The organism is Rhodoferax sp. SPJ21 (assembly GCF_058216335.1).
Genome location: NZ_JBYZMO010000001.1, coordinates 1296158 through 1475897, shown reverse-complemented (window position 1 = coordinate 1475897; position 179740 = coordinate 1296158). Strand labels below are relative to the sequence as shown.

Here is a 179740-nt window from a genome sequence, read left to right as displayed (position 1 = left end):
GTGCGGGTTCCCGTGTGAAAGTAGGTCATCGTCAGGCTATTACAGCAAGAAACGCCCAGTCAGCTGACTGGGCGTTTTCTTTAGTGCTCACAAGCAAGCACTAAAGAAAACGGAAACGTTTTTCGAATGTGCTTTAAAAAGCATGCTAGAATACAAGGCTTCGCTGATCACAGCGAGTCAAGCAAAGCGAAGTAAAAGGCGCTGAGCTGATCCTTAAAAATATACAGCCGATAAGCGTGGGCGTTTGAATGCGATTGCCAAGTTCTTCGGAACTAGTGCGTAGCACTACAAACGCTCATGAAGTAAAAGAAGATGTGAACATCAGAAATGAAGTTTGCGTTAATTCCAATTTATGAGTGGCCTCTGGTGGTAAAAGTCAGAGGCAAAAAATTCAAGATCGAACTATAGAGTTTGATCCTGGCTCAGATTGAACGCTGGCGGCATGCCTTACACATGCAAGTCGAACGGTAACAGGTTAAGCTGACGAGTGGCGAACGGGTGAGTAATATATCGGAACGTGCCCAGTCGTGGGGGATAACGCAGCGAAAGCTGTGCTAATACCGCATACGATCTCTGGATGAAAGCGGGGGACCTTCGGGCCTCGCGCGATTGGAGCGGCCGATATCAGATTAGCTAGTTGGTGGGGTAAAGGCCCACCAAGGCGACGATCTGTAGCTGGTCTGAGAGGACGACCAGCCACACTGGAACTGAGACACGGTCCAGACTCCTACGGGAGGCAGCAGTGGGGAATTTTGGACAATGGGCGCAAGCCTGATCCAGCAATGCCGCGTGCAGGATGAAGGCCTTCGGGTTGTAAACTGCTTTTGTACGGAACGAAACGGTCTGCCCTAATACGGTGGGCTAATGACGGTACCGTAAGAATAAGCACCGGCTAACTACGTGCCAGCAGCCGCGGTAATACGTAGGGTGCGAGCGTTAATCGGAATTACTGGGCGTAAAGCGTGCGCAGGCGGTTATGTAAGACAGATGTGAAATCCCCGGGCTCAACCTGGGACCTGCATTTGTGACTGCATAGCTAGAGTACGGTAGAGGGGGATGGAATTCCGCGTGTAGCAGTGAAATGCGTAGATATGCGGAGGAACACCGATGGCGAAGGCAATCCCCTGGACCTGTACTGACGCTCATGCACGAAAGCGTGGGGAGCAAACAGGATTAGATACCCTGGTAGTCCACGCCCTAAACGATGTCAACTGGTTGTTGGGTCTTCACTGACTCAGTAACGAAGCTAACGCGTGAAGTTGACCGCCTGGGGAGTACGGCCGCAAGGTTGAAACTCAAAGGAATTGACGGGGACCCGCACAAGCGGTGGATGATGTGGTTTAATTCGATGCAACGCGAAAAACCTTACCCACCTTTGACATGTACGGAAGTCGCTAGAGATAGCTTCGTGCTCGAAAGAGAGCCGTAACACAGGTGCTGCATGGCTGTCGTCAGCTCGTGTCGTGAGATGTTGGGTTAAGTCCCGCAACGAGCGCAACCCTTGTCATTAGTTGCTACATTTAGTTGGGCACTCTAGTGAGACTGCCGGTGACAAACCGGAGGAAGGTGGGGATGACGTCAAGTCCTCATGGCCCTTATAGGTGGGGCTACACACGTCATACAATGGCTGGTACAAAGGGTTGCCAACCCGCGAGGGGGAGCTAATCCCATAAAACCAGTCGTAGTCCGGATCGCAGTCTGCAACTCGACTGCGTGAAGTCGGAATCGCTAGTAATCGTGGATCAGAATGTCACGGTGAATACGTTCCCGGGTCTTGTACACACCGCCCGTCACACCATGGGAGCGGGTTCTGCCAGAAGTAGTTAGCCTAACCGTAAGGAGGGCGATTACCACGGCAGGGTTCGTGACTGGGGTGAAGTCGTAACAAGGTAGCCGTATCGGAAGGTGCGGCTGGATCACCTCCTTTCTGGAAACTGCAATCAAATTTGAATGCCCACACTTATCGGTTGTTGGAAGGTTGTCGCTAGGACAATTTTTAAACTGAGTCTAGTATTTAGTTTGAAATGAATCTCAGAGCGACCGGCTTGGGTCTGTAGCTCAGTTGGTTAGAGCACCGTCTTGATAAGGCGGGGGTCGTTGGTTCGAAACCAACCAGACCCACCATCCATTCAACAACACTGCCGTTTTTGTGGGGGTGTAGCTCAGCTGGGAGAGCGGCTGCTTTGCAAGCAGTAGGTAGCGGGTTCGAGTCCTGTCACCTCCACCAATAATTTGGTGCTTATCTATTCAACACCAAAGTAGCTTTTAACGAGGCTACTTTGTTGTTGATCAATATCTATTGATCGATATAAATTGACCGTAAGGTTAATCGGCTGTTCATTAAAAATTCATAGAGTTTAATCAGCGTTGCTAGCGGAAACTGCACATTCGTAAAGGTTTAGTGCAGACCGTGCCGCTAGCGACAATTTTTTGATTGCGTCAAAACGAATATTCAGACTTTGGTTTGAAATTCAAAATTAACGATGAAAGCTCGAAAGAGCTGTAGTTGTTTACGGCATAACGCGATTGGTGAAAGACCAGTCAAACATTCCTTGAAGACAACGGCGGTGTTTCTGAAAAGAGACGTCAAAGTTATAGGGTCAAGTGAATAAGAGCATGTGGTGGATGCCTTGGCAATGATAGGCGACGAAAGACGTGATAGCCTGCGATAAGCTTCGGGGAGCTGGCAAATTAGCTTTGATCCGGAGATTTCTGAATGGGGAAACCCACCCTTAGGGGTATCGCATGATGAATACATAGTCATGCGAGGCGAACCGGGTGAACTGAAACATCTCAGTAGCTCGAGGAAAAGACATCAACCGAGATTCCGAAAGTAGTGGCGAGCGAAATCGGAAAAGCCTGTTAGTGATAGCGCGACTGTTAACGGAATAGCTTGGAAAGGCTAGCCATAGCGGGTGATAGCCCCGTACGTGAAAACAGACGCGTGGTACTAAGTTAACGACAAGTAGGGCGGGACACGAGAAATCCTGTCTGAATATGGGGGGACCATCCTCCAAGGCTAAATACTCATCATTGACCGATAGTGAACTAGTACCGTGAGGGAAAGGCGAAAAGAACCCCGGGAGGGGAGTGAAATAGATCCTGAAACCGCATGCTTACAAAAAGTAGGAGCCTCGTAAGGGGTGACTGCGTACCTTTTGTATAATGGGTCAGCGACTTACATTCAGTGGCAAGCTTAACCGAATAGGGAAGGCGTAGGGAAACCGAGTCCGAATAGGGCGATTCAGTCGCTGGGTGTAGACCCGAAACCAAGTGATCTATCCATGGCCAGGATGAAGGTGCGGTAACACGCACTGGAGGTCCGAACCGACTAGTGTTGCAAAACTAGCGGATGAGCTGTGGATAGGGGTGAAAGGCTAAACAAACTTGGAAATAGCTGGTTCTCTCCGAAAACTATTTAGGTAGTGCCTCAAGTATTACCGTCGGGGGTAGAGCACTGTTTTGGCTAGGGGGTCATGGCGACTTACCAAACCAATGCAAACTCCGAATACCGACGAGTACAGCTTGGGAGACAGAGCACCGGGTGCTAACGTCCGGACTCAAGAGGGAAACAACCCAGACCGCCAGCTAAGGTCCCTAAAATTGGCTAAGTGGGAAACGAAGTGGGAAGGCTAAAACAGTCAGGATGTTGGCTTAGAAGCAGCCATCATTTAAAGAAAGCGTAATAGCTCACTGATCGAGTCGTCCTGCGCGGAAGATGTAACGGGGCTAAGCCAGTTACCGAAGCTGCGGATTTGCAATTTATTGCAAGTGGTAGGAGAGCGTTCTGTAGGCCTGTGAAGGTGGCGGTGTAAACCCTGCTGGAGGTATCAGAAGTGCGAATGCTGACATGAGTAGCGTTAAAGGGGGTGAAAAGCCCCCTCGCCGTAAGCGCAAGGTTTTCTACGCAACGTTCATCGGCGTAGAGTGAGTCGGCCCCTAAGGCGAGGCAGAGATGCGTAGTTGATGGGAAACAGGTCAATATTCCTGTACCGATGTGTAGTGCGATGTGGGGACGGAGAAGGTTAGCTCAGCCAACTGTTGGATATGTTGGTTCAAGCCTGTAGTCGTGCCTGGTAGGTAAATCCGCCGGGCTTAGATGAGGGGTGATAACGAGGCTGCTTGCAGTCGAAGTGAGTGATACCCTGCTTCCAGGAAAAGCCACTAAGCTTCAGCTACACACGACCGTACCGCAAACCGACACTGGTGCGCGAGATGAGTATTCTAAGGCGCTTGAGAGAACTCAGGAGAAGGAACTCGGCAAATTGACACCGTAACTTCGGAAGAAGGTGTGCCTTTAGTAGGTGAAGTCCCTCGCGGATGGAGCCCAATGGGGTTGCAAAAAATCGGTGGCTGCGACTGTTTATTAAAAACACAGCACTCTGCAAACACGAAAGTGGACGTATAGGGTGTGACGCCTGCCCGGTGCTGGAAGATTAAATGATGGGGTGCAAGCTCTTGATTGAAGTCCCAGTAAACGGCGGCCGTAACTATAACGGTCCTAAGGTAGCGAAATTCCTTGTCGGGTAAGTTCCGACCTGCACGAATGGCGTAACGATGGCCACACTGTCTCCTCCTGAGACTCAGCGAAGTTGAAATGTTTGTGATGATGCAATCTCCCCGCGGAAAGACGGAAAGACCCCATGAACCTTTACTGTAGCTTTGTATTGGACTTTGAACAGATCTGTGTAGGATAGGTGGGAGGCTTTGAAGTGCGGTCGCTAGATCGCATGGAGCCAACGTTGAAATACCACCCTGGTGTGTTTGAGGTTCTAACCTAGGTCCATTATCTGGATCGGGGACAGTGCATGGTAGGCAGTTTGACTGGGGCGGTCTCCTCCCAAAGCGTAACGGAGGAGTTCGAAGGTACGCTAGTTACGGTCGGACATCGTGATGATAGTGCAATGGCATAAGCGTGCTTAACTGCGAGACTGACAAGTCGAGCAGATGCGAAAGCAGGACATAGTGATCCGGTGGTTCTGTATGGAAGGGCCATCGCTCAACGGATAAAAGGTACTCTGGGGATAACAGGCTGATACCGCCCAAGAGTTCATATCGACGGCGGTGTTTGGCACCTCGATGTCGGCTCATCTCATCCTGGGGCTGTAGCCGGTCCCAAGGGTATGGCTGTTCGCCATTTAAAGAGGTACGTGAGCTGGGTTTAAAACGTCGTGAGACAGTTTGGTCCCTATCTTCCGTGGGCGCTGCAGATTTGAGGAAGCCTGCTCCTAGTACGAGAGGACCGGAGTGGACACACCTCTGGTGTATCGGTTGTCACGCCAGTGGCATTGCCGAGTAGCTAAGTGTGGAAGAGATAACCGCTGAAAGCATCTAAGCGGGAAACTCGTTTCAAGATGAGATCTGCCGGGGCCTTGAGCCCCCTAAAGAGTCGTTCAAGACCAGGACGTTGATAGGTCAGGTGTGGAAGCGCAGTAATGCGTTAAGCTAACTGATACTAATTGCTCGTGCGGCTTGACCCTATAACTTTGATCCATGCAAGTGGTATCAGGGAATAGTTATGCCAAGTGACGCTTTCAAAAACATATCCGGTGCGATGCCGGAGCTGATTAAATCTCTATGAATTCGTTGCCCTGACTGATGTCAGGGTGGCAACAAGTTATGCCTGATGACCATAGCGAGGTGGTACCACTCCTTCCCATCCCGAACAGGACAGTGAAACGCCTCTGCGCCGATGATAGTGCGGGTTCCCGTGTGAAAGTAGGTCATCGTCAGGCTATTACAGCAAGAAACGCCCAGTCAGCTGACTGGGCGTTTTCTTTAGTGCTCACAAGCAAGCACTAAAGAAAACGGAAACGTTTGCGGCAAACATACCTTGGTGAAGTGTTGCGGTAGGTCGCTAGGAGTATGGGCAGCAGAAGATTCTAAGCAAACGCCAATCGCCCTCCCTTCGGCGGGTAGCGAGGTAGTTTGTGGTTGGCTCGTGCCTCACAGCGGGTCTTTACGGCACGTTTGAAGTTACTAAACCACGCGTAGAAGTCTGTGTGGGCACTTTCCAGTCCATTTCCGACCTCACCCGGCCTGCAAGGCCCCTATCCTAGGCAGATTCAGCGCCATGCACACGAGCTTGAACTAGGCTTTTGCTTTCTCCAAAGTAAGCGCGCGGCAAACTCTTCTTGACCATATATTGCGGTCACAGGCTAAGTCTGCGGCTGCCAGCGATGCGGCAGCAGCTCATGTATCAAGCTGGCCCGCTGGGTTGGCAGGCGCATCAGCACATCTTTAAGATATGCGTACGAGTCATGCCCATTGACCCGAGCACTTTGAATCAGGCTTATCAGAGCGGCACCGCGTTGGCCGGCCCGAAGCGAGCCGTAAGCACGCGGTGAACCCATCTTGATTTGACCCTACCCCTCTCGCACAACGTGTGCACGTAACCATCGCGCACACGATGCTCAAAGACTCAGACACTGCGAGAGACACGGCCGGGCGCACCCATCGAACCTAGACACCAGCCTTCAAGGCGGAGCTGATCGCTGCCTGCCTGCAACCCGGGACGTCCATCGCTGCATTGGCCGGCCGCCATGGCATGAACGCCAACGTGCTGCATCGCTGGCTCAAGGAGCACGCGCGCACTGGCTGCCACCAATCTCTCGAGATACACGCGGACTGTGCGGTTGAGCCTGCGCCTGCGGCTCCAGCATTCATCCCGTTGCGACGGCCCGCTGCAATGCCCGAACCTGTGCCGCCTGAGATCAAGGTGGAACTCCGCAAGAGCACGCTGTCCATGGCTGTCACCTGGCCCATCCACGCAGCGGCCGAGTTTGCGCGCTGGGTCAGCGTAAGCGCATCGAGTTGGTCGCGTTGAAGACATTGCTGCACCGTGCCGCCTGGTGAGAGCCAATGGAAGCGGCCTTGGTGCCGCCGGTGTACGGCCAGCCAGATGCCCATACCGTCGTGCACCAACACCTTCAAACGTGTGCCGGGCTTGTTGCCAAACAGGTAGGCTGTATGCGGGTGTGCCGCACCTGATGCCACCACCACGCCCGCCAGAGTCGTCTCGTTGCCCGCGCGCATGTCCATGGGCGTGATGGCCAGCCACACAGCATTGATGCGAATCAGTTGAGCACCGCCACAGCCCACTGTGCAAAGCGGGCGAAATCGGCCGCTGCATGTATCGGCCAGGTGACGGTCGCGGACAGCGCCCCCTTGCGCAGATCGACCTTAAACTCGGTCGCAATGGCCTCGGGTGTGATGCCGGGTAGGCGCAGGGCAATGAACTCTGGCACAGAGGGTGACGTGTCAGTCGTGTCAATCGTGCTGAGCAGCTGCGGCGCGACGGGCTGGCGGCAGCCTGTGCGTGCATGGTCCTTGAGCCTGCGGTGCAGCACATTGGCGTTCATGCCATAGCTGCTGGCCAAGGCCGCGATGGAGAGCCCAGGTTCCAGGCCGGCGGCAACCAGTTCTGCCTTGAAGGCCAGTGTGTTGGTTCGGTGGGTGCGCCAGGCTAGATGCCCTGTTGCTGTGCCGCCGCCTTCTGCACTTCTTCCCATTGGTGTTTGGGAATATGGCCTGTCAGGCGTTCGAGCACCATATCCATGACTTCGTCGCTCACTGCATGTGCCAGGAAGGGGATGACGTCTGCCGTAAGGTCGCCGCCCAGTCCCACCAGGCGCTCTGCGGCGGCTACGCAGTGGCCATAGTGGATGACGGGGTCCGCCTTGCCGTGGATGAAATGCAGCGTGGTTTTCTCGGGCGCGCTGAGGGGTAGCTGCGCATAGCGGCCGGATAGCACGATGATGCGGGCAGCCAACGCGGGTTCGACCTGTGCGGCCTCCAGCGCCATGGTGGCACCTTGTGCAAAGCCAAAGATGGCGGTGGCGGCGGGCTCTACGCCACTCTGGGCTTGCCAGTAGCGCAAGTTGTGCACAAAGGCGGGCACGGCCTGTGCCACGCGTGCGGTGCGCTGGTCGTCATCGATGTCCTGCGTCGGGTACCACTGGCCGCCCGCTTCTGCGTCCGCAGGCTGGGGCTCAGCCCCGTCGTAGCGGTACGGCGCCTGCACGCTGACGATGAAGGCATGGGGGAAATGCGTGGCCAGGCGCCGCCCCAGGGGTTCCATGTGCCGCGCACTGCTGCCCTCGCCGTGGTGTAACACCATGAGTTGCTGGGCCTGCAGGGCAGGTTGCTGGATGACGATGGAGTCTGACAAGAAGAGTCCTTTTGGAAGAAGCTGTGCATTTTCTGCGGCAATGGCCCTGAAGAAGGCGATGAAGTCCCTTTTCAGCCCTATTTCAGAGCCATGGCCGTATGCGCAAGCTCAGCCCAAGTGCTTACCAAAGAAGTGCAGTGCCCGGTCCCAGGCCTGCTGGGCCCACACGGGGTCGTACTGCGTGGCCGCAATGCGGCCGGGGCCGATGGCTTCTTCGTTGGCGAAGGCGTGGTGGGCCAGGTAGCGGTGGAACTCGAAGCTGACGTCTGCGGCCTTGAGCTTGTCTTCCAGCGCGGCCACGGTGTCGATCTTGAAGAACTCGTCTTGCGTGGCCCAGTGGCCTTGCAGGGGGATCTTGATTTTGCTGGCGTCGATGTATTCCAGCGGTGGGCAGCCGTACCAGACGACGGCGGCGTCCAGCTCAGGCGCCTGGGCGGCCAGCAAGGTGAGGGCGCCGCCCATGCAGAAGCCGGTCAGGCCCAGCTTGGGGGCGCGGGCCTTCATGAACTGCAGCGCACCGCGGATGTCCTGGCTGGCGGCGTCGCCGAAGTCCAGGCCGGTCATCAGGTGGTGGGCTTCCTCCTGCTCCACGGTGGCTTTGCCACGGTACAGGTCGGGCACCAGGGCCTGGAAGCCGGCCGAGGCCAGGCGGTCGGCCACGCCCTTGATCTGGTCGTTCAGTCCCCACCATTCCTGGATAACGACGATAGCCGGGGCATTGCTGGCGGCCGGCTCGGCCAGATAGCCCTGCACGGTTTTGCCGTCGGGGCGTGCGTAGTTGACGAGGGTTCCCATCTTTGCTCCTTGTTGTTGAGAGGGTAAGAACGCGTTCTAAGCGCGGTATTGTGGTCAGAACGTGTGGCCGAGGCTGGCGTGGGGGGATTCGCCGGTATGCCGCTAACATCATTCGCTTGTATTTCTGCATGACAAAAAAGGATCCCACCATGGTGTTTGCCAATACAAAAAACACGTTGCGCCAGCTGGCCACCAGGCTGCTATCCGCGCTGGCAGCGGGCGCGGCGGCATTTGCGTGCGGCAGCGCTGGGGCGATGGCGCTGGCAAGCCATGGAAACACCATCATCTTGTCGGGCCCGGTCACGGGCGGGGAGCTGGCCATGGTGAAGGACGCTTTTGCGGCCAACCCCAAGATTGACCTGGTGGTGCTGCGCAACTCGCATGGCGGCGACGCGTGGACGGGCTACCGGGTGGGTGATTTGTTGCGCGATGCAGGTGTGACCACGGCCGTGTCGGGCTACTGCATTTCCTCGTGTTCGCGCATGTTCTTGGGCGGTAAGCAGCGCGTGTTTACCAACGACTACCCGGCCGACCGCACCTATGTGGGCTTCCACGGGCACTACAACGCCCAGGGCAACCTGGACCCGCAGTCGGTCAGCCAAGGCGGCCTATACAACTGGATATTGAGTCACTCGGACGGCAAGGCCGACCCTGACCTGGTGCGGCGCTGGATTGCCATTCCCAAGAACAAGGGTGCGGCCAACTTCTTCCACCCCGACGTAGCCGCCGCACTGGGCCACAGCGTCTTTTTTTGCGATGGGCTGCAGGCGCAAAAGGTCACCAGCTGCGAGGCACTGGGCACCAATGCGCTGGAGCGCGGCGTGATCACCGACGAGCGCCGCATCGCCAGCCCCGATCAAGACACCCTGCCTGATAAGCAGCGCGCGCGTCAGTTCCCCGCCAGCGGCTATGCCGCACTGGACGACACGCAAAAGCTGCCCCTGGATGCGCCAGCGGGCCTGGAGCAATACCAGCGCTACCTGCAGTCGTCGCTGCCGCGCGCGTTTGCGGTGGCGCCCACCCGCAAGCACTGGGCCTGGGTAGGGGGCGGCGCGGACGATGTGAATGCGCAAGCCCTGAAGCGCTGCGAGGAGCGGGCCCAGCAGGCTTGCGTGCTGTACAGCGTGGACGACAGCGTGGTCTACAAATAAGGGTGCCGCAGGCTGGCACTGGTAGTGAAATTCTGTTGAAAGGAATGAGCGATGTTTAGCCATGTGATGGTGGGTGTGCGGGACCTGGAGGCTTCCAAGACCTTTTACGACGCGGTGCTGGGGGCGCTGGGCATTGGTCCGGCCTATCTGCACAAAGGCCGCTACTTTTACCGCAGCCCCACCGGCCTGTTCGGCATTACCTTGCCCATCAACGGCGAGCCCGCCACGCATGGCAATGGCAGCACCATCGGCTTCAGCATGGCCTCGCCCGAACAGGCCGATGCCTTTCATGCCGCCGGCGTGGCACATGGCGGCAGCAGCTGCGAAGACCCACCCGGCTGGCGCCAGGGCGCGGCGGGCCCGCTGTACCTGGCCTACCTGCGCGACCCGGACGGCAACAAGATCTGCGCGATGCACCGACCGGCTGTGTGATTTGCTAGTGTTTTGGTAGCTGCTGGCGCAGGTTTTACCTGCGCTGAAGGCTGATTTTCTATAAATCTGGCCTGGTGGCGAATGTGCTGTAGCGCTGTGGGCGGCTACATCCAGTCCACGCCGTAGTGGTTGTACACCGTGCGCCCATATGCGTCCGAATAGTCCGGGATTTCGCCGGAGGCGTAACGCGGGGCACCTTCGAGCTGCGATTTGTCCACTGGCACAACATAGCCCTCGCGCTGGGTGTCGTACTTGAGCATGCTCCAAGGCAGCGGGAACCGGTCTGTGCCCATGCCCAGAAAGCCGCCGAACTCCAGCACTGCGTAACGCACCGTCCCGGATTGCCGGTCGATCATCAGGTTGTCGATGGAGCCGAGCTTGTCGCCATTGCCGTTGTAGACCGCACTGCCTTCAACCTTGTCCGAAGAAATAACGTGGCTACCAATCATCTTGAATCTCCTTCAGGTACAGCCAGCCAACAAAGTGTGGGCGGGTCTGAAGAATGGTTATCCGCCGTTCGGCTTGCGGCGGCCAGCGGTGCGCAGGCTGAACCCGCGTAGGACCATGCGCTTTGCGCCTGGCGGCACTACTTTGGGGGCGGCGCGGGGCGCGTACATGTATTAACAGTGCTTGTCCTACCCGGATGGGGCCATTGCGCCCGCAAGGCTGGCGGCCAGGGCGGCGCACCATGCAATAGCGAGAGGGGCTGGGTCGATTGCCGACCGGCCTCCCAGCGCCTTCGTAGTTCGTGACGCGACAGATTCCCCTGAACCCAGCCTTGCCTAAGCATTCCTTTCGCATATTGGGAGGGCATCAAGCCGTGGCGAGCTCTTTCACCCCCATCGATAGTGGAGCCCACACCATGGCAACCCAATTGAAAGTACCGCCCCGCGCCGCAACCAAGCAGCGCGCAACCCTGCCCAAGGCTGACACGGGGGCGATCCGCAAAGGCCCAGGGGGTGAGCTGCACCAGGCCGTGGCCGACAGCCACCCGGTGCTGACCACCAACCAGGGCACGCCGATTTCCGATAACCAGAACTCGCTGCGCGCCCACCCCACCGGCCCCACCTTGCTGGAGGACTTCATCCTCCGCGAGAAGATCACCCACTTCGACCATGAGCGCATCCCCGAGCGGGTGGTGCACGCGCGCGGCACGGCGGCGCATGGCTACTTTGAGCTGACGCAGTCGCTGGCCGACTACACCACGGCCAAGATCCTGACCGAGGTGGGCGAGCGCACGCCGCTGTTCACCCGCATATCCACGGTGGCGGGCGGCGCCGGCTCGGCGGATACGCCGCGCGATGCGCGTGGCTTTGCGGTCAAGTTCTATACCAAAGAGGGCAACTGGGACCTGGTGGGTAACAACATCCCGGTGTTCTTCATCCAGGACGCCATCAAGTTCCCGGACCTGGTCCATGCCATAAAGATGGAGCCCGACCGGGGCTTTCCGCAATCGGCCACGGCCCATGACACCTTCTGGGACTACATCTCTCTGACGCCCGAGTCCATGCACATGGTGATGTGGATCATGTCGGACCGCACCTTGCCGCGCTCCCTGCGCATGATTGAAGGGTTTGGCATCCACAGCTTTCGCCTGGTCAATGCAGCCGGCGCATCGACCTTCGTGAAGTTCCACTGGCGGCCCAAGCTGGGCCTGCAATCGACGATCTGGGACGAGACCGTGAAGCTGGCGGGCGCAGACCCGGACTTTCACCGCCGCGATCTGTTCGAGGCCATCCAGGCCGGCGCATTCCCGGAGTGGGAGTTCGCGGTGCAACTCTTCACCGAGGAAGAGGCGGCCGCCTTTCCGTTCGACCATCTGGACGCCACCAAGCTGATCCCCGAGGAGCTGGTGCCTTTGAGGGTGATTGGCCGCATGGTGCTCGACCGCTGGCCCGACAACTTCTTTGCGGAGACGGAGCAGGTGGCGTTTTGCCCGTCCCATCTGGTGCCCGGCATCGACTTTTCGAACGACCCGCTGCTGCAGGGGAGGCTGTTTTCCTACCTCGATACCCAGCTTTCGCGCCTGGGGTCGCCGAACTTCCACCAGCTGCCGATCAATGCGCCCCAATGCCCGTTTGCCAACCAGCAACGCGACGGCCATATGCGCATGCAACAGCCGGCGGGCCGTGTAGCCTATGAACCCAGCTCGCTGGCGGCAGATGCGCCGCGCGAGACCCCGCGCGGCTTCCGCTCGTTTGCGGCCACCGAGGCCGGCCAGCGTGGGCGGGTGCGCGCCGACAGCTTTGCCGACCACTACAGCCAGGCGCGCATGTTCTTTCGCAGCCAGACGCAGCCCGAGCAAGCCCATATCGCGTCGGCCCTGGTGTTTGAGCTGTCCAAGGTGCAGGCGCCGCCTGTGCGCGAGGCCATGGTGGGCCATCTGCTGCACATCGATGGAGACCTGGCCCAGCGCGTGGCCACCGGCCTGGGCATGCAGGCCTTGCCAGCGGCACCCGAGGCGGCGGCTGCGGTGTTGGACATGGCGGCTTCGCCAGCGCTGCAAATCATTGGCAAGATGAAAAGCACCCTGGAGGGCCGCTGTGTGGCGGTGCTGGTCCACGACGGGTCGGATGCCAAGGCCCTGGCCGCGATCTCGGCCGCCGTTCTGGGGGCGGGAGCTTCCGTCAAGATCGTTGCGCCGCGCATGGGCACAGTGGCGCTATCGGACGGCAGCCGTGTGCCGGTGGACGGGCAACTGGCCGGTACGCCGTCGGTACTGTTTGACGCGGTGGCGGTGCTGCTCTCGGCGGAGAGCGGCGCAGCGCTGGCCCGCGAGGCGGCGGCCGTCGACTTTGTGCGCGATGCCTTCGGCCATTTGAAGGCCATCAGCTTCGATGCGGGCGGGCAGTTTCTGCTCCAGAGGGCCGGGGTCGAGCCTGACGCGGCGGTGGTTGCTGCGTCGGATACAACGGGGTTCATCCGCCATGCCAAAACCCGGCAATGGGAGCGCGAGCCCGGGGTGCGAACGCTGGCCTAGCGCCGCTGTGTGCCGATGACAGCCGATGGCCCTGGCCGGTACTGGGTGCTGCACCTGCAATGGCAGAGCGGCACGGGCCGCACAATACAGGCCCTTTGCTCGCCGTTCCATCGATTTCCATGCCCCTCGCCACGCCCCATGCGCCCCACGCCGTCTCCCGCCTGCGCAGCTCCCGCTTAGCGCGCAGCGCCAAGCCTTTTCTGGCGCGGGGCGGCTCCAAGGTGGAGCGCTGCACCGGCTGCCGTCTGGCGCCCAGCCACTGCATGTGCGCGCTGCGCCCGGTGGTGCCCAAGCATCCGAACCAGGCCGGGGTGTGCCTGCTGATGGCCGACATCGAGCCACTCAAGCCCAGCAACACCGGCTGGCTGATCGCCGATGTGGTGGCCGATACCTGGGCCTTTGGCTGGGCCCGCACCGAAGTCGATCCGGCATTGCTGACGCTGCTGGCCGACCCGCAGTGGCAGCCCTACCTGGTGTTCCCCGGTGAGTTTGTGGCGCCCGAGCGGGTGGTGACGGACCTGCTGCCGGTGGACGATACAGCCCCGGCCAAGCGCCCTCTGTTCGTGCTGCTGGACGCCACCTGGCCCGAGGCGCGCAAGATGTTCCGCAAAAGCCCCTACCTGGACAAGCTGCCGGTGCTGAGCCTGCAGGCCGACCGCATCTCGCGCTACAAGCTGCGCCGCTCGCGCCGCGACGACCACTTCTGCACCTCCGAGGTGGCTGGCCTGTGCCTGGAGCTGGCCGGCGAGCTGCACGCCGCGCAGACGCTGGAGGCGTATCTGGACGTCTTCACCCACCGCTATCTGCAAGCCAAACAGCAGCAGCCCTTTGACGCGGACAACGCGGCGCACCAGCAGCTGCAGGGGCTGCGGCTGGAGTGAGATTGCTATGTTTTGCGTAGCTGCTGGCGCAGTATTTACCTGCGCTGTGGGCTCTTTGGGCATGGATTTTGGACGTTCTTTCAGTTCCGTCTGCGCGCTGAATAGCCCTGTACCTCGCAGGTTCACAAGGCGTCTATAAACTTCGCGGCTTCCCCTTTTTGGAGCCGCCCCATGTTGTTGATGACACGCCGCACTGCGGCCTTTGCCCTGTGTATGGCCGCCAACCTGGCTTTTGCGCAAGCCGCTCCAGCCCCGACCGTGCGTGTGCGCGGCACGGTGCAAAGCGTGGCGCCTGGCCTGTTGACGGTGAAAGACCGCAGCGGCGAGGTGGTGGACCTGGTGATGCCCGAGAAGACGCCGGTGTCCGAGGTGTTCCCCATGGCCATGTCGGACATCAAGCCCGGCAGCTTCATCGGCACGGCAGCCATGCCGCAGGCCGACGGCAGCGAGCGCGCCATCGCGGTGATGGTGTTCCCCGAATCGGCGCGCGGCCTGGGCGAGGGCCACCGGCCTTTCGACATGCTGCCGCAAAGCACCATGACGAATGCCACCGTGGCCGACGTGGTGGCCGCACCCAAGGGCCGCACCATGCAGCTGAAATACAAGGACGGCGCACGCGACATCGTGGTGCCGGAAGACGCGCCAGTGGTCAGCTTCAAGCCCGGCGACAGCAGCCTGCTGGTGCCCGGCGCCAGCGTGTCCCTGTCGGCCCAGCTGCTGAACGACAAGCCCACCGTCACGCGCATCAGCGCCGGGCGCAACGGCTTCCAGCTGCCGTATTGATTTGCTATTAAATGGATAGCTTCTGGCGTAGTTTCTACCTGCGCTAGGAGTGTTTTTGGCTTATTTTTTAGGATGTGTCCATGACCGATCTTTCCGCCTTTCCCATCACCCGCAAATGGCCCGCCCAGCACCCCGAGCGGCTGCAGCTGTATTCGCTGCCCACGCCCAACGGCGTGAAGGCGTCTATCGCGCTAGAGGAAATCGGTCTGCCTTACGAGGTGCACCTGGTGAGCTTTGAGAAAAACGACCAGATGTCGCCCGAATTCCTCTCGCTGAACCCGAACAACAAGATCCCCGCCATCCTGGACCCCAACGGCCCGGGCGGCCAGCCGCTGGCCCTGTTCGAGTCGGGCGCCATCTTGCTCTACCTGGCCGACAAGACCGGCCAGCTGATCCCGCAGGACGCCGCGCGGCGCTACGAATGCATCCAGTGGCTGATGTTCCAGATGGGCGGCATCGGCCCCATGTTTGGCCAGGTCGGCTTCTTCCACAAGTTTGCCGGCAAGGACTATGAAGACAAGCGCCCGCGTGACCGCTACTTGGCCGAGAGCAAGCGCCTGCTAGCCGTGCTGGACCAGCGCCTGCAGGGCCGTGACTGGATCATGGGCGATCTGTTCACCATTGCCGACATTGCCATCTTCCCCTGGGTCCGCGGTCTGGTGGGGTTTTATGGTGCGGGCGATTTGGTGGGCTTCTCTGACTTTGCCAATGTGCAGCGCGTATTGGCCGCGTTTGTGGACCGCCCCGCCGTCGCCAAGGGCCTGAACATACCGCCGCGCGGTTAACGTCAACTTTTCTTTTGCTCCTGTTTGTATAGCTGCTGACGCAGGTATTGCCTGCGCCAGAGGCCGATGGGGCTTGGGGGCTGTAGGACATGTCCCACACGGCAGCGGGCGTCTGGCTGCTGTGGGCCGAGGGGGGCGCAGGCGCACACTTGTCGCTGGCGAGTTCGAGCGGGTCGAGGTCGTGCACACGTTCTTTATGACCAGGCCGCCCCATGCATATCCAGATCGGGTTCGACATCGAACTCACCATCACCTCGCCCATGGCGTTCATTTACCTGTTGCATGTGCACCCCTCGCGCAGCGGCGACCTGTGGGCTCCGCAGCAGATCCAGGTAGGGCCGGGCCTGGTGCCTGAAGAGTATTACGACGCCTTTGGCAACCGCTGTGGCCGCGTGAATGCACCCGTGGGCGTGGGCCAGGTGCGCTTTACCAGCCAGGCCGTGGTACGCGACCATGGCCTGCCCGACGAGATCAACCTGGGTGCCTGGCAGCACGACCCCACCGAACTGCCCACCGCCACCCTGCAATTCCTGCTGCCCAGCCGCTACTGTGAGGTGGACAGTGAGCTGCTGCAGTTCGCCTGGAACCAGTTTGGCCATACGCTGCTGGGCTGGGCCCGGGTGCAGGCCATTTGCGACTTTGTGCACAACCACATCCGCTTCGACTACATGGCGGCCCGCGCCACCCGCACGGCGGTGGAGGGCTTTCGCGAAGGCACCGGCGTGTGCCGCGACTACACCCACCTGGCCATCACCCTGTGCCGCTGCATGAACATACCCGCGCGCTATTGCACCGGTTACCTGGGTGATATCGGCATACCGCCGGTGCGCTACCCGATGGATTTCAGCGCCTGGTTCGAGGTCTACCTGGGTGACCGCTGGTACACCTTTGACGCGCGCCACAACACGCCGCGCATCGGCCGGGTGGTCATGGCCCGTGGCCGCGACGCGGGCGACGTGCCCATCACCATGGCCTTCGGCGAGAACACCCTGAGCCGTTTCGACGTGACCACCTACGAGGTGGACGAGTGGGGCAACCCGGTAGAGCTCTTGGGCCTTTAAGCCAGCAGATATTCGCGCGCCATGGCACGGGCGCGGTGCAGGCGGCTTTTGACGGCGGCCGTGGTCAGCTGCAGCTGGGCGGCGATCTCGGCGATCGACATTTCCTCGAAGTCGCGCAGCAGGATCACTTCGCGGTAAGTCGCGGGCAGCGACTGCAACGCGGACGCCAGGTCCAGCTGCAGGTCGGCGCTGGAGTGGCGGGCCATCCATTGCTCGACCGCCGCTTCGTCATACGGGTCGTAGCGGAACGCCAGCCGGCCCAGTCGCCGGCATTCGCGCTTGACGATCTGCAGCAGCCAGCCCGAAAAAGCCGCCAGCGTGCGCACGGCCTGGAGCTTGCGCGCCAGCACCCACAGCGCCTCTTGCACCGCATCGTCCACGTCGCTGATCAGGCAGTGGCGCTGTGCGTAGCGGCGGATGTCGGGGTGGCAGGCGCGCAGCAAGGCCGCCAGTGCGTCCCGGTCGCCCGCGTGCGCGGCCTGCAGCAGTGGGCTTTCGTGCGGTATGGCGGCCATGGGGGTCAGTCCCTCGGGCCCAGCCGCCGACCGAACATCGCGCACATCGGGCAAAAGCCCACCAGGCCCGACATCGCGATACCCACGGCAGCTGCCGCTACAAGCCAGCCCAAAGGGCCGGGCAGGCTGAACACCGCATACCCCGCCGCACCCACGCCCGCCAGCACGCGCGCTGCGCGCTCCCAGCCGGGCACATTCTTCACATAAAAAGCCGCCATGGTTTCCACCTTCTCCAGATTCCGGGAACATTCCCACTTACCAAGAGGTGCGTGCCGGGCATTTGGATTCGCGGCTGTGCAAATATTGTGGGTCAGGCGCTGGCACCGGGCGTACGTTGGGTCTGCACGCGCTTCTGTATTGATAGCGTATTGCGCATATCGTATCTGCGCCAGAGCTTGTTTTTATGTGTAAAAGTGGCGCCGGTAGCCGCCCAGGGCGGAACTCTGGCCGGCTGCATGAACCCGACACAGGCTAGGAGATTTATGCAACGTAGAAACGTGTTGGTGGCCGGCGCCCGTTGGGCGCTACTGGGGGCGGGCGTGTTGGCCGTGGACGCAGCGCGGGCGCAGCCCAGCTATACCGTGTCGGCCCAGGTGCTGCAGCAGACGCTGGCCCAGCGCTTTCCAATGCGCTACCCGGTGCAGGGCCTGCTGAACCTGGATGTGCAAACCCCGCTGCTGCGCTTATTGCCCGCGCAGAACCGGCTAGGCGCTGCCATGCAGCTTCAGGCCACCGGCCCGGTGCTGGGGCGCAGCTACAGCGGCAGCTTTGATGTGGACTTTGCGCTGCGCTACGAGGCCAGCGACCAGACCATACGTGCCTACCAGCTGCATTTCCAGAACCTGCAGTTTCCCGAATTGCCGCCGGAGCTGCAGGTGATGCTGAGCAGCATGGGCCCGGCGCTGTCCAAGCAGTCGCTGCAGGAGGTGGTGCTGCACACCCTGCGCCCGCAAGACCTGGCCCTGGCCGACACCATGGGCCTGCAGCCGGGCAGCATTACCGTGACTGACAAGGGCTTGGTGATCGGCTTTGTGAACAAGCCGACCTGATCTTTAAACCGGCGTAGGTGCAGCCAGGCGCTGCGCTAATGCGGAAGGGCGCTGGCTTAAAAACCGGCGCAGCAACTCCGGGTAGTCACAGCCCACGGCCCCTGCCACCGACGGCCGGGCGGCCAGGGCTTGCCGCCAGGCGCGCAGCTTGGGCGCGCTGGCAAAAAAGCCGAAGTCGCCCAGGCCGTCAAACACATCGAAGTAGCGGAACACCGGGCCAAAGACCGCATCCACCATCGAAAAGCGCGGGCCCGCAAAGTAGGGGCCGTCCTGCAAGGCGGCTTCCAGCTGCGCCAACTGGGCGTGCAGCTCGGCGGCCTTGCGCTGCAGCGCAGCGTCGTCAGGCGCGTTGTAGAAGCCGGCAATGGTGTTCAGCATGGCCGAGCCGAATTCCACCCAGGCGCGGTGGCGGGCGCGCTGCAGCGCGTCCTCGGGGTGCAGGCGTGGTGCGGTGGTGTCGTCCAGGTATTCGCAGATCACAGCCGACTCGAAGATGGCCTGGCCGTCCACCTGCAGCACCGGCGTCTTGCCCAGCGGCGAGATTTGCAAAAACCAGTCGGGCTTGTGGGCCAGGTCGATGTGGATGCGTTCAAAGGGCAGGTTCTTCTCTGCCAGCACGATGGCGGCACGTTGCACATAGGGGCAGAGTGGGTGGCTGATGAGGGTGGGCATGGCGTGGGCCTGTTGCGTGGAGATGCCCAGACTGTAGGATTGCATCAGCACAATGAAAATAGGCAGGCCTACAAACCATGCATGCAAAAACGCAATACAAACTGAGCGCGGCCGATGTGGAAACCGTGCTGGCCCTGGTGCGTGCCGGCACGCTGGCGGGCGCCGGTGAGCGGCTGGCGGTGGATGCGTCCACCGTGTTCCGCAGCATCCAGCGCCTGGAGAAGGGCCTGGGCCAGCGCCTGTTCGAGCGCTCGCGCATCGGCTACCAGCCGCTGGAACTGGCGCAGGAGCTGGCCAGCCGTGGCGAGCAGATGGAGGCCCAGTTGGAGGCCGCACGCTCGGCAGCACAGGCCTTGCCCGAGCAGGTCGCGGGCACGGTGCGCATCACCAGCACCGACACCATCTTGCATGCGCTGGTGGCGCCGGCTTTGCAGGCTTTGCACGCCCAGCACCCGCTGCTGGCCTATGAGCTGCATGCGGGCAATGAACTGGCCAGCTTGACGCGGCGCGACGCCGACATCGCGGTGCGCGCAACCCAGCGGCCGCCGCCGCATCTGGTGGGCAAGCACATAGGCCCAATCCGCGTGGCACTGTTCGCTGGTTTGCACAGTGGTATTGAACGGTTCGATGCAGATTCGGCGGCCCTACCCCGGTGGGTGGCGCCCGATGAAGGACTTCCCGAGCACCCGTCTGTGGTCTGGCGCAAAAAGCATTTTCCCAAGGTGGCGCCTGCGTACCGGGTCAACAGCATCCTGACCGTGGCCGAGCTGGTCGCCCAAGGCTTGGGCATAGGCGTGCTGCCCCTGTTTCTAGCGCAGCGCCGCAATGACCTGCGCCAGCTCAGCGATGCGCTGGACGAAGCCCAGACCGAGCTCTGGCTGCTGACGCACACCGAGTCCCGCCACCTGCGGCGGGTGCATGCGGTGTACAGCCATTTGGCGCAGCACCTGGCACTGGTGTAGCGCTGCGCCGTTAGAAGCTGGGGTTTACTTCTTCATGGCGTCGGTCGCCATGCCGTCCTTCATCATGGTGTCGTCTTTCTTCATCATGTCGTCCTTTTTCATGGTGTCTTTTTTCGCCATGGCGTGCTTCTTGGCCATGGGCTTTTTCATCTCATCTTTCTTCATCATGCTGTCCTGGGCCATGCCGTCCTTCTTCATCATGTCGTCTTTCTTCATGGTGTCTTCGGCCATGGCACCGGCGGTGGCCATCAGCAGGCAGGCGGAGATCAGGGTGGCGGAGAATTTGTTCATGGTGGTTCCTGTGGGGTAAGTGCAGGCGCTGCAGCGGGGTGCGGCAGCTGTCTGTAAGCTTTAGTCTGGTGAGCGGCGCAAACCTTACACAGCGCTTCAATTTATTTGCTCGCCAGAGCCGGGTGTAAGGATCTGGCACCCGGGCCGACCAAGGGGCAATGAACCCTGTGAACCCTGTGAACCCTGTGAACCTTGTGAACCTTGCGCTCCGCAGCGACTCAGACCTCTATATGAAGGACATGCCATGACACGCACCAGCACACCATCCACGCCCCCTTCCCGTTTCGCCGTCAGCAAGGCCAATCTGTTGCTCATGGCCGGTGCCGTCGTGATGGCAGCGATGTACTGGAGCCCGAACGCCGTGGCCGAAAAGGCGGTCAGCATTCCGCCGCCCTCGGCGCAGGCGCAGGCGCTGGCGGGCGTGGCGCCGGCCAGCCAGGCGAGTGAAACCGTGGTGTTTGCCGGGGGCTGCTTCTGGGGCATACAGGCGGTGTTCCAGCACACCAACGGTGTGCTGGAGGCAGTGTCTGGCTATGCCGGCGGTAAGCCGTCCGATGCACGCTACGAGACCGTCAGCGGTGGCGGCACCGGCCATGCGGAGGCGGTGCAGGTGCGCTTCGACCCCAAGCAGGTGAGCTACGCGCAGCTGCTGCAAATCTATTTCTCGGTGGCGCACGACCCCACGCAAATGAACCGCCAGTACCCCGACGTGGGCACGCAGTACCGGTCCGCGCTGTTCTACACCAGCCCCGGCCAGAAGGCCGTGGCCGAGCGCTACATCGCCGAGCTGGATGCGGCCAAGGTTTTCCCCAGCAAGATCGTCACCCAGCTCAGCCCGCTGCAGGGCTTTTACCCGGCCGAGAAGTACCACCAGAACTACGCGACGCTGCACCCCACGGCGTCTTACATCGCGCAGTTTGACCTGCCGAAGATTGTCAACCTGAAGAGCCTGCTGCCGGCGGTATACCGTGAGCAGCCGGTGCTGGTGGCGAACTAGGCGGCAATCTGCAACGTGGTTGACTTTGCTACCCGCGCCCCAACATAAGTCTTTTTGCAAAGAAAGCCCCGCCATGTCAGCCAGCCACCCCGTTCTGCAAGTCAAACCGCTCGGTTTCCCCTGGGAAACCATGGACCCGTTCCTCTTCTGCGCCTACCACGACGATGCCTATCCTGAGGCGAATGGCGAGCTGGGCCCGGCGGCGTCGTTGGCGGGACGGTCCATAGGCCAGGACTTCAGCCGCAAGGACGGCTGGAGCATGTACCACGGCGACAGCGTGCCCGGCTTTCCGCCGCACCCGCACCGGGGTTTCGAGACCGTGACCGTGGTGCGCAAGGGCTTGGTGGACCACGCGGATTCGCTGGGTGCCAGCGCCCGCTACGGCGCTGGTGACGTGCAGTGGCTGACCACCGGCGCCGGCATCGTGCATGCCGAGATGTTCCCGCTGCTGGACCCGGCCCAAGCCAACCCGCTGGAGTTGTTCCAGATCTGGCTGAACCTGCCCGCGCGCAACAAGATGGTGGCGCCGCACTTCACCATGTTCTGGCAGCAGGATGTGCCGGTGTACACGCACACCGATGCCGAAGGCCGCCGCACCCAGGTGCAGATTACCGCTGGCCAATTGGGCGATGTGCAGCCGCTGGCACCGCCGCCCGATTCCTTCGCTGCCCAGGCCGATGCCGATGTGGCCATCTGGACCATCACGCTGGAGCCCGGCGCGCGCTGGACCCTGCCCGCTGCCAAGGGCGCGCAGACGCGGCGCCAGCTGTATTTCTTCAAAGGCGCGTCGGTGCAGGTCGCCGGCCAGGCATTGAACAGCCATGCCGTCATCAGCCTGGAGGCGGGTGTAGACGTAGAGCTGGTCGGTGGGCCGGACATGTGTGAGTTCCTGCTGCTGCAGGGCCGTCCGCTGGGCGAGCCGGTGGCGCAGTACGGCCCGTTCGTGATGAACACCCGTGCCGAGATCGAGCAGGCCATGGCCGACTACCGCCGCACCCAGTTCGGCGGCTGGCCCTGGGGCAATGCGGAACCGGTGCACGGTAAGGACCCGGCGCGCTTCACCCAGATGTTGGGCGGTGAGAAGCAGCTGGCGCCTACGTCCTGAAGCCGCGACGGGGGCGTTGGCGCCTTGGGAGATGTGGCATGGAAATCGCTCTGCGTTCAGACCACTACCCCAAGGAGTTCTATGCAGGCGGACGTCCCCCAAAAGACCATCTACAAAGTCATTGCTGCCGCGTCGATCGGCAATTTCGTAGAGTGGTTTGATTTCGCGGTGTATGGCTTTTTGGCCACCGCCATTTCCCAGCAGTTCTTCCCTGGCGACGACCCGCAGGCCGGGCTGCTCAAGACCTTTGTAGTGTTTGCCGTGGCGTTTGCCTTCCGGCCCCTGGGCGGCGTGGTGTTTGGCATGCTGGGCGACCGTATCGGCCGCAAGCGCACGCTGGCCTTGACGATTCTGCTCATGGCTGCCGCCACCACGGCGATTGGCTTCCTGCCCAACTATGCGGCCATTGGCGTGGCTGCACCCCTGGCCCTGACGCTGGCGCGCTGCGTGCAGGGCTTCTCGGCCGGCGGCGAATACGCGGGTGCCTGTGCCTATGTGATGGAGCATGCGCCACGCGGCCAGCGTGCGCGCTACGCCAGCTTCTTGCCGGTGTCCACCTTTTCGGCCTTTGCCAGCGCGGCGGTGGTGGCCTATGCCCTGGGTGTGTGGCTGGGGCCGCAGGCCATGGCCGACTGGGGCTGGCGGCTGCCGTTCATCTTGTCTGCGCCGCTGGGCTTGATCGGCTTGTACCTGCGCACCAAGCTGGCGGAAACGCCCGCCTTCCAGGCGGTGGCGGAGGAGGACCGCGGCGCGCAGCACGCTTCACTGCGCGAGACCTTTGGCAGCCACGGCCTGCGCATTCTGTGGCTCAGCCTGTTCATCGCGGTGACGGCGCTGTCGTTCTACACCTTCACCACCTATTTCTCGACCTATGTGCAGGTGGTGGGCCAGCTGAGCCGCAACCAGGCGCTGCTGGTGGGTGTGTGCGGCTTGCTGGTGGCGATTGCACTGTGCCCTGTAGCGGGGCGTTACAGCGACTATGTGGGGCGCAAGCGCACCATGTACACCGTGTGTGCGCTGGCGGTTGTGTGTGCCTACCCCTCGTTCCAGCTGGCCAAGTCGGGCAGTGTGCCGCTGGCCCTGCTGGGCGCTGCTTTGCAGGCCTTGGCCGCCGTGTTGTCGGGCGTGGTGACGGCGGTGCTGCTGTCCGAGCTGTTTCCCACGCGCATCCGCTACACCGCCTCGGCCATCAGCTACAACCTGGCCTACACCGTGTTTGGCGGCACTGCGCCGCTGATGGCCACCTACCTGATAGAGCGCACCGGCGACCACCTGGCCCCGGCCTACTACCTGATGGCCATTGCAGTGCTGGCGCTGCTGGGCGCCTCGCAGTTGCCCGAGACAGCCCAGGTGGACCTGGCCGACGTGCGCTCCTGAATCGATAGCTGCTAGCGCAGGTAGTGATTGCGCTGGAAGCTGTTTTTGCTTGTGTAGAAAGAGCTGGCAGCGGCCTGCGCGAAAATAGGCAGCACCTGTCCTATTTCCGCCCCAGGCGGCTTCCAGCATGAAAATCGAAAAAAACACCGCCGTCACCCTGCGCTACAAGGTGGCCGACGCCAAAGGCAAGCTCATCGAAGCACCCAAGGACCCCATGGTCTACCTGCACGGTGGCTACAACAACACCCTGCCCAAGATCGAAGAAGCCCTGGAAGGCCGCGTGGCCGGCTACCAGGTTACCTTGAATCTGCAGCCTGAAGACGCCTTCGGTGTGCGCGACGAAACGCTGGTGCGCAGCATCCCCAAGAGCGAATTCCCACCCGGCGTGAAGGTCGGCGGCCAGCTCAAGGGCCGTACCGACGACGGCCGCGAGCACATCTACAACGTGGTCAAGATCAAGGGCCCCGAGGTGCTGCTGGACGGCAACCACGCCCTGGCCGGGCAGGCCCTGCAGTTCACCGTGACGGTGGTGAGCGTGCGCGCCGCGTCGGACGAAGAGGTGGCGCACCAGCACGTGCACGGCGAGCACGGCCATCACCATTGATGGCTTAGGGCGACGCTGAATAAGTCCCCGCGAGGCTGCGCGCCCTGGATCGGGATGGGATGCAAGGCGCAAACCGCAGACATAGCGTGGGCTATGGCGAGGATTTGCAACGCCGCAGACCGCCCGAGGCCAGGGATGCGCAGACCGCGAGGGACTTGTTCGGCGTTGCCTTAGCTGCGCGGGGATAGGTGGATCCCTGCAATCATGCAGCGCACCGATCCCCCGGCCATCTCTATCGTCGGCACGGCCAGCGGCAGCAGGCGGGCCGACTTTTCGATAGCCGCTTTTTGTGCGGCTGTCAGGCTGTTGCAGGCCCGCTGCGACAGCGCTAACACCCGGCCGTTGCGGCCCGAGAGCTCGATGGCATTGCCTGCAAATTCGGCAATCTGCTGCGAGCTTAAAGCAATGACTTCGCGCCCCGACTCCTCCAGCCGCGCCCGCACCTGGGCCGCCCGCTGCGCGTCCGGGACCATGTCCATGCCCACCAGCGCGAATTCCGTGGCGACGCACATCAGCACATTGGTGTGGTAGATCGGCTTGCCTGCCGCATCGGCGGTGTCGAACAGCATGGGCTCGAAGTTGAAGTGCGTGCTGAAGCGCTCCAGCAGCACTGGGTCGGCCCGGTGCGAACGTGCGGTGTAGGCCACGCGGGCCAGGTGGTCGAACACCATGGCGCCCGTGCCTTCCAAAAATAGGTTGTCCTGCTCCAGGCCGGAGTAGTCGATCACATCCTGCACCCGGTACTGCGTTTTCAGCATCTCGATCACGTCGCTGCGCCGTTCGCGGCGGCGGCTGGGCGAGTACATGGCATAGATGGCGATATGCCCGCCCGGGTGGGTGGAGAACCAGTTGTTGGGGAACACCGCGTCTGGTGTGTCACGTTCGCCCGTGTCTTCGAACAGGTGCACACGCACGCCTGCGGCCTCTAGCTGGGCCACCGCGTCGGTGACTTCGCGGTAAGCCGCCGCGGCAATGCTGTGCGCGGCCTCCTGGGCAGCCGGGCTCTGGAAGGCGTTGTCGGCGGCTGTTTCGGGGTTGGGGGTGAAACGGTGCGGCCGCACCATGACGACGGCGCTGGGCGCCTGGATGGAGGCCGTGCGGGAGGGGCTGGTATGTGTGTGCATGGCGGTATTTTTCCGCCCGGAGGCGCCAAAATGAAGCATGCAACTTGGCAAGTCTGACGGTAAACCTTACATTTGGCCCATCAATATGGGCAATATGGCTAGTTTTAAATGGACGATACCGACCGCCAACTGATCGCGCTGCTGCGCGACGACGCCCGCATGCCGGTGGTGGCCATCGCCAAAAAGCTGCGCCTGGCGCGTGCCACGGTGCAAAACCGCATCGCCAAGCTGGAGGCCGATGGCACCATCGTCGGCTATTCGGTGCGGCTGCGCCCCGAGGTGGAGGCGCACCGCATCCGCGCCAGTATGGGCATCGCGGTGGATGGCCCGCATGGCGAAGAGGTGCGCCGCACCCTGCGCGGCCACCCCAACGTGGTGACCCTGCACACCACCAACGGCCGCTGGGACCTGATCGCCGAGCTGCGCGCCGACACGCTGGAGGCGTTTGACAAGGTGCTCAACACCATACGCACCATCCCCGGTATTTCCAATACCGAGACCAGCATCCTGCTGTCTACCCACAAGGCGTAAGCCCATGCGCACGCTCCAAAAGTCACCCGCACTGAAATGCCACGGCGGGCTTATATGATTCAGCCTTAGCCTTTATTTGGGAACCCCGCTCCATGTCTACCCCTATTGCACCCCGCGACAAAGCCGAAATCCTGGCCCAGGCCCTGCCGTACATCCGTAAGTACCACGGCAAGACCATGGTCATCAAATACGGCGGCAACGCCATGACCGAACCGGCGCTGCAAAAAGCCTTTGCCGAAGACGTGGTGCTGCTCAAGCTGGTCGGCATCAACCCGGTGGTGGTGCACGGCGGCGGCCCGCAGATCGAGTCGGCGCTGGGCCGCCTGGGCAAGAAGGGCCAGTTCATCCAGGGCATGCGCGTGACCGATGCCGAAACCATGGAAGTGGTGGAGTGGGTGCTGGGCGGCCAGGTGCAGCAGGACATCGTGGGCCTGATCAACCAGGCCGGCGGCAAGGCCGTGGGCCTGACCGGGCGCGACGGCGCCATGATCCGCGCCAAGAAGCTGCGCATGGCCGACAACGCCGACCCCAGCATCGAGCATGACATCGGCCAGGTCGGAGATATCGAGAGCATCGACGCCAGCGTCGTCAAGTCGCTGCAGGACGACGCCTTCATTCCCGTTGTCAGCCCCATCGGTTTTGGTGCTGACAACGAAAGCTACAACATCAACGCCGACGTGGTGGCCGGCAAGCTCGCTATCCAACTGCAGGCTGAAAAGCTGCTGATGTTGAGCAACATCCCCGGCGTGCTGGACAAGGCCGGCGCACTGCTGACCGATTTGACAGCCTCCGACATCGACGGCCTGTTTGCCGACGGCACCCTGTCGGGCGGCATGCTGCCCAAGATTGCTGGCGCGCTGGACGCCGCCAAGAGCGGCGTGAAGGCCGTGCACATCATCGACGGCCGCGTGCCGCATGCGCTGCTGCTGGAGATTCTGGGCGACCAGGCTTTCGGCACCATGATCCGCTCGCACTAAAGTGCCCGCATGGCCGAAGACTCTGAGCTAGTTGAGACCACCGCACCGCGCAAGCGCCCCAAGCCGGGCGAGCGCCGGGTGCAGATTCTGCAGACCTTGGCTAGCATGCTGCAGCAGCCGGGTGCCGAGCGCATCACCACCGCCGCTCTGGCTGCGCGCCTGGATGTGAGCGAGGCAGCTCTTTACCGGCACTTCGCCAGCAAGGCGCAGATGTTCGAGGGACTGATCGAGTTCATCGAACAATCGGTCTTCTCGCTGGTGAATCAGATCATGGCCAATGACGACGGCAACGGCCTGCGCCAAGCCAGCCGCATCGTCTCTGTGCTGCTGCAGTTCGGCGAGAAGAACCCCGGCATGACGCGCGTGATGGTGGGCGATGCCCTGGTGTTCGAGAACGAACGCCTACAGCAGCGCATGAACCTGTTCTTCGACAAGATCGAGGCCACGTTGCGCCAGTGCCTGCGCGCGGCCAGCGCTGGCAGCGACACCCCCACGGTAGATGCCCAGGTGCGGGCCTCGGTGATGACTTCTTTCGTTTCGGGACGCTTGCAGCGCTTTGCGCGTTCGGGCTTTACACGCTTGCCGACCGAGCATTTGGAGGGGAGTTTGCGGAGTTTGCTGGCAGCTGCGGGCTAGCCCGCGATGGATGCTTAGGGCAACGCTGACCAAGTCCCTCGCGGTCTGCGCATCCCTGGCCTCGGGCGGTCTGCTGCGTTGCAAATCCTCGCCATAGCCCAAGCTATGTCTGCGGTTTGCGCCTTGCATCCCATCCCGATCCAGGGCACGCAGTCTCGCGGAGACTTATTCGGCGTCGCCTTAGTTCAAGTATTTGGCGTAGATGGCGTCGAAGGACTGGTCCTTCTTCATGGACGCCAGCGCCTTGTCAAATTCGGCGCTGATTTTTGCGTAGTCGCGTTTCTTGTTGAAAGCCAGATAACTGGGAATGGATTCAACGGCGGGGCTCAGTTCCTTTATTTTGCCAATGGAACCATTTTGTTTGGCTGCATCCAGAAATACCGCACGGTAGCTGGGTGCAAAATCAATTCTCTTGGCGGCAAGCATGGCGGCGAGGCTGTCAACGCTGCTGGTGTAAGTGATGTTCTGCCAGGTTCCATTCTTGACCAGCTTATCGATATCCAGGCCGTAGCTGGTGCCCCGGATAATGCCGGCTCTGAGATGCGATAAATCGGCTAAATTGCCAGTAAATCGAATATCCGAATCTGCGTGGATAAAAAATACCTCGACTTGCGTGATAACCGGGTTGCTGGTGTAGGCAAGAAACGATTCTCGCTCGGGTAGTTTGAAAACCGAGAATATGCCGTCCACATTGCCATCACGCACTTCTGCCAGGCAACGTGCCCATGGCATTAACTGGATTTTTACGGAATGGCCAGAACGTCGAAAGGCTTCGGTTACCACGTCTACAAGAATGCCGGTTGGTTTGCCATCCACAATATAGGCAGTGGGGCGGCTGTCGGCGGCAACCAACACCAGGTCTTCCGCATGCACCATATGTGACGCCATGGTGATGGCGAGTAAGGCCGATAGGCAACGCCTCAATGTATGAAAAAATGGAACTCTTTTGTTGATTGCCATCTTGAGTTCCTAGGTGGTATGCGTCCTGGAGTATGCCAAGTCGGTAAATACTCAATGCTGGTATTTATAACCCGACTTTCTAGCGACAAAAGGGTTTAAATTTCGGCGGCTACTTTTACCGGTGGCTATGTCTGCTGCACGTACACTGTAGCTTGGGGTTAATGGCATGTGCGAACAAATGCATGTGTTTGGCAAGACGCACTCGGACCTGGTTTGAAGGTCTCCCGGGCGCTTAAGTCGTGGGCATGGTCTTCGGCGCGTGAAGCCGAAGCGAACGACAGGCGCATCTTTGATCCAACGCTCGACAGCTGGAGAGCTGATGACACTTGCCGACGTTCTGAAATTGAATTTCCTCAACAAGGCGCTGATACGCAACAACGGCATTGCGCGCAGGATCATGCTGGCCGTGATCTTATTCAGTTCCGCCGTCACAGCAGTCATCACCGCAGTGGAGCTCTACCTGGACTATAGGGGGGATATACGCGGAATCAATGAGCGGGTTGAATCGATCCGCAAGGTGTATTTGCCCACCCTGGTGGAAAGCGTATGGGTACTGGAGCCGACCCAGATCCAGAACCACCTTAACGGTTTGCTGAACCTGGGCGACGTTGAGTACCTGAGCATCGTGTCTGACGGTAAGACCCAGTGGTCGGCTGGTACGCAGACCTCCAGGCGCCAGATCGAAACCGTCTTCCCCTTGAACCACCTCAGTGGTGGCGAGAGCGTGGCGATTGGCGAGTTGCATGTGGTCGCCAGCGTGGACAACGTGGTGTCGCGGCTGTGGTCCAAATTCATCGTCATGCTGGTGAGCAACGCCATCAAGACCTTTTTGGTCACCGCCTTCGTTCTGCTGATCTTTCAGGCTTTGGTAGGGCAGCATCTGGAACATATTGCCGGCTATCTGCTTCAATTCTCAAGAAATGTATCCAGTGAGCAGCCATTGCAGCTCAACCGTCGGGATGGTGGCCGCTGGCGCCCCGATGCGCTCGACCACGTGGCAAACGCCGTCAATCGGATGCGCGAAGAGATCATCCGCTCGGGCGCTGAGCTCAAAGCCAGCAATGAGCGGCTGGAGTCGATGGTGAAGAACTCACCCCTGGCCATCTACACCAGTGACCTTAATAATGTTGTGAGAAGCTGGAACCCTGCCGCACAGAGGATGTTTGGTTGGACTGCCGAAGAGGCCATCGGCCATCGGGTACGGTTCATCCCAATAGACAGGACGCAGGAGTACGAGGACATCTGCTCTAGGCTGCAAAATGGCGAGTCGCTCAACCAGGTTGAGTTGGTACGACAACGTCGTGATGGCTCCGTCGTACACATCAGCTTGTCCACTGCGCCCTTGTTCACTGCAGACGGTCAAACCGACGCCAATATATTCCTCGTAGCCGACATCACCCAGCGCAAGCTGGCAGAGCAGCAGATTCAGTTTCAGGCTTTCCATGACGCGCTGACCGGCCTGCCTAACCGCCTGCTGCTGCAGGACCGTTTCGAGCAGGCCAAGGCCCAGGCGAGCCGAACAAACTGGCGCGTGATGCTGCTGTTTCTGGATCTGGATAACTTCAAGAGCATCAACGACACGCTGGGCCACGATAGCGGCGATGCCTTCCTCAAACAGATCGCCATCCGCCTGAGTGCCTGTATGCGCGAGACCGACACCATCAGCCGGCTGGGGGGGGATGAGTTCCTGATTCTTTTGCCGGACCTGAGCCAGGCGGAAGATGCGGCGCCGATTCTGGCCAAGCTCATGGAGCAGATGCAGTTGCCCTTTTATGCCGACGGCCATGAAATTTCGACTTCGGTATCCATGGGCGTAACCATTTTTCCTGAGGACGGTACGAGCTTTGAGAGCCTGCTCAAAAAGGCCGACATGGCCATGTACAAAGCCAAAGGGGATGGGCGCAATACCTACCGTTACTTTGACGACGCGATGGACGTGGAGGCGATCGAGCACCAGTTCATCCGCAATGGCCTGCGGCGCGCGCTGGAGCGCAATGAATTCGTTTTGCACTACCAGCCCCAGATCGATCTGACCAGCGGTGCCATCGTTGGGGTCGAGGCGCTGATCCGGTGGAATCACCCCCAGCTCGGCATGGTGTCGCCTGCGCGCTTCATACCGGTGTCCGAAGAGAGCGGTCTGATCGTCCCGATTGGCGACTGGGTCTTGCGTGAGGCATGCCGCCAGGCCATGGCCTGGCAGCGCGACGGACTGCCTGAACTGTGCATGGCGGTGAACCTCTCTGCCGTGCAGTTCAAACGCGGTAGCGTGGAGCGGTCGGTGATCCATGCGCTGGAAGAAAGCCGGCTGAACCCCGCGCTGCTGGAACTGGAGCTGACCGAGTCGATCCTGATCCAGAACGTGGAGGGCGTGCTGGACTGTGTCAAGCGCTTGAAGCTGCTGGGTGTGAAGCTGTCTATCGACGATTTCGGCACCGGTTATTCCAGTCTGTCGTATTTGAAGCGTTTTGACATAGACAAGCTCAAGATCGACCAGTCCTTTGTGCGCGATTTGGGTACTGACCCCGATGACGCGGCGATCGTGCGGGCCATTGTCCAAATGGCCCGCAGCTTGAACCTGCGCACCATCGCCGAAGGCGTTGAAACCGCCGACATGCTGCACCAGCTGCGCGTCTTCGGTTGCGATGAGGCACAGGGTTACTACTTTGAGCGCCCGATGTCGGCGGATGCCGTTGCCAGCTACATCCGGCAGGCCAAGACCGTTGAGCTGGGGCCGGCCATCTAGTGCCACACCAGGCTGCGATACTTTTCTTATACGTTCCTAGTTGTCAAAATTTGCCAATTCGCCCGCCTAGGAGAAGCCGCTATGGCCACCTTTAAAACGTCCAGAATCTTCACGACCCTACCGGACGCTGTATTCGCAGCATTTGCCGCGCCCGAGCGTTTGGCCCGGTGGTGGGGGCCGGATGGTTTTCACAACAGCTTCGAAGTCTTCGAGTTCAAGCCAGGCGGCCAGTGGCGCTTCATCATGCACGGGCCGGATGGCGCTAGCTATCTCAACGAATCCACCTTCGGGCAGATCGAGCCGGCGCGCAAGATCGTGGTGCAGCATCTGTCGCAGCCACACTTTGTGCTCACCATCGGCCTGGAGCCCACGGCGGCGGGCACGCGGGTGACGTGGGAGCAGGCTTTCGAGAGTGCGGAAGTCGCGGCCGCCGTGCGGCACATCGTGGAGCCGGCCAACGAGCAGAACCTGGACCGCTGGCAGGCCGAGCTGGCAGCGGGCGACTGATTTATATTTGCTATAAAAAAAGTAGCTGCTTGCGCAGGTTTTATCTGCGCCAGAGTCTGTTTTTATGTATAAATTTCGGCAACTTGAGGTGAGGTCTACATCACCGCGCCGACCTGCCAGGGCACGAACTCGTTCTGCCCGTAGCCGTGGCGCTCGCTCTTGCTTTGCTCGCCCGAGGCGGTGGCCAGCACCAGCTCGAAGATGCGCTGGCCCATCTCCTGCACCGAGCTGCTGCCGTCGATGATCTCGCCGCAGTTGATGTCCATGTCTTCTTCCTGCCGCTGCCACAGCGCGGAGTTGGTCGCCAGCTTCAGCGAGGGCGAGGGGGCGCAGCCGTAGGCGCTGCCACGGCCGGTGGTGAAGCAGATCACGTTGGCCCCGCCAGCGACCTGGCCGGTGGCGCTGACCGGGTCGTAGCCGGGTGTGTCCATGAAGACGAAGCCGTGCGCCGTCACCGGTTCGGCGTATTCATACACGCCCTCCAGGTTGGTCGTGCCGCCCTTGGCGACGGCACCCAGCGACTTCTCCAGGATGGTGGTCAGCCCGCCGGCCTTGTTGCCGGGCGAGGGGTTGTTGTTCATCTCGCCGCTGTTGATCTCGGTGTAGTGCTCCCACCATTTGATGCGGCCGACCAGCTTCTCGGCGATCTCAGGTTTGACCGCACGGCGCGTCAGCAAATGCTCGGCGCCATAGACTTCCGGGGTTTCGCTGAGGATGGCGGTGCCGCCGTGGGCCACCAGCAGATCCACCGCTGCGCCCAGCGCCGGGTTGGCGCTTACACCCGAGTAACCGTCCGATCCACCGCATTGCAGGCCGATGGTGATGTGGGAGACGCTGCAGGGCTCGCGCTGCACATTGTTAGCGCTGGCGAGCATATTGCTCACCAAGGCAATGCCTTTTTCGACGGCATGGCGGGTGCCACCTGCGTCCTGGATGTTGTAGGTCTGCAGGGTGTCGCCCTCGCGCAGGCTGCTGTGGGCCAGCCAGGCGCTGGTCTGGTTGACCTCGCAGCCCAGGCCGATGACCACCACGGCGCCGAAGTTGGGGTGGGTGGCGTAACCAGCCAGTGTGCGTTCCAGCAGTTGCAGGCCCAGGCCCTCGCCATCCATGCCGCAGCCGGTGCCGTGGGTCAGGGCGACCACGCCGTCGATGTGCGGGTATTCGGCCAGGGCGGCGGGGTTGGTCTGGCGTGAGAAGTGCTCGGCAATGGCGCGGGCCACGGTGGCCGAGCAGTTCACGCTGCTGAGGATGCCGATGTAGTTGCGCGTGGCCACCCGGCCATCGGCGCGCCGGATGCCCATGAACGTGGCTTCACGGCGTGGCGCGGCGGGTTTTACATCGGCGCCAAACGCGTAGTCGCGGGCAAAGTCACCCTTGTCCGGCCCCATGTTCAGGTTGTGGGTGTGTACATGTTCGCCCGGACCAATGGCGCGCGAGGCGAAGCCGATGATCTGGTTGTAGCGCCGCACCGGCTCGCCAGCGGCAATGGCGTGGGTGGCGATCTTGTGGCCGGGCGGCACCATGCCTTTGACGGCGATGCCCTCGACGCTGGCGCCGCTGAGCAGCTGGGTGCGGGCGATGAGCACGTCATCGGCAGGATGGAGGCGAATGAACGGGGCAGAAGTGGTGGTCATGGTGGCGGAGCAGTTCAGGCGGGGTTGGCTTTTTGCCAGCTGGCGTTCAGCCGGTGGTGTGATTTGTCCATGTGGGCGTGCATGGCGGCGCGGGCGGCGGTGGCGTCCTGTGCCTGGATGGCGGCCAGGATGGCCTGGTGCTCTTTCAGCGCCATGCGCCAGGAGCGTGGGCTTTCAAAGTAGCCGCCCAGCCGGGTGAACAGGTGGCCGCGCCGAGCGTCCCAGAAGCTGTGGATGGTTTCCACCAGCACGGCGTTGCCACTGGCTTGCACGATGGCGGAGTGGAAGTCTCGGTCGCCGTCCAGCGGCGCCTTGCCTTGCGCGGCTTCGTCCTGCATGGTTTGCAGGGCCTGCTGCATGGCGGCGATGTGTTCGGGTTGCGCCAGGGTGGCGGCCAGGGCCGCGGTTTCACCCTCGATGACGCGGCGGGCGCGGATCAGCTCCAGCGGGCCCCATTCGGCGGTGGGCACGGTGGCGTTTGGGCTTCGCGGGCCGCGTTCCAGTACATACACACCAGAGCCGGTGCGCACCTCCACCCAGCCTTCGACCTCCAGCGCAATCAGCGCCTCGCGCACGGAGGGGCGGCTTACGCCGAGCTGGATGGCCAGCTCGCGCTCCGCCGGTAGCCGCGTACCCACCGGGAACTCACCAGACAGCATGCCCTTGCGCATCTGCTCGGCGATCTGGCGGTACAGGCGTTGGGGTTCCAGGGGGTGCAGTGGCATGGATCAGAAAGGTTCAAGCAGAGGTAGAGAACAGGGTTAAGGGTAAGCCTTAATTGGCCAAGTGGTAAGGCCAATTAATAATCCCACACATTATGCTGGGAGGCATCCGGCAAAACCCAGGGGGCTGCGCCACGACGGACCTCTGTGGGCGCTAGGTATGTTGGGTTTTGAATCGCTTTTTTACACACAAAGGAAATCCATGAAACTGGTTCGTTATGGCAACCCCGGAAAGGAAAAGCCCGGCCTGGTCGATGCCGAAGGCAAGCTGCGTGACCTCAGCGCCGAGCTCAAGGACATCGGCCCGGCGCAGCTGGGCGACGCGGCCCTGGCGAAGATCGCCAAGCTGAACCCGGCCAAGCTGCCGCTGGTCAAGGGTAAGCCGCGTATGGGCAGCCCGGTGGCGAACGTGGGCAAGTTCATCGCCATTGGCCTGAACTACGCCGACCATGCCGCCGAGTCGGGCTTGCCGATACCGGCCGAGCCGGTGGTGTTCATGAAGGCCACTTCGTGCATCCAGGGTCCGAACGACCCCGTGATGCTGCCCAAGGGCTCGAAGAAGACCGACTGGGAAGTTGAGCTGGGCGTGGTCATCGGCACGCAGGCCCGCTACGTGTCGCAAAAAGACGCGCTGAACTTTGTGGCCGGCTACTGCACCATCAACGACATCAGCGAACGTGAATACCAGCTGGAGCGTGGCGGCACATGGGACAAGGGCAAAGGCTGTGACACCTTCGGCCCGCTAGGCCCCTGGCTGGTGACGCGCGACGAAGTGCCCAACCCCCAAAAGCTCAGCATGTGGCTGGACGTGAACGGCAAGCGCGTGCAAACCGGCAGCACCAAGACCATGATCTTCAGTGTGGCCAAGATCGTCAGCTACCTCAGCCAGTTCATGACTCTGATGCCCGGTGACGTGATCACCACCGGCACGCCACCCGGTGTCGGCCTGGGTATGAAGCCCCCCGTGTTCCTGAAGAAAGGCGACACCATGTCGCTGGGTATCGAAGGCCTGGGCGAACAGCACCAGGTTGTGGTGCCGTTCAAGCTGTAACTCGTTCGCGCGGCGCTGGCTGCGCTTGTCGCTCCCCCCCCAGAGCAAGGGGCGCGCACTTGGTAGGCAGGGCCGCGTCTGGCCCTGCTTGCTACCCCCACCCAAAACCCCGATTTTTACCCCAAACCTAGGGTTTGCCCCTGGGTTTATCGACACGCGCTCCCCAAAAATGCATTGCTAAAAGTATTGGCTTCGAATATCCTTAAATAGCACGATCGTTCGTTTTATTTTTGCATAAGGAATGCCATGTCTGCCAAAGGAGATCCTGTGGATGCCACCCGCACCCCTGCGGGAGAGGGCGTGCGCGATGGCCGCGCGCTGGTCAAGGGCCGGCAAACCAAGGCGTCCATCGTTGACGCAGCCTTGCGCCTGGCCAGCCATGTTGGCCTGGAGGGCTTGAGCATCGGTGCTTTGGCCGAAGTCACGCACATGAGCAAGTCCGGTGTGTTCGCGCATTTCGGCTCCCGCGAGGAGCTGCAGATTTCGGTGGTCCGTGAATACCACCGCCTGTTTGAAGCCGAGGTTTTCTACCCCGCCATGCAGGCGCCGCGCGGCTTGCCCAGGGTCAAGGCGCTGTTTGCCAACTGGATGCAGCGTGTGTCCATCGAGTTGCAGTCTGGCTGCATCTTCATCAGCGGAGCCGTCGAGTTTGACGACCGGCCTGGCCCCGTGCGTGATGCCCTGGCCGACTCGGTCCAGGCGTGGCTGTCGGCCTTCTGCCGTGCGCTGGAGCAGGCCAAGGAGGTGGGCGAGTTGCGCCCCGATGCGGACGAACGCCAGGCCGCTTTCGAGATTCACGGCCTGATCCTGTCATTGCACTATGAAGCCCGATTTCTGAAAACCCCCGGAGCTTTGGCCCGTGCCAATACCGGCTTTGACAACATCCTGGCGCGTTACGGCACGCCTTAGATCACACCTCCAACCTCTTCTTTCGTACCTCTTCAAGCACCTCCAAGGATTAACCATGCCAACTTACACGCCCCCCCTGCGCGACATGCAATTTGTGATGCACGAAGTGCTCAAGGTCACAGACGATCTGAAGCTGTGCCCACAGCATGTGGACACCGATGCAGACACCATCAACGCCGTGCTGGAAGAGGGTGGCAAGTTCGCCTCCGAGGTTGCCTTTCCGCTGAACATCAGCGGCGACGCCGAAGGCTGCACGCTGGACAAAACCACCCACGAAGTCACCGCACCCAAGGGCTTCAAGCAAGCCTACGCCCAGTACGTCGAAGGCGGCTGGGCCGCACTCAGCTGCGACCCGGCCTACGGCGGCCAGGGCCTGCCTTTCGTGGTGAACCAGTGCTTCTATGAAATGCTGAACTCGGCCAACCAGGCCTGGACCATGTACCCCGGCCTGTCGCACGGCGCATACGAAGCCCTGTTGGCGCACGGCACCGATGCGCAAAAAGCGCTGTACCTGCCCAAGCTGGTCAGCGGCCAGTGGACCGGCTCCATGTGCCTGACCGAGCCGCATTGCGGTACCGACCTGGGCCTGCTGCGCACCAAGGCCGAGCCCCTGGCGGACGGCAGCTATGCCATCACCGGCAACAAGATTTTCATCAGCGCGGGTGAGCATGATCTGGCCGAGAACATCGTCCACCTGGTGCTGGCGCGCCTGCCGGACGCACCGCAGGGCAGCAAGGGCATCAGCCTGTTTGCCGTACCCAAGTTCAACGTCGCTGCCGACGGCACGCTGGGTACGCGCAACGGCATCTATTGCGGTGGCTTGGAGCACAAGATGGGCATCCACGGCAACAGCACCTGCCAGATGGTGCTGGACGGCGCCATCGGCACCATCGTGGGCCAACCCAACAAGGGCTTGGCGGCGATGTTTGTGATGATGAACGCGGCCCGCCTGGGCGTGGGCAACCAGTCGCTGGGCCTGACCGAGGTGGCCTACCAGAACGCCCTGGCCTACGCCAAGGACCGCATCCAGATGCGCTCGCTGACCGGCACCAAGGCCAAGGACAAACCGGCCGACCCCATCATCGTGCACCCCGATGTGCGCAAGATGCTGCTCACCGCCAAGGCCTACGCCGAAGGTGGCCGTGCGCTGGGCATTTTCTGCGGCGTGCTGCTGGACAAGGAGCACAGCCACCCCGACGAAAAGGTGCGCGCAGAATCCGGCGAGATGCTGGCCCTGCTGACCCCCATCGTCAAAGCCTTCCTGACCGACAACGGCCATATCTCCACCAATGCCTGCATGCAGGTGTTTGGCGGCCACGGCTTCATCAAGGAATGGGGCATGGAGCAGTATGTGCGCGACAACCGCATCAACATGATCTACGAAGGCACCAACACCATCCAGAGCCTGGACCTGCTGGGCCGCAAGATCCTGGGCAACAACGGCGCCACGCTGAAGAAGTTCGGCCGCCTGGTCGCCGCGCTGGTCGAGGAAGAAGGCGTGAATGAAAAGATGGGTGAGTTCATCACCCCCATCGCCATCCTGGGCGACCAGGTCACCAAGCTGACCACCGAGCTGGGCTTCAAGGGCTTCCAGAACGCCGACGAAGTGGGCGCTGCGGCCGTGGACTATTTGCGCGTCGCCGGCCACCTGGTGTTTGGCTACTTCTGGGCCCGCATGGCGCAAGTGGCGCTGCGTGAAATCGCTGCTGGCAGCACCGACCCGTTCTACCAAGCCAAGCTGCAAACCGCGCGCTTCTACTTCGCCAAGCTGTTCCCCGAAACCGCTACGCTGATGCGCACCATCCGTACCGGCAGCAAGGCGCTGATGGATACCGACGCCGCTCTTGCTTAAAACCCGCACCGGAGACACGCCATGAAAAAATTGATAGCACTCTGCGCAGGATTTATATGCGCTAGCGGCGTATTTGCCCAAATGACCCCTGAGGGACTTTGGCGCTCGGTAGACGACAAAACCGGCCAGCCCAAGGCAGAGATCCGCATCACCGCCGTGAACGGCGTGCTCTCCGGCGTGGTGGAAAAAGCCCTGACCACCAGCGGTGAACCCAACTGCACCGAGTGCACCGACGACCGCAAGGACAAGCCCAAGCTGGGCATGGAAATCATCCGCGGCGCCAAGAAAACCGAGGGCAAGGACTTGTGGGAAGACGGCAAGATCCTCGACCCCGACAACGGCAAGAACTACACCCTGCGCATGGTGCCGCTGGAAGACGGCAAGAAGCTCCAGGTGCGTGGCTATATCGGCCCCTTCTACCGTACCCAGATCTGGCTGCGCGTGCAATAAATTCGAAAGAAACCAATGTCTAGATTCCCGATCAAAAAAGTCGCCGTGCTCGGCGCAGGCGTGATGGGTGCGCAAATTGCTGCGCACCTGGTCAACGTCAAAGTGCAGGTCGTGCTGTTCGACCTGAAAGCCAAAGAAGGCCCGGCCAACGGAATCACCGCCAAGGCTATCGCCAATTTGAAGAAGCTCAAGCCCGCGCCGCTTGGCGTGGCCGAAGATGCGGACCTGATCCAGCAGGCCAATTACGACGACCACCTGGAGCAGTTGAAAGACTGCGACCTGGTCATCGAAGCCATCGCCGAACGCATGGACTGGAAGCTCGATCTGTACAAGAAGATCGCGCCCTTCGTCGCGCCGCACGCGCTGGTGGCGTCCAACACCTCTGGCCTGTCGATCACCAAGCTCAGCGAAGCTTTGCCCGAGGAAATCAAGCCGCGTTTCTGCGGCATCCACTTCTTCAACCCACCGCGCTACATGTACCTGGTGGAGCTGATCAACACGCCCACCACCCGGCCCGAAGCGCTGGACCAACTCGAAGCCTTCGTCACCACCAGCCTGGGCAAGGGCGTGGTGCGCGCCAAGGACACGCCCAACTTCATCGCCAACCGCGTCGGCATCGCCGGCATGCTGGGCATCATCGGCGAGACCGCCAAGTTCGGCCTGACCTATGACGTGGTGGACGACCTGACTGGCAAGCGCCTGGGCCGCGCCAGCTCGGGCACCTTCCGCACTGCCGACGTGGTGGGCCTGGACACCATGGCCCATGTGGTCAAGACCTTGCAGGACAATTTGAGCCTGGAGACCGATCCGTTCTACGCCAGCTACGGCACGCCGCCCGTGCTGGCCAAGCTGCTGGAACTGGGCAACCTGGGCCAGAAGGCGAAGGCCGGTTTCTTCAAGAAAGTAGGCCGCGACATCCTGCGCTTCGACATGGCCTCCGGTACCTACGTGGCCGGTGGCGAAAAGGCCGACGAGGTCTATGGCCGCATGCTGAAAAAGCCCGCCGCCGAGCGCCTGGCGCTGCTGCGCAACAGCGAAGGCCCGCAAGGCCAGTTCCTGTGGGCAGTGCTGCGCAACAGCTTCCACTACGCCGCCGTGCACCTGCAGACGATTGCCGAAACCGCGCGCGACGTGGACCTGGCGATGCGCTGGGGCTTCGGCATGCAGCAAGGCCCGTTCGAACTCTGGCAAGAAGCCGGCTGGCTGACGGTAGCCAACTGGATCAAGGAAGACATCGCTGCCGGTAAGGCGCTGAGCAACGCGCCGCTGCCCGACTGGGTGTTCAACGGCCCGGTGGCGGAGGCGGGCGGCGTCCACACGGCCGAAGGCTCATGGAACCCGTCTACTTCCAAATTTATAGCGCGCCACGCACTACCGGTCTACTCCAGACAGCTATTTCCTGAAAAAATCTCCGGCCACACCCAAGGCCTGGGCCTGGGCGGCGGCTTCGAAACTGCAGGCAAAACGCTGCATGAAGACAAAGCCATCCGCTTGTGGACGCTAGACGACCAAATCATCATCGCCAGCATCAAGACCAAGATGCACGCCATCAGCCCCGAAGTCTCCGAAGGTCTGGCCCGCGCGGTCGATCTGGCCGAGAAGGACTACGCCGGCGTGGTGATCTGGTCGGGCGACGAGCCCTTCAGCGCCGGTGCCGACCTGCAGGCCATGCTGCCCGGCTTCATGATGGGCGGCGCGGGTGCCATCAACAAGATGGAAAAAGCACTGCAGCAAGTGATGCTGAAGATCCGCTACGCGAACGTGCCCGTCGTGTCCGCCGTGCGCGGCCTGGCGCTGGGCGGTGGCTGCGAGCTGGCCGTGCACTCGGCCCGCCGCGTGGTGGCGATGGAAAGCTATATCGGCCTGGTCGAAGTCGGCGTGGGCCTGGTGCCCGGTGCCGGCGGCCTGACCTATATCGCCCGCCGTGCTGCCGAAAACGCGGCCCTGTCCACGCACAAGGACTTGCTGCCCTTCCTGACCGAGGGCTTCACCGCTGCGGCCATGGCCAAGGTGGGCACCAGCGCATTGGAAAGCCGCAAGCTCGGCTACTTGCTGGACAGCGATGTGATCGTGCCGAACAAGGACGAGCTGCTGTTCGTCGCACTGAACGAAGCCAAGGCCATGGCCGCCAGCGGTTACCGCGCGCCGCACAAGCGCCAGTTCCTGGTCGCAGGCCGCAACGGCAAGGCCACCATCCAGGGCCAGTTGGTGAACATGCGCGACGGCGGCTTCATCAGCCAGCACGACTTCCATATCGCCAGCCTGATCGCCGGTGTGGTGACTGGCGGCGACGTGGACAACGGCACCCTGGTGACCGAGGAGTACCTGATGAGCCTGGAACGCAAAGCCTTCTGCAGCCTGCTGGAGAACGCCAAGACGCAGGAACGCATCATGGGCATGCTGAGTACGGGCAAGCCTGTGCGGAACTAACGGCAATGGACCCCGACTTCCTCCTTCCCCCGCCGGGGGAAGGCCGGGATGGGGGCTTGCACCATGCACAACTACGCCACACCCGCCGCCAACGCCCACGCCCGCCTTTTACGGGCGGGAATGACCGACTCCGAGCGGCGGCTGTGGTCGCGTTTGCGCAGGGAGCAGTTGGGTGTGAAGTTTCGCCGCCAGCATCCGCTGGGCAACTTTATTGCCGACTTTGCGTGTTTGGCCCCCAAACTGGTGGTCGAACTCGATGGGTCCCAGCATGCCGACCAAGCTGCGTATGACGCGCGCCGCGAGGCGTTTTTTCGCAGCCTGGGCTTTACCGTGCTGCGCTTTGCGACCGACGCGCCTTTTTCTAATCTTGATGGGGTGTTGGTGGTGATTTTGGATGCGCTCACTGCCGCCAAATCCCTGCCCCCATCCCAACCTTCCCCCGAAGGGGGAAGGAGTAAAACCACAAGGAGCCCTCCATGAAACAAATCCAAGACGCCTACATCGTCGCCGCCACTCGCACGCCCATCGGCCGTTCGCACAAAGGCTATCTGCGCAACACCCGGCCCGACGAGCTGCTGGCCACAACCTTGCGCGCGGCGCTGGCCCAGGTGCCCGGCCTGGACCCGGCCACCATCGAAGACGTGATCTGCGGCTGCGCCATCCCGGAAGCCCAGCAGGGCCTGAACGTGGCGCGCATTGGCGCGGTGCTGGCGGGGCTGCCGAATTCGGTGGGCGGCATCACCGTGAACCGCTTCTGCGCCTCCGGCATCAGTGCGGTGCAGATGGCCGCTGACCGCATCCGCGTCGGCGAAGCCGATGTGATGTTCGCTGCCGGTGTCGAAAGCATGAGCATGGTGCCGATGATGGGCAACGGGCCCAGCCTGTCGCCGAACATCTTCATGAACACGGACGACGTGGACAACTACGGCATCGCCTACGGCATGGGCCTGACGGCCGAGAAGGTGGCGCAGCAGTGGAAGATCAGCCGCAGCGCACAAGACGAGTTTGCCTACGCATCCCACATGAAGGCACTGGCGGCGATGAAGGCCGGCGCCTTCACCGACGAGATCACGCCGATCACGGTGGACGACCGCAGTGTCGATCTGGACACCGCCAAGGTCAGCATCACCCAGCGCACCGTCAGCCTGGACGAAGGCGTGCGTCCCGAGACCACGGTGGAGGGACTGGGCAAGCTGAAGACGGTGTTCTCGGCGCGCGGTTCGGTCACCGCCGGCAACAGCTCGCAAACCTCCGACGGCGCCGGTGCGCTGATCCTGGCTAGCGAATCGGCCATCAAGCGCTTCGGCCTGACGCCGCTGGCCCGCTTTGTCAGCTTCGCCAGCAAGGGCGTGCCGCCGCACATCATGGGCATTGGCCCGATCGAGGCGATTCCCGCCGCGCTGCGCTACGCCGGCCTGCAGCACCAGGACATTGACTGGTTCGAGCTGAACGAAGCCTTTGCCGCCCAGTCGCTGGCCGTCATCAACACCCTGGGCCTGGACCCTGCCAAGGTGAACCCGATGGGCGGCGCGATTGCCCTTGGCCACCCGCTGGGCGCCACCGGTGCTATCCGTGCCGCGACGGTGATCCACGCGCTGCGCCGCAACAACCTGAAGTACGGCATGGTGACCATGTGCGTCGGCATGGGCCAGGGTGCAGCCGGTATCTTCGAACGCATATAGAAGAGCACACCCCCAGGCTACGCGCTGCGCGTCTTCGCCAACCCCCTTGCAGGGGGCGAACCCGGTGGCCTGGCGGAGCCAGTTCCACGGGTTCTCTGGAAGGGGTGTTGATTGCGCGGGTTTGAGGTTTTTAGGCTGCTAGCGCTTATTTCATCTGCGCTGGCAGCTATTTAAATGATAGTAATGCCGCGGTTGTTAACATCCGCATTTTTCTACCGAGTGATCCCATGACCGACATCTTGACCCATACCGAAGACGGCATCTTGACCATTACGCTGAACCGCGTGGCCAAGAAGAATTCGTTGACCTCGGCGATGTACTCCGCTATTGCGGATGCGCTGGACGGCGCTGCAGCCGACGCGAGTGTGCGCGTGGCCGTCATCCAGGGCCATGAAACCATCTTCTCGGCCGGTAACGACATTGGCGACTTTTTGAATGCGCCAGCGCCCACGGCAGAGTCGCCAGTGATCCGCTTCCTGCGCGTCATCAGCACATTCCCCAAGCCGCTAGTCGCCGCAGTGTGCGGTGCAGCGGTGGGCGTGGGCACCACCATGCTGTTGCACTGCGACTTGGTCTATGCGGGCGACAACGCTGCGTTCTCGCTGCCCTTCGTCAACCTGGGCCTGTGCCCCGAAGCCGGCTCCAGCTACCTGCTACCGCGTCTCATGGGCCACCAGCGCGCCGCCGAGGCATTGCTGCTGGGCGACCCGTTTACTGCAGAGACAGCGCTGGAGGTGGGCTTGATCAACCGCATCGTGCCGCCCGCCGAGGTGCATGCGCTGGCACATCGGCAGGCCTTGCGCCTGGCGGCTAAGCCGCTGGCGTCTTTGGTCACCAGCAAGCGCTTGATGAAGCAGGAATTGGCCGCACCGGTAGCCGAGCGCATGGCTGAGGAAACCGGCCTCTTCGGCAAGATGCTGCGTGAGCCGGCGGCCAAGGAGGCGTTGACGGCTTTCATGGAAAACCGCAAGCCTGACTTCAGCAACTGCTGAGTTCAGCGCCCGGCCCGCACTTGCACATCCGCTAGCGAGTCCAGCAAGCCGTCACAGTCCACCGCCTCCACCGGCTCGCCGTGGTTGTAGCCGTAGCGCACCAGTAGCACCGGGCAGCCAGCGGCCCGCGCGGCCTGGGCATCGTTCTGCGAGTCGCCCAGCATCAGCGTGTGTTGTGGCAGCGTGCCCAGGGCCTCGCAGGTCTTTTGCAGCGGCAGCGGGTCGGGTTTTTTGCGCTCAAACGCATCGCCGCCGAACACATGGCTGAAGAACCCGTCCAGGCCTTTGGCCTGCAGCAAGGGCAGGGCGAAGGCGGTGGGCTTGTTGGTCAGGCAGGCCAGCTTCCAGCCCCGGTCTTGCAGGGCCCGCAAGCCCTCCAGCACGCCGGGGTACACCTGCGAGAACTGCCCGTTGATGGCCAGGTAATGGTGTTGGTAGCGGGCCCAGGCCTGCGCGTAGAGTGCTTCTATATTGATAGCTGCTGGTGCAGGTGATGTCTGCGCTAGAGCATGATTGAATACGGAGTGCAGCAGGTGTTCCGTGCCCTTGCCCACCATGGTCTCTATGGTGTGCGGCGTGATGGCGGGCAGGTCCAGATCGGCCAGCATGCCATTCAGCGCCGCCGCGAAGTCCGCCAAGGTGTCCACCATGGTGCCGTCCAGGTCCACGATGGCGGCCTGTATCGAAGTTTGGTTTGACTGGATGGCGTTTAGAAGCATGTCATGGCGTCCCAAAATACCGTGATTTTCGACCATTCAATCGCCCAAACTCACCCGGCTAGGGCTGGACGGTATACGGCAGCAGCCGGGCCTGTGATGCAGACAGCAGGGCGGTCATGGCGGCGGCGGCGGCGTCTGGCTCGTGCGCCAGGATGTGGCGGTGCACATCGGCGTGCAAGGCCAGGTCTTCGCTGGGCCGGGTGGCATGGCGCAGCAGCATTTCGGATGACACCCGCAGCGCGGTTTTGATGCCGTTGCCTATGGTGATGAACATGCCGTTGTGCGACACCTCGATGATGGTCATGTGGAAGGCCAGGTCGGCTTCGGCGGCGGCGCGCACCTCGTTGCTGGTGTAGGCCTCGGCCAGCTCGTGGTAGCGGCGGTCCAGTAGCTGCATGTCGGCGGCATTGCCTGCGCGGGCGGCAAGAAAGCAGGCGCGCGGCTCGAAGCACAGCCGCATCTCGTAGATGTCTTCGATGATCTTGCTGTCAAACTGGGCGTGCAGCCGCCAGGCCAGCACGTCGCGGTCCAGCAGGTTCCAGTCGGCAAAGGGCAGTACGCGTGTGCCGATCTTGGGCGACACGTCGATCAGCCGCTTGCTGGACAGCTGCTTGATGGCTTCGCGCACGGTGGTGCGGCTGACGCCGTAGGCGCTGCACAGCTCGCTTTCCACCGGCAGGGCGTCGCCCGGCAGGAACTCTCCGCCGACGACGCGCATGCCTATGATTTTTGCGACCTGTGCGGTCATCGTGCCCACCAGTGGTTCACGTTCGAACATGCGTTTTCCTTGTGCGGCAAGGGGCACGGTGGCCCCTGCCTCTTTAAATACGACCGGTGGCGGTGGTGACGATCACGTTCCACGAGCCGGGTTGCAGTTCCGCCAGAATGGTTTCACCGTCGACCTGTACGTTCGGATTATTCTCCGGCACCACGGTGTTGGGGGCATCCTTGGTGTTGGTGGCCTTCATATTGCTGTGGTGCAGGGCCAGCGCGTGGTCCAGCTGGCGCGTGCGGCCCAGGCCGCGCAGCTCCACGCGCAGCTGCATGGTTTCGGTCAGGTGGCGGTTCAGCGCGAACACGGTGGTGGTGCCGGTGCTTTCGTCGTCCACCACGCAGGCGCACAGGTAGGGGATTTCCGGGTGGCTCTTGGCTTCGTAGCTGGGCGACTCGATCACCGGGCGCAACACCTTGCCATGCGCAAAGCGGGTGGCTTGGGCGAAGGGGTAGAAGATGGTCTGGCGCCAGGCCGGGCCACCGGGCTCGGTCATGATGGGGCCGATCACGTTCACCAACTGGGCCAGGCAGGCGGCCTTGACGCGGTCGGCGTTGTTCATCATCACGATAAGGGCGCCGCCGACTACCAGCGCGTCTTCGGTGTTGTAGATTTCTTCCAGCAGGCGTGGGGCCTCCGGCCAGCCGGGCTTGCGCAGGTCGTTGATGGAGCGGGCCTTGTACCAGACGTTCCATTCGTCAAACGACAGCATGATGCGCTTGGCCGAGTGCTTGCGCGCCGCAACGCCATCGGCCACGGCGACGATCTCCTTGATCGACAAATCCATCTGCTCGATGCAGCCAAAGAATTCGGGCGTGGAGTCGCCGCGGTTCTCGAAATAGGTGTGCAGCGAGATGAAGTCCACGTCGTCAAAGCAGTGCTCCAGCACCGTGTCTTCCCACTTGCCGTAGGTGGGCATATTGTGTTGCGACGAGCCGCAGGCGGCGAGCTGGATGGTCGGGTCCACCAGGCGCATCAGCTTGGCGGTTTCGTGGGCGATGCGGCCATATTCGTCGGCGGTCTTGGAGCAGATCTGCCAGGGGCCGTCCATCTCGTTGCCCAGGCACCAGAACTTGATGTCGTGCGGGGCCTCTACGCCGTGCGACTTGCGCAGGTCCGACAAGGCCGTGCCACCGGGGTGGTTGCAGTATTCGAGGAACTCGCGGGCTTCGTCCGGGCCGCGCGTGCCCAGGTTGACGGCCCACATCGGCTCGATGTCGGTGGCCTTGCACCACTCCATGAACTCATTGGTGCCGAACTGGTTGGTTTCGGTCGAGGCCCAGGCCAGGTCCAGCCGCACCGGGCGGTCTGCGGCCGGGCCTACGCCGTCTTCCCAGTTGTAGCCCGAGACAAAGTTGCCGCCGGGGTAGCGCACGATGGTGGGGCCGAGCTCGCGCGTCAGCTCCATCACGTCGCCGCGGAAGCCGCGCTCGTCGGCCGTGGGGTGGCCGGGTTCGTAGATGCCGGTGTAGACCGCGCGGCCGAGGTGTTCGACGAAGGAGCCGAAGATGCGTCGGTCGAGGTCAGAGACAACGAAATCGCGGTCAACGACCAGGCGGGTGGAGATCATGGTGTGCTTCCTGTAAAAAAAGGGGAGTGGGGGCCGCCCTCACGGCCCCGGGAGATCACAAAGGTGTTTAGGGCAACGCTGAACAAGTCCCTCGCGGTCTGCGCATCTCTGGTCTCGGGCGGTCTGCGGCGTTGCAAATCCTCGCCATAGCCGAAGCTATGTCTGCGGTTTGCGCCTTGCATCCCATCCCTAGCCAGAGCGCGCAGCCTCGCGGGGACTTATTCAGCGTCGCCTTAGCGGACGCTGGCCAGCAGCTTGTTGACCCGCTCTTCGCCGGCTTTTTGCACAGCGTCGATCGGCTTTTGGGTCAGCAGCATGTTGATCATTTCTTCGCCCACGATGGCTTCGATGGCGCGCTGGCGTGGCACGTTGCTGGGCAGGGACACGCCGATGGAGCTGATCTCCAGGATGTTGCTGCGGAATGGCAGCTTCTTGAAGTCGTCACGGGCGGTGGCGCTTCTGTTGGCGGGCAGGTGGCCGGTACGGGCCCATTCGTAGTCGCGGTCCCACAGGAACTTCATGAAGGTCAGCGCGGCCTTGCGGGTTTTCTCGTCTTTGGCGCCGCCCTTGAGCATGACCCAGCTATGGCCGTCGGCAAAAGCGGCTTTCTTGGCGTAAATCTTGGCGAAGGGCACCACCGAGTAGCCGCCTTTCAGGGGCGAGTCGGCCTTGTCGGCTGCATCCACAAAGTCGCCAATCGTCCAGGTGCCCACGATGTGCACGCCAACATCGCCGTTGATGAAGGCCTGGTTGGCTGCGCCGTAGTCCATATTGGGTTTGACCAGGCCTTCGGTGTACAGCGTGTTCATCAGCTCCAGCGCGTTGCGGGCGGGCTTGGAGTGCAGGTCAATCTGCTTGCCGTTAGCCGAGAACAGTGTGCCGTTTTGCTGCGCAACCAGGGTCACCAGGGTGCGGTAGTTGGCGGCAGCATCGGAGGCGGGCCAGCCCAGGTAGGCTTTGCCGGTGGCCGCCTTGAACTTGCGGGCCTGGGCCAGCAGCTCCTCAGGGGTTTGCGGCAGTACGGGTGTGCCATCGGCGTTGGTCAGCCCGGCTTTCTTCATCAGGTTGCCGTTGATGTGCCAGAGCCAGGACCAGGTATCGAAGGGCAGGGCGTAGGTTTTGCCGCCGATCTGTGTGCCCTTTTTGGCCTGTTCGCTGAACTGGTCGGTGCTGATACCGACCGACTTGAAGCCTTCGTCCAGCGGCTCCACCAGCTTGCGCGCCACGTAGTCGCCGAGTACAGATTCGTGCATCACGGTGATGGTGGGCACGTCTTTGGCGACGATGCGGGCACTGAGCTGGTCGTAGTAAGGGGCCCATTCAGCGATTTGTGGTTTGACCACAATGCCCTGCTTGTTGGTGGCGTTGAACTCGTTGATCAGCGTGGTGATGATGCCGCACTCGCCATGTGCCTTGCTGGCATCGACGGCTTTGCCGTAGTCGGCATCGCAGGCTCCGAAGAAGCGGGCCACGGTGATTTCGGTCTTGTCCTGCGCGGCGCACAGGGCGCTGCCGGTGGCCAGTGTGATGGCAACCAAGCTGGTTGCGAGCATTTTCAGTTTCATGCTTTGTCTCCTCGTTTGTAGGCCGTGGCCATTTTTTAATGTGCAGCGGATCGGCGCTGCCCCGGTAAAACGCTTTAGCGTGTGGCCGTGCCGGCCACAGCGGTGACGATGTATTTCTGGAAAAACAGGTACAGCACAAACAGCGGCAGCCCGGCAAACACCGCCTGTGACATCAGGTAGCCAATGCCCTCGCTTTGTGCAAAGTTCGACTGGCTGGAGGCCAGGCCCAGGGTGATGGTGTACATCTCGGACTTCGAGGCCGACACCAGTGGCCACAGGTAGTCGTTCCAGGCGTTCAAGAAAGTGAAGATGCCCAGGGTGGCCTGCGCCGGCACCGACAGCGGCAGGATGATTTGCCAGAAGATCTTCAGCTTTGACGCGTTGTCCAGCATGGCGGCTTCTTCCAGCTCGACCGGAATGCCCCGGAAATACTGCGCCATCAGGTACACGCCAAACGGGGCGGCCAGCTTGGGCAGGATCAGCGCGCTGTAGGTGTTGTGCAGCTCCAGATCGGCAAACAGGCGGTGCAGCGGCACGATGATGGCCTGCTCGGGCACGGCCAGTCCGGCCAGCACGCAGGCAAACAAGATGCGCCGTCCGGGGAAGGTGGTGCGCGCAAAGCCGTATCCCGCCAGCGAGGCAATCACCAGCGTCAGAAAGGTCTGCCCCAGCGACACGATGGCGCTGTTCAGCAGCCAGCGGAAGACCTGCGATGTGCCCAGGATGTCGGTGTAGTTCTTCAGCGTGAACGGGGGCGAGAACAGCACGTCGGTGCGCGCCATCAGTGCCGCGTTGGGCTTGAATGACAGCATGAAGATCCATACCAGCGGAGCCACCCACAGGCAGGCCAGGGCAATGGTGGCGGCCAGAATCAGCCGGTCGCCCCAGCGGCTTTTCAACATACGGCTCATGCGTGTTTCTCCTGTGCGGCACGTTGGCGGCCCAGCCAGGCCTGTACGCTCACCCCGATCAGCATCAGGCCAAACAGCACCTGTGCAGCGGCGGCCGAATAGCCCAGCGCCCATTGGGTAAAGCCGGTCTCGTAAATGAATTGCACGATGGGGCGCGAGGTGTTGTTGGGCCCGCCTTGCGTCATCAGGTACGACTGGCCAAACAGCTGGAACTGCAAAATCACCTCGATCACCGCCACCAGCGCCACCGTGCCTTTGATGGACGGCAGGGTGATGGCGACAAAGGTGCGCCAGCGGCCCGCGTTGTCCAGCGCGGCGGCCTCGTACATTTCTTGCGGAATCTGCTGCAGCGCGGCCAGGAACAGCATCATCGGCAGGCCCACAATCCACCACACGGTGACCAGCGCCACCGCAGGCAGGGCCATGGCATCGCTGACCAGTGGGGCGATGGGGGCCAGGCCCATGCCGGTCATAAGGTTCGACAGCAGGCCTTTGTCGGGCATCAGCACCAGCCGCCAGACCAGCGTGACGATGGTCACCGACAGCACCGACGAGCCAAAAAAGATAGCGCGCAGCACCGCACCGGTGCGCCCGGGCCGGTTAAGGGCCAAGGCGAGCGCCAACCCGAGGGCGACGAACACCGGGGTTGTCATGCCGACAAAGTAGAACGTGTTGCGCACCGCACCCAGAAAGATGTCGTCGTGCAGCAGGTCGGCGTAGTTTTTCAGGCCGATGAAGTCGCTGGTGTCGGCCAGCATGTCCACATCGCGCAGGCTCAACCACCAGCCCATCACCAGGGGCAGCACCAGCAGCAACAGATAGACCACCAGGTAGGGCAGAACGAAAAGGCCGTTCAGCCAATGTTTGGGTTGTTTGCGTGCCATGGCGGCCTCACTGCGGCGCGTGGTGGGCCAGGCCCGCCGCGTCAAACACATGCAGGCGCGCGCTGTCGATACGCAGCGCCACGGCTTCACCGGGGGCGACGCCGCTGTCGCGGTGTGCCTCGGCCACCACGGTGCTCCCATCGGCTAGGCCGACGTGCGCCAGGGTGCGGTCGCCCAGGCGCTCTACCACGTCCACCCGGCCGGGTAGTTCGCCCTGCGTGTCCAGTGTGATGAATTCGGCGCGAATGCCCAGGGTGAGTGTACCGGCGGGTACATCTGCATCGCGCAGGGCGGTTTGGAACACGCTGCCGTGTGCGAGGCGCAGGCATAGACGCCCGTCTTGCGGGGCCGCGCGCTCGGTGTCTAAAAAGTTCATGGCCGGCTGGCCAATGAAGCCGGCCACAAAGCGGGTCGCCGGGCGGCGATAGATGTCCATGGGCGCGCCGATCTGTTCGATCTTCCCCTTGTTCATCACCACGATACGGGTCGCCAGCGTCATGGCCTCGACCTGGTCGTGGGTGACGAACACCATGGTCGACTGCAGGCGCTGGTGCAGGCGTGCCAGCTCGACCCGGGTGCGGGTGCGCAGGGCGGCGTCCAGATTCGACAGGGGTTCGTCAAACAAAAACGCGCTGGGGTTTTTCACGATGGAGCGGCCAATCGCCACGCGCTGGCGTTGCCCGCCAGATAACTGGCCGGGCTTGCGCTGCAGCAGGGGCTCCAGCTCCAGCATGCGGGCGGCGTCGGTGATGCGGGTGCCGATCTCGGCCTCGGCCAAGCCAATGTTGCGCATGCCGAAAGCCATGTTGTCGTACACGCTCATGTGAGGGTACAGCGCATAGTGCTGGAACACCATGGCCACGCCGCGCTGGCCGGGCGGCAGGTCGGTCACGTCCTTGCCCGCAATGGTGATGCTGCCACTGGTCACGGGCTCCAGGCCGGCCATCATGCGCAGCAGGGTCGATTTGCCGCAGCCCGAGGGGCCGAGGAACACCAGGAACTCGCCTTGCGCGATGTCCAGGCTCAGGTCGTTCATCACCGCCACGTTGCCGTAGTGCTTGCTGACCCGGTTCAGTTGAATGCCTGCCACGTCTTGTCTCCAATATGTCTTTGGTATTATGAAAGACAATCATAGAGGCGGCAAAGTTGGGCTGTCAACCGCAATCGATGCTGCATCGCAGCATGGCTAGCGGCTTCGCGTAATTGAGTTTGCTATAAATTAAATAGCTGCTGTCGCAGGTGCTATCTGCGCTGTAGCCGCATTTTGTCTATGCCGCCAGTTGCGGCGGTTCAGCCCGCCTTGCGCAGGGTCAGGTTGATGCGCTGCGCGCCCAGCAGCGGGTGTTCGGCTTGCGCCACGGGCAGCACGCCGTGGTAGCGCAGGCGGTCGGCACCGCCCCAGACCACCACGTCGCCGTGCACCAGCGGTACGCGCAGGGTCTTGCAGACGCGGTCAAAGCCGCCCAGCACAAAGGTGGCCGGTATTCCCAGCGACACCGAGACGATGGGCGCGCTGTAGTCGCGTTCGTCCTTGTCCTGGTGCAGCGACAGGCGGGCGCCCGGCCGGTAGCGGTTGACCAGGCAGGCGTCCGGCACAAAGTTGGCAAAGCCCGTGCGCGTTGCGGCCTCTTGCGCCAGCTGCAGCAGTACCTCGGGCAGGGGCGGCCAGGGTTGGCGGGTATCGGGGTCGAGCGCGCTGTAGCGGTAGCCGTGGCGGTCGCTGGTCCAGCCCAGGGCGCCACAGTTGGTCAGCGCCACCGACATGGGCTGGCCGCCCGGCGTGACCATGTGGCGAAAGGGCGCGGTGTGTTGTATCTGCTCCAGCGCGGCCAGCAGGCGGGGCACATAGGGCAGGGCCAGCCCCTTCAGCAGCTTGGCCTGCGGGGCCAGTACCAGCTCGGCCGGCGTGCCGCCAAAAAGATCGGCTTGCATGGGGAGCCTAGTTACGGCAGGCCAGCGCGCTGGCCGTGGGGCTGTCGCCCATGCTGGCTAGCAAGGTGGGCGCCAGCGACTTCAGCAACTGGGCCGAGAGTGCGCTGGTGAACCGGTAGTTGGCCGCATAGGGTTCGTGGACATAGGCCGTCATGGTGCCAAAGAAGCGGTCGCCCAGCAGAAACACAAAGGTGGCCGAGCGGTTCACCGCGCGCGAGGACACCAGCCGCCCGCCGGGCCCATAGGTTTCAAAGCGGTGGTCGCCGGTGCCGGTTTTGCCGCCGATGTCGATGTTGCTGCCATTGGCCAGCTTGAAGCCGTCGCGCAGCCGGCTGGCGGTGCCGCCGTTCACCACGTCCAGCAGCGAGCGGCGCACCACCTCGGTCAGCTCTTCGGGCAGCAGCCGCTCGGCGACGGGCGGGGCGCTTTCAAAGCGGGTGGCATAGGGTGTGCCGCTGGCGAAGTCCAGGCTGTGCAGCTTGCGCAGCGGCAGGCGCATGCCCTTGTTGACGATGATGCCCATCAGCTCGGCCAGGGCTGCCGGGCGGTCGCCCGACGCGCCCAGGGAGGTGGCCAGCGACGGCGTCAGCGACTCAAAGGGGTAGCCCAACCGGCGCCAGTCCTGGGCGATTTCCTGGAAGGCCTCTAGCTCCAGCATCTGGCGTATGCGTTTGTCCTGCGCCACCTTGCGGTTGCTTTTGAACAACCAGCTGTAGACCTCCTGGCGCACGCTGCCACTGGCCTGCAGGGTCTGCGCCAGCGTGGCGGTGGGCTGCTGGTGCATATAGCTGACCACCCACAGCTCCAGCGGGTGGATGCCAGCGATGTAGCCCCGGTCGGCCAGCGAAAACTTGTCTACCGCATACTTGGTGTACAGCTCCTGCAACTGGGTGTCGGACAAAGCCATTCCGGGCAGGCGTTGGCGCATGAAGGCCGCGAACTGCGCCAGATCCGCGTTCGGCTGCAGGCTGCGGAATACCGTGGCCAGACGTGCCGGCACCGGGCGCATGGTTTGCTGCAGCAGGTCTTGGGCGGCATCGGGCGCCAGCCCCTGGTATTTGCGGTAGAAGCGGGCCATGAACTGGCGGCCTTCCTTGTCGGCAAAGCGGGCCAGGATTTCCTGCCGCGCGGGCGAGTCTGCTGCCGGTAGCGCGGCGCTGCTGGCGCCCGAGCGTTCGAACTGGTAGTACTGCACCACGTCACGCATCAGCCGCACAAACACCAGGTTCACCGAGTGCTGGAAGCTCTCGCGCACCGTCATCACTTTGTAGTTCTCTTCTGGCTCGAAGTTCTCAAAGCTTTGCACGCCGCCGCCGGTGACAAAGCTCTCGCCCGGGTTGCCGGAGTAGCGGCGTTCCATGGCGGCCTCCAGCATGGGGCGCAGGCTTTTGTCTTGCGCCTGGGCGATGTAGGCGCGGGCCCAGCGGCTCAGCGTGTCGGCGTCATCGCCCTTGGCGGCGGCCAGCTCCTGTGGGCCCATGTCTGCATAGCGCTGGTGCAGCGCGGTGATGATTTCCAGGTAGGTGATCAGCGTGCGCAGCTTGGCGGTGGAGCCCAGGTTCAGCCGTGCGCCTTCGTTGATGTCGAAGGGCTGGTCGAAGTTGTCGGTCTGCACGCGCAGCAGGTTGGCGCCGTCGCGCTGCTCAAACAAGGTGAAGCTGAACACCAGCTTGCTGGGGTCGTCGCCGGGGCTGAGCATATTGCGGCCATACAGGCCGGCGGCCTTGGCGCTGGCGGGATCGCTCAGCTGGCGCAGCACCGTGCCGACTTCGCGCTGTACCTCGCCGTTCAGGCTGGCGTTGGCCGACATATCGAAGCGGTCCAGGTCGTACAGGTGTTTGACCTGCAATAGGCTGGACAGATGGGCGCGCAGAGCCGTTACCGCCTTGCGTGTGACAAAGGACACCGGAGGGGCTGCACCTGTATCTTGTTGCAGTTTCAGCTGGATGGGCAGGGCTGCATCGCGCAGCGCGGGCGAGATGATGCCGGCGGTGGCCAGCACGCGCAAATGGCTGTCGGCCAGCTGCTGCAGCGCGGCCCGGCCTTCGCGCAAGTAGTACGAGGGCCGGCGCTGCGCAATCATCAGCGACAGGGCCTGTTTGAAGGCCTCCGCCCGGCTCTGCAACGCGGCGCCGGTTTCATCGGCATTGTCTTGCAGCAGCTGGTTCGCTTCAGCAAAGTCGCGCCCGTACCAGGCCCACAGGCCGTCGCCCATGCCGTTGACCTCGCCGTACCCGGGCTTGGCGGCCAGCGGTACGGTGTTCAGGTAGTCCACCACGGTTTGCTGGCGAAAGGCCAGGGTGTTTTCGCCGCCCATATAGGTCTTGATGGAGGCGCTGGCCATTTGCCGCAGCTTTTCGCGCGGCGAGGCGGTGCGGCCCTCGGGGGAGTGGCGGTATTTTTCGATCTGCGTGACCAGCGTGCTGGCGCCGGGGGCTTCGTGCGACTTGTCCACCGCGTGCACCACTTGGTCGGTCAGTGCCTTGCTGAAGCGCCCCCAGTTGATGGCGGGGTTGTGCTGGGGCTGGCTGTTGTCCAGCAGGTCGCGGTCTTCGATGAACAGCAAGGTATTGACTAGCAGCGACGGCACGGCGCGGAAGTCCGCATAGCCGCGCTCAGGGTAGCGTTCCGCATACAAGGTTTGGGCATTGCAGTCGCGCAGGTTCAGCCCGGCCTGGTTCTTTTCAGCGTAGGGCAGTGGTAGCCCGTTGTCGGCCAGTTCGGCCATGCGTGGCGAGATGCGGGCTTGCTCGGTGACGGTGTAACCGCGTGCGGTCAGGGACTGGGTGAAGGCGGGAATCTGGCTGTAGCCCAGCCGTTCGTCGTAGGGCCCGCTGTGCGGAAAGCGGATGGCGTCCTCGGGGCTGGGCCCAGGTTCTGGCGCAAAGCGCAGCTCTTGCCCCAGCCGTGACAGATAGCGCGCCTGCAGCCGGGAGGTGTTTAGCTCATCCGCGACCAGCCAAGCCAATAGCGCCATCAATCCCAGCAGGATGGCCAGTAAGAGCAGTTTCCACCTAGTTCGTAACAGCAATTTTTAGACGTTGGAAATGCAACTTTGCAGCCCTATGTTAGGGCCAAATTCAGCCGGATCTTGTGGCTTTTTTGTGTCTAAAAGACAGGGAATGTTCTTAGATAAATGTGTGATCTTCAGGTAACCCAAACCGGGAAAACTTGTACATTGATTTGCTGTCGGTGACTGGCTTCAGGCTGTTGCCTGCGTGCTGTTCGAGGGAACCCACGCGCGTACCTGGTTGCGGCCTGAGTTTTTGGCTTGGTAGAGGGCTGCATCTGCACTGCGGATGAGGTCTTCCGCAGACCTGGCATGCTCTGGGAATACGGCAACGCCCAGGGAGATAGTGGCTTGGATGCGGTGTTCCCCAAAGGTCACCACTGCCTTGCTGAAATGAACCCGCAACTCTTCTGCGCGCGCCATTGCCGCGTCTAGCGGCATCGTGGGTAGCAACAGCAGGAATTCTTCGCCGCCATAGCGGCAGGCCACATCGGAGCTGCGCGCGGCTTCCATCAGTAAGTGGCCCAGATGCACCAGCACCTGGTCGCCAGCCGGATGGCCGTAGCTGTCATTCACCTTTTTGAAGTGGTCAATATCCAGCAGGATGATGGACAAGGGCAGTCCATCACGTTGGCAACGTGCGAGCTCGCGGTCAAGGGTATTGCCCAGGTAGCGGCGGTTGTACAGGCCCGTCAGCGGGTCGCGGTTGGCCTGCTCACTCAGGCGTGTTTGCAGCGCATCAATTTCGAATAGTTTGCACTGCAGGTCTTTGTTGGCAGAAAGCAGCTGGGTTTCGCGCTCTTGCAGTTGTTGGCGCATTTTGCTCAGCTGGCGGTTGCGTTCAAAGCCCATGTTGTTCATGGCCAGCAAATACCAGCCCAGCCCCAGCATGCAGAAGGACGAGGTCAGCGTGTCGGTGCCAGGCGCCCAGCGCAACCCACCGATGGGTAACCAAAGTGCCATCCCCAGCACCAATGCCAGCAGCGCTTGAATGACACCGCTCCAGCCTCGGTTGGCTGCGTTGTTCGACAGGGTGCCCATGGCCCCAGAAAATGTAATCCACGCGGGGAACCCCATGCCTGCAGCGGTCATGCCTAGCAAGACTGAATCTACCAGCAGGTTGCGGGTTTCGGTGGCGACCGGGTCACTGGCTTTGCGCGCACGTAGAAATTGCACATGCGGGTAGACCAGAAACGCCATGCCCAGCAAAAGCCAGGGCATGGGCTGGCGCTGGCCCTGCTCCACCATGTGCAGGCCGTATGCGACGAACATCAAGGCAAATGATATGGTGCGCATGCGGTAATGCATGCGCACCAACCACGGTAAGCGGTGGGCCGACGGCAGCACGATCTGTGGGGCTTAGACGGGGAGAAACCCGTCCACCGACAAGTAGCGTTCACCGGTGTCGTAGTTGAAGCCCAGCACGCGCGCGCCTGCGCCCAGCTCGGGCAGCTTTTGCGCGATCGCCGCCAGCGTGGCGCCGCTGGAGATGCCCACCAGCATGCCTTCTTCGCGCGCGCTGCGGCGGGCCATTTCGCGGGCCGGCTCGGCGTCTACCTGGATGGTGCCGTCCAGCAGCGCCACGTCCAGGTTCTTCGGGATGAAGCCTGCGCCTATGCCCTGGATGGGGTGGGGCGCCGGGGCGCCGCCGGAGATCACGGGCGAGGCCGTGGGCTCTACCGCAAACACCTTCAGGTTCGGCCATTTCGCTTTCAGCACGCGGGCGCAGCCGCTGATGTGGCCGCCGGTGCCCACGCCGGTGATGAGGGCGTCCAGCCCCTCGGGGAAGTCGGCCAGGATTTCCTGGGCCGTGGTGCGCACATGCACGTCCACATTGGCCGGGTTTTCAAACTGCTGCGGCATCCAGCTGCCAGGTGTTGCGGCCACCAGTTCCTGGGCGCGGGCGATGGCGCCCTTCATGCCTTTTTCACGCGGCGTCAAGTCGAAGCTGGCGCCATAGGCCAGCATTAGGCGGCGGCGTTCGACCGACATGCTGTCGGGCATCACCAGCACCAGCTTGTAGCCCTTGACTGCGGCCACCATGGCCAGACCCACGCCGGTGTTGCCAGATGTGGGTTCGATGATGGTGCCGCCGGGTTGCAGCACGCCGGATTTCTCCGCGTCTTCCACCATGCTCAGCGCAATGCGGTCCTTGATGGAGCCGCCGGGGTTGCTGCGCTCGGACTTGATCCACACATTGGCGCCCGGGCCAAACAGGCGCTGGATGCGTACGTGCGGGGTGTTGCCAATGGTCTGCAGGATGGTGTCGGCTTTCATAGGTCTCCTTTTGGGTGGACGAAAATTTTCCCATTGTGGCGCACTGCCATAATCGGGGGGTGAAGCCCGCCAGACCGCCGCTGGTGCAATCTGGGAAACCAGGCACTGGAGGAACGTCCGGACTGCATAGGGCAGCGTAGCAGCTAACGGCTGTCCACCGTGAGGTGAGGATTAGAGCAACAGAGACGAGTTTTTGCAGGTAACACCCGTGGGTGGTCTGTGCGGTGTCAGCGCAAGCTGGCAAGCGGGTAGCGTAAGCCACACGCCCACGGCGCAAGCCGTGGACAGCACAGCACCTTTTGCGGGCAGAGCCCGCAAAAGGTGAAACGGGCAATCTCTACGCGCAGCAATACCAAGTAGGCCAACGTTGACGGGGCCCCCGGAGTTGGCGGGTAGGTAGCATTGAGCCGGTGGGGCGACCCCCGGCCCAGATTAATGGCGGTCACGCCGAGGGCAACCTCGGTGCACAGAATCCGGCTTATCGGTGGGCTTCACACTTTTATAGGCCAAATCGGCCTCTGGCGCAGATTCCACCTGCGCAGGCAGCTCCTTATTTAATAGCGTATGCCCCGTCAACACTGCGGGCTATCGGTGCGCCACCATAATTTCCAGCTCTTTTAACCAAGGACGCAGCATGAAGTTAATGGATTACGGCTTGAAGCCCATGGATTTTCAGAACCCCGTGCCCGCAACCCCGGTCGAGGGCCTGTCGCGCCGCGGCTTTGCCGTGACGGCTCTGGCCTCCGGCTTTGCTGTGGCCTCGAATCCGGTGCTGGCCCAGGCCATCACCACCGACTCGGTCGGCCTGACGGCAGGCGAGGTCAGCATCCCGGTGGCCGACGGCAAGATCCCGGCCTACCGCGCAGTACCCAACAAGCCGGGCAAGCACCCCGTGGTGCTGGTGGTGCAGGAAATTTTCGGCGTGCACGAACACATCAAGGACGTGTGCCGCCGCTATGCTAAGCAAGGCTACTACGCGATTGCCCCCGAGATGTACGCGCGCCAGGGCGATGTGTCGAAGATGAGCGACATCGGCCAGATCCTGTCCACCGTGGTGGCCAAGGTGCCGGACGCGCAAGTCGTTTCCGACCTGGATGCCGCCGTGGCCTTCGCCAAGGCCAGCGGCAGCGCCGACGCGGACCGCGTGGGCCTGGTCGGCTTCTGCTGGGGCGGCCGGGTGGCCTGGGTGTATGCGCTGAACAACCCCAAACTGAAGGCGGCGGTGGCTTACTACGGCCTGCTGGAGGGCATGCAGTCTGACATCCGTCCGCAGGACCCGGTGCAGTTCGCATCCAGCATCAAGGTGCCGGTGCTGGGCCTGTACGCCGGGCTGGACCAGAACATCAAGGCCGAGGCGGTCAACCGCATGACCGAGGGCCTGCGTGGCTCCGGCAGCGGCTCCGAAATCGTGGTGTTCCCCAGCGTCAACCATGGTTTCAACGCCGACTACCGGCCCAGCTACGACAAGGTGGCCGCGACCTACGCGCAGAAGCTGAGCTTCGACTGGCTGAAAGACCACGGCGTCTGAGTGGCGGAAAACTGCGCGGGAGTCTTTCCGCGCGCAATGGGGTGTGCTTGCGGGAGATAATTCCTCCATGCACATCCCATTCACCAAAATGCAGGGCGCGGGCAACGACTTTGTGGTGCTCGACGAGACCCAGGGCCGCCTGGGGCTGAGCGCCGCCCAGTACCGCTTTCTGGCCGACCGCCACTTTGGCGTCGGCGCCGACCAAATTCTGTCCGTGCGCAGCGCCAGCGCACCGGGCATTGACTTCGAATACGCCATCCACAACGCCGACGGCGGCGAGGTGGAGCACTGCGGCAACGGTGCGCGCTGCTTTATGCGCTTCGTCCACAGCCGGGGCCTCACCACCCAAAGCAGCGTGCGCGTGCAAACCATGGAGCGCGTGCTGCAGCTCAACATGCAGGACGATGGCCGCGTCACCGTGGACATGGGCCAGCCGGTGTTCGACCTGCCGCAGATCCCATTCGACCCGCAAGGCCTGCAGCCCGTGGCTGTGAATGATTGGCAAATATGGCCGCTGGCGCAGGTAGTATCTGCGCAGGGTGCTATGTTTAGCGTAGCAGTCGTGTCGATGGGCAACCCGCATGCGGTGCACCTGGTGGACGACGCCGAGGCCACGCCGGTCGCCACCCTGGGCCCGCTAGTGCAGGCCCAGCCTTGCTTCCCGAATGGCGTGAACGCCGGTTTTATGCAGGTTGTCAGCCGCAGCCAGGTGCGCCTGCGCGTCTACGAGCGCGGCGCCGGCGAAACCCTGGCCTGCGGCACCGGCGCCTGCGCGGCGGTGGTGGCGGGCATTCGCCTGGGCCTGCTGGACGCGCGGGTGGACGTGGACACCCACGGCGGCCGCCTGACCATCGAATGGGCCGGCATGGGCCAGCCGGTGCGGATGACCGGCCCGGCCACGACGGTTTTTGACGGCTCGATCACGATTCCAGACTCATTGATTGCACCCCTATGAACACCACCAACCCGATCACCGAAGACGACATCGCCAACTTCCTGGCCAACACGCCCGAGTTTTTCGAGCGCCATTCCCAGGTGCTGGCCTCGGTGCAGCTGACCAGCCCGCACGGCAACCGCGCCGTCAGCCTGCAGGAGCGCCAGGCCGAGATGCTGCGCGAGAAGATCAAGGGCCTGGAGCACCGCATCATGGACATGGTGCGCAACGGCAACGAGAACGTCATCATTGCCGATAAGCTGCAGCGCTGGGCGCGCAGCCTGCTGCTGACGCGCTCTGCCCGCGACCTGCCCGAGCGCATTGCGCATGAAATCGAGGTGCAGTTTTCCGTGCCGCAGGCCGCCATCAAGGTCTGGGGCGTGGCCGACGAATACGCCTCGGCCCCCTGGGCCATGGGTGTCAGTGAAGACGCGAAGATTTTTGCCTCTTCGCTGACCGCGCCGTTCTGCGGTGTGAATTCGGGCTTTGAAGCGGTGAGCTGGCTGGCTGACCCGAAGGCCGCCATGTCGCTGGCGCTGATGCCGCTGCGCACCGGCGTGCTCAACAGCCCCAGCCCGGCTTTCGGCATGCTGGTGCTGGCATCACCCGACGCCCAGCGTTTCGAGTCCGCCATGGGCACCGACTTCCTGGAGCGCATCGCCGAGCTGGCGGGTGCCGCCCTGTCGCGCTTGCGCGCTTAAAAATGCCGGATTCCAGCGTACCGCCGCCCCTGGTCGCGCAGTACCTGGACCATGTGCGCTTTGAAAAGCGCCTGGCCGAGCGCACCGTGGCGCTGTACACGCTGGACCTGCAGAGGCTGGCGCAAGAGGCCGACAAAGCTGGCGTGGCGCTGACCGCCGTGGCCCACCACCACATCCGCCGCTGGGTGGCGCAGATGCACAGCCAGGGCCGTACCGGGCGCGGCATCGCGCTCATCCTGTCGGGCTGGCGTGGTTTCTATACCTGGCTGGGTCGGCAAGGCTTGGTGGCCAGCAACCCGGTGCAGGACGTGCGCGCACCCAAGGCCGCCAAACCCCTGCCCAAAGCCCTGGGCCTGAACGAAGCCGTGGGCCTGGCCGACTTTGAAAACGAGGCCGACGACCCCTGGCTGGAGGCGCGTGACGCCGCCATGGTCGAGCTGCTGTACGGCGGCGGCCTGCGCGTGGGCGAGCTGACCGGGCTGGACGCCAAGCCCAGCCCGCAGGCGCGTGGCTGGATCGACCTGGACGCCGGCGAGGCCCATGTGCTGGGCAAAGGCAGCAAGCGCCGCAGCGTGCCGATTGGCCGTAAAGCCGTGGAAGCGCTGGAGCACTGGTTGGCGGTGCGCGCCGAAGGGCAGGGCGCGCAGTTTTCGGCGGCCATGTTCCTGGGGCGGTACGGTACGCGGCTCACCGCCCAGTCGGTCTGGCAGCGCCTGCGCCGGCGCAGCCAGCTGGCCGGCACCGCCACCCCGGTGCACCCGCACATGCTGCGCCACTCGTTTGCCAGCCATGTGCTGCAAAGCAGCGGCGACCTGCGTGCCGTGCAGGAGCTGCTGGGCCACGCCAATATCAGCACCACCCAGGTCTATACCCGGCTGGACTTTCAGCACCTGGCCAAGGTGTACGACGCGGCCCATCCCCGGGCGAAACTGCCGCCGAGCAAGTAGTCGGCGGGTCTGGGCAAATAGGCCCGACAATCCCGCCCATGAAAGTTATTCGTTTACGTGAAGGCAAGGAGCGCTCGCTGCAGCGCCGCCACCCCTGGATTTTTGATTCGGCCATCGCCAAAGGCGGCGGCGACGCGGGTGAAACCGTGCGCGTGGAGTCGCACGAGGGCAAGTTTCTGGGCTGGGCGGCGTTCAGCCCCACCTCCAAGATCCGCGCCCGGGTCTGGAGCTTTGACGAGACCCAGCGCATAGATGCTGCGTTTTTTGTAGCGGCTGTCGCAGCCGCTATAAGCGCCAGAGGCCGATTTGATGTGAATAGCGACGGCGTACGTCTGATCCATGGCGAATCCGACGGCCTGCCGGGCCTGATCGTGGACCGCTACGGTGATACCTTGGTGGCGCAGTTTCTGTTTGCGGGTGTGGAGCGCTGGAAGGCGGTCCTGATCGACGCCATCCTGGCCGCCACCGGCCTGACCAAGCTGTACGAGCGGTCGGACACCAATACCCGCACGCTGGAAGGCCTGGAGCCCACCACCGGATGGCTGCGCGGCGACGGCCCCACCGGCCTGACCATCCAGGAGCACCAGTGGCGCCTGGGCCTGGACATTGCCGAGGGCCACAAGACCGGCTTCTACCTAGACCAGCGCGACAGCCGCAAGAAAATGGCCGACTATGCCCAGCGCCTGCAGTTCCAGCGCGTGCTGAACTGCTATTGCTATACAGGGGGCTTTACCGTGGCAGCCCTGGCCGGCATGCGCGCCGGCGGCAGTCAAGGCCACGTCACTTCCATCGATTCGTCCGGTCCGGCGCTGGAACAGGCGGCAGCAAATGTGGCGTTGAACGGCTTTGCCGCGGACCGCGTGACTTTTATGGATGCCGACGTGAACGCCTCGCTGCGCCAGTTCGCGGCGCAAGGCCAGACTTTCGACTGCATCGTGCTGGACCCGCCCAAGTTCGCCCCCACGGCGGCCCATGCCGACCGCGCGGCCCGCGCCTATAAAGACATCAACCGGCTGGCCTTCAAAATACTGGAGCCGGGCGGCGTGCTGTTTACATATTCGTGTTCAGGTGGCATCAACGCTGACCTGTTCCACAAGATCGTCGCCTCGGCCGGTATCGACGCAGGGGTGGATGGCTACATCAGCGAGCGCCTGGGCGGCGCCCCCGACCACCCGATGACCATCAATTTTCCTGAAGGCGAATACCTCAAAGGCCTTGTAATTCTGAGGAAATAGCCCCATCTAAAGCCGGCCTGAATTGGCCGCTACACTCCCCACCTGTTAATTTCCACGAAATCGCGGGGGCAGCGCCGTTCCCAGTGACAAATTAGCAATGAAAGAACCCATGGCACTCATTCCCGTCACCATCCTGACCGGCTTCCTGGGCTCGGGCAAGACCACGCTGCTCAAGCGCGTGCTGACCGAGGCCCACGGCCAGAAGATCGCCGTCGTCGAGAACGAATTCGGCGAAGAAAACATCGACAACGAGATACTGGTCTCTGAGCCGGGCGAGCAAATCATCCAGCTGAACAACGGCTGCATCTGCTGCTCGATCCGCGAAGATCTGCGCTCGACCCTGAGCCTGCTGGCCGCCAAGAAGCGCAAAGGCCTGCTGGACTTTGAGCGCGTGGTCATAGAAACCACCGGCCTGGCCGATCCTGGCCCGGTGGCCCAGACCTTCTTTATGGACGACGAGATCGCCGAAAGCTATCTGCTGGACTCGATCCTTACGCTGGTGGACGCTAAACATGCGGCAACCCAGCTGAACGATCGCCAGGAGGCCCGCCGCCAAGTGGGTTTTGCCGACCAGATCTTCATCAGTAAGACCGACTTGGTGGATCCCGCCGAGGTGGACGCGCTGATGCACCGTCTCAAGCACATGAATCCGCGTGCACCGCAAAAGGCTGTGCATTTCGGTGAAGTGGCGCTGAGCGAGGTGTTTGACCTGCGCGGCTTCAACCTGAACGCAAAACTGGACATCGACCCCGACTTCCTCAAAGAAGACGACCACGACCACCATGACCATGCCGAGGGCGAGCACTGCGACCACCCTTCGCACCAGCATGACCATGGCCACGGCCATGAGGGGCACCACCATCACCATGACGACGACGTAAAAAGCTTTGTTTTCAAAGCCGATCGCCCGTTTGATCCGGCCAAGCTGGAAGATTTCCTCGGCGCTATTGTTAATATTTACGGCCCGCGCATGTTGCGCTACAAAGGCGTCTTGAATATGCAAGGCACCGAGCGTAAAGTCATTTTCCAGGGCGTGCACCAGTTGATGGGCAGCGACCTGGGCCCAGCTTGGGCCGAAGATGAGAAGCGCAGCAGCAAAATGGTGTTTATTGGTATCGATTTGCCGAAAGACATCTTTTTGCAAGGCATGGAACAGTGTTTGGTGTAAGGTCAATGTTGGTGAAAGGGCCCCGCAGCAGCGGGTGAATACATGATGGCTTCGTTCTTGCATGGAAATACGGCTGGGGGCTTCAAGCCTGCGGGTCGGTGCATGCCGGCGAAGTTGTCTGTTCGCTACACCACGTACCCACCCACAAAATCTAAGAAGTCAGCGGCGGTAGCAATTGCCCCGCGCCAACCGTGAGTACCCCCCCAAAGTGACAACCGCACCCAAGCCGGCGACCCCGGAAGCTACGACCGAAACGACCCAGACCGGGCCGCGGTATATGGCCATCCCCGCAAAAAGCACCCGTCCGTCCTCGCGGTTGGCCCAACTGACAGTGCCTTCCATGGCGCCCACCGTGGCCTCCACGGCGGCCAAGTCCAGCTACATGCAGAACGCGCCAGAGCCCATGATTGCGCCGCCCCCGCACGTCGCCGCCAAGAAGGACCCCAAGCTGGCGAACAATTGGAAGACTACGCCGGCCGACAAGTTGACCGATGCAGAAGTCATGGCCATGCCCGACAGCGAGTACATGAATGAAAAGCAAACGGCTTTCTTCCGTCTCAAACTGGTGGTATTGAAGCAGGACATGCTGAACAACGCCGGTGAAACCACTGAGCATCTGCGTGAAGACACGGTGGTCGTGCCGGATCCGGCAGACCGCGCCACGATCGAGGAAGAGCATGCCCTGGAGTTGCGCACCCGTGACCGTGAGCGCAAGCTACTGAAGAAGATTGAGCAGTCCATCAACCGCATCGATGCAGGTGACTACGGCTACTGCGACGAAACCGGTGAGCCCATCGGCGTCGGCCGCTTGCTGGCACGCCCCACGGCCACGTTGTCGCTGGAGGCCCAGCAGCGCCGTGAGCTCAAGCAGAAGATGTTTGGTGATTGAGCATATTGCTGATTCGCTTTGATTCTTCTGCCATACCAGGTTAGCCATGCCCCCTAACGAACCTTCTGGTTTGCTGTCCAAGGTCGTCAAGTTCGTTCGTAATCCAACGACGAACTGGTCTGACCTCGACCAGCCTGAGGCGGACAAGGAAAGCCAGTACAGCAAGCAGATGCTCAAGGAAATGATTGAGCGCAAGCGCCGCAATGACTTTGTGCGGCGCCGTGAGTTTGACCAGTTACGTAAGTTGCGCCAGAACGAAGCCCATCCGCAGGCGGCAGATGCGGTGGAGCGGCCTTCCTTCTTCCAGAGCAGCATGCAGTCCATCCAGTCGAAGCTGGACGACCGCGCGGGCACGATCAAGAAAATTGACGAAATTGAAGAGCAGATGTCGCGCCAATGGTGGAAGGCCAAGGATGCGACGGGTGGCAAGTCTGCCGTGCCCCTGTCTTCCCGTGCAGGGCTGCTGCCGGCCGAACCTGTAGCAGTGGCAGGCAGCGCCACTTCCTTTGCGCCTACCGTGCCATCTCCCTTGTTTCCTACGGTGGCCGCCACGGCGTTTGCGCCGACTGAGGTGGCTCCTCTGCGGGAAATTACACCGCCGACCGAGCCCATGGTAGACATGCTGGCGGCGCTGGATACCCAGATTAATTTTTCCTCTAATGCGCATGATGCCGGCGGATTGGACGACGTGGACTTTGTGCATATCCCCGAATTGGACGAGGCGGCGATCCGTTTCGCCAACGGAGATGTGGACGCGGTAGAGGCTTCTATCCAGGCTTTGCTGCGGGCCGAGCATGGCGCGGACGGAAACTCTGAACTTTGGGCGACCTTATTTGATTTTTACCGCGCGACCGATCGGGCGGAAAGGTTTGACGTAGCAGGCATTGATTACGCGACCCGATTCGGCCGCTCGGCTCCGAACTGGTTTTCCATTCCCGAGCAGGCGGGGCGCTGGGGGGCTGTCAGTGCACCCGTTGCACAGGCAGACAATGACTTCAACTGGACCAGCCCCAGTGTGCTGGGGGCTACGACGGTGGCGAACTTGCGGCTTGCACTGCAGCGCAGTGCCCCTTCCAGGCTGCAGATCGATTGGTCCCATTTGGTTTCTATCGACGCTACAGCGCTGGAAGGGTTGACTGCCTTGCTGGACAGCTGGACGCACCAGGCGGTGCGCCTGGGCTTTTTGCGTATCGATCGCCTGGAAGCCGTTTTGCAGGGCCAGGCGCGGACGGGGGATGCGGGCGCCAACCAGGCTTGGTGGCGCTTGCGGCTGGACATGCTGCGTATTTTGCGCAACCACGATGCCTTTGACATGGTTGCACTGGAGTACTGCATCACCTACGAGGTGTCCCCACCTTCGTGGCAGGATGTGCGTTGCTCTTGTGTGGTTTTGTCTTCGCCAGACGAAGAGGTTGTTCCCGGTGCGCCGCTATCACGCCAGCCGACGGACTCCTTGTTCAAACATACCGATATAGGTCCATCCGACTCTATCCAGGGCATGCAACACACGGGCTTAAGCGGTGTAGTGGCGGGTGATGCCGCAGATATATTGGCCAGGGTCGACGTTTGGGCCGACGGTGCAGCTACTGTTGTAGTGCCCTGTGACTACCTGGTTCGGATTGATTTTTCGGCGGCCGGTTCGGTACTGAACTGGGCTGCACTCCACCACGCTGCAGGCCGCAGCGTGCGTTTTACCGGTCTACACAGACTGGCTGCGATTTTCTTCAACATAGTCGGCATCAATGAACATGCCAAGGTGATTCCGCGCAGGAATTGAGCCTTGGCAGCCAGTGCAATCGGGCTGGCTGCATGGATGGCGCTTACCTCTTATTTGGATCCTATGGAGCAGTTTCACGGTACCACCATTCTCAGTGTGCGGCGCAAAACACCGACCGGCATGCAGGTCGCGATTGGCGGGGATGGCCAGGTCACACTGGGTAATATCGTGGTCAAGGGTACGGCGCGCAAGGTCCGCAAATTGCACCACGACCGGGTGCTGGCTGGTTTTGCCGGCGCTACGGCAGACGCATTTACGCTGTTTGAACGGTTTGAGGGCAAGCTGGAAAAACACCAAGGCCACTTGGTGCGAGCGGCCATCGAGCTCACCAAGGATTGGCGCACCGACCGCGTACTGCGTCGCCTGGAGGCCATGCTGGCGGTGGCCGATAGTACGGCGTCGCTGATCATCACGGGCAACGGCGACGTACTGGAGCCGGAAAACGGCATTGTGGCGATCGGGTCGGGTGGTGCCTTTGCACAATCTGCAGCCAAGGCCTTGCTGGACAACACCGATTTGTCAGCCCAGGAGATAGTCAAGAAGTCGCTGGAAATCGCCGGCGAACTGTGCATTTACACCAATATGCACCACACCATTGAAGTTCTTTGAGCTCGCGCGCCGGTCGCAGCTATTGCCCTGAATAGAGTAAGCACCATGTCCTCGATGACACCCCAAGAAATCGTTTCTGAACTCGACCGCCATATCGTTGGTCAGCACCAGGCCAAGCGTGCGGTAGCGATCGCACTGCGCAACCGTTGGCGCCGCCAGCAGGTGCCAGAGGCACTGCGCTTTGAGATCACGCCCAAGAACATTCTCATGATCGGCCCCACGGGTGTGGGTAAAACGGAAATCGCCCGCCGCCTGGCGCGCCTGGCGGATGCGCCCTTCATCAAGGTCGAAGCCACTAAGTTCACAGAGGTGGGCTATGTGGGCAAGGATGTGGATGCCATCATCCGCGACCTGGCCGACATTGCCGTAAAACAAACCCGCGAAACTGAGATGCGCAAGGTGCGCGCGCGTGCCGAGGATGCTGCGGAAGAGCGCATTCTGGACATCTTGATTCCACCTGCCCGCAGCGCCGCCAGCGGAGCGGATTTCGGCTTTACGCCAGCTACGCCTGCCGTGGCGGACAGCACTGCGCGCCAGGCGTTTCGCAAGAAGCTCCGCGAGCACCAGCTGGACGACAAAGAGGTCGAGCTGGAGGTGGCGGATGCCAAGGCCCAGCTGGAAATCATGGGCCCGCCCGGCATGGAGGAAATGACTGAGCAGCTGCGCGGCATGTTCAGCCAGATGGGGCAACCCAAGCGCAAGACCCGCAAGCTGCGTATCGACGAAGCCATGAAGCTCCTGGTCGAAGAAGAGGCTGCCAAGCTGGTGAATGAGGAAGACATCCGAACCCAGGCCATCCACAATGCAGAGCAAAACGGCATCGTCTTTATTGATGAAATCGACAAAGTGACGTCGCGCTCCGAGGGGTCTGGAGCCGAGGTTTCTCGCCAAGGTGTACAGCGAGATTTGCTGCCCTTGGTTGAAGGTACCGCGGTATCCACCAAGTACGGCACGGTGAAAACCGACCACATACTGTTCATTGCATCGGGGGCTTTCCATTTGAGCAAGCCCAGTGACCTGATCCCTGAGCTGCAAGGCCGCTTTCCGATACGGGTGGAGCTGCAGTCCTTGTCGGTGCAGGACTTCGAGGCCATTCTCACCCAAACCCATGCATCCCTGGTCAAGCAGTACCAGGCCTTGCTGGCGACAGAGAGTGTGACGTTGGAGTTCACGCCCGAGGGGATCACCCGTTTGGCGCACATTGCGTTTGACGTGAACGAGCGTACCGAGAACATTGGTGCGCGGCGCTTGTCCACGGTGCTGGAGCGCTTGCTCGATGAGGTTAGTTTTGCGGCTGCCGAGTTGATGGGGCAGACGGTTGTTGTAGACGCCGCGTACGTGGATGTGCGGCTGCAAGAGCTGAGCAAAAACGAGGATTTATCCCGCTATATCCTCTGACCGCAGCAGTCCGGCACCGTGCCGGACTTTTTTGTTACAGCCTGTCGCGGCACCCATCTGAGTTGGCACATTCAGAATGCGCGCTAAGTGCTTAATTTACAACGTATTTTGCACTGCCATACTTGCAGGTTGGCGCCTAAGTCCTTGATTTGATTACAAAAAATACCAGTTGCGGAACGGACGCAGCCTTTTTTTCCTGCTACAGTGCAAAAAAGTGCAATTAAGTGGTGAAAAGTGCCTTCGCGCGCTCCATCGGGTTGCAACTCTCAAGCAAGGTGGGCAGTAGTTGTGTTTCAAGGGGCTTCGTCTCTCAGTCTGGATGCCAAGGGGCGTTTATCGGTGCCAACCCGGCACCGGGACGTGCTGAGCGCGACTGCGGGCGGCCAGTTGACTATCACCAAGCACCCGCATGGCTGCTTGATGCTATTCCCCCGCCCCGAGTGGGAGAAGTTCCGCGAACGCATTGCCGAGCTGCCTATGTCGGCCCAGTGGTGGAAGCGCATCTTCCTGGGTAACGCGATGGATGTGGATATGGATGCCACCGGCCGGGTGCTGGTGTCGCCTGAGTTGCGTGAAGCGGCGGGTATTGCCAAAGAAACCATGCTGCTGGGTATGGGGCGGCATTTTGAACTCTGGGACAAGGCCACCTACGATGCCCAGGAGGCCAAGGCCATGCAGGGTGAAATGCCCGAGGTTTTTCAGGATTTTTCTTTCTAAGGCCCTACGGTGGATACGTTGTGGAAACATACCACCGTCTTGTTGGATGAAGCGATTGACGCGCTTCTCGACAAGCCGGACTCCCCTTCCCACAGCGCCGATGGCGCTGTGGCTACTTACGTCGATGCTACTTTCGGCCGGGGTGGCCATTCGCGTCTGCTGTTGTCCAAAATGGCGGATGGCGATCGCCTGATTGCCTTTGACCACGATCCCGAGGCGATTGCCGAGGCCTCGACCATTGCCGACCCGCGCTTTTCCATCCGCCACCAGGGCTTTCGCCATCTGTCTGAGCTGCCTGACGCCAGTGTCACCGGCGTGTTGATGGATCTCGGCATTAGCTCACCCCAAATTGACAACCCCGCCCGGGGGTTCAGTTTCCGCTCCGATGGCCCGCTGGACATGCGCATGGACCCCACGCGCGGAGAGAGCGTGGCCGAATGGCTGGCAACAGCCGAAGTTCAACAGATCGCAGAGGTGGTACGTGACTACGGTGAAGAACGGTTTGCTGGCCCCATTGCAAAGGCGATTGTCGCGCGCCGACAAGAGCGCGGTCCGATCACCACTACCTCCGAACTGGCCGACCTCGTGGCTGGCGCGGTCAAGACCCGCGAAGCGGGGCAAAACCCAGCAACGCGCACATTTCAGGCTTTTCGGATTTTCATCAATGCCGAGCTGGAAGAGCTGCAGCTTGCGCTGAACGCCAGCCTGCGCGTGCTGCAGCCCGGTGGGCGGCTGGTGGTGATCAGCTTCCATTCGCTGGAAGACCGTATCGTTAAGCAATTCATCGCCAAACATGCCCGTGAGGTGGTGGACCGCCGTGCCCCCGACTGGATGCTGGGCGGCTCTAGCCCTATGCCTTTGGAGTCGCTGGGGCGCGTCAAGCCCAGTGCGCAAGAAGTTGCAGGTAACAAGCGTTCGCGCAGCGCGGTGATGCGGGTGGCACGCAGGACGGCGGCGCCATGACCCGGCTGAACTTGGTGTTGCTGCTCGCCGTACTGGCCAGCGCCTTGTACTTGGTGCGCATCCAGTACGAGTCACGCAGCCTGTTCGTTGAGGTGGACCGAGCGGTCGCCTTATCGCAAAAACTGGAAATTGAAAATGAGCGTCTGCAGGTGGAGAAGCGCGCTCAGGCTACGCCTTTGCGTGTGGAGAAGCTGGCCAAAGAGCAGCTGCAGATGCGCACCAGCTCGCCGGCCATCACCCAGTATGTGACAGTGGCACCCCTGGCCTCCGCCGCTGGAGCGACGCCATGAGCCGCAGCGTCCGATATACCTCTAGCCCATTGCTGGCCAGCAAAACGCCGGTGTGGCGCAGCAAGCTGGTGGTGGCCGCGATTGCCGTCGGCTTTCTGGGCCTGACGGCGCGTGCGGCCTACATCCAGGTGATTGGCAACGCCTTCTACCAGCACCAGGGCGAGGTGCGTTTTGCGCGCACCCTGGAGCTGCCGGCCAACCGGGGTCGCATTCTGGACCGCAATGGCCTGATCTTGGCGTCTAGTGTGATTGCACCCAGCGTCTGGGCGATCCCCGAGGACGTGGACCACGATCCGGCCAAGCTCAAGCAATTGGCCAAGCTCTTGGAAATGCCCCTGGCCGACCTGAATAAAAAGCTGGACGAAGACAAGAGCTTTGTCTGGATCAAGCGCCAGGTGGACGAGCCGGTGACCCAGCAGATCACGGCCCTTGGCATCAAGGGTATTTATCTGCGCAAGGAATACAAGCGCCAGTACCCCGAGGGCGAGGCGATCGCCCACGTGGTGGGCTTCACCAACGTGGAAGACAACGGCCAGGACGGCATCGAGCTCGCTTTTAACAAGGAGTTGGGCGGCAAGCCCGGCTCGCGTCGCGTCATCAAGGACCGCATGGGCCGCGTGGTGGAAGACATCGGCGACCAGGTGCCGCCGGTCGATGGCCGGGAGATCCAGCTCAGCATCGACAGCAAGGTGCAGTTCTTTGCCTACCAGAAGCTGCGCGACGCCGTGATTGCCAACAAGGCCAAGGCTGGTAGCGTGGTGGTGCTGGACACCGTGACCGGTGAAGTGCTGGCGCTAGCCAACTACCCCAGCTATTCGCCGGACAACCGCAAGAACTTGACCGGTGAGCAACTGCGCAACCGCGCGCTGACCGATACCTTCGAGCCCGGCTCCACCATGAAGCCCATCACCGTGGCGACGGCCCTGGAGTTGGGCCGCATCACGCCACAAACGCCGATTGATACCTCGCCCGGTCGCTACACCGTGACCGGCTCCACCATCACCGACACGCACAACTATGGTTTGTTGACGGTCGAAGGCGTGATCCAGAAGTCCAGCAATGTGGGCGCCACCAAGATTTCGCAACGCATGACCCCCCACGAAATGTGGGACTCGTTCACCGCTGTGGGCTTCGGCCAGAAGCCGCAGCTAACCTTCCCGGGCGCCGTGACCGGGCGTTTGCGGCCCTGGAAGTCCTGGCGTCCGATCGAGCAGGCCACCATGTCTTACGGTTACGGCCTGTCGGCATCGCTGTTCCAGATGGCGCATTCCTATACGGCGTTTGCCCACGATGGAAAAATCATTCCAGCCACCATGCTCAAGTCGGATGAGCCGGCGGTGGGTGTGCAGGTGTTTTCGGCGCAGAACGCTGCTGCCGTGCGCAAGATGCTGCAACTGGCCGCCGGCCCGGGCGGCACTGGCCCCTTGGCGCAGACCGTGGGCTATTCGGTGGGCGGCAAGTCCGGCACGGCGCACAAGCAGGTCGGCAAAGGCTACGCTAGCAACAAATACCGCGCCTGGTTTACCGGTATGGCTCCGATTGAAAAGCCGCGCATCATCGTCGCGGTGATGGTGGACGAGCCCAGTGCAGGCTCCTATTACGGCGGTATCGTGGCCGCGCCAGTATTCAGCGAAGTGGTGCAGCAAACCTTGCGCATGATGGGCGTGCAGCCCGACCTGGACGTCAAGGCCCAGGTGGTGTCCAAGGCAGTCGAGGAGTCGTTTTGATGCTGGAACTGCACACTCCTGCCGAAGCGGTAGCCTGGCTGCAAAGCCGGGTGACGGGTGCGCTGCGCGTTGATAGCCGCGCCATCCAGCCCGGTGACGGTTTCATCGCCTGGCCGGGGGCTGCCACCGACGGTCGAAAGTTCGTCCAGGCCGCACTGGCCCAGGGCGCAAGCGCCTGTCTGGTAGAGCAAGAGGGCAGCGCGGCCTTCGGCTTTACCAGCGATGCGGTCGCCAGCTATACCGGCTTGAAGGCCAGCACCGGACCGATTGCTGCCGCGTATTTCAAGCATCCCAGCCAGCAACTAGATGTGCTGGCTGTGACCGGCACCAACGGCAAGACTTCGACCACCTGGTGGTTGGCTCAGGCGCTATCAAAAGTGCAGCGCTATGCGCAGTCTCCGTGTGCGGTAGTGGGTACTTTGGGTGTGGGAATTCCACCCGATGTGCTGGCCACCGGTCTGACCACGCCCGATCCGGTTCTGTTGCAAAACGCCTTCCGTGGCTTTGTGGATCTGGGCCTGGGCGCCTGCGCCATCGAAGCGTCCAGCATTGGCGTTGTAGAGCGCCGGCTGGATGGCACGCAGATTCGCGTGGCGGTCTTCACCAATTTCACCCAGGACCATCTGGACTACCACGGCAGTACCGAAGCTTATTGGCAGGCCAAGGAGGCCTTGTTCCGCTGGCCCGGTCTGCAAGCGGCCGTGGTAAACGTGGACGATCCGCAAGGCACGGTGCTGGCGGCCGCCCTGCCGGGGCTGGACGTGTGGACGCTATCGTGTGCCCACAGCGCGCGCCTACAGGCGCGTGATATCCGCTACGAGGCCACAGGTCTGAGTTTTGAGGTGGTGGAGGGCCCGCAGTCCTGCCGCCTGCAATCTTCGGTGATTGGCCAGTACAACGTGGCCAATCTGCTGGGCGTGATCGGCGCCATGCGGGCGCTGGGCGTGCCGCTGGACGAAGCGGTGCGTGCCTGCGATGGCCTGCTGCCGGTGCCTGGCCGCATGGACTGCCTGAACCAGCCCGACCAGCCCCTGGTGGCGATTGACTATGCCCATACGCCCGATGCGCTAGACAAAGCCTTGCTGGCGCTGCGGCCCCTGGCCGAGGCGCGTGGCGGCAAGCTGTGGTGCGTGTTTGGCTGCGGTGGCGACCGCGACAACTCCAAGCGTCCGCTGATGGCTGCAGTGGCCGAAAAAAATGCGGACTTGGTGCTGGTGACCAGCGACAACCCGCGCAGCGAGCGCCCCGAGGCCATCATCAGCCAGATTTTGCTGGGCCTGAGCCACAACGCCTGCGTGCGGGTCCAGGCCGACCGTGCCGAGGCCATCGCCGAAGCCATTGCCCAGGCCGCGCCGCAGGACGTTGTCCTGCTGGCGGGCAAAGGCCACGAGGCCACCCAGGAGGTGGCAGGGGTCAAGCATCCTTTTTCCGACAAAACACATGCAGAGGCGGCGTTGGCCCAGCGTGCGCAAGGAGGTGCCCTATGAGCGCCATGATGACGCTGCAACAGGCGGCTGCCTGGATTCCCTGCGCACGCATCAGTGGCGATGCGACGGTGGCCATCCACCGCGTGCACTCCGATACCCGCAGCCTGCAAGCCGGCGATCTCTTCGTTGCGCTGAAGGGCGACAACTTCGACGCCAACCTGCTGCTGGAGCGAGCCCGTGCCCAGGGTGCTGCAGCCGCAATCTGCCACCATGGCCATGCGCTGCCGGGTTTGCCGTGCATCGAAGTGGACGACAGCCTGGTGGCGCTGGGTGCCTTGGCGACCGGTTGGCGCGCCCAGTACCGCCTGCCGCTGATCGCGGTGACCGGCAGCAACGGCAAAACTACGGTGACGCAAATGCTGGCGTCCATACTGCGGGCAGTGGAGCCGGAAGCCACGCTGGCCACCCAGGGCAATTACAACAACGCCATCGGCGTGCCGTTGACGCTGTTGCGCTTGCGTGCTCACCACCGCCTGGCTGTGGTCGAGCTGGGTATGAACCACCCCGGTGAAATCGCCGCACTGGCCGCCATGGCGCAGCCCACGGTGGCCCTGGTGAACAACGCACAGCGCGAGCACCTGGAGTTTATGGCCACGGTAGAGGCTGTCGCCGAGGAAAATGGCAGCGTGCTGGCCGCACTGCCTGCAGACGGCGCGGCCGTCTTTCCGGCAGACGACGACTACACACCGGTATGGCTGGGCCTGGCGGGTGCACACCGCTGCCTGCAGTTTTCACTGGCCGATGCCGACGTGTACGCCGAACCTCCCGTCTGGGCCGATGGCGCCTGGGAGGTCCGCGCCCACACCCCGGCGGGAACGCTGTCCTACCGCTTGCGCATTGCAGGCTTGCACAACGTCAAGAATTCATTAGCCGCTGCTGCGTGCGCCTTGGCGGCCGGCGTGCCGTTGACCGCCGTGGTCCAGGGCTTGTCGGTGTTCGAGCCCGTCAAGGGCCGCTCGCGTGCGCTGGCCGTGCCCATGGGCGGGCGCAGCCTGACCGTGGTGGACGATACCTACAACGCCAATCCCGACTCCGTCAAAGCGGCCGTACAGGTGCTGGCCGCGTTGCCTGGGCCGCGCATGCTGGTGCTGGGCGATATGGGCGAGGTGGGCGACCAGGGGCTGCAGTTCCACGCCGAAGCCGGCATCCAGGCCCGGGACAGCGGCATCGACAGTCTGCTGACCCTGGGAAGCCTGTCGGCCCATGCCAGCGCGCAGTTTGCGGGCGCCGTGCATTTCGAAGACATCGATACGCTGCTGGCCGCCGTGCAGCAGCAGTTACCCCATATGGCCAGCGTGCTGGTCAAAGGCTCGCGCTTCATGCAGATGGAGCGCGTGGTCGCATTCATCGCAGCCCAGGCTGATCCACAAGAACAACATCCAAAGGAACCGTCCCGTGCTGCTTAGTCTTGCCCAGTGGCTGCAAACCCTGGCGCCCGAGTTCGGGTTTTTTCGCGTTTTCCAGTACCTCACTTTCCGTGCGGTGATGGCGGCCATGACGGCCTTGCTGATCGGAATTGCTGCGGGTCCGGCAGTGATCCGCCGCCTGACCGCGCTGAAGATCGGCCAGCCCATCCGCGGCTACGGCATGGAAAGCCATCTGGTCAAACAGGGCACGCCCACCATGGGCGGCGTGCTGATCCTGCTGTCCATCGCCATCTCCACACTTTTGTGGGTTGACCTGTCGAACCGTTTTGTCTGGATCGTGCTGCTGGTGACTTTTGGCTTTGGAGGCATAGGCTGGGTGGACGACTGGCGCAAGGTGGTCAACAAGGACCCCGAGGGTATGCGTTCACGTGAGAAATACATGTGGCAGTCGCTGATCGGCCTGGTGGCCGCTTTGTATTTGGTGTTCAGTATTTCTGAAAACTCCAATCTGCGGGTGATGGAGCTGTTCCTGAGCTGGGTGCAGTCTGGTTTTGATTTGAACCTGCCGCCCAAGGCCGGTTTGATGCTGCCCTTTTTTAAAGAAGTGAGCTACCCCCTGGGCGTGCTGGGCTTTGTGGTGCTGACCTATTTGGTGATCGTGGGCTCCAGTAATGCGGTGAACCTGACTGATGGCCTGGACGGCCTGGCCATCATGCCGGTGGTGCTGGTGGGCTCGGCACTGGGCGTGTTTGCCTACGTGACGGGCAGCTCGGTGTTTTCGCGCTATTTGTTTCTGCCGCACATCACGGGTGCGGGCGAGCTGCTGGTGTTCTGTACCGCCATGGCCGGCGCCGGCCTGGCCTTTCTGTGGTTCAACGCTTATCCGGCCCAGGTGTTTATGGGCGATGTAGGGGCTCTGGCCCTGGGCGGTGCTTTGGGCACCATTGCCGTCATCGTGCGCCAGGAAGTGGTGTTGTCCATCATGGGCGGCATCTTCGTGGTCGAGGCCTTGTCGGTGATGCTGCAGGTCAGCTGGTTCAAGTTCACCAAGAAGAAATACGGCACGGGTCGGCGCATCCTGAAGATGGCGCCACTGCACCACCATTTCGAGAAAAGCGGCTGGAAGGAAACGCAGGTCGTCGTGCGTTTCTGGATCATCACCATGCTGTTGTGCCTGGTGGGCCTGTCCACCCTGAAGCTGCGTTAATTACATGCGCCACTTGCAAGACCTTCCTGTCGTGATCCTGGGCCTGGGTGCGTCCGGCCTGGCCATGGCGCGCTGGTGCGCCCGCCACGGCGCGCAGGTCACGGTGGCGGACACGCGCGAGGCGCCGCCGCAGCTGGCCACCTTGCAGCAGGAAGTACCTGGCGCCGTGTTTGTCGGTGGCCCGTTCACGGCGGCCCTGGCGAACGGCATGCAGGCGATTTACCGGTCGCCGGGTTTGGCTCCCGAGGTGCTGGCCCCGGTGCTGGACGAGGCGCAGCGCGCCGGTCTGCGTGTGGGCGGCGAGCTGGACCTGTTTGCCCAGGCGCTGGCCGATCTGCGCCAGAGCACCGCTGTGCCAGAAAGCGACGCCCAGCCCGAGCCCGAGGAAGACCTGGCACCCGTAGAGCTGTCTGACGACGGCGAGGCCCCGGTGATTGCGGCCCCGGCTGAAGCTGAGGGCTACCAACCCGCCGTGCTGGCCATTACTGGCACCAATGGCAAGACGACGGTGACTTCGCTGACCGGCCAACTGGTGGTACGCGCGGGCAAGACAGTGGCCGTTGCCGGCAATATTGGCCCCACGCTGCTGGATACCCTGGCTGGCCATATCGATGCCGGCACCTTGCCTGAGGTCTGGGTGCTGGAGCTGTCCAGCTTCCAGCTGGATGCAGCCCGAGGCTTCGAGCCCACGGCGGCCGCGGTATTGAACCTGACGCAGGACCACCTGGACTGGCACGGCAGCATGCAGGCCTATGCTGCTGCCAAGGCCCGCATCTTTGGCCAGCATGGCCTGATGCTGCTGAACCGCGAAGACCCAGGCGTGATGGCCATGTTGCCCGCGCCCATCAAGCTGCGCCTGCAGAAGCCGCAGCTGCGCCGCCACACCACCTTTGGTGCAGATATGCCCCAGCGGCCCGGTGACTTCGGCATCGAAATCGTCAATGGCATGGCCTGGCTGGTGCGCGCACTGGAGGCCGACGAGACCAAGCGCAAACGCAGCGAAGCCGCTGATGATTTGTACATCCAGCGCTTGATGCCGGCCGATGCCCTGCGCATCCGTGGCCGGCATAACGCGGTAAACGCATTGGCCGCCCTGGCACTGGCCAGTGCCGCGGGTTGCGCGCTGGCGCCCATGTTGTACGGCCTGCGCGAATACCAGGGCGAGCCGCACCGCGTGGAGTCGGTGAATACGGTGCGCGAAGTCGAGTATTTCGATGACAGCAAGGGCACCAATGTGGGGGCCACCGTGGCGGCCCTGGTCGGCCTGGGCGCTGATCGCCGCATCGTTTTGATTCTGGGCGGTGAGGGCAAGGGCCAGGACTTCACGCCGCTGGCGGCGCCTGTCGCCCGGTACGCCCGCGCCGTGGTGCTGATCGGCCGCGACGCGCCGCTGATCCGCACTGCGCTGGACGGCGCTGGTGTTGCCATGCTCGACGCCCCCAACATGGCCGAAGCCGTGCAACTTGCGGCGCAGCGCGCCCACCCCGGCGACGCAGTGCTGATGTCGCCGGCCTGCGCCAGTTTTGACATGTTCAAGAACTACGAACACCGGGCCCAGGTGTTCGTAGAGGCCGTGCAGGCACTGGCCAATGGCGACATCGGGGGGGCAGCATGAGCGGCCTGTCCTTGCGCTTCAGCGACTGGTTCAAGGGCCTGCCCAAGGCGGCGGCCGATGCCCTGCCTGTGCGTTTGGGTGCCAGCGGCTTTTCGCGCACGCCCAGCCAGCCGGCACGCGTGCGTGGCTTCGACCAGGCCCTGGTCTGGGTCACCGTGGCGCTGCTGGCCTGGGGGCTGGTGATGGTGTACTCCGCCTCCATCGCCATGCCGGACAACCCACGCTTTGCCAAGTACGACCACAACTTTTTCTTAGTGCGGCATGCCGCTTTCCTGTGCGTGGCCTTCGTGGCGGCCTTGATTGCCTTCCAGGTGCCTATGCGCACCTGGGAGCGCTGGGCGCCCTGGTTGTTCATTGTGTCGCTGTTGCTGTTGGTGGCGGTGCTGATTCCCGGCGTGGGCCGGGTTGTGTACGGCGCGCGGCGTTGGCTGCCTCTGGGCATCATGAACTTCCAGCCCTCGGAGATGGCCAAGTTCGCCATCGTGGTGTACGCGGCCGACTACATGGTGCGCAAGATGGACGTGAAGGAGAACTTCCTGCGCGCCGTGTTGCCCATGGGCGCAGCCGTGGCTGTCATCGGCGTGCTGCTACTGGCCGAGCCGGACATGGGCGCCTTCATGGTGATCGCGGTGATCGCCATGGGCATTCTGTTTCTGGGCGGCGTGAACGCGCGCATGTTCTTCCTGATCGCCACCATTTTGGTCACCGCGTTCGGCCTGATGATTGCCTTTAGCGAATGGAGGCGCGAGCGCATCTTTGCTTACCTCGACCCGTGGAGCGAGAAGCACGCCCTGGGCAAGGGCTACCAGCTATCGCACTCGCTGATCGCCTTCGGGCGTGGCGAAATTTTTGGCGTGGGCCTGGGCGGCAGCGTCGAAAAGCTGAGCTGGCTGCCCGAGGCGCATACCGACTTTTTGCTGGCCGTGATCGGCGAAGAATTTGGCCTGGCGGGTGTGATCTGTGTGATCGGCCTGTTCTTCTGGTTGATCCGTCGCATCATGCACATAGGCCGCCAGTCCATCGCCCTGGACCGCCTGTTTGCAGGCTTAGTAGCGCAGGGTGTGGGCCTGTGGATGGGGTTCCAGACCTTTATCAATATGGGCGTGAACCTGGGCGCATTGCCGACCAAGGGCCTGACCTTGCCCTTGATGAGTTTCGGCGGGTCTGCCATTTTGTGGAACCTGATTGCGCTTGCGGTCGTACTCCGAGTGGATTTTGAAAACAGGCAACTGATGCACGGAGTGCGCGTATGACATTTGCCTGTTTCACCAAAATTGGCAACACCGCGCGAGCGGTGAGCGGTGCGGCACGCGCCGTGTTGATGCACGGAGTGCGCGTATGACCCAGAAGTGCGCACTGGTGATGGCTGGCGGCACCGGGGGGCATATCTTCCCCGGCCTGGCCGTGGCCGAGGCCCTGCGCGAGCGGGGCTGGCGCGTGCACTGGCTGGGTGTGCCCGGCAGCATGGAGCAGCAGTTGGTGCCGCCGCGTGGCTTTGCCTTTGAATCGGTGGAGTTTGGCGGAGTGCGTGGCAAGGGCCTGGGCACGCTGCTGCGTCTGCCGTTGCGCCTGGGCAAGGCCTGCTGGCAAAGCCTGCAGGTGCTGCGCCGGGTGCGCCCGGACGTGGTGCTGGGCCTGGGCGGCTATATCACCTTCCCGGGCGGCGTGATGGCTGCGCTGTTGGGCAAGCCGTTGGTACTGCACGAGCAAAACTCCGTGGCCGGTACGGCCAACAAGCTGCTGGCGCGGCTGGCCAAGCGTGTCTTTACTGCCTTTCCGGATGTGCTGCCGCGTGGCCGCTGGGTGGGCAATCCGCTGCGCACTGCTTTTCTGAATCAGGCCGATCCGGCCAGTCGGTTCGCGCAGCGCAGCGGGCCCTTGCGCCTGCTGGTGGTGGGCGGCAGCCTGGGGGCCAAGGCCTTGAACGACGCCGTTCCTCAAGCCCTGGCCATGATCCCCGCTGTGCAACGCCCCAGTGTGCTGCACCAGAGTGGCGCCAAGCAGATCGACGCCTTGCGCGCCAGCTACGCTGCCGCCGGCGTGGAGGCCGACTTGACGCCTTTTATCGACGACACGGCCCAGGCCTATGCGGATGCCGATCTGGTGATTTGCCGCGCCGGCGCCAGTACGGTGACCGAGCTGGCCGCCGTGGGAGCGGCTGCGCTGTTCGTGCCGTTCCCCGCGGCCGTGGATGACCACCAGACGGTGAATGCGCGGTTCCTGGTGCAGGCAGGAGCCGGTTGGCTGCTGCCGCAGCGCGAACTGACGCCCCAGGGATTGGCAGAAATGCTACAAAAATTAGAGCGATCCACGCTGGTGGAATCTGCGCAAAAGGCAAAAATGATGCAAAAAATAGGGGCTACTGAAGCCGTAGTCGCCGCCTGTGAGGAGCTCGCTGCATGAAACACGCTGTAAGACATTTGCACTTTGTTGGCATCGGCGGCTCGGGCATGTCGGCGATTGCCGAGGTGCTGCACAAGCTGGGCTATGTGGTGTCCGGCTCTGACCAGTCCGACAGCGCCACCCTGCGCCGCCTGGGCGGCCTGGGCATACACACCTTCATCGGCCACGACCCGGCGAATGTGTCCGGGGCGGACGCCATCGTTACCTCCACGGCGGTCAAGGCCGACAATCCCGAGGTGCTGGCCGCGCGCGAAAACCACGTGCCCATCGTGCCCCGCGCCCTGATGCTGGCCGAGCTGATGCGCCTAAAGCAGGGCATAGCCATCGCCGGCACGCACGGTAAGACCACCACCACCAGCCTGGTGTCCAGCGTGCTGATGGAGGCTGGCCTGGACCCCACCTTTGTGATCGGTGGTCGGCTGAACAGCGCGGGTGCCAACGCCAAGCTGGGCAATGGCGACTACATCGTGGTCGAGGCCGACGAGTCCGACGCGTCCTTTCTGCACCTGCTGCCGGTGATGGCGGTGGTGACGAATATCGATGCCGACCACATGGAAACCTATGGCCACGACTTCGGCCGGCTGAAGCAGGCCTTTGTGGACTTTCTGCACCGCATGCCGTTCTACGGCACGGCCATCCTGTGCACTGATGATCCCGGCGTGCGTTCCATCCTGCCGGATGTCACCTGCCCCATCACCAGCTACGGCTTTGAAGAGGGCGCCCAGGTGCGCGCCATCGACGTGCGCGCCGTGGGTGGGCAAATGCACTTCACGGTGCAGCGGCGCAACGGCGTGACCTTGCCCGATCTGCCGGTGGTTTTGAATCTGGCGGGTCGGCACAACGTGCTGAATGCACTGTCGGCGATTGCTGTCGCGGTGGAGCTGAACATCCCCGACGAAGCCGTGCAGCGCGCGCTGGCCAGCTTCCAGGGTGTGGGCCGGCGCTTCCAGCCCTATGGTGATCTGCCAGCGCAGGGCGGCGGGCAGTTCAGCGTGGTGGACGACTACGGCCACCACCCGGTGGAAATGGCCGCGACCCTGGCTGCGGCGCGCGGCGCCTTCCCTGGGCGGCGCCTGGTGCTGGCCTTCCAGCCGCACCGCTACAGCCGCACCCGCGACTGCTTCGAGGATTTCGTCAAGGTGATCGGCGAGGCCGACGTGGTGCTGCTGTCCGAAATCTACGCCGCTGGAGAGGCACCCATCGTGGCCGCCGACGGCCGTGCGCTGGCACGCGCTCTGCGCGTGGCGGGCAAGGTGGAGCCGGTGTTTGTGGACGACATCGCCACCATGCCGCAGGCCATTTACGACAACGCCCGAGATGGTGATGTGGTGCTGTGCATGGGCGCAGGCTCCATTGGTGCCGTGCCCGCCAAGGTCGTTGATATGCTATCGAAAAAAGAGCAATCCGTGGAGGCTGCATAAGCGCTATGACCCCAATTAACCTGAACCTTGGAAAAGTCGCCGTGCTCATGGGCGGCGCATCGGCGGAGCGCGAGGTTTCGCTGATGTCCGGCACCGGCGTGCTGGCCGCGCTGCGCAGCCAGGGTGTGGATGCACATGCCTTCGACACCGGCGAGCGCGACCTGTCCGAGCTCAAACGCGATGGCTTTGCGCGTTGCTTCATCGCCTTGCATGGCCGCTTCGGTGAAGACGGCACGGTGCAGGGCGCGCTGGAGTTGCTGGGCATTCCTTACACCGGCTCCGGCGTGATGGCCTCCAGCATCGGTATCGATAAGGTCATGACCAAGCGCATCTGGCGTGCCGAAGGCCTGCCCACTCCCGGCTGGTTTGTGGTGGACAGCGCCGAGGCTGCGCGCGACGCCTTTGCCCATTTGGGCGCGCCCATGATCGTCAAGCCTGCGCGCGAGGGCTCCACCATTGGTCTGACCAAGGTGCTGACGCTGGAGCAAGTGGATGCCGCTTACGCCCTGGCCGCGCAGCTGGACGCTAGCGTGCTCTGCGAGCAATTTGTCAGTGGTGATGAGGTGACCGTGCCCGTGCTGGGCACCGGCGCACAGGCCGAGGTGCTGCCAGTGATACGCATCGTGGCGCCCGAGGGCAACTACGACTACCAGAACAAATATTTCACCGATACCACCCAGTATCTGGTGCCCTGCGGCCTGCCCGACGGCGAAGAGGCTGCCATCCAGGCCATGGTGCGCCAGGCCTATCTGACGCTGGGCTGCCGTGGCTGGGCCCGCGCCGACGTGATGATCGACGCCAAGACGCGCAAGCCCTATCTGCTGGAGATCAATACCTCGCCCGGTATGACCAGCCATTCCCTCGTGCCCATGTCGGCGCGGGCGGCAGGTCTTTCGTATGAGGCGCTGTGCCTGCGCCTGCTGCAGTCCGCTGCCCTGGACTACGGAACTGAGGCTGCCTGAACATGCAAAAGCTGCCTACTCCTATGGACGTGAAACTCATGAACGCCACCGCGACGGTGCTGTTCCTGGGCGCGCTCGTCCTGGGTGTGGCCGGCTTGGTGAAATGGGCTGCACGCCAGCCCATGTTCGCCATCCAGTCGATCTCGGTGGTGGGCGACGTAGCGCACAACAACGAAGTCACCCTGCGCGCCAACCTGGGGGGCAAGATCAAGGGCACTTTCTTCACCGTGGACTTGGCGGCCGCCCGCGCCGCCTTCGAGGCCGTGCCCTGGGTGCGTCGGGCCGTTGTGCGCCGCGAGTTTCCCAATCGTTTGAAGGTGGTGTTGCAAGAGCACCAGGTGGCGGCCTATTGGGGCGATGAGGATTCGTCCCGCCTGCTGAACAACTTTGGCGAAGTCTTTGAGGCCAACGTGGACGAGGTGGAGCGTGATGACCTGCCCCACCTCAATGGCCCTGATGGGCAGTCCGGCCAGGTGCTGGGCATGTACCACACGCTGCAGCCCATGTTCAGCCCGCTGGATGTGTCGCTGGACGAGCTGGAGCTGACCAACCGGGGCGGCTGGCGCGCCCAGCTGGATTCCGGCGGTGTGATCGAACTGGGGCGTGGCACCAGCGACGAGATCACGCAGCGTCTGCAGCGCTTTCTGGGCACGGTGACCCAGGTGGCGCGCCAGTACGGGCGCGGGGCAAACGCGGTGGAGCAGGCGGATTTGCGCTACGGAGAGGGTTATGCGCTGCGTTTGCGCGGTGTGACGACGGTGGCTGCTCCTGCAGTGCGCAAAGCGCTGCCCGTGGACCATTGAGGACCATTGAATCCATTTTTCACAGCGTCCTAGCGGCCCGCAAGCCGGCCAGGGCGCTTTGAAAAATAGACTGATACAGGACGAACTATGGCAAAAGAGTACAAAGACTTGGTCGTCGGCGTAGACATCGGCACGGCCAAGGTGATGGTCGTGGTGGCAGAGGTCATGCCCGGTGGCGAGCTGAAGCTGGCCGGCTTTGGTGTGGCCCCGAGCAACGGACTGAAGCGCGGCGTCGTGGTGAATATCGACGCCACGGTGCAAAGCATCCAGCTGGCCTTGAAAGAGGCCGAGCTGATGGCAGACTGCAAGATCTCGCACGTCTACACCGGCATCACCGGCAGCCATATCCGCGGCATCAACTCCAGTGGCATGGTGGCGGTGAAAGACCGTGAGGTGACCGCTGCCGATGTAGCCCGTGTGGTGGAAACCGCCAAGGCGATCAACATCAGCACCGACCAGCGCCTGCTGCTGGTCGAGCCGCAGGAGTTCGTGATCGACGGCCAGGACGTGAAAGAGCCTATCGGCATGAGCGGCATCCGCCTGGAGGCCAAGGTGCATATCGTCACCGGCGCCCAGAGCGCGGCGGAGAACATCATCAAATGCGTGCGCCGCTGCGGTCTGGATGTGGACCAACTGATGCTGAACCCGCTGGCCAGCAGCCTGTCGGTGCTGACCGAAGACGAACGTGAACTGGGCGTGGCGCTGGTGGACATCGGCGCCGGCACCACCGACGTGGCGATCTTCACCAATGGCGCGATCCGCCACACTGCGGTGATCCCGATCGCCGGCGACCTGATCACCAGCGACATCGCCATGGCCTTGCGCACGCCGACCAAGGACGCAGAAGACATCAAGGTTGAAAGCGGCTACGCCAAGCAATTGCTGGCCGACCCCGAGGCGCAGGTGGAAGTGCCGGGCCTGGGCGACCGTGGCCCGCGCATGCTGAGCCGCCAGGCTCTGGCCGGTGTGATTGAACCGCGTGTGGAGGAAATCTATTCGCTGGTGGCCCAGGTCATCCGTGAGTCAGGCTTTGAAGAAGTCTTGTCCAGCGGCATCGTTTTAACCGGCGGTAGCGTGGTCATGCCCGGCATGGTCGAGTTGGGTGAAGACATCTTTTTGAAGCCGGTGCGCCGTGGCGTGCCCAAGTACCGTGGTGCCTTGTCTGACATGGTGGCCCAGCCCCGTGCTGCCACCGTCATGGGTCTGCTGGAAGAGGCGCGCATCGGCCGTCTGCGCGGCTTCAAGGTGGCGCAGAAAAACGGGTCCATGAAGACAGCGGTAGGCCGCGTCAAAGACTGGTTTGTGGGGAACTTCTGACCATGCAGACCAAGATCTGGCTGGCACGGGGAAGCCCCCCTTTAAGTGGGCGATGGCGAAGTTGCCATCCGCCCTGGAGGTGACATGCCTCTTAGAAAAACAACAAGTACCTATTCATACAGCAACTGCATTTAATTGGAATATCAGGAGAAACACATGCCTATCGAAATGATTGAAGTCGAAGAATTTAACCTGGGCACCCAGATCAAAGTGATCGGTGTTGGCGGCGGCGGCGGCAATGCTGTCGAGCACATGATTGGCTGCTCTGTGCAAGGCGTGGAGTTCATCAGCGCCAACACCGACGCGCAAGCCCTGGGCCGTAGCGTGGCGCACAAGACCATCCAGCTGGGCCAAAGCGGCCTGGGCGCCGGCAGCAAGCCCGACAAGGGACGTGAAGCGGCCGAAATGGCGGTAGACGACATCCGTGCCGCCATCGACGGCGCCCACATGCTGTTCATCACCGCCGGCATGGGCGGTGGTACCGGTACCGGCGCAGCGCCCGTGATCGCACGCGTGGCCAAGGAAATGGGCATTCTGACCGTGGGCGTGATCACCAAGCCTTTCGACTTCGAAGGCCCTAAGCGCATGGCCAATGCCGACAACGGCCTGGCCGAGCTGGAAGCCAATGTGGATTCGCTGATCGTGGTGCTGAACGAGAAGCTGCTGGAAGTGCTGGGCGATGACGTCACCCAGGACGAAGCCTTTGCCCATGCCAACGACGTGCTGAAGAACGCCGTGGGCGGTATTGCCGAAATTATCAATGTCCCCGGCCATGTGAACGTTGACTTTGAAGACGTTCGCACCGTCATGGGTGAGCCTGGCAAGGCCATGATGGGTACCGCCGTATCTGACGGTCCGGACCGTGCGCGTATCGCTGCCGAGCAGGCCGTGGCCTGCCCACTGCTGGAAGGCATCGACCTGTCGGGCGCCAAGGGCGTGTTAGTGCTGATCACCGCAGCCAAGGGCTCGCTGAAGCTGAGCGAATCCAAGCTGGCCATGAACACCATCCGCGCCTATGCATCTCCTGATGCGCATGTGATTTACGGTACGGCTTACGACGACAGCCTGGGCGAGAAGATCCGCGTGACCGTGGTGGCCACCGGCCTGAGCAAGCGCCGCGCTGCAGCCCCGCTGCAAGTGGTGGTGCAACGCACGGGTACCGACAACGTCGGCTTCACCCTGCCTGCGACCAGCATGGGTGCCGGCGCTGCAGCCGTGGGTGGTATTGCCCAGCCCGATTACGAAGCCTTGCGTGGCCCAGCCGTCTGGCGTACGCCCAACCGTACCCAGGCCAGCGCCCGTGTCGATGCCTTGTCGTCTGGCGGTATGGACGACTACGAGATCCCCGCATTCCTGCGCAAACAAGCTGATTGATGTTGCCCCACGCTCCGCGCTGCGCGTCGTCGCTGCCCCCCAAGGGGGCCACGCTCGCCTTGGGGCGGCCCGGCAGCGTGCGGAGGTGTAAAGCTACTGCGCGAACCGATCTCGCAGCTGTGGTGCTCACCGTAACGAAGTACGGCTTCGCTCCGCGCTGCGACCTCGGCCCGCTCGCTACGCTTTACCCTTCTCCATTTGCATGCAGTGATTTCGAGGATGAATTTCGCCAATCTCCGCCATCAACCATGCTCATCGTGGTTGGCGGGGCGGGCAACTAAAATCGCGGCATGCTCAAGCAAAGAACTCTCAAGTCCCTGACCAGTGCCGTCGGTGTTGGCGTGCATACCGGTCAGCGTGTCGAGCTGACCTTGCGGCCCGCGCCACCAGATACCGGCATTGTGTTTCGGCGCATCGATCTGGCGGTGCCCGTCGAGATTCCCATGACGGTGACGGCCGTGACCGATACCCGCATGGCCACGACCGTATCCGTGGGTTCGACCAAGGTGTCCACTGTCGAGCATCTGATGTCGGCCTGCTCCGGCCTGGGTATCGACAATATGTATGTGGATATCACCGCCGAAGAAGTGCCCATCCTGGACGGATCGGCAGCCGCCTTTGTGTACCTGCTGCAAACGGCGGGCATCGAGCTGCAAAACGCGCCGCGCCGCTTCTTGCGCGTGAACCAGGCTGTGGAAGTGCGCGAAGGCACGGGTAGTGCCGAAAAATGGGCGCGGCTGGAGCCATACCACGGCTACAAGCTCAGCTTCGACATCATCTTTGACCACCCGGCAGTGGACTCCACTGGCCAGCATGTGGAGTTCGACCTGGGCTCGGATTCCTATACCCGCGACATCGCGCGCGCGCGTACCTTCGGCTTCACCCGCGACGCCGAGATGCTGCGCGCCAACGGTCTGGGCCTGGGCGGCGGTATGGATAACGCCATCCTGATGGACGATTACAAGGTGCTGAATGCCGGCGGCCTGCGCTACGACGACGAATTCGTGAAGCACAAGGTGCTGGATGCCATGGGCGACCTGTACATGCTGGGCAAGCCATTGCTGGCCAGCTATACCGCCATGAAGTCCGGCCACGCCTTGAACAACAAGCTGGTGCGTGAACTGATGTTGCGCCCGGAGGCCTGGGAGATCGTGACCTTTGAAGACGCCGCCAAGGCGCCTAGCGGCTTCGCCCAGCTCGCGCGGGCCTGGTAGCACCAGCACTATGCTGCTGTTTCGCTGGGCCGTGCTGTTCCTGCTGCTGGCGGCGGGAGTGTGTTTTGCGTTCTATGTCGGCACGGGGCAGCAACGCTTTCGGCACTGGGGGCTGCGCATCTTGAAGTGGACCGTGCTGGCGGCATTGGGGTTTTTCGGCGTTTTGATACTCGAACGTATCGCATAGCTGCGCCGCTGGAGGCGGTCCCGTATTCGCGGTACTAATATCCAACAAAGTTTTTGACACTTCAGTCGTTGTCTGGATTACCCTCTCAGGCTGGAACGGAAGTTGCGTTATCGTAACCTTTTGATACAACAGAGGTGCCCCGTGCAAGCTATGAAAAAGTTGTCCATCCGCGCCCGGCTGTACTTCAGCATGGTGTTTTCATTGGCTGTGCTTCTATTGGTTGGCGTGGTCGGCGCCTGGGCGCTGAGCGACACCCGCTCCACCTTGGATGCCCTGGTGGACGAGCAGGTCCAGGTGCTGGTGGATGTGGGCGAACTGCGCTTCTCGCTGGCACAGGTAAGGCGTATCGAAAAGGACGCCATCGTCAATGCCAATAACGCGGTGGAAGTGGCCAATCTGCGCACGGCCTGGGGGCAGTCCCTGGCCTCGCTGCGCAAACAGATGGGCCTGTTGCTGCAGGGCAAATACGCGGCTACCGGCCCCGTGCAAACGCTGAGCAAGGCGCCGGCTCTGCTCAAGGAATACGAAGATACGATCGCCCCGGTGCTTGGGCAGATTGAAGCTGCGCAGATCGACGGATCGGTGGCTGCTGCCTATGCCGGGCGTGTGGCGCCGCAAATGGACGCGGTAGACAAGCTGCTGGGCGAGCTGTCGGTCAACTCGCACGCCCAGATGCGTGCGGCGGTGCACGACATCGATACACGCACCAATATGCTGCTGCGCCTGCAGATCGGCATGGTTGTGCTGGCATTGCTGGTCCTGGTGCCTGTGACGGTCTTGACGGTGCGCTCCATCACTGGCTCCTTGTCCCGCGCCCAGGCCTTGGCCAACCGCATTGCACAGGGTGATTTGTCGGAAGAGGTCAGCGCGACCCGCCAAGACGAGGTGGGCCAGTTGGTGCAAGCCATGGGTCTGATGCAGGACGCACTGCGCGGCCTGGTGCGCCAGGTGATGGAGGCCGGTGAGCGTATCGCCCTGGCCAGCGGCGAAATGGCGTCCGGCAACCAGGACCTGAGCAACCGCACCGAACAGACCGCTGCCAGCCTGGAAGAGGCCTCGGCCTCCATGGAGCAGCTGCATGAAACCACCCAAAAGAACAGCGACTCGTCTGCCCATGCCAACCGCCTGGCGTCGAGTGCGGCCGAGGTAGCCGAGCGCGGCGGTGCGGCGGTGTCCAAGGTGGTGCGCACCATGGACGACATCAATGCCAGCTCCAAGAAAATCGCCGACATCATTGGCGTGATTGACGGCATCGCGTTCCAGACCAATATCCTGGCGCTGAATGCCGCCGTGGAAGCCGCGCGTGCTGGCGAGCAGGGCCGTGGTTTTGCCGTGGTGGCCAGCGAAGTCCGCAACCTGGCCCAGCGCTCGGCCCAGGCTGCGGGCGAGATCAAATCCCTGATCGGCGCCTCGGTGGTCAGCGTCAATAGCGGTGCCCAGCAGGTGCGCGATGCCGGTCAGACCATGGGCGAGATCGTGGGCAGTGTGCGCGGCGTGGCCGACATCATCCGTGAGATCGCCACCTCGGCCGCCGAGCAGGGCCGTGGCATTGGCGAGATGGGTGCCACGGTGCAGCATCTGGACACCATGACGCAGCAAAACGCCGCGCTGGTCGAAGAGTCTGCGGCTGCATCTGAATCACTGCGCGAACAGTGCGCGCACCTGAACAGCGCGGTGCGCCGCTTCAAGCTCAACGACGAACAGGGCCGTTCACACCTGGCTATCGGGCACAGCTAATCTGGCTGCGCCAGGCGCGCGTTTAGTGCGTGCGCCCGTCGCGGTACATGCCGCTGGTCTTGCGAGCCAGTGGTGTGGCCTGGGCCAGGCGGGCCATAGCGTGGCCCACGTGGGCGTGGGTGATGGCCATGCCCAGCGCGTCCGCCGCGTCCTTGCCTGGTAGCACGGGTAGCTTCAACAGCCGCTTCACCATTTCTTGCACCTGTGACTTGTCGGCCCGGCCGTGGCCGACCACGGCTTTCTTCATTTGCAGCGCGGTGTATTCGGACACAGGCAGGTTGCTGCAGCCCAGCGCCGCCAGACAGGCGCCGCGCGCTTGCCCCAGCAGCAGCGTCGATTGCGGGTTCGCGTTCACGAAGATGATCTCCACCGATGCTGCGTCTGGCTGGTAGCGTGCACTGACTTCGCAAATGCCATCGAACAAGATCTTGATGCGCGCCGGCAGCTGGCCCAGGTCCAGGTGGGTGGTCTTGATGGTGCCGCTAGCCACATAGCCCAGGTTGGAGCCGTCCACGTCGATGACGCCGAAGCCGGTGGTCTGCAAGCCGGGGTCTATGCCTAAAAGTCGCATGCTATTTAATTTGTAGCTGTTAGTGCAGGTGGAGTATGCGCTACAACCTGAAATACCATCTAACCGAGTGGAAGAAGATCGGGGCGGCAAAGCACAGCGCGTCTACCCGGTCCAGCAGGCCGCTGGCGCCGGTGATGGACTGGCCCTCGCTTCCCCAGTTGGTGATGCCCCGGTCGCGCTTCAGCGCCTTCATCACCAGGTGGCCCAGCGAGCCGGCCACGCAGGCAATCAGCGCCATCGCCAGGGCCTGGCCTGGTTTGAACGGGGTGATGCCGGCCAGCAGCCCGCCCAGCAGGCCGCCTGCCGCCACACCTATGCCCCAGCTTGTCCAGTTGAAGCTTTGGCTGATGTGTGGCGCGCGGGGTGCTCGCTTGAGCTTGCGGGCTGCCAGGTGCTGTACCAGCATGCAGGTCTGCACCACCAGCACCAGGAAAAACACCAGGAAGGCGCCCTTGTCCTGGTAGCCCGGGAAGTCCAGCCGCACCAGCGCCGGCACATGGCTGGTACCATAGACGCAGACCATGATGCCCCACTGCATCTTGGCATTGCGCTCCAGAAAGCGGTGCGGGTCGTCGGCCAGGGCTCCCACGATAGGCAGGGCCAGAAACACGTAGACCGGCACGAACACCGTGAACAGGTCGAAATGCTTGCCGCCCACCAGCCAGAACTGCACCGGCAACACCACGAAGAAGGCCAGGATCAGGCTGCGGTGGTCGCCCCGGTGGGTGGGCGACAGGGTGATGAACTCGCGCAGCGCAAAGAAGGCAACCAGGGCGAACAGCGTGATCGCCACCCAGCCACCCACTGCCCAGCACAGCCAGAACACACCGGCCATGAACCAGGTGTTCTTCAGTACCCGGCGCAGATTGTCCAGCTCGGCGCCAAAGGCCGCGCCAAACGCGTTGTCGTCACGCTCGCGCAGCGACAACAGCAGCAGCGCCCCGCTGGCCAGCAAAAGCACGCCAAACACCAGGACGAACATCGCCCCGACCTGTTGCGTACCGCTGAGGCTGCGCAGGAACTGGTTCATATTTCTCTCAGCGCGATCACGTTGGCGCGCGCCCGGTCCAAAAAGGCGTTGCGGTCTTCATCTGGCTCCAGCTGCATCGGTGTGCCGAAGGTGACCGAGCACAGCACAGGGACCGGAATCACCTCGCCCTTGGGCATGACGCGCTGCACGTTGTGTATCCAGGTTGGCACCAGCACCACATGCGGGAATTTCTGCGCCAGCTTGTACAGCCCAGCCTTGAAGGCCTGGGGCTCGGGCGCATGGCCGCGCGTGCCCTCGGGGAACAGGATGATGGAGTCGCCACTTTCGAGTGCCTCCACCAGGGGCTCCAACGGGTCTTGCTCCACGCCGCTGGCGTCCTTGCTACGGCTGCGGTCTACGTAGACGGCGTTGAACACCGCCGTAGTCAGCCACAGCTTGAAGCGCGAGGCGGTCCAGTAGTCCTTGGCGGCGATGGGGCGGGTGATGCTGCGCAGCTCGGAGGGCAGGGCGGCCCAGATCAGCACCAGGTCGGCATGGCTTTGGTGGTTGGCAAAATAAATGCGCTGCTCCGCCTTGGGCGGGCAGCCGTACCAGCGGGCTTGAGCGCCTGTCAGCACCCGCACCAGGCCCAGTAAAACAAACCCCATGATCTTTGCAAGCATGGCGGCGATCATAAACGCCGGGTGATTCCGCTTATTTTTTATGGGGCGAAAATGACCGCCGGCGCATATATGTCCTGCGTATAGTGCTATACATTTTGAATGTTGGTGAGAGATCTTTACGCACGCCCAGGGAAATCCCTAGTGTTCATTTTTTGTTAATTAATGAAAAATTAACGAATCAGCAGGGCGCGGTGCCCGGTTGAGCCAACCCTTTGCCGTACCAATCCGCATAAAGTCGGGGGCGGCAAATCCAGGAGACATAGATGTTGAAGCTTTCCAAATTGGCGCTCGCCATGGTTGCAGTGGTGTCCGCAGGTGCTATCCAGGCCGGCGAGGTCGAAGTACTGCACTACTGGACCTCCGGTGGCGAAGCCAAGTCGGTTGCCGAGCTGAAGAAGATCATGCAGGCCAAGGGCCATGTGTGGAAGGACTTCGCTGTGGCTGGCGGCGGTGGCGACAATGCCGCTACCGTGCTGAAGAGCCGCGTCGTCTCGGGCAACCCCCCTGCCGCAGCCCAGATCAAGGGCCCAGCGATCCAGGAATGGGCTGCTGAAGGTGTGTTGGCCAACCTGGACGCTACCGCCAAGGCCGAACAATGGGACAGCCTGCTGCCCAAGGCCGTGGCCGATGGCATGAAGTACAAGGGCAACTACGTTGCAGCTCCGGTCAACGTGCACCGCGTGAACTGGGTCTGGGCCAACCCCGAAGTGCTGAAGAAGGCTGGCGTGACCGGCATGCCCAAGAACTACGCTGAATTCTTTGCTGCTGCCGACAAGATCAAGGCTGCCGGTTTCATCGCCGTGGCCCACGGTGGCCAAAACTGGCAAGACTTCACCACCTTTGAAACCGTGGTGCTGGGTGTGGGTGGTGCCAAGTTCTACAGCGATGCACTGGTCAAGCTGGACAACAAGGCGTTGACCAGCGACACCATGAAGAAGTCCCTGGAAACCTTCCGCAAGATCAAGGGTTACACCGACGCAGCCTCCGCAGGCCGCGACTGGAACCTGACCACCGCCCTGGTGATGCAAGGCAAGGCCGGCTTCCAGTTCATGGGTGACTGGGCCAAGGGCGAGTTCCTGGCTGCTGGCAAGGTGCCAGGCAAGGACTTCCTGTGCGCTGCTGCGCCTGGTACGGCCAACGCATACACCTACAACGTGGACTCGTTTGCCATGTTCAAGCTGAAGGACAAGGACGCGCAAAAGGCCCAGGGCGACCTGGCTGCCGCCATCATGGGCACCGAGTTCCAGGAAATCTTCAACCTGAACAAGGGTTCCATCCCTGTGCGTCTGAACATGAAGATGGACAAGTTTGACGACTGCGCCAAGCTGTCCGCCAAGGACTTCGTGGACACCGCCAAGACCGGCAGCCTGGTGCCTTCCATCGCCCACGGCATGGCTGTGAGCCCTGCTGCTGAAGGCGCCATCAAGGACGCGGTCAGCCAGTTCTGGAACGACGACAAGATCAGCGTTGACGCTGCCATCAAGAACATCGCTTCCGCTGCTGCAACCAAGTAAAAGTATTTGACTCACCCCCAGGCTTGCCCGCTTCGCGTGGCCGCCAACCCCCTTGCAGGGGGCGAACCCAGCGGCCCGGCAAAGCCGGTTCCGCGGGTTCCTTGGGGTAGTTAAGCGACCCTCCCCATCCGCCACGGCGGAGTGGGGCCTTATTTTTTTGAGAGCCACTCCCATGAAACCGAATTTTGAGCAGGCACTGCCCAAGCTGGTGATTGCGCCCGGCTTCGTGCTGGGCTTTGCCTTCATCTACGGGCTGATGATCTGGAACGGGGTTTTGTCCCTGACCGCATCGCGCATGCTGCCTAACTACGACGAGTTCGTCGGCCTGGCCCAATACGCCAAATTGTGGGAGATGGACCGCTGGTGGCTGGCCCTGAAGAACCTGGGCATCTTCAGCGTTTTGTATGTCGGCGGCGCGATGCTGATCGGCATGGCCCTGGCCATTGTGCTGGACCAGAAGGTCCGCGCCGAAGGCCTGCTGCGCACCATCTACCTGTACCCCATGGCGCTGTCCTTCATCGTCACCGGTACCGCCTGGAAGTGGATGCTGAACCCCAGCCTCGGCCTGGAAAAACTGATGCATGACATCGGCTGGACCAGCTTCACCTTCGACTGGCTGGTGCAGAGCGAGACCGCCATTTACTGCGTGGTGATCGCCGGCATCTGGCAGTCCGCCGGATTTGCCATGGCCTTGTTTTTGGCCGGCCTGCGCGGTATCGACGACAGCATCATCAAGGCCGCGCAGATCGACGGTGCCAGCCTGCCACGCATTTACTGGCGCATCATTTTGCCGATCCTGCGCCCGGTGGTGTTCTCCACCATCATGGTGTTGTCGCACCTGTCCATCAAGAGCTTCGACCTGGTGATGGCCCTGACTGGCGGCGGCCCCGGCTATGCCACCGACGTGCCCGCCACCTTCATGTATGTGATGAGCTTTACCCGTGGCCAGATCGGCCTGGGCGCTGCCAGCGCCACCATGATGCTGGCCACCGTGGCGGCCATCGTGGTGCCTTATTTGTACAGTGAACTGCGGAGCAAGCCCCATGATCGCTAAGAACCCTCTCCAAGTACTGATTCCCCGTGTATTGATTTACGGCGTGCTGCTGCTGGCGGCATTCTTCTTCCTGGCACCCATGTATGTGATGCTGGCCACCTCGTTCAAGGACGCTGAAGAAATCCGCAGCGGCAACCTGCTGAGCCTGCCGCACGCGCTGAACTTCGAGGCCTGGCAACTGGCCTGGTCCACCGCCTGTACCGGTACCGACTGCCGTGGCCTGCAGCCCTTCTTCTGGAATTCGGTGCTGATCGTGTTCCCTGCGGTGCTCATCTCCACGCTGTGGGGTGCGATCAACGGCTATGTGTTGAGCCTGTGGAAGTTCAAGGGCAGCGAGCTGCTGTTTGGCTTCATGCTGTTTGGCGTGTTCATGCCGTTCCAGGTGGTGCTGCTGCCCATGAGCCAGATCCTCGGTTGGTTGGGTATTTCCAGCTCGGTTTACGGCCTGATCCTGGTGCACTGCCTGGCCGGTCTGGCGGGTACCACGCTGTTCTTCCGCAACTACTACGCGTCCATTCCGAAAGAGCTGGTGAACGCTGCGCGGATTGACGGTGCTGGTTTCTGGCGCATCTTCTTCCGCATCATCGTGCCGCTGTCCACGCCTATCGTGATGGTCACGCTGATCTGGCAGTTCACGAATATCTGGAACGACTTCCTGTTCGGCGTGGCCTTCAGCGGCGCCGACAGCAAGCCCATCACCGTGGGCCTGAACAATATGGTCAACACCACCAGCAGCGTGAAAAACTACAACGTGGACATGGCGGCTGCTGTGATCGCGGGCCTGCCCACCATTCTGATCTACGTGTTGGCAGGCAAATTCTTCGTTAAAGGACTCACAGCCGGTGCTGTGAAAGGATAAAAAATGGCATCCGCACTCCACATCCAAGGCATACGTAAAACTTTCGGCAACGGCGACAAAATGGTCGAGGTGCTCAAGCGCATCGACATCGACGTCGCGCCGGGTGAATTCCTGATCCTGGTCGGCCCGTCCGGCTGCGGCAAGTCCACCCTGCTGAACATCATCGCCGGCCTCGAAGAACCCACCGAAGGCGCGATCCGCATCGGCGACCGCAACGTGGTCGGCGTGCCGCCGGCCCAGCGCGATATCGCCATGGTGTTCCAGAGCTATGCTCTGTACCCCACCATGAGCGTGGCCGAGAACATCGGCTTCGCGCTGGAAATGCGCAAGGTGCCCAAGGCTGAGCGTGAAAAGCGCATCAACGAAGTGGCTGCCATGCTGCAGATCACCCACCTGCTGGACCGCCGCCCTGCGCAGCTGTCCGGTGGCCAGCGTCAGCGTGTGGCCATGGGCCGCGCCCTGGCGCGCCAGCCACAGCTGTTCCTGTTTGACGAGCCTTTGTCCAACCTGGATGCCAAGCTGCGCGTTGAAATGCGTGCCGAAATCAAGCGCCTGCACCAGGTTTCGGGCATTACCAGCGTCTACGTGACCCATGACCAGATCGAGGCGATGACACTGGGCAGCCGCATCGCGGTGATGAAGGACGGCGTGCTGCAGCAACTGGGCACCCCAGACGACATCTACAGCCGCCCAGCCAATACCTATGTGGCCGGCTTCATCGGCTCGCCAACTATGAATTTGATAGCTGGCAGCGCAAGCAATGCGGGCGCTGGTGGCCAATTCTCCTTCAAGGGCGGCAGCCTGCCCCTGGCCTGCCCGGCGGTGGGCAAGGACGCGCTGCTGGGCCTGCGCCCCGAGCACATCGAGCTGGTGGACAACGCCGCCTGGCGCGGTGAGGTCAGCGTGGTGGAACCCACCGGTGCCGACACCTATGTGGTGGTCAAGACCGAGGCTGGCAACGTCACTGTGCGCACATCGCCACAGGCGCGCTTTCAGCCGGGTGAGAAGGTCGGTCTGCAGGTGTCGGCCGCCCAGGTCAGCTGGTTCGACCAGAAGACCGGCGTGCGCCTGTAAGCACGGCCGCGTCTAGTTCATACACCTGCGCGCATCTTCGCGGCCACCGCCGGTGGCCTGCGTACGCCCCTCTGGGGCAGACCCTTCGTCAGACGGACTTGCTATGAAACTGCGTAACCAGGTACTTTCTATCGGTTTGGCGGGGGCTGTAATGGCCGCGGTGGTGGGCGGCGTAGGCCTGCTCAGCGCCGGGCGCCTGGCCGGTGCCTTTGAGGCTTCGGGGCAAATGGGCTCGGCCGTGCAAAGCAGCCAGCAGGCCGCCATGATGCAGGGCGCCGTGCGCGGCGATGTGCTGCTGGCCCTGTTCGGCGCCATTGGCCGCGACAAGTCGCAGCTGGAGCGCTCGCAAAAGGATTTGGCCGACCATGTGGCCCAGTTCAACACCGCCTTCCAGCGCCTGCAGACCTTGCCACTGTCGCCCGATGTGAAGGCCGTCATCGACAAGACCCAGCCCCTGGTGAAGCAATACACCGAGGCCGCCAGCCGTGTGCAGGATCTGGCCGCCAAGGGTGCGGCTGCAGCCGGCGCAGTGCCCGAGTTCAACCGTATCTTCGGTGAGCTGGAAACCCAGATGGCCGTGCAGGTGCGGGCTATTGAGAAAGACGTGGCCGCCAACAGCGCGCAATCGGCCGCCGTAGTCAGCCAGGGCCAGCTGCAGGTGGGCACAGTGCTGGTGCTGGCTATCGTGTTGCTGGTGGCCGCTGCGCTGTGGTTGGCGCGGCGCTTGGCCCAGCCCATGGCCTATGCGGTACGCATTGCCGACGCGTTGGCCGAGGGTGACCTGTCACGCCCGGTGCAGCCCGTGGGCAATGATGAAACCCAGCAGCTGCTGCACGCCATGGCGCGCATGCAGGCCAGCTTCGCCGGCATCGTGCGCAGCGTGAAAAGCAATGCCGAGCACGTGGCTTCGGCCAGCGCCGAAATCGCCCAGGGCAACCATGACCTGAGCGCCCGTACCGAGCACCAGGCCAGCGCGCTGGAAGAAACCGCCGCCTCCATGGAAGAGTTGCGCTCCACTGTGCAGCACAACGACCAGAGCGCCCAGCAGGCCAACCAGTTGGCGCGCGGCTCCTCCACCCTGGCGGTGCAGGGCGGCGAGGTGGTCGGCCAGGTGGTGGAGACCATGAAGAGCATCAACGAGGCCTCCGGCAAGATCAGCGAGATCATCAGCGTGATCGACGGCATCGCCTTCCAGACGAATATCCTGGCGCTGAACGCGGCCGTGGAAGCCGCGCGCGCCGGCGAGCAGGGCCGTGGCTTTGCGGTAGTGGCCAGCGAGGTGCGCAACCTGGCCAGCCGCAGCGCCGACGCGGCGAAAGAAATCAAGCAGCTCATCTCCACCAGCGTGCAGCGGGTAGAGCAGGGCAGTGCCTTGGTGGACCAGGCGCGCAGCACCATGGCCGAGGTGGTCGCCAGCATACGCCGCGTGACCGATATCGTGGGCGAGATCAGCGCCTCCAGCGCAGAGCAAAACGCCGGCGTAGCCCAGGTGTCGGAGGCGGTATCGCAGATCGACCAGACCACCCAGCAGAACGCCGCCCTGGTGGAGCAGATGGCCGCCGCCGCCAGCAGCCTCAAGGCCCAGTCACAGGAGTTGGTGGACACCGTGGCGGTGTTCCGCCTAGGGGCGGAAGAGCCCGCTTTGCACCGGCAGACGGCACTATCGATTCAATAGCTGCTGGCGCAGATAATATCTGCGCAGAAGCCTGATTTGGCTTAGAAGTTTTTCAGGGAAAACGCCTCCTCCAAAATACAAGAATCTGGAGGCTCTGCCTGCCGGTCCGCCCGCAGGCAGCGAGACAGGAGACAAGCCATGGGGCAACGAGATTGGCCACAAGACTATGCCGAACCGGCCATGGGCGGGGGCACGCCCGCCTGGGACTGCGGCGCCGCCCTGGACGCCTGGCGCATGCCGGAGCAGCGCTCGGTCACCAGCACTCTGGTGCGCCTGTGCATGGACGGGGCCGAGCAGCACGGCATCGGCCCGCAGGAGTTTCAGCGCCTGACCGGCATCGCCGCCTGGGAGCTGGAGTCGCCCCAGGCCCGCATCTGCGCCGCTAAACACCTGGCCGCCATGCGCCTGGTCCAGTACATGCCACCGCCCAGCGACTACTGGCAGTTTGATATCCAGGCCTGCCTGCAGCCCTTTCCCACGCTGTACGCGGTGGTGGCGAATGCGCCGAATCTGGCGGCCGGACTGGGGGCTTACTTTCACCACCGCAGCCTGATCGGCAATGTGGACGTGATCCGCTGCCTGCGCCAGGGCACGCAGTTTGAGTTCGACTACCAGCTGGACGACAGTGGCGGCAACGCCTTCAGCGCCTTCGGCAACTTCTTTCTACTGCACGGCATCGTGCGCCATTACGACCCGGAAGGCGGCCGCGCCTGCGCGCTGGAGCTGACCGGCGAGGCCTTCGCCCCGGTCGCCCAGCTGCGCGATGCCATGGGCTGCGAGGTGCGCTTTGGCCAGGCGCGCAACCGCCTGCTGCTGCAAGCCCCGGCCGGCGACCAGCCGTATGCGCAGCACAACCCGAACCTGTACGAATTTTTCCTTGACCAGGCGCGGGCCGAGCGGGCCCGGCTGGAGCCCGCGCAGACCTTCGCTCTGGGCCTGCAACGCTTTCTGGCACAGGCGATCGCGGCCGGCGACGCCATCGGCAGCGGCAGCCAGCTGCTGGCCCAGGCTTGCGCGCATTTCAAGACCTCGCGCTGGGGGCTCCACCGGCGCTTACAGCAGGAGGCCACGCATTTCCAGGAGGTGCTGGGCCGCGTGCGTGCGACCCAGGCCCGGCACATGCTGCTGCAGGCGCAAAGTTCCATCTCCGAGATCAGCGACCTGCTGGGCTTCTCGTCGCTGAGCGCGTTCTCGCGGTTTTTCTCCGCTGCGTTCGGCGTGTCGCCATCGCAGTTCCGCAAGAACGGCGCTGATGCAGCGGCGCACTGACTTCGCCGCTCTTTACTTTATTTTGCGCGCCTGCACCGCTGTGTAAAGTGCCGCCCCCGCAGGTTAATCCTGCGGTGTCTCCCCTGGCTACAGTGCCGCTGACCCGCCCGCACCGGGCGCGGATCACACACCATAAGGAGACAAAACCGTGCACCTCAAACGCCCCCTCGTCATCGCCCTTGTTACCGCCGGACTGCTCTACGGCTGCGGCGGCGACGATGCCCCCACCGTCGACCAGCAGGCCTCCGCGCTGCTGGCCAAGATGACGCTGGATGAAAAAATTCAGCTGGTCCACGGCGCCGGCTACGGTGTCTCGCCGATTGGCGGCGCAGGCATCGTGAAGGGCATTCCGCGCCTGGGTATTCCCGACATCACCAGCGCCGACTCGGCCGGTGGCGTGAATGTCGAGGGCGTGAACGCCACGCCTTACCCGGCGCCCATCGCGCTGGCCGCCAGCTGGGACCCCTCGCTGGCGCATGACTATGGCGCCAGTATCGCCACCGAACTGCGTGCACTCGGCTTTGTCGAAGGCCTGGGCGGCGGCGTGAATCTGGCGCGCGAGCCACGCAACGGCCGCACCTTTGAATACATGGGCGAAGACCCGGTACTGGCCGGCAATCTGTTGGCCCAGCGCAGCCTGGGCACGCAGTCGCAGAAAGTGATCGCCACCGTCAAACACTTCGCCGCGAACGACCAGGAGACCAACCGCTTCACCTCCAACTCGGTGGTGGACGAGCGCACGCTGCGCGAACTGCACCTGCTGCCCTTCGAGATCGGCCTGAAGGACGGCGGCGCCGGCAATGTGATGTGCGCGTACAACCTGGTGAATGGTGTCAAGGCCTGCGAGAGCAGCTATTTGCTGACCGACGTGCTGAAGAACGAGTGGGGCTTCAAGGGCATCGTCCAGTCCGACTGGTTCTTTGCCGTGACCGATACGGTGCGCGCCGCCAATGCCGGGCTGGACGAAGAACAAGCCGGCAGTTCCGACGACTACACGGCCGCCACCCTGGGCAGCTTCTCGCTGCCGGTGACCTATTTCAACCAGAAGCTGAAAGCTGCGGTGCAGGCCGGTACGGTGCCGCTTGCCCGTCTGGACGACATGGTGCTGCGCAAGCTGCGCACCTTGTATGCGTCCGGTGTGATGGCCTCGCCGCCCACGGCCGGCGGCACCATCAACCAGGCCGCCGGCAACGCGGTGGCTCAGAAGGTGGCGGAGCAGTCTATGGTGCTCTTGAAAAATGCAGTGGCCAGTGGCGACACGGCCAGTGTGCTGCCACTGACCGCCAGCGCCGCACAGACGATCGTGGTGATCGGCGGTCACGCCGATGCCGGCGTGATCTCTGGCGGCGGCTCGGGCGCGGTGCCGGCCCGCGACGGCAATGCCGTCACCTGCCTGGTGCCGAGCTCCGGCATTTTCAGCACCTGCGCCACCTGGTACAAATCGGCGCCGCTGGCGGCCATCCGCGCCATCGCGCCGAACGCTACCGTGACCTATCTGGACGGCAGCGATGCGACGGCCGCCGCAGCCGCAGCTGCAGCGGCCGATGTGGCCATCGTCTTCGCCACCCAGTGGCAGACCGAGGGCACGGATTTGTCGAGCCTGAGCCTGCCCAATAACACCACCGACCCGGCCAACCAGGCCTATGACCAGAACGCGCTGATCACCGCCGTGGCTGCCGCCGCCAAGCGCAGCGTGGTGGTGCTGGAGACCGGCTCCGCCGTCACCATGCCCTGGCTGGCGAATGTGAACGCGGTGGTCGAGGCCTGGTACCCCGGCGTGCAGGGGGGCCCGGCGATCGCCAATGTGCTGTTCGGGGCGGTGAACCCATCCGGCAAGCTGCCGCTGACCTTCCCGCAAAGCGATAGCGATCTGCTGCAGGCTTCCATCTCGGCGACCGACCTGACGGTGAACTACAGCGAAGGCCTGAAGATGGGTTACCGCTGGTATGACGCGCAAAACATCACGCCGCTGTTCCCGTTCGGCCATGGCCTGTCGTACACCCGCTTCAGCTACAGCGGCATCAGCACCCGCTCCAACAGCGATGGCTCGGTGACGATCGGCTTCACGCTGAAGAACACCGGCGCCCGCGCCGGTGCCGAGGTGGCCCAGGTGTACGCCGGTTTGCCGGCAGCGGCCGGCGAGCCGCCCAAGCGCCTGGTGGCCTGGGAAAAGGTGCAACTGGCAGCCGGCGAAAGCAAGGCCGTCAGCATCACCGTCAAGCCCGAGCGTCTGAGCATCTGGAACGCCACCACCCACCGCTGGCAAACGCTTAGCGGTAGCTACAACTTCGTGGTGGGCGGCTCCTCGCGCGACAGCGCCCAGTCCTCGCTGCTGTCGCGCAGCTAAGCTGTGGTTGCTATGTTTTAAATAGCTGCTGGCGCAGGTTTTGCCTGCGCTAGCAGCTTATTTCATTCACATATTTAAGGCTGTGCTGGTGGCCTAGGCGGTACCGTCGTCGCCCTGCGGCAGGGGGCGCGTTGCCCAGGTGTCCGAAGCGGTATCGCAGATCGACCAGACCACCCAGCAGAACGCGGCCCTGGTGGAGCAAATGGCGGCTGCCGCCAGCAGCCTCAAGGCCCAGTCGCAGGAGCTGGTAGACACCGTGGCGGTGTTCCGCCTAGGGGCGGAAGACCCCGCTTTGCGCCATGGGCAGCCGCTACTATCGATTTGATAGCTTGTAGTGCAGTATCTGTCTGCGCTAGAGGCTATTTGTATGGGCGCGTTGTTGGTACCCTGGCTTAGCCATCTTTTTGCGTAAGTTTTAGGGTGTGGCGGCGTGGTTAAGCAGGCGCTTGACGAGGGGCGGTGGTATGCTGATTTCAACTCAGCCCAGTCCTTTTGCCGAGAAAACACTGCCCATGTCTATCCCCATGAGTGCCCCTGATTCGGGGCTTTTCCGTGCTGCCGTCGTTGCTTTTGCTGTAGCTGCGTTTTTAGCCGGCTGCGAACGTGATGCGTTGCAGGCGGGGCGAGATTTTCTCAAGAAAGACGACTACCCCGCCGCGGTTATTGAATTTAAAAATGCGGTGCAGGAAAAGCCCGATTCTGTTGAGGCCCGATTGGCGCTTGCGGACGCGCTGGAGCGCACCTATGACTTGGCGGGCACGGAACAGCACCTGCGCAAAGCGTTGGAGGCGGGGGGCGATGCGGATGTGCTCGTGCCGCGTATCGCCCTGCTCATGCTGGACCGCAGCGACGTCGCAAAGATCGTGAATGAATTCAAGGACCGCCACTTGAAATCTCCCGCAGCAGATAGCGACCTACGTGCCGCTGTGGCCGCTGCCTATGTGGCGCAAAAGCAATATGCGTCCGCGGACGAACAGTTGAAAGCTGCCACTGTGGCGACGCCAGCGACCAAACTTTCGCGTGCGCAGTGGTGGTTGGCACAAGACAAGCGGGAGCAAGCCCTGGCGGTCTTGGACGCGTCTTTGTCGTCGTCCAATGCCGATTGGTGGGTCTTGCGCGGCCTGGGGCGTATTTACGAAGCCAATGGGCAGCGCGAGCCCGCTCTGCAGTTGATGGAGCGGGCCTACAAAGCTGCGCCCTGGCACAGGGGGCTGATGGGTGAGTACGGTGAATTCCTGGTCGGCGTTGGGCAGTTGGACGCCGCAATTGCCATCCGTGCACGGTTGAAGAAATTAGCGCCAGGCTATTACTGGACTCATTACCTCGATGCGCTGGTGCTGTCCCGGCAAGGCCGACTAGAAGACAGCCTGGCAGCAGGCCTGAAGGTACTGAGTGTGGCCCCTGAGCATTTGTCGGCGAGCTTGTTGGTGGCGGCTGCAGAGTTGCAGAAGAACGATTTGTTGATGGCTAGCAAGCGGCTGGAAAAAATTGCGCAGCAATACCCCTATTCCTTGCCGATGCTGCAGTTGATGGCGGAGTCGCAAATTCGCCTTGGCAAGCCGGCGGATGCCGCCGATACGATCAAGCGAGGCTTGGTACTAGCGCCGACCAACCCGCGTTTTTTGTCGTTGCAGGCCGAGAGTGAGCTGGCCCGCGGACAGGCAAAGGAAGCGACCGCCACATTGACTAAGCTCAGTGCCAGCGAGCCCGGCAATGGCGCGTACTTGTTGCGGCTGGCCGAACTTAGTCTGGCTGCAGGTAAAAGGAGTGAGGCCAGCAAATATCTGGACCGCACCACAGAGGCAGATAAAGACAATGCCGCTTTGCGTGACCGGGTCATATCTCTTGCTTTGGCCATGGGCGATATTGCGCGTGTGCGTCAATTGGCCGACTACACGATGAAGGCGAGTCCGAAAGACCCGCATGCGCATTTGACGATGGCCGCCGCCCTGGATGCCCAAAAGGACCCGGTGGGCGCCTGGCGCGAGACATCCGTGGCGTTGGATACGCAGCCTGCATTCCAGCCTGCGTTGTCCGCTCTAGGCATGCTGGCGAAAACGCCAGAGCAAAAGGCGGATGTGCTTGCCCGGTATGAAAAAGCCATTCAGGCCAAACCGTCTTCGGCGCAAACTTACCTGGAATATGCGCGCCTCTTGCGCGTGCAGAAAAATGATCCAGCGGCTAGGTTGGCCATTCTGGAAAAAGGCGTTATTGCCTTGCCAGACTCTACCACCCTACGCGAGGCGTTGGTGCAGGAACATATCCGTTCTGGCAAACCCGACACAGCCTTGAGTGTGGCCCAGACTGGCGCGTTCGCCAACAATGCGCCACCAGAGGCGACGGCATTGTTGGCTTCGGTGTATGAGCGTGCAGGAAGCCTGCAGCAGGCAACAGAGGCATACCGCAAGCTATCGGTCAACTATCCGCAGCGGGCCGATTGGCGGTTGAAGTTGGCAGAGCTGGAGATTGTGAGCAACCGCAAGAAGGAGGCCACCACTATTTTGCGCGCCTTGATGACGGAGCGTCCGTTTGATCCCATCCCCTACATCACATTGGCGAAGCTGACCTGGCCTGATAATCTGCAAGAGGCGTTGTCCATTGCGAGGGAGTTGCAAGCACGCAGTGCGCAGAAGTTGACCGGCATGCTTCTGGAGGGCGACTTGCTGGTATTGGCGAACCAGCCAGACCAGGCGATCCAGCAGTTCAGTAAAGCCGTGAAAGCAGGCGGTTCGCCAACCGCTAATTTGCGCATCGTCAATGTATTGGACGGTACCCAAAATGGCGCCAGCGCAGAACAGGAGCTGGCAGATGTGATGCGCAAGTTTCCAGATGATCCGTCTGTCGTCGGGTTTGCAGCGCAACGCGCGCGCGCGCAAGGGCAGCGGGCCAAGGCGGTGGAGCTACTGCAGAAAATGGCCAGCCGCGATCCGCGCAATCCAATTGTGTTGAACGACCTGGCTTGGGCGCAGGTGGAGGCAAAGCAGCCCCAAGCATTGAGCAATGCCCAACGTGCAGCCGACCTGGCTCCGAATAATCCTCAGATCCTGGATACGCTGGGCGTCGCCCAAGCCCAGGCGGGTCAGCACAAGGATGCGGTTGACACCTTGCGTGTCGTCGTCAACATGGTGCCCGAGGTGGCTGCTGCACGGCTGCACCTTGCGCAGGCTTATATAGCGGCAGGTAAGACTAGCGAGGCAAGTAGTTTGATGCAGTCGTTGGATTCTAAAAAGCTGAACCCAACCGAGCAATCCGATTTGGCCCGCATGAAATCCCAGCTAGGGGCTTGATTGCCGTGCCAGAAAGCAAAACAGGTGGCCATGGCCACCTGTTTTGCTTCTACCCTGGCTTGCCCAGGGTACTGGCGTCTTAGGCTGCGGTTGCCGCCCGGCGGCGGCGTGTGGTCACCAGGCCAGCCAAGCCTACGCCGACCAATGCGAGCGAAGCAGGCTCTGGTACGTCGTTCACGGGTGGCGTGATAGCGCCAAAGCCGTCCAGGTACACATAGCCAGTATGGCCCGTGGGTTCGCAGTCAGCTGCCAACACGGACAGCGTGAAAGTGTGGCCAGACAAGGCCGCGTCGATTGGCAGTTGCTCGACTTGCCAGTCGGAGGTGTAGAAGAACCCACCCAGCGTGGAGAAGCGCGTATCCACGCCACCACCGCCAGCTCCGGCGTTGTAGATGCGGCTGATGACATCCAGGTTGGTGGTGTCGTCGTGCAGCGTGATCATCATCAATGCGGACTGGTTTTGGCTATGGCCGCCGTTTTCCAGCACAGCTTTCCATGCGAAGAAGATATTGGCATCGCTGTAGTTGGCCACGGTTTGGCTAATAGCTGACGCGTATCCACCGTTGGTTGTATCTTCTACGCGGTAGGAATAGTTACCGCTGTAGACGGTGGAGCCCAGTGCTGCACCGATGTTGGGGTCTACGGTGCCACTTGCTATGACAGCAGAGTGTTGCGAGCCAGTGTTGTATTGGCTTCCGCCGGGCAGGAAAGTCGCCGGAGTGATCTGCGAGTTGGCAATGGAAGAGCGATCTCCGCTGCTGCCAACGGTCCAGCTCGAGGTATCACCTGCTTCAAATCCGCCGTTGACGAACGACGCGGCAAACGTTGGTGCGGCAAAAATGGTTGCGGCAACGATGCCTAATGCTTTCTTGAAAGTCATATGGGTCCTTTCTTGGGTGAATAAAAATACCGAAATTTGGATCGGTATTTAGCACCAGAAGCATTAATTGCGCCATTTTGGTAAAGTTTCTTAAGTTGTTGATATTAAAGAAGATTTATTGGTTAATTAATTTGTTTGTGTCTGTAACGTAAAGATAGTCGACACTTTTATGGCCCGCTTGGCGGGCAACGTTGGAGGAGATTCTTTGCGGGTCACACGGGGCCCGCATTGCTGCGTGGCATTGCTCGGGCCGAATGGGATAGTCAATGGTGTCGGCCATCGCTGCTGGACGCGAAGCTGCCCTTCACGGAGGTTGGTCAGGCGGTTGCGAGGGTCCCCTCGCCAGCGTGTCCCGCATGCGGCTACTGGTCGTGTTTTGCTGCGCAGCCGCGTGCAGCGCAACGGTGAACTCTAACGTCAGTGCAAACGGCGCTGCGGCCTAAATTGATTCTGATACAGGCCGGCATTTCGCCGCCGGCAAACTCAGGCGCACGCACAGACCTTGGGGCAACACACTCAATGCCTGGGCCGAGCCGCCATGGCGCAGCGCAATCTCTGCCACGATGGACAAGCCCAGGCCGCAGCCACCGGGCACCTCGCTGGCGCGCCAGAAGCGTTCGAACATGCGTGGCAGGTCTTCCTCGGACAGGCCGGGCCCGTTGTCTTCCACCTCGACGATGGCCTGGCCTTCCTGGCTCTGCACCCGCAGTGTCACGGCGGCGCCCCGGCCCGCATAGTGCAGTGCATTGTCGATCAGGTTGCTCAGGGCTTCGCGCAGCAGCAGTTTTTCGCCCTGGGTGATCAGCTTGTCGTCGCCTTCGAAACCCAGGTCGATACCGGCTGCGATGGCGCGTGGCGTCCATTCGCGGGCCACCTCGCGCGCCAGGGCGGCAATGTCCAGCGGCTTCTGCTGGATGTCGGCCTCGGTCCGGGCCAGTGACAGCAGCTGGTGTACCAGGTGGGCGCTGCGCAGTGCGCCGGAGTGCACCTTGGTCAGGCGGTCTTGCAGGGCTTGCGGGTCGCGCTCGGTCAGTGCCAGCTCGGTCTGGCTGATGAGGCCCGCCAGGGGGGTGCGCAACTGGTGGGCCGCGTCGTTAATGAAGCGCTTTTCCTGGCCCAGGCTGCGGCGTACCGCGGCCAACATATGGTTTACGGCCTCGGCCAGGGAGTGCACCTCTTGCGGCGCCTGGGTGAGCTCGATGGGTGACAGGGTAGTGAAGCTGCGCTGCGTGCGGTCGCCTAGCAGGGCTTCGAGCCGGTTCAATGGCTGCAGGCCCCGGCCCACGCCGATGTACACCACAATGCCCAACAGCGCGCCCAGCAGCAGCAGGGGCAGCAGCATGTCGGCCACCAGTTCACGGGCGATGCGCTGCTGCACGGCCAGGCTTTTGGCCACCTGCACACGCAGGCGCTGGGGGGCATCGGCCTCGCCGTAGTTGACTTCCAGCAGGGCCACGCGCACCGGTTTTTTGTCCAGCAGGGCTTCGTAGATCAGCGGCTCGCCTGGTTCCACCCGTACGTCCAGCAGCGGGTCGGGCAGCATGCTGTTGCCCAGCACAAACTGGCCCGGTGGCGACGACACCATATAGCTAACCCGGTCGGTCGGGTCCTGTTCAATGATGTCGCGCGCGGCACGCGGGAAGTCCACCAGCAGGCCCGACCCCATGGGCTTGACCTGGCGCGCCAGCGAGCGCACCGATTGGGTGAGCGACTGGTCTATGCCCTTTTCGGCGTAGTTCAGCGCAATGCGGTAGGCCAGCAGCCCGCCCACCAGCCACAGCACCAGCTGGGGCAGCAGCAGCCACAGCAGCAGCTGGCGTTTCAGCGATAGGCCAGGCGCTTTGTCTTTTTGCAGACCCTGGGGCAAACCCAGCAGGCTCATGGAGTTGTGGTTTCCAGCATATAGCCCAGGCCGCGTACGTTACGTATGTTCAGGCCCGAATCTGCCAGCTTGCGGCGCAGGCGGTGCACATACACCTCCAGCGCATTGGAGCCGGTGTTGGTACTGTCGTTGGGGTCGGACTGCCACACGGCCAGCACATCTTCGCGGCCCACCACCTGGCCGGCATTGGCCACCAGTAGCGACAGTAGCGACCATTCGCGCTGGGTCAGCTCCAGGGGTTCGTCGTCCAGCCAGGCCAGGGGCTGGGTGGCGTCCAGGCGCAGGCGCCCGGTGGGCATCTCCAGCGAGCCGCCGAATGCCGGTAGGCGTGAGCGCCGCAGCATGGCGCCCAGGCGTGCTTCCAGCTCGGCCATGCTGAAGGGCTTGGTCAGGTAGTCGTCGGCGCCGGCGTTCAGGCCCTCGACCCGGTCTTCCACGCCATCTCGGGCGGTCAGTATTAGCACCGGCAGGGCTAGCTGGCGTTGCCGTATCCAGCGCAGCAGGTGCATGCCGTCCATGACCGGCAAGCCCAGGTCCAGCACCACGCCGTCAAAGCGGGAGGTCTCCAGCAGAGTTTGTCCGAGGGCGCCGTTGGCAGCCGTGGCCACCTGGTGGCCGGCCTGCCCCAATTGGGCAGCCAGGCCGTCACGCAGCAATTCGTCGTCTTCCACAATCAATAAATGGGCCATGTGCCGAGCATAAATGAATGTGGCAAGAATTCCCCCAAGGCTTGCCCGTGGCATTCACTGGCCGGCCACGCCTCTTGGCCCACGCGTTTACCATCGCCCGCAAGGAGCGAAACCATGAAATTTGAAGCGGTGTTGTTTGACTGTGATGGGGTGTTGGTGGATTCCGAGCCGCTGACCAATGGCGTGCTGCGTGACATGCTGGCGGCCCAGGGTTGGGAGATGACGACGGCAGAGTGCATGCGCTTCTTTGTAGGCAAGGCAGTGATGGACGAGGTTGCCGCGATCGAAGCCCGCACCGGCCGCCCCGTGACCGATGCCTGGATGGCGGAGTTCCGCACCCGGCGCAACCAGACTCTGCAAGACCAGCTGGAGGCCGTGCCCCATATCCACTCGGCGGTACACGCCATCCACACGGGTTATGCCGGCCGCATCGCCTGCGCGTCCGGGGCGGACCGCATCAAGGTTGAATTGCAGCTGCGCAAGGTCGGGTTGATTGAATACTTCGAAGGTCGGGTCTTCAGCGGCCATGAAATGCCCCGGTCCAAGCCCTGGCCCGATGTCTACCTGGCAGCGGCAGCTGCCCTGCAAGCCAGGCCCGGGCGCTGCGCGGTGGTGGAGGACACGGTGACCGGCGTGCGCGCGGGTGTGGCGGCAGGGGCCACGGTGTTCGGCTATGCGCCGGACACCTCTGGCCATGTGGATGCCCAGGCCTTGCGCGAGGCCGGGGCTGCAGTCACTTTCACGGGCATGGACCAGCTGGCGGAGCTGCTGGTTTAGGGGTAGCCAGCAGACCCGGATTGCTGGTTGCCGGACGGGTCTGGTTTTTACGGATGCTTTTTAATCGACAGACATCTGGAAGCTGCTGACATGCGGAACCGACTGAAATGCAATGCCCATGCCGCGAATGCCTAGGCTGGTGCGCTCTCGAATAGTGACGGTGCGACCATCAAATTGCGAAACCGTTGTGCCTGCCGCCCGGATGTTGAAGCCGGGTCTGGGGCTGTTCAGGGTCACGGTGTCGTTGTAGTCCGCTGCGCCCGATAACGTGGTTTGGGTCCGCGTCACGGTGCCCGCTGTGGCATCAATGGCGGCCACTGAGGCACCGTTCGGGAATATATCCAAGGTGCCCGCCAGCAATTGGTTGTTAACTCGTACGCTGGCGCCGCCGGTGAGCAGGTCTCCAACTGTGGGGAGATTCAGGGTGCGTTGTTTGGTCCAGATATGAATGCTGCCGCCGCCGCCCAGCGTCAGCAGCATAAGATCTCCGCTGCCAGCGCGGTAGGCAAAAGCGCGTTCACTCCACGTGTTGGTTCCAGAGCCAATCCAGTCAAAACCACCCGTGCTGTTGCTGACGAGGTTGATTGTTGTGTTGGATGCGGTGCACGTGTCATTGAGTCTGGCGCCGACGCACTCATTGAGATTGGTGAAAACACCATCGCTGCTGATGTCGGCGGTAATGGTCTCCGCTACATAGGCAGTGCCTGCATTGTTTTTCTGAAAGCCCAGTGCGTTCCAGCTGCCGGCAAGTGCGGACACTGGGATGGTTTGCTTTGGTATCGCGATGGTCAGGCCCTTTACCGGCTGGTCTGAGTTGACGCCCATGATGATGCCGGACTTTGCCACCAGATAGGTGTCGCCGCCAGAGGTGTATGTACAGTCGTCGGCGGCGGTAAAAGTGGTGGTGCTGCTGTCGCTTTCTGTCCATACGAGGGTGCTGGCGTTAAGCGTGCTGGTGCTTATTTGGTCGCTTAGCGTGGAATCTTTTTGCGGCTGTACCACTACGAATTCACCACTGCGCAAAGCAGTGCAGTTGGCGGCGGCGGGTTTTAGTAGTTGGCTTGCGGGCAGGCTGGGTGCGTGGGTGTTGGTCGCCGCTGGTGCCGCAGGCGATGTTGTGATGATCGAATTGGTCAACGCCGTCAAGTCAGTTCCGCCGGCCGTCAACATCGTCTTTACTGCGTCCAGTATTCCGTCGTAGCCGGAATGGCTACCAGCTGCCAAGTTACCGCCGACCAGGTCGACCAGGCTGGAGACATCCAAGCCCGCGTTGCTCAGTGTGGCTAATACGGCGGCTTGTGCTGCGCTGACGTTGCTCGCCGTCACTGTACTGGCAGTGCTTGCATCGAAGGCGGTAAAAAAGCTTGACAAGTTGGTGCCAGCCAAGCTTGCGAGCAGCAGGTGTGTCAGCGGCGTGATGTTGGCGGTTTGTGTTGTACCGGCGCTGGTGCCGCCTACGGAATAGAGCACCGTGCCGTCGGTTCCGGTGGCGCGAAAAAGGCATGGCAGCGTAATGTTATTTATGCCAATGCTGTAACTGCCTGTGCCGTTTGTGGTGCCGGTGGCCGTGCCGCCGGCGCACACGATTTTGACTTCTGCGCCGGCCATGGCCGCGCCGGTGGCCGCGACGCCAGTGAAAGTGGTGGTGTTCGATGTGACTAAAGGTGTCGCATCGTCCCCCCCGCAGCCACTCAGTGCCAGTAGTGAGGTGACTGCAGCCAGTGCCCAAGGTGTATTTGACGGCTTCATCGTGAGTCCTTCGTGGTTGTATACATAGATTTGTAAAGATATTTAATGTCGACCACGGCACGGCGGGTCACAATAGTGCAATTGCACTAGCTAGGTGGTGTTGCCGATGTACGACTACCGAACCCAGCCTACGGACCTCAACACCCTGTTGCTACGGCTCTACCGCTTGTCGCAGGAGTTGCCCATCCAACTCTTCCAGGATGCAGCGCTATCCCAGATCAAGCAGGTTCTGCCGTTTGACTCGTCCATGTGGGGAACGGCTACGACCACGTCTGTGGGCATAGACATCCATACCGTGCATTTGCATGAAAAGGCTCCCGAGATGCTGCAGGCCTATGAGCCGCTGAAGCACTTGGACAGCGCGGCCGCCACCGTATTTGGTAAGCCCCACGTTGCTCGTACCTTCCATGCAGAAAGCTGGTTCAGCGCGCCGGAGACCCGCGAAATGCGTGAGTTCCTGCGCCGCTTTGGCCACGAGAACGTCTTTATTGCGGCCGATAGCAACCCCCATACCCGCTTTGTGCACTGGATCAGCCTGTACCGTGCGGACAAAGACGCGCATTGCACCGAGGACGAGCGCCAGCGCTTGGGGCAGCTCGCCCCCCATGTGATGCAGGCCTTGGCGTTGAACCGTGTTATGCACCTGGATCACCTGGACGCGGCGGACAAGGCTTTGTCGCCCTATGGCGCGGCCATCGCGGATGCGCGGGGTGTGCTCTACCACTCCGACCCACAGTTCCAGCAACTGGCGCAAATGGAGTGGAATGCGTGGCGCGGGCCCCATTTGCCCGCCGACTTGCTGGCTGCCCTGTTGTCTGGCGTGGGGCGATTTGTCGGGCGCGGCATCGTCGTGCGCCAATATATGGAGCATGGGCTACTGTTTTTGAAAGCCCGTGCGCGTTGCCTGGCCGATCTGCTCACCGAGCGTGAATGGACGATTGCCCGCCTGATCGCCAAGGGCGAGAGCCACAAAGAGATCGCTCGGGCTTTGGGCCGCTCGCCGGCCACGGTGCGCAACCAGATCCAGTCGATTTACGACAAGCTGCAGGTCAGCAGCATCGCACTATTGATCGAGGCCCTGCGCCGCGCCGAGTAGCGGTCCGGTGCGGTGCGGTGAGGTTGTATTGATAAAATTTAACAATCAATTATTGTTTATCAATTGGTTTGTTTGATGGGTTGGCCGTAAGATTGCTCCTGTTCGCACTACCAACCTACTGGAGCCCACGATGACTACAACGACGACCCAACGCCCCGAAATCAAAACCATGGCCAACCTGGAAGCCGCCTTCGCCGGTGAATCCATGGCCCATATCAAGTACCGTTACTTCGCCAAGCTGTCGCGCGAAGCCGGTGACGAGGCCACGGCCCGCGCCTTTGAAGCCACGGCCGACCAGGAAGTGATGCACGCCTTCGGCCACCTGGACCTGCTTTACCCCAAGGCCAGCATGACGCCCGCCAAGGCTTTGCAGATAGCTATCGACGGTGAAACCTATGAGTACAGTGAGATGTACCCCGGCTTCCGCGCCACTGCCGAAGCCGAGGGCAACGCCGCCGCCGTAGCCGAGATGGACGAGCAGATCGAAGAGTCCAAGGTCCATGCCGCCCAGTTCAAGGCCACGCTGGAAAAGGCCCAGAAGCGCTTTGCCGCGCTGGCCAAGGTCGAAGAGCGCCATGCCAACCACTACAAGGCGCAGCTGGCCACGTTGACGGCATAATTGCTGCAATTTTCATAGCTACTGGCGCATGTTTTACATGCGCCAGGGGCATTTTTTATATAAAACCGAGAACCTCACCATGAAAACCTATATCTGTATCGTTTGCGGCTTCATCTACGACGAGTCCACCGGCCGCCCCGAAGACGGCATTGCCCCTGGCACCCTGTGGGCCGATGTGCCCGCCAGCTGGGAATGCCCGGAATGCGGTGTGGCCAAGGCCGACTTTGAGCCGGTAGAGATTTAAGTACTTACAGCGGCGGCCCAGCTTCCGCAAGCGAAAATGGCTGCTGGTGGTGCTTACCCCTGCAGCCATTTTTTATTCCCCCGCTCGGCGCCGTGCGTTCCGCCGGCAGTCGCGGCAGCAAGCCTTTTCCATATCCAACACCTATGTCCCATCCCGTTTTGATCATTGGCGCCGGCCTGGCCGGCTGGCAAACTGCGCGCGAGTTCCGCAAGCTCGACACCACCACGCCCATCACCCTGGTGACGGCCAATGCCGGTGACTTTTATGCCAAGCCCACGCTCTCCAATGCCTTTGGCCAGAAGCGCGGCCCGGCGCAGCTGGTGACCACGCCCGCCGCCACCATCGCCCAGACGCTGAACGTCACGCTGCTGCCGCACACCCAGGTCACGGCTATCGACACAGCCACGCAGACGCTGCACACCAGCGCCGGCCCCTTGCCCTACCGTGACCTGGTGCTGGCCACCGGCGCCCAGCCCATCCGCGTGCCGCTGCAGGGCGACGCGGCGGATGGCGTGCTGTCGGTCAACTCGCTGGACGACTTTGCCGTGTTCCACCAGCGCCTGACCGCGCTGGGCGAGGATGCGTCCCAGGTACGCGTGGCCATCATGGGTGCGGGCCTGATCGGCTGCGAGTTTGCCAACGACCTGGCCGGCGCGGGCTACCGGGTCACGGTGATCGACCCGTCCGACCGTCCCCTGGCCGCCTTGCTGCCGCCCACGGCCAGCACGCAGCTGCAGGCTGCGCTGTCTGAGCTGGCGGTGCAGTGGCAACTGGGCGCCACGGTACAGAGCGTGAATACCGCTACCGATGGACTCAGTCTGGGCCTATCGAATGGCCAGACGCTTAGCGCGGACATCGTGCTCAGCGCCGTCGGCCTGCGTGCCGACACGGCGCTGGCTCAGGCCAGCGGTATTGCGGTGGAGCGCGGCATTCTGGTGGACAAGCAGCTGCGCACCAGTGCCGCCCATGTATGGGCCCTGGGCGACGCCGCCCAGTACGCCAGCGCCGCCAGCCCTGGCGCGCCCACCGGCCGCACCTTGCCCTATGTGATGCCCATCATGGCCGCAGCCAAGGCCCTGGCCGCTAACCTCCATGGCACCGACACCGTGTTGGCATTCCAGGCCATGCCGGTGGCCATCAAAACCCCAGCCCTGCCCATCGTGGCGCACCCGCCCGCACCCGGCCAGCTGGGCCAGTGGGTCGAGCAAGTGCTGGGCGAATGGTGGTTCGCCTCAGCCGATGCGGCGGACACGCACTACGGCTTTGTGCTCACCGGCAGCCACACCAGCAAGCGCATGGCGTTGGTGAAGCAAATGGCGGCTGCGGCCTGAAGCTAGGGTTTGTAATGAAATAGGCTGCTAGTGCAGAAGATACCTGCGCTAGTAGCTCCTGAAAGCATAGCAATTGCGCAGATTGCCAGCGCTGCGCCCAGGCGTGCTGCTGGCCAGTGGGATACTCGCTCCCCAGAATATCTGGAGACACCATGGACATTGTGAGAAACATCCCGCGCTGGCTGTGCGCGCTGGGGCTGGCGGCGCTGGCCGTGCCTGCGTTTGCCATCGACGTGACCGCCGGACCGCCCGCGCAGCCGGTGGCCGACAAACAGCTCAGCATAGGCCCCCGCACCTTGCAACTGCCCGACGGCAACTGGACCTACGTAGCCCAGGCCCAGTGGAGCGTGAAACGCGGCCCGCCGCCCCGGCTGGCGGTGTTTGCCGCCTATGCGCTGGATGTGCAGGCCGGCCGTATGCGTGCCGGTGTGGTGCTGGAGATGCCGGCCCGCAGCGTGGCCGGTGCCGACTGGGATGCCGAGACCTGCAAGCTGCGCAACCCCTTGTTCAGCGACAGCTTTGGTAGCAACTGGAAGGAATCGGAATGCCTGCAGGTGTTCCAGCGGTCCGGCCATTTGCTGGGCACGCAGGGAGAGTTCTACATCCAGGCACAGCAATGGCTGCAGGCGCAGTCCATCGCGCCGCCCGGCGCCGCCTACGAAGTGGTCTACACCAAGTACGGACGCAATGATTACGGCCGGGTGCGGGTGTTCGTGCCCGCCCAGGCGGTGGAGAGCGACGAAGAAATGATTGCCTGGGCCAAGCAGCTGCCCGACCTGCTGCGCGGCTTCATGGAAAAGCGCAGCACCGAGGTCAAGCTACCGCCCATCCCGGCGCGTGCCGTGGCGGCCGAGCCGTCCCAAGCCATTGCCCCGGTGCCCGCCGCGTCTGCCGATGACAGCCGGGTCGTCGTGCCCTACCGCGCTTCCGGCTATGCCAAGCTGGACGATCTGGACGCCTTGCCCTACAACGCCGAGCACGTGCGCAAGGCCTACCGTGACTGGCTAACCCAACCCCTGCCGCGCGCGTTCGTCTTGTCCAGCCAGAAGGTGATTTACAGCGTGGGCCGCGACCCCGACGACGCCTCCGAGCCGCACGACCCGGCCGAGCGCGCCCTGGCCCGCTGCCGCCGCGCCAGCCAGACGCCGTGCCAGCTGTACGCCGTGGACAACGTGGTGGTGTGGGTCCCGCCGGCGAAAGCCCCCTGAACCTCGGCCTGGCCGGTCCGCATACACAATAGGTCTTTAAGACAAGAGGGGGCGTGGATGCGGATTGCCTTGTACCAGCCAGACGGGCCGCTGGAGTTTTGGATTAATGGTTTGCAAGCGGTGTGGCCGCAGGCCGAGGTGGCACTGTGGCAGCCCGGCAGCCCACCGGCGGACTACGCCCTGGCGTGGGCACCGCCGCAGGCTTTTTTTGACGAGCAGCCGGGGTTGAAAGCCGTGTTCAACCTGGGCGCCGGGGTGGACGCGCTGATGCGCCTGCGCATCCCGTCGCAGACCCTGGTGGTGCGCTTGGACAACGCAGGCATGGCCGCGCAGATGGTGGAGTTCGTGTGCCATGCGTTGCTGCGCCACTTTCGCGACATGGACGGCTACCAGACCGATGCCCGCGCCGGCCGCTGGGTCCGGCGCGAACCCGCGCTGCGCAGCGATTTCCCGGTGGGCGTGATGGGCCTGGGCGTGCTGGGCACACAGGTGGCGCAGGCGGTGCGCGGCTTTGGTTTCCCGGTGCAGGGCTGGAGCCGCCAGCCCAAGGCGGTAGACGGCGTGCAGTGCTTTGCCGGCAGCGCCCAGTTAGACGCGTTCCTGGCCGCCAGCCGGGTGCTGGTATGCCTGCTGCCGCTCACGCAGGATACCGAGAACATCCTCAACCGGCACACCTTGTCGCAGCTGAAGCCCGGCGGCTATCTGGTCAACGTGGCGCGCGGCGCCCACCTGGTGGATGCAGACCTGCTGGCCCTGCTGGACAGCGGCCACCTGGCCGGCGCCACGCTGGACGTGTTCCGCACCGAGCCGCTACCACCGCAGCACCCTTTCTGGGGCCGCCCCCAGATCCACATCACCCCGCATATTTCAGCCCGCACCCTGCTGCCCGATAGCCTGGCGCAAATCATCGCCAAGCTGCAGGCCCTGCTGCAAGGCCAGCCCGTGGCGGGCGTGGTGCAACTTGAAAGAGGGTATTGAATGCCCTTTATGTCTCGTCAAGCGGGGCGATAAAGGTGCGGGTCAGTAAAAGCCGCAGGCCTTAGTGGCCTTAGTATTGGGCCCAATTAGCTTAGATACGGCGGCTTCGCCATGAAAGAGTAGTGCCATGTTGACCAAAATTCATATCCAGCAGTTCAAGGGTTTCCGGGACACGGAGATCGCTCCATTACGCAAGGTCAACTTGATCTTGGGCGGGCAGAACGTGGGGAAAACATCTCTTCTGGAAGCTGTTTATCTGGGCGCATCAAATATTGATCGATTCCAGCAAATTGCATCTCTATTCCGCGTGGCGGAAGGTGGTGACAACAAGCGATACGTTGAGTCGGTTTTAGCGGGACTTGAACGTTCAATTGAGTTGTCTGATCGTGCTGAAATTAACTTACGTACAGAATTCAATTGTCCGAATAGGAGGAATGGCGCCTTTCCTCTTCAGACATTGAAGCATGGGGCTTTGCAAATTGATCGCGAACTTAGTGGTCGAGTTATATCAAGCAGCCCTTCAGTCGATGCCTTTCTTCCATCCGACAAAGAGAAAATCCAAGGCTTGATAAAACCAGATATTGCGTTAAAGGGGTTGTCATTTCTAGACCCCTTGGCGGTCTCAGTGCACCTGCCAAATCAATTGGGATTAGTCCAGTTGTTTGACCAAGCCGTTTTGGCCCGGAAAAAGCGCGTTTTGTTAGGCATGCTGCAGCGCATTGAACCTCGCTTGGAGGATATGCACTCTTTGTCTCCCGATGGTGAGCAGCGCATCTATGTCGAGCTACAAGGTGTTGGCTACGCCATACCATTGCCACAGATAGGCCATGGATTCAGCCGTTTGGTACATCTTTACAGCAGCCTGCTCGTTACCAATTCCAAGCTTGCCCTGATGGACGAGGTTGAGAACGGCATCCACTATTCCTCTCTGCCAACCTTGTTCCGGGGCATTCAAGAGGTCTCAGTCCAACAGGGCGTCCAGACCTTGATGACCACGCACAGTTGGGACTGCATTCGCGCCGCTTACCAAACCTTTGCCGATGCAGGCTGCTTGCAAGACTTCCAACTTATTCGCTTAGAACGAGACAGCGACAACGTGCGTGCGGTCATCATCAACGATGGGGATTTGGAAACTGTCATGGAGGCGGGCTATGAAGTCCGCTAAGTTGGGGAATGAAGCGATTACGGCGCCCCTGCTGCTTCTGGTGGAAGGTGAGGATGAAGAGTACTTGGTGCAAAAAATGTGCGACCACTGGTTTCCAGACCGCGCGGAAAACATCGACATTGAGTGTGTGCAAGGGGCCGATAATTTTCCCCGTCGTTTTAGAGCCTTGAGGGTGCGTAGTCCGGGCCAGCTGCAGGTTGTGGGAGTTATCACGGATAGTGAAGATGATCCGCAAGCAACGGCACAGCGCTGGGGCAATTTGTTTGCCGAAGTCGAGCCTGTGATTCAGCGGCCATGCAGGAAGCTTCAGCTGCCGAATGACGCAGCGCCTGGTGCATTCGAGGCGTTGGTACTGCAAGCGCTGCAAGATAACCCCGTGGCGGTTTGTGCCACTGGTTTTCGGGACTGCGTGGTACCGCACTTAGGGGTGAGGACGCATGCACAGCAAGACAAAATAGCGGTGCAGGCATGGCTTAGTGCACGTCTTGGTAATGCATACGGCAATGTGTTCAAGGCGCAGAAGAGGCATCCCGGCGTTGAGCTATTGAATTACGACCATGCCGCATTTGCTCCTATCAAGAAGTTTGTTGAAGACTTGTTGTCCTTGGTGGATGGCTCGTTTCAACAAGACAAAACCTCATCACCTAGCTGAGCACTATGCCCTTGCCAACCCGCGTCAAACTCGTCGATGTCGGCCCGCGTGACGGGCTGCAGAATGAAAAGCAGCCGGTGCCGGCGGCGGTCAAAATCGAACTGGTGCAGCGCCTACAGCAGGCCGGCCTGACCGAGATCGAAGTCACCAGCTTTGTCAGCCCCAAATGGGTGCCGCAGATGGCCGACAACGCCGAGGTCATGGCCGGCATTGTGCGCAAGCCCGGTGTACGCTACAGCGTGCTGGTGCCCAACCTGCGTGGCCTGGAGGCGGCGCTGCCGACCCGGCCGGACGAGGTGGTGGTGTTCGCCGCCGCCAGCGAGGCCTTCAGTCAGCGCAACATCAATTGCAGCATCGCTGAAAGCATCGAGCGCTTTCGCCCGGTGGTGGCGGCGGCGCTGGCGCAGAACGTGGCGGTGCGCGGCGCCATCTCATGCGCAGTGGGCTGCCCGTACGAGGGCGAGGTGGCGCCCGAGCGCGTGGCCATGGTGGCGCGGCTGATGCGCGAGATCGGCGTGCAGCACGTGGGCGTGGCCGACACAATTGGCGTGGGCACGCCGCTGAAGGTGCAGCGTGCGCTGGAGGCGGCCTTGCAGCATTTCGCGCTGGATGCCGTGTCTGGCCATTTCCACGATACCTACGGCCAGGCGTTGGCGAATACCCTGGCCGCGCTGCAACTGGGCGTGTGGCACTTCGACGCGTCGGTGGCTGGCCTCGGCGGCTGCCCCTATGCCAAGGGCGCCACCGGCAACGTGGCCACCGAGGATGTGGTCTACATGCTGCATGGCATGGGGATAGACACTGGTATTGACCTGGATGGCCTGGTCGATGCGGGCGCTTTCATCAGTGATTTTTTGGGCCGCAAATCGCAGTCGCGTGCGGCCACAGCTATATGGAATAAAAGGACGGCGTGATGTGCGGAGCTGAACTCAAACCCCTGCCCGAGGGCGTGCAACGGGTGGCCGCTGCGCTGCAGGCGCAGGGCCACTTGCAGATGCCGCGCATGCTGGAGGACGCTGCGCGTACCGCCCAGCAGGCGGCGGATGCACTGGGCATTGCCCTGGGGCAGATCGCCAAGAGCATCATCTTTCGCCGCCTGTCGGACGACGCGGCGGTGCTGGTAGTGACCTCAGGCGACCGGCGCGTGGACGAGGCCAAGGTGGTGGCTCTGGTGGGGGCGGTGGGCCGGGCCGATGCAGCGTTTGTGAAGTCGCGTACCGGCTTCAGTATCGGCGGCGTGGCGCCGCTGGGCCATGCCACGCCGCCAGTGACATTGATAGACCAGGACCTGTTCCGCTTTGCCGAGATATGGGCGGCAGCCGGCCATCCGCATGCGGTGTTTGCGCTGGCCCCGGCGGACCTGCGACACCTCACCGGTGCGCCGGTGGCCGATGTGGCCTTGGCCGGGTCTGCTGCGTGAGTGCTGCGGATTTCATAGCTGCTCGCGCAGCTGCTATATGCGCCAGCGGCCAGTTTGATGTGGAATCTCCGTGCGTGTCTATCTGCCAGCTGGACGCAGCAGGTGCCCTGTGCGTAGGCTGCCTGCGCACCCTGGACGAGATTGCTGCCTGGAGCAGCATGGACAGCCCGGCCAAGCGCGCAGTTTGGGTGCGGCTGGCTACGCTGGGTTTGTAAAGTCCGGGGCGGCAGGCCAAGGAGGGCGTGCGGGCTTAGGCTTGCACTCGTATCATGCGCCTCTTGAATCCACTGCCACTGGCTCGCCATGCATCTCCACCGGTTGTTTCACGTGTTCAGCATCTTGTGCCTGGTGCTGGTGTGCCAAGGAGCCCGTGCGCAGGCCAGCAAACTGGTGATCGAGGAGGACCGGCAGACCTGGCGCTTCCTGGCGGACGACACCAGTGTGCTGGAGCAGCGGCTGGTGTACCGGGTGTTGTCGCCCGAAGGTGCGCAAAGCATCAGCAGCATTCCACTGAGTTACCAGGACGGCTGGCAGTCCCAGGAGTTGCTGGATGCATACACCCTCAAACCGGATGGACAGCGCCTGCCGGTGTCGCCCGATGCTATTCAGAAGCAAAGCGGCGCTTTAGGGGGCAGCACAGGCATGACCTGGCCCGAGTTGCGGGTCTGGCAGCTGAAATTTCCCGATGTGCAAGTGGGCGACCGCGTCGTGCTGCACCACAAGCTGACGCAGCTCAAGCCCCTGTTACCCGGCTGGCGCAGCCTAAGCTGGTTTGCCAACCACAACATCAACACCGAGAAACTGCTGGTTGAAGTGCAGGCGCCCAAGGACCTGGCCTTGGCGGTAGAAACGCAAGGCGTGGAGGTCAGCCGCAGCGAGGCGGATGGTTTGCACATCCAGCGCTTTACCGGGCAGGTGGTGGCCAGGCCTTACGACCCGGGTACCAGCAATGCTTCCACCACCGTGGAGCGGGTACTGGTGTCTACCTTGGGAAGCAATGAAGCGCTGGCCGATCGCTTTGCGCAGGTCGTGCAAACCAAGCTGGCTCCCAACGCGGCCTTGCATGACATCGCCGAGCGCGAGACCAAGGGGCTGACCGAGCCCGCCGCGAAGGCCAAGGCACTGTACGACTGGGTGCGCAAGAACATCCGCTACAACGCCGTCTACCTGGGGGCAGGTGGTTGGGTGCCGAACGACATCGCGCATATTCTGGATACCCGCTACGGCGACTGCAAAGACCATATGCTGTTGCTGATAGGTCTGTTGAAAGAGGTGGGCGTGGAGGCCATTCCTGCCTTGGTCAATGTGGGGGCTGACTATGCGCTCAACTCCGTATCGGCGAGCTTCAACCACGTTATCGTCTATGTGCCATCGCAGGATCTTTACCTGGACCCCACAGGCACCTCGGTGCCTTTCGGCTCCTTGCCCAGGGGGGTGAATGGCAAGCCGGTGCTGTTGGCGCGGGCGCAGGGAAGCAGCGTGGCGCAGACGCCGGTATTGACCCCCGAGCGCAACAGGGTGGAAAGCCGCAGCGACTTTCAGATCAATGCCGAGGGGGCATTGCAGGGCTCGGTCCATATCGCCGCCAGCGGACAGGCGGCGCTGTGGCTGCAAGACCGTTTGGCACAGATTCCGGCAGGCAAGGAGGGCGAGGCGGTGCGTGGCTGGCTGGAGGCGGCGAAGATCACCGGAACCGGCACCCTGCGGTTCCCGCCATTGGACCGGGACCGCGCCGAGCAGACGCTGGAACTGGACGTGCAGATTCCGCACTACGTGTCGAACCCGGAGGCGGGCAGCCTGCGCGCCAACCCGAGTATTCCCAATCTGCAGGTGTATATCTTGGACAATCTGGGGAATTTCAGCACGGCGCAGCGGCGCTTTGCCATGCCCTGTCAGCCCAAGTGGGTGCGCGAAGAATTCAAGCTGCAGTTTGATCCCCAGTTCAGCTTGCAGCGGCCACCCAAGGACCTGGCTGTCGAGGGGCAGGGCATGCGCTTCAACGCCCATTACAGTTTGGACAAGCAGGTGCTGCAAGGCGACCGCGAGTTTGTGGACCGCAATCCGTCCATGGTGTGCGATGTGGCCCTGTATGCCCAGCGCAAGCTCTCCATGCAGGCGATCACCAAAAACCTGCATCAACAGTTGATCTACCAGCAATAGGCCCCTACGGGCCGCCTCGGGATGCTATGAAGCACATCACCTTCTATTTCGATGTCATCTCTCCCTATGCCTATCTGGCGTTCCATAAGCTGCCACGGGCGCTGCAAGGGTTGAGCTATTCGGTTACCTACCAGCCGGTGTTTCTGGGCGGGTTGCTGCAGCACCATGGCGTGCGCGGCCCGGCCGAGGTGCCGGCCAAGCGCGACTGGCTGTACCGCCAGGTGCAGTGGCTGGCGCATGCCGAGGGCGTTGCGCTGGACCTGCCGGCGGTGCACCCCTTCAACCCACTGCCGCTGCTGCGCCTGGCGCTGGCCTGCGACCCGCAGGGCCTGCCTAGCCGCCACCTGACCGAGACCGTGTTCCAGCATGTGTGGTGCGGCGGTGCGGATGCGGCCGATCCAGCCCGCTTCACAGCATTGCTGCAGCAATGGCCGCCGCTGCGCGATCCGCAAGGGGCCGAGGTCAAGGCGGCGTTGAAACAGGCCACCGATGCGGCGCTGCAAAAAGGGGTGTTTGGTGTGCCCACATTTGAAGTGGATGGCAAGCTGTTCTGGGGCATGGACGCGTTGCCCTTGCTGCGCGCTTACTGCGCGGGGGACGCCTGGTTCGACGGCCCCGCGTGGGAGGCTGCCAGCCGCGTAGCGCAGGCGGCTGGCAGGGGTTAGCCTGGCTTAGTGGCCAGATGCGCCGGATGCGCCCAGGCCGGTTTCCGAGCGCACTTGCTGCGCCTTGAACGCGTCGCGCTCTTTGTCTGCTTGCGGGCTGCGGTCCAGTATCGAGAACAGCCAGATGCCGACAAAGCCGATGGTCATGGAGAACAGTGCTGGCGACGTATAGGGGAACAGCGCAGTGCCTTTGGCATGGCCCAGGGTAGCTTCCCAGACCGATGGCGACACCACGGTCAGGCCCACCGACGAGATCAGACCCATAAAGCCGCCGATCACTGCGCCACGCGTGGTGCAGTCTTTCCAGAGCACCGACATGAACAGCACCGGGAAGTTGGCTGAAGCCGCAATGGCGAATGCCAGCGAGACCATGAAGGCAATGTTCTGCTTCTCGAAGGCGATGCCCAGCGCCACGGCCACGATGCCCAGCGCCACGGTGGTGATGCGCGATACCTTCAGCTCGGAGGCGCTGTCGGCCTTGCCCTTTTTGAACACCGTGGCGTACAAGTCGTGCGACACGGCGGAGGCACCCGACAGCGTCAGGCCCGCAACAACGGCCAGGATGGTGGCAAACGCCACGGCCGAGATGAAGCCGAAGAAGATGTTGCCGCCCACCGCCTTGGCAACCAGCACCGCAGCCATGTTGGAGGAGCCGCCGCCGCCCTTGATGACGCCCTTGATGGTGTCGGCAAACTCGGGGTTGGTCAGTACCAGGGTGATCGCGCCAAAGCCAATGATGAAGATCAGCAGGTAGAAGTAGCCGATCCAGGTGGTGGCCCACAGCACGGATTTACGCGCTTCCTTGGCGTTGGGTACGGTGAAGAAGCGCATCAGGATGTGGGGCAGGCCTGCGGTGCCGAACATCAGCGCCATGCCGAAGGAGATGGCCGAGATCGGATCTTTCACGAAGCCACCCGGGCCCATGATGGCCAGGCCAATCTTGGCAGCCTCTTCGGGCATCTTGCCGTCGTTGGCTGCGATTTGCGTCTTCACTTCCACTGCTTTGGCAAACAGGGCTTCGGGGCTGAAGCCGAATTGCGCGAGCACCATCACGGCCATGAAGGTCACGCCGGCCAGCAACATGCAGGCCTTGATGATCTGCACCCAGGTGGTGGCTGTCATGCCGCCGAACAGCACGTACACCATCATGAGCGCGCCGACGATCACCACCGCCAGCCAGTAGTCCAGGCCGAACAGCAGCTTGATCAGTGCGCCAGCGCCCACCATCTGTGCGATCAGGTAGAACGCCACCACCACCAGCGTGCCGGAGGCGGCAAACATGCGGATTGGCGTTTGCTGGAAGCGGTAGGCTGCCACGTCGGCAAAGGTGAACTTGCCCAGGTTGCGCAGGCGCTCAGCCATCAGGAAGGTGATGACTGGCCAACCCACCAGGAAGCCGATGGAGTAGATCAGGCCGTCATAGCCCGATGCCATCACCGCAGCCGAAATGCCCAGGAAGGAGGCGGCCGACATGTAGTCACCCGCAATCGCCAGGCCGTTCTGGAAGCCGGTGATACCACCGCCGGCGGTATAGAAATCAGAGGCCGATTTGGTCTTGGCGGCGGCCCATTTGGTGATGAACAGCGTGCCCACCACAAAGATGCCGAACATGGTGATAGCCACCCAGTTGGTGGGTTGTTTGTCGACCTGGCCCAGGTCGCCGCCAGCGGCCAGAACCGCACCGGTTGCAGCCATGAGCGCCAAGGCGCAGAAGGTTTTGAGCAGAGATTTCATTTGGCTGCATCCTTCAGGATTTCGGCGGTCAGGCGGTCGTACTCGCTGTTGGCACGGCGCACGTACAAGCCAGTGATAAGAATGGTGAAAACAATCACGCCCAGCCCGATGGGAATACCCAGGGTGGTGACGCCGTTGCCTATGGGCTGCGCCAGAAAGGGCTTGTCGAAGGCAATCAGGGCGATGTAGCCGTAGTACACCAGCATCATCAATGCGGTGAGTGTCCAGCCGAACGTGCCGCGCTTGCGCCGCAACTCGTGGTACTTGGGATTGGCCTCGATACGGGCCACGACGGGGTCTGTCATGCTGGTCTCCAGTGGTTCTTTGTGGCCCGCACCAGGGTGCGGGGGTATGTGTCAGCGATGCGGAGTGTGGGTAGAGGGGCTGACCGGTAACTGACTTTTTCCGGCTGTGGGGGCTTGCTCAGGGTTTATCCCCGGATGTTTGTTTTTGTAAGGAAACGGTCAGGTGGCATTCGAAGAATGCTTTGAGACCACCCATCGAGGAGGTCCGTACAACAAAGGAGACAAGCTATGGCAACTATCGCGGGTGCAACACCCAGGCCGATGACAGGTGAAGAGAAGAAGGTCATCTTCGCTTCGTCACTAGGTACCGTTTTCGAGTGGTACGACTTTTATCTCTACGGCTCTTTGGCGGCCATCATCGCCAAACAATTTTTCGGTGGGCTGGACCCCACGTCTGGTTATATCTTTGCGCTGCTGGCGTTTGCCGCAGGCTTCTTGGTGCGGCCATTCGGGGCTATTGTGTTTGGCCGGTTGGGCGACATGATTGGGCGTAAATACACCTTCCTGGTCACTATCTTGATCATGGGTTTGTCCACCTTCATCGTGGGTTTGTTGCCTAGCTATGCTTCCATCGGCATTGCGGCCCCCATCGTGCTGGTGGCCTTGCGCATGCTGCAGGGACTGGCACTGGGTGGCGAGTACGGCGGTGCCGCTACCTATGTGGCCGAGCATGCGCCGCACGGCAAACGCGGGGCCTACACCGCATGGATTCAGACCACGGCAACCTTGGGCCTGTTCCTGTCGCTGATCGTGATCCTGGGCTGCCGTGAAGCCCTGGGCGCTGACTTTGATACTTGGGGCTGGCGCGTGCCCTTCCTGGTGTCCATCCTGCTGCTGGGTGTGTCGGTGTGGATTCGTTTGAGCATGAACGAATCACCCGCCTTCCAGAAGATGAAGTCCGAGGGCAAGACCTCCAAAGCGCCGCTGACCGAATCCTTTGGCCAGTGGAAGAACCTGAAGATCGTGATCCTGGCCCTGGTCGGCCTGACGGCCGGCCAGGCCGTGGTCTGGTACACCGGGCAGTTCTACGCGCTGTTCTTCCTGACCACGATCGCAAAAGTGGATGCAACTACGGCCAACCTGTTCATTGCGGTGGCCCTGCTGATCGGCACGCCGTTCTTCATCTTCTTCGGTGCGTTGTCGGACAAAGTGGGCCGCAAGCCCATCATCATGGGCGGTTGCCTGTTGGCTGCGGTGACGTATTTCTCGGTGTTCCCGGCTCTGCTGCAGTACGCCAACCCCGCGCTGGTGGCTGCGCAGAAGTCGGTGCCGGTGGTGATTACAGCCGACCCGGCGCAGTGCTCGTTCCAGGGCAGTCCGATTGCGCGCGACATCGACTTCACCAGTTCCTGCGACATCGCCAAGCGCACGCTGACGCAAAACTACATTCCCTACACCAACGTAAATGGCGCGCCAGGAAGCACGGCCAACATCAAGTTGGGTGACAAGGAGATCGCGTCGGTCACCGGTGCGTTGAACGAGAAGCGCGACGCATTCTCGGCTGACAGCAAAAAGGAAATCGATGCCTTCCGCAAGACCGTGGTAGAGACCGCCAAGGCCGCTGGCTTGACGGTCAAGGCCGACAGCGCGGCGATGAACAAGCCGATGATGCTGCTGATCCTGGTCTACCTGGTGATCCTGGTGACCATGGTGTATGGCCCGATCGCGGCCATGCTGGTGGAGATGTTCCCGACCCGCATACGCTACACCTCGATGAGCTTGCCCTACCACATTGGCAATGGCTGGTTTGGCGGCCTGCTGCCGACCACGGCTTTCGCCATGGTGGCGGCCACCGGCGATATCTTCTATGGCCTGTGGTATCCCGTGGTGGTCGCAGCCGGCACCTTTGTGATCGGCATGCTGTTCGTCAAGGAAACCAAGGACGTGGATATTTACGCCAACGATTGAGCGGTCTGCCCTGGCCGGTGCGGCTCTGCGGCCGCGCCGGCCATGATCTTGAAGTACAGGCGCTCGTAGCCGCTTTGCGTGGGCGGCTTGCCTGGCAGCGTTGCGTAGCCCAGGCCAAATGCCGCATCGATACGCTTCCAGTCCTCGGCGCGCAGCAGGCGGGCGGCCGCTGGGAAGATGACACTCTCCTCATGCTGCATATGCGCCTGGTAATACGCGATGTACTCGTACGCGGCCTCATTGAAATCGGCTCTGCGCGGCTCCCCCATCATTTCCCAGGCGATCAAGTTGTGTTGCAGTGAGCGCACCAGCGCGTCGCCGCGAACATGCTCCTTCTCCAGCTTTTCTACGTCAGGGAAGAGTTGCGGCGCCACGCGCAGCAGTTGCGGAAACAGAAAGTCTGACTCCTTGGGGTGGTGCAGTTTTTCAGGGAGTTCGTCGATGTAGAACAGCATGGCACGCAGCAGGTCGAAGAAGCGCTCAGGCTCGTCGTCGGGGCCACGGTCCAGCATGCGCTTCATGGCCCGCAGCACGCATGCCAGTTCAGCGTGCTCGTTTCGCAGCATTTGCAGGCTGGCGGGCAGCCGGTGCTCACTAACCTGTTGCTTCACGCGCAACTCCGTCTCAGGCGGCATCAGCGATGTGCATGACGATCCGGCCCTCGATGTTGCCGGCGCGCATGCGGTCGAATACAGCGTTGATATTGTCCAGCTTGTCCTCTGAGTAAATGGTCCGAACCTTGCCGTCGCCGGCAAAGGCCAGCGCTTCTTGCAGGTCCATGCGGGTGCCGACGATCGAGCCGCGCACGGTTTTGGCGTTGAGCACCATGTCGAAAATCGGCAGAGCAAAGTCTCCCGGAGGCAGGCCTACCAAGGACATGGTGCCGCGCTTGTGCAGCATACCCAGACCCTGTGCGAATGCGGAACGGGACACGGCCGTGACCAGCACACCGTGTGCGCCGCGCAACGCGCGCTGCACCTCTTGCACCGGGTCTTGCTGCGCTGCATTGATCACCATGTCGGCGCCCAGACGCTCGGCAAGTTGTAGTTTGGCGGCATCGATGTCCACGGCAATCACGTGGAAACCCATGGCTTTGGCGTACTGCACCGCCAGATGCCCCAGCCCCCCGATGCCGGAGATGGCGACCCAGTCGCCAGGCTTGCAGTCCAGCACCTTGAGCCCCTTGTACACGGTGACCCCCGCGCATAGCACCGGTGCAATTTCGGAGAATCCCACATTGGCTGGCAGATGGCCAACATAGCCGGGGTCGGCCAACACGTATTCGGCATAGCCGCCGTTGACCGTATAGCCGGTCATTTGCTGGCTGTCGCACAGGGTCTCCCAGCCGGTGATGCAGTGCTCGCAATGGCCGCAGGCGGTATGCAGCCAGGGTACGCCCACGCGGTCGCCTTCCCGGATGTTCTTGACGCCCGCGCCCACGGCGGCGACAAAGCCCACCCCTTCGTGGCCGGGAATGAAGGGCAGGCTGGGTTTTACCGGCCAGTCGCCCTCGGCGGCATGTAAATCGGTGTGGCATACGCCAGATGCGATGACCTTGACCAGCACTTGGCCGGCGGGCACCTCAGGAATGGCGACTTCTTCGATTTGCAGAGGCTGTCCAAAGGCATGGACTACGGCAGCTTTCATGGTGCGCATGGCGGGCTCCTGTTGCGGCAAGGGACGCCAGCCGGTGCTCGTCCGGTGGCAGGGGCCCACTTTAGGCCGGCCAGGCGACCGGCGTTTTGCGCTGGATCAAGGTTTAGGGCAACGCTGAACAAGTCCCTCGCGGTCGGCGCATCCCTGGCCCCGGGTGGTCTGCGGCGTTGCAAATCCTCGCCATAGCCCAAGCTATGTCTGCGGTTTGCGCCTTGCATCCGATCCTGATCCAGAGCTCGCAGCCTCGCGGGGACTTATTCAGCGTCGCCTTAGACCTTGAATAGGTTCTCACCGCGGCGACGTAGCCGTCTGGCCTACTACCACGCCATGCAAAAAGGCCTGCAGTACCGGGTCTGCCTGCAGCTGCTCGGCGATTGCTGCGGCTTGCGCTACATCGCGCTGGGCGCCCAACTGGCTTTGCAGCTGCAGGGCTTGTGCGTGCCATTGCTGTGCTCGTTTAGCTGGCAGCACGCTGCGCAATGCTTCGACGCCATAGCGCAGTCGTTTGGCCAGAATGCGCACGCGGTGCAGGCCGTCCAGCGTAGGAGGCTCTTGTTGGGCTTGTTCCAGTTTCTTGTGCAGGCGCTGCATGCGCTTGCGGGCCCAGCCGGACAGGGGCCGGGCTGGTTTTGCCATGGGCTCCACTGGATGGGGTGGGCTTTCTAGCCATTCCACTATGGTCAGCAGGCAGGCGCCCGTGCGTGGGTCTTCCAGCAATTGCCGCGCGGCTTGGCGCTGCACGTGTGCGGCTTGTTCCAGGTCCGACATCAGTTTGAGCCAGCCAGGCGCGCGCCGTGCGTGACCCTGGGTGTATGCGGAGTGCAATGCCGGCAAGCTGCTGGCGCGGGCTACGTCCAGGTCTCTTAGCCGCCCGAGGGTGCCCATCAGGGGCTGCAATGCGGCCCAAGACGGTACAGCTTCGGTTGGAAACTGCTTTTTGCACAGCCGCCAGAAGCTGCTGAAACGGCGCCAAGCGATCCGTGCCTGGTGGACCAGCTCTGGATCTTCGCTGCGGCGCAGTGCGTCCAGGTTGGCCATCAGCTGGCCCAGCATTTCGCGCAGCAGTTGGCGAGAAGCTTCGCCAATGGGCTGTTTCTTTGACAGAGCCAGGGTTTTGGCACGTAGCGGGGCGTCGTGCGCGTTCTGGGCTAACTGGTAGCCGCGTGCGGCTTTGCTGGTTTGTGAAGGCAATACCGCTACCGTGCGGGCAATTTGTCGGGCTAGGTCGAACAGCGCTTGTGGTGGGCCGGCCAGCAGTTCCAGCTCCAGTTCGCAAATGGGGGCTTGTTGGTCCTGGACTACGGTGTTGCCACGGTCCAGGGCCACTTCGACCACGCTGCCGTCGCGTTGGCGCACGGTCCATAGCGTGCGCTCGAAAGTTGTGGCAAAGCAGGGCTGCAGCGCAGCGAACAGGCTGCCGTCCGGGTCCAATTCGGGCCAGGGCGTGTTGTTCAGTGCGGCGCGCACCAGGTTTTCATCCGGTACGGGCGTTTCCCACTCGCCGCGCTGGCTCAGGGCGGAAGTGCTGCTGCCTGCGGTTTTCAGCGTTTGCAGCCATTGCGGTGTGCCGTTGCCATCTACTTTGCGTATGCGCAAGGCAATGCGCTGCTGGCGCAGGCGCTGGTCTGGTGTGTCGTAGTAGACGTTGTGCAGTTGCAGTATTTGGGGCTTGCGCCGTGCCAGGGGCGGGGTGCGGCCCAGGCGCTGCGCCAGGCTTTCCGGGGCGGCGCAGGGCAGGGCGAGTTTGAGTTCGATTTCCATGGAGTGCTGTGGCAGTGTGGGAGCTGTATTTTGCGACTACGCCACTCCCGCCGTGCACGGCGCTGGTCAGCTAAATGACTTGACCAGCGAATCCAGCAAAACTTTGGGTGAGTGGTCGTGCCGTGTGACTGGTGGCACAGCGCGTTGCACGTTCAGCAGTTGGTATACCGCCATCTGTGCTGCGCGTACCGAATACTCCACGGTAAAGACCACGTCGTCGGGGATTTCGACAAACTGGCTTACGAAAGCCAGGTTGTGCGAACAAAGTGGCACGGGCAAGGGGCGGTCGGACTTGGCGCGTGGCATGAACATGCTGGTGATGTAGGGCATGCGGCAGGGCACGCAGTTGGCGCCGATTAAAACCTCTGGGTCGAAGTTCAGGTGGCCGCGTAACTCTTGCAGTATCTCGGCTCCGCTGCATTCGCTCAGGGGTTTGGCGACAAAGTCGCCGATGCGGTCAGGCTGCAGCGCGTAGCCCCAGAATACCTGTTGGTCCGCAGGCTGGTTGCGAAAATGCGGCTGGTGGTAGAGCACGATAGACATCTGCCAGCGCGAGTCCTTGAAGGTCACCAGCCCTCCCGTGCCGGCGGTATTGCCTGAAAACGTCTCCATGCGGTCAAAGAATGCTGGCTGCGTGCAGGTCACCGTAAACGAGGCCCAGTAGGATTCGCTGACGCTGCTGTTGAACGCCGCTGGGTTGCCAAACTCGGGCCGGCCGCGCGCAATCTTTTCCCACAAGGCCCAGCCATGGCTATCTGCCTTGGTGAGCTGGGGCGCGGGTGCATCCATGGAGCCTGTGCTGGAAGCATCGGTCATCGACGCATTTTGAAAAAACACCAGGTCATCGGCTTCGACGGCAAGCTGCCGCACGCCTTGGGCATTTTGCAGTGTCATGCCTTGCACATGGACCTTGCTCGCAGCATCGTGCAGGTCGAGGTCGGTGACCGTCGTGCCATGCTCGAAACGCACACCTTGTTCGCGCAACCAGGACACCAGCGGTTGCACGATAGAGTCGTTCTGGTTGTAGACGGTGCGCTTCACGCCGGCCAGCGACGCGATGCGCGGGAACTCGTTCATAAAGCGGTGCAGATAGCGCTTGAGCTCAACGGCGCTGTGCCAGGGTTGGAAGGCGAACGTGGTTTGCCACATCCGCCAAAAATTGGTTTGAAAGAAGGGCGGTGAAAGCCAATCGGTGATGCGGCTTGTGCCAAGGACATCTTCCGATGTCTCGACCAGTTTGAGCAGTTCGATGCGGTCCGCGTTAGTGAAGCCCATGCTCGAAACGTCTTGCTTGAAGCGGTTGTGGTCTACCAAGCGCGCACGCGAGTGGGCGGGGTGCGCCTGGTTGAAGCGCACGGTCTCGCTGTAGATCGATTCACCCGGGTGATCGAGCGACGGTATCGTCTTCAATAAATCCCACAGGCATTCATAGTGGTCGGTGGTGAGCATGCGGCCGCCGCGCAGCGAGTAACCCGACTCGGGTCGGAGGGCTGCATCCAGGCTGCCGCCCAGCAGCGGCGTGCTCTCGAAAATGGTGATCTGCGAGCCGGGGACTTTTGCATCGCGGACCATGAACGCGGCCCCTGCGAGGGATCCAATACCGCCGCCGAAAAAATATGCTTGCATACCCATGCTTCCTTTTTTGACAAGGAATCATGCTAGCCAGGGTGGGCACCAGATCCATTGACCAAGGTCAAGCAATGCGGCCAGGTAGACGTCACTGGGGCTTTTGAATGCGCTTGCGTTCTCCTGCTGCTCAAAGCTGGCGAACAGAATGTGGCAGATTTTCGAATTCGACAGTTGTATGGCGAAGGCCCTGATGAATGCGGGTGTCAGGACAGTGCGCGGTCCAGATGTGTGTAGCCGCCGTCTACGAAGATCCATTGTCCGGTGGTGTGGGACGACGCGTCGGACAGCAGGAAGACCGTCATGCGTGCAAGCTCTTCCGACGTAGTCATGCGGTGGCCCAGCGGAATCTTGGCCGTGATGGAGGCCAGCTTTTCAGTGGCATTGTCAAAGCTGCTGATCCAGCGCTCGTATAGCGGCGTCATCACCTCGGCGGGTATGACTGCATTCACCCGCACGCCGTCGTTTAGCAGGGCGGCGGCCCACTCGCGCGTCAGCGAAAGCTGCGCACCTTTGGACGCGCAATAGCCGCTGGTATTGCCCTGGCCCGTGATGGCGGTCTTGGACGAGACGTTCACGATGGCACCCTTGGACGCCTTCAGATGCGGCACGCAGTAATGCGCCATCACGTAGTAGTGGATCAGGTTGCGTTCCAGTGAACCGACAAAAGCATCGCGCCCTGCCTCCAAACCAATGCTGTCGTTGACGCCTGCGTTGTTCACCAGGCCGTCTAGGTGGCCAAACCGTTCCAGCGTTTGGGCCACGGCGGACTTGCATGCCGCATCGTCCAACAGTTCGACTTGCAAGAAGGCATGCGGGTACTTGCTTATCTGCGCGGAGAAATCGGCGGTCATGGGGCTCTTACCCAGGATCACCGGAATGGCGCCTTCCTGAGCCAGTGTGAGCGATATGGCTGCGCCTATGCCGCTGGCACCACCGGTCACGATCACCACTTTGTTTTTCAGATGCAAATCCATGCGCGTTCCCTATTCATTTATTGTTGAGCCGCTGCATGGCAGCGGCAGGCATTGCCCTGCATCAGGCCGTGGCACGGGCCTTGGGCTTGAATTGGTATTCTTGTAACGAGGCTGCTTTCATCTCGATGGAGAAGCCTGGCGCCTGAGGGGGCATATAGGCCGCGTTCTGGATCACGCAGGGCTCCAGGAAGTGCTCGTGCAGGTGGTCCACGTATTCGATGACGCGTCCCTCTCGGGTGCCGGCAATGCACAGGTAGTCGATCATGGACAAGTGCTGCACGTATTCACACAGGCCTACGCCACCCGCATGCGGGCACACCGGTAAGTTGTACTTGGCGGCCATCAGCATCACGGCCAGGATTTCGTTCACGCCGCCCAGGCGGCAGGAGTCGATCTGCACCACGTCGATGGCGCCACGCATGATGAGTTGTTTGAAGATGACGCGGTTTTGGCACATCTCGCCGGTGGCGACCTTGACCGGGTGTACACCTTCGCGGATCACACGGTGGCCTTCGATGTCGTCCGGGCTGGTCGGCTCTTCAATGAACCAGGGTTTGGCAAACGCCAGCTCGCGCACCCACTCCACGGCCTGGTTGACTTCCCAGACCTGGTTGGCGTCAATCATCAGGTGGCGGTCTGGCCCCAGCGCTTCGCGGGCAATACGCAGGCGGCGGATATCGTCGGCCTTGTCGCGACCCACCTTGAGTTTGATGTGGTTGAAGCCCGCGTCGGTGGCCTCTTTGCAGAGGCGGCGCAGCTTGTCATCGTCATAACCCAGCCAGCCGGCCGAGGTGGTGTAGCAGGGGTAGCCTTCACGCTCCAGCGTGGCCCAGCGCTCTTCCTTGCCCACAGCTTGCTTCTTCAGCAGCGCCAGCGCTTCTTCGGGCGTGATGCAGTCGGTGATGTAGCGGAAATCGATGAGTTTGACAATTTCTTCCGGGCTCATGCGCGAGACCAGCTTCCAAACCGGCACGCCTTTTTGCTTGGCCCAAAGGTCCCAAACCGCATTGACCACGGCACCGGTGGCCAGGTGGATGGCGCCCTTATCTGGGCCAATCCAGCGCAGCTGGCTGTCGGATGTGATGTAGCGCCAGAAGCGGCCCATATCCTCGGCGACCCAGTCCATGTCCAGGCCGACCACCAAGTGGCGCATGGCTTCAATGGCGGCACAACATATCTCGTTACCCCGGCCAATGGTGAAGGTCAGGCCGTGGCCTTCCAGGCCGGGTTGGTCGGTTTCCAGAATGACGTAGGCCGCAGAATAGTCCGGGTCCGGATTCATGGCATCCGAGCCATCCAGGTGTTGCGATGTAGGGAAGCGCACGTCCAGGACGCGCAAATTGGTGACTTTGCTCATGTCAGGCTTGTCCGGTGACTCATGTTTGGGTGTCTAGGCCGTCAATGCCCAGGTAGATGGATTGCCTAGCGCGAGAGTGCTTGGGAGGGTTGCCTCCTGCACATATCGGCCAGGGGGGCCTAGAGGTTGGTAACGTAAGCGGTTCACTATGCCTCCCCCGGGCAGAAAAATGGACAAGGGATGCCCCCGCATCCTCTTGCCCATAGACGAATCAATCGTAAAGAACGGCCGCGATCTTGGCGTCTTTCATATTGCTCTTGTCGTAGTAGTAGAAGCCGGTGTCGATGATCTTGGGCAGCTTCTCGCCCTTGAGCGCCTTCACGGCTGCTTCCACCGTCTTGTAGCCAATGCCTACCGGGTTTTGCGTGATGGCGCCGGCGATGGTGCCGTCATTGATCATGTCTTTTTGGGCCTTGCCCGAGTCAAAACCGATGATGATCACGCCGGTCTTCTTTGCTTCCTTCAGACCCTTGCCGGCACCGATAGCCGAGCCTTCATTGGTGCCGAAGATGCCCTTCAGCTGGGGGTGGGCTTGCAGCAAGGTCTTGGCGATTTCAGCCGACTTGAGGTGGTCGCCACCGCCGTACTGGATGTCCACTACCTTGATCTTGGGGTACTTGGATTTGATCTGGTCCACAAAGCCGTCGCGGCGGTCGGTGCCGGTGGTGCTGGTCTGGTCGTGGCCAATCACGGCGACTTCACCCTCGCCGCCAATCTTTTCGGCCATCTTGTCTGCCGCCAGTGCCGCAGCGGCTTTGCTGTCGGTCTGTGCGGTGGTCAGCGCGATATCGCTGTCCACGCCCGAGTCAAACGCGATGACTGGAATCTTGGCGGCCTGGGCCTTTTTCAGCAGTGGAATGGCGGCCTTGCTATCCAGTGCGGCAAAACCAATGGCTGCTGGCTTTTTGGCCAGCGCAGCAGACAGCATATCGATTTGCTTATCCACCTGTTGCTCCGTTTCTGGGCCTTCGAAGGTGACTTTCACCTTGTAATCCTTACCGGCCTGGTCTGCGCCCTGTTTGACCGCTTGCCAGAACTGGTGCTGGAAGCCCTTGGAAATCAAGGGTATGTAGATTTCCTGGGCCGATGCGAAGCTGCTGAAGCCAGCCAATGCGAGGCCAGCGGTCAATGCGAGCAGTTTTCTCTTAGCGTTCATGGTTTGTCTCCTGGTGGAACGGTGTGGTTGTAAAAATGAATGAAGCGAAATGAAACGGTGTCCAGTACAAGCCGGGAGGAGGGTCGGTGGTGGATGTCGTGCAGCCTCCTTATTTTTTGTTGCGTCGCAGGTTGTCGGTGTATACGGCCAAAATGATGATCAGCCCGGTCAGCACCATCTGCCATTCTTGGGCGACCGACATGATGCGCAGGCCGTTGATGAGCACGCTCATGATGAAGGCGCCGATGATGGTGCCTAAAATGGTGCCCACACCGCCGCTGAGCGAGGTGCCGCCAATCACAACGGCGGCAATCGCATCCAACTCATAGCCTTGGCCCAGCGCAGGTTGCGCCGAATTGAGGCGGGATGCAATCAGCAGGCCGGCAATGCCGCAGATACCGCCACTGAATGTGTAGATGATGACCTTCCAGCGGTCCACATTCACGCCGGACAACCGTACGGCCTCTTCGTTGCTGCCCAGGGCAAAGGTGTAGCGGCCCAGGGCTGTCTTGTTCAGTACCACGGCGCACACGATCGCCACCAGAAACATGATCAACACGCCATTCGGAATGGGCAGGCTGGGTATGAAATTGCCAATCAACGAGCCCAGTGCGATCTGGTCAAAACCCTCCACATCATTGAAGTAGATGGGGCGGGTGTGGGTGATGATCAGTGACACGCCTTTGAGCAGCATCATCATGCCCAGCGTGGCAATAAAGGGCGGCACTTTGAGCTTGGTAATCGCCAGGCCTGAAATACAGCCGGACAAGGCGCCCATGGCCAGTGCGCACAGAATTCCCAGCGGCAGGGGCATGCCCAGGTTGACTAGAAAGATGCCGGCCATCACGGCGCAGAAAGTCATCAGAACGCCTACCGACAGGTCGATACCCGAGGTAATGATGATGAACGTGCTGGCGATGGCCAGCACCCCAATGACGGTGGTGGACTGCAGAATTCCGATGATGTTGTCCTGCGTCATGAAGGCATCGGGTTTGAGGGCCGTAAAGATGGCCAACAGTGCGATCAGGCTGGCAAAGGCTAGCAGTTTTTGCTTGGCCTGTCCGCCCGTGAGGCGTGCCAACCAGGATGCAGAGGAGGTGGGTTCAGACATGGATGGACCTGGTTTTTATGAATCGGTGGTTGGTCAGTGCGATACGGCTTGGGTGCTGGTGTCGGCTTCGCGCCGTGTGGCGAGTGCCATCAGGCTTTCCTGGGTGGCCTCGTCGCCACGCACCTCGCCGGTAATGCGTCCTTCGCACATCACCAGAACGCGGTGGCTGAGCAGCAGTACTTCGGGTAGCTCGCTGGAGATCACCACGATGGCGCGGCCTTGGGCGGCCAGCTCGTTCAGCAGCTTGTAAATTTCGCTTTTGGCACCCACGTCGATGCCGCGCGTGGGCTCGTCAAAAATCAGTATTTCGCAGTCCTGCACCAGCCATTTGGCAATCACTACCTTCTGTTGGTTACCGCCCGAGAGCAGCTTGGCGGTTTGCGTGATGGAAGGGGTTTTGATGCGCAGCTTGTCGATCATCTGCAGCGAAATGCTGCGGATGGCCGGCTGGTTGAGAAACACCCCCCACTTCAGCCAGCGGCGCAGGCTGGGCAGGGTGATATTGGCTGCCACGTCCATGCCGGTGGCCAAGCCGAAGTGCTTACGGTCTTCCGACAAATAGCCAATGCCGGCCTGTACTCCGTCTTCTGGCGAGTTCAGTCGTATGGTCTTGCCGCGTACCCGTACCTCGCCCGAATCGATGGGGTCTGCGCCAAACACCGCACGGGCGACCTCGGTACGCCCGGCGCCCATGAGGCCCGCGAAGCCAACGATTTCGCCGCGGCGTACATTGAAGCTCACATCGCGGATCACTCGGCCTCGGTTCAGGCCGCGTACATCCAGCAGCACTTCGTTGGCAGAGGTGTCGGGGATGCTTTTTTCGGCTTGCTCAAGGTTGCGCCCGACCATCATGGCGATCACTTGCGACATAGGGGTGGCCGCAGGCACGGTGTTGATGTAGGTGCCGTCGCGCATCACGGTGATGCGGTCGGCGATGCGCTGGATCTCGTCCATCTTGTGCGAGATATAGACAATGCCCACGCCCTCGCTTTTGAGCTGGCGGATGATGCGGAACAGCTCGTCTATCTCCGCATTGTTCAGTGCGGCGGTGGGCTCGTCCATGATCAGCACGCGTGACTTATGGGACAGAGCCTTGGCAATCTCCACCATTTGCTGTTTGGCCACCGTCAGCTCGCCAATCGGTGTGGTCGGTGACAGCGCCAGGTTCATGCGGCTGAACAGAGCTTGCGTGTCCTGGTTGAGCTTGTTTTCGTCCAGGAAGAGGCCGGCGGCCTTGCGCGGCTCGCGTCCCAGGTAGATGTTTTGTGCGGCGGTCAGGTGGCCCATCAGGTGCAGCTCCTGGTGGATGATCCCAATCGCCAGCGATTGTGCGTGGGCCGGACTTTGGATATCTACCGGCTTGCCGTCCAGTAGCATTTCGCCGCTGTCCTTGCTGTAGACGCCAGCCAGAATTTTCATCAGCGTGGATTTGCCCGCACCGTTTTCTCCCATCAGGGCATGCACTTCACCGGCCTGCAGGTCGAAGCGCACATTGTCCAGTGCTTTGACGCCCGGGAAGGACTTGCTGAGATTGTTGACGGAAACCAGAGGTGTCACGGTGTACCTTGCTGCGTGGCCGAGGGTGTAGACACCCGATTTAAATGGTTACGCCGCCATCTACCAGCAGGGTTTGCCCTGTGACGAAGCGCGATTCATCGCTGGCCAGGTAGACCACCGTGGGCGTGATGTCGTCCACGGTGGCCAAGCGCCCCATGGGCTGGCGCGCCACAAAGTCCTTTTCCGCCTGTACCGGATCGGCTGCGCTGGCGATCCGGCCACGCAGTGATGGCGTGTCCACCGTGCCGGGGCAAAGTGCATTGGCACGCAGACCGGCTTTCACATAGTCAGCCGCCAGTGATTTGGTAAGGCCGATCACCGCCGCTTTGGTGGTGCCGTAGGCACAGCGGTTGGCAAAGCCCTTGATGCTGGACGCCATGGAGGCCATATTGATGATGGATACGCTGCCCTGTGTGGCTTCGGCCTTGGCCAGCATGGCCGGCAGAAAAGCGCGGGTCATGCGGAACATGCTTTTTACGTTCAAGTCGAAGCTCAAGTCCCAGTCGGTTTCGGTGCACTCCAGCATGCTGCCATTGGCCACCATGCCTGCGCAGTTGAACAGGGCGTCCAGCGCAGGTGTGCGGGCGGCCAGCGCGGCCACGGCGGCATCGCTGCGCACGTCCAACAGCTCAACCTGGATGCCACTGTGTTCGGTAGCCAGGCTGTCCAGCAGGGCTTGGTTGATGTCCGTGGCAATCACGCGGGCACCCTCGGCCGCACACGCCAGAGCACTGGCACGCCCAATGCCTTGCGCTGCTGCCGTAATCAGAACAGTCTTGCCGTGCAGTCTGCCTTGCCCCATTTTTACGCTCCGTTTTATTTAATTCAAATATGAACAAACAATTCATATATGAAGAATAATGATAGGCATGTTGTGCCACGGTAGCGCTGGTAGTTTCCCTAGGGCTTGTGGCGTCTGCTATAAAAACTGCCAACCTACGTAAAGTCCCCCCATGTCTGCCACAGCAAGCAAACCCCGCGGCCGCCGTCCTAAAGTCGAAGAAATCCCAGATGCGGGCCCGGGTGCCGACGAGCGCTACCGCGCGCCCGCACTCGACAAAGGCCTGGACATTCTGGAGCTGCTGGCCACCCAGCCGCATGGTCTCACGCGCGCTGAAATCGTGAAAGAAATGGACCGCAGCGCCAGTGAGATCTACCGCATGCTGGAGCGGCTGGTCGTGCGCCAGTACGTGATGCGTACGCCCTCGGGCGACCGTTACGCCCTGAGCCTGAAGCTGTTTGCCCTGGCGAACATGCACCCGCCGCTAAGCCGCCTGATCAACCAGGCTTTGCCCATCATGGACGACTTCACCCGCCGCGCCGAGCAGACTTGCCATATGGGGGTCTATGACCGGGGCAATGTGCTCATCAGCGCACAAATTAACAGCCCCAGCGGCTGGAGTTTCGCCGTGCAGCGCGGCGCCCGCGTAGGCCTGCTGGACACGGCTTCCGGCCACTTGCTGCTGGCCTATGCGGACCAAGGGCGTTTCAATGCCATGCTGGCCGAGCACACGCCGTTGGACGGAGAGGTCCCCATCTCTGCGGACCAGTTGGCGCACACCTTGGCCGCCATCCGAGAAAGGGGCTATCTGGAACGCGAAAGCGCCCAGTCTTTCGGTGTGGTGGATATCTCTTTCCCCATCCTCGGGCCTGACAATACTGCGCTGGCAACGCTAACCTGCCCGTACATCCGCCGTATCGACCGCCACGTAGGCCCAGGCCTGGACGATGTGCGGGAACATCTGCGCGAGGCTGCCCAGGCCTTGTCGTTCACCCAGGGCATGGTGCGCTAGCGGGTTTTTGACGGCTGCGGGAGTCAGCCGTACAGGCAATAACCCCTGGTCTCGCTGCGTGCCGGGCGCTCCCTACAATGGTTCGCCTTACCCATCCGAGCACCCACTTATGACCCAGGGAACCATCCGCATTCGCGGTGCGCGCCAGCACAATCTGAAGAATATCGACCTGGACATCCGCACCGGCGAACTCACAGTGGTGACCGGCCCCAGCGGCTCGGGCAAATCCAGCCTGGTGTTCGACACCTTGTTTGCCGAAGGCCAGCGCCGCTATGTAGAGACCTTCTCGGCCTACGCACGCCAGTTTCTGGACCGCATGGACAAGCCGGCGGTGGACAAGGTGGAAGGCGTGCCGCCGGCGATCGCCATCGACCAGACCAACCCGGTGCGATCCAGCCGCTCCACCGTTGGCACGATGACCGAGCTCAACGACCATCTGAAGCTGTTGTTCGCGCGCGCCGGCAACCTGTTTGATCGCGTCACTGCGCAGCCGGTACGGCACGACACGCCGGAAAGCATCTACGCCGAGCTGTGCGAGCGCGCGGCTGCGGCGCAAGACCCTCGGTTGGTGCTGACTTTTCCCGTGGAGTTGCCCGGCAATACCTCGGCGGAAGAGGTGGCGCAGTGGCTGTCGGCCAGCGGTTTTACCCGCGTGCAGGCCGAGCGCGAGGTGGCGGTAGAGGCCCCAGCCACGCCTGCCAAACCCAGCAAGAAGGCTGCAGCCCCCGCCACCCGTAAGGTGCTGGACGTGGTGGCCGACCGTTTCCGCATCGCCGGTGCCGAAAAGTCCCGCGCGCTGGAGGCTATCGAGGTGGCCATCAAGCGCGGCGGCGGCCGGCTGAATGTGTATGTGCTGCCGGCAGAGGAGGGGGGTGAACCCCAGTTGTGGAAGTTCTCCACCGGCCTGCACTGCGCCGAAAGCGACGTGCGCTACACCGACCCGATTCCGTCGATGTTTTCCTTCAACTCTCCGGTGGGTGCCTGCGAGACCTGCAAGGGCTTTGGCCGCGTGATCGGTGTGGACTACGGCCTGGTCATCCCGAACGACAAGCTGACGCTGCGCAACGGCGCCATCAAACCCATGCAGACCCCCGCCTGGCAGGAATGCCAGGACGACCTGATGCGCCACGCCGAGGCCGCCGGCATCCCGCGCGATACCCCGTATTACAAGCTCACGCCCGAGCACCAGCACTGGGTGATCAACGGATCGCCGAACTGGAACGGCAAGTGGAACCAGCACTGGTTTGGCGTGAAGCGCTTTTTCGAATACCTGGAAACCAAGTCCTACAAGATGCACATCCGGGTGCTGCTGTCCAAGTACCGCAGCTACACCACCTGCTCGGCTTGCGATGGCGCGCGCCTGAAGACCGAGAGCCTGCTGTGGCGCCTGGGCAGTGTGGAGGATGCAAACGCGGTGCTCGACCCCGCCAAACGGCACCTGCCCCAGGGCGTGTCCTGGAGCCGAGCTCAGCTGGAGGCGCTGCCCGGCCTGTGCCTGCACGACTTGATGCTGCTACCCATAGACCGGCTGCGCCGCTTCTTCGACCTGCAGGCCGATCGCATCCTGGGCGCGCGGGCCGAGCAGGGCGGTGACGAGCAGGCGCTGAAGCTGCTGCTCGACGAGATCACCACCCGCCTGAAATACCTGTGCGACGTGGGCATTGGCTACCTGACGCTGGACCGGCAAAGCCGCACGCTGAGCGGCGGCGAGGTGCAGCGTATCAACCTCACCACGGCGTTGGGCACCTCGCTGGTGAACACCTTGTTTGTGCTGGACGAGCCCAGCATCGGCCTGCACCCGCGCGACATGCACCGCATCATCGAGGCCATGCAGCGTCTGCGCGATGCCGGCAACACCCTGGTGGTGGTCGAGCACGACCCGGCGGTGATGCTGGCCGCCGACCGCATGATCGACATGGGCCCCGGCCCCGGCGCGCGCGGCGGGCAAATCGTCTTCGACGGTACGACCGACGACCTGCGCCACGCCAACACCTTGACCGGCGCCTATCTGGGCGGCCGCAAGACCATAGGCATGGGTTTCAAGAAACTGGTGACCGACGCCACGCCGCGCCTGGTGCTGGAAGGCGCGCGGCAGAACAATCTGCAGAACGTGTCGGTCGAATTCCCGCTGCAGCGCCTGGTGTGCATCACAGGCGTCAGCGGCTCGGGCAAGTCCACGTTGATCCAGGACGTGCTGGCGCCCGCGCTGATGCGCCACTTCGGCAAGGCCACCGAAACCCCGGGCCTGCACGACCGCCTGCTAGGTGCCGACTACCTCAGCGAGGTGGTGTTTGTGGACCAGTCGCCCATCGGCAAAACCGCGCGCTCCAACCCCGCCAGCTATGTGGGAGCCTGGGACGCGATCCGCGAGATTTTTGCCAACGCAGCACTGTCGCGCCAGCGCGGCTACACCGCCAGCAAGTTCAGCTTCAATAGCGGCGATGGCCGTTGCCCCACCTGCGGCGGCTCCGGCTTCGAGCATGTGGAAATGCAGTTCCTCAGCGACGTGTATCTGCGCTGCCCGGACTGCGACGGCAAGCGCTACCGGCCCGAGATTCTGGAGGTGACGATTGAGCGCCGCGCCGTGGCCGATGCCCGTCCGGTACAGCTGAACGTAGCCGACGTGCTGGACCTGACGGTGGCCGAGGCTGCTATTATTTTTGAGGGTGACCGTGACGTAATCCGTGCGCTGCAGCCGATTGTGGATGTAGGCCTGGAATACGTGAAGCTGGGCCAGCCAGTGCCTACCTTGTCGGGCGGCGAGGCCCAGCGCCTGAAGCTGGCCGGCTTTCTGGCCGAGGCCGCCAAGAGCAGCAGCGCCAGCCGCCAGGCGGTGGCCAAGAAAGGCACGCTGTTCCTGTTCGACGAGCCGACCACCGGCCTGCACTTTGACGACATCGCCAAGCTCATGCGCGCCCTGCGCAAGCTGCTGGACGCCGGCCATTCCATGGTCATCATTGAGCACAACCTGGACGTGATCCGCGCCAGCGACTGGCTGATCGACATGGGCCCTGAGGGTGGCTACGGCGGTGGCCTGGTGGTCGCCCAGGGCATGCCCGAAGAGGTGCGTCTGCACGCCACATCCCATACCGGTGCTGCGCTGCGCGAATACGAATCGACGCTGGGCACTGGCGCCCAGGTGGTCAGGGAGAAGACGCCCGCCTGGCTGGCCCAGCAGGCCGCACGCGTGGTGCCGCCGAACGCCATCCAGATCGTCAACGCCAAGGAGCACAACCTGAAGTCGCTGAGCGTGGACATTCCGCGCGGCCAGTTCAATGTGGTCACCGGCGTCAGCGGCTCCGGCAAGTCCACGCTGGCGTTCGACATTTTGTTCAACGAGGGCCAGCGCCGTTACCTGGAGTCGCTGAACGCCTACGCCCGCAGCATCGTCCAGCCCGCAGGCCGGCCCGAGGTGGATGCTGTCTACGGCATTCCACCTACCGTGGCCATCGAGCAGCGCCTCAGCCGTGGCGGCCGCAAGTCCACCGTGGGCACCACCACCGAGGTTTGGCACTTTTTGCGCCTGCTCTACGTGAAGCTGGGCATACAGCACTGCGTGAAAGACGGCGCGGCGGTGCAGCCGCAAACGCCGGACAGCATTGCCGCCCAGCTGCTGAAAACCTTCCGGGGTCAGCACATCGGCCTGCTGGCTCCGCTGGTCATCAACCGCAAGGGCGTGTACACCGAGCTGGCCGACTGGGCGCGCCCGCGCGGCTACAGCCACCTGCGGGTGGACGGCGACTTCCTGCCCACCACCGGCTTCCCACGCATCGACCGCTTCAAGGAGCACACGGTAGAACTGCCGGTGCTGAGCCTGGATGTCGGCCCCGGTAACGAAGCGCGCTTGCGCGAAGGCCTGGCCACCGCGCTGGAACATGGCAAAGGCGTGGTCCATGTGCTGGTCGGCATCGACGGCCTGAAAGAAGCCATGGCCGATGGCCTGCCCACCGCCCACATCGGCAAAGTCATCGTCTTTTCTAGCAAGCGCGCCTGCCCGGTGTGCAGCACCAGCTACGCCGAGCTGGACCCGCGCTTGTTCAGCTACAACAGCAAGCACGGCTGGTGCCCCGACTGCGTGGGCACGGGCGTGAAGCTGACCAAGGACCAGCGGGCCGTGTTCGATGACTCGGTGCGCGCCGACGATACCGGCGGCCGCGAGCAGACCTTTGCCGAGCCCGAGGTCGAAGACCTGCACGACGTGGCCTGCCCCACCTGCCAGGGCACGCGGCTGAACGCCACGGCCCGGGCCGTGCGCTTCGCCAATGTGGGCATCACCGACCTGGCGCGCCTCAGCGTGACCGACATCCGTCAATGGGTGCAGGCGCTGCAGGTCGCCGGTGAAATGAGCCAGCGCGAAACCGACATCGCCCGCGACCTGGTGCCCGAAATCCAGAGCCGCCTGGAGTTCCTCGAAGAAGTCGGCCTGGGCTATCTGACGCTGGACCGTGGTGCTCCCACGCTCAGCGGCGGCGAGGCCCAGCGCATCCGGCTGGCGGCGCAGCTCGGCAGCAATCTGCAAGGCGTCTGCTACATCCTGGACGAACCCACCATTGGCCTGCATGCACGCGACAACCACATCCTGCTGAACGCGCTGCACAGCCTCAGCAGCAAGGGCAACACCCTGGTGGTGGTGGAGCACGATGAAGACACCATCCGCCGAGCCGACCACATCATCGACATCGGCCCCAGCGCCGGCAAGCGCGGTGGCCGTCTTGTGGCGCAGGGCAAGGTGGCCGATATTTCCGACGCCAGCGAATCCGTGACCGGCCGCTACCTGCTGCACGCCATGCGGCACCCCTTGAAGGCGCGGCGCGTGGTGGAAGCGTTTGACCCCGCCGCCGTGGCGCCACCGCTGGCCGACCTGCCCTATGAAGCACCCACGGCCAAGACCAAGGCCGCCGCCAAAAAGAAGGCTGCAGCAGACGCAGCCCTTGATGCCGTGGCCATTGCCGAGCCACTGCAGTGGCTCACCGTCAGCGGCGCCACCATGCACAACCTGCAAAACGTCAGCGTGCAGATTCCGCTCAAGCGACTGGTGGCCGTTACCGGCGTCAGCGGCTCGGGCAAGTCGACGCTGGCGCGCGACGTGCTGCTGGCCAATGTGCAGACTGCCGTGGTCCAGCGCAGCACCAAGGCCGGGCGCGACAGCTGGGCCGCCGGCCAGCGCCCCGCCTGGCTGGGCTGTGCCGACGTGGCCGGCTTTGCCGCCATCGACCGCGTGCTGGAAGTGGACCAGACGCCCATCGGCAAAACCCCGCGCAGCTGCCCCGCCACCTACATTGGTTTCTGGGACACCATCCGCAAGCTGTTTGCCGAAACCCTGGAAGCCCGGGCCCGAGGCTACGGCCCGGCGCGCTTCTCGTTCAACACCGGCGACGGCCGCTGCCCCAGCTGCGAAGGCCAGGGACTGCGCACCATCGCCATGAGCTTCATGCCCGATGTGAAGGTGAAGTGCGAAACCTGCCATGGCGCGCGCTTCAACCCCGAGACGCTGGCCGTCACCTGGCGCGGCAAAAGCATTGGCGACGTGCTGCAGATGGAGGTCGATGAAGCCGTCGATTTCTTCGCCGTGATGCCCGTCATCGCCTACCCGCTGCAGCTGCTGAAAGACGTGGGTCTGGGCTACCTGACCATAGGGCAGCCGTCACCCACCCTCAGCGGCGGCGAGGCCCAGCGCATCAAGCTGGTGACCGAGCTGGCCAAGGTGCGCGACGACATCACCCGCCGCGGCCAGAAAGCCCCGCACACCCTGTACGTGCTGGACGAGCCCACCGTGGGCCTGCACATGGCCGACGTAGAAAAGCTCATCCGAGTGCTGCACCGCCTGGTCGATGGCGGCCACAGCGTGGTGGTCATCGAGCACGACCTGGACGTGATCGCCGAGTCCGACTGGATCATCGACCTGGGCCCGGACGGCGGCAACGCTGGCGGCCGCATCGTGGCGGCAGCGCCGCCGGAGGCGGTGGTGGCGCTGGGCACGGCGACGGGTGTGGCGTTGAAGCCGGTGCTGGCGCGCTGATGGCATGACCCCCACCGTCATCCTCCTGGTGCTCTGCGCCGCGCTCTGCCACGCCAGCTGGAACGCGATGCTGAAGAGCAGTGCCAGTACCGACCGCAAGGCGGTGCTGACGTTGATGATGGTGGGCGCCGGCCTGGGCGGGCTGCCGCTGGCCATATTGCGGCCATTCCCCCTGCCGGCCAGCTGGGCGTATGTGGCGCTGGGTGTGGCGCTGCACGTGGGCTACAACGTGTTTCTGGTGCGGGCCTACAAGGTGGGCGATTTCGGCCAGTCCTACCCGATCGCGCGCGGCTCGTCGCCCATGCTGGTGTCCATCGGTGCGGCGCTGTTTGTGGGCGAGAACATGGGGCTATGGGTCTGGCTGGGCGTGGTGCTGATCTCGGTGGGTATCTTCAGCCTGGCGGATCTGCGCCGGGGCATGGCGCTGGCCGGGCCGCTGACGGCGGTAATCACCGGCGCCTTTATCGCCGCCTACACCGTGGTGGACGGGCTGGGCGCGCGGGCGGCGGGCGATGCGCTAGCCTATGCAGGCTGGTTGTTTGTGCTGGACAGCCTGGCCATGCTGCTGTTGTACTGGTGGCAGCACCGTGCCTGGCCGCGGAATCTGGGCGCTCGCGCCGTCTGGACCGGGTTGGGCGGCGGGGCGATGTCGCTGGCGTCCTACGGCATCGTGATCTGGGCCGTGGCGCGTGCGCCCATGGGCACGGTGTCGGCGCTGCGCGAAACCTCGGTGCTGTTCGCCGCGCTCATCGGCGCGCTGTTCCTGGGCGAGCCGCTGACCCTGCGCCGCAGCCTGGCCTGTGTGCTGATCACCGCCGGGGCGATGGTGCTGGGCTTCTACCACTGAATCCAATTTGCTATCTAAAACATAGCTGCTTGCGCAGGTTCTATATGCGCTGGCGGCCTGTTTCTTATAAATCGACGGCGGGTACCGGCAGCTGGCCCGATGCCTTGATTTCGCGCAACGCCAGGCTGGAATGGATCAGGCTGATGCCGGGCAGGCTGCGCAGCACGGTTTCCACGAAGTCGCTGTAGGCGTCCAGGCTGGGGGCCACTACCTGCAGCAGGTAGTCGGCCTGGCCGGTCACCTTGTGGCAGGCCAGCACCTCGGGCCGCTGGGCGATGGTGTCTTCAAACTGCTGGATGGCGCTGCCGGTCACCACACCGAAGGTGACCTGCACAAAGGCCAGGATGTCCAGACCCAGCTTGCGCCGGTCCAGCCGGGCCTCGTAGCCGGTGATGAAGCCGGCATCCTCCAGCCGCTTCAGCCGGCGCCAGCAGGGCGTGGTGCTCAGGGCCAGCTGCTCGGCCAGTTGTGGGGTGGACAAGTTGCCGTCTTTTTGCAGAAGCCGCAAAATAGTGCGATCTGTGCTGTCCAGTGCGGTTATGGTTAATTTTGTGCTCATAGTGGGCCATAAAAATATATTTTCTGTGCGCATCCTAGCCTGGAGCAGGGACATAAAGCAAAGCTATTTCAGTGGCTGAGCGGCATACTTTCGGGCATTCACTTCTGCTTGGAAAGAGCTTTCGCATGATCACCGTCTACAACCACCAGCACGCCCTGCACCAGGGCAAGGTCGAGATGTTCCGAGGCCAATTGGTGCCGTGTTTCGAGGTGCCGGCGCGCGCCGATTACGTGCTGCAGGAGCTGCAGCGGCGCGGGCAGGGCGATGTGCGTGCGCCGCAGGACCATGGCCTGGAGGTCTTGCAGCGGGTGCACAGCCCGCGCTACCTGGACTTTCTGGCGAGCGCCTGGAGCGAGTGGGTGGCGCTGGACCCGGCCAATGCCGAGCGTGACGCGCTGCCGTCGGTATGGCCGGTGCGCAGTTTCCGCTCCGACATCCTGCCCGCCAACTTTGCTGCGCGCATGGGGCTGTTTTCATACGACGCCGGCACGCCGCTGACGGCGGGCACCTGGACGGCGGCCTATGCCGGCGCGCAGTGCGCCATCACTGCGGCCAAGCTGGTCAGCGCCGGTGCACGGTCCGCCTTTGCCTTGACCCGTCCGCCAGGCCACCATGCGGGGGCTGACTTCTTTGGCGGCTACTGCTTTTTGAACAATGCGGCGGTAGCGGCCCAGGCCTTGCGCGACGCAGGGGCCGAACGGGTGGCGGTGCTGGACATCGACTACCACCACGGCAACGGCACGCAGGCCATCTTCTACGAGCGCGCCGACGTGTTCTTTGCCAGCGTGCACGGCGACCCGCACACTGAATACCCGTTCTACCTGGGCTATGCCGATGAGACTGGCGCCGGTGCGGGACTCGGCCACAACCTGAACCTGCCGCTGCCGCGCGGCACCGACTTTGCGCGCTGGCGTGCGGCCCTGGGCCGGGCCCTGCAGGCGATCGCCCGCAGCGGTGCCCAGGCGCTGGTGGTGTCGTTGGGGCTGGATACCTTCGAGGGCGACCCGATCTCGGGCTTTCATCTGCGCAGCGAGGACTATCTGCGCGTAGGCGCCGACCTGGCCGCCGCCGGCTTGCCCACGGTGTTTGTGTTCGAAGGCGGGTATGCGGTGGATGCAGTGGGGGTGAATGCCGTCAATGTCCTGGACGGCTTTGCGCAGGCTGCGCCATAGGTTGCTACTGAATTGATAGCTTTTGGCGCAGCTTATATCTGCGCTAGAGCGGTTTTTTGTGCCGCTGAAGTTCTTGCTGCTCGGAAGGCCTCAACAAAACCCCCATGCCAGCCAAGCGGGGTCTTCGGCCAGGTTCAGCATCAGAAACATGCCGGTTTGGTACCACATGAACTTGGAAAACTGGACGGCTTCTGCCCATGTTTGGGGCTTTGCAATGCCTGTACGGGCCAGAAATACCTTCATGCGTTTCGCGGCTTGTAGGGGGTGGACTGGGGGCTTGATTCGGTGGGGTAGTGCTTCGGCCGAGGCGGAGCAATGCAGAGCGCTGGAGTTTATAGGGAATGCCTTCTCGCTGGGGGGGGGGGGCCAGTGGGCGGTGCCCGAAGGCGTCTCGGTGGTGGGCAATTCAGATACTTTTATTTGGGTTATAAGGGTTTTTACTAGCCTTGTTCCGCAACAAAGTACAACAAGTCTCCTTTTGGGTATCGCTGGTGGCATGGGCTAACTCCTACGATTACGCCACCGAACCAGTGCACTCAATGCGCTAGCGGGATTAGTCCAAAAACCTCAGGAGACACTCCATGAAAATGAAAATTTGCGCAGCCGCCGTTGTCGCGATGCTGGGATCCTTCGCTGCACACGCTGCAACCGAACTGGTGATTGCGACCGTGAACAACGGCCACATGATCACCATGCAAAAGCTCACCAAGAACTTTGAAACCGCCAATCCAGACATCAAGGTGAAGTGGGTTACGCTGGAAGAAGGCGTGCTGCGCCAACGCGTCACCACCGACATCGCCACCAAGGGCGGCCAGTTTGACGTGATGACCATCGGCCTGTACGAAGCACCTATCTGGTCCAAGAAGGGCTGGTTGGCACCTATCGTTACCGATGCGGCCTATGACGTGGACGACATGCTGCCCGCCATCCGCAACGGCCTGACGCTGGACGGCAAGCTGTACGCGGCGCCTTTCTACGGCGAAAGCTCGATGACCATGTACCGTGCCGACCTGGTCAAGGCCGCCGGCCTGACCATGCCTGCCAACCCGACCTGGACCGAGATGGCCAACATCGTGTCCAAGATCCACGATCCAGCCAAGGGTGTGTACGGCCTGTGCCTGCGCGGCAAGCCGGGCTGGGGCGACAACATGGCTTTCCTGTCCACCATGGTGAACGCCTACGGCGGCCAGTGGTTCGACATGTCCTGGAAGCCACAGATCGACACCAAGCCTTGGCATGACGCCATCAGCCAGTACGTGGACCTGATGAAGAAGTACGGCCCCCCAGGCGCTTCGGCCAACAGCTTCAACGAAAACCTTGCCTTGATGAACGAAGGCAAGTGCGGCGTGTGGATCGACGCAACCATCGCCGCGTCTTTCGTGAGCGACCCCAAGCAATCCAAGGTGGCCGACAAGATGGCCTTCACCCAGGCACCTACCGCCGTGACCGCCAAGGGCGCGAACTGGCTGTGGTCGTGGAACCTGGCCATTCCAGCTTCTTCCAAGAAGACGGACGCGGCGCAGAAGTTCATCACTTGGGCAACTTCCAAGGACTACGTGAACCTGGTGGCCAAGGAAGAGGGCTGGAATGCCGTGCCTACCGGCACCCGCAAGTCCACCTACGCCAACCCCGAGTTCCAGAAGGTGGCTAAGTTTGCTACCGAAGAGCTCAAGGCCATCAACAGCGCCAACCCCAACGACAGCACCTTGCCCAAGTCTCCGTACGTGGGCGTGCAATACGCTGCGATTCCTGAGTTCCAGGCCATCGGTATTGCTGTCGGCCAGCAAATGAGCTCGGCCCTGTCGGGCAAGGTCACGGTAGACGCCGCACTGAAGACGTCGCAAACCGCTGCTGAACGTGAAATGACCAAGGGCGGCTACTACAAGAAGTAGGGACCGGGTTCTGCCCTCACCCCAACCCTCTCCCGCACAGCGGGAGAGGGCGTAGTACCGGATTTCCTCCCTCTCCCGCCCGCGGGAGAGGGCCGGGGTGAGGGTGGTTTTTCCTCCCCAGCCCCGTCACCCGAGAGCCCACCATGTCACGCTTCCTCCCTCGCGCCCTGATGGCGCCGTCCATCGTCACGCTATTTCTGTGGATGATTGTTCCGCTGGTGATGACGCTGTATTTCTCCGTCATCCACTACAACCTGATGCAGCCCGGCGAGACCGGTTTCGTCGGCTTGGAGAACTTTTCTTACTTCATCACCGACCCCGACTTCTGGCCTTCGGTGCTGCACACCCTGCAGCTGCTGAGCTCCGTGATCGTCATCACCGTGGTCTTGGGCGTAGGCCTGGCCTTGCTGGTCAACGAGCCGTTCCCCGGCCAGGGCATTGTGCGGGTGCTGCTGATCTCGCCCTTCTTCGTCATGCCCACAGTGAACGCATTGCTGTGGAAGCACATGATGATGAACCCGATTTACGGCGTGTTGGCCCACGTGTGGCAGTTCTTTGGCGGTACGCCGATCGACTGGATGACCGACTTCCCGTTGCTGTCGGTGATCATCATGCTGTCCTGGCAATGGCTGCCATTTGCCTGCCTGATTTTCATCACCTCGCTGCAGTCGCTGGACCGCGAGCAGATGGACGCCGCAGGCATGGACGGCGCCAACGCCTTTGACAAGTTTTACTACCTGGTGCTACCCCATATGGGGCGCTCGATTGCCGTGGTGATCATGATCGAAATGATCTTCCTGCTGAGCGTGTTCGCCGAAATCTTTACCACCACCGGCGGTGGCCCGGGCAATGACAGTACCAACCTGGCTTTCCTGATTTTCAAGCAGGCACTGATGAACTTCGACGTGGGCGTGGCCTCGGCCGGTGCTCTGTTCGCGGTGATTCTGGCCAATATCGCATCCGTCTTCCTGGTGCGCCTGGTAGGCAAGAACCTGGACTGAACGGGAGCACGACCATGATGAAAACCAAACCCTTTCCCATCGTCCGCACCGTGTGTGCCTGGGGCGTGGCGCTGTTCCTGTTCTTTCCGCTGTTCTGGCTCACGCTGACGGCATTCAAGACCGAAGGCCAGGCGATTGCCGGGCACCTGTTTTTCTCGCCGACCTTGGCCAGTTTTTCAGAAGTACAAGAGCGTAGCAACTACCTGCTGTTCGCCCGTAACTCGCTGATCACCAGCCTGGGCTCCACTATTCTGGGCATCTTGATTGCGGTGCCGGCGGCCTATTCAATGGCCTTCTTCCCGACCAAGAAGACCCGCGACATTCTGCTGTGGATGCTGTCCACCAAGATGATGCCCGCCGTGGGGGCCCTGGTGCCGGTGTACGTGATGGCGCAGACCGTGGGCATGCTGGACTCGCTGACCGCGCTGGTCATTGTGTTCACGCTGTCGAACCTGCCCATCATGGTGTGGATGCTGTACAGCGCTTTCAAGGAAGTGCCCAAGGACATCCTGGAGGCCGTGCGCCTGGACGGCGCCACGGTGTGGGAAGAATTCCGCTGGGTGATCCTGCCGCTGTGCATGGGCGGCATTGCCTCTACCGGTCTGCTGTGCCTGGTGCTGTCGTGGAACGAGGCCTTCTGGGCCCTGAACCTGACCTCTGCCAATGCGGGCACGCTGGCTTCGCTGATTGCCTCTTACTCCAGCCCCGAGGGCTTGTTCTGGGCCAAGTTGTCCGCAGCGTCGCTGATGGCCATCGCACCCATCATCGTATTCGGCTGGTTCAGCCAGAAGCAACTCGTCCAAGGCCTCACCTTCGGCGCGGTGAAATAGTGAACACCCCCAGGCTACACGCTGTGCGTTTTCGCCAACCCCCTTGCAGGGGGCGAACCCTACGGCCCGGCAAAGCCGGTTCCGTGGGTTCCTGCGGCGCAGGCCCGTTAAGTCTGTGGCATGGCGCTGAATAGCAACAAAGTACAAATACTCGAGGACCATCATCATGTCTTTTCTACAACTTCGCGGCGTTGAGAAGTTCTTCGCCGACCACCGCGCCATCAAAGGCATCGATCTCGATATCAACAAGAACGAGTTCATCGTCTTCGTCGGCCCCTCCGGCTGCGGCAAGTCCACCCTGCTGCGCATGATTGCCGGGCTGGAAAGCATCGACGGCGGCTCGTTGCACGTCGATGGTCGGGACATCACCCATCTGCCATCGTCCCAGCGTGACCTGGCCATGGTGTTCCAGAGCTATGCGCTGTACCCGCACATGACGGTGTACGACAACATGTCGTTCGCGCTGAAGCTGGCCAAGGTGCCGGCGGCAGAAATCAAACAGAAGGTGGAGAGCGCGGCCGAGAAGCTGAACCTCACGCCGTATTTGAAGCGCACGCCCAAGGAGCTGTCCGGAGGCCAGCGCCAGCGGGTCGCCATTGGCCGCGCCATCGTGCGCGCACCCAAGATCTTCTTGTTCGATGAACCCCTGTCCAACCTGGATGCTGCTTTGCGCGGCCAGACCCGTGTCGAGATCCACAAGCTGCACCGCGCCCTGGGCGTGACCACCATCTACGTGACCCACGACCAGGTCGAGGCCATGACCCTGGCCGACCGCGTGGTGGTGCTGCGCGACGGCGCCATCGAACAGGTGGGCGCACCGCTGGAGCTGTACGACAAGCCGGCCAACCAGTTTGTGGCGCAATTCATCGGCATGCCGTCGATGAACATCGTCAAGGCGGCGCAGTTGTCGCAGTTCGGTCCGTTGGCCGGGCAGGCGGCGGGCCGCGTGCCTACCGACGGCCTGATCGGCGTGCGCCCCGAGGGTGTGCGCGTCTTGCCCGTGGGCAGCGCAGGTGTACCGGGCAAGGTGGAGCTGATCGAAGCCCTGGGGGCGGATACCTTGATCCACGTAGACGTCATGGGCACGCCCATGATCTCGCGCCAGGCCGAACGCACCAGCTTGCACATCGGCGACCCGGTGTCCCTGGAGTTCGATCTGAACACCTTGCATTGCTTTGACAAGGCCGGCCGCATGGTCGCCCTGGCGTAAGGAGGTGCTACCTATGTCTTCTACCGAAAACTATGTGATGTTGCATCTGGGCGTGGGCTCGTTCCACCGCGCCCACCAGGCTTTGTACATGCACCGCCTGCGGGCTTCTGGGGATACGCGCTGGTCTCTGGCCGGAGGCAATACCCGCCCTGATATGCCCGAGACCATGGCTGCACTGGCGGCCCAAGGCGGCGCCTATACGCTGGAGACCGTAACCCCGGCCGACGAACGCAGCTACGAACGTATCGAGTCGATTCGGCGCATCCTGCCCTATGAGCCCAGCCTGGCGGGCCTGATCGACGTGGGCGCTACGGCCAGCACCCGCATCATCTCCTTTACCGTTACCGAGGCCGGTTACTACCTGGATGCACATGACGCGCTGGACCTCAGCGTGGCAGATTTGGCCGCTGACCTGGAGCGCGCCAAAGCGGGCCAACCCGGCAGCACCATCTATGCGGCGTTGACCGCCATCTTGCGCGAGCGCATGCGCCGTGGCAGCGGTGCTGTGACCCTGCTGAACTGCGACAACCTGCGCCACAACGGCGACCGGGTGCGCAAGGGCCTACTGTCCTTCATCCAGCTGGCGGGCGACAGCGCTTTAAACGCCTGGGTGCAGGCCCATACCACCTGCCCGAATGCCATGGTGGACCGCATCACTCCGCGCCCTGCACCTGAGTTGCGCCCGCGTGTGTTGGCTACCACCGGCTGGGACGATGCCGCGCCCATCATGGGCGAGTCTTTCATTCAATGGGTGATTGAAGACAATTTCGCCAATGGCCGACCCGCGTGGGAGGCTGTGGGCGTGCAGATGGTGGCGTCCGTGGCGCCGTTTGAAGAGGCCAAGATCCGCCTGCTGAACGCCACCCACAGTTGCATTGCCTGGGCGGGCACGCTGGCCGGCTACCAGTACATCCATGAAGGTACGCACGACGCGCGTATCCGCAAGATGGCCTATGACTATGTAACCACCGACGTCATGCCCTGCCTGGACACGCCGGCCCACCCCAGCCCGCTGGACCTGGCGGCCTACCGCGACACCGTGCTGGACCGCTTCGGGAACGCCGCCATTCGAGACACCAACCAGCGCGTGGCAGCCGACGGCTTCTCGAAGATTCCGGGCTTCATCGCACCCACCGTGCGCGAGTGCCTGGCCCGTGGCGCCAGCATTGATGCCGTGGCCGTGCTGCCGGCGCTGTTCCTGGCGTTCCTGCAGCGCTGGCACCGTGGCGAGCTGTCCTATGCGTACCAGGACCAGGCGATGGACCCGGCCGTGGCGCACGCCATGTGCGAGGCGGCTGATCCGGTGCTGGCGCTGGCGGGTAACGTTCCATTCTGGGGTGAGCTGGCTGGCGACGCGCGCCTGGTTTCGGCCCTGCGCTCTGCCTCGGCCCAGGTTCAACAGTTCATCAAGGACGTTTCGTGAGCCACATTCAACGCCTCGCCGACCAACACGCCTTGCTGACCGGTACTGCGGGGGGCATCGGTCTAGCGGCTACCCAGGCATTTCTGCGGGAAGGCGCGCGCTGCACCGCCGTCGATCTGGCGGCCACGCCGTCTGCAGATTTGCAAGCTCTGCAGACCCAGTACCCGGACCACTTCCAGTACCTCAGTGCCGACGTATCGCGCCAGGACAGCATTGACGCCATGCTGGCCGCTGCCCGTGCACGCTTTGGCACCGTCACCACGCTGCTGAACAATGCAGCGGTGTTCAGCCTGGGCAATATCCTGGAGATCACCGAAAAGCAATATGACGTCATCTTTGACGTGAATGTCAAAGGCATGTTTTTCGTGATGCAGGCGGTGCTCAAGCAGATGGTGGCCGATGGCTGTCAAGGCAGCGTGACAAACCTCGCATCGCAGGCCGGACGCCGTGGCGAGGCCCTGGTAGCGCACTACTGCGCCAGCAAGGCCGCCGTCATCAGCTACACCCAGTCCGCCGCGCTGGCCATGGCACCGCACGGCATCCGCGTCAACGGCATCTCGCCAGGGGTCATCGACACCCCGATGTGGAAAGAGGTGGACGCCCAGTTTGCCAAGGCTGAGGGGCTGCAGATCGGTGAAAAAAAGAAGGCTGTTGGCCTGGCCGTCCCGCTGGGCCGCATGGGCGCCCCCGAGGACGTGGCCCGCGCAGCGGTATTCCTGGCCAGCCCCGAGGCTTCCTACATCACAGCCCAAACACTCAACGTGGATGGTGGTAATGTGATGAGCTGAGATGAAAAGGAGACGACGATGGTAAGCCTGCGCCAACGGGCCCGTGAACCCGAGCTGGAACACGACTTTGGCCGCGACCTGACACTGGGCTATGAGCCCCGCGAAGCCCATGGCAGCCTGCGCTACCTGGAGCACGGCATTCCCACGCCGCTGGTGCGCTGGCACCAGCACGAGGAGTGTGAGCTGCATCTCATCGTGCAGACGCGCGGCAAGCTGTTTGTGGGCGACTACATAGGCCACTTTGAGCCTGGCAATCTGGTGTTGACCGGCCCGCGCCTGCCCCACAACTGGATCTCCAGCGACAGCCCGGCCGAAGGCGTGGTTCTGCGCGATATGGTGCTGCAGTTTTCGGAAGCCCCGTTGCGCCAGGCGGGCGCCGAGGTGGGTGAGCTGCAGGGCGTGCTGCCGCTGCTGGAACGGGCACGCCATGGCATCGAGTTCTTTGGCATGAGCGAGGCTACGCGCGATGCCCTGGTGCGCATCAAGCACAGCCATGGCCTGGCGCGTTTTGGCGAGTTCTTGATGCTGCTGGACAAGCTGGCCAGCTGCACCGATTACCGGCTGCTGTCCACGGTGCAGATGCAGAGCTTTGACGACGACGCCTCGCTGGCGCAGATCAGCGGCATCGTCAGCTTCTTGACCGAGCACAGCGCCGAGCAGTTCACCATGGCCGATGTATCAGCCCGCGTCAGCATGACGGAGAGCCAGTTCTCGCGCTACTTCCGCCGCGCCACCGGCAATACTTTTACCGATTTCGTGAACCGTTTGCGTATCAACCGCGCCTGCCAGTTGCTGATGGAAACCGACCGATACATCAACAATGTGTGCTACGACGTGGGCTTCAACAATGTGGCCAATTTCAACCGCCGCTTCATGCAGATCAAGGGCATGACGCCCAAGGACTTTCGCCGCCAGGCCGAAGCCCGGTATGGTGGTAAAAACCCCTAGTGCTATATAAAACATAGCTGCTCGCGCACGAGGAATATGCGGTAGAGTTAGTTTTTCCTTAGAACTAATTGCGACGTTTCACGCTCTACGCAGCCCATTTCGCCACATTTTTATTTCCCCGTACCTTCTATTCATAAGGCAATGCCATGTACCTTGGACTCGATTTAGGCACCTCCGAACTCAAAGCTTTGCTGTTGGCCGACGACCACCGTGTGGTTGCCGTGGCCCATGCGCAGCTCACGGTGCAGCAGCCCAAACCGCTGTGGTCCGAGCAAGACCCGCACAGCTGGTGGCTGGCGCTGGAGTCGGTGATGGACCAATTGGCCGCCGGCCACCGGGCCGCGTTGTCCGCTGTGCGGGCCATCGGCCTGTCCGGCCAGATGCATGGTGCCGTGCTGCTGGATGCGCAGGACAAGGTGCTGCGCCCGGCGATTTTGTGGAACGACGGCCGCAGCGGTGCCGCCTGCGAGGCCCTGACCCGGGCCGTGCCCGAGGTCGGCCAGATCACCGGCAACCTGGCCATGCCAGGCTTTACCGCACCCAAGCTATGGTGGCTGCGTGAACACGAGCCCGAGATCTACCGCCAGACCGCCCGCGTGCTGCTGCCCAAGGACTATCTGCGCCTGCTGTTGACGGGCGAGGCCGTGACCGATTGCTCCGACGCCTCCGGCACGCTGTGGCTGGACGTGGGCGCGCGGCGCTGGTCGTCCCAGCTGCTGGACGCCTGCGGTCTGTCTGAGTCGCATATGCCCCGCGTGGTCGAGGGCAGCGAGGTGTCTGCCGGCCTGTCTGCGGCTCTGGCCCAGCGCTGGGGCCTGCGTGCCGGCTTGCCTGTGGCGGGCGGCGGGGGCGACAACGCGGCCAGCGCTGTCGGCATGGGTGTGGTGTCGCCAGGGCAGGGCTTTGTCTCGCTGGGCACCTCGGGCGTGGTGTTCCTCGCCACCGACAGCTTCCGCCCGAACCCGGCGCAGGCCGTGCATGCCTTCTGCCACGCGCTGCCAAACCGCTGGCACCAGATGTCGGTGATGCTGTCGGCCGCCAGCGCCGTGACCTGGGCCACCAAATTACTCAAGTTCGAGAACGAGGCTGCGTTGCTGGCTGCTGCCGCCCAGCTCTCGCCACAAGCCCGCGCCCAGGCGCCGCTGTTCTTGCCCTATCTGTCCGGCGAACGCTCGCCGCACAACAACCCGAACGCCCAGGGCGTGCTGTTCGGCCTGACGCACAGCGTTGATGCCTCGGTACTCGCCTACGCCGTTGTCGAGGGTGTGAACTTTGGCCTGTGCGATGGTTGGCGCACGCTGGCCACGGACCAGCCGGTGCATGCCTTGTCTGTGGTGGGTGGCGGTGCCCGCAGCGCCTGGTGGTCGCAAGAGTTGACCAACACCCTCGGTGTGCCTTTGGTCACACAGGAGGGCGGAGCCACCGGCGGCGCCCTGGGTGCAGCGCGCCTGGCCTGGTTGGCGGATGGTGGCACCGAGTCCGATGTCTGCCCCAGCCCGCCTGTCGCCCAGCGCTTCGAGCCTGTGGCGCAGACCGAGTCGGCGGTGGCCCGGTACACCCGCTTCCGGGCGCTCTACCAGACCCTGCGCAGCAGTTTTCCCGCCTGATGCACTCTTTGAACACGTTCTTAAGCCTTTTAGGCCGCCAGTGCAGGTAGAACCTGCGCAAGGTGCTATTGAAAGTGTAGCGAGTGCGCTGGGGTCACAATGGCGTATGTCCCGTCCTCCCCCACATGCATGGCAGGTGCTGCACATCCATCCCGAGGCGCCGCAGAAGCCGGCGTTGGGTACGGCCTGCAATGGTTGTGGTGTGTGCTGCCTATCGGCGCCATGTCCGCTGGGTATTCTGCTGTCGGGCCGGCGCACAGGCGCCTGTGCGGCCTTGCGCTGGGATGAGGGCCAGGCGCGTTATCTGTGCGGCGCCATCAGCCAGCCCGCCGAGGTGCTGGGTCCGCGCATGCTCTGGGCTGCGCCCTGGCTAGGCCGCTGGGCCCGGCGCTGGATTGCCGCCGGCATAGGCTGCGACTCCACGCTACAAGTGGAGCGTTAAGAACGTAAATACGTTCTAAGACTGACGGCGCTGTTTGAACACCAGGTGCCGTGCCGACAGGTAGTTGGACACCAGGCCAGCACAGCTGCCCAGCGCAACGCCCAGCGCAGCCTGGCCAGGTATGTGGATCCAGTGCAAAGTTGCCACATATGCTGCGTAGTTCAGCACCGCGCCGCCCAGCATCGACACCATGTAGCGCAGGTACTGCTGCCACACGGATGCAGACGCGTCAGCCTGGAAGGTAAAACGCCGGTTCAGCCACCAGGTAGCCGTGGCCGCCGCGATAAACGACAGCACCCGCGCCGCATACCAGCCCATGGCCCAGGCCAGCGCATAGAGCACCGCCAGGTCCACCCCCAGGCCGATGACGCCGACCACGCAAAAGCGCAGAAAGGGGGGCAGGGCGCGCACGGGCTTAACCCGCAGTCTGCAGCGCCAACCCGGCGTGCTCGCGCAGCGGGTGGAAGTGGATCTTCGGGAAGCGTTCCTGCGCCAGCCGCACGTCGTAGGGCGAGGTGCAGAGGTAGGCCAGCGTGTCGGCCGCGTCGTGGGCCATGCGCAGGGGGTAGGCGTCGGTGAAGCTGCGCAGCTCGGCCGGGGTGTCGGCGGTGATCCAGCGGGCGCCGGTGTACTGGCAGCTTTCCAGGCGCACGTCGGCGTCGTATTCGGCTTTCAGGCGGTGCTGCACCACTTCAAACTGCAGCTGGCCCACGGCGCCCAGCAGCATGGGGCCGCCGACGTCGGGGCGGAACACCTGGATGGCGCCCTCTTCACCCAGCTGGGCCAGGCCCTGCTGCAGCTGCTTGGTGCGCAGCGGGTTCTTCAAAATCACTGTCATGAACAGCTCGGGTGCAAAGAAGGGCAGGCCGGTGAACTGCAGGCTGGCGCCGTCGGTGATGGTGTCACCCAGCTGCACGCCGCCATGCGTGGTGAAGCCGATGATGTCGCCCGCGTAGGCTTCGTCCACCGCTTCGCGGCGCTGGCTCAGAAAGGTCACCACGCTGGTGGGGCGCAGCTCTTTGGCGGTGCGCTGCACCTTGAGCTTCATGCCCGGCGTGTACTTGCCGGAGGCCATGCGCACGAAAGCGATGCGGTCGCGGTGGGCCGGGTCCATGTTCGCCTGCACCTTGAAGACCACGCCAGCAAAGGCTTTGTCCTCGGGCTGGATTTCCTTGACCACGGGCTGGCGGTTCACCAGCGTGGTGCTGGTGCGGGACTGGGGCGAGGGCGCCAGGTCCACCAGCGCGTCCAGTACTTCCATCACCCCGAAGTTGTTCACGCCGGAGCCGAAGAACACCGGCGTCTGCTTGCCAGCCAGGAAGGCCTCCAGATCCCAGGCGGGGGAGGCACCGGCGGCCAGTTCCATGCTTTGCTCGGCGGTTTCAAATTCAGCGCCGAAGCGTTTGATCAGCTCGTCGCGGTTGCTCAGGGCAATGGTTTCAAATTCCTGTGGCAGGCGCTCTTTGCCAGAGTCGAACACCGTCATGGTTTGCGTGCGCATGTTCATGATGCCGCCGAAGCTCTTGCCCTGGCCCACTGGCCAGGTCATGGGCACGCAGGGCATGCCGAGTTCGCGTTCGATTTCGTCCAGAATGTCCAGCGGCTCGCGCACTTCGCGGTCCATCTTGTTGACGAAGGTGATGATGGGTGTGTCGCGCTGGCGGCAAACTTCGATCAGGCGGCGGGTTTGCGCTTCCACGCCGTTGGCCGCGTCAATCACCATCAGGGCCGAGTCCACGGCGGTCAGCACGCGGTAGGTGTCTTCCGAGAAGTCCTTGTGGCCGGGGGTGTCCAGCAGGTTGATCACGTGCTCGCGGTACAGCATCTGCATCACCGACGACGCCACCGAAATACCGCGTTGCTTTTCAATTTCCATCCAGTCAGACGTGGCATGGCGTGTCGCCTTGCGCGCCTTCACCGATCCTGCGATCTGGATTGCACCCGAGAACAGCAGCAGCTTTTCGGTCAGCGTGGTTTTACCCGCATCCGGGTGGGAAATGATCGCAAACGTGCGGCGGCGGCGGGTTTCAGATGCGTAAGACAAGGTGGGTTCCAGAGAAAAACGGGGCGCTGCGCGGGTGTGAGCGGGCTGCTATGGCCAGGCAGGCAACCTGCGATTTTAACCAGCGGGCCCAAGTGCCGCATCGCTGCTTTGGGGGCTAGAAGCGGGCACTGCGCTGTGCCTGCTTTCGACCCCGCTAACAAAGCCCTGCGCCATGGTGCGGTGGAGCTGCATGGCCTGGTCGCCAACATTTTGTTGGTCGTCGCGGGGGCGCATGCGGCTGCGGCGCTGTGGCACCAGTGGGTGCTGAAAGATGGCCTGCTGCGCCGTATGTGGCCCCGCTGAGGTGCCTGCGCACTGGGCTGTCTAAGCCCGTAGCTCGCGCCGCAGGATCTTGCCCACGTTGGATTTGGGCAGTGCGTCACGGAACTCGATGGACTTGGGCTGCTTGTAGCCAGTCAGGTGCTTGTGGCAGTAGGTCAGCACATCGGCCTCGGTCAATGCAGGGTCGCTTTTCACCACAAACACCTTGATGGATTCGCCTTGTCGTTCGTCTGGAATGCCAATGGCAGCGCATTCCACCACGCCAGGGCAGAGCGAGATCACGTTCTCCAGCTCGTTGGGGAATACGTTGAAGCCGCTGACCAGAATCATGTCCTTCTTGCGGTCCACGATGCGCACATAGCCGCGTGCGTCCAGCGTGCCGATGTCGCCGGTGTGCAGATAGCCGTCGGCGGTGAAGGCCCGGGCGTTCTCCTCGGGCTGGTTGTAATAGCCTATGGTGACGTTGGGGCCCCGGATGCAGATCTCTCCTGCGGCACCGATGGGGAGCGTGTTTCCGTCGTCGTCCTGGATGGCGATGTCCACGCTGGACAGGGGCAGGCCTATGCTGCCGCTGAATGTCTTGCTCAGCACCGGGTTGTTGGTGCCGACCGCGCAGGTCTCGCTCATGCCCCAGCCTTCAATCATGGGGCAGCCTGTGACCTCCATCCAGCGCTGCGCCGTGCCTTCCGAGGCCGCCATGCCGCCAGCCTGGGACACGCACAGGCTGGAGAAATCCACTGTCTTGAAATCGGGGTGCTGCAGCAAGGCATTGAACAGCGTGTTCACAGCCGGCAGCAGGTGGAATGGCCGCTTCTTCAGCACCTGGATGAAGCCGCCGATGTCGCGTGGGTTGGGCACCAGGGTCATGTGCGAGCCCAGGCGCATGCCCATGAAGCACAGCGTCAGCGCGAAGATGTGGTACAGCGGCAGCGCCATGATGCAGTTGACCTTGTGGGTTTCGCCCACTTGCTTCAAAGCCGGCTTGAACCAGGCCTCGGTCTGCAGCATGGCGGCCACGATGTTGCCGTGCGTCAGGATGGCGCCCTTGGACAGGCCTGTGGTGCCCCCGGTGTACTGCAGAAAAGCGGTGGAATCCAGGCTGCAGTGGGCCGATTTGAAGGGCAGCTTGCGCCCGTCTGCCAGGGCCATGTTGAATGCGGTGACCCGCAGCGTTGCGCTGCTGGGCAGGCGGTAGGCCGGCACCAGCTTCTTCACATGGCGCACCATGAAGTTGACCAGGCTGCCATAGGCCAGGCCCAGAAGGTCGCCCATGCGGGTCAGGACCACGTGCTTAATGGCGGTGCGGCCCACCACTTCTTCCAGCGTGCGGGCGAAGTTCTCCAGGATCACGATGGTGGTGGCGCCCGAGTCCTTCAGCTGGTGCTCCAGCTCGCGCGGCGTGTACAGCGGGTTCACGTTCACGCAGACATAGCCGGCGCGCAGCACGGCCACCATGGCAACTGAGAACTGCGGGATGTTCGGCAGCATGATGGCTACCCGGGCGCCGGGCTCCAGGCCCTGTGCTTGCAGCCAGGCGGCCATGGCGGTGGACAGTGTGTCCAGCTCGCCGTAGTGCATCCAGCGCTCCATGCAGACGGAATAGGGCTTGTCGGCGTTCTGCTTGAAGGAGGTGCTCAGCACTTGCTCCAGCGAGCTGTATTGGTGCACGTCGATGTCGTGCTCCACGCCGTCGGGGTAACTCTTCAACCAGCACTTTTCCATGCATTGCTCCTTATGGAGACCATTCTGGAGCGCCTGCTTCGCCGGCGTTACCGGGCTTGTCCTAGTGCGAGGCGGGGCCGCGTCGCCTGGGCGACATGGGCCTCGCTATCGCTCAGGGCTTGGCTGCGGGCTTGCCGCCGGCCTTGGGGGCGGACGGGGCCATAGCCGGCGCGGGCGCGGCAGCAATTCCTTTGTCCTTGGGCAGAGGCGGCACAAAATCCACCACGGTTTGCTTGCCGTTCTTCACCTGCACCATGAAGCTCATGCGGTCCAGGTCGCCTTTGTTGTCGAACTCCGTGTACATCAGCGCGCCGGGGTAGCGGTCGGTGTTGACCTTCAGCCCCTTCATGGCTGCGGCCACGGCCTTGCGGTCCAACACACCGGCTTTCTCGATGGCCGCCTTCATCACGTACACGCCGGAGTAGCCTTTCATGCCGTTGTGGTCGGACACGTATTTGTACTCGCGCTCGAACTTGGCGTTGAACGCGCGCACGGTGGGAATGGGCGCGTCCACCGTCAGCCCCACGTGGGCGATGGCGCCGTTGGCCGCGTCGCCTGCGAGCTCAATCACCTTCTGCCCGGTCAGCGTGGTTTCGCCGATGATGGGCTTGGTCCAGCCCTGCTTTTGCAGTTCGCGCAGCGCGCGGGCGGACTCCTCTTCATTGGTGTAGACGAACAGTGCGTCGGCATTCGACTGCTTGGCGGCGATCACGGCAGCAGAGAAGTCCAGCTGGCCCGACTCGGTGGAGATTTCGGCCACGATGTGGGTGGGCGAGCCCGCCAGCGCCTTCTTCAGCATGTCCAGCCCGCCCTTGCCAAAGTCGTTGTTCACATACAGCACGGCCAGGTTTTTGCTGGTCTTGGTGATGTAGGTGGCGACCTTGGGCATGGCCGTGGCCTGCGTGAAGCTGGTGCGGAAGATATACGGGTTGCCCTGCTGGGTGATGCCGGCGGCTTCGCCACCGGTCCAGTTGGGCACCTCGGCACGGCGGCTCTCGGCCATGCTGACCATGATGGAGCCCGAAAACACCGGCCCGAAGATGGCGAACACATTGTTGTCTATGGCTTTTTGCGTCAAGCCCTTGGCGATGCCCGGGTTGCTCTGGGTGTCTGCCGTGCTGCTTTCAATCTTTTTGCCCAGGATGCCGCCATTGGCGTTGATCTCCTGGACCGCCAGCTCCACCCCGTTCTTGAAGTTGGTGCCCGCTGTGGCGCCCGCGCCCGACAGCTCTACGATATTGGCGATCTTGATGGTCTGCTGGGCCCATGATGAGCTTGTCGCCAGCACAGCTGCGACCACCAGTGAGGCGGTCATGTAATGGTATGAGACGCCGGCAATCGAGGAGAGTTTTTGCATAGGCAGGGGGGTAGTTGGGGCAAGAAAAATGCTGCGTATTGCAACATTTTGTTTCCAGGTCGGCAAGCAATTGCGGGCTGGATCTGCGAAAGAAGAGCGTGAAAAGTGCTTCTGGTGCAATGCCCGCCTGCGCTGAAAGCTCTGCTTTTGATAGCAACAGGTGCGCGGAGACAATAGGCTTATGGAAACCCACCAAGATACCGATGCGCAAGACCAGCGCCTGACCGACCTGGAAATCAAGCTCAGCTATACCGAGCACCTGCTGGAGCAGCTGGACCAGGTGGTGGTGCGCCAACAGCAGCAGATCGACCTGCTGGTGCGCGAGATCGCCCGCCTGCAGCAGCCCTCCACCGACGGTGGCCTGGGCGCGCCGCGCAGCCTGCGCGACGAGTTGCCGCCGCATTACTGACGCCTGCGGCTAAATTTTAAGGAAATCAGGCGCTAGCGCAGGTATTACCTGCGCTAGAAGCTACTAAAAACGTAGCAAGCCGAGGTTTACGCCTTCCAGCGCAGCACCATCGGGTCGAGCCGCTGGGCGGTCTCGATCAGGCCCTTGCGCACTTCGGGGTGCATGGCCGGGAAGGGGTGGCGCGGCGCTTCGCAGTCGATGATGCCGCCGGCCTTCATCAGGGCCTTGGCGGTCAGGATGCCGCCCTGGCGGTTTTCGTAGTTGATCAGCGGCAGCCAGCGGGTGTATTCGGCCACGGCGTCTTCTCGGCGGCCTGCGGCGTAGGCGTCCATGATGCGGCGGATGCCGTCCGGGTAGGCTCCGCCCGTCATCGCGCCTGTGGCACCGGCATCCAGGTCGGGTAGCAGGGTGATGGCTTCTTCGCCGTCCCAGGGGCCTTCGATGGCATCGCCGCCCACGCGGATCAGCTCGCGCAGCTTGGAGGCGGCGCCGGGCGTTTCAATCTTGAAGTAGGCCACGTTCTTGATCTCCTTGGCCATGCGCGCCAGCAGCGCTACCGACAGGGGCGTGCCGCTGACCGGTGCGTCCTGGATCATGATGGGGATGTCGATCGCGTCCGACAGGCTGGCGTAGAACTCGTAAATGCGCTCTTCGGACACGCGGATGGTGGCGCCGTGGTAGGGCGGCATGACCATCACCATGGCGGCGCCGGCATCCTGGGCGCGGCGGCTGCGCTCGGCGCACACGCGGGTGCCGAAGTGGGTGGTGGTGACGATCACCGGCACGCGGCCAGCCACATGCTTGAGGATGGTGGTGGTCAGAACTTCGCGTTCTTCGTCCGATAGCACGAACTGCTCGGAGAAGTTGGCCAGGATGCACAGGCCGGTAGAGCCCGCGTCGATCATGAAGTCCACACAGCGCAGCTGGCTGGGCAGGTCCAGCTGGCCGTCTTCGGTGAAGGTGGTGGGGACCACCGGGAATACGCCACGGTAGCGTGCTGTGGATGCGGTGAATGTTGGGGTCATGGTCTCGCTCGGGTAGTTGTGGGCCCGAATGTAGTGTGCGGTCTGGGGGCTGTCGATAGAATTCTTTCCATAATGTGATCGCTTTTACGACTATACCCAGGCACTCCTCTCATGGCCACCACCACCCATTCCGTACTCAACCGCCTGCGCTTGAAACAGCTGGGCCTGGTGATCGCCCTGGATCAGCACCGCTCGCTGCGCAAGGCCGCCAGCAGCCTGTCGATGACACAGTCCGCCGCCAGCAAGGCGCTGGTGGAAATTGAAAGTGTGATGGGCGGCAGCTTGTTTGACCGCTCGCGCTCCGGCATCGCACCCAACGAGCTGGGCCGCTGCGTGGTGCGCTACGCCTGGCTGTTGCGCTCCGACGTGGACGCCATGGTGCAGGAGGTAGCTAATCTGCGCCGGGGCCGCGGCGGGCGCCTGCAGGTGGGCGTGATCATGGGGGCTGTGCCCGACCTGCTGGCCAATGCCATCCGCCAGCTGCGCCAGGAGGAGCCCGATGTGTCGATAGAGATCGTGGAAGACACCAGCGCGCGCCTGCTGCACATGCTGGACCAGGGCCAGCTGGAGGTGGTACTGGGTCGCGTGGCCGTGAGCCCCAGGCCGGACATGTACCGCTACGAGCCGCTACGTGACGAGCCGCTGTGCGTGGTGGCCGGCCTGGCCCACCCGCTGGCGCGCATGCGCAGCGTGGGCCTGAAAGACCTGGCGCCCTACAACTGGATCGTCTACCCCAGCCGCATGCCGCTGCGCTCGCTGCTGGAGCGCGAAATGGGAGACGCCGGCCAGGCCCTGCCGGCGAACCTGATCGAAACCGCCTCCACGTTCACCACCGTGGTGCTGCTGCGCAATAGCCCGGACCTGGTGGCCCTGCTGCCGCGCGACGTGTGCGAGTTCTTCAAGGCACACAAGCTGCTGAAGATTCTGCCCATCACGCTGACCTCGCGCACGCAGCCTTTCGGCATCGTCACACGGGCCAGCGGCACCTTGACGGGCGTGGCGCAGCGCTTTACCGAGATGCTGCGCCCGGTTGCCTGAGGCGCGAGGCAGGGGCTTTATTTGCCCCAGATCGCCTTGTACTGGGCGCGGTTGTCGGGGTCATTCCTCCAACGGTTTCAGTTTGAAATATCTGGGGTATCCATCGGTTGAGTGCTGCGTTTTGATAGAGCTACCTGAAGCCATAGATATGAAGACCTCTTGGGGTTTCGGCATCTTCAAACGGCTCCCACTTCCTTCCGTGCCGCAAGCGCTCTAGATACGCGTGTCGTCGGCCGTGCGCGCATCGGCCGCGAGCTCGGCCAGCGTCTTCAACTGGGCGTACAGCGGCGTGAAGTCGGGCGCCGTCTGGTCGAATAGCTGCTGGAAGCTGTCGATGACGAAGTAGGTCTGCTGGTAGCTGTCGATCTTGTAGCGGGTGCGCATGCAGCGCAGCACGTCCAGCAGCAGGCGTTGCGGCGCGGCGCTGCGTACGCTGTGCTGCAGCTCACCGGAGGAGCTGAGGATGCCCGCGCCGTAGGCCCGCAGCCCGTCCGCCTGGCGCACCAGACCGAACTCGATGGTGTACCAGTACAGGCGCGACAGCTGTTCGCAAGCGCCCAGACCATGCGCCTTCAGCCCGCCCGCGCCATAGGCCTGCATGTGCTCGGCAAACACCGGGTTGAACAGCAGGGGCACGTGGCCGAACATGTCGTGGAACACGTCCGGTTCGACGATGTAGTCCATCTCCTCGGGCGTGCGTATCCAGTCCGTCACCGGAAACTTGCGGTTCGCCAGCAGGGTGAAGAATGGCACCTCAGGGATCAGCCCGGGTACGGCCACCACCTCCCAGCCGGTGGCCGGGCGCAGCCGCTCGTTGATTTCCTCGAAGCGCGGAATCCGGTCTTTCACGCCCAGCAAGGGCAGGGCGGCAATGAATTCATCGCAGGCCAGGCCGGGCACCAGGGCGGACTGGCGCTCGAACAGCTGGCGGTAGGTGTCGTGGTCCTGCGCGGTGTAGGCCGCGTAGTTTTGCGGGCAGGTGTAGTCGGCCAGCACCAGGCCGCCGCGCGCATAGTCGCCACGCGGCGGGCGGTCGCTGCTGCCGTAAACGGCGGGTTCGATGGCCATGAATATGTCTCCTGTTGCGGGTGAGGGAACTGTAGCCCGGGGGCGGCTCAGCTTTGTTGCAAATACGTGCTCCGAGAGGCATGGGTGTGCACTAAAGCTGCAAAATAGCTGCCATGGAAGCACTAGACAAGATAGATCGCCTTATTTTGCGCAGCCTGCAAGCCGATGGCCGGGCCACCTATGAGCAGCTGGCCGAGGCCGTGAGCCTGTCGCCCAGCGCCGTGCTGCGCCGGGTCAAGCGGCTGGAGGACTCGGGCGTGATCGACCGCTATGTGGCCCTGGTTAAGCCCGAGGCCGTGGGTTTGGGCCTGACCGCCTACCTGAACGTGCGGCTGGAAAAGCATACCGAGATCCACAAGCGCAACCCTATGGACGTGTTCCGCGCCAGCGTGCAGACCTGGCCTGAGGTGGTGGAGTGCGCGTCCCTTACCGGCGAGATGGACTACCTGCTGCGCGTGGTGGTGGCCGATATGCAGGCGTACTCGCGTTTCATCATGGACACCCTGCTCAAGCACCCCAGCGTCGAAGACTGCAAAACCAGCTTTGTGCTGGACCATGTGAAGGTGACCACTGCCCTACCGGTGTGAGAGGCTGGCCCAGGCGGCGGAACTATTCGGCATATTCCGGGTGAATTGCCCCTCAGGACGCAAAGGGGTAGACGGGTGGGCTTGGGTTTTTAGGTGTAAACCCTTATATTTCGCGGATGATTGATTCCATCCACGCTTTGAAGACGGCTGTCCCGCCCGGGCGGGAATCTTTGCTGGCCGATTTTGGGCGGGCAAAGTCGGGGGGCGGCGCCAGCTCGGTGCTGGTGCCCATACGTTCCCTTGGCGAGGGCCACCGTGCGCGCATCGCGGCCCACTTGCTGGCGCTGGATGCGCAGGACCGGTTTTTGCGCTTCGGCTACCAGGCGCAGGATCAAAACATCCAGGCCTATGTGGACGGCTTGAACTTTGAGCGCGACGACATCTTCGGCATCTACAACCGCCGCCTGGAGCTGATTGCCATGGCCCACCTGGCTTACACGGTGAACCCTGAATTCAAGGCTTGCGCGGAGTTTGGCGTGTCGGTGCGCAGCAAAGCCCGTGGCCGTGGCTATGGTGCGCGCCTGTTTGAGCGCGCCACCATCCATGCGCGCAATGAGGGTGTGGAGCTGCTATTTGTTCACGCCCTGAGCCAGAACACCGCCATGCTGAAAATTGCCCGCAACGCAGGCGCCGTGGTGGAGCGCGATGGCACGGAGAGCGAGGCCTTTCTGCGCCTGCCGCCCGCCACGCTGGACAGCCGCATCGCCGAAATCATGGAAGAGCAGTTCGCCCAGACCGATTACCGTTTGAAGATCCAGGCCAAGCATTTCTGGGATTTCCTGGAAAGCTTGCAGTCGATGCGCCAGGGCAAGCGCTAAGAACACGTTCCAAGAGCACAAAAAGCCGGCAATGTGAGGTATTTGCCCGGTTTTACCCTTTGTTCACAGCAATCCGCTATCCTAGCGGCTTCTTAACAACCGCACGTCCTGCGCCCAAGGCTGTGTCAGACCCGTATCCCGCGCGCTCGTCCTTAGCTGTTCCTGAACGCGAAGACAAGCGCGGCTTCTTGCAAAAGTTGGCCGAATTCATCCATCCCGGCCCCGATTCGCGCGACGAATTGCTAGAAACTCTCTCCGACGCCGAAGAAAACCACATCATCGGTGCCGAGTCCCACGCCATGCTGGAAGGCGTGATCCGCATGGCCGACATGAGCGCCGGCGACGTCATGGTCGCCGCCACGCGCATGGACTTGCTGAACATCGCAGATGCGTTTGACGAACTGCTGCACGTGGTCATTGAGACCGCCCACTCCCGTTTTCCGGTGTACGAGGGCGAAAAAGAAAACATCATCGGCATCTTGATGGCCAAGGACCTGCTCAAGCTGCAGCGGGCCCCTGAGCTGAACATCCGCGCCCTGCTGCGCCCGGCGGTATTTGTGCCGGAAACCAAGGGCCTGAACGACCTGCTGCGTGACTTTCGCGGCAACCGCAACCACCTGGCCATCGTGGTCGATGAATTTGGCCGCATCGCGGGCCTGATCACCATTGAAGACGTGCTGGAGCAGATCGTTGGCGAGATCGAAGACGAGTTCGATATCGCCGAGGACGAAGGCGACATCTTCGGCCTGGCCGACCGCACCTACCGCGTCAGCGGCGACACCTCCATCGACCGCGTCAACGAAGCCTTCGGCGTGAAGCTGGCAGGTAGTGACCCGGAAGATACGTTCGACACCATCGGCGGCCTGATCGCCCATGAAATGGGCCATGTGCCCAAGCGCGGCGAACACCACGCCATGGCGGGACTGAACTTTCTCGTGCTGCACGCCAAAGGCGGTGCGGTGCGCTGGTTCAAGGTCTCTCCGGTGGCTGACGGCGACAACTCCGGCTGATGCGCCGCATGTTGTTGCGACCCAGCGCCAGTGTGGCGCTGGTGCTGTGTGTGCTGGCGGGCCTGGCACAGGCCCTGTCCATCGCCACGCCCTGGAACGGCCAGCCGCTCTGGTGGCTGCAAATCCTTTCTCTGTCTGTACTGGTCTGGCTGCTGCAAGGCAGTGCGACGCCCCGGCAGGCTGGGTTGCGCGGTTGGTTATTTGCCTGGGCATGGCTGTCGGGCACCTTCTGGTGGCTGTTTATTTCCATGCACACCTACGGCGGCCTGCCGGCGGTGCTGGCGGTGTTGGCGGTCGGCGGGTTGGCGGCAGCCCTGGCCTTGCTGTATGGTTTGGCTTCTGCGGGGTTTAGGGCGCTGGCGCCCGTAAATACTGCGCTGAGCGCTATTGTTTTTGCGTCCTCCTGGCTGCTGGCCGAGCTGGCGCGCGGCCAGTGGTTGACCGGCTTTCCTTGGGGCGCCGGCGGCTACGCGCAATTGGACGGCTTGGCTGTGTTCGCACGTTACGTGGGCGTGTACGGCGTGGGCTGGGTGGCGGCGTTGGCAGCGGCCTGGCTGGTGGCGCGGCAGTGGTGGGGCTTGGGTGGCGTGCTGCTGCTGGCGCTGGGTGCTGGCTCTTTAAGTTTGCCGCCTAGCGACCTGCAGGCCACGTTGTCGGTGAGCCTGCTGCAGGGCAATATCCCGCAGGACGAAAAGTTCCAAGCCGGCACCGGCATTCCCATCGCACTGCAGTGGTACGCGCAGCAGCTGGGCCAGGCGCAGACCCCTCTGGTGGTGGCGCCGGAAACTGCCATACCCATGTTGCCGCAGGAATTGCCCGCCGGCTACTGGCCGTCTCTGCTGCAGCGCTTTGCCACGGGCGGGCAGACCGCCTTGGTCGGCGTGCCGCTGGGCAATGCGCGCGATGGCTATCTGAACGCCGTGGTCGGCTTGCAGCCCGGCCAGCCGCAGATGTACACCTATGCCAAGCACCATCTGGTGCCTTTTGGCGAGTTCATCCCGCCGCTGTTCAAGTGGTTTACGCAGATGATGAATATCCCGCTGGGCGACTTCAACCGGGGCGCGGTGGGCCAGGCATCTTGGCCGGTGGCCGGCCAGCGGCTGGCGCCGAACATCTGCTACGAGGATTTGTTTGGTGAAGAGTTGGGCGCACGCTTCATCGACCCGGCGCAGGCGCCCACTATCTTCGTCAACGTCAGCAATATCGGCTGGTTTGGCGACTCGCTGGCCATGGACCAGCACTTGAGCATCTCCCGCATGCGCACGCTGGAATTCGAGCGGCCCATGCTGCGTGCCACCAATACCGGCGCTACGGCCATCATCGACCACCAGGGCCGCGTACTGCAGGCGCTGCCGCGCTTGACCCGCGATGTGCTGGTGGGCGATGTACAGGGCCGGGGGCTGAACGCTACCAGCGGCTGGCGCATTACTCCTTACGCTTGGTGGGTGTCGCGCTGCGGGCTGTGGCCGCTGTGGCTGCTGGGTGTGTTGACCTGGTTTGCGGCTTGGAAATGGGGTCGGCGCGCTTCTAGGGGGAAACCCGGCGTATGACGTTTGTGTGACGGGTTATGCCGACAAGGCATGGCTCTTGCGTAGTGTTTTGTGGGAGCGCCGATACCATCGGGCACCTCTGATTTGAGGCGTGTTTCCATAAGCAAAATTACCAGGAGCTTTTCTCTATGCGAGCCCATTTCCGGATCGAAAAATTCATTGCAGGTACCGCCATCGCCGCCATGTCCGCGCTGGCTACTTTGGCCCATGCCCAGGCAGCCAAGCCCAATGTGGTGATTCTGGCTACCGGTGGCACGATTGCGGGCGCGGGTGCTTCGGCCATCAACAGCGCAACCTATGCCGCCGCCAAGGTCGGTGTCGAAAAGCTGATCGCCGGTCTGCCCGAGCTGGCCAATGTGGCCAATGTGCGTGGCGAGCAGGTGTTCCAGGTGGCTTCTGAAAGCCTGACCAATGACAACCTGCTGACCCTGGCCAAGCGTGTTTCCGCGCTGGCCAAGCAGGCCGACGTGGACGGCATCGTCATCACCCACGGCACCGACACCGTGGAAGAAACCGCCTACTTCCTGACCCTGGTGGAACACACCAACAAGCCCATCGTGATGGTCGCCTCCATGCGCCCGGGCACGGCCCTGTCGGCCGACGGCGCGCTGAACCTGTACGACGCGGTAGCCGTGGCCGGCAGCAAGGACGCCATGGGCAAGGGCGTGCTGCTGACCATGAACGACACCATCGACAGCGGCCGCGACGTGAGCAAGAACGTCAATATCAAGACCAATGCTTTCTCCAGCCAGTGGGGCCCGCTGGGCATGATCGTGGAAGGCAAGAACTACTGGTTCCGCGCCCCGGTCAAGCGCCACACCATGAACTCCGAGTTCGACATCGACACCATCACCTCGCTGCCCCAGGTGGAAATCGCCATGGGCTATGAAGGCGTTGCTCCTACTGCCATCGAAGCCCTGGGCAAGAGCGGCATCAAGGCGCTGGTGCACGGCGGCCCGGGCAATGGCTCGGTAGCTGACCGCATCGTGCCCTACCTGCAAAAAGTGCGTGCCGATGGCGCCATCGTGATCCGCAGCTCGCGCGTGCCGGACGGCTTCGTCATCCGCAATGCTGAGCAGCCTGATGACAAGTACGACTGGGTGGTCGCCAACGACCTGCGTCCGCAAAAAGCCCGCATTCTGGCCATGGTGGCCCTGACCAAGACCTCGGACACCAAGGAACTGCAGCGCATATTCTGGGAGTATTGAACACCCCCAGGCTCCACGCTTCGCGTTTTCGCCAACCCCCTTGCAGGGGGCGATACCTGCGGACTGGCGGAGCCAGATCCGCGGTATCTCTGGAATGGAGAGGGGTGGCCTTTGAAGCTGCTAATGCTCTAAAAATAATAGCTGCTACCGCACGATCTATGTGCGCTAGCGGCTATTTTTTTGGTTCAAGCGGTACTTGCTTGGACGGGGAAGGGCGGCCTTCGCGCCAGGCTTTGGCGCGTGCCCTGGAGGCTTTGGCTACGGCCCGGCGTTCGCGTTGGTGTTTGCGGTGCTGGATGGCCAGCGCCCAGACCACAATGCCCAGCAGCAGCACGACACCGCCGACCAGGTAGGCCATAAACCACGCAAAATTGCTGCCTGCCTGCTCCATTCGTCCTCCTGTTCTGCGATTTGTATGTAAATGTAAGTGATGTGGGGAGCTTGGTCCTCCGACTTGGCAGAGTCGGTTTGCGGGCCAAGGTTCGCAGCCCCGTAAAATCAAAGATCAGTCCGCCTCCGGCGGCCTCTTCTTTTGCAGACCTCCATGAAGACATTCCAGCAAATCATTTTGACCCTGCAGTCCTACTGGGCTGACAAAGGCTGCGCCCTGTTGCAACCGTATGACATGGAAGTGGGCGCGGGCACCTCGCACACCGCCACCTTTTTGCGCGCCATCGGCCCAGAGCCCTGGAAAGCCGCCTACGTGCAGCCCAGCCGCCGCCCCAAGGACGGTCGCTACGGCGAGAACCCCAACCGCCTGCAACATTACTACCAATACCAGGTCGTGCTCAAGCCCGCACCGGCAAATATCCTGGAGCTGTACCTCGGCTCGCTCGAAGCCCTGGGCTTTGACTTGAAGAAGAACGACATCCGCTTCGTCGAAGACGATTGGGAAAACCCCACGCTGGGCGCCTGGGGCCTGGGCTGGGAAGTCTGGCTGAACGGCATGGAGGTGACCCAGTTCACTTACTTCCAGCAGGTTGGCGGTATCGACTGCAAGCCCGCCACCGGCGAGATCACCTACGGCCTGGAGCGCTTGGCCATGTACCTGCAAGGCGTGGACAACGTCTACAACCTGCAGTGGACCGAAGGCCTGAGCTACGGCGATGTGTACAAGCAAAACGAGGTCGAGCAATCGACCTACAACTTCGAGCACAGCGACACCGACTTTCTGTTCACCGCCTTCACCGCGCACGAAAAGCAGGCCAAGCACCTGGTGGCCGAACAATTGGCCCTGCCGGCTTACGAGCAGGTGCTGAAAGCCGCACACAGCTTCAACCTGCTTGACGCCCGTGGCGCCATCAGCGTCACCGAACGCGCCGCCTACATGGGCCGCATCCGCAACCTGGCCCGCAGCGTGGCGCAAAGCTACCTGGACAGCCGTGCCCGCCTGGGCTTCCCGATGGCGCCCAAGGAATGGGCTGCGGAAGTCCTGGCCCAGATTGAAAAGAAAGCCGCCTAAATGACAGCGCACATGACCGTGAAGAATCTATTGGTGGAGCTGTTTGTCGAAGAGCTGCCACCCAAGGCCCTGAAGAAACTGGGCGACGCCTTTGCCAGCGTGCTGCTGGAGCAGCTGCAGGCCCAGGGCCTGGCCAGCGCCGCATCCCAACTCACCGCCTTTGCCTCGCCACGCCGCCTGGCCGCGCACATCACCGCCGTGGCCGCATTTGCTGCCGACAAGGCCGTGTCCGCCAAGCTGATGCCCGTGGCGGTAGGCCTGGGCGCCGATGGCCAGGCCACGCCTGCGCTGCTCAAAAAACTGCAAGCCCTGGGTGCCGACGCCTCCGCCGTCGCCAGCCTGAAGCGCGCCATGGACGGCAAGGCCGAGGCCTTGTTCCTGGAACGTACTGTGGCTGGAGCCAAGCTGCAAGAAGGCCTGCAAAAAGCCCTGCTGGAAGCCATCGCCAAACTGCCCATCCCCAAGGTCATGACCTACCAGCTGTCCAGCGGCTGCGCGCTGCCTGGCTGGAGCAGCGTCAGCTTTGTTCGCCCCGCGCATGGCCTGGTGGCGCTTCACGGGGCCGACGTGGTGCCGGTGGAGGCCCTGGGCCTGCAGTCCGGCAACACCACGCACGGCCATCGCTTTGAAGCCGCTGTGGACCCTGTGGTGTTGAAAGACGCCGACAGCTACGCCGCCACGCTGGCCCAGGACGGTGCCGTCATCGCCAGCTTTGCCGACCGTCGCGCCGATATCGTGCGTCAGTTGAATGAGGCTGCAGCGCAGATCGGTGGTGGGGTGCGTGCTATCGAAGATGAAGCATTGCTAGACGAAGTCACCGCCCTGGTGGAGCGCCCCAATGTGCTGGTCTGCAGCTTCGAAGAAGAGTTCCTCGGCGTGCCGCAGGAGTGCCTGATCCTGACCATGAAGGCCAACCAGAAGTACTTCCCGCTGCTCGACGCTGCCGGCAAGCTGACCAACAAGTTCCTGGTGGTCAGCAACATCAGCCCAGCCGACGCCGGCGAGGTGATTGGCGGCAACGAGCGCGTGGTGCGCCCGCGCTTGGCCGATGCTAAGTTCTTCTTCGACCAAGACCGCAAGAAGACGCTGCTGTCGCGCGTCGAAGGCCTGGGCAAGGTGGTGTATCACAACCAGCTGGGTTCGCAGGGCGAGCGCGTCGAGCGCGTCCGTGCCATTGCCAAGGCGATTGCGCAGCAGTTGGGCGGCGACGCGCTGGCGGCGCAGGCCGACCAGGCCGCGCAGCTGGCCAAGACCGACCTGGTGACCGATATGGTCGGCGAATTCCCCGAGCTGCAAGGCACCATGGGCCGCTACTACGCGCTGAACGACGGCCTGCCCGCCGATGTGGCGGACGCCATCGAAGACCACTACAAACCCCGCTTCGCCGGTGATAGCCTGCCGCGCAACCCGGTGGGTATTGCCGTGGCGCTGGCCGACAAGCTGGAAACGCTGGTCGGCATGTTCGGCATTGGCAATCTGCCGACTGGCGACAAAGACCCGTTCGCGCTGCGTCGGCATGCGCTGGGTGTGATCCGCATGCTGACCGAGCAAAACCTGCCACTGGACGTGACGGCGCTGGTGACCGCCGCGTTCGACGTGCTGGGCGACAAGCTGACTGCAGGGCGCGATGCCTCGGTGCAGGCCTTGCTGACCTTCATGTTTGACCGCCTGGGCGGCAGCCTGCGTGAAGAAGGCTACAGCGCCCAGGAAGTGGACGCCGTGCTGGCCCTGCGCCCACAGCGCCTGGCCGAAGTGCCCAAGCGCCTGGCCGCCGTGCGCGCCTTTGCCGCGCTGCCCGAAGCCGCAGCCCTGGCAGCAGCCAACAAGCGCATCGGCAACATCCTGAAGAAGGCCGACGCGGTCGATGCCCATGTCAGCGCGGTGCTGCTGCAAGAGCCTGCTGAAATCGCGCTGTTTGCGGCGATGCAAGAAGTCGCTCCCACGGCCCTGGCGCAGTTCGAGGCGGGCGACTACACCGCCAGCCTGCAGTCCCTGGCGGCACTGCGTGCGCCGGTGGATGCGTTCTTCGACGGCGTGATGGTCAATGCCGAAGCCATGGACGTGCGGCTGAACCGCCTGGGTCTGCTGCAAAGCCTGCACCATGCGATGAACCGCGTGGCCGACCTGTCCAAGCTGGCCTCGTAAAGCTGCGTTTATGCCCGGAGCCCACGCCATGAAACTCGCCATCCTGGACCGCGACGGCACCATCAATGCCGACAGCAGCGATTTCGTCAAGTCGCCGGAAGAGTGGCTGCCGCTGCCGGGCGCGCTGGAAGCGATTGCCAAGCTCAACCACGCGGGCTGGCATGTGGTGGTGGCGACCAACCAGTCCGGCCTGGGACGGGGGTTGTTCGACATGGCGGCGCTGAATGCCATGCACACCAAGATGAACAAGCTGCTGGCGATGGTCGGGGGCAAGGTGGACGCGGTGTTCTTCTGCCCGCATGCGCCGGACGAGGGTTGCGCCTGCCGCAAGCCCGCGCCCGGCCTGTTCGAGCAGATCGGCGACCGCTACGGCATTGAGCTGAAAGGCCTGCCGACTGTGGGTGACAGCCTGCGCGACCTGCAGGCCGGCATCGCCGCCGGCTGCGAGCCACACCTGGTGTTGACCGGCAAGGCCGCCTGCTACCGTGGGCAGGCCAGCCTGCCGCCCGAATATCCGGTGGGTACCTGGGTGCACCAGGACTTGCTGGCCTTCGCCAACTTCGTCATCGGCCGCGAGCAACCCGCCAAGGCCTGATTTCCGTTTGCTATATTTTGTATAGCTGTATGCGCAGATAAAACCTGCGCCAACTGCCAAAAAGATACCCATGCCTTTCATCCGATCCGTGCTGCACATGCTGTTTTTGGCGATCACGGTGGTGCCGTGGGCGCTGTTCGTGCTGCTGGTGGCCCCGTTTGCCGGCGCCACCCGCATCTATTGGCTGTGCGCCCGCTGGCTCAAGCTGTCGGTGGACAGTGGCACGGCGATCCTGGGCATCCAGAACCGCGTCACCGGTATGGAGAACCTGCCGACCGATCCCAAGGCGTCGGTGGTGCTGCTGGTCAAGCACCAGTCCACCTGGGAGACCTTGGTGATGCCGGCCATCATGCCGCGCCCGCTGGCCTTTGTGTTCAAGAAGGAACTGCTGTGGATACCGTTCTTTGGCTGGGCCATGGCCTGCATGGACATGATCCACATCGACCGCAGCCAGGGTAGCCAGGCTTTCAAGAAGATGGTGGCCTCGGGCAAGCGCCTGGTGGGGCAGGGCACCTGGATCATCTTGTTTCCCGAGGGCACGCGCATTCCGCGCGGCCAGGTCGGCGAATACAAGACCGGCGGCACCCGCCTGGCCATCCAATGCGGTGTGCCGGTGGTGCCTATCGCGGTAACCGCCGCCAAATGCTGGCCGCGCAAGGCCTTCATCAAAACCCCGGGCATTGTGGATATTTCCATAGGCAAGCCCATTCCCAGCATCGGCCGGCGCCCGGACGAGCTGATGGCCGAGGTGCAGGCCTGGATCGAAGCCGAGATGCGCCGCCTGGACCCGGACGCCTACCGCTGAGCCGGGCGGGGCGGTTTTCTATCCTCCATTTGGAGGGCGTACGGGCCAGGCGCGCGGGTGGTCGCGTCTAGAATTTCCGTTCGCTGGAGGCTGCACTCCACCGTCTGCTGCGCAAGCACCTGCTTGTGCCTTGCCCCTCTCTATTTCCAACCACACCGACTTATGAAAAAGCTTTCTGTGATCGCCATGGCGCTGCTGTTGGCGGCGTGCAATACCGTTCCCAAATCGGGTGAAGCCAGCAGCAAAACTGCGGAAACGGCGGCAGCCGCCAGTGCCGCTGCCGAAGCGGCCGTGGAAGCTGCTGCGCCCAAGGTGGTCACCGTGTCCGATGTCGAGCTCAAGAGCCTGGCGGTGCAGATGCAAACCCGTCTGGACAACGTCAACCCGCTGGGTCCGCGTGACCGCTATGTGCTGCGCCTGGCCCGCTTGACGGCCAAACTGCAGAACGAAGATGGCCTGAACCTGAACTTCAAGCCCTCGCGTAATCCTGCACCCGATGCCACGTCCTCACCAGACGGCTCCATCCGCGTGTACAGCGGCCTGATGGATACGCTGAACGATCCCGAACTGCTGGCCATGCTGGTCCGCGAAATCAGCTTTGTGAAGAACGGCGCGGCCATGCTCCGCCTGCGTACCGCCTACCAGGCATTTGACGGTGCGAAGACTGTCACCACCTTCAGCAACGCCCTGGACAACCTGTCCGACGCTGATTTGCAGGCGATTGGCGAGCAGGTGGAGAAGAACCCGTTCACCCCCAGCGCCGACCTGGAAGCCGATGACTACAGCCTGGCTTTTCTGAAGAAAAACCGCATGGACCCCAAGTCCCTGGAGCGCGCGTTCCGCAAGCTCGCAGTCAAAGGCCAGCGTGACAAGGCGACCGCTCTGCTGTATCCCGACGCCAAGGGCCGCGCGGACCGCGTGCGTGATCTGCTGGCAGTCAAGAAGTAGGTCGTAGCGCTCAGCGCGCAACTGAAAAAGGCAGCCTGGGCTGCCTTTTTTCGTGGGGCGTAGGGGCTTGGGGCGCGGCGCCACTCGCCACGCTAAACTTTGCCCCCTATGCGCAGCCTTCTGCAGTTCACCCTGGATCTCTTTGCCCCTGCGCCAGCGCCCGCGCCGGCGCCTCGCGTACGCCTCAAGAAAAAAATGCCTCTAACGCAAACCAATCCTGCGCAGGCAGCTCCTGAATTAATAGCAAGTACATTGACAGGCGCCTTGGTGGATGGGGACGTGGCGACGCCATCTTTTCGCCATCCGCGTGCCACGCGAGAGGCGCTGCTAGGTCACACGCTGGTGGCCTACGAGTTCCAGCGCGCCAAGCGCCGCAGCATCGGTTTTGTGGTCGGGCCCCTGGGCCTGGCGGTGCGTGCGCCGCGCTGGGTGCCGTTGGCCGAGGTCGATGCAGCCGTGCGTGACAAGGCCGGCTGGATCGTGCAAAAGCTGGAGCAGGCGCGTGAGCGGCAGGCCAAGCAACATGCCACGCGCATCATCTGGCGCCATGGCACCGAGTTGCCTTACCTGGGCCAGACCCTGGTACTGGTGCTGGACCCGCTGCGGCGCGGCAGTGCCCTGCTGGGCAACCAGCTTTGCCTGGGCCTACCCCTGCAAGCTAGCGCTGTGCAAATACGTGCGGCAGCCCACAAGTGGATGCTGGGCCAGGCGCGCACTTACTTTGTCCAACGTCTGCAGCATTACGCGCCGCAGTTAGGTGTGCAGTGGAGTCGCCTGGCGCTGTCCAACGCGGCGACGCGCTGGGGCAGTGCCAGCAGCAGCGGCTCCATCCGCCTGAACTGGCGGTTGATGCACCACACGCCTGCGGTGGTGGACTACGTGGTGGTGCACGAGCTGAGCCACCTGCGCTACATGGACCACAGCCCGCGTTTCTGGGACACCGTGGGCTCCATCCTGCCAGACTACCCGGCGTTGCGAGCCCAACTCAAGCAGGTGCAGATTCCCAAATGGGAAGATGCTTGAACACCCCCAGGCTTGCCCACTGCCCCCGGGATCGACCCAAGGGGTCGATAACGCAAGTGGCCGCCAACCCCCTTGCAGGGGGCAACACCTGCGGCCTGGCGGAGCCAGTTCCGCGGTGTTTCTGGACTAAGCCCAACTAGGCGTTCGTGCGCGATGTCAGGCGCTAACTGGCAGCTCTTCGCTCTCGCCGGGCACCAGGCCGTGCGGATAGGCCAGAGCTGTGGGGTTGAAGCGGTAGATGCCGTCTGCGCCGCGCTGGCGTTGCATATAGCCGTCTGCCCATAGCTTGTGCAAATGCGCAATCGCCTCGCCCATGGCGAAAGTAGTCTGGTGCAGGTCCAACTGGCGTTTGAATAGCACTGGCAGGATGTCGGCCGCGCTGCAGCGTTGCTGCTCCCGCGCGAAGGTCATCACACGGGCCAGGTGCTCGCGGTGGTGGTCGTGCAGCTGCTGGATGCGGGTGTGCAGGCCCTGGAACGGGCGGCCATGCGAGGGCAGGGTCAGGGTGTTGGGCGGCAGGCTGGCGAACTTGTCGATCGAGTCCAGAAACTGCTGCAGCGGATTCGATTCGGGCTCCATGTCGAACACGCTGACATTGGTGGAGATGCGCGGCAGCATCATGTCGCCGCCTATCAAGACCTGGGTTTCAGCGCAGTACAGAGCGATGTGCTCCGGCGCGTGGCCGTAGCCGCTGATGCAGGTCCAGTCGCGTCCGCCGAT

At 62.5% G+C, this 179740-nt stretch carries 157 protein-coding genes, 2 tRNA genes, 3 rRNA genes, 1 other RNA gene and 4 pseudogenes (1 of these 167 only partly in view); 113 read left to right on the top strand and 54 right to left on the bottom strand.

Going from position 1 to position 179740, the window contains the following annotated elements; genetic code table 11:
- The first annotated feature begins 399 nt into the window (after positions 1 to 399).
- The 5 genes from AC4BBN_RS06735 to rrf all read left to right on the top strand — a co-directional run bounded on the left by AC4BBN_RS06735 (position 400) and on the right by rrf (position 5735).
- Positions 400 to 1927 (top strand): 16S ribosomal RNA (locus AC4BBN_RS06735).
- Between the two features lie 120 nt (positions 1928 to 2047).
- Positions 2048 to 2124: transfer RNA gene (locus tag AC4BBN_RS06730), tRNA-Ile, on the top strand.
- Between the two features lie 27 nt (positions 2125 to 2151).
- Positions 2152 to 2227: transfer RNA gene (locus tag AC4BBN_RS06725), tRNA-Ala, on the top strand.
- Between the two features lie 371 nt (positions 2228 to 2598).
- Positions 2599 to 5480 (top strand): 23S ribosomal RNA (locus AC4BBN_RS06720).
- 142 nt (positions 5481 to 5622) lie between these two features.
- Positions 5623 to 5735 (top strand): 5S ribosomal RNA (rrf, locus tag AC4BBN_RS06715).
- Together the 16S, 23S and 5S rRNA genes with 2 tRNA genes alongside form the textbook arrangement of a ribosomal RNA operon.
- A gap of 423 nt (positions 5736 to 6158) precedes the next feature.
- On the opposite strand, the pseudogene AC4BBN_RS06710 reads toward rrf, so the two are convergent.
- Positions 6159 to 6332, bottom strand: a pseudogene (locus AC4BBN_RS06710) (transposase domain-containing protein); the annotation flags it as partial.
- Between the two features lie 146 nt (positions 6333 to 6478).
- On the opposite strand from AC4BBN_RS06710, the pseudogene AC4BBN_RS06705 reads away from it, so the two are divergent.
- Positions 6479 to 6577: pseudogene (locus AC4BBN_RS06705) on the top strand (transposase); the annotation flags it as partial.
- 111 nt (positions 6578 to 6688) lie between these two features.
- On the top strand, positions 6689 to 6826 hold the full coding sequence (locus AC4BBN_RS06700; RefSeq protein WP_490591411.1) for a hypothetical protein: 138 nt from the start codon (positions 6689 to 6691) through the stop codon (positions 6824 to 6826).
- 32 nt (positions 6827 to 6858) lie between these two features.
- On the opposite strand, the pseudogene tnpB reads toward AC4BBN_RS06700, so the two are convergent.
- The 4 genes and pseudogenes from tnpB to AC4BBN_RS06680 all read right to left on the bottom strand — a co-directional run.
- Positions 6859 to 7035, bottom strand: a pseudogene (gene tnpB, locus AC4BBN_RS06695) (IS66 family insertion sequence element accessory protein TnpB); the annotation flags it as partial.
- A 41-nt stretch (positions 7036 to 7076) separates the two neighbouring features.
- Positions 7077 to 7511, bottom strand: a complete 435-nt coding sequence (locus AC4BBN_RS06690) for a transposase (protein WP_490591169.1) — start codon at positions 7509 to 7511, stop codon at positions 7077 to 7079.
- Positions 7466 to 8170: an esterase gene (gene ypfH, locus AC4BBN_RS06685; RefSeq protein ID WP_490591168.1), complete on the bottom strand. Its 705-nt coding sequence runs from the start codon at positions 8168 to 8170 to the stop codon at positions 7466 to 7468. The genes AC4BBN_RS06690 and ypfH overlap by 46 nt, the downstream gene beginning before the upstream one ends.
- A 108-nt stretch (positions 8171 to 8278) precedes the next feature.
- Entirely contained in the window at positions 8279 to 8965 is a 687-nt protein-coding gene (locus AC4BBN_RS06680) for a dienelactone hydrolase family protein (protein ID WP_490591167.1), read from the bottom strand.
- 149 nt (positions 8966 to 9114) lie between these two features.
- Between AC4BBN_RS06680 and AC4BBN_RS06675 the strand changes: the two genes are divergently transcribed.
- Positions 9115 to 10116 (top strand): hypothetical protein, encoded by a 1002-nt coding sequence (locus AC4BBN_RS06675; protein ID WP_490591166.1) that lies wholly within the window; start codon positions 9115 to 9117, stop codon positions 10114 to 10116.
- 51 nt (positions 10117 to 10167) lie between these two features.
- The gene (locus tag AC4BBN_RS06670) at positions 10168 to 10548 is read left to right on the top strand and encodes a VOC family protein (RefSeq protein WP_490591165.1); all 381 of its coding nucleotides are present in this window, start codon (positions 10168 to 10170) and stop codon (positions 10546 to 10548) included.
- Positions 10549 to 10652: 104 nt separating this feature from the next.
- Here the strand turns inward: AC4BBN_RS06670 and AC4BBN_RS06665 are convergent, their stop codons facing one another.
- Positions 10653 to 10997: a PRC-barrel domain-containing protein gene (locus AC4BBN_RS06665; protein WP_490591164.1), complete on the bottom strand. Its 345-nt coding sequence runs from the start codon at positions 10995 to 10997 to the stop codon at positions 10653 to 10655.
- Between the two features lie 413 nt (positions 10998 to 11410).
- Between AC4BBN_RS06665 and AC4BBN_RS06660 the strand changes: the two genes are divergently transcribed.
- The 5 genes from AC4BBN_RS06660 (at position 11411) to AC4BBN_RS06640 (ending at position 17038) form a co-directional block, all read left to right on the top strand.
- Positions 11411 to 13528, top strand: a complete 2118-nt coding sequence (locus AC4BBN_RS06660) for a catalase (protein WP_490591163.1) — start codon at positions 11411 to 11413, stop codon at positions 13526 to 13528.
- A gap of 119 nt (positions 13529 to 13647) precedes the next feature.
- A complete protein-coding gene (locus AC4BBN_RS06655; protein WP_490591162.1) occupies positions 13648 to 14409 on the top strand; it encodes a tRNA-uridine aminocarboxypropyltransferase in 762 nt (253 codons plus the stop codon).
- A gap of 171 nt (positions 14410 to 14580) precedes the next feature.
- Positions 14581 to 15192, top strand: coding sequence for a hypothetical protein (locus AC4BBN_RS06650; protein WP_490591161.1), 612 nt, complete (start codon positions 14581 to 14583; stop codon positions 15190 to 15192).
- Between the two features lie 80 nt (positions 15193 to 15272).
- Positions 15273 to 15977 (top strand): glutathione S-transferase N-terminal domain-containing protein, encoded by a 705-nt coding sequence (locus tag AC4BBN_RS06645; RefSeq protein ID WP_490591160.1) that lies wholly within the window; start codon positions 15273 to 15275, stop codon positions 15975 to 15977.
- A gap of 212 nt (positions 15978 to 16189) precedes the next feature.
- The gene (locus AC4BBN_RS06640) at positions 16190 to 17038 is read left to right on the top strand and encodes a transglutaminase-like domain-containing protein (protein ID WP_490591159.1); all 849 of its coding nucleotides are present in this window, start codon (positions 16190 to 16192) and stop codon (positions 17036 to 17038) included.
- Here AC4BBN_RS06640 and AC4BBN_RS06635 read toward each other — a convergent pair.
- Together AC4BBN_RS06635 and AC4BBN_RS06630 are read right to left on the bottom strand one after the other, a co-directional pair.
- On the bottom strand, positions 17035 to 17553 hold the full coding sequence (locus AC4BBN_RS06635; protein WP_490591158.1) for an RNA polymerase sigma factor: 519 nt from the start codon (positions 17551 to 17553) through the stop codon (positions 17035 to 17037). The genes AC4BBN_RS06640 and AC4BBN_RS06635 overlap by 4 nt on opposite strands.
- A 5-nt stretch (positions 17554 to 17558) precedes the next feature.
- A complete protein-coding gene (locus AC4BBN_RS06630; RefSeq protein WP_490591157.1) occupies positions 17559 to 17771 on the bottom strand; it encodes a YgaP family membrane protein in 213 nt (70 codons plus the stop codon).
- Positions 17772 to 18035: 264 nt separating this feature from the next.
- On the opposite strand from AC4BBN_RS06630, the gene AC4BBN_RS06625 reads away from it, so the two are divergent.
- Positions 18036 to 18602, top strand: coding sequence for a DUF1439 domain-containing protein (locus tag AC4BBN_RS06625; RefSeq protein WP_490591156.1), 567 nt, complete (start codon positions 18036 to 18038; stop codon positions 18600 to 18602).
- A 3-nt stretch (positions 18603 to 18605) separates the two neighbouring features.
- On the opposite strand, the gene AC4BBN_RS06620 is transcribed toward AC4BBN_RS06625, so the two are convergent.
- Positions 18606 to 19319 (bottom strand): glutathione S-transferase family protein, encoded by a 714-nt coding sequence (locus tag AC4BBN_RS06620; protein ID WP_490591155.1) that lies wholly within the window; start codon positions 19317 to 19319, stop codon positions 18606 to 18608.
- 32 nt (positions 19320 to 19351) lie between these two features.
- On the opposite strand from AC4BBN_RS06620, the gene AC4BBN_RS06615 reads away from it, so the two are divergent.
- Positions 19352 to 20236, top strand: coding sequence for a LysR family transcriptional regulator (locus tag AC4BBN_RS06615; protein ID WP_490591154.1), 885 nt, complete (start codon positions 19352 to 19354; stop codon positions 20234 to 20236).
- Between the two features lie 24 nt (positions 20237 to 20260).
- Here AC4BBN_RS06615 and AC4BBN_RS06610 read toward each other — a convergent pair whose 3' ends face one another.
- A complete protein-coding gene (locus AC4BBN_RS06610) occupies positions 20261 to 20527 on the bottom strand; it encodes a hypothetical protein (RefSeq protein ID WP_490591153.1) in 267 nt (88 codons plus the stop codon).
- 244 nt (positions 20528 to 20771) lie between these two features.
- Between AC4BBN_RS06610 and msrA the strand changes: the two genes are divergently transcribed.
- From msrA to AC4BBN_RS06590, 4 genes are all read left to right on the top strand, one after another.
- Entirely contained in the window at positions 20772 to 21524 is a 753-nt protein-coding gene (gene msrA, locus AC4BBN_RS06605; protein WP_490591152.1) for a peptide-methionine (S)-S-oxide reductase MsrA, read from the top strand.
- 73 nt (positions 21525 to 21597) lie between these two features.
- Positions 21598 to 22629 carry a pirin family protein gene (locus tag AC4BBN_RS06600; RefSeq protein ID WP_490591151.1) on the top strand — a complete coding sequence of 344 codons (1032 nt, stop codon included), beginning with the start codon at positions 21598 to 21600 and terminating at the stop codon, positions 22627 to 22629.
- A gap of 81 nt (positions 22630 to 22710) precedes the next feature.
- Complete coding sequence (locus AC4BBN_RS06595) at positions 22711 to 24006, top strand: MFS transporter (RefSeq protein WP_490591150.1); 1296 nt, start codon at positions 22711 to 22713, stop codon at positions 24004 to 24006.
- A 127-nt stretch (positions 24007 to 24133) separates the two neighbouring features.
- Positions 24134 to 24610 carry an FKBP-type peptidyl-prolyl cis-trans isomerase gene (locus AC4BBN_RS06590; RefSeq protein ID WP_490591149.1) on the top strand — a complete coding sequence of 159 codons (477 nt, stop codon included), beginning with the start codon at positions 24134 to 24136 and terminating at the stop codon, positions 24608 to 24610.
- Between the two features lie 170 nt (positions 24611 to 24780).
- Here the strand turns inward: AC4BBN_RS06590 and ctlX are convergent, their stop codons facing one another.
- Positions 24781 to 25734: a citrulline utilization hydrolase CtlX gene (gene ctlX, locus AC4BBN_RS06585; RefSeq protein WP_490591148.1), complete on the bottom strand. Its 954-nt coding sequence runs from the start codon at positions 25732 to 25734 to the stop codon at positions 24781 to 24783.
- Positions 25735 to 25842: 108 nt separating this feature from the next.
- Here ctlX and AC4BBN_RS06580 point away from each other — a divergent pair, with 108 nt between their 5' ends.
- The 3 genes from AC4BBN_RS06580 (at position 25843) to slmA (ending at position 27878) form a co-directional block, all read left to right on the top strand.
- Positions 25843 to 26265 carry an Lrp/AsnC family transcriptional regulator gene (locus AC4BBN_RS06580; protein WP_490591147.1) on the top strand — a complete coding sequence of 141 codons (423 nt, stop codon included), beginning with the start codon at positions 25843 to 25845 and terminating at the stop codon, positions 26263 to 26265.
- Between the two features lie 92 nt (positions 26266 to 26357).
- Positions 26358 to 27242 (top strand): acetylglutamate kinase, encoded by an 885-nt coding sequence (argB, locus tag AC4BBN_RS06575; RefSeq protein WP_490591146.1) that lies wholly within the window; start codon positions 26358 to 26360, stop codon positions 27240 to 27242.
- A gap of 9 nt (positions 27243 to 27251) precedes the next feature.
- The gene (gene slmA, locus AC4BBN_RS06570; protein WP_490591145.1) at positions 27252 to 27878 is read left to right on the top strand and encodes a nucleoid occlusion factor SlmA; all 627 of its coding nucleotides are present in this window, start codon (positions 27252 to 27254) and stop codon (positions 27876 to 27878) included.
- Positions 27879 to 28058: 180 nt separating this feature from the next.
- On the opposite strand, the gene AC4BBN_RS06565 is transcribed toward slmA, so the two are convergent.
- Positions 28059 to 28838 (bottom strand): substrate-binding periplasmic protein, encoded by a 780-nt coding sequence (locus AC4BBN_RS06565; RefSeq protein WP_490591144.1) that lies wholly within the window; start codon positions 28836 to 28838, stop codon positions 28059 to 28061.
- 319 nt (positions 28839 to 29157) lie between these two features.
- Here AC4BBN_RS06565 and AC4BBN_RS06560 point away from each other — a divergent pair, with 319 nt between their 5' ends.
- Positions 29158 to 31581 carry a bifunctional diguanylate cyclase/phosphodiesterase gene (locus tag AC4BBN_RS06560; protein WP_490591143.1) on the top strand — a complete coding sequence of 808 codons (2424 nt, stop codon included), beginning with the start codon at positions 29158 to 29160 and terminating at the stop codon, positions 31579 to 31581.
- Between the two features lie 81 nt (positions 31582 to 31662).
- Entirely contained in the window at positions 31663 to 32088 is a 426-nt protein-coding gene (locus AC4BBN_RS06555) for an SRPBCC family protein (RefSeq protein ID WP_490591142.1), read from the top strand.
- A gap of 95 nt (positions 32089 to 32183) precedes the next feature.
- Here the strand turns inward: AC4BBN_RS06555 and AC4BBN_RS06550 are convergent, their stop codons facing one another.
- Positions 32184 to 33722 carry a UxaA family hydrolase gene (locus AC4BBN_RS06550; RefSeq protein ID WP_490591141.1) on the bottom strand — a complete coding sequence of 513 codons (1539 nt, stop codon included), beginning with the start codon at positions 33720 to 33722 and terminating at the stop codon, positions 32184 to 32186.
- 14 nt (positions 33723 to 33736) lie between these two features.
- A complete protein-coding gene (locus AC4BBN_RS06545; protein WP_490591140.1) occupies positions 33737 to 34447 on the bottom strand; it encodes a FadR/GntR family transcriptional regulator in 711 nt (236 codons plus the stop codon).
- Between the two features lie 199 nt (positions 34448 to 34646).
- Here AC4BBN_RS06545 and AC4BBN_RS06540 point away from each other — a divergent pair, with 199 nt between their 5' ends.
- The 8 genes from AC4BBN_RS06540 (at position 34647) to AC4BBN_RS06505 (ending at position 43810) form a co-directional block, all read left to right on the top strand.
- A complete protein-coding gene (locus tag AC4BBN_RS06540; RefSeq protein ID WP_490591139.1) occupies positions 34647 to 35495 on the top strand; it encodes a fumarylacetoacetate hydrolase family protein in 849 nt (282 codons plus the stop codon).
- A gap of 246 nt (positions 35496 to 35741) precedes the next feature.
- Complete coding sequence (locus tag AC4BBN_RS06535) at positions 35742 to 36404, top strand: TetR/AcrR family transcriptional regulator (protein ID WP_490591138.1); 663 nt, start codon at positions 35742 to 35744, stop codon at positions 36402 to 36404.
- 55 nt (positions 36405 to 36459) lie between these two features.
- Positions 36460 to 38256 (top strand): acyl-CoA dehydrogenase C-terminal domain-containing protein, encoded by a 1797-nt coding sequence (locus tag AC4BBN_RS06530; RefSeq protein ID WP_490591137.1) that lies wholly within the window; start codon positions 36460 to 36462, stop codon positions 38254 to 38256.
- Positions 38257 to 38277: 21 nt separating this feature from the next.
- Positions 38278 to 38706 carry a DUF2147 domain-containing protein gene (locus AC4BBN_RS06525; protein WP_490591136.1) on the top strand — a complete coding sequence of 143 codons (429 nt, stop codon included), beginning with the start codon at positions 38278 to 38280 and terminating at the stop codon, positions 38704 to 38706.
- 15 nt (positions 38707 to 38721) lie between these two features.
- Complete coding sequence (locus AC4BBN_RS06520; RefSeq protein WP_490591135.1) at positions 38722 to 41136, top strand: 3-hydroxyacyl-CoA dehydrogenase/enoyl-CoA hydratase family protein; 2415 nt, start codon at positions 38722 to 38724, stop codon at positions 41134 to 41136.
- A 63-nt stretch (positions 41137 to 41199) separates the two neighbouring features.
- Positions 41200 to 41616: an endonuclease domain-containing protein gene (locus tag AC4BBN_RS06515; RefSeq protein ID WP_490591134.1), complete on the top strand. Its 417-nt coding sequence runs from the start codon at positions 41200 to 41202 to the stop codon at positions 41614 to 41616.
- Positions 41613 to 42818, top strand: coding sequence for an acetyl-CoA C-acyltransferase (locus tag AC4BBN_RS06510; protein ID WP_490591133.1), 1206 nt, complete (start codon positions 41613 to 41615; stop codon positions 42816 to 42818). Before AC4BBN_RS06515 ends, AC4BBN_RS06510 begins: the two co-directional genes overlap by 4 nt.
- Positions 42819 to 43045: 227 nt before the next feature.
- Positions 43046 to 43810 (top strand): enoyl-CoA hydratase, encoded by a 765-nt coding sequence (locus AC4BBN_RS06505; protein ID WP_490591132.1) that lies wholly within the window; start codon positions 43046 to 43048, stop codon positions 43808 to 43810.
- Between the two features lie 2 nt (positions 43811 to 43812).
- Here the strand turns inward: AC4BBN_RS06505 and gph are convergent, their stop codons facing one another.
- From gph to cysK, 11 genes are all read right to left on the bottom strand, one after another.
- Positions 43813 to 44529 carry a phosphoglycolate phosphatase gene (gene gph / locus AC4BBN_RS06500; protein WP_490591131.1) on the bottom strand — a complete coding sequence of 239 codons (717 nt, stop codon included), beginning with the start codon at positions 44527 to 44529 and terminating at the stop codon, positions 43813 to 43815.
- 58 nt (positions 44530 to 44587) lie between these two features.
- Complete coding sequence (locus AC4BBN_RS06495; protein WP_490591130.1) at positions 44588 to 45307, bottom strand: FadR/GntR family transcriptional regulator; 720 nt, start codon at positions 45305 to 45307, stop codon at positions 44588 to 44590.
- A gap of 43 nt (positions 45308 to 45350) precedes the next feature.
- The gene (arfA, locus tag AC4BBN_RS06490; protein WP_490591129.1) at positions 45351 to 46871 is read right to left on the bottom strand and encodes an arabinosylfuranosidase ArfA; all 1521 of its coding nucleotides are present in this window, start codon (positions 46869 to 46871) and stop codon (positions 45351 to 45353) included.
- Between the two features lie 233 nt (positions 46872 to 47104).
- Positions 47105 to 48436 carry an extracellular solute-binding protein gene (locus tag AC4BBN_RS06485; RefSeq protein ID WP_490591128.1) on the bottom strand — a complete coding sequence of 444 codons (1332 nt, stop codon included), beginning with the start codon at positions 48434 to 48436 and terminating at the stop codon, positions 47105 to 47107.
- Between the two features lie 74 nt (positions 48437 to 48510).
- Positions 48511 to 49347 (bottom strand): carbohydrate ABC transporter permease, encoded by an 837-nt coding sequence (locus AC4BBN_RS06480; protein WP_490591127.1) that lies wholly within the window; start codon positions 49345 to 49347, stop codon positions 48511 to 48513.
- Positions 49344 to 50231 (bottom strand): carbohydrate ABC transporter permease, encoded by an 888-nt coding sequence (locus tag AC4BBN_RS06475; protein ID WP_490591126.1) that lies wholly within the window; start codon positions 50229 to 50231, stop codon positions 49344 to 49346. The genes AC4BBN_RS06480 and AC4BBN_RS06475 overlap by 4 nt, the downstream gene beginning before the upstream one ends.
- Before the next feature lie 7 nt (positions 50232 to 50238).
- The gene (locus AC4BBN_RS06470) at positions 50239 to 51321 is read right to left on the bottom strand and encodes an ABC transporter ATP-binding protein (RefSeq protein ID WP_490591125.1); all 1083 of its coding nucleotides are present in this window, start codon (positions 51319 to 51321) and stop codon (positions 50239 to 50241) included.
- Positions 51322 to 51521: 200 nt separating this feature from the next.
- On the bottom strand, positions 51522 to 52163 hold the full coding sequence (gene alkB / locus AC4BBN_RS06465; protein WP_490591124.1) for a DNA oxidative demethylase AlkB: 642 nt from the start codon (positions 52161 to 52163) through the stop codon (positions 51522 to 51524).
- A 7-nt stretch (positions 52164 to 52170) separates the two neighbouring features.
- On the bottom strand, positions 52171 to 55140 hold the full coding sequence (locus AC4BBN_RS06460; RefSeq protein WP_490591123.1) for a transglycosylase domain-containing protein: 2970 nt from the start codon (positions 55138 to 55140) through the stop codon (positions 52171 to 52173).
- A gap of 225 nt (positions 55141 to 55365) precedes the next feature.
- The gene (locus tag AC4BBN_RS06455; RefSeq protein WP_490591122.1) at positions 55366 to 56469 is read right to left on the bottom strand and encodes a sensor domain-containing diguanylate cyclase; all 1104 of its coding nucleotides are present in this window, start codon (positions 56467 to 56469) and stop codon (positions 55366 to 55368) included.
- Between the two features lie 63 nt (positions 56470 to 56532).
- A complete protein-coding gene (gene cysK / locus AC4BBN_RS06450) occupies positions 56533 to 57450 on the bottom strand; it encodes a cysteine synthase A (RefSeq protein ID WP_490591121.1) in 918 nt (305 codons plus the stop codon).
- A 61-nt stretch (positions 57451 to 57511) separates the two neighbouring features.
- On the opposite strand from cysK, the gene rnpB reads away from it, so the two are divergent.
- From rnpB to AC4BBN_RS06305, 29 genes are all read left to right on the top strand, one after another.
- Positions 57512 to 57947, top strand: an RNA gene (gene rnpB, locus AC4BBN_RS06445) — RNase P RNA component class A.
- A gap of 137 nt (positions 57948 to 58084) precedes the next feature.
- On the top strand, positions 58085 to 58978 hold the full coding sequence (locus AC4BBN_RS06440; RefSeq protein ID WP_490591120.1) for a dienelactone hydrolase family protein: 894 nt from the start codon (positions 58085 to 58087) through the stop codon (positions 58976 to 58978).
- Between the two features lie 67 nt (positions 58979 to 59045).
- Positions 59046 to 59933: a diaminopimelate epimerase gene (dapF, locus tag AC4BBN_RS06435; RefSeq protein WP_490591119.1), complete on the top strand. Its 888-nt coding sequence runs from the start codon at positions 59046 to 59048 to the stop codon at positions 59931 to 59933.
- Positions 59930 to 60613 (top strand): DUF484 family protein, encoded by a 684-nt coding sequence (locus AC4BBN_RS06430; protein WP_490591118.1) that lies wholly within the window; start codon positions 59930 to 59932, stop codon positions 60611 to 60613. The genes dapF and AC4BBN_RS06430 overlap by 4 nt, the downstream gene beginning before the upstream one ends.
- A 2-nt stretch (positions 60614 to 60615) precedes the next feature.
- Complete coding sequence (locus AC4BBN_RS06425; RefSeq protein WP_490591117.1) at positions 60616 to 61560, top strand: tyrosine-type recombinase/integrase; 945 nt, start codon at positions 60616 to 60618, stop codon at positions 61558 to 61560.
- Between the two features lie 38 nt (positions 61561 to 61598).
- Positions 61599 to 62795 (top strand): class I SAM-dependent rRNA methyltransferase, encoded by a 1197-nt coding sequence (locus AC4BBN_RS06420; protein ID WP_490591116.1) that lies wholly within the window; start codon positions 61599 to 61601, stop codon positions 62793 to 62795.
- A gap of 109 nt (positions 62796 to 62904) precedes the next feature.
- Entirely contained in the window at positions 62905 to 63963 is a 1059-nt protein-coding gene (locus tag AC4BBN_RS06415) for a CobW family GTP-binding protein (RefSeq protein WP_490591115.1), read from the top strand.
- 277 nt (positions 63964 to 64240) lie between these two features.
- Positions 64241 to 64852 carry an RNA polymerase-binding protein DksA gene (gene dksA / locus AC4BBN_RS06410; protein ID WP_490591114.1) on the top strand — a complete coding sequence of 204 codons (612 nt, stop codon included), beginning with the start codon at positions 64241 to 64243 and terminating at the stop codon, positions 64850 to 64852.
- Between the two features lie 46 nt (positions 64853 to 64898).
- Positions 64899 to 66629: an STAS domain-containing protein gene (locus AC4BBN_RS06405; RefSeq protein WP_490591113.1), complete on the top strand. Its 1731-nt coding sequence runs from the start codon at positions 64899 to 64901 to the stop codon at positions 66627 to 66629.
- 63 nt (positions 66630 to 66692) lie between these two features.
- Positions 66693 to 67238 (top strand): ATP-dependent protease subunit HslV, encoded by a 546-nt coding sequence (hslV, locus tag AC4BBN_RS06400; protein WP_490591112.1) that lies wholly within the window; start codon positions 66693 to 66695, stop codon positions 67236 to 67238.
- A 45-nt stretch (positions 67239 to 67283) separates the two neighbouring features.
- Complete coding sequence (gene hslU / locus AC4BBN_RS06395; RefSeq protein WP_490591111.1) at positions 67284 to 68636, top strand: ATP-dependent protease ATPase subunit HslU; 1353 nt, start codon at positions 67284 to 67286, stop codon at positions 68634 to 68636.
- Positions 68637 to 68924: 288 nt separating this feature from the next.
- Positions 68925 to 69353 carry a division/cell wall cluster transcriptional repressor MraZ gene (mraZ, locus tag AC4BBN_RS06390; RefSeq protein ID WP_490591110.1) on the top strand — a complete coding sequence of 143 codons (429 nt, stop codon included), beginning with the start codon at positions 68925 to 68927 and terminating at the stop codon, positions 69351 to 69353.
- Positions 69354 to 69362: 9 nt separating this feature from the next.
- Positions 69363 to 70316 carry a 16S rRNA (cytosine(1402)-N(4))-methyltransferase RsmH gene (gene rsmH, locus AC4BBN_RS06385; RefSeq protein WP_490591109.1) on the top strand — a complete coding sequence of 318 codons (954 nt, stop codon included), beginning with the start codon at positions 69363 to 69365 and terminating at the stop codon, positions 70314 to 70316.
- Positions 70313 to 70606, top strand: a complete 294-nt coding sequence (gene ftsL, locus AC4BBN_RS06380) for a cell division protein FtsL (protein WP_490591108.1) — start codon at positions 70313 to 70315, stop codon at positions 70604 to 70606. The genes rsmH and ftsL overlap by 4 nt, the downstream gene beginning before the upstream one ends.
- On the top strand, positions 70603 to 72333 hold the full coding sequence (locus AC4BBN_RS06375) for a peptidoglycan D,D-transpeptidase FtsI family protein (RefSeq protein WP_490591107.1): 1731 nt from the start codon (positions 70603 to 70605) through the stop codon (positions 72331 to 72333). The genes ftsL and AC4BBN_RS06375 overlap by 4 nt, the downstream gene beginning before the upstream one ends.
- Positions 72333 to 73820, top strand: a complete 1488-nt coding sequence (locus AC4BBN_RS06370; RefSeq protein WP_490591106.1) for a UDP-N-acetylmuramoyl-L-alanyl-D-glutamate--2,6-diaminopimelate ligase — start codon at positions 72333 to 72335, stop codon at positions 73818 to 73820. Before AC4BBN_RS06375 ends, AC4BBN_RS06370 begins: the two co-directional genes overlap by 1 nt.
- Before the next feature lie 5 nt (positions 73821 to 73825).
- The gene (locus AC4BBN_RS06365; protein ID WP_490591401.1) at positions 73826 to 75226 is read left to right on the top strand and encodes a UDP-N-acetylmuramoyl-tripeptide--D-alanyl-D-alanine ligase; all 1401 of its coding nucleotides are present in this window, start codon (positions 73826 to 73828) and stop codon (positions 75224 to 75226) included.
- Positions 75216 to 76394 (top strand): phospho-N-acetylmuramoyl-pentapeptide-transferase, encoded by a 1179-nt coding sequence (gene mraY, locus AC4BBN_RS06360; RefSeq protein ID WP_490591105.1) that lies wholly within the window; start codon positions 75216 to 75218, stop codon positions 76392 to 76394. Before AC4BBN_RS06365 ends, mraY begins: the two co-directional genes overlap by 11 nt.
- Positions 76395 to 76398: 4 nt before the next feature.
- Positions 76399 to 78009, top strand: coding sequence for a UDP-N-acetylmuramoyl-L-alanine--D-glutamate ligase (gene murD / locus AC4BBN_RS06355; protein ID WP_490591104.1), 1611 nt, complete (start codon positions 76399 to 76401; stop codon positions 78007 to 78009).
- A complete protein-coding gene (gene ftsW, locus AC4BBN_RS06350) occupies positions 78006 to 79262 on the top strand; it encodes a putative lipid II flippase FtsW (RefSeq protein WP_490591103.1) in 1257 nt (418 codons plus the stop codon). Before murD ends, ftsW begins: the two co-directional genes overlap by 4 nt.
- An 85-nt stretch (positions 79263 to 79347) precedes the next feature.
- Complete coding sequence (gene murG / locus AC4BBN_RS06345; protein WP_490591102.1) at positions 79348 to 80412, top strand: undecaprenyldiphospho-muramoylpentapeptide beta-N-acetylglucosaminyltransferase; 1065 nt, start codon at positions 79348 to 79350, stop codon at positions 80410 to 80412.
- Complete coding sequence (murC, locus tag AC4BBN_RS06340; protein WP_490591101.1) at positions 80409 to 81833, top strand: UDP-N-acetylmuramate--L-alanine ligase; 1425 nt, start codon at positions 80409 to 80411, stop codon at positions 81831 to 81833. The genes murG and murC overlap by 4 nt, the downstream gene beginning before the upstream one ends.
- Before the next feature lie 5 nt (positions 81834 to 81838).
- Positions 81839 to 82795, top strand: a complete 957-nt coding sequence (locus tag AC4BBN_RS06335) for a D-alanine--D-alanine ligase (protein WP_490591100.1) — start codon at positions 81839 to 81841, stop codon at positions 82793 to 82795.
- A gap of 2 nt (positions 82796 to 82797) precedes the next feature.
- A complete protein-coding gene (locus tag AC4BBN_RS06330) occupies positions 82798 to 83598 on the top strand; it encodes a cell division protein FtsQ/DivIB (RefSeq protein ID WP_490591099.1) in 801 nt (266 codons plus the stop codon).
- 87 nt (positions 83599 to 83685) lie between these two features.
- The gene (ftsA, locus tag AC4BBN_RS06325) at positions 83686 to 84915 is read left to right on the top strand and encodes a cell division protein FtsA (protein WP_490591098.1); all 1230 of its coding nucleotides are present in this window, start codon (positions 83686 to 83688) and stop codon (positions 84913 to 84915) included.
- Between the two features lie 156 nt (positions 84916 to 85071).
- On the top strand, positions 85072 to 86289 hold the full coding sequence (gene ftsZ, locus AC4BBN_RS06320) for a cell division protein FtsZ (protein ID WP_490591097.1): 1218 nt from the start codon (positions 85072 to 85074) through the stop codon (positions 86287 to 86289).
- 290 nt (positions 86290 to 86579) lie between these two features.
- Positions 86580 to 87503 carry a UDP-3-O-acyl-N-acetylglucosamine deacetylase gene (lpxC, locus tag AC4BBN_RS06315; protein ID WP_490591096.1) on the top strand — a complete coding sequence of 308 codons (924 nt, stop codon included), beginning with the start codon at positions 86580 to 86582 and terminating at the stop codon, positions 87501 to 87503.
- A 10-nt stretch (positions 87504 to 87513) separates the two neighbouring features.
- Positions 87514 to 87690 (top strand): hypothetical protein, encoded by a 177-nt coding sequence (locus AC4BBN_RS06310; protein WP_490591095.1) that lies wholly within the window; start codon positions 87514 to 87516, stop codon positions 87688 to 87690.
- A gap of 150 nt (positions 87691 to 87840) precedes the next feature.
- Positions 87841 to 89427, top strand: coding sequence for a methyl-accepting chemotaxis protein (locus AC4BBN_RS06305; protein WP_490591400.1), 1587 nt, complete (start codon positions 87841 to 87843; stop codon positions 89425 to 89427).
- A 22-nt stretch (positions 89428 to 89449) separates the two neighbouring features.
- Here the strand turns inward: AC4BBN_RS06305 and ruvC are convergent, their stop codons facing one another.
- The 3 genes from ruvC to AC4BBN_RS06290 are packed head-to-tail and all read right to left on the bottom strand — an operon-like array spanning position 89450 to position 91651.
- Positions 89450 to 89998 carry a crossover junction endodeoxyribonuclease RuvC gene (ruvC, locus tag AC4BBN_RS06300; RefSeq protein WP_490591094.1) on the bottom strand — a complete coding sequence of 183 codons (549 nt, stop codon included), beginning with the start codon at positions 89996 to 89998 and terminating at the stop codon, positions 89450 to 89452.
- Positions 89999 to 90038: 40 nt separating this feature from the next.
- The gene (locus tag AC4BBN_RS06295) at positions 90039 to 91028 is read right to left on the bottom strand and encodes a phosphatidate cytidylyltransferase (RefSeq protein ID WP_490591093.1); all 990 of its coding nucleotides are present in this window, start codon (positions 91026 to 91028) and stop codon (positions 90039 to 90041) included.
- The gene (locus tag AC4BBN_RS06290; RefSeq protein ID WP_490591092.1) at positions 91025 to 91651 is read right to left on the bottom strand and encodes a lysophospholipid acyltransferase family protein; all 627 of its coding nucleotides are present in this window, start codon (positions 91649 to 91651) and stop codon (positions 91025 to 91027) included. The genes AC4BBN_RS06295 and AC4BBN_RS06290 overlap by 4 nt, the downstream gene beginning before the upstream one ends.
- A 263-nt stretch (positions 91652 to 91914) precedes the next feature.
- On the opposite strand from AC4BBN_RS06290, the gene AC4BBN_RS06285 reads away from it, so the two are divergent.
- From AC4BBN_RS06285 to prsT, 9 genes and pseudogenes are all read left to right on the top strand, one after another.
- The gene (locus tag AC4BBN_RS06285; protein ID WP_490591091.1) at positions 91915 to 93165 is read left to right on the top strand and encodes an ABC transporter substrate-binding protein; all 1251 of its coding nucleotides are present in this window, start codon (positions 91915 to 91917) and stop codon (positions 93163 to 93165) included.
- 172 nt (positions 93166 to 93337) lie between these two features.
- Positions 93338 to 94219 (top strand): carbohydrate ABC transporter permease, encoded by an 882-nt coding sequence (locus tag AC4BBN_RS06280; RefSeq protein ID WP_490591090.1) that lies wholly within the window; start codon positions 93338 to 93340, stop codon positions 94217 to 94219.
- Positions 94209 to 95078 carry a carbohydrate ABC transporter permease gene (locus AC4BBN_RS06275; protein ID WP_490591089.1) on the top strand — a complete coding sequence of 290 codons (870 nt, stop codon included), beginning with the start codon at positions 94209 to 94211 and terminating at the stop codon, positions 95076 to 95078. Before AC4BBN_RS06280 ends, AC4BBN_RS06275 begins: the two co-directional genes overlap by 11 nt.
- 3 nt (positions 95079 to 95081) lie before the next feature.
- Positions 95082 to 96152, top strand: a complete 1071-nt coding sequence (locus AC4BBN_RS06270) for an ABC transporter ATP-binding protein (protein WP_490591088.1) — start codon at positions 95082 to 95084, stop codon at positions 96150 to 96152.
- Positions 96153 to 96255: 103 nt separating this feature from the next.
- Positions 96256 to 97827 carry a methyl-accepting chemotaxis protein gene (locus AC4BBN_RS06265; RefSeq protein ID WP_490591087.1) on the top strand — a complete coding sequence of 524 codons (1572 nt, stop codon included), beginning with the start codon at positions 96256 to 96258 and terminating at the stop codon, positions 97825 to 97827.
- 138 nt (positions 97828 to 97965) lie between these two features.
- A complete protein-coding gene (locus AC4BBN_RS06260; RefSeq protein WP_490591086.1) occupies positions 97966 to 99096 on the top strand; it encodes a helix-turn-helix transcriptional regulator in 1131 nt (376 codons plus the stop codon).
- Positions 99097 to 99244: 148 nt separating this feature from the next.
- Positions 99245 to 101443 carry a beta-glucosidase family protein gene (locus AC4BBN_RS06255; protein WP_490591085.1) on the top strand — a complete coding sequence of 733 codons (2199 nt, stop codon included), beginning with the start codon at positions 99245 to 99247 and terminating at the stop codon, positions 101441 to 101443.
- 130 nt (positions 101444 to 101573) lie between these two features.
- A pseudogene (locus AC4BBN_RS06250) lies at positions 101574 to 101768 on the top strand (methyl-accepting chemotaxis protein); the annotation flags it as partial.
- Between the two features lie 97 nt (positions 101769 to 101865).
- On the top strand, positions 101866 to 104730 hold the full coding sequence (prsT, locus tag AC4BBN_RS06245) for an XrtA/PEP-CTERM system TPR-repeat protein PrsT (RefSeq protein WP_490591084.1): 2865 nt from the start codon (positions 101866 to 101868) through the stop codon (positions 104728 to 104730).
- A 79-nt stretch (positions 104731 to 104809) separates the two neighbouring features.
- Here the strand turns inward: prsT and AC4BBN_RS06240 are convergent, their stop codons facing one another.
- The 3 genes from AC4BBN_RS06240 to AC4BBN_RS06230 form a co-directional block, all read right to left on the bottom strand.
- A complete protein-coding gene (locus AC4BBN_RS06240) occupies positions 104810 to 105610 on the bottom strand; it encodes a PEP-CTERM sorting domain-containing protein (RefSeq protein WP_490591083.1) in 801 nt (266 codons plus the stop codon).
- Positions 105611 to 106049: 439 nt separating this feature from the next.
- Positions 106050 to 107492, bottom strand: a complete 1443-nt coding sequence (locus AC4BBN_RS06235) for a sensor histidine kinase (RefSeq protein WP_490591082.1) — start codon at positions 107490 to 107492, stop codon at positions 106050 to 106052.
- A complete protein-coding gene (locus AC4BBN_RS06230) occupies positions 107489 to 108181 on the bottom strand; it encodes a response regulator (RefSeq protein ID WP_490591081.1) in 693 nt (230 codons plus the stop codon). Before AC4BBN_RS06230 ends, AC4BBN_RS06235 begins: the two co-directional genes overlap by 4 nt.
- 114 nt (positions 108182 to 108295) lie before the next feature.
- Between AC4BBN_RS06230 and AC4BBN_RS06225 the strand changes: the two genes are divergently transcribed.
- Positions 108296 to 108958 (top strand): HAD family hydrolase, encoded by a 663-nt coding sequence (locus AC4BBN_RS06225; protein WP_490591080.1) that lies wholly within the window; start codon positions 108296 to 108298, stop codon positions 108956 to 108958.
- Between the two features lie 60 nt (positions 108959 to 109018).
- Here AC4BBN_RS06225 and AC4BBN_RS06220 read toward each other — a convergent pair whose 3' ends face one another.
- Complete coding sequence (locus tag AC4BBN_RS06220) at positions 109019 to 110707, bottom strand: autotransporter outer membrane beta-barrel domain-containing protein (RefSeq protein WP_490591079.1); 1689 nt, start codon at positions 110705 to 110707, stop codon at positions 109019 to 109021.
- Positions 110708 to 110813: 106 nt separating this feature from the next.
- On the opposite strand from AC4BBN_RS06220, the gene AC4BBN_RS06215 reads away from it, so the two are divergent.
- From AC4BBN_RS06215 to AC4BBN_RS06155, 13 genes are all read left to right on the top strand, one after another.
- Complete coding sequence (locus AC4BBN_RS06215; RefSeq protein ID WP_490591078.1) at positions 110814 to 111803, top strand: helix-turn-helix transcriptional regulator; 990 nt, start codon at positions 110814 to 110816, stop codon at positions 111801 to 111803.
- Between the two features lie 130 nt (positions 111804 to 111933).
- Entirely contained in the window at positions 111934 to 112422 is a 489-nt protein-coding gene (locus AC4BBN_RS06210; protein WP_490591077.1) for a rubrerythrin family protein, read from the top strand.
- A gap of 79 nt (positions 112423 to 112501) precedes the next feature.
- Positions 112502 to 112666 (top strand): rubredoxin, encoded by a 165-nt coding sequence (locus AC4BBN_RS06205; RefSeq protein ID WP_490591076.1) that lies wholly within the window; start codon positions 112502 to 112504, stop codon positions 112664 to 112666.
- A 143-nt stretch (positions 112667 to 112809) separates the two neighbouring features.
- Complete coding sequence (locus AC4BBN_RS06200; RefSeq protein ID WP_490591075.1) at positions 112810 to 113997, top strand: FAD-dependent oxidoreductase; 1188 nt, start codon at positions 112810 to 112812, stop codon at positions 113995 to 113997.
- A gap of 152 nt (positions 113998 to 114149) precedes the next feature.
- Positions 114150 to 115205, top strand: coding sequence for a hypothetical protein (locus tag AC4BBN_RS06195; protein WP_490591074.1), 1056 nt, complete (start codon positions 114150 to 114152; stop codon positions 115203 to 115205).
- A 57-nt stretch (positions 115206 to 115262) separates the two neighbouring features.
- A complete protein-coding gene (locus AC4BBN_RS06190) occupies positions 115263 to 116183 on the top strand; it encodes a 2-hydroxyacid dehydrogenase (protein WP_490591073.1) in 921 nt (306 codons plus the stop codon).
- A 127-nt stretch (positions 116184 to 116310) separates the two neighbouring features.
- Positions 116311 to 117348, top strand: a complete 1038-nt coding sequence (locus tag AC4BBN_RS06185) for an AAA family ATPase (RefSeq protein ID WP_490591072.1) — start codon at positions 116311 to 116313, stop codon at positions 117346 to 117348.
- The gene (locus tag AC4BBN_RS06180; RefSeq protein WP_490591071.1) at positions 117335 to 118000 is read left to right on the top strand and encodes a DUF3226 domain-containing protein; all 666 of its coding nucleotides are present in this window, start codon (positions 117335 to 117337) and stop codon (positions 117998 to 118000) included. Before AC4BBN_RS06185 ends, AC4BBN_RS06180 begins: the two co-directional genes overlap by 14 nt.
- A gap of 5 nt (positions 118001 to 118005) precedes the next feature.
- Positions 118006 to 118914: a hydroxymethylglutaryl-CoA lyase gene (locus tag AC4BBN_RS06175; RefSeq protein ID WP_490591070.1), complete on the top strand. Its 909-nt coding sequence runs from the start codon at positions 118006 to 118008 to the stop codon at positions 118912 to 118914.
- Positions 118914 to 119420 carry a YbaK/EbsC family protein gene (locus tag AC4BBN_RS06170; protein WP_490591069.1) on the top strand — a complete coding sequence of 169 codons (507 nt, stop codon included), beginning with the start codon at positions 118914 to 118916 and terminating at the stop codon, positions 119418 to 119420. Before AC4BBN_RS06175 ends, AC4BBN_RS06170 begins: the two co-directional genes overlap by 1 nt.
- A 74-nt stretch (positions 119421 to 119494) precedes the next feature.
- Positions 119495 to 119635 (top strand): DUF1289 domain-containing protein, encoded by a 141-nt coding sequence (locus AC4BBN_RS06165; protein ID WP_490591068.1) that lies wholly within the window; start codon positions 119495 to 119497, stop codon positions 119633 to 119635.
- Positions 119636 to 119723: 88 nt separating this feature from the next.
- Positions 119724 to 121580 (top strand): DUF3857 domain-containing transglutaminase family protein, encoded by a 1857-nt coding sequence (locus AC4BBN_RS06160; RefSeq protein ID WP_490591067.1) that lies wholly within the window; start codon positions 119724 to 119726, stop codon positions 121578 to 121580.
- A 26-nt stretch (positions 121581 to 121606) separates the two neighbouring features.
- Positions 121607 to 122245 carry a 2-hydroxychromene-2-carboxylate isomerase gene (locus AC4BBN_RS06155; RefSeq protein ID WP_490591066.1) on the top strand — a complete coding sequence of 213 codons (639 nt, stop codon included), beginning with the start codon at positions 121607 to 121609 and terminating at the stop codon, positions 122243 to 122245.
- Between the two features lie 6 nt (positions 122246 to 122251).
- Here AC4BBN_RS06155 and AC4BBN_RS06150 read toward each other — a convergent pair whose 3' ends face one another.
- Both AC4BBN_RS06150 and AC4BBN_RS06145 read right to left on the bottom strand, forming a co-directional pair.
- Positions 122252 to 123979 (bottom strand): cation acetate symporter, encoded by a 1728-nt coding sequence (locus AC4BBN_RS06150; RefSeq protein ID WP_490591065.1) that lies wholly within the window; start codon positions 123977 to 123979, stop codon positions 122252 to 122254.
- Positions 123976 to 124284, bottom strand: coding sequence for a DUF485 domain-containing protein (locus AC4BBN_RS06145; RefSeq protein WP_490591064.1), 309 nt, complete (start codon positions 124282 to 124284; stop codon positions 123976 to 123978). Before AC4BBN_RS06145 ends, AC4BBN_RS06150 begins: the two co-directional genes overlap by 4 nt.
- A gap of 228 nt (positions 124285 to 124512) precedes the next feature.
- On the opposite strand from AC4BBN_RS06145, the gene AC4BBN_RS06140 reads away from it, so the two are divergent.
- Positions 124513 to 126192 (top strand): MFS transporter, encoded by a 1680-nt coding sequence (locus AC4BBN_RS06140; RefSeq protein ID WP_490591063.1) that lies wholly within the window; start codon positions 124513 to 124515, stop codon positions 126190 to 126192.
- On the opposite strand, the gene AC4BBN_RS06135 is transcribed toward AC4BBN_RS06140, so the two are convergent.
- From AC4BBN_RS06135 to AC4BBN_RS06090, 10 genes are all read right to left on the bottom strand, one after another.
- The gene (locus tag AC4BBN_RS06135) at positions 126177 to 126803 is read right to left on the bottom strand and encodes a hemerythrin domain-containing protein (RefSeq protein WP_490591062.1); all 627 of its coding nucleotides are present in this window, start codon (positions 126801 to 126803) and stop codon (positions 126177 to 126179) included. The genes AC4BBN_RS06140 and AC4BBN_RS06135 overlap by 16 nt on opposite strands.
- A 13-nt stretch (positions 126804 to 126816) precedes the next feature.
- Positions 126817 to 127848: a zinc-dependent alcohol dehydrogenase gene (locus tag AC4BBN_RS06130; protein WP_490591061.1), complete on the bottom strand. Its 1032-nt coding sequence runs from the start codon at positions 127846 to 127848 to the stop codon at positions 126817 to 126819.
- Positions 127849 to 128136: 288 nt separating this feature from the next.
- A complete protein-coding gene (locus AC4BBN_RS06125) occupies positions 128137 to 129609 on the bottom strand; it encodes a CYTH and CHAD domain-containing protein (protein WP_490591060.1) in 1473 nt (490 codons plus the stop codon).
- A gap of 66 nt (positions 129610 to 129675) precedes the next feature.
- Positions 129676 to 131235 (bottom strand): oleate hydratase, encoded by a 1560-nt coding sequence (locus tag AC4BBN_RS06120; protein ID WP_490591059.1) that lies wholly within the window; start codon positions 131233 to 131235, stop codon positions 129676 to 129678.
- Positions 131236 to 131441: 206 nt separating this feature from the next.
- Positions 131442 to 132212, bottom strand: coding sequence for an L-fucose dehydrogenase (locus tag AC4BBN_RS06115; protein ID WP_490591058.1), 771 nt, complete (start codon positions 132210 to 132212; stop codon positions 131442 to 131444).
- A 61-nt stretch (positions 132213 to 132273) separates the two neighbouring features.
- Positions 132274 to 133569: an L-fuconate dehydratase gene (locus AC4BBN_RS06110; RefSeq protein WP_490591057.1), complete on the bottom strand. Its 1296-nt coding sequence runs from the start codon at positions 133567 to 133569 to the stop codon at positions 132274 to 132276.
- A 211-nt stretch (positions 133570 to 133780) separates the two neighbouring features.
- Positions 133781 to 134725 (bottom strand): ABC transporter substrate-binding protein, encoded by a 945-nt coding sequence (locus tag AC4BBN_RS06105; protein ID WP_490591056.1) that lies wholly within the window; start codon positions 134723 to 134725, stop codon positions 133781 to 133783.
- Between the two features lie 109 nt (positions 134726 to 134834).
- Complete coding sequence (locus tag AC4BBN_RS06100) at positions 134835 to 135836, bottom strand: ABC transporter permease (protein WP_490591055.1); 1002 nt, start codon at positions 135834 to 135836, stop codon at positions 134835 to 134837.
- Positions 135837 to 135869: 33 nt separating this feature from the next.
- Entirely contained in the window at positions 135870 to 137393 is a 1524-nt protein-coding gene (locus tag AC4BBN_RS06095; protein WP_490591054.1) for a sugar ABC transporter ATP-binding protein, read from the bottom strand.
- Positions 137394 to 137433: 40 nt separating this feature from the next.
- Positions 137434 to 138195, bottom strand: coding sequence for an SDR family oxidoreductase (locus AC4BBN_RS06090; RefSeq protein ID WP_490591053.1), 762 nt, complete (start codon positions 138193 to 138195; stop codon positions 137434 to 137436).
- 151 nt (positions 138196 to 138346) lie between these two features.
- Between AC4BBN_RS06090 and AC4BBN_RS06085 the strand changes: the two genes are divergently transcribed.
- The 3 genes from AC4BBN_RS06085 (at position 138347) to AC4BBN_RS06075 (ending at position 146052) form a co-directional block, all read left to right on the top strand.
- On the top strand, positions 138347 to 139186 hold the full coding sequence (locus tag AC4BBN_RS06085; RefSeq protein ID WP_490591052.1) for an IclR family transcriptional regulator: 840 nt from the start codon (positions 138347 to 138349) through the stop codon (positions 139184 to 139186).
- Between the two features lie 109 nt (positions 139187 to 139295).
- A complete protein-coding gene (gene uvrA, locus AC4BBN_RS06080) occupies positions 139296 to 145205 on the top strand; it encodes an excinuclease ABC subunit UvrA (RefSeq protein WP_490591051.1) in 5910 nt (1969 codons plus the stop codon).
- Between the two features lie 4 nt (positions 145206 to 145209).
- On the top strand, positions 145210 to 146052 hold the full coding sequence (locus AC4BBN_RS06075) for a DMT family transporter (RefSeq protein ID WP_490591050.1): 843 nt from the start codon (positions 145210 to 145212) through the stop codon (positions 146050 to 146052).
- A gap of 64 nt (positions 146053 to 146116) precedes the next feature.
- Here the strand turns inward: AC4BBN_RS06075 and AC4BBN_RS06070 are convergent, their stop codons facing one another.
- A complete protein-coding gene (locus AC4BBN_RS06070; protein WP_490591049.1) occupies positions 146117 to 146611 on the bottom strand; it encodes an Lrp/AsnC family transcriptional regulator in 495 nt (164 codons plus the stop codon).
- Positions 146612 to 146736: 125 nt separating this feature from the next.
- Here AC4BBN_RS06070 and AC4BBN_RS06065 point away from each other — a divergent pair, with 125 nt between their 5' ends.
- Positions 146737 to 147783 carry a histone deacetylase family protein gene (locus AC4BBN_RS06065; protein WP_490591048.1) on the top strand — a complete coding sequence of 349 codons (1047 nt, stop codon included), beginning with the start codon at positions 146737 to 146739 and terminating at the stop codon, positions 147781 to 147783.
- 90 nt (positions 147784 to 147873) lie between these two features.
- Here the strand turns inward: AC4BBN_RS06065 and AC4BBN_RS06060 are convergent, their stop codons facing one another.
- Positions 147874 to 148026, bottom strand: coding sequence for a hypothetical protein (locus AC4BBN_RS06060; RefSeq protein WP_490591047.1), 153 nt, complete (start codon positions 148024 to 148026; stop codon positions 147874 to 147876).
- 338 nt (positions 148027 to 148364) lie between these two features.
- On the opposite strand from AC4BBN_RS06060, the gene AC4BBN_RS06055 reads away from it, so the two are divergent.
- The 9 genes from AC4BBN_RS06055 (at position 148365) to AC4BBN_RS06015 (ending at position 157924) form a co-directional block, all read left to right on the top strand.
- Positions 148365 to 149675 (top strand): ABC transporter substrate-binding protein, encoded by a 1311-nt coding sequence (locus AC4BBN_RS06055; RefSeq protein ID WP_490591046.1) that lies wholly within the window; start codon positions 148365 to 148367, stop codon positions 149673 to 149675.
- A gap of 143 nt (positions 149676 to 149818) precedes the next feature.
- Positions 149819 to 150676, top strand: a complete 858-nt coding sequence (locus AC4BBN_RS06050; protein ID WP_490591045.1) for a carbohydrate ABC transporter permease — start codon at positions 149819 to 149821, stop codon at positions 150674 to 150676.
- 17 nt (positions 150677 to 150693) lie between these two features.
- Positions 150694 to 151506, top strand: coding sequence for a carbohydrate ABC transporter permease (locus tag AC4BBN_RS06045; RefSeq protein ID WP_490591399.1), 813 nt, complete (start codon positions 150694 to 150696; stop codon positions 151504 to 151506).
- 166 nt (positions 151507 to 151672) lie between these two features.
- Positions 151673 to 152716, top strand: a complete 1044-nt coding sequence (locus AC4BBN_RS06040; protein ID WP_490591044.1) for an ABC transporter ATP-binding protein — start codon at positions 151673 to 151675, stop codon at positions 152714 to 152716.
- Positions 152717 to 152753: 37 nt separating this feature from the next.
- Entirely contained in the window at positions 152754 to 154139 is a 1386-nt protein-coding gene (dalD, locus tag AC4BBN_RS06035; RefSeq protein WP_490591398.1) for a D-arabinitol 4-dehydrogenase, read from the top strand.
- Complete coding sequence (locus AC4BBN_RS06030) at positions 154136 to 154927, top strand: L-iditol 2-dehydrogenase (RefSeq protein WP_490591043.1); 792 nt, start codon at positions 154136 to 154138, stop codon at positions 154925 to 154927. Before dalD ends, AC4BBN_RS06030 begins: the two co-directional genes overlap by 4 nt.
- A gap of 18 nt (positions 154928 to 154945) precedes the next feature.
- Complete coding sequence (locus tag AC4BBN_RS06025) at positions 154946 to 155875, top strand: AraC family transcriptional regulator (RefSeq protein ID WP_490591042.1); 930 nt, start codon at positions 154946 to 154948, stop codon at positions 155873 to 155875.
- 146 nt (positions 155876 to 156021) lie between these two features.
- Positions 156022 to 157482: a xylulokinase gene (gene xylB / locus AC4BBN_RS06020; protein ID WP_490591041.1), complete on the top strand. Its 1461-nt coding sequence runs from the start codon at positions 156022 to 156024 to the stop codon at positions 157480 to 157482.
- Between the two features lie 106 nt (positions 157483 to 157588).
- Positions 157589 to 157924, top strand: a complete 336-nt coding sequence (locus AC4BBN_RS06015) for a hypothetical protein (RefSeq protein ID WP_490591040.1) — start codon at positions 157589 to 157591, stop codon at positions 157922 to 157924.
- Between the two features lie 15 nt (positions 157925 to 157939).
- Here the strand turns inward: AC4BBN_RS06015 and AC4BBN_RS06010 are convergent, their stop codons facing one another.
- Both AC4BBN_RS06010 and AC4BBN_RS06005 read right to left on the bottom strand, forming a co-directional pair.
- On the bottom strand, positions 157940 to 158335 hold the full coding sequence (locus tag AC4BBN_RS06010) for a GtrA family protein (protein WP_490591039.1): 396 nt from the start codon (positions 158333 to 158335) through the stop codon (positions 157940 to 157942).
- Between the two features lie 4 nt (positions 158336 to 158339).
- Complete coding sequence (locus tag AC4BBN_RS06005; protein WP_490591038.1) at positions 158340 to 159968, bottom strand: peptide chain release factor 3; 1629 nt, start codon at positions 159966 to 159968, stop codon at positions 158340 to 158342.
- Between AC4BBN_RS06005 and AC4BBN_RS06000 the strand changes: the two genes are divergently transcribed.
- Positions 159915 to 160271, top strand: a complete 357-nt coding sequence (locus AC4BBN_RS06000; protein ID WP_490591037.1) for a cytochrome b/b6 domain-containing protein — start codon at positions 159915 to 159917, stop codon at positions 160269 to 160271. The two genes, AC4BBN_RS06005 and AC4BBN_RS06000, sit on opposite strands and share 54 nt — an antisense overlap.
- A gap of 21 nt (positions 160272 to 160292) precedes the next feature.
- Here AC4BBN_RS06000 and AC4BBN_RS05995 read toward each other — a convergent pair whose 3' ends face one another.
- The gene (locus AC4BBN_RS05995) at positions 160293 to 161972 is read right to left on the bottom strand and encodes an AMP-binding protein (RefSeq protein WP_490591036.1); all 1680 of its coding nucleotides are present in this window, start codon (positions 161970 to 161972) and stop codon (positions 160293 to 160295) included.
- Between the two features lie 112 nt (positions 161973 to 162084).
- Positions 162085 to 163287, bottom strand: a complete 1203-nt coding sequence (locus AC4BBN_RS05990; RefSeq protein ID WP_490591397.1) for an ABC transporter substrate-binding protein — start codon at positions 163285 to 163287, stop codon at positions 162085 to 162087.
- A 223-nt stretch (positions 163288 to 163510) separates the two neighbouring features.
- Between AC4BBN_RS05990 and AC4BBN_RS05985 the strand changes: the two genes are divergently transcribed.
- Positions 163511 to 163738, top strand: a complete 228-nt coding sequence (locus AC4BBN_RS05985; RefSeq protein WP_490591035.1) for a SlyX family protein — start codon at positions 163511 to 163513, stop codon at positions 163736 to 163738.
- 86 nt (positions 163739 to 163824) lie between these two features.
- Here AC4BBN_RS05985 and AC4BBN_RS05980 read toward each other — a convergent pair whose 3' ends face one another.
- Entirely contained in the window at positions 163825 to 164763 is a 939-nt protein-coding gene (locus AC4BBN_RS05980; RefSeq protein ID WP_490591034.1) for a dihydrodipicolinate synthase family protein, read from the bottom strand.
- 111 nt (positions 164764 to 164874) lie between these two features.
- On the opposite strand from AC4BBN_RS05980, the gene AC4BBN_RS05975 reads away from it, so the two are divergent.
- On the top strand, positions 164875 to 165801 hold the full coding sequence (locus AC4BBN_RS05975; RefSeq protein ID WP_490591033.1) for a LysR family transcriptional regulator: 927 nt from the start codon (positions 164875 to 164877) through the stop codon (positions 165799 to 165801).
- Positions 165802 to 166014: 213 nt separating this feature from the next.
- Here AC4BBN_RS05975 and phhA read toward each other — a convergent pair whose 3' ends face one another.
- Entirely contained in the window at positions 166015 to 166869 is an 855-nt protein-coding gene (phhA, locus tag AC4BBN_RS05970; protein ID WP_490591032.1) for a phenylalanine 4-monooxygenase, read from the bottom strand.
- A 113-nt stretch (positions 166870 to 166982) separates the two neighbouring features.
- Between phhA and AC4BBN_RS05965 the strand changes: the two genes are divergently transcribed.
- The 5 genes from AC4BBN_RS05965 to AC4BBN_RS05945 all read left to right on the top strand — a co-directional run bounded on the left by AC4BBN_RS05965 (position 166983) and on the right by AC4BBN_RS05945 (position 172042).
- A complete protein-coding gene (locus AC4BBN_RS05965; RefSeq protein WP_490591031.1) occupies positions 166983 to 167456 on the top strand; it encodes an Lrp/AsnC family transcriptional regulator in 474 nt (157 codons plus the stop codon).
- A gap of 116 nt (positions 167457 to 167572) precedes the next feature.
- Positions 167573 to 168274, top strand: coding sequence for a GNAT family N-acetyltransferase (locus AC4BBN_RS05960; protein ID WP_490591030.1), 702 nt, complete (start codon positions 167573 to 167575; stop codon positions 168272 to 168274).
- Between the two features lie 122 nt (positions 168275 to 168396).
- Positions 168397 to 169284, top strand: a complete 888-nt coding sequence (locus AC4BBN_RS05955; RefSeq protein WP_490591029.1) for a CorC family transporter — start codon at positions 168397 to 168399, stop codon at positions 169282 to 169284.
- Positions 169284 to 170834 (top strand): apolipoprotein N-acyltransferase, encoded by a 1551-nt coding sequence (gene lnt, locus AC4BBN_RS05950; protein WP_490591028.1) that lies wholly within the window; start codon positions 169284 to 169286, stop codon positions 170832 to 170834. Before AC4BBN_RS05955 ends, lnt begins: the two co-directional genes overlap by 1 nt.
- A gap of 182 nt (positions 170835 to 171016) precedes the next feature.
- Entirely contained in the window at positions 171017 to 172042 is a 1026-nt protein-coding gene (locus AC4BBN_RS05945; protein WP_490591396.1) for a type II asparaginase, read from the top strand.
- 172 nt (positions 172043 to 172214) lie between these two features.
- Here AC4BBN_RS05945 and AC4BBN_RS05940 read toward each other — a convergent pair whose 3' ends face one another.
- Entirely contained in the window at positions 172215 to 172433 is a 219-nt protein-coding gene (locus tag AC4BBN_RS05940) for a hypothetical protein (RefSeq protein ID WP_490591027.1), read from the bottom strand.
- Between the two features lie 153 nt (positions 172434 to 172586).
- Between AC4BBN_RS05940 and glyQ the strand changes: the two genes are divergently transcribed.
- The 6 genes from glyQ (at position 172587) to AC4BBN_RS05910 (ending at position 179020) form a co-directional block, all read left to right on the top strand.
- Positions 172587 to 173504 carry a glycine--tRNA ligase subunit alpha gene (gene glyQ, locus AC4BBN_RS05935; protein WP_490591026.1) on the top strand — a complete coding sequence of 306 codons (918 nt, stop codon included), beginning with the start codon at positions 172587 to 172589 and terminating at the stop codon, positions 173502 to 173504.
- A gap of 12 nt (positions 173505 to 173516) precedes the next feature.
- The gene (gene glyS, locus AC4BBN_RS05930; protein ID WP_490591395.1) at positions 173517 to 175649 is read left to right on the top strand and encodes a glycine--tRNA ligase subunit beta; all 2133 of its coding nucleotides are present in this window, start codon (positions 173517 to 173519) and stop codon (positions 175647 to 175649) included.
- A gap of 28 nt (positions 175650 to 175677) precedes the next feature.
- Positions 175678 to 176244 (top strand): D-glycero-beta-D-manno-heptose 1,7-bisphosphate 7-phosphatase, encoded by a 567-nt coding sequence (gmhB, locus tag AC4BBN_RS05925; RefSeq protein ID WP_490591025.1) that lies wholly within the window; start codon positions 175678 to 175680, stop codon positions 176242 to 176244.
- A 70-nt stretch (positions 176245 to 176314) separates the two neighbouring features.
- Positions 176315 to 177049 carry a lysophospholipid acyltransferase family protein gene (locus tag AC4BBN_RS05920; protein WP_490591024.1) on the top strand — a complete coding sequence of 245 codons (735 nt, stop codon included), beginning with the start codon at positions 176315 to 176317 and terminating at the stop codon, positions 177047 to 177049.
- Positions 177050 to 177211: 162 nt separating this feature from the next.
- Positions 177212 to 177997 carry a M48 family metalloprotease gene (locus AC4BBN_RS05915; RefSeq protein ID WP_490591023.1) on the top strand — a complete coding sequence of 262 codons (786 nt, stop codon included), beginning with the start codon at positions 177212 to 177214 and terminating at the stop codon, positions 177995 to 177997.
- Positions 177998 to 178105: 108 nt separating this feature from the next.
- A complete protein-coding gene (locus tag AC4BBN_RS05910) occupies positions 178106 to 179020 on the top strand; it encodes a M48 family metallopeptidase (RefSeq protein ID WP_490591022.1) in 915 nt (304 codons plus the stop codon).
- A 156-nt stretch (positions 179021 to 179176) separates the two neighbouring features.
- Here AC4BBN_RS05910 and AC4BBN_RS05905 read toward each other — a convergent pair whose 3' ends face one another.
- A protein-coding gene (locus AC4BBN_RS05905; protein ID WP_490591021.1) for an MBL fold metallo-hydrolase crosses the window boundary here: on the bottom strand, positions 179177 to 179740 show its 3' portion. The gene runs 555 nt beyond the window's last position; only the last 564 of its 1119 coding nucleotides appear in the window; its start codon lies off the right edge, out of view — the gene reads right to left on this strand; its stop codon occupies positions 179177 to 179179.

Bases quoted from the DNA above. Each gene is read 5' to 3' on its own strand.
- AC4BBN_RS06700 (WP_490591411.1), top strand. From the start codon at position 6,689: ATGCCCGAACCTGTGCCGCCTGAGATCAAGGTGGAACTCCGCAAGAGC.
- AC4BBN_RS06690 (WP_490591169.1), bottom strand. From the start codon at position 7,511: ATGGGAAGAAGTGCAGAAGGCGGCGGCACAGCAACAGGGCATCTAGCC.
- AC4BBN_RS06680 (WP_490591167.1), bottom strand. From the start codon at position 8,965: ATGGGAACCCTCGTCAACTACGCACGCCCCGACGGCAAAACCGTGCAG.
- AC4BBN_RS06675 (WP_490591166.1), top strand. From the start codon at position 9,115: ATGGTGTTTGCCAATACAAAAAACACGTTGCGCCAGCTGGCCACCAGG.
- AC4BBN_RS06670 (WP_490591165.1), top strand. From the start codon at position 10,168: ATGTTTAGCCATGTGATGGTGGGTGTGCGGGACCTGGAGGCTTCCAAG.
- AC4BBN_RS06665 (WP_490591164.1), bottom strand. From the start codon at position 10,997: ATGATTGGTAGCCACGTTATTTCTTCGGACAAGGTTGAAGGCAGTGCG.
- AC4BBN_RS06660 (WP_490591163.1), top strand. From the start codon at position 11,411: ATGGCAACCCAATTGAAAGTACCGCCCCGCGCCGCAACCAAGCAGCGC.
- AC4BBN_RS06655 (WP_490591162.1), top strand. From the start codon at position 13,648: ATGCCCCTCGCCACGCCCCATGCGCCCCACGCCGTCTCCCGCCTGCGC.
- AC4BBN_RS06650 (WP_490591161.1), top strand. From the start codon at position 14,581: ATGTTGTTGATGACACGCCGCACTGCGGCCTTTGCCCTGTGTATGGCC.
- AC4BBN_RS06645 (WP_490591160.1), top strand. From the start codon at position 15,273: ATGACCGATCTTTCCGCCTTTCCCATCACCCGCAAATGGCCCGCCCAG.
- AC4BBN_RS06640 (WP_490591159.1), top strand. From the start codon at position 16,190: ATGCATATCCAGATCGGGTTCGACATCGAACTCACCATCACCTCGCCC.
- AC4BBN_RS06635 (WP_490591158.1), bottom strand. From the start codon at position 17,553: ATGGCCGCCATACCGCACGAAAGCCCACTGCTGCAGGCCGCGCACGCG.
- AC4BBN_RS06630 (WP_490591157.1), bottom strand. From the start codon at position 17,771: ATGGCGGCTTTTTATGTGAAGAATGTGCCCGGCTGGGAGCGCGCAGCG.
- AC4BBN_RS06625 (WP_490591156.1), top strand. From the start codon at position 18,036: ATGCAACGTAGAAACGTGTTGGTGGCCGGCGCCCGTTGGGCGCTACTG.
- AC4BBN_RS06620 (WP_490591155.1), bottom strand. From the start codon at position 19,319: ATGCAATCCTACAGTCTGGGCATCTCCACGCAACAGGCCCACGCCATG.
- AC4BBN_RS06615 (WP_490591154.1), top strand. From the start codon at position 19,352: ATGCATGCAAAAACGCAATACAAACTGAGCGCGGCCGATGTGGAAACC.
- AC4BBN_RS06610 (WP_490591153.1), bottom strand. From the start codon at position 20,527: ATGAACAAATTCTCCGCCACCCTGATCTCCGCCTGCCTGCTGATGGCC.
- msrA (WP_490591152.1), top strand. From the start codon at position 20,772: ATGACACGCACCAGCACACCATCCACGCCCCCTTCCCGTTTCGCCGTC.
- AC4BBN_RS06600 (WP_490591151.1), top strand. From the start codon at position 21,598: ATGTCAGCCAGCCACCCCGTTCTGCAAGTCAAACCGCTCGGTTTCCCC.
- AC4BBN_RS06595 (WP_490591150.1), top strand. From the start codon at position 22,711: ATGCAGGCGGACGTCCCCCAAAAGACCATCTACAAAGTCATTGCTGCC.
- AC4BBN_RS06590 (WP_490591149.1), top strand. From the start codon at position 24,134: ATGAAAATCGAAAAAAACACCGCCGTCACCCTGCGCTACAAGGTGGCC.
- ctlX (WP_490591148.1), bottom strand. From the start codon at position 25,734: ATGCACACACATACCAGCCCCTCCCGCACGGCCTCCATCCAGGCGCCC.
- AC4BBN_RS06580 (WP_490591147.1), top strand. From the start codon at position 25,843: ATGGACGATACCGACCGCCAACTGATCGCGCTGCTGCGCGACGACGCC.
- argB (WP_490591146.1), top strand. From the start codon at position 26,358: ATGTCTACCCCTATTGCACCCCGCGACAAAGCCGAAATCCTGGCCCAG.
- slmA (WP_490591145.1), top strand. From the start codon at position 27,252: ATGGCCGAAGACTCTGAGCTAGTTGAGACCACCGCACCGCGCAAGCGC.
- AC4BBN_RS06565 (WP_490591144.1), bottom strand. From the start codon at position 28,838: ATGGCAATCAACAAAAGAGTTCCATTTTTTCATACATTGAGGCGTTGC.
- AC4BBN_RS06560 (WP_490591143.1), top strand. From the start codon at position 29,158: ATGACACTTGCCGACGTTCTGAAATTGAATTTCCTCAACAAGGCGCTG.
- AC4BBN_RS06555 (WP_490591142.1), top strand. From the start codon at position 31,663: ATGGCCACCTTTAAAACGTCCAGAATCTTCACGACCCTACCGGACGCT.
- AC4BBN_RS06550 (WP_490591141.1), bottom strand. From the start codon at position 33,722: ATGACCACCACTTCTGCCCCGTTCATTCGCCTCCATCCTGCCGATGAC.
- AC4BBN_RS06545 (WP_490591140.1), bottom strand. From the start codon at position 34,447: ATGCCACTGCACCCCCTGGAACCCCAACGCCTGTACCGCCAGATCGCC.
- AC4BBN_RS06540 (WP_490591139.1), top strand. From the start codon at position 34,647: ATGAAACTGGTTCGTTATGGCAACCCCGGAAAGGAAAAGCCCGGCCTG.
- AC4BBN_RS06535 (WP_490591138.1), top strand. From the start codon at position 35,742: ATGTCTGCCAAAGGAGATCCTGTGGATGCCACCCGCACCCCTGCGGGA.
- AC4BBN_RS06530 (WP_490591137.1), top strand. From the start codon at position 36,460: ATGCCAACTTACACGCCCCCCCTGCGCGACATGCAATTTGTGATGCAC.
- AC4BBN_RS06525 (WP_490591136.1), top strand. From the start codon at position 38,278: ATGAAAAAATTGATAGCACTCTGCGCAGGATTTATATGCGCTAGCGGC.
- AC4BBN_RS06520 (WP_490591135.1), top strand. From the start codon at position 38,722: ATGTCTAGATTCCCGATCAAAAAAGTCGCCGTGCTCGGCGCAGGCGTG.
- AC4BBN_RS06515 (WP_490591134.1), top strand. From the start codon at position 41,200: ATGCACAACTACGCCACACCCGCCGCCAACGCCCACGCCCGCCTTTTA.
- AC4BBN_RS06510 (WP_490591133.1), top strand. From the start codon at position 41,613: ATGAAACAAATCCAAGACGCCTACATCGTCGCCGCCACTCGCACGCCC.
- AC4BBN_RS06505 (WP_490591132.1), top strand. From the start codon at position 43,046: ATGACCGACATCTTGACCCATACCGAAGACGGCATCTTGACCATTACG.
- gph (WP_490591131.1), bottom strand. From the start codon at position 44,529: ATGCTTCTAAACGCCATCCAGTCAAACCAAACTTCGATACAGGCCGCC.
- AC4BBN_RS06495 (WP_490591130.1), bottom strand. From the start codon at position 45,307: ATGTTCGAACGTGAACCACTGGTGGGCACGATGACCGCACAGGTCGCA.
- arfA (WP_490591129.1), bottom strand. From the start codon at position 46,871: ATGATCTCCACCCGCCTGGTCGTTGACCGCGATTTCGTTGTCTCTGAC.
- AC4BBN_RS06485 (WP_490591128.1), bottom strand. From the start codon at position 48,436: ATGAAACTGAAAATGCTCGCAACCAGCTTGGTTGCCATCACACTGGCC.
- AC4BBN_RS06480 (WP_490591127.1), bottom strand. From the start codon at position 49,347: ATGAGCCGTATGTTGAAAAGCCGCTGGGGCGACCGGCTGATTCTGGCC.
- AC4BBN_RS06475 (WP_490591126.1), bottom strand. From the start codon at position 50,231: ATGGCACGCAAACAACCCAAACATTGGCTGAACGGCCTTTTCGTTCTG.
- alkB (WP_490591124.1), bottom strand. From the start codon at position 52,163: ATGCAAGCCGATCTTTTTGGCGGCACGCCGGCCGAGCTGGTACTGGCC.
- AC4BBN_RS06460 (WP_490591123.1), bottom strand. From the start codon at position 55,140: ATGGCGCTATTGGCTTGGCTGGTCGCGGATGAGCTAAACACCTCCCGG.
- AC4BBN_RS06455 (WP_490591122.1), bottom strand. From the start codon at position 56,469: ATGCGCACCATATCATTTGCCTTGATGTTCGTCGCATACGGCCTGCAC.
- cysK (WP_490591121.1), bottom strand. From the start codon at position 57,450: ATGAAAGCCGACACCATCCTGCAGACCATTGGCAACACCCCGCACGTA.
- AC4BBN_RS06440 (WP_490591120.1), top strand. From the start codon at position 58,085: ATGAAGTTAATGGATTACGGCTTGAAGCCCATGGATTTTCAGAACCCC.
- dapF (WP_490591119.1), top strand. From the start codon at position 59,046: ATGCACATCCCATTCACCAAAATGCAGGGCGCGGGCAACGACTTTGTG.
- AC4BBN_RS06430 (WP_490591118.1), top strand. From the start codon at position 59,930: ATGAACACCACCAACCCGATCACCGAAGACGACATCGCCAACTTCCTG.
- AC4BBN_RS06425 (WP_490591117.1), top strand. From the start codon at position 60,616: ATGCCGGATTCCAGCGTACCGCCGCCCCTGGTCGCGCAGTACCTGGAC.
- AC4BBN_RS06420 (WP_490591116.1), top strand. From the start codon at position 61,599: ATGAAAGTTATTCGTTTACGTGAAGGCAAGGAGCGCTCGCTGCAGCGC.
- AC4BBN_RS06415 (WP_490591115.1), top strand. From the start codon at position 62,905: ATGGCACTCATTCCCGTCACCATCCTGACCGGCTTCCTGGGCTCGGGC.
- dksA (WP_490591114.1), top strand. From the start codon at position 64,241: ATGGCCATCCCCGCAAAAAGCACCCGTCCGTCCTCGCGGTTGGCCCAA.
- AC4BBN_RS06405 (WP_490591113.1), top strand. From the start codon at position 64,899: ATGCCCCCTAACGAACCTTCTGGTTTGCTGTCCAAGGTCGTCAAGTTC.
- hslV (WP_490591112.1), top strand. From the start codon at position 66,693: ATGGAGCAGTTTCACGGTACCACCATTCTCAGTGTGCGGCGCAAAACA.
- hslU (WP_490591111.1), top strand. From the start codon at position 67,284: ATGTCCTCGATGACACCCCAAGAAATCGTTTCTGAACTCGACCGCCAT.
- ftsL (WP_490591108.1), top strand. From the start codon at position 70,313: ATGACCCGGCTGAACTTGGTGTTGCTGCTCGCCGTACTGGCCAGCGCC.
- AC4BBN_RS06375 (WP_490591107.1), top strand. From the start codon at position 70,603: ATGAGCCGCAGCGTCCGATATACCTCTAGCCCATTGCTGGCCAGCAAA.
- AC4BBN_RS06370 (WP_490591106.1), top strand. From the start codon at position 72,333: ATGCTGGAACTGCACACTCCTGCCGAAGCGGTAGCCTGGCTGCAAAGC.
- AC4BBN_RS06365 (WP_490591401.1), top strand. From the start codon at position 73,826: ATGATGACGCTGCAACAGGCGGCTGCCTGGATTCCCTGCGCACGCATC.
- murD (WP_490591104.1), top strand. From the start codon at position 76,399: ATGCGCCACTTGCAAGACCTTCCTGTCGTGATCCTGGGCCTGGGTGCG.
- ftsW (WP_490591103.1), top strand. From the start codon at position 78,006: ATGAGCGGCCTGTCCTTGCGCTTCAGCGACTGGTTCAAGGGCCTGCCC.
- murG (WP_490591102.1), top strand. From the start codon at position 79,348: ATGACCCAGAAGTGCGCACTGGTGATGGCTGGCGGCACCGGGGGGCAT.
- murC (WP_490591101.1), top strand. From the start codon at position 80,409: ATGAAACACGCTGTAAGACATTTGCACTTTGTTGGCATCGGCGGCTCG.
- AC4BBN_RS06335 (WP_490591100.1), top strand. From the start codon at position 81,839: ATGACCCCAATTAACCTGAACCTTGGAAAAGTCGCCGTGCTCATGGGC.
- AC4BBN_RS06330 (WP_490591099.1), top strand. From the start codon at position 82,798: ATGCAAAAGCTGCCTACTCCTATGGACGTGAAACTCATGAACGCCACC.
- ftsA (WP_490591098.1), top strand. From the start codon at position 83,686: ATGGCAAAAGAGTACAAAGACTTGGTCGTCGGCGTAGACATCGGCACG.
- ftsZ (WP_490591097.1), top strand. From the start codon at position 85,072: ATGCCTATCGAAATGATTGAAGTCGAAGAATTTAACCTGGGCACCCAG.
- lpxC (WP_490591096.1), top strand. From the start codon at position 86,580: ATGCTCAAGCAAAGAACTCTCAAGTCCCTGACCAGTGCCGTCGGTGTT.
- AC4BBN_RS06310 (WP_490591095.1), top strand. From the start codon at position 87,514: ATGCTGCTGTTTCGCTGGGCCGTGCTGTTCCTGCTGCTGGCGGCGGGA.
- AC4BBN_RS06305 (WP_490591400.1), top strand. From the start codon at position 87,841: ATGAAAAAGTTGTCCATCCGCGCCCGGCTGTACTTCAGCATGGTGTTT.
- ruvC (WP_490591094.1), bottom strand. From the start codon at position 89,998: ATGCGACTTTTAGGCATAGACCCCGGCTTGCAGACCACCGGCTTCGGC.
- AC4BBN_RS06295 (WP_490591093.1), bottom strand. From the start codon at position 91,028: ATGAACCAGTTCCTGCGCAGCCTCAGCGGTACGCAACAGGTCGGGGCG.
- AC4BBN_RS06290 (WP_490591092.1), bottom strand. From the start codon at position 91,651: ATGCTTGCAAAGATCATGGGGTTTGTTTTACTGGGCCTGGTGCGGGTG.
- AC4BBN_RS06285 (WP_490591091.1), top strand. From the start codon at position 91,915: ATGTTGAAGCTTTCCAAATTGGCGCTCGCCATGGTTGCAGTGGTGTCC.
- AC4BBN_RS06280 (WP_490591090.1), top strand. From the start codon at position 93,338: ATGAAACCGAATTTTGAGCAGGCACTGCCCAAGCTGGTGATTGCGCCC.
- AC4BBN_RS06275 (WP_490591089.1), top strand. From the start codon at position 94,209: ATGATCGCTAAGAACCCTCTCCAAGTACTGATTCCCCGTGTATTGATT.
- AC4BBN_RS06270 (WP_490591088.1), top strand. From the start codon at position 95,082: ATGGCATCCGCACTCCACATCCAAGGCATACGTAAAACTTTCGGCAAC.
- AC4BBN_RS06265 (WP_490591087.1), top strand. From the start codon at position 96,256: ATGAAACTGCGTAACCAGGTACTTTCTATCGGTTTGGCGGGGGCTGTA.
- AC4BBN_RS06260 (WP_490591086.1), top strand. From the start codon at position 97,966: ATGGGGCAACGAGATTGGCCACAAGACTATGCCGAACCGGCCATGGGC.
- AC4BBN_RS06240 (WP_490591083.1), bottom strand. From the start codon at position 105,610: ATGACTTTCAAGAAAGCATTAGGCATCGTTGCCGCAACCATTTTTGCC.
- AC4BBN_RS06235 (WP_490591082.1), bottom strand. From the start codon at position 107,492: ATGAGCCTGCTGGGTTTGCCCCAGGGTCTGCAAAAAGACAAAGCGCCT.
- AC4BBN_RS06230 (WP_490591081.1), bottom strand. From the start codon at position 108,181: ATGGCCCATTTATTGATTGTGGAAGACGACGAATTGCTGCGTGACGGC.
- AC4BBN_RS06225 (WP_490591080.1), top strand. From the start codon at position 108,296: ATGAAATTTGAAGCGGTGTTGTTTGACTGTGATGGGGTGTTGGTGGAT.
- AC4BBN_RS06220 (WP_490591079.1), bottom strand. From the start codon at position 110,707: ATGAAGCCGTCAAATACACCTTGGGCACTGGCTGCAGTCACCTCACTA.
- AC4BBN_RS06215 (WP_490591078.1), top strand. From the start codon at position 110,814: ATGTACGACTACCGAACCCAGCCTACGGACCTCAACACCCTGTTGCTA.
- AC4BBN_RS06210 (WP_490591077.1), top strand. From the start codon at position 111,934: ATGACTACAACGACGACCCAACGCCCCGAAATCAAAACCATGGCCAAC.
- AC4BBN_RS06205 (WP_490591076.1), top strand. From the start codon at position 112,502: ATGAAAACCTATATCTGTATCGTTTGCGGCTTCATCTACGACGAGTCC.
- AC4BBN_RS06200 (WP_490591075.1), top strand. From the start codon at position 112,810: ATGTCCCATCCCGTTTTGATCATTGGCGCCGGCCTGGCCGGCTGGCAA.
- AC4BBN_RS06195 (WP_490591074.1), top strand. From the start codon at position 114,150: ATGGACATTGTGAGAAACATCCCGCGCTGGCTGTGCGCGCTGGGGCTG.
- AC4BBN_RS06190 (WP_490591073.1), top strand. From the start codon at position 115,263: ATGCGGATTGCCTTGTACCAGCCAGACGGGCCGCTGGAGTTTTGGATT.
- AC4BBN_RS06185 (WP_490591072.1), top strand. From the start codon at position 116,311: ATGTTGACCAAAATTCATATCCAGCAGTTCAAGGGTTTCCGGGACACG.
- AC4BBN_RS06180 (WP_490591071.1), top strand. From the start codon at position 117,335: ATGAAGTCCGCTAAGTTGGGGAATGAAGCGATTACGGCGCCCCTGCTG.
- AC4BBN_RS06175 (WP_490591070.1), top strand. From the start codon at position 118,006: ATGCCCTTGCCAACCCGCGTCAAACTCGTCGATGTCGGCCCGCGTGAC.
- AC4BBN_RS06170 (WP_490591069.1), top strand. From the start codon at position 118,914: ATGTGCGGAGCTGAACTCAAACCCCTGCCCGAGGGCGTGCAACGGGTG.
- AC4BBN_RS06160 (WP_490591067.1), top strand. From the start codon at position 119,724: ATGCATCTCCACCGGTTGTTTCACGTGTTCAGCATCTTGTGCCTGGTG.
- AC4BBN_RS06155 (WP_490591066.1), top strand. From the start codon at position 121,607: ATGAAGCACATCACCTTCTATTTCGATGTCATCTCTCCCTATGCCTAT.
- AC4BBN_RS06150 (WP_490591065.1), bottom strand. From the start codon at position 123,979: ATGAAATCTCTGCTCAAAACCTTCTGCGCCTTGGCGCTCATGGCTGCA.
- AC4BBN_RS06145 (WP_490591064.1), bottom strand. From the start codon at position 124,284: ATGACAGACCCCGTCGTGGCCCGTATCGAGGCCAATCCCAAGTACCAC.
- AC4BBN_RS06140 (WP_490591063.1), top strand. From the start codon at position 124,513: ATGGCAACTATCGCGGGTGCAACACCCAGGCCGATGACAGGTGAAGAG.
- AC4BBN_RS06130 (WP_490591061.1), bottom strand. From the start codon at position 127,848: ATGCGCACCATGAAAGCTGCCGTAGTCCATGCCTTTGGACAGCCTCTG.
- AC4BBN_RS06125 (WP_490591060.1), bottom strand. From the start codon at position 129,609: ATGGAAATCGAACTCAAACTCGCCCTGCCCTGCGCCGCCCCGGAAAGC.
- AC4BBN_RS06120 (WP_490591059.1), bottom strand. From the start codon at position 131,235: ATGCAAGCATATTTTTTCGGCGGCGGTATTGGATCCCTCGCAGGGGCC.
- AC4BBN_RS06115 (WP_490591058.1), bottom strand. From the start codon at position 132,212: ATGGATTTGCATCTGAAAAACAAAGTGGTGATCGTGACCGGTGGTGCC.
- AC4BBN_RS06110 (WP_490591057.1), bottom strand. From the start codon at position 133,569: ATGAGCAAAGTCACCAATTTGCGCGTCCTGGACGTGCGCTTCCCTACA.
- AC4BBN_RS06105 (WP_490591056.1), bottom strand. From the start codon at position 134,725: ATGAACGCTAAGAGAAAACTGCTCGCATTGACCGCTGGCCTCGCATTG.
- AC4BBN_RS06100 (WP_490591055.1), bottom strand. From the start codon at position 135,836: ATGTCTGAACCCACCTCCTCTGCATCCTGGTTGGCACGCCTCACGGGC.
- AC4BBN_RS06090 (WP_490591053.1), bottom strand. From the start codon at position 138,195: ATGGGGCAAGGCAGACTGCACGGCAAGACTGTTCTGATTACGGCAGCA.
- AC4BBN_RS06085 (WP_490591052.1), top strand. From the start codon at position 138,347: ATGTCTGCCACAGCAAGCAAACCCCGCGGCCGCCGTCCTAAAGTCGAA.
- uvrA (WP_490591051.1), top strand. From the start codon at position 139,296: ATGACCCAGGGAACCATCCGCATTCGCGGTGCGCGCCAGCACAATCTG.
- AC4BBN_RS06075 (WP_490591050.1), top strand. From the start codon at position 145,210: ATGACCCCCACCGTCATCCTCCTGGTGCTCTGCGCCGCGCTCTGCCAC.
- AC4BBN_RS06070 (WP_490591049.1), bottom strand. From the start codon at position 146,611: ATGAGCACAAAATTAACCATAACCGCACTGGACAGCACAGATCGCACT.
- AC4BBN_RS06065 (WP_490591048.1), top strand. From the start codon at position 146,737: ATGATCACCGTCTACAACCACCAGCACGCCCTGCACCAGGGCAAGGTC.
- AC4BBN_RS06060 (WP_490591047.1), bottom strand. From the start codon at position 148,026: ATGAAGGTATTTCTGGCCCGTACAGGCATTGCAAAGCCCCAAACATGG.
- AC4BBN_RS06055 (WP_490591046.1), top strand. From the start codon at position 148,365: ATGAAAATGAAAATTTGCGCAGCCGCCGTTGTCGCGATGCTGGGATCC.
- AC4BBN_RS06050 (WP_490591045.1), top strand. From the start codon at position 149,819: ATGTCACGCTTCCTCCCTCGCGCCCTGATGGCGCCGTCCATCGTCACG.
- AC4BBN_RS06045 (WP_490591399.1), top strand. From the start codon at position 150,694: ATGAAAACCAAACCCTTTCCCATCGTCCGCACCGTGTGTGCCTGGGGC.
- AC4BBN_RS06040 (WP_490591044.1), top strand. From the start codon at position 151,673: ATGTCTTTTCTACAACTTCGCGGCGTTGAGAAGTTCTTCGCCGACCAC.
- dalD (WP_490591398.1), top strand. From the start codon at position 152,754: ATGTTGCATCTGGGCGTGGGCTCGTTCCACCGCGCCCACCAGGCTTTG.
- AC4BBN_RS06025 (WP_490591042.1), top strand. From the start codon at position 154,946: ATGGTAAGCCTGCGCCAACGGGCCCGTGAACCCGAGCTGGAACACGAC.
- xylB (WP_490591041.1), top strand. From the start codon at position 156,022: ATGTACCTTGGACTCGATTTAGGCACCTCCGAACTCAAAGCTTTGCTG.
- AC4BBN_RS06015 (WP_490591040.1), top strand. From the start codon at position 157,589: ATGTCCCGTCCTCCCCCACATGCATGGCAGGTGCTGCACATCCATCCC.
- AC4BBN_RS05995 (WP_490591036.1), bottom strand. From the start codon at position 161,972: ATGGAAAAGTGCTGGTTGAAGAGTTACCCCGACGGCGTGGAGCACGAC.
- AC4BBN_RS05990 (WP_490591397.1), bottom strand. From the start codon at position 163,287: ATGACCGCCTCACTGGTGGTCGCAGCTGTGCTGGCGACAAGCTCATCA.
- AC4BBN_RS05985 (WP_490591035.1), top strand. From the start codon at position 163,511: ATGGAAACCCACCAAGATACCGATGCGCAAGACCAGCGCCTGACCGAC.
- AC4BBN_RS05980 (WP_490591034.1), bottom strand. From the start codon at position 164,763: ATGACCCCAACATTCACCGCATCCACAGCACGCTACCGTGGCGTATTC.
- AC4BBN_RS05975 (WP_490591033.1), top strand. From the start codon at position 164,875: ATGGCCACCACCACCCATTCCGTACTCAACCGCCTGCGCTTGAAACAG.
- phhA (WP_490591032.1), bottom strand. From the start codon at position 166,869: ATGGCCATCGAACCCGCCGTTTACGGCAGCAGCGACCGCCCGCCGCGT.
- AC4BBN_RS05965 (WP_490591031.1), top strand. From the start codon at position 166,983: ATGGAAGCACTAGACAAGATAGATCGCCTTATTTTGCGCAGCCTGCAA.
- AC4BBN_RS05960 (WP_490591030.1), top strand. From the start codon at position 167,573: ATGATTGATTCCATCCACGCTTTGAAGACGGCTGTCCCGCCCGGGCGG.
- lnt (WP_490591028.1), top strand. From the start codon at position 169,284: ATGCGCCGCATGTTGTTGCGACCCAGCGCCAGTGTGGCGCTGGTGCTG.
- AC4BBN_RS05945 (WP_490591396.1), top strand. From the start codon at position 171,017: ATGTCCGCGCTGGCTACTTTGGCCCATGCCCAGGCAGCCAAGCCCAAT.
- AC4BBN_RS05940 (WP_490591027.1), bottom strand. From the start codon at position 172,433: ATGGAGCAGGCAGGCAGCAATTTTGCGTGGTTTATGGCCTACCTGGTC.
- glyQ (WP_490591026.1), top strand. From the start codon at position 172,587: ATGAAGACATTCCAGCAAATCATTTTGACCCTGCAGTCCTACTGGGCT.
- glyS (WP_490591395.1), top strand. From the start codon at position 173,517: ATGACCGTGAAGAATCTATTGGTGGAGCTGTTTGTCGAAGAGCTGCCA.
- gmhB (WP_490591025.1), top strand. From the start codon at position 175,678: ATGAAACTCGCCATCCTGGACCGCGACGGCACCATCAATGCCGACAGC.
- AC4BBN_RS05920 (WP_490591024.1), top strand. From the start codon at position 176,315: ATGCCTTTCATCCGATCCGTGCTGCACATGCTGTTTTTGGCGATCACG.
- AC4BBN_RS05915 (WP_490591023.1), top strand. From the start codon at position 177,212: ATGAAAAAGCTTTCTGTGATCGCCATGGCGCTGCTGTTGGCGGCGTGC.
- AC4BBN_RS05910 (WP_490591022.1), top strand. From the start codon at position 178,106: ATGCGCAGCCTTCTGCAGTTCACCCTGGATCTCTTTGCCCCTGCGCCA.